At 59.2% G+C, this 230,686-nt stretch carries 193 protein-coding genes, 2 tRNA genes and 2 pseudogenes (1 of these 197 cut by a window edge); 111 read left to right on the forward strand and 86 right to left on the reverse strand.

All coding sequences use genetic code 11. From position 1 onward, the window contains the following. The 4 genes from LIX91_RS06595 to LIX91_RS06610 form a co-directional block, all read right to left on the reverse strand. Positions 1–1,233: toxin VasX (locus tag LIX91_RS06595; RefSeq protein ID WP_317135432.1), on the reverse strand; the 1,233-nt coding region annotated here is incomplete at its 3' end. Beyond that, complete coding sequence (locus LIX91_RS06600; RefSeq protein ID WP_103695474.1) at positions 1,223–2,104, reverse strand: DUF4123 domain-containing protein; 882 nt, start codon at positions 2,102–2,104, stop codon at positions 1,223–1,225. The genes LIX91_RS06595 and LIX91_RS06600, both read right to left, overlap by 11 nt. Further along, positions 2,101–4,134, reverse strand: coding sequence for a type VI secretion system tip protein TssI/VgrG (gene tssI, locus LIX91_RS06605; protein WP_103695475.1), 2,034 nt, complete (start codon positions 4,132–4,134; stop codon positions 2,101–2,103). Before tssI ends, LIX91_RS06600 begins: the two co-directional genes overlap by 4 nt. Positions 4,135–4,202: 68 nt before the next feature. Next, complete coding sequence (locus LIX91_RS06610) at positions 4,203–4,721, reverse strand: Hcp family type VI secretion system effector (protein WP_003416256.1); 519 nt, start codon at positions 4,719–4,721, stop codon at positions 4,203–4,205. A gap of 589 nt (positions 4,722–5,310) precedes the next feature. Here LIX91_RS06610 and tssA point away from each other — a divergent pair. From tssA to tssM, 13 genes are all read left to right on the forward strand, one after another. After that, positions 5,311–6,861, forward strand: a complete 1,551-nt coding sequence (gene tssA / locus LIX91_RS06615) for a type VI secretion system protein TssA (protein WP_226488206.1) — start codon at positions 5,311–5,313, stop codon at positions 6,859–6,861. 31 nt (positions 6,862–6,892) lie between these two features. Next, positions 6,893–7,393 carry a type VI secretion system contractile sheath small subunit gene (gene tssB / locus LIX91_RS06620; protein ID WP_226488295.1) on the forward strand — a complete coding sequence of 167 codons (501 nt, stop codon included), beginning with the start codon at positions 6,893–6,895 and terminating at the stop codon, positions 7,391–7,393. Between the two features lie 28 nt (positions 7,394–7,421). Beyond that, a complete protein-coding gene (tssC, locus tag LIX91_RS06625; protein ID WP_003416260.1) occupies positions 7,422–8,897 on the forward strand; it encodes a type VI secretion system contractile sheath large subunit in 1,476 nt (491 codons plus the stop codon). Positions 8,898–8,908: 11 nt separating this feature from the next. Beyond that, positions 8,909–9,319, forward strand: a complete 411-nt coding sequence (gene tssE, locus LIX91_RS06630; protein ID WP_004417961.1) for a type VI secretion system baseplate subunit TssE — start codon at positions 8,909–8,911, stop codon at positions 9,317–9,319. A 97-nt stretch (positions 9,320–9,416) separates the two neighbouring features. Continuing rightward, entirely contained in the window at positions 9,417–11,204 is a 1,788-nt protein-coding gene (gene tssF / locus LIX91_RS06635; protein ID WP_226488207.1) for a type VI secretion system baseplate subunit TssF, read from the forward strand. Beyond that, positions 11,168–12,175: a type VI secretion system baseplate subunit TssG gene (gene tssG / locus LIX91_RS06640; RefSeq protein ID WP_226488208.1), complete on the forward strand. Its 1,008-nt coding sequence runs from the start codon at positions 11,168–11,170 to the stop codon at positions 12,173–12,175. Before tssF ends, tssG begins: the two co-directional genes overlap by 37 nt. A gap of 9 nt (positions 12,176–12,184) precedes the next feature. Beyond that, entirely contained in the window at positions 12,185–14,776 is a 2,592-nt protein-coding gene (gene tssH, locus LIX91_RS06645; protein ID WP_226488209.1) for a type VI secretion system ATPase TssH, read from the forward strand. Next, complete coding sequence (locus LIX91_RS06650; RefSeq protein WP_410524748.1) at positions 14,763–16,307, forward strand: sigma 54-interacting transcriptional regulator; 1,545 nt, start codon at positions 14,763–14,765, stop codon at positions 16,305–16,307. The genes tssH and LIX91_RS06650 overlap by 14 nt, the downstream gene beginning before the upstream one ends. Before the next feature lie 47 nt (positions 16,308–16,354). After that, complete coding sequence (locus tag LIX91_RS06655) at positions 16,355–16,582, forward strand: hypothetical protein (RefSeq protein WP_032702854.1); 228 nt, start codon at positions 16,355–16,357, stop codon at positions 16,580–16,582. Next, complete coding sequence (gene tssJ / locus LIX91_RS06660) at positions 16,579–17,088, forward strand: type VI secretion system lipoprotein TssJ (protein WP_103695481.1); 510 nt, start codon at positions 16,579–16,581, stop codon at positions 17,086–17,088. The genes LIX91_RS06655 and tssJ overlap by 4 nt, the downstream gene beginning before the upstream one ends. After that, a complete protein-coding gene (gene tssK, locus LIX91_RS06665; protein ID WP_003416270.1) occupies positions 17,085–18,416 on the forward strand; it encodes a type VI secretion system baseplate subunit TssK in 1,332 nt (443 codons plus the stop codon). The genes tssJ and tssK overlap by 4 nt, the downstream gene beginning before the upstream one ends. Next, entirely contained in the window at positions 18,398–19,285 is an 888-nt protein-coding gene (gene icmH / locus LIX91_RS06670; RefSeq protein WP_032702857.1) for a type IVB secretion system protein IcmH/DotU, read from the forward strand. Before tssK ends, icmH begins: the two co-directional genes overlap by 19 nt. Before the next feature lie 13 nt (positions 19,286–19,298). Continuing rightward, positions 19,299–22,802 carry a type VI secretion system membrane subunit TssM gene (tssM, locus tag LIX91_RS06675; RefSeq protein ID WP_226488210.1) on the forward strand — a complete coding sequence of 1,168 codons (3,504 nt, stop codon included), beginning with the start codon at positions 19,299–19,301 and terminating at the stop codon, positions 22,800–22,802. A 238-nt stretch (positions 22,803–23,040) separates the two neighbouring features. On the opposite strand, the gene LIX91_RS06680 is transcribed toward tssM, so the two are convergent. From LIX91_RS06680 to LIX91_RS06695, 4 genes are all read right to left on the reverse strand, one after another. Next, the gene (locus LIX91_RS06680) at positions 23,041–23,499 is read right to left on the reverse strand and encodes a metallophosphoesterase family protein (protein ID WP_226488211.1); all 459 of its coding nucleotides are present in this window, start codon (positions 23,497–23,499) and stop codon (positions 23,041–23,043) included. Positions 23,500–23,577: 78 nt separating this feature from the next. Next, positions 23,578–24,159 carry an ATP phosphoribosyltransferase regulatory subunit gene (locus tag LIX91_RS06685; protein WP_103364625.1) on the reverse strand — a complete coding sequence of 194 codons (582 nt, stop codon included), beginning with the start codon at positions 24,157–24,159 and terminating at the stop codon, positions 23,578–23,580. A 289-nt stretch (positions 24,160–24,448) separates the two neighbouring features. Continuing rightward, positions 24,449–24,952: a GNAT family N-acetyltransferase gene (locus LIX91_RS06690; protein ID WP_003416279.1), complete on the reverse strand. Its 504-nt coding sequence runs from the start codon at positions 24,950–24,952 to the stop codon at positions 24,449–24,451. An 81-nt stretch (positions 24,953–25,033) separates the two neighbouring features. Beyond that, the gene (locus tag LIX91_RS06695; RefSeq protein WP_226488212.1) at positions 25,034–25,483 is read right to left on the reverse strand and encodes a hypothetical protein; all 450 of its coding nucleotides are present in this window, start codon (positions 25,481–25,483) and stop codon (positions 25,034–25,036) included. A 148-nt stretch (positions 25,484–25,631) separates the two neighbouring features. On the opposite strand from LIX91_RS06695, the gene LIX91_RS06700 reads away from it, so the two are divergent. From LIX91_RS06700 to LIX91_RS06710, 3 genes are all read left to right on the forward strand, one after another. Next, positions 25,632–26,858, forward strand: a complete 1,227-nt coding sequence (locus tag LIX91_RS06700; protein ID WP_226488213.1) for a YegJ family protein — start codon at positions 25,632–25,634, stop codon at positions 26,856–26,858. Between the two features lie 82 nt (positions 26,859–26,940). Continuing rightward, a complete protein-coding gene (locus LIX91_RS06705) occupies positions 26,941–27,780 on the forward strand; it encodes a TauD/TfdA dioxygenase family protein (RefSeq protein ID WP_226488214.1) in 840 nt (279 codons plus the stop codon). Positions 27,781–27,872: 92 nt separating this feature from the next. After that, positions 27,873–28,124 (forward strand): hypothetical protein, encoded by a 252-nt coding sequence (locus LIX91_RS06710; RefSeq protein WP_032702858.1) that lies wholly within the window; start codon positions 27,873–27,875, stop codon positions 28,122–28,124. Between the two features lie 21 nt (positions 28,125–28,145). Here LIX91_RS06710 and LIX91_RS06715 read toward each other — a convergent pair whose 3' ends face one another. Further along, positions 28,146–28,652, reverse strand: coding sequence for a GAF domain-containing protein (locus LIX91_RS06715; protein WP_003410007.1), 507 nt, complete (start codon positions 28,650–28,652; stop codon positions 28,146–28,148). Between the two features lie 299 nt (positions 28,653–28,951). Here LIX91_RS06715 and LIX91_RS25715 point away from each other — a divergent pair. Next, positions 28,952–29,923: pseudogene (locus tag LIX91_RS25715) on the forward strand (methyl-accepting chemotaxis protein); the annotation flags it as partial. 141 nt (positions 29,924–30,064) lie between these two features. Further along, entirely contained in the window at positions 30,065–30,778 is a 714-nt protein-coding gene (locus LIX91_RS25720) for a methyl-accepting chemotaxis protein (RefSeq protein WP_371927190.1), read from the forward strand. A gap of 81 nt (positions 30,779–30,859) precedes the next feature. Here the strand turns inward: LIX91_RS25720 and LIX91_RS06725 are convergent, their stop codons facing one another. Continuing rightward, the gene (locus LIX91_RS06725; RefSeq protein ID WP_226488216.1) at positions 30,860–31,765 is read right to left on the reverse strand and encodes a LysR family transcriptional regulator; all 906 of its coding nucleotides are present in this window, start codon (positions 31,763–31,765) and stop codon (positions 30,860–30,862) included. A gap of 103 nt (positions 31,766–31,868) precedes the next feature. Between LIX91_RS06725 and LIX91_RS06730 the strand changes: the two genes are divergently transcribed. Then, positions 31,869–33,071, forward strand: coding sequence for an aspartate aminotransferase family protein (locus tag LIX91_RS06730; protein ID WP_226488217.1), 1,203 nt, complete (start codon positions 31,869–31,871; stop codon positions 33,069–33,071). Between the two features lie 124 nt (positions 33,072–33,195). Continuing rightward, positions 33,196–33,741: a DUF4174 domain-containing protein gene (locus LIX91_RS06735; protein ID WP_226488218.1), complete on the forward strand. Its 546-nt coding sequence runs from the start codon at positions 33,196–33,198 to the stop codon at positions 33,739–33,741. Between the two features lie 53 nt (positions 33,742–33,794). On the opposite strand, the gene LIX91_RS06740 is transcribed toward LIX91_RS06735, so the two are convergent. Next, positions 33,795–34,235 carry a CBS domain-containing protein gene (locus tag LIX91_RS06740; RefSeq protein ID WP_103689464.1) on the reverse strand — a complete coding sequence of 147 codons (441 nt, stop codon included), beginning with the start codon at positions 34,233–34,235 and terminating at the stop codon, positions 33,795–33,797. 223 nt (positions 34,236–34,458) lie between these two features. Here LIX91_RS06740 and LIX91_RS06745 point away from each other — a divergent pair, with 223 nt between their 5' ends. Next, complete coding sequence (locus tag LIX91_RS06745) at positions 34,459–36,822, forward strand: DNA polymerase II (RefSeq protein ID WP_226488219.1); 2,364 nt, start codon at positions 34,459–34,461, stop codon at positions 36,820–36,822. On the opposite strand, the gene LIX91_RS06750 is transcribed toward LIX91_RS06745, so the two are convergent. The 3 genes from LIX91_RS06750 to LIX91_RS06760 all read right to left on the reverse strand — a co-directional run bounded on the left by LIX91_RS06750 (position 36,819) and on the right by LIX91_RS06760 (position 39,941). Continuing rightward, on the reverse strand, positions 36,819–37,664 hold the full coding sequence (locus tag LIX91_RS06750; RefSeq protein ID WP_003416301.1) for an NAD-dependent protein deacetylase: 846 nt from the start codon (positions 37,662–37,664) through the stop codon (positions 36,819–36,821). The two genes, LIX91_RS06745 and LIX91_RS06750, sit on opposite strands and share 4 nt — an antisense overlap. Before the next feature lie 220 nt (positions 37,665–37,884). Then, a complete protein-coding gene (locus tag LIX91_RS06755) occupies positions 37,885–38,730 on the reverse strand; it encodes a TIGR03915 family putative DNA repair protein (RefSeq protein ID WP_024648925.1) in 846 nt (281 codons plus the stop codon). Further along, on the reverse strand, positions 38,721–39,941 hold the full coding sequence (locus LIX91_RS06760; RefSeq protein WP_226488220.1) for a putative DNA modification/repair radical SAM protein: 1,221 nt from the start codon (positions 39,939–39,941) through the stop codon (positions 38,721–38,723). Before LIX91_RS06760 ends, LIX91_RS06755 begins: the two co-directional genes overlap by 10 nt. A gap of 356 nt (positions 39,942–40,297) precedes the next feature. Here LIX91_RS06760 and aztA point away from each other — a divergent pair, with 356 nt between their 5' ends. From aztA to LIX91_RS06775, 3 genes are read left to right on the forward strand one after another with little or no spacing between them, the layout of a single operon-like run. Next, complete coding sequence (gene aztA / locus LIX91_RS06765; protein WP_016568024.1) at positions 40,298–41,044, forward strand: zinc ABC transporter ATP-binding protein AztA; 747 nt, start codon at positions 40,298–40,300, stop codon at positions 41,042–41,044. Continuing rightward, positions 41,041–41,910 carry a metal ABC transporter permease gene (locus LIX91_RS06770; RefSeq protein ID WP_003410031.1) on the forward strand — a complete coding sequence of 290 codons (870 nt, stop codon included), beginning with the start codon at positions 41,041–41,043 and terminating at the stop codon, positions 41,908–41,910. The genes aztA and LIX91_RS06770 overlap by 4 nt, the downstream gene beginning before the upstream one ends. Before the next feature lie 11 nt (positions 41,911–41,921). After that, positions 41,922–42,818 (forward strand): metal ABC transporter substrate-binding protein, encoded by an 897-nt coding sequence (locus tag LIX91_RS06775; protein WP_003410033.1) that lies wholly within the window; start codon positions 41,922–41,924, stop codon positions 42,816–42,818. Positions 42,819–42,868: 50 nt separating this feature from the next. On the opposite strand, the gene LIX91_RS06780 is transcribed toward LIX91_RS06775, so the two are convergent. Then, positions 42,869–44,017 carry an aldose epimerase family protein gene (locus LIX91_RS06780; RefSeq protein ID WP_003416304.1) on the reverse strand — a complete coding sequence of 383 codons (1,149 nt, stop codon included), beginning with the start codon at positions 44,015–44,017 and terminating at the stop codon, positions 42,869–42,871. Between the two features lie 280 nt (positions 44,018–44,297). On the opposite strand from LIX91_RS06780, the gene LIX91_RS06785 reads away from it, so the two are divergent. The 4 genes from LIX91_RS06785 (at position 44,298) to araH (ending at position 48,972) form a co-directional block, all read left to right on the forward strand. Then, a complete protein-coding gene (locus LIX91_RS06785; protein ID WP_003416305.1) occupies positions 44,298–45,170 on the forward strand; it encodes an SMP-30/gluconolactonase/LRE family protein in 873 nt (290 codons plus the stop codon). 192 nt (positions 45,171–45,362) lie between these two features. Next, the gene (locus LIX91_RS06790) at positions 45,363–46,388 is read left to right on the forward strand and encodes a substrate-binding domain-containing protein (RefSeq protein ID WP_003416306.1); all 1,026 of its coding nucleotides are present in this window, start codon (positions 45,363–45,365) and stop codon (positions 46,386–46,388) included. 54 nt (positions 46,389–46,442) lie between these two features. Next, a complete protein-coding gene (gene araG, locus LIX91_RS06795) occupies positions 46,443–47,966 on the forward strand; it encodes an L-arabinose ABC transporter ATP-binding protein AraG (protein WP_226488221.1) in 1,524 nt (507 codons plus the stop codon). A 40-nt stretch (positions 47,967–48,006) separates the two neighbouring features. Further along, positions 48,007–48,972 carry an L-arabinose ABC transporter permease AraH gene (gene araH, locus LIX91_RS06800; RefSeq protein ID WP_024643221.1) on the forward strand — a complete coding sequence of 322 codons (966 nt, stop codon included), beginning with the start codon at positions 48,007–48,009 and terminating at the stop codon, positions 48,970–48,972. A gap of 130 nt (positions 48,973–49,102) precedes the next feature. Here araH and LIX91_RS06805 read toward each other — a convergent pair whose 3' ends face one another. After that, positions 49,103–50,416 (reverse strand): APC family permease, encoded by a 1,314-nt coding sequence (locus LIX91_RS06805; protein ID WP_226488222.1) that lies wholly within the window; start codon positions 50,414–50,416, stop codon positions 49,103–49,105. Between the two features lie 327 nt (positions 50,417–50,743). On the opposite strand from LIX91_RS06805, the gene LIX91_RS06810 reads away from it, so the two are divergent. Continuing rightward, positions 50,744–50,986: a hypothetical protein gene (locus LIX91_RS06810; RefSeq protein ID WP_024693165.1), complete on the forward strand. Its 243-nt coding sequence runs from the start codon at positions 50,744–50,746 to the stop codon at positions 50,984–50,986. Between the two features lie 71 nt (positions 50,987–51,057). Here LIX91_RS06810 and LIX91_RS06815 read toward each other — a convergent pair whose 3' ends face one another. Continuing rightward, entirely contained in the window at positions 51,058–54,528 is a 3,471-nt protein-coding gene (locus tag LIX91_RS06815; protein ID WP_226488223.1) for a hypothetical protein, read from the reverse strand. 15 nt (positions 54,529–54,543) lie between these two features. Between LIX91_RS06815 and LIX91_RS25725 the strand changes: the two genes are divergently transcribed. The 8 genes from LIX91_RS25725 to LIX91_RS06855 all read left to right on the forward strand — a co-directional run bounded on the left by LIX91_RS25725 (position 54,544) and on the right by LIX91_RS06855 (position 60,966). Then, entirely contained in the window at positions 54,544–54,690 is a 147-nt protein-coding gene (locus LIX91_RS25725) for a formate dehydrogenase N subunit beta transmembrane domain-containing protein (RefSeq protein ID WP_161633432.1), read from the forward strand. A 470-nt stretch (positions 54,691–55,160) separates the two neighbouring features. Then, positions 55,161–55,322, forward strand: a complete 162-nt coding sequence (locus LIX91_RS06825; RefSeq protein ID WP_003369172.1) for a hypothetical protein — start codon at positions 55,161–55,163, stop codon at positions 55,320–55,322. A 131-nt stretch (positions 55,323–55,453) separates the two neighbouring features. Continuing rightward, positions 55,454–56,389, forward strand: coding sequence for an FHA domain-containing protein (locus LIX91_RS06830; RefSeq protein WP_100071958.1), 936 nt, complete (start codon positions 55,454–55,456; stop codon positions 56,387–56,389). Next, a complete protein-coding gene (locus tag LIX91_RS06835) occupies positions 56,386–56,745 on the forward strand; it encodes a hypothetical protein (RefSeq protein WP_024693168.1) in 360 nt (119 codons plus the stop codon). Before LIX91_RS06830 ends, LIX91_RS06835 begins: the two co-directional genes overlap by 4 nt. Then, positions 56,742–57,080 (forward strand): tetratricopeptide repeat protein, encoded by a 339-nt coding sequence (locus LIX91_RS06840; protein ID WP_226488224.1) that lies wholly within the window; start codon positions 56,742–56,744, stop codon positions 57,078–57,080. Before LIX91_RS06835 ends, LIX91_RS06840 begins: the two co-directional genes overlap by 4 nt. Beyond that, positions 57,077–59,224 (forward strand): type III secretion system export apparatus subunit SctV, encoded by a 2,148-nt coding sequence (sctV, locus tag LIX91_RS06845; protein ID WP_103689473.1) that lies wholly within the window; start codon positions 57,077–57,079, stop codon positions 59,222–59,224. Before LIX91_RS06840 ends, sctV begins: the two co-directional genes overlap by 4 nt. Then, positions 59,221–60,537 carry a type II and III secretion system protein family protein gene (locus tag LIX91_RS06850; protein WP_003416330.1) on the forward strand — a complete coding sequence of 439 codons (1,317 nt, stop codon included), beginning with the start codon at positions 59,221–59,223 and terminating at the stop codon, positions 60,535–60,537. Before sctV ends, LIX91_RS06850 begins: the two co-directional genes overlap by 4 nt. A 12-nt stretch (positions 60,538–60,549) precedes the next feature. Next, positions 60,550–60,966: a hypothetical protein gene (locus LIX91_RS06855; protein WP_046237558.1), complete on the forward strand. Its 417-nt coding sequence runs from the start codon at positions 60,550–60,552 to the stop codon at positions 60,964–60,966. A gap of 2 nt (positions 60,967–60,968) precedes the next feature. Here the strand turns inward: LIX91_RS06855 and LIX91_RS06860 are convergent, their stop codons facing one another. Then, complete coding sequence (locus LIX91_RS06860) at positions 60,969–61,751, reverse strand: tetratricopeptide repeat protein (protein ID WP_226488225.1); 783 nt, start codon at positions 61,749–61,751, stop codon at positions 60,969–60,971. A gap of 175 nt (positions 61,752–61,926) precedes the next feature. Here LIX91_RS06860 and LIX91_RS06865 point away from each other — a divergent pair, with 175 nt between their 5' ends. The 13 genes from LIX91_RS06865 to LIX91_RS06925 all read left to right on the forward strand — a co-directional run bounded on the left by LIX91_RS06865 (position 61,927) and on the right by LIX91_RS06925 (position 70,997). Continuing rightward, the gene (locus tag LIX91_RS06865) at positions 61,927–62,538 is read left to right on the forward strand and encodes a hypothetical protein (RefSeq protein ID WP_003410074.1); all 612 of its coding nucleotides are present in this window, start codon (positions 61,927–61,929) and stop codon (positions 62,536–62,538) included. A gap of 20 nt (positions 62,539–62,558) precedes the next feature. Next, positions 62,559–62,777, forward strand: a complete 219-nt coding sequence (locus LIX91_RS06870; RefSeq protein ID WP_024693172.1) for a hypothetical protein — start codon at positions 62,559–62,561, stop codon at positions 62,775–62,777. 9 nt (positions 62,778–62,786) lie between these two features. Next, entirely contained in the window at positions 62,787–63,218 is a 432-nt protein-coding gene (locus LIX91_RS06875) for a hypothetical protein (protein WP_032698439.1), read from the forward strand. A gap of 3 nt (positions 63,219–63,221) precedes the next feature. Then, positions 63,222–64,001: a type III secretion system inner membrane ring lipoprotein SctJ gene (gene sctJ / locus LIX91_RS06880; RefSeq protein ID WP_046237557.1), complete on the forward strand. Its 780-nt coding sequence runs from the start codon at positions 63,222–63,224 to the stop codon at positions 63,999–64,001. After that, the gene (locus LIX91_RS06885; RefSeq protein WP_100071956.1) at positions 63,998–64,621 is read left to right on the forward strand and encodes a type III secretion protein; all 624 of its coding nucleotides are present in this window, start codon (positions 63,998–64,000) and stop codon (positions 64,619–64,621) included. The genes sctJ and LIX91_RS06885 overlap by 4 nt, the downstream gene beginning before the upstream one ends. Next, the gene (locus tag LIX91_RS06890) at positions 64,614–65,210 is read left to right on the forward strand and encodes a FliH/SctL family protein (RefSeq protein WP_100071955.1); all 597 of its coding nucleotides are present in this window, start codon (positions 64,614–64,616) and stop codon (positions 65,208–65,210) included. Before LIX91_RS06885 ends, LIX91_RS06890 begins: the two co-directional genes overlap by 8 nt. Then, the gene (locus LIX91_RS06895) at positions 65,207–66,535 is read left to right on the forward strand and encodes a FliI/YscN family ATPase (RefSeq protein ID WP_003410090.1); all 1,329 of its coding nucleotides are present in this window, start codon (positions 65,207–65,209) and stop codon (positions 66,533–66,535) included. Before LIX91_RS06890 ends, LIX91_RS06895 begins: the two co-directional genes overlap by 4 nt. 102 nt (positions 66,536–66,637) lie before the next feature. Next, the gene (locus LIX91_RS06900; protein ID WP_003416340.1) at positions 66,638–67,147 is read left to right on the forward strand and encodes a hypothetical protein; all 510 of its coding nucleotides are present in this window, start codon (positions 66,638–66,640) and stop codon (positions 67,145–67,147) included. Continuing rightward, entirely contained in the window at positions 67,144–68,202 is a 1,059-nt protein-coding gene (sctQ, locus tag LIX91_RS06905; RefSeq protein WP_226488226.1) for a type III secretion system cytoplasmic ring protein SctQ, read from the forward strand. Before LIX91_RS06900 ends, sctQ begins: the two co-directional genes overlap by 4 nt. Next, positions 68,199–68,855, forward strand: coding sequence for a type III secretion system export apparatus subunit SctR (sctR, locus tag LIX91_RS06910; protein WP_003369210.1), 657 nt, complete (start codon positions 68,199–68,201; stop codon positions 68,853–68,855). Before sctQ ends, sctR begins: the two co-directional genes overlap by 4 nt. A gap of 4 nt (positions 68,856–68,859) precedes the next feature. Beyond that, positions 68,860–69,129: an EscS/YscS/HrcS family type III secretion system export apparatus protein gene (locus LIX91_RS06915; RefSeq protein WP_003369212.1), complete on the forward strand. Its 270-nt coding sequence runs from the start codon at positions 68,860–68,862 to the stop codon at positions 69,127–69,129. Positions 69,130–69,135: 6 nt separating this feature from the next. After that, the gene (sctT, locus tag LIX91_RS06920) at positions 69,136–69,951 is read left to right on the forward strand and encodes a type III secretion system export apparatus subunit SctT (protein WP_003410099.1); all 816 of its coding nucleotides are present in this window, start codon (positions 69,136–69,138) and stop codon (positions 69,949–69,951) included. Next, the gene (locus tag LIX91_RS06925) at positions 69,951–70,997 is read left to right on the forward strand and encodes an EscU/YscU/HrcU family type III secretion system export apparatus switch protein (protein WP_003410101.1); all 1,047 of its coding nucleotides are present in this window, start codon (positions 69,951–69,953) and stop codon (positions 70,995–70,997) included. Before sctT ends, LIX91_RS06925 begins: the two co-directional genes overlap by 1 nt. A 20-nt stretch (positions 70,998–71,017) precedes the next feature. Here the strand turns inward: LIX91_RS06925 and LIX91_RS06930 are convergent, their stop codons facing one another. After that, the gene (locus tag LIX91_RS06930; RefSeq protein WP_003410104.1) at positions 71,018–73,840 is read right to left on the reverse strand and encodes an ATP-binding protein; all 2,823 of its coding nucleotides are present in this window, start codon (positions 73,838–73,840) and stop codon (positions 71,018–71,020) included. Between the two features lie 420 nt (positions 73,841–74,260). On the opposite strand from LIX91_RS06930, the gene LIX91_RS06935 reads away from it, so the two are divergent. The 3 genes from LIX91_RS06935 to LIX91_RS06945 all read left to right on the forward strand — a co-directional run bounded on the left by LIX91_RS06935 (position 74,261) and on the right by LIX91_RS06945 (position 78,992). After that, positions 74,261–74,692 carry a hypothetical protein gene (locus LIX91_RS06935; RefSeq protein WP_003410106.1) on the forward strand — a complete coding sequence of 144 codons (432 nt, stop codon included), beginning with the start codon at positions 74,261–74,263 and terminating at the stop codon, positions 74,690–74,692. Then, a complete protein-coding gene (locus tag LIX91_RS06940; RefSeq protein ID WP_226488227.1) occupies positions 74,689–75,423 on the forward strand; it encodes a DUF72 domain-containing protein in 735 nt (244 codons plus the stop codon). Before LIX91_RS06935 ends, LIX91_RS06940 begins: the two co-directional genes overlap by 4 nt. A gap of 248 nt (positions 75,424–75,671) precedes the next feature. Continuing rightward, entirely contained in the window at positions 75,672–78,992 is a 3,321-nt protein-coding gene (locus tag LIX91_RS06945; protein WP_226488228.1) for a type III effector HrpK domain-containing protein, read from the forward strand. 59 nt (positions 78,993–79,051) lie between these two features. Here the strand turns inward: LIX91_RS06945 and LIX91_RS06950 are convergent, their stop codons facing one another. From LIX91_RS06950 to mqo, 4 genes are all read right to left on the reverse strand, one after another. Then, positions 79,052–79,429, reverse strand: coding sequence for a response regulator (locus tag LIX91_RS06950; protein ID WP_103689481.1), 378 nt, complete (start codon positions 79,427–79,429; stop codon positions 79,052–79,054). Beyond that, positions 79,426–82,407 carry an ATP-binding protein gene (locus LIX91_RS06955; protein WP_226488297.1) on the reverse strand — a complete coding sequence of 994 codons (2,982 nt, stop codon included), beginning with the start codon at positions 82,405–82,407 and terminating at the stop codon, positions 79,426–79,428. The genes LIX91_RS06950 and LIX91_RS06955 overlap by 4 nt, the downstream gene beginning before the upstream one ends. A 401-nt stretch (positions 82,408–82,808) precedes the next feature. Then, on the reverse strand, positions 82,809–83,045 hold the full coding sequence (locus tag LIX91_RS06960) for a hypothetical protein (protein WP_010411190.1): 237 nt from the start codon (positions 83,043–83,045) through the stop codon (positions 82,809–82,811). Between the two features lie 157 nt (positions 83,046–83,202). Further along, a complete protein-coding gene (gene mqo, locus LIX91_RS06965; protein WP_044309634.1) occupies positions 83,203–84,846 on the reverse strand; it encodes a malate dehydrogenase (quinone) in 1,644 nt (547 codons plus the stop codon). A gap of 891 nt (positions 84,847–85,737) precedes the next feature. Between mqo and LIX91_RS06970 the strand changes: the two genes are divergently transcribed. Genes LIX91_RS06970 through LIX91_RS06985 form a run of 4 tightly spaced genes read left to right on the forward strand, consistent with a single transcriptional unit; the run spans position 85,738 to position 90,598 of the window. Further along, complete coding sequence (locus LIX91_RS06970) at positions 85,738–86,418, forward strand: (2Fe-2S)-binding protein (protein ID WP_226488229.1); 681 nt, start codon at positions 85,738–85,740, stop codon at positions 86,416–86,418. Beyond that, positions 86,418–87,401 carry an FAD binding domain-containing protein gene (locus tag LIX91_RS06975; protein ID WP_100071948.1) on the forward strand — a complete coding sequence of 328 codons (984 nt, stop codon included), beginning with the start codon at positions 86,418–86,420 and terminating at the stop codon, positions 87,399–87,401. Before LIX91_RS06970 ends, LIX91_RS06975 begins: the two co-directional genes overlap by 1 nt. Positions 87,402–87,410: 9 nt before the next feature. Further along, entirely contained in the window at positions 87,411–89,627 is a 2,217-nt protein-coding gene (locus LIX91_RS06980; protein WP_226488230.1) for a xanthine dehydrogenase family protein molybdopterin-binding subunit, read from the forward strand. Positions 89,628–89,629: 2 nt separating this feature from the next. After that, on the forward strand, positions 89,630–90,598 hold the full coding sequence (locus tag LIX91_RS06985) for an XdhC family protein (protein WP_046266647.1): 969 nt from the start codon (positions 89,630–89,632) through the stop codon (positions 90,596–90,598). Here LIX91_RS06985 and LIX91_RS06990 read toward each other — a convergent pair. Continuing rightward, positions 90,579–91,202 (reverse strand): NTP transferase domain-containing protein, encoded by a 624-nt coding sequence (locus LIX91_RS06990; protein ID WP_003410132.1) that lies wholly within the window; start codon positions 91,200–91,202, stop codon positions 90,579–90,581. The two genes, LIX91_RS06985 and LIX91_RS06990, sit on opposite strands and share 20 nt — an antisense overlap. 140 nt (positions 91,203–91,342) lie before the next feature. Between LIX91_RS06990 and LIX91_RS06995 the strand changes: the two genes are divergently transcribed. Next, on the forward strand, positions 91,343–91,927 hold the full coding sequence (locus LIX91_RS06995) for a flavin reductase family protein (protein ID WP_003410134.1): 585 nt from the start codon (positions 91,343–91,345) through the stop codon (positions 91,925–91,927). Between the two features lie 343 nt (positions 91,928–92,270). On the opposite strand, the gene LIX91_RS07000 is transcribed toward LIX91_RS06995, so the two are convergent. Further along, positions 92,271–93,662, reverse strand: a complete 1,392-nt coding sequence (locus LIX91_RS07000) for an aldehyde dehydrogenase family protein (protein WP_100071946.1) — start codon at positions 93,660–93,662, stop codon at positions 92,271–92,273. A 101-nt stretch (positions 93,663–93,763) separates the two neighbouring features. On the opposite strand from LIX91_RS07000, the gene ptrR reads away from it, so the two are divergent. Then, positions 93,764–94,639 carry a putrescine utilization regulator PtrR gene (gene ptrR / locus LIX91_RS07005; RefSeq protein ID WP_003410140.1) on the forward strand — a complete coding sequence of 292 codons (876 nt, stop codon included), beginning with the start codon at positions 93,764–93,766 and terminating at the stop codon, positions 94,637–94,639. Here the strand turns inward: ptrR and LIX91_RS07010 are convergent. Continuing rightward, complete coding sequence (locus LIX91_RS07010) at positions 94,636–95,730, reverse strand: tartrate dehydrogenase (RefSeq protein WP_032702872.1); 1,095 nt, start codon at positions 95,728–95,730, stop codon at positions 94,636–94,638. The genes ptrR and LIX91_RS07010 overlap by 4 nt on opposite strands. A gap of 124 nt (positions 95,731–95,854) precedes the next feature. Between LIX91_RS07010 and LIX91_RS07015 the strand changes: the two genes are divergently transcribed. Continuing rightward, positions 95,855–96,769, forward strand: coding sequence for a LysR substrate-binding domain-containing protein (locus tag LIX91_RS07015; protein WP_226488231.1), 915 nt, complete (start codon positions 95,855–95,857; stop codon positions 96,767–96,769). Positions 96,770–96,790: 21 nt separating this feature from the next. On the opposite strand, the gene LIX91_RS07020 is transcribed toward LIX91_RS07015, so the two are convergent. The 5 genes from LIX91_RS07020 to ribBA all read right to left on the reverse strand — a co-directional run bounded on the left by LIX91_RS07020 (position 96,791) and on the right by ribBA (position 102,130). Then, positions 96,791–97,945 carry an ABC transporter ATP-binding protein gene (locus tag LIX91_RS07020; protein ID WP_003410147.1) on the reverse strand — a complete coding sequence of 385 codons (1,155 nt, stop codon included), beginning with the start codon at positions 97,943–97,945 and terminating at the stop codon, positions 96,791–96,793. Next, entirely contained in the window at positions 97,942–98,757 is an 816-nt protein-coding gene (locus tag LIX91_RS07025; protein WP_003405538.1) for an ABC transporter permease, read from the reverse strand. The genes LIX91_RS07020 and LIX91_RS07025 overlap by 4 nt, the downstream gene beginning before the upstream one ends. A gap of 6 nt (positions 98,758–98,763) precedes the next feature. Then, the gene (locus LIX91_RS07030; protein ID WP_226488232.1) at positions 98,764–99,720 is read right to left on the reverse strand and encodes an ABC transporter permease; all 957 of its coding nucleotides are present in this window, start codon (positions 99,718–99,720) and stop codon (positions 98,764–98,766) included. Beyond that, a complete protein-coding gene (locus LIX91_RS07035; protein WP_226488233.1) occupies positions 99,705–100,730 on the reverse strand; it encodes an ABC transporter substrate-binding protein in 1,026 nt (341 codons plus the stop codon). The genes LIX91_RS07030 and LIX91_RS07035 overlap by 16 nt, the downstream gene beginning before the upstream one ends. A 290-nt stretch (positions 100,731–101,020) precedes the next feature. Next, entirely contained in the window at positions 101,021–102,130 is a 1,110-nt protein-coding gene (gene ribBA, locus LIX91_RS07040) for a bifunctional 3,4-dihydroxy-2-butanone-4-phosphate synthase/GTP cyclohydrolase II (RefSeq protein WP_226488234.1), read from the reverse strand. Between the two features lie 94 nt (positions 102,131–102,224). Between ribBA and LIX91_RS07045 the strand changes: the two genes are divergently transcribed. Beyond that, positions 102,225–102,515 (forward strand): DUF1330 domain-containing protein, encoded by a 291-nt coding sequence (locus LIX91_RS07045; RefSeq protein WP_100071943.1) that lies wholly within the window; start codon positions 102,225–102,227, stop codon positions 102,513–102,515. Between the two features lie 32 nt (positions 102,516–102,547). Here the strand turns inward: LIX91_RS07045 and LIX91_RS07050 are convergent, their stop codons facing one another. The 6 genes from LIX91_RS07050 to LIX91_RS07075 form a co-directional block, all read right to left on the reverse strand. Further along, positions 102,548–103,111, reverse strand: coding sequence for an NUDIX hydrolase (locus LIX91_RS07050; RefSeq protein ID WP_226488235.1), 564 nt, complete (start codon positions 103,109–103,111; stop codon positions 102,548–102,550). A 1-nt stretch (position 103,112) separates the two neighbouring features. Further along, positions 103,113–103,865, reverse strand: coding sequence for a GntR family transcriptional regulator (locus LIX91_RS07055; RefSeq protein ID WP_003410157.1), 753 nt, complete (start codon positions 103,863–103,865; stop codon positions 103,113–103,115). A gap of 175 nt (positions 103,866–104,040) precedes the next feature. Beyond that, the gene (locus LIX91_RS07060; RefSeq protein WP_003410158.1) at positions 104,041–104,526 is read right to left on the reverse strand and encodes a flavin reductase family protein; all 486 of its coding nucleotides are present in this window, start codon (positions 104,524–104,526) and stop codon (positions 104,041–104,043) included. A 13-nt stretch (positions 104,527–104,539) separates the two neighbouring features. Next, positions 104,540–106,021, reverse strand: a complete 1,482-nt coding sequence (locus LIX91_RS07065; protein WP_003416401.1) for an aldehyde dehydrogenase — start codon at positions 106,019–106,021, stop codon at positions 104,540–104,542. Beyond that, a complete protein-coding gene (locus LIX91_RS07070; protein ID WP_024664199.1) occupies positions 106,018–106,866 on the reverse strand; it encodes an alpha/beta fold hydrolase in 849 nt (282 codons plus the stop codon). The genes LIX91_RS07065 and LIX91_RS07070 overlap by 4 nt, the downstream gene beginning before the upstream one ends. Positions 106,867–106,919: 53 nt before the next feature. Beyond that, a complete protein-coding gene (locus LIX91_RS07075) occupies positions 106,920–107,510 on the reverse strand; it encodes an amino acid synthesis family protein (protein ID WP_003348679.1) in 591 nt (196 codons plus the stop codon). A 270-nt stretch (positions 107,511–107,780) separates the two neighbouring features. Between LIX91_RS07075 and LIX91_RS07080 the strand changes: the two genes are divergently transcribed. Then, positions 107,781–108,920, forward strand: a complete 1,140-nt coding sequence (locus tag LIX91_RS07080) for a glutathione-independent formaldehyde dehydrogenase (RefSeq protein ID WP_003318011.1) — start codon at positions 107,781–107,783, stop codon at positions 108,918–108,920. Positions 108,921–109,032: 112 nt separating this feature from the next. Next, positions 109,033–109,893 carry an SDR family oxidoreductase gene (locus LIX91_RS07085; RefSeq protein ID WP_003318012.1) on the forward strand — a complete coding sequence of 287 codons (861 nt, stop codon included), beginning with the start codon at positions 109,033–109,035 and terminating at the stop codon, positions 109,891–109,893. A gap of 61 nt (positions 109,894–109,954) precedes the next feature. Here LIX91_RS07085 and LIX91_RS07090 read toward each other — a convergent pair. After that, positions 109,955–112,284 (reverse strand): annotated as a pseudogene (locus LIX91_RS07090) (RHS repeat domain-containing protein). Between LIX91_RS07090 and LIX91_RS07095 the strand changes: the two are divergent. Further along, on the forward strand, positions 112,234–112,794 hold the full coding sequence (locus LIX91_RS07095) for a hypothetical protein (RefSeq protein ID WP_226488236.1): 561 nt from the start codon (positions 112,234–112,236) through the stop codon (positions 112,792–112,794). The pseudogene LIX91_RS07090 and the gene LIX91_RS07095 sit on opposite strands and share 51 nt — an antisense overlap. Positions 112,795–113,021: 227 nt before the next feature. Beyond that, entirely contained in the window at positions 113,022–114,452 is a 1,431-nt protein-coding gene (locus LIX91_RS07100) for an NAD-dependent succinate-semialdehyde dehydrogenase (RefSeq protein ID WP_226488237.1), read from the forward strand. 71 nt (positions 114,453–114,523) lie between these two features. Here LIX91_RS07100 and pbpG read toward each other — a convergent pair whose 3' ends face one another. Continuing rightward, a complete protein-coding gene (gene pbpG, locus LIX91_RS07105; protein WP_032620804.1) occupies positions 114,524–115,459 on the reverse strand; it encodes a D-alanyl-D-alanine endopeptidase in 936 nt (311 codons plus the stop codon). Between the two features lie 268 nt (positions 115,460–115,727). On the opposite strand from pbpG, the gene LIX91_RS07110 reads away from it, so the two are divergent. Then, positions 115,728–116,288, forward strand: coding sequence for a hypothetical protein (locus tag LIX91_RS07110; RefSeq protein WP_003318017.1), 561 nt, complete (start codon positions 115,728–115,730; stop codon positions 116,286–116,288). Positions 116,289–116,385: 97 nt separating this feature from the next. Here LIX91_RS07110 and LIX91_RS07115 read toward each other — a convergent pair whose 3' ends face one another. Both LIX91_RS07115 and LIX91_RS07120 read right to left on the reverse strand, forming a co-directional pair. Next, on the reverse strand, positions 116,386–116,568 hold the full coding sequence (locus tag LIX91_RS07115) for a hypothetical protein (protein WP_003416408.1): 183 nt from the start codon (positions 116,566–116,568) through the stop codon (positions 116,386–116,388). Positions 116,569–116,741: 173 nt separating this feature from the next. Further along, entirely contained in the window at positions 116,742–117,098 is a 357-nt protein-coding gene (locus LIX91_RS07120) for a hypothetical protein (protein ID WP_003410180.1), read from the reverse strand. Between the two features lie 211 nt (positions 117,099–117,309). Between LIX91_RS07120 and LIX91_RS07125 the strand changes: the two genes are divergently transcribed. Continuing rightward, positions 117,310–118,125, forward strand: a complete 816-nt coding sequence (locus tag LIX91_RS07125; protein ID WP_032698460.1) for a shikimate 5-dehydrogenase — start codon at positions 117,310–117,312, stop codon at positions 118,123–118,125. A 22-nt stretch (positions 118,126–118,147) separates the two neighbouring features. Here the strand turns inward: LIX91_RS07125 and LIX91_RS07130 are convergent, their stop codons facing one another. Further along, positions 118,148–118,822, reverse strand: a complete 675-nt coding sequence (locus LIX91_RS07130) for a YceH family protein (RefSeq protein ID WP_003416409.1) — start codon at positions 118,820–118,822, stop codon at positions 118,148–118,150. Positions 118,823–118,976: 154 nt separating this feature from the next. Between LIX91_RS07130 and LIX91_RS07135 the strand changes: the two genes are divergently transcribed. Further along, entirely contained in the window at positions 118,977–119,486 is a 510-nt protein-coding gene (locus tag LIX91_RS07135) for a DUF1993 family protein (protein ID WP_003405482.1), read from the forward strand. A gap of 302 nt (positions 119,487–119,788) precedes the next feature. Continuing rightward, positions 119,789–120,943: an MFS transporter gene (locus LIX91_RS07140; protein WP_226488238.1), complete on the forward strand. Its 1,155-nt coding sequence runs from the start codon at positions 119,789–119,791 to the stop codon at positions 120,941–120,943. Here LIX91_RS07140 and nhaR read toward each other — a convergent pair. Next, positions 120,940–121,842 (reverse strand): transcriptional activator NhaR, encoded by a 903-nt coding sequence (nhaR, locus tag LIX91_RS07145; protein WP_226488239.1) that lies wholly within the window; start codon positions 121,840–121,842, stop codon positions 120,940–120,942. The two genes, LIX91_RS07140 and nhaR, sit on opposite strands and share 4 nt — an antisense overlap. A 131-nt stretch (positions 121,843–121,973) precedes the next feature. Here nhaR and LIX91_RS07150 point away from each other — a divergent pair, with 131 nt between their 5' ends. Together LIX91_RS07150 and LIX91_RS07155 are read left to right on the forward strand one after the other, a co-directional pair. Beyond that, positions 121,974–122,216 (forward strand): lipoprotein, encoded by a 243-nt coding sequence (locus LIX91_RS07150; protein WP_032702875.1) that lies wholly within the window; start codon positions 121,974–121,976, stop codon positions 122,214–122,216. Between the two features lie 34 nt (positions 122,217–122,250). Beyond that, entirely contained in the window at positions 122,251–123,009 is a 759-nt protein-coding gene (locus LIX91_RS07155; RefSeq protein WP_226488240.1) for a TerC family protein, read from the forward strand. 120 nt (positions 123,010–123,129) lie between these two features. Here the strand turns inward: LIX91_RS07155 and LIX91_RS07160 are convergent, their stop codons facing one another. Further along, positions 123,130–123,312 (reverse strand): hypothetical protein, encoded by a 183-nt coding sequence (locus tag LIX91_RS07160; protein ID WP_032702876.1) that lies wholly within the window; start codon positions 123,310–123,312, stop codon positions 123,130–123,132. A gap of 220 nt (positions 123,313–123,532) precedes the next feature. Between LIX91_RS07160 and LIX91_RS07165 the strand changes: the two genes are divergently transcribed. Then, entirely contained in the window at positions 123,533–124,228 is a 696-nt protein-coding gene (locus LIX91_RS07165; RefSeq protein WP_226488241.1) for a peptidase C39 family protein, read from the forward strand. A gap of 59 nt (positions 124,229–124,287) precedes the next feature. On the opposite strand, the gene LIX91_RS07170 is transcribed toward LIX91_RS07165, so the two are convergent. Then, the gene (locus tag LIX91_RS07170) at positions 124,288–125,571 is read right to left on the reverse strand and encodes an NAD(P)/FAD-dependent oxidoreductase (protein ID WP_003416423.1); all 1,284 of its coding nucleotides are present in this window, start codon (positions 125,569–125,571) and stop codon (positions 124,288–124,290) included. A gap of 182 nt (positions 125,572–125,753) precedes the next feature. On the opposite strand from LIX91_RS07170, the gene LIX91_RS07175 reads away from it, so the two are divergent. After that, a tRNA-Val gene (locus LIX91_RS07175) sits at positions 125,754–125,830 on the forward strand. 68 nt (positions 125,831–125,898) lie between these two features. On the opposite strand, the gene LIX91_RS07180 is transcribed toward LIX91_RS07175, so the two are convergent. Both LIX91_RS07180 and LIX91_RS07185 read right to left on the reverse strand, forming a co-directional pair. Beyond that, on the reverse strand, positions 125,899–126,456 hold the full coding sequence (locus LIX91_RS07180; protein WP_226488242.1) for a GNAT family N-acetyltransferase: 558 nt from the start codon (positions 126,454–126,456) through the stop codon (positions 125,899–125,901). Positions 126,457–126,472: 16 nt separating this feature from the next. Further along, the gene (locus LIX91_RS07185) at positions 126,473–126,697 is read right to left on the reverse strand and encodes a hypothetical protein (protein ID WP_003402841.1); all 225 of its coding nucleotides are present in this window, start codon (positions 126,695–126,697) and stop codon (positions 126,473–126,475) included. Positions 126,698–126,970: 273 nt separating this feature from the next. Between LIX91_RS07185 and LIX91_RS07190 the strand changes: the two genes are divergently transcribed. Further along, positions 126,971–127,047 (forward strand) — tRNA-Val (locus LIX91_RS07190). Positions 127,048–127,182: 135 nt separating this feature from the next. On the opposite strand, the gene LIX91_RS07195 is transcribed toward LIX91_RS07190, so the two are convergent. The 3 genes from LIX91_RS07195 to LIX91_RS07205 all read right to left on the reverse strand — a co-directional run bounded on the left by LIX91_RS07195 (position 127,183) and on the right by LIX91_RS07205 (position 130,110). After that, on the reverse strand, positions 127,183–128,244 hold the full coding sequence (locus LIX91_RS07195; RefSeq protein WP_003410201.1) for an SDR family oxidoreductase: 1,062 nt from the start codon (positions 128,242–128,244) through the stop codon (positions 127,183–127,185). Between the two features lie 89 nt (positions 128,245–128,333). Next, the gene (locus LIX91_RS07200; RefSeq protein ID WP_003347204.1) at positions 128,334–128,732 is read right to left on the reverse strand and encodes an NUDIX hydrolase; all 399 of its coding nucleotides are present in this window, start codon (positions 128,730–128,732) and stop codon (positions 128,334–128,336) included. Between the two features lie 301 nt (positions 128,733–129,033). Continuing rightward, positions 129,034–130,110, reverse strand: a complete 1,077-nt coding sequence (locus tag LIX91_RS07205; protein WP_226488243.1) for an NAD(P)-dependent alcohol dehydrogenase — start codon at positions 130,108–130,110, stop codon at positions 129,034–129,036. A 245-nt stretch (positions 130,111–130,355) separates the two neighbouring features. Between LIX91_RS07205 and LIX91_RS07210 the strand changes: the two genes are divergently transcribed. Beyond that, the gene (locus LIX91_RS07210; protein WP_046271400.1) at positions 130,356–133,265 is read left to right on the forward strand and encodes an EAL domain-containing protein; all 2,910 of its coding nucleotides are present in this window, start codon (positions 130,356–130,358) and stop codon (positions 133,263–133,265) included. Positions 133,266–133,433: 168 nt separating this feature from the next. Then, positions 133,434–133,988, forward strand: a complete 555-nt coding sequence (locus tag LIX91_RS07215; protein WP_226488244.1) for a hypothetical protein — start codon at positions 133,434–133,436, stop codon at positions 133,986–133,988. 211 nt (positions 133,989–134,199) lie between these two features. Here the strand turns inward: LIX91_RS07215 and LIX91_RS07220 are convergent, their stop codons facing one another. The 8 genes from LIX91_RS07220 to LIX91_RS07255 all read right to left on the reverse strand — a co-directional run bounded on the left by LIX91_RS07220 (position 134,200) and on the right by LIX91_RS07255 (position 143,621). After that, positions 134,200–135,138 (reverse strand): carbohydrate kinase family protein, encoded by a 939-nt coding sequence (locus LIX91_RS07220; RefSeq protein WP_226488245.1) that lies wholly within the window; start codon positions 135,136–135,138, stop codon positions 134,200–134,202. 22 nt (positions 135,139–135,160) lie between these two features. Then, complete coding sequence (xylB, locus tag LIX91_RS07225) at positions 135,161–136,642, reverse strand: xylulokinase (protein WP_226488246.1); 1,482 nt, start codon at positions 136,640–136,642, stop codon at positions 135,161–135,163. A 10-nt stretch (positions 136,643–136,652) separates the two neighbouring features. Then, entirely contained in the window at positions 136,653–138,134 is a 1,482-nt protein-coding gene (locus tag LIX91_RS07230; protein ID WP_226488247.1) for a mannitol dehydrogenase family protein, read from the reverse strand. A 17-nt stretch (positions 138,135–138,151) separates the two neighbouring features. Further along, positions 138,152–139,258, reverse strand: a complete 1,107-nt coding sequence (locus LIX91_RS07235; protein ID WP_003416442.1) for an ABC transporter ATP-binding protein — start codon at positions 139,256–139,258, stop codon at positions 138,152–138,154. A gap of 30 nt (positions 139,259–139,288) precedes the next feature. Further along, positions 139,289–140,122: a carbohydrate ABC transporter permease gene (locus LIX91_RS07240; RefSeq protein ID WP_003347187.1), complete on the reverse strand. Its 834-nt coding sequence runs from the start codon at positions 140,120–140,122 to the stop codon at positions 139,289–139,291. Between the two features lie 10 nt (positions 140,123–140,132). Beyond that, a complete protein-coding gene (locus LIX91_RS07245) occupies positions 140,133–141,065 on the reverse strand; it encodes a carbohydrate ABC transporter permease (RefSeq protein WP_003318051.1) in 933 nt (310 codons plus the stop codon). Positions 141,066–141,152: 87 nt separating this feature from the next. Beyond that, on the reverse strand, positions 141,153–142,475 hold the full coding sequence (locus tag LIX91_RS07250) for an ABC transporter substrate-binding protein (RefSeq protein ID WP_226488248.1): 1,323 nt from the start codon (positions 142,473–142,475) through the stop codon (positions 141,153–141,155). Between the two features lie 240 nt (positions 142,476–142,715). Continuing rightward, positions 142,716–143,621, reverse strand: a complete 906-nt coding sequence (locus LIX91_RS07255) for an AraC family transcriptional regulator (RefSeq protein WP_032702878.1) — start codon at positions 143,619–143,621, stop codon at positions 142,716–142,718. 118 nt (positions 143,622–143,739) lie between these two features. Here LIX91_RS07255 and cobF point away from each other — a divergent pair, with 118 nt between their 5' ends. Next, the gene (gene cobF / locus LIX91_RS07260; RefSeq protein ID WP_226488249.1) at positions 143,740–144,498 is read left to right on the forward strand and encodes a precorrin-6A synthase (deacetylating); all 759 of its coding nucleotides are present in this window, start codon (positions 143,740–143,742) and stop codon (positions 144,496–144,498) included. A 169-nt stretch (positions 144,499–144,667) separates the two neighbouring features. On the opposite strand, the gene LIX91_RS07265 is transcribed toward cobF, so the two are convergent. After that, entirely contained in the window at positions 144,668–146,002 is a 1,335-nt protein-coding gene (locus LIX91_RS07265) for a glycosyltransferase (protein WP_181017036.1), read from the reverse strand. Then, complete coding sequence (locus LIX91_RS07270) at positions 145,995–146,366, reverse strand: response regulator (protein ID WP_003410234.1); 372 nt, start codon at positions 146,364–146,366, stop codon at positions 145,995–145,997. The genes LIX91_RS07265 and LIX91_RS07270 overlap by 8 nt, the downstream gene beginning before the upstream one ends. 332 nt (positions 146,367–146,698) lie before the next feature. On the opposite strand from LIX91_RS07270, the gene LIX91_RS07275 reads away from it, so the two are divergent. The 5 genes from LIX91_RS07275 to LIX91_RS07295 all read left to right on the forward strand — a co-directional run bounded on the left by LIX91_RS07275 (position 146,699) and on the right by LIX91_RS07295 (position 153,353). Beyond that, a complete protein-coding gene (locus tag LIX91_RS07275; RefSeq protein ID WP_103695531.1) occupies positions 146,699–150,217 on the forward strand; it encodes a response regulator in 3,519 nt (1,172 codons plus the stop codon). A gap of 49 nt (positions 150,218–150,266) precedes the next feature. Next, on the forward strand, positions 150,267–151,088 hold the full coding sequence (locus tag LIX91_RS07280) for a CheR family methyltransferase (protein WP_003318059.1): 822 nt from the start codon (positions 150,267–150,269) through the stop codon (positions 151,086–151,088). Next, positions 151,085–151,699 carry a chemotaxis protein CheB gene (locus LIX91_RS07285; protein ID WP_003410240.1) on the forward strand — a complete coding sequence of 205 codons (615 nt, stop codon included), beginning with the start codon at positions 151,085–151,087 and terminating at the stop codon, positions 151,697–151,699. Before LIX91_RS07280 ends, LIX91_RS07285 begins: the two co-directional genes overlap by 4 nt. Further along, positions 151,693–152,874, forward strand: a complete 1,182-nt coding sequence (locus tag LIX91_RS07290) for a hybrid sensor histidine kinase/response regulator (protein WP_003410242.1) — start codon at positions 151,693–151,695, stop codon at positions 152,872–152,874. The genes LIX91_RS07285 and LIX91_RS07290 overlap by 7 nt, the downstream gene beginning before the upstream one ends. A gap of 101 nt (positions 152,875–152,975) precedes the next feature. Further along, complete coding sequence (locus LIX91_RS07295) at positions 152,976–153,353, forward strand: response regulator (protein ID WP_003318062.1); 378 nt, start codon at positions 152,976–152,978, stop codon at positions 153,351–153,353. A gap of 54 nt (positions 153,354–153,407) precedes the next feature. Here LIX91_RS07295 and LIX91_RS07300 read toward each other — a convergent pair whose 3' ends face one another. Then, complete coding sequence (locus LIX91_RS07300; protein WP_003410245.1) at positions 153,408–155,438, reverse strand: response regulator; 2,031 nt, start codon at positions 155,436–155,438, stop codon at positions 153,408–153,410. Beyond that, a complete protein-coding gene (locus tag LIX91_RS07305) occupies positions 155,435–156,919 on the reverse strand; it encodes an ATPase domain-containing protein (RefSeq protein ID WP_003416453.1) in 1,485 nt (494 codons plus the stop codon). Before LIX91_RS07305 ends, LIX91_RS07300 begins: the two co-directional genes overlap by 4 nt. Positions 156,920–157,139: 220 nt before the next feature. Between LIX91_RS07305 and LIX91_RS07310 the strand changes: the two genes are divergently transcribed. Continuing rightward, positions 157,140–157,952 carry a crotonase/enoyl-CoA hydratase family protein gene (locus LIX91_RS07310; protein ID WP_226488250.1) on the forward strand — a complete coding sequence of 271 codons (813 nt, stop codon included), beginning with the start codon at positions 157,140–157,142 and terminating at the stop codon, positions 157,950–157,952. Between the two features lie 38 nt (positions 157,953–157,990). Further along, a complete protein-coding gene (nudC, locus tag LIX91_RS07315) occupies positions 157,991–158,827 on the forward strand; it encodes an NAD(+) diphosphatase (protein ID WP_016568067.1) in 837 nt (278 codons plus the stop codon). On the opposite strand, the gene LIX91_RS07320 is transcribed toward nudC, so the two are convergent. The 6 genes from LIX91_RS07320 to LIX91_RS07345 form a co-directional block, all read right to left on the reverse strand. Continuing rightward, positions 158,795–159,574, reverse strand: a complete 780-nt coding sequence (locus LIX91_RS07320) for a TSUP family transporter (RefSeq protein WP_003318068.1) — start codon at positions 159,572–159,574, stop codon at positions 158,795–158,797. The genes nudC and LIX91_RS07320 overlap by 33 nt on opposite strands. 92 nt (positions 159,575–159,666) lie before the next feature. Beyond that, the gene (locus LIX91_RS07325; protein ID WP_226488251.1) at positions 159,667–160,815 is read right to left on the reverse strand and encodes a Gfo/Idh/MocA family protein; all 1,149 of its coding nucleotides are present in this window, start codon (positions 160,813–160,815) and stop codon (positions 159,667–159,669) included. Between the two features lie 100 nt (positions 160,816–160,915). Then, a complete protein-coding gene (locus tag LIX91_RS07330; protein ID WP_003348996.1) occupies positions 160,916–161,683 on the reverse strand; it encodes an SDR family oxidoreductase in 768 nt (255 codons plus the stop codon). A gap of 27 nt (positions 161,684–161,710) precedes the next feature. Next, positions 161,711–162,778: a phosphotransferase family protein gene (locus LIX91_RS07335; protein WP_226488252.1), complete on the reverse strand. Its 1,068-nt coding sequence runs from the start codon at positions 162,776–162,778 to the stop codon at positions 161,711–161,713. A 212-nt stretch (positions 162,779–162,990) separates the two neighbouring features. Further along, positions 162,991–163,308 (reverse strand): SCP2 sterol-binding domain-containing protein, encoded by a 318-nt coding sequence (locus LIX91_RS07340; protein WP_103695534.1) that lies wholly within the window; start codon positions 163,306–163,308, stop codon positions 162,991–162,993. Positions 163,309–163,363: 55 nt separating this feature from the next. Continuing rightward, entirely contained in the window at positions 163,364–164,074 is a 711-nt protein-coding gene (locus LIX91_RS07345) for a histidine phosphatase family protein (protein ID WP_103695535.1), read from the reverse strand. 205 nt (positions 164,075–164,279) lie between these two features. Between LIX91_RS07345 and sohB the strand changes: the two genes are divergently transcribed. Continuing rightward, entirely contained in the window at positions 164,280–165,302 is a 1,023-nt protein-coding gene (gene sohB / locus LIX91_RS07350) for a protease SohB (protein WP_003369385.1), read from the forward strand. 161 nt (positions 165,303–165,463) lie between these two features. Here sohB and LIX91_RS07355 read toward each other — a convergent pair whose 3' ends face one another. Together LIX91_RS07355 and LIX91_RS07360 are read right to left on the reverse strand one after the other, a co-directional pair. Continuing rightward, positions 165,464–165,958, reverse strand: coding sequence for a DUF934 domain-containing protein (locus LIX91_RS07355; RefSeq protein ID WP_003410270.1), 495 nt, complete (start codon positions 165,956–165,958; stop codon positions 165,464–165,466). Continuing rightward, the gene (locus LIX91_RS07360; RefSeq protein ID WP_003410272.1) at positions 165,942–167,600 is read right to left on the reverse strand and encodes a nitrite/sulfite reductase; all 1,659 of its coding nucleotides are present in this window, start codon (positions 167,598–167,600) and stop codon (positions 165,942–165,944) included. The genes LIX91_RS07355 and LIX91_RS07360 overlap by 17 nt, the downstream gene beginning before the upstream one ends. 553 nt (positions 167,601–168,153) lie before the next feature. On the opposite strand from LIX91_RS07360, the gene LIX91_RS07365 reads away from it, so the two are divergent. Continuing rightward, positions 168,154–169,254, forward strand: a complete 1,101-nt coding sequence (locus tag LIX91_RS07365; RefSeq protein WP_003410274.1) for an ABC transporter substrate-binding protein — start codon at positions 168,154–168,156, stop codon at positions 169,252–169,254. An 11-nt stretch (positions 169,255–169,265) separates the two neighbouring features. Here the strand turns inward: LIX91_RS07365 and metH are convergent, their stop codons facing one another. After that, entirely contained in the window at positions 169,266–172,985 is a 3,720-nt protein-coding gene (metH, locus tag LIX91_RS07370; RefSeq protein WP_226488253.1) for a methionine synthase, read from the reverse strand. 157 nt (positions 172,986–173,142) lie between these two features. Between metH and LIX91_RS07375 the strand changes: the two genes are divergently transcribed. The 3 genes from LIX91_RS07375 (at position 173,143) to nfuA (ending at position 177,322) form a co-directional block, all read left to right on the forward strand. After that, positions 173,143–175,455: a fatty acid cis/trans isomerase gene (locus LIX91_RS07375; RefSeq protein WP_226488254.1), complete on the forward strand. Its 2,313-nt coding sequence runs from the start codon at positions 173,143–173,145 to the stop codon at positions 175,453–175,455. Between the two features lie 180 nt (positions 175,456–175,635). Continuing rightward, complete coding sequence (locus LIX91_RS07380; RefSeq protein ID WP_032702880.1) at positions 175,636–176,658, forward strand: acyltransferase family protein; 1,023 nt, start codon at positions 175,636–175,638, stop codon at positions 176,656–176,658. A gap of 70 nt (positions 176,659–176,728) precedes the next feature. Further along, a complete protein-coding gene (nfuA, locus tag LIX91_RS07385; protein WP_002553665.1) occupies positions 176,729–177,322 on the forward strand; it encodes a Fe-S biogenesis protein NfuA in 594 nt (197 codons plus the stop codon). A 96-nt stretch (positions 177,323–177,418) separates the two neighbouring features. Here the strand turns inward: nfuA and LIX91_RS07390 are convergent, their stop codons facing one another. The 4 genes from LIX91_RS07390 to LIX91_RS07405 are packed head-to-tail and all read right to left on the reverse strand — an operon-like array spanning position 177,419 to position 183,039. Further along, the gene (locus tag LIX91_RS07390) at positions 177,419–179,368 is read right to left on the reverse strand and encodes an acetyl/propionyl/methylcrotonyl-CoA carboxylase subunit alpha (RefSeq protein WP_226488255.1); all 1,950 of its coding nucleotides are present in this window, start codon (positions 179,366–179,368) and stop codon (positions 177,419–177,421) included. Continuing rightward, positions 179,365–180,240 (reverse strand): gamma-carboxygeranoyl-CoA hydratase, encoded by an 876-nt coding sequence (locus tag LIX91_RS07395; protein WP_226488256.1) that lies wholly within the window; start codon positions 180,238–180,240, stop codon positions 179,365–179,367. Before LIX91_RS07395 ends, LIX91_RS07390 begins: the two co-directional genes overlap by 4 nt. Before the next feature lie 14 nt (positions 180,241–180,254). Further along, the gene (locus LIX91_RS07400; protein WP_003416487.1) at positions 180,255–181,862 is read right to left on the reverse strand and encodes a carboxyl transferase domain-containing protein; all 1,608 of its coding nucleotides are present in this window, start codon (positions 181,860–181,862) and stop codon (positions 180,255–180,257) included. Positions 181,863–181,875: 13 nt separating this feature from the next. Next, positions 181,876–183,039, reverse strand: coding sequence for an isovaleryl-CoA dehydrogenase (locus LIX91_RS07405; RefSeq protein WP_100071911.1), 1,164 nt, complete (start codon positions 183,037–183,039; stop codon positions 181,876–181,878). A 235-nt stretch (positions 183,040–183,274) separates the two neighbouring features. On the opposite strand from LIX91_RS07405, the gene LIX91_RS07410 reads away from it, so the two are divergent. Continuing rightward, entirely contained in the window at positions 183,275–183,532 is a 258-nt protein-coding gene (locus tag LIX91_RS07410) for a hypothetical protein (protein ID WP_226488257.1), read from the forward strand. Positions 183,533–183,814: 282 nt separating this feature from the next. Here the strand turns inward: LIX91_RS07410 and LIX91_RS07415 are convergent, their stop codons facing one another. From LIX91_RS07415 to LIX91_RS07425, 3 genes are all read right to left on the reverse strand, one after another. Beyond that, positions 183,815–184,714, reverse strand: a complete 900-nt coding sequence (locus LIX91_RS07415) for a hydroxymethylglutaryl-CoA lyase (protein ID WP_226488258.1) — start codon at positions 184,712–184,714, stop codon at positions 183,815–183,817. A 30-nt stretch (positions 184,715–184,744) separates the two neighbouring features. Then, the gene (locus LIX91_RS07420) at positions 184,745–185,137 is read right to left on the reverse strand and encodes a MerR family transcriptional regulator (RefSeq protein ID WP_003410292.1); all 393 of its coding nucleotides are present in this window, start codon (positions 185,135–185,137) and stop codon (positions 184,745–184,747) included. A 165-nt stretch (positions 185,138–185,302) separates the two neighbouring features. After that, positions 185,303–186,232, reverse strand: coding sequence for a LysR family transcriptional regulator (locus LIX91_RS07425; protein ID WP_003416492.1), 930 nt, complete (start codon positions 186,230–186,232; stop codon positions 185,303–185,305). A gap of 185 nt (positions 186,233–186,417) precedes the next feature. Between LIX91_RS07425 and LIX91_RS07430 the strand changes: the two genes are divergently transcribed. Then, positions 186,418–187,647 (forward strand): acyl-CoA dehydrogenase, encoded by a 1,230-nt coding sequence (locus LIX91_RS07430; RefSeq protein WP_100071909.1) that lies wholly within the window; start codon positions 186,418–186,420, stop codon positions 187,645–187,647. 11 nt (positions 187,648–187,658) lie between these two features. Here LIX91_RS07430 and LIX91_RS07435 read toward each other — a convergent pair whose 3' ends face one another. Both LIX91_RS07435 and xthA read right to left on the reverse strand, forming a co-directional pair. After that, a complete protein-coding gene (locus LIX91_RS07435; protein WP_226488259.1) occupies positions 187,659–189,002 on the reverse strand; it encodes a substrate-binding domain-containing protein in 1,344 nt (447 codons plus the stop codon). 148 nt (positions 189,003–189,150) lie between these two features. Beyond that, the gene (gene xthA / locus LIX91_RS07440; protein ID WP_003416498.1) at positions 189,151–189,963 is read right to left on the reverse strand and encodes an exodeoxyribonuclease III; all 813 of its coding nucleotides are present in this window, start codon (positions 189,961–189,963) and stop codon (positions 189,151–189,153) included. 192 nt (positions 189,964–190,155) lie between these two features. On the opposite strand from xthA, the gene LIX91_RS07445 reads away from it, so the two are divergent. From LIX91_RS07445 to LIX91_RS07495, 11 genes are all read left to right on the forward strand, one after another. Next, positions 190,156–190,827: a GNAT family N-acetyltransferase gene (locus LIX91_RS07445; protein WP_003345438.1), complete on the forward strand. Its 672-nt coding sequence runs from the start codon at positions 190,156–190,158 to the stop codon at positions 190,825–190,827. 59 nt (positions 190,828–190,886) lie between these two features. Continuing rightward, complete coding sequence (locus LIX91_RS07450) at positions 190,887–192,611, forward strand: autotransporter assembly complex protein TamA (RefSeq protein ID WP_226488260.1); 1,725 nt, start codon at positions 190,887–190,889, stop codon at positions 192,609–192,611. Further along, positions 192,608–196,297 (forward strand): translocation/assembly module TamB domain-containing protein, encoded by a 3,690-nt coding sequence (locus LIX91_RS07455; RefSeq protein WP_226488261.1) that lies wholly within the window; start codon positions 192,608–192,610, stop codon positions 196,295–196,297. The genes LIX91_RS07450 and LIX91_RS07455 overlap by 4 nt, the downstream gene beginning before the upstream one ends. A gap of 114 nt (positions 196,298–196,411) precedes the next feature. After that, on the forward strand, positions 196,412–197,329 hold the full coding sequence (locus LIX91_RS07460; RefSeq protein ID WP_003416504.1) for a LysR family transcriptional regulator: 918 nt from the start codon (positions 196,412–196,414) through the stop codon (positions 197,327–197,329). 90 nt (positions 197,330–197,419) lie between these two features. Beyond that, complete coding sequence (gene tpx / locus LIX91_RS07465; RefSeq protein ID WP_003410303.1) at positions 197,420–197,920, forward strand: thiol peroxidase; 501 nt, start codon at positions 197,420–197,422, stop codon at positions 197,918–197,920. A 152-nt stretch (positions 197,921–198,072) separates the two neighbouring features. Further along, positions 198,073–199,377 (forward strand): MdtA/MuxA family multidrug efflux RND transporter periplasmic adaptor subunit, encoded by a 1,305-nt coding sequence (locus tag LIX91_RS07470; RefSeq protein ID WP_032698492.1) that lies wholly within the window; start codon positions 198,073–198,075, stop codon positions 199,375–199,377. After that, the gene (locus LIX91_RS07475) at positions 199,374–202,484 is read left to right on the forward strand and encodes an MdtB/MuxB family multidrug efflux RND transporter permease subunit (protein ID WP_226488262.1); all 3,111 of its coding nucleotides are present in this window, start codon (positions 199,374–199,376) and stop codon (positions 202,482–202,484) included. Before LIX91_RS07470 ends, LIX91_RS07475 begins: the two co-directional genes overlap by 4 nt. After that, positions 202,481–205,588, forward strand: coding sequence for an efflux RND transporter permease subunit (locus LIX91_RS07480; RefSeq protein WP_003416509.1), 3,108 nt, complete (start codon positions 202,481–202,483; stop codon positions 205,586–205,588). The genes LIX91_RS07475 and LIX91_RS07480 overlap by 4 nt, the downstream gene beginning before the upstream one ends. Further along, positions 205,585–207,048 carry an efflux transporter outer membrane subunit gene (locus tag LIX91_RS07485; protein ID WP_100071900.1) on the forward strand — a complete coding sequence of 488 codons (1,464 nt, stop codon included), beginning with the start codon at positions 205,585–205,587 and terminating at the stop codon, positions 207,046–207,048. The genes LIX91_RS07480 and LIX91_RS07485 overlap by 4 nt, the downstream gene beginning before the upstream one ends. Before the next feature lie 167 nt (positions 207,049–207,215). Then, positions 207,216–209,327: a putative bifunctional diguanylate cyclase/phosphodiesterase gene (locus LIX91_RS07490; RefSeq protein ID WP_032698494.1), complete on the forward strand. Its 2,112-nt coding sequence runs from the start codon at positions 207,216–207,218 to the stop codon at positions 209,325–209,327. 113 nt (positions 209,328–209,440) lie between these two features. Next, a complete protein-coding gene (locus tag LIX91_RS07495; RefSeq protein WP_032698495.1) occupies positions 209,441–210,187 on the forward strand; it encodes an SDR family oxidoreductase in 747 nt (248 codons plus the stop codon). 48 nt (positions 210,188–210,235) lie between these two features. On the opposite strand, the gene LIX91_RS07500 is transcribed toward LIX91_RS07495, so the two are convergent. Further along, entirely contained in the window at positions 210,236–210,394 is a 159-nt protein-coding gene (locus LIX91_RS07500) for a hypothetical protein (RefSeq protein ID WP_003345470.1), read from the reverse strand. A gap of 511 nt (positions 210,395–210,905) precedes the next feature. Here LIX91_RS07500 and LIX91_RS07505 point away from each other — a divergent pair. The 3 genes from LIX91_RS07505 to glgB are packed head-to-tail and all read left to right on the forward strand — an operon-like array spanning position 210,906 to position 218,492. Then, positions 210,906–212,924 (forward strand): alpha-1,4-glucan--maltose-1-phosphate maltosyltransferase, encoded by a 2,019-nt coding sequence (locus LIX91_RS07505; RefSeq protein ID WP_003410318.1) that lies wholly within the window; start codon positions 210,906–210,908, stop codon positions 212,922–212,924. A gap of 19 nt (positions 212,925–212,943) precedes the next feature. Then, on the forward strand, positions 212,944–216,270 hold the full coding sequence (gene treS, locus LIX91_RS07510; RefSeq protein ID WP_226488263.1) for a maltose alpha-D-glucosyltransferase: 3,327 nt from the start codon (positions 212,944–212,946) through the stop codon (positions 216,268–216,270). Further along, complete coding sequence (gene glgB / locus LIX91_RS07515) at positions 216,267–218,492, forward strand: 1,4-alpha-glucan branching protein GlgB (RefSeq protein ID WP_003416513.1); 2,226 nt, start codon at positions 216,267–216,269, stop codon at positions 218,490–218,492. Before treS ends, glgB begins: the two co-directional genes overlap by 4 nt. A gap of 30 nt (positions 218,493–218,522) precedes the next feature. Here the strand turns inward: glgB and LIX91_RS07520 are convergent, their stop codons facing one another. Then, positions 218,523–221,291: an autotransporter outer membrane beta-barrel domain-containing protein gene (locus tag LIX91_RS07520; protein WP_226488264.1), complete on the reverse strand. Its 2,769-nt coding sequence runs from the start codon at positions 221,289–221,291 to the stop codon at positions 218,523–218,525. Positions 221,292–221,537: 246 nt separating this feature from the next. Beyond that, positions 221,538–222,722: an MFS transporter gene (locus tag LIX91_RS07525; RefSeq protein ID WP_226488265.1), complete on the reverse strand. Its 1,185-nt coding sequence runs from the start codon at positions 222,720–222,722 to the stop codon at positions 221,538–221,540. Between the two features lie 164 nt (positions 222,723–222,886). Between LIX91_RS07525 and LIX91_RS07530 the strand changes: the two genes are divergently transcribed. Continuing rightward, positions 222,887–224,020, forward strand: a complete 1,134-nt coding sequence (locus tag LIX91_RS07530) for a lactonase family protein (protein WP_226488266.1) — start codon at positions 222,887–222,889, stop codon at positions 224,018–224,020. Positions 224,021–224,083: 63 nt separating this feature from the next. Here LIX91_RS07530 and LIX91_RS07535 read toward each other — a convergent pair whose 3' ends face one another. From LIX91_RS07535 to LIX91_RS07545, 3 genes are all read right to left on the reverse strand, one after another. Further along, complete coding sequence (locus LIX91_RS07535) at positions 224,084–225,673, reverse strand: ABC-F family ATPase (protein WP_032698500.1); 1,590 nt, start codon at positions 225,671–225,673, stop codon at positions 224,084–224,086. 374 nt (positions 225,674–226,047) lie between these two features. Continuing rightward, the gene (locus tag LIX91_RS07540) at positions 226,048–226,884 is read right to left on the reverse strand and encodes a lipopolysaccharide biosynthesis protein (protein WP_226488267.1); all 837 of its coding nucleotides are present in this window, start codon (positions 226,882–226,884) and stop codon (positions 226,048–226,050) included. A gap of 414 nt (positions 226,885–227,298) precedes the next feature. Further along, positions 227,299–227,436, reverse strand: a complete 138-nt coding sequence (locus LIX91_RS07545) for a hypothetical protein (RefSeq protein ID WP_003369471.1) — start codon at positions 227,434–227,436, stop codon at positions 227,299–227,301. Between the two features lie 333 nt (positions 227,437–227,769). Here LIX91_RS07545 and LIX91_RS07550 point away from each other — a divergent pair, with 333 nt between their 5' ends. From LIX91_RS07550 to LIX91_RS07570, 5 genes are all read left to right on the forward strand, one after another. Then, positions 227,770–228,471 carry a DUF3053 domain-containing protein gene (locus tag LIX91_RS07550; protein ID WP_003410332.1) on the forward strand — a complete coding sequence of 234 codons (702 nt, stop codon included), beginning with the start codon at positions 227,770–227,772 and terminating at the stop codon, positions 228,469–228,471. A 109-nt stretch (positions 228,472–228,580) separates the two neighbouring features. Beyond that, on the forward strand, positions 228,581–229,126 hold the full coding sequence (locus tag LIX91_RS07555; RefSeq protein WP_410524749.1) for a GNAT family N-acetyltransferase: 546 nt from the start codon (positions 228,581–228,583) through the stop codon (positions 229,124–229,126). Between the two features lie 30 nt (positions 229,127–229,156). Beyond that, a complete protein-coding gene (locus tag LIX91_RS07560; protein ID WP_003416524.1) occupies positions 229,157–229,780 on the forward strand; it encodes a glutathione S-transferase family protein in 624 nt (207 codons plus the stop codon). 69 nt (positions 229,781–229,849) lie between these two features. Continuing rightward, complete coding sequence (locus tag LIX91_RS07565; RefSeq protein WP_003410337.1) at positions 229,850–230,275, forward strand: DUF3830 family protein; 426 nt, start codon at positions 229,850–229,852, stop codon at positions 230,273–230,275. Between the two features lie 115 nt (positions 230,276–230,390). Beyond that, a protein-coding gene (locus LIX91_RS07570; protein ID WP_003369485.1) for a hemerythrin domain-containing protein crosses the window boundary here: on the forward strand, positions 230,391–230,686 show its 5' portion. It continues 148 nt past the right edge of the window; the window shows 296 of its 444 coding nt (coding positions 1–296); it begins with the start codon at positions 230,391–230,393; the stop codon falls past the right edge of the window.

Here is a 230,686-nt window from a genome sequence, read left to right on the forward strand (position 1 = left end):
ATCACGCACCTGTTGCAGCAGTGTGTCTCCGGTTGGCAGGTGCTGCTGAAGGTACTGACGCGCACCGCTCAGATCGACCTCGCGCCGCCATTTGTGGCGATCTTTCCAGGCTTGCAGGGCCTCGTCGGAGGGCGCGCTGCCGTAACGCATTTCAATCGATTTGCGCATGTCCAGGCTCTTGAACATGTCCGGCATCAGCAGAAAATCGCCGGGAACGTTACTGCTGCTGATCTGCGCTTCCTCAAGGATGCACTGCTCGAAGTAAGCTTCGAGCTCTCCCAGATACTGGTGAGTGAGCGCCGCATTGCCGCGCACCGATGCCGGCAATTTCTCCGGTTCGCCTTCAGCGCCACACAGTGCGGTGACAGTCTGGGCGATCTGGATCTTGTGTTCGTGTTCGGCTTGCCAGTTGCGGTAAGCGGCCTGATCGGCGGCCAGTTGCATGCCCAGATCATTGAAAATAGCCAGCGGGTCATCAAGGGCGATGAGCAGGGAACTGTCCTGATCTTCAACGCTGCCCTGCCAGAAAACGTCAGCGCCGATTGGCGAAAACAGCGGCTGGGTTTCTTCACTGGAGGACTCGGATGTAGGAACAGCCGAGTCTGCAAAGCGGTCATCATCAACCACATGCTCCTTGTCGATGTCCGCCACCGCCTCGGCGATGCGGTTCAACGGCAGGGTATGCGGCTCGGCCATGGTCATGCAGTAGCGTTTCAGATCCAGCGCTTTCATCCATGAATCGCGGCTTGCCGGGTTCGAACGCAGGTGTTCGCAGATTCGCCAGGTCCACTGCTGCGCTGAAAAGGCGATGCGCAGCAGGTTGTTTCGCGGATAGAGCAGAAAAGGCTTGGCATCGCTGCCGCCACTGCGCTGGTCGCTGCCAAGCTGCGCATCGGTCCAGACAATACGGCTCAGGTTGCCGGTGGCGGCTGACACCGCGTACTCATGCAACACTTCGGCCGTTTCGTCGTAGACATACACATAGCCGTCATACAGCTGGCGAAGGGTATAGCCGCGTGTTTTCAGCTTCGGCATCACCGCCCAGCGGCTGCCCTTGAGTAGCGGTTTCAGCTTCTCGGGAGCGGTATCGTAGCGAGAGCGGTCCAGCGCATAGCGCACTGGCACGATGGCGACTTCAGGTTTTCGGAAGGGGCACAGACTGGTAGCCGTGGCGGGTATCTTGGCGAACGTTGCAGCACGTCGTTGCGTTAGTGTGCCGGATTTATCGGTCATGCATGGCATCTCTGTCGGTACGAACTTTCTGACGGTATTCATCGAGTGCGTTTATGCGCAGTTCCGGGGGCAAATGCTGATGCTCGGGGGACTGAGCGCACCAGGATTGGTAGTGGCCCTGTGGCGAGCTTACAAAGCCCAGGCCCCAGTCGTGGCAGATGTCGGCCCAGGTCGCCAGTGCGTACTCACTGACCAGCCCCCACTCAATTGCGCTGTCCACGACATGCGTCAGCCAGATTTCGATTTGATCGTCGCTCTGATCCAGAAAGGCCCGCGGATCCTGCTTTTTGATCCATTCATATAGGCGCCCTTCGAATAGCCATCGATGGCAGCTTTCGAAGGCTTGCAACTGACGTTCGCTCACCAGAGGAAAATGCGCTCGAGAGACTTTTTGCGCACGCTCGTTAACAAATGTCGTGATCGCTGGATCGAGGTTTTGTTGCCAGATGCGCAGGGGTGACTGAACCCAGAGTTGATCGATGGGGCCTAGCGTCAAGTTCAAATGTTCAGGGTCATAGCTCGATAGCCAATAGTGCATCACCAGCGGATCTGCGAAGCGCAGCAGACTTGAATGACCGAGATAATCAAGGGGGCTCAGGAAACGCTGCAAATGTTCAGAGACGATTTTCAAGGACGCATTGCTGAAAAAAATGCAGGCGTCGATACGTTGTTCAGGATGGCGATGCCACTGCGCAATGAGTTCGGAGGGATGAGCTGTGCGCACAAGTACCGGGCCTAAATCCATGATCTCTGCCCACCGTGTGCCGAGATAAAGCGGAGCGATCTCGATAGGCTCGTCGCGCTGGTATAGCTGCTTTAAGGCGTCAGGTCTCAGCACTCCGTCAATCAACAGATAATTGGCTTGATTCATTTTTTCGTTTCTTCGGTTGCTTGCGAGCATTGGCTACAAAGTGGGCTGCGTATCATTGCCTGTCGCTGTGCGGAGATCAGCATGTCACCTGATTCGCCAGCTTCTGGTCGCTCTGCATTACCTGGAAGTAGCGGGGTTGCTCCAGAGCCGTTTCCGGGGCTGCCCCCCGAATTGAACTTTATCTGAGACCCGTTCACGGTCACGCCACTGGCATCGATCTTGATAAAGGAGCCGGCTGCTTTTAGCGTGATTTCAAGCCCCGCCTCAATGATCAGTTTGTTACCGGCTTTGAGGTGGATTTCCTGTCCGGCGTGGGCCAGTAATCCATCCCCCACTTTGATGTGCCGGGTTCCGCCCACGGTGACGTGATCGCTCGTTTTTACCTCGGTCAGCCGGTCGCCATCGACAGTCCGATGTTCCTCGGTCTTGAACTCGCTGTAGCTGCTGCCTTCGATCCGCTCATGCCGATGATGACCGACCCGGATTTTCTGCTCATGCTCGATGTTCTGCTCCCAGTCGCGCTGGGCATGAATGTAGATCTGCTCCTGACCGGCCCGGTCTTCGATGCGCAGTTCGTTGGAACCATTGCCACCGGGGCTGCTCAGGGTCTTGAATACACTGCGCGTCTGATGTGCAGGCAGGTCGTAGGGCGGGACGTGCTCTGCGTGGTACAGGCAGCCGCTGACCAATGGACGGTCAGGGTCGCCGTCAAGGAACGTCACCAGTACTTCCATACCCACTCGCGGGATGACCATGCTGCCGTAGTGATGACCGGCCCAACCGGACGAAACTCTTACCCAGCAGCTGCTGCGATCATTGGCCTGCCCCTCGCGGTCCCAATGAAACTGCACTTTGACCCGACCGTGCCGGTCGCAGTGTATTTCCTGATCTTTCGGGCCGGTGACCACAGCGGTCTGGCTGCCGAATATTCTTGGCTTGGGATGATGCCGGGGAGGGCGATACGAGGCTTGCCACGGTGTAGCGAGAAAGGTATTGCGATAGCCTTGATGAAAGTCCCCCTTGTTCTGTAATGCATGGGCGGACTCCTCAAGCCCCTGCGGCTGGCGGCCCTCATGACGAACTTCGGTCAACAGCCACAGGTCGTTCCATTCCTCGTTGGGGTGCTCGCGCAAAGGTAGAAAATGACCGCTGACCAAGGTGGGTTGATCACTTTGGCCATCGCCCAGTCGGTAATCCTGGCGATGGCGCTCAAGTGCGCGGCTCGCCAGATGCGCTCCTCGATCCCGATGAATGAAGCCGCCCGGGTACTCGTAGTGCTCCAGCTCCGGCCGGGCGTCGTCATATGCCGAACCTTCCATTTTCAGAAGTGGTTTTTCAAAGTGATAATCGCGATGAGTAACGCTGTTTGTACGTGTTTCCAGGCGCAACCTGAAGCGCTTGATGACCGACTTACCCGGTACCAGGCCACTGTCCGGCTTATAGATAACCGGATTTAGTTTAGGAAATACGGTCTGGTCATCACCAAACACCAGTTGATGTGCTGTGTGGCTGTGTTTGAAGTGGTAGTGCAGGCCTTCCTCTTCGCAAAGCCGCTGGATGAAGTGCAGGTCGGACTCGCCATACTGCACGCAGTATTCGCGCTCGGGATAAGTCATACCGAGCTGGAAGCTGTAGGCGTCGCCTATCAGATGATGTTCTTTCAGTACCTGCTCAATAATCTCCTTTACTGTTCGATTCTGGAAAATACGCTGATTGGTACGATGCCTGAGCCTTGCCAGATTCGGTCGCAAGGTGACTGAGTAGTGTGTAAGACGCCTGCCTGAGTCGCCTTGGGAAACCTGATCGATCACTCCATGAATGCCGTTACCCCTGGATGTGTACTGAAGAAATGCGGGGCAATTCAGCAGGCTTTCGAGATCCATCGACGTGCGCTCGCTGACCAGCTCAAGCTTGAAAAAGAAGGGCTGATTGATAGCTTCATGGCCGGTAAAAGAAAGGATTTGAAAATCATGCTCAGGGCCGTCAATGCTCAGGCTGAAATAAGGTCGATCAGTGGGGTTCAGCGTCATATGGACCACCGTGTCTAGCCGGTTTATAAAAACCCCGCCGATCCTGTCGAACCGCCGGGGCAGCGGAGTTATTCCGACTTCGGACTTCTCCAGTCATCAGACCCGGTAGTAGTGGCCTTTACGTGGTCCCAGGTTATTTTGCGATAGCTGAATTGAACGTCCTCCAGGTGTCCAAAGTGCGAGTTCTGCGGATCCTGGCAGTTGTGCATGTAGGACTTGATGTTGACGATGACCGCATCCTCCAGGGTGGTGGTGTAATAGTGTTCCTGCTTGCCATCGATAGACGTCCGGTACCACTTGATTTCGACTGTGCTTAGCGTTGAGCCTGAGCAAAGAGCCTCCAGAAGCAATGGCGAGGTCTTGTCGAAAATTTTCGTGACACACGCAGGGCCATGAATGCGTTGGCCAGTAGGCTGTCCTGACTGCGTATCACAGGGTGTAATGATGTTATGGCTGAATGCCTGGATTATTGCTTCATCTGCATGGCCTTCCTGATAGACGTTGCCGACAGAGTCTGCTGTGAAAGCTCCTGCTGTCAGTATTTTCTGATTGGCGTCTATGACAGTCATATAGGCGGGTGTAGGCATTAACGTCCTTCCTTACAGTCGGTGGCGCCTCACAAGCGAATTGGCTTGGAGATCGAAGCATCGCTATAACAAGTTACGTGCCAGGTATCTCTTAAGTCAGTATTGTCAGCTGATTTGGCTATGAGGGTGCCGCTCGTTGTAAGTTTTTTCGAGTAACTTGCGCAAGTATCTGCGCACTATTTTCATTTTTTTGCGCAGCTTTCCATGATTCTATCCAAATATATCAATATTTTTATATCTGGTCTTTTTGTGCGGAAGGTCATGGATTTTGTACGTGCTATTGGCAAGGTTGCTGGCCGTTTAATGGCGCCTCCTGGGTGAGTTTTAATCCGAATATATATGTGTGTTTTGATGAGCATGTGATAGCGTGTTTAGTCAATAGATAGTTAGGTTGTTAAATATTTTGGTACATAAATTATATGCGTTCCTACGTATTCTCTTCGTTTGTTTGTAAGAATTTTCCGAAAGTTTAATATCTTTCAGGTGTCACCTTGCTTGCTGGTTTTCATGGCGATAAGGTCTGTCTGGCTTTATGAGTGGTTGGAAAAAACGTTAACAATGAAATGCACGATGTGTGGGAATATGAGCAGTGGCCAGTAAAGACAAGCTCTCTATTCGATATCTGGATCTGGCCCGGCAGCCTGTCGCAACGGGTGATTATGCAGGCGAAGACATCCGTTTTTCTACGGCGTTTGAAGCCTTGGAGCGTGAGTTGGGCGGTGCACAGGCCATTCTCGGGGAAGTGAATGTAGACTGGCTGCGGATCAGGGAGGGCTGCGAACATATCCTTTCAAATCAGTCCAAAGACCTGCGCGTCGCCAGCTGGCTGGCGTGGGCTCTATATGAATGCGAGTCTGTTAACGGATTATCTGCGGGGCTGGGATTGATTCATTATGTGTGCAAAGAGCATTGGCTGCTTTTTCATCCCCAAAAATTACGAACACGTTCAGCGGCCATGCAATGGCTCTTGCTGAAACTCGACAAGGCGCTGGGAGAGGATATTTCCATTACTCACCAGCTTCCTGAATTCCAGCAACTGCTCAGACAGCTTGATGGCCTGGACGAAATATTTAATCTGTATCTGGGAAGTGATGCCCCGTTGCTGCTGCCGTTGCGAAGACGGCTCGCCCGTATGATTCAGCGCGCTGAGCAAGTTGAGAAAGAGCCTGCCAAGGTGGTGGAGCGTGTCAAGCAGGCTGCGGTCCAGTTGTTTTCAAGTGACTCTCACATCGACAACGAGAAAGACGCCCAGCGGACGTTAAGTGTGCAAGAGAACTCGGTACGCAGCCTTTGCAGATGGTGGCTTAAGCAGAAAACTACAGATCCGCGAGCTTTCCGCCTGGGTCGCTCGCAGACCTGGTATGCAGTGGACAGTCTTCCTGAAAGAAACAGTGAAAAAATAACCCCGTTAAGGAGGTTGCCCGCTGACAAATTGAACAATTACCAAGAGCGATTCGAACAGGGTCTTTACGCAGACCTTATAGTAGATATTGAAGCAAGTCTTGCAGGGTCGCCTTTTTGGTTTGATGGTCAGCGAATGGTCTGGAACTGTCTGAAAGCCCTGGGGGGCGAAGCGGCAATGCGCGAAGTGGAAGCTCAGTTTGCTTTACTTTTAAAGCGCATTCCAGACCTTGTTGAACTTCGCTTTCACGACGGTGTGCCGTTTGCAGACGCGGAGACATTACAGTGGATCGCCAGTTATATCCTGCCTGCCGAGGTCCATGCCGGGAATGCGTGTGGCAGCGAAAGTCAGCATGACGCCTCAGAACGAAATTCGTTGTACCACGATGCACTGCCGGTTTTGCAGGCAAAAGGGCTTAAAGCCGCTGTGCAATTAGTGAATGATCACTTGAACGGTGTGGAAGGCGGGCGAGAGCGATTTTTCTGCAAGCTATGCATCGCACGTCTCTGTATCGATGCACACAAATATGAGTTGGCGAAAGTTCAACTAGAGTATCTTGATCAGGAGCTCCAATCAGCAAGCCTCCCTGCATGGGAACCCACGATCTTCCTCGACGTGTCTCGCTTGTTATATAGCTGTTACGAGCGAATGGCTTTGAACGATAAGGCCGCAGCGCGCAAAGAAGTGATTTACCAGAGGTTGTGTCATCACGACCTCGAAAGATTTATTGATGGCTAACATACAGTTTAATAAATTGAGGGGAAATGGAATGGCCAGAGAAGGCTCTGTAGCGCCCAAAGAGCGGATCAACGTGACGTTCAAGCCTGCTGTTGGTGGCGCGCAGGAAGAAATAGAGCTGCCACTTAAGTTGCTGGTTCTTGGCGATTTCATACAGCGCACGGATGAGCGAAAGCTTGAGGACCGTAAATCAATCAGTATCGACAAGAACAATTTCGATGATGTGTTGGCGAAACAGGAGCTTGAGCTGGTACTGAGTGTACCTGACCGCTTGCAGGCTGAAAGCGGGGCTGACGATCTCACTGTCAGCATCAAGGTCTCTTCGATGAAAGACTTCAACCCTGCCAGTCTCGTCGAACAGATTCCTGAGCTTAAAAAGTTGATGGAGCTGCGCAACGCCCTCATGGCGCTCAAGGGGCCGTTGGGGAACATGCCTTCTTTTCGTAAGGCCATCGAGCAGGTAATTACGGACGAAACATCGCGTAAGAACGTGCTGGATGAGCTTGGCCTGGATGTCGCGGCGCAACAGTAACATCGGACCCATTGTCAGGAATTAATATATGAACACAAAAGCCATACCGCAGCGCGATGCAGGTGAACTTCACCATGGAATTCTCGATCAGATTATTGCACATACCCGATTAGAGCCTTGTGACGACGCCTATGGTATTGCCAAACGAGGGGTGGCTGCATTTATTGAAGAACTGCTGAAGCCGCGTAATAACAACGAGCCGGTCAAAAAAGCGCTGGTTGATCGGATGATTACCGAGATTGACGTCAAGCTGAGTCGCCAGATGGACGAGATTATCCATCATGCAGAATTTCAGGCGTTGGAAGCATCATGGCGCGGGCTACAGTTACTGATTGATAGAACCGATTTTCGCGAAAATATAAAAATCGAGTTGTTAAGTGTTTCCAAGCAAGATCTTCTGGACGATTTTGAAGACTCACCTGAAGTGGTGCAGTCGGGACTCTACAAACATGTGTATACCGCTGAATATGGTCAGTTCGGCGGTAATCCCGTGGGCGCGATCATTGCCAATTATTTCTTCTCGCCGAGCGCTCCCGATGTGAAGACCATGCAGTACGTTTCAAGCGTTGCCTGCATGGCGCATGCACCTTTTGTTGCGGCCGCAGGCCCCAATTTCTTCGGGCTTGAGCAGTTCACCGGTCTGCCCGATCTAAAGGATCTGAAAGATCACTTCGAAGGGCCGCAGTTCGCTAAATGGCAAAGCTTTCGGCAGCGGGAAGACGCGCGTTATTTCGCACTGACAGTACCGCGTTTTCTTTTACGCAGCCCCTACGGGCCAAAGGAAAATCCGGTGAAGACGTTTGCCTATGAGGAAAACGTCTCGAACGACCACGAGCACTATTTGTGGGGCAATACGGCCTATGCATTTGCTACAAAGCTGACAGACAGCTTCGCCAGATTTCGTTGGTGCCCCAACATCATTGGTCCTTTGAGCGGCGGTGCTGTTGAAGACCTGCCTTTACACCACTTCCACAGTATGGGTGAAATCGAGACCAAGATTCCGACTGAGGTACTGGTGTCTGACCGGCGTGAATACGAGCTGGCGGAAGAGGGCTTTATCGCATTGACCATGCGCAAGGGCAGCGACAATGCAGCGTTCTTTTCTGCCAGCTCAGTACAGAAGCCCAAGTTTTTTGGCAACAATCCAGAGGGGAAAATAGCCGAGCTTAATTACAAGCTAGGTACTCAACTGCCCTACATGATGATCGTCAATCGCCTCGCACATTACCTCAAGGTGCTGCAGAGAGAGCAGATAGGGTCCTGGAAAGAGCGAGCGGACCTGGAGAGTCAGCTTAACAAATGGATACGTCAGTACGTTGCGGATCAGGAGAATCCGAGTTCAGAAGTGCGTGGCAGACGGCCGCTGCGCACGGCACAGGTCATTGTCAGTGATGTTGAGGGTGATCCCGGCTGGTACCGGGTCAGTCTAAATGTTCGTCCTCATTTTAAATACATGGGCGCTGACTTTACGCTGTCGCTGGTCGGCAAAATGGATAAAGAGTAGATCATTTATTGATGATGAATCCAAAAGGTAGCCTCTTTCAACGCCTGGCAGGTGACGTACTGCAACAGCAGTCTTTTGACAAGGAAGAGCAGTTAATGATGTTGATATCGGCTCATCTGACCAAGATGCTGGGTACGCGCGCCGGTAGCGTAAAGATGCTGCCTGATTATGGTCTCCCTGACTTGAACAATATGGGGCTGAGCCTTGACGATACGCTGAGGCACTCTCGCATGATCATCGAAAAGATGATTCGAACATATGAACCACGATTGTTCGATGTTCACGTGACGGTGGAAGAATACGAAGGTTGTCTGCTGAGGCGGACATTCTCGATCGGTGCGGCTCTGGACATTGCAGGTGTAAAGAAGTCCATTCGATTTTCTGCACTGCTCGGTGGCGACGGCAAAATAAGTATTGTTTGAGTAAGTTTTTCGCCTCGCGAAGCGGTGCGCCGATTATCTACAGTTTTACACCCAGATTTTTCATTATCGATTTACGACCGGCCAGGTAGAAAAAACGGTGTCATTTAACCTCTATTATCAAGAAGAACTGACGGCTCTCCGAGAGTCTGGGCGTCGCTTCTCCGAGCGTAATCCGGCGCTGGCTCCTTTTTTAGGGCAGGCGGGCAAGGACCCGGACGTAGAACGTTTACTTGAGGGGTTTGCTTTCCTGACGGGCCGTTTGCGTCAAAAGCTGGATGAAGATTTACCTGAGCTGACCCACTCCCTCATGCAGTTGTTATGGCCCAACTACCTTCGACCTCTGCCCTCGGTGAGCATGCTTCAGTTTGACGCTCTGGACGGCTCCGGCCCGGGTTTCGTTGTGGAGCGAGCAACACCTGTAGAAAGCGAGCCAGTCAATGATCAGGTGTGCCATTTCCGTACCTGCTTTGCCACTCAGGTATTACCGTTGAAACTGACTCACCTCTATTGTTCGTCAAGCGGGGGCGGGACAACGCTGAAGCTGTGTCTGGCGATGAATGGAGGCAGCCATTTAGGCGAGGTAAAGTTCAGTCAGTTGCGCTTGCACCTGGCGGGTGAGCGTCGCGTCAGCCAAGCTATTTACTTCGCGATGATGCAGAAGCTCAAGGGCATCACATTATTGCCTCTTGATGCGATGGGCGAACCGTTACTGAACTCTTCAGGCAAAGCGATCGAACTGATCATTCCTGTGGAACAAGTGAAACCTGTAGGCTTCGCTGAAGAGGAGTCGTTGATTCCCTACCCACTAAATACCTTTCGGGGCTATCGCTACCTGCAAGAGTATTTCTTTTTCCCTGAGAAGTTTCTCTTTGTCGATGTTCTCGGTTTCGATGTCATTCACTCATTGACTGACGACCTGCTGAAGCGCGCGCGCGGGCTACAACTTGTTTTTGATGTGCAAGGAAAGGACATGCAACATCTTCGTCCTACCCTCGAAAACATCAAGCTTTACTGCACGCCGGTCGTGAACCTGTTCAAACAGGATGCCTTGCCCATTCTTGCGGATGCCCGGCAGGACGAATATCTGCTCATTCCTGCGCATTACGCACACGGCGGTTGTGGTGTGTACTCGGTCGATAAGGTGGTTGGCTGGCAGCCTGGAGGGCTGGGCTATCAGAATTACGTACCCTTCGAATCGTTTGAACATGACGCTGCGGTCGATGTGGATAGTGACTCGCCTTACTACAGCGTGAGGCATCGTACTTCGCTGCAGCACAAGGGGCTCGATACATTTTTAAGCTTCGGTCTTCGAGCGGGGCGAACTGACGAGACAATGTCCATTGAGATGACATGCACTAACGGCGACCTTCCGTGGCAAATCAAGGCAGGAGGCCTATGTAAACCATGTGAGGGCACCCCTGACTTTTTGCGTTTCAGAAATATAACGCCTGCCACGAAAACATTTGCGCCACCCATGGACGGGGATTTTCTCTGGCGTGTGATCAGTAACATGTCGCTCAACTATTTGTCGCTCGAAAATATCGAAGCACTGAAAGTGATTCTCGAAACTTACGATTTGCCTCGGTATTACGATTCGCAGGCAGAGAAAGTCAGCAAGCATCTCCTGGGCGGGTTGAAGTCCATTCGGCACCAACATATCGACTGCCTGCATGACGGGCTGCCTGTAAGGGGCGTCAGGACGGAGTTGACCGTCGAACCTGACGGCTTTGCAGGGGAGGGCAGTTTGTTCTTGTTCGCCTCCGTCCTAAACGAATTCTTTGCGCTCTACGCGAGCCTGAATTCCTTTCACGAACTGCATGTAAAGAGCACACACGGTGGAGGATACGAATGGGCACCGCGCATGGGCATCCAACCGCTGCTTTAGCCAGGCTGAGTCAGGACATACGGCGGTACTCTGTTTATCAGGCGATACCGCTGATTCTCAATACTTTGCGTGAAATCCATCCACATACGGATGAGCGCCGCGTTCATGATTTTCTCGAGTTGCGGGCAAATCCGGGTCTTGGATTTCCTGGCAGTGATATTGAATGCATGGAGCTTTTTTACGAGCAGGGTCAGTTGCACGTACGACTTGATCTAAATGTGATGAGCCTGGTCGGTTCCGGCTCTCCATTACCCGCTTTTTATGCTGAACAAGCCTTGGGTGAGCGGGACAAGCCTAATGTGACTCGCGATTTTCTGGATATCTTTAATCGTCGATTGCAGATGTTAATGCTCCCCGTATGGCGCAAGTATCGCTATCACGCCATGTTCACCCGTGGCGCGACAGATCCGTTTTCCGAACAGCTGTTTGCACTGATCGGCCTGCACGGGCAGCGCATTCGCGAAACTCCCGAATTGAACTGGAAACGGCTGTTGCCGTATCTGGGGCTCTTGAGCCTGCGCGCTCATTCAGCCGCCTTGATCGAGTCGGTGCTTCGTTATTACTTCAAGCACGCTCAGCTGTTTATCGAGCAGTGCGTTGAGCGAACCGTCGATGTTCGCAGCGCTCAGCTTAATTGCCTTGGAGTGACCAATCATCAGTTAGGACGCACTGTTGTGCTGGGTAATCGGGTCCCTGATCGGAGTGGCAAGTTCCGCGTCCACGTGAAAGAACTCGATTGGGAGCGGTTCCACGAATTTTTACCCATCGGCCCTGGCTACCGTCCGTTGGGCGCTCTTGTCCGATTCACGTTACGCGACCCTTTGGACTACGACGTTTGTCTTGAGCTGCGCCATGAAGACATCAGAGAACTGCGTATTGGCCAATCGAACACCTGTCACCTGGGCTGGACCACCTGGCTCGGGCGCGAGCATGCCCTGGGTCTGGTCATGCTCAACAGACTGATACATTAAGGACGACTCATGATCGATGTAGATTTGCAGCAACTCGTCAATGCCCTCGATGCGCCTACCCGCGGAGAACTGGAGGGAACGGCCGAACGCTGCGTTTCGAGAGGCAGCAGCAAAATTCTGGTTGAAGACCTGTTGCTTGCCCTGTTGGAAAGACCTGACGGGATGCTTTCCCGTGCGCTACTGGACGCCGAGGTTGGAGCTGACGAACTTGCAGGGTTTCTTCACCCGCCAGTCGAGCAAAGTGCTACCCGGAGCCCGGCATTTTCTGCCGAACTTGTTCAATGGCTTCAGGACGCGCTGTTGATTGCCAATCTGGATCTGGGCCAAAGCCTGATTGATCAGTCTGCGTTGATTCTTGCCTTGCTGCGTAATCCCTTGCGCTATGCCGACCGTCCATACCAGCCATTATTGGCGAAGATTAATATCGAGCGCTTTCGCGATCATGCCCTTGCCGAACAGATGCCGGAGGTAACAAAATCGTCAGTGAATCAATGTGATTCGCTGCTCGAACGCTTTACTCATAATCTGACGCAGCAGGCCAGGGAGGGGTTGCTCGATCCTGTGCTGTGCCGTGATGACTGTCTGCGTCAGATGATCGATATCCTGTCTCGTCGACGCAAGAACAACCCCATTGTGGTGGGCGAGGCGGGTGTCGGCAAGACTGCGGTTGTCGAAGGGCTGGCGCTTAAAATCGTTCACGGGGAAGTCCCGGATCTATTGGAAAACGTTGAATTACTGTCTCTGGATATGGGGCTGCTCCAGGCGGGTGCCAGTATCAAGGGCGAGTTCGAGCGTCGTTTGAAGGGCGTGATTGACGAGGTCAAATCCTCATCCAGGCCGGTTATTCTTTTCATCGATGAAGCCCACACACTCATCGGCGCCGGTGCGCAGGCGGGTGGTTCGGATGCGGCCAATCTGTTGAAGCCGGCATTGGCACGCGGCGAGTTACGGACCATTGCAGCGACGACGTGGGCCGAGTACAGACAATATTTTGAAAAGGATCCGGCGCTTGCACGTCGCTTTCAACCGGTCCGGGTGCTGGAGCCGACAGTAGAGCAGGCCATCACCATTCTGCGCGGGCTTGCTCCGCTATATGAACGTACTCATGGTGTCTATCTGCGCGATGATGCTGTAGTCGCCGCAGCCCGGCTTTCGGCACGCTATCTCACCGGGCGCCAGTTGCCGGACAAGGCAATCGATCTGCTTGATACAGCTTGCGCTCGAGCACGAATCGCTCTGATCGCCGTGCCGGAGCGTCTTGAATATCTACGAAGCGAGATAGCGCGTCAGCAGAGGCAGTTCGAGGCAGTGCTGCGTGATGCCAATGCCGGTCTGTCGGTTGATGACAAGGCATTGGACACGCTGGCTGCCGATCTGTCACGGCTGCAGAGCGAGGCTGCAGCACTGGAGTGTACCTGGGCTGATCAGCGGGCAGCCGTCGAGCGTCTGCTGGACCTGCGCAAGCAACTGGCTGACCGAACAGCACAGTCGGCTGAGGCGAGTGAGTGTGACTCCATACGCGCGCTTGCGTCCGAGTTGGCTCAGGTTCGAAGGACCCTGATCGATATTCAGCTGACCGACCGTCTCGTGAGCTTTGAGGTATGCCCCAGGCTGATAGCTGAAGTAGTGGGTGGCTGGACCGGGATTCCTGTATCGCGCCTGGCTCAGGAGCACAGCCCGGCAATCAACAGCTTTTCCTCAGAGCTGCGTATGCGCATCCGGGGTCAGGAGCAGGCGGTGCTGACCATTGAAAAGGCAGTCCGGGCATCGGCTGCGGGTTTGAATGCACCCGGTGCCCCAACAGGGGTATTTCTTCTTGTCGGACCCAGCGGAGTGGGCAAGACGGAAACAGCCATTGTTCTGGCTGATCTGTTGTACGGCGGCGAACGTTTTCTCACGACGATCAACATGTCCGAATTTCAGGAGAAGCATACCGTTTCCCGATTGATCGGCGCCCCTCCGGGCTATGTTGGTTATGGCGAAGGGGGCATGTTGACCGATGCCGTTCGATGCAAACCGTATTCAGTCATTCTGCTCGATGAGGTGGAGAAGGCTGATCCGGATGTACTGAATCTGTTCTACCAGATTTTCGATAAAGGCACGGCCAACGACGGAGAGGGCCGGGAAATCGATTTCCGCAACACTCTCATTCTGATGACCTCCAACCTGGGTGCCGATCTGATCCATGCACGCTGCCACGAGGGCAGACGGCCTGATGTCACGGAGCTGAAAACCAGGCTGAAACCGATACTGAGTGCGCATTTCAAACCGGCATTGCTGGCTAGAATGCGGGTTGTGCCTTATTACCCGATCATGGGGTCGGCGCTGCGTGAACTGGTCGAGTTAAAGTTGGCTCGTCTTGGCGAGAGACTTCAATCCCGTGGCCTGACCTTCAGCTATTCGCATGATCTGGTTTGTCATCTGCTTGAGCAGTGTACGCAAGACGACAGCGGCGCCCGGCTGATCGATCAGTTACTGGAGTCCAGTCTGACCCCCTTGATAGCAGACCATTTACTTGGCGCCATGAGCCGTGGTGACAAGGTCGTCAGGGTTCACGCAACACTGGACAGTTCAGGTGGTGTTGTCTGTGAGTTCGAATAAGGTGGTCTCGTCCTTTCATTCGCTACACGACCCATTAGGCTATGCGCAAACATTGGTTTCGCGATACTCGGCGCTCTCCCGATCAGCCGACAGCCAGTCGTTGCAGCATGATTTTGTACTATATGCTGCCGAGCTCAGTAGCTGCCAGGCAAGCCAGTTGTTTTTGCTCGACTCGAGCCACAAACGCCTCTGCCTTGCTGCGCAGGCTGTCGACAGCGTCATTCAGCCTGACCAGAAAGCGACTTCACTTAAAGACTACCGGGACGAGCCTTTACTGCAGTTCTGTCTGCTTCAGAACCGGGTTGTCAGCGTGCCGAAAATCAGCAGCAGTCTTTACGGAACCCGCTTTCTACCGGTACAGGCGCAAGAGTGGAAATCACTGCTGTGCGTTCCGCTGCACAATCGTGAGCGGACAACTGTCGGGGTACTGATATGTGTGAGCAGGCATTCTGGAGAGTTGGAAGGCTACGCAGAATCTCTGGGCGCGCTAGGGTCGTTCGTGATTTCTCAATTATCCGTTCTGCATTCGTCAGCCGGGCCTGGGGGCGCGAGGCTTCATCCGCGCAGGCGCGCCCTACCGGTAGAGCGCTTTGGACTTATAGGGCGTAGCGCTGCCCTGGATCGAACCACCCATCTTCTGAGCAAGATTCTCGACAGTACCTGCACGGTGTTGCTGACCGGTGAAACCGGCACAGGCAAGGAGATAGTGTCTCGTGCCATTCACGAACACGGGCCTCGTCGCTCCAACGCGCTCGTGGTACAGAATTGCGCCGCCTTTCCGGAAGCTCTTCTGGAAAGCGAACTCTTCGGTTATCGCAAAGGCGCGTTTACCGGCGCCGATCGTGATCGGCTTGGCCTGTTCGACGCAGCTGATGGCGGTACGCTGGTACTCGATGAAATTGGCGATATGCCGCTGCAATTACAGGCAAAGCTTCTGCGGGTCTTGCAGGAGGGCGAGATTCGTCCACTGGGCGGCAACGACGTTCGCAAGGTGGATGTGCGAATCATCGCGGCGACCCATCGCCATCTACCGACATTGGTCGCCGAAGGACGCTTTCGAGAAGACCTCTATTACCGTTTGGCGCAGTTCCCCATAGAGCTTCCTCCGCTACGTCATCGCGTGGAAGACATCGAAATACTGGCCCGGCATTTCTCGGACATAGCCTGCCAGAATTCACGGCGAGAGCCCGTGCAGTGGTCGGAAGCTGCGTTGAGTGCGTTATCGGGTTATGCCTTTCCTGGAAACGTTCGAGAGCTGAAGGGGTTCGTCGAGCGTGCCGTATTGTTATGCGAAGACGCGGAGCTGAGACCGGAACACTTTCCCATTGCCACCGAATCGACAAGCCATCCGGCTGGTCTTTCACTGCGTGAGCGCATCGAACAGTTCGAGCGTGGCGTTCTACTCGAGAGTCTGCGCGACAGCGGCGGTAACCGGAGCCTTGCAGCACGCACTCTAGGGGTGTCGCGGCGCACGCTGCTTTACCGCCTAGCACATCTGAAGATCGGCGCTGCTCATGGACGGTGTACCTAGCCATTCAATAATCACGTTTAGTTAATTTCTTGTCTGGAGACGTTCCAATGAACTTTCATTGTTGGCGCACTGTGCCTATCACATTCATTGCGCTTATTTGCCTTGGAGGGTGCAAAGGTCATTTCAAGTTCAGTGATGATCAATACCGCGCGCTGGGCAGTCCAGAACCCTCCAGCCCACTGAATGCGTTGCGGCAGGACTCGACTCCTGAAAAAGAGATGTCAGCGTCGCATGCCTTTTCGATTGCTGCCCTGCGTCAGGATTTCCAGAAATGATCTCGGTGAGCTCTTGGGTTACCCGAGTCTTCCAAAAGGTACTGATAGTACTTTTGGTTTTGATCTCAGGTTGCTCCGCACTATCGCCGTACTCAACGCAAACACGTCTGGATATCAGACTGAGCGCGAATGATCGACTGAATCCCGATGTGAATGGCAGACCGTCTCCGGTTGTTTTCAAGCTGCTTGAACTTCGGCGTCCCGTGACGTTTGAGAGCATGGATTTTTTCTCGCTTTATAAACGTACCGGGCAGGCGCTGGGAAATGATCTGGTGGCCAGTGAAGAGTTCGAACTTCGTCCCGGCGACAGTATTGAGTTGAAGCTGAAGCTCGACGACAGCAGTCGTTATGTCGCGGTGCTCGCGGCTTACCGCAACGTGTCCGAGACCCGCTGGCGTCAGGTGATTCAAATACTCCCCAACCAACAGAACAGCGCTGTTTTTGTATTGGGGGATTCCGGGCTTCAACTGGCAGATAGCCCAACTCGCACAGGAAAGTCGCTATGAATTCGCACAAGGTTATCTGGCAGGAAGGCATGCTGCTTCGCCCGCAGCACTTTCAGCATCACGATCGTTACTATGACGATCAGTTGCGGATTCGGACTCAGTTGGCAGGCGCCTACAACTGGGGCTTTACAGCTCTGGAAATTGATCCGCAATTTCTGGGTTCAGGGCAGATCGTGATTGCCCAGGCCTCGGGCATCCTGCCGGACGGCAGTGTCTTCGATATACGCGGCCATGAGAGTCCTTTGGCGCTGGATATTCCCCCCAATACTTCAAACGTGTCGGTGTACCTGGCACTGCCGATCATGGCGGGCAATTGCATTGAGTCTCGCAGTCACGAACAGCCGGATGTGGTCGCACGGTTTACAAGCTACTCAGCGAACATCCGCGATTCAAACGCTGGTGAAGACCGTTCCACGCCAGTGCTGTGCGCCCGGCCAGAGTTCCGATTGTTGATGGGGGAGCCCCAGGGAGAGCACACCTACAGCATGCTCAAGGTCTGCCACATTCTGATCTGCAGTCCTGACAAGTCGCTTTCGCTGGACCTCGAATTTTCACCGGCCTTTATCAGCGCCAGCGGTTCCCGCTATGTGACGTCGTGCCTGAGGGAAGTGGCAGGTTTGCTGAATCACCGTGGGGACGTGATTGCCGAGCGTATCGGTGTTCGCGGTCAGGCCAGTGGCGCAGAGGCAAGCGATTTGATGATGTTGCAACTGGTCAATCGCAATGCATTGGTTTTTCAACACTATCTCACTATTCGAAGCATCCACCCTGAAGAGCTCTACCGTGCACTGCTGTCGCTGTTGGGCGAGTTATCGACATTTGGCGGTGAAAGCAGACGTCCTCGATTGGAGGTTACTTACCAGCACAGTGACCAGGGCTGCACATTCAGAAGCGTAATGTCCGAGATTCGACAGATGCTGTCGATGGTTCTCGAGCAGCAGGCTCAGGAACTGGAGTTGCAGCCCCGGCAGTATGGAGTTCTGGTTTCGCCTCGGGTGGATCGTGAGCTATTGGGGGATGCCTCGTTCATTATTGCTGCCCGTGCAGATTGCGATGCCGAAGAACTGCGTCTGCGACTGCCTTCGCATCTTAAAGTCGGTTCGGTGGAGCGTATTCGCGAGCTGGTGAGCCTGCATTTGCCGGGTTTACGTATCAGGCCTCTGCCTGTGGCGCCTCGGCAAATACCGTTTCATGCTGCCAAGAGCTATTTCATTCTCGATGTCGATGACCGGGAGCAGACCGGGATCGATCAGTCGGGAGGATTCGCTTTCCATGTATCAGGTGAATTTCCCGGTCTTGAACTGCAGTTCTGGGCGATCAGAAATTGAACAGGGTGGCGGATGTGCAAAGCGGTCTCGAAGATCATGCTGCTTTCGACCGGGATAATAGCGGGTCGAAAAGCGGCTACTTCACCGACACCCACCACACGAATCTTTTCGAAGGTCTGCAGGAGCAGTTGCTCTACAGCACTCGGCGAGTATCGGAAAGAAAGGCCGGTAGCCACGTCAATCCACTGGTTGCTGCAGCCAGCGAATTGCTGGCTCAGGTGGCAAAACTGGGCGCAGCAGATGACGTTGGAGATATCCATCTTCTGAACGTACAGCTTTCCGATCAGGTGAAACTGTTCGAAGCCAGGGCAAGGCGAAACGCGATAGCGAACGATGAGCTGCTGGCCGCGCGCTATGTGCTGTGTACGGTAGTGGATGAAGCTGTACTGAACACGGTTTGGGGTAGCCAGAGTGACTGGTCGAAGATCAGTCTGCTAAGCCGCTTTCACAAGGAAACCTTCGGCGGCGAAAAATTCTTTCAACTGCTTGAAAAGCTCTCCGCAAACGCTTTCAGGCATCTCTCGATGCTCGAGTTGATGTACCTGTGCCTGGCACTCGGTTTTGAGGGGAAGTACCGCTCCCATCGGCGCAATGGCAACGAGCTGGAAGATATCCGGCATAACCTCTATCTGCAGATAAAACACGTAAGAGGCGACGTTTCGCGAACGCTTTCGCCTCACTGGCAGGGCGCACGTTCCGGCGCTGCCGACCGGCTGCGCATTATCCCTGCGTGGCTGATTGGGTTGTTCACCGCTATAAGCCTGACCGCGCTGTATTGCGGATTTGCCTGGGTACTCGGCGAGCAGCGTGAGGCCGTACTCAGGCCTTATCAGTCTGCGGATGCGGTAGTCATCGAGCGGCGGTCTTGAAATGAGAGATGCAGTGAAAAACTTGTTTAAAAAACTCATGACGCTATTGGGCAGCAGCTGGTTCTGGTCGCTGTTATTGGTTCTGACGCTGGCTGCCTGTATCTGGATATTCGGGCCCTTGCTGGCGATGGCCGATAACCGGTTCTGGGAGAGTCCCGTTGTGCGCCTGGCGACTATCAGTATGTTGTTGCTGATTTGGGGCCTCGGGGTTGTATTTCTCAACTGGCGCAGCGGCTTGCAGAAAAGGCAGAAGGAGGAAAGCCCGGCAGGCCAGGAACATCTGCGTAAAACTATCGCGGTGGAAAAAGAGCGCCTGGAACTTGCGGGGCGTTTCAAGGATGCCTTGCGCGTGCTCAAGGATTCGGACCTGTATGGCGTATTGGGCACTAGGGGCCGAAATGAGCTGCCATGGTATGCAGTGATCGGCCCCCAAGGTAGCGGCAAGACCAGTCTGCTGGATTTTTCCGGGCTCGATTTTCCCCTGGACAGGCGAGGGCGCAAGCTGACGCACGATATGCGCAGCACCAGCAGTTGCGGCTGGTATTTCACTGAGCAGGCAGTTCTGCTGGACACATCCGGGCGCTATCTCGAGCAGCCCGTGCCCGACGTCGACGGCAGCGCATGGACCACGTTATTGAAGTTGCTGCGAGGTCGCCACCGTACGCATCCACTCAGTGGGGTGCTGGTAACACTGCCGGTCGACACTTTGTTTGACGAGCACGACAAGCGTCTGGAGAAAATCGCCGAAGACGTACGGGCTCGCCTGGACGACATATTTCATCAGTTGCATGTCGATGTGCCGGTTTACCTGGTACTGACCAAGGCCGACTCGGTTGCAGGCTTCGACGCCTTTTTCGATCAACTCTCCCGGGAAGAGAGTGAACAGGTCTTGGGCACTACGTTCCGGCAGGGTGAGCAAGGCAGTGATATCGATGTTCTTGGCAAGGCGTTCGATGCCTTGCTGCAACGCCTTGGCAGTCAGGTTATCACTCGCATTCATCAGGAGCGGGACAGCCGACGCCGTGGCGAAATGCTTGAGTTCCCCAACCAGCTTGGAGGCATCGCGTATCGACTGAGCGTCTTTGTCGAGCTGGCATTTTCCGGAAATCGCTATCAGCGGGCCAGTCAGTTTCGTGGATTTTACCTGACCCGAGCGCCGCAATTCGTGCAGAACGATCAGCCATCCGATGGGCAAAGCGATACCGGATCACTGACCCGCTACAGCGGAAAAGCGCGGTTCATTCATGATTTGTTACGACATGTGATTTTCCCTGAGGCCGATCTCGCGATTCTCGATAAAACAGCACGCCGAAAGATTCAGTGGCGTCAGCGGGGTATGTGTTGCGCGGCGTTGTTGCTCTTGTCTGTGTTCGGTGTGCTGTGGGCGACCGGTTTCAGTGCCAATCATGACCGGCTGGAAAGGCTGCGTGTTATGGGCGAGCAATGGGCGCACCAAAGATCATCACTGGGCGCCGAGGACGATCTGCTGACGGTCCTTGATAGCTTGAACACGCTTTATCTGGCGGCCCGCGTATTTCCGGATGGCGATGAGGTCGGTCTGCATGAACGCAGTGGCCTCTATCAGGGCAAGCCTGCCAACGATGTTCTGATGCACACCTATCATGCGGAGCTGCAGAGGGAGTTGCTGCCACGCGTGGCCCACATGATTGAGGCGCGCATAATGGCTAGCCTGGGGGATCGCGAGCAGTTGCTGGATAGCCTGCGTGCCTACCTGATGCTGGTCAAGGACGAGCACCGGGAACCCTCTGCGCTGAAGGCGTGGGTAGCGACCGACTGGTCAGTTCGTTACGTCGGTCATGCGCAGGCTCAGAACCAGCTGACTCAGCATTTCGAGCGTCTGCTTGCTCAGTCCTTTGCCTACCCTGTAAACGACGCGCTAGTGGCACAGGCTCGACAGGTTCTGCGCAACGAGTCCTTTGCCAGCGTCGTTTATCGAGTGTTGCGCGAAAGGGCAAGTACACTCCCGGACTACAGTCTGGCCCACCACGTCGGCTCGCAGGCAGGTTTACTGGCGGGTACTGATTACCGAATTCCCGGGCTCTACACCCGCTATGGTTATGAGCAATATTTCGTCACTCGTGGCACGGGTTTAGTGACCGAACTCATGCATGACAACTGGGTTCTGGGTGAGGGCGCGCAGTTCGATGCAAAACAGCTGCGGGTGCTGATGGTCGAGCTGGAAAAGCTGTATTTCCGGGATTATGCCGATTATTGGGCCGAGGCGATCGGACGGGTTTCGCTGCAACCCTTCGAGGGGCCCGGTGCTGCTGCGGTGCAAATGGCCGGGCTGACGGCAGCCCATTCGCCGTTGTTGCAATTACTGATCGAAGTACGTGACAACACGCTTTTTCCGGTCCTTGCAGACAGTCTCGACGCGATGAAGGCTGAAGCTGGTAAAGCTGTCTCTGGACCATCGCCAATCACTCAGGTGGCCGCGATTGGCGATAAAGTTCAGCAGGCGGTGACTGTCAGCCTGCCCGGGACGGCAAAGAAATCGTTGCAGCGCCGTTTTGATCCCTTACACCGTTTACTGGACAGCGATAATGGTCCGACTCCCGAACTGATTGCCGCATTGAGCGCGATCAATGAATTGCAGATGCAAATGGCTGCTTTGGGGCGTTCAGGTCAGCCCGATCTTGCTGCCTACGAAATGGCAAAGGGACGAATGTCTGGACAGCGGGATGCACTGAGCAACCTGCGCAACGCGGCGACCGGTCTGGCGCAGCCTCTGGGCGGGTTGTTCAATACGCTTGCGGAGGACACCTGGAGCTTCGTGCTGTATCAGTCTCATCGGTACCTCAACCAGCGCTACAAGGCCGAGCTTTACAGTTTCTATGAGCAATCTCTCGACAAGCGCTATCCGTTTCATGCACACAGCAGCAGTGATGTGGAGCTTAATGATTTTCGTGAGTTCTTCGGCTCGCAGGGGATAGCCGAACGCTTCTTTGATAGCTACCTGAGGCCATTTGTCAGTGGCGATCCGGGGCGATACAAACTGCGCAGCATTGACGGCTACAGCCTGCCCATGAGCCGTGCGTATCTGGATCAGATGGCAGGTGTGCATCGAATCCGCAAAAGTTTCTTTGCCCATCGCGCGCAAGAACCGCAGGTGCAGTTTACCCTTGAACCCTACACGCTCGACCCAAGTGTTCGCCGCGCCGAGTTCCGGCTGGGCGAGCAGTCACTGGAGTATCGGCATGGTCCCATCGTACCGACCTTGTTCAAATGGCCTGCTGATGCTGAAGAGGGGCGTACGAGTCTGGTGATGGAAGGTATGGTTGGCAGGCCACTGGGGATTGAAAAGAACACCGGTCCCTGGTCGCTGTTTCGCCTTCTGGATCTGATGCAGACCGAGCCTCTGAAAGGACGCGACGTTCTGCTGCTCAAGGCCGAGGTGGGCGGGATGCGCGCCAACTATCTTTTGTCGAGCCAGCGGGCACCCAATCCGTTTGATATGAGTGCGCTGCGCGATTTTCGTATGCCTGCGCAGCTGTGATGCCATTGAAGGGACTGTAATGCTGATTAATAGAAAGGACACTGCATGAGTCGCAGGATCTTTAGAGGTCCTGTGTTGCATTGGCATTTGGAGCGCTTATCGGTACAGGGATGAGTCTTGCGTTCAGGGTGACGCGGAGCGTCACGAACGGCATTCCCATGCGGAGCGTGGGGACGATAATCGCCGTGATCGAAACCCTGTTTTTTGCGTGAAGAAATACTCAGCGTTAGCCCTGTTGTCAGTCGACCAACTGCACCAGACTCGGCTCAATCGCATCCGCGCTCACCTCAAGCAGCGCCAGCGTCACCGGCAGTTTGAAACGCCGCCGCCCGGCGCTGCCAGGGTTCAGATACAGCGTGTCGCCGCGCCAGTCGATGAGGGGTTTGTGTGAATGGCCGGTCACGACCAGTTTCACGCTGTCATCCACTAACGCTGGAACGTCGGCGATGTCGTGGACCAGCAGGACTTGCCAGCCGTCGATGTCGAAGCGCAGGTGATCGGCGATGTGTGTTGCCCAGTCTGCATCCATGTCGTTGTTGCCGCGCACGATGTGCAGCGGGGCGATGGCGGTCAGTTGCTCGACGATGTCCTGGCTGCCGATGTCACCGGCATGGATGATCTGTGCGCAGCCCTGTAGCGCAGCGATGGCTTCAGGACGGAGCAGTCCGTGGGTGTCGGAAATCACACCAACTTTCATACGGGGGCCTCGGGTCGGGGGCAGGGTAGAAGCGCAGTGTAACGCTTTGCGCTTCTACGGCCAGTTACAGGATGCGCGTTATTGGCCGCACCCAAGCGCCAATACCAGCCGCTCCAGCCCGATGCCAAACCCGGCACCCTCTCGATAGGCGCCGCCGCCGACCACTTGTTGCTGCGCACCCAGGCGTGAACATCGCACCTCGAAGCCGTTGCCTTCCAGGTAGTAGCTCAGGCCCCGTTTCACGGCGGTATTGAGTTCATAGTCCAGGCCCAGCGAATCCAGAAAACCGGTGCAGATGGCCTGGCTGCGCAGCAGCGCCTGTTGCGGTGAAGGGCTGAGGATTTCCAGTCCCAGCTGGGTGAATTCGCGGTAGCGTCCGGCTTGCGGGCGCTCGTAGCGATAACAGCGTGCCACGTAGAAAAACAGCGCTTCACGTCGTCCCTCAAGCAGCGCTTCGCTGCGTTCCTGAAACAGCGCCGTGGCTTCGGGTATCAGGCAACAGGCGCGCCCGGCCTTGTCCTCGAAGGCCCACATCTGGCCGATGATTTCGCTGCCGCCGGCTTTTTCGATAAAGGTGTCCTGGCCCCATAAGGCCGGCACTATCGCTTCCTCAGCTCCGGCTTCGATGAAGATAGCTCCGGAAACGATTTTCTGTGTCACGCAGGGTTGCGGCTTCTGTTCCGGTCACGATGCGGGTTCCGCGTAGCATGGTCATGGGTGATGATCTCCAGTTTTTTCAGGCAATAAAAAAGGCGCCATGGGCGCCTTGGTCGGTTTCACTGATGGGTCAGAACGTGGATCTATATCTGGCCAATCGATGAGCACAAGCAACCGCAGCACCTTGAAGCGGGCTGTGGTGGTGATGTCGGTTGCTTTGGGGAAATTGATTCATGGCTGATCCTTGCATGCTTTGACGCATCGCTCAAGTAGCGGTGTTGACGGACACAGTTTATCTGAGCCGCGCCATGCTCAAGGCATCGATGAACAGGCCATCGCGCACCGCGTAGTTGCGCAGCCGGCCCTCTGTTTCGAAACCGAATTTTCGATACAGACCCTGGGCTGCTTCGTTGTCGACATACACGGTCAACTCCACCCGGTGCAGGTTCATCCAGTTGTCTGCGATGTCCAGTGCGGTTGCCAGCAACTTCGAGCCGACGCCTTTGCCCTGCCAGGCCGATGCGACGCCCATACCGATAGCGCCGACATGGCTTTGTCGACTGCGCGAATACTGCTCCAGGCCAATGCTGCCAATCACCTCGTTGCCATGGAGCGCGACCAGTTTCACGTGTCGCTCGGTACTGGCAGCCAGGCGTTTGCGCCAGACTTCGATGGACTGATAAGGCATCTGCAACACCTGACGGCACACCGCAGGCTCGTTATAGAGTGCTGTGACACCTTCGAGGTGAATGTCGGCCATGCGCTGGATGAGGATTTGCGGGGCAGGGGCGTGCACGTTGATTCGTTCCTTGAATTGCGTATTGGCGGTGAGGCCGAAGCGGCATTTTGCGGTATAGCTGCTGCCGCGTCATACGGGTCAGACAATATATTCGGGTTTGCCCATCGCTTGCCAGTCTGCAAAACGGGCATCTATGACTGGGGACAGTTTGTCGTAATTGGCCCAGGTGTCTTCAACGCTGTAGATCGCATCCTGGGTGACACCAAAGGCGAGCACGTAATCATCGACATAGCGGCTGTCGCTGTTCAGTCCCTCGTAATAGGCTATCGCGAACGCATTGCCGACCGTATTGAACTCCTGATCGGTAAGCTTTTCGTCGAGCATTGATATAACGAAGGCTCTGCCCGTAAGCTCGCGTTTTTCCAGCGCGTCTACCTCGCTTTCTGCATCATCGAGCAGCTCTTCACTGGCCAGTTTGTTCAGCAGCATCCAGGCCAGAAACATACCGATGTGCGTTGCACCGGCGGCGTGTGGAAGGTCGCTGGGAAAGTTGCCGTTATAGTGCCAGGAGGCGTCGTCGTATTTCATTTCTGCTCCGATTGAGGCACGCCAGTATCGATTTTCAGGCGTTCGTTCGAGGCACTTTGGCAGCGGATTATCCTGGCCGCAAGCAGGTAATATCGAGATTGGCGCCACAGTGACTCATGAAATAATGTATTTAAAACAGCCGAATTGAATGAGGGCCAGCGACACCGCCATTCTGTTCGCACTCATCAAACAAGGAATGACCCTGCCAATGACGGAGCAAAAAATTTACGGTGTTGAAGGCGAGAACGAGGACTTTCGTGTCGCGGTTGCCAGTGCGCAGCGCACCTTCAGATTCTTCTGGCGCGAGATGTCCTGGGAGCGTCGCCGAATTGTGAAAGCGCTGGACCTGGCGGCGGTAAAGGTGTCCTTCACGACTGACTCAGCCGATCCCGACAGCCCATCGGTTGAGAACATGTGGGTCACGGATGTCGATTTCGACGGCCTGACCCTCTCGGGCATTCTCATGAATGAGCCTGTGTGGGTGAGTTCGATAAATGCCGGGGACCCTGTGTCGGTTCCCCTGGACCGCTTGAATGACTGGGTCTATGTGATTGGCGGTCGTGCATTCGGCGGTTTCACTATCGATGCCCTGCGGTCCGGCATGTCTGCGGCCGAGCGCGTCGAGCATGACCAGGCGTGGGGGTTGGACTTTGGTGAGGCGGGGACCGTTATGCTTGTTCCGCCAGCAGAGGGCAAGTCACCGGTCTGCTTCTCGCGCGCACTGGACAGTGCATCGGATAAACGTGCCTTGAACAAGCTGGAGCGGCTTGAGCATCCGATGGGACTGAACGCACAGGGTGCCGTGGAAGAGGGCCTTCGGGATGATCCGGGTCTGGCCACTGACTACGACGACTCGGGCTGGCAAATGATCCATCGCGAAACCCTCGCCGGTAATTGCAATTTCGTCGCCACGCTTCTGTACATGGGGGCAGATTCTGCGGCGACCAACAGCAATGGCCATGACGTACTGACGCTTGCGCGTATTGCAGGATGGCCGAGAACCATCGAGCTCTTGGAGGGGGATCGGTCGAACCTTGAAAAGCACGTACAGCGTCGTGGCTTTCCAGCCTGGCCCATTGGGCTGACGATGGCGGTCATCGGGGTGGTCGGCCTTTATTTTGCTGCCTTGAGTCAGTCGACAGGTTCTCTGATTGTCAGAAACGACAGCCTCTTAAGCACTGGGCTTTTCATTGTCCTTGTCTGGTTCCTGGGGCAGGGTCTTATTCTCTGTACGGGCCCCTGGTATTTTCGACTCCGGGAGCGCGCGCCAATATGGGGCAAGGCCAGAGCGCTGGATTTGCTGGCAATGCTTATCGGAGTATTGCTCGCTTTCTTCCTGCACGATCACTTTGGTAATTACCTGCATTCCCTTTAAAACGTCCCGCGGCAAAAAAGGGCTATTGCTTCCACTTCTTCATAAGTGTACCGTTGTGTTCACTTATGAAGAGGGTCGCACCATGTTAGCCACTTCGCTCGTTCAGCTGTCACAGGAGCCCATCAAGCCAGGTATTGGCGCGCGTGTTTTCAACGGCAAGCAGGAACTGCTGTCGGGGCAATTCGCTGGCGAGATCCGGGAGCTGCTAGAGCAGCGAGGGGTGCTGGTGTTCCCGCAGATTCATTTTTCCGACGCAGAGCAGATAGCCTTCACTCGCACGCTGGGTACGTTCTGCCCTGAACCCGGCGATGGGCAGAACATCACTCGAATCAGCCTGGATGTGAAAGAGAATCCGGCAGGCGCGGAGTTTCTCAAAGGTTCGCTCTACTGGCACATAGACGGTACGAGCAGCGATTCACCCATTCTGGCTTCGTTGTTGTCCTGCAAGGTGCCCGCCAGTTGGGGAGGCAACACGGGTTTCTGTAACACTTACGCGGCGTACGAGGGACTATCGAGCGCTGAGCAACAGCATTACGACGGTCTGCGCGTCATTCATGCCCCATGGGCATCGTTACTCTATTACAATCCGGAGCCTGGCCTTGCGATGCTCGAGGCCATGCAGGCTATCGGCGAGAAGGAGTTGCCGCTGGTCTGGAAGCACCGATCCGGTCGCAAGTCGCTGATTCTGGGCTGCACCGCGCAGCAAGTCGTTGGCCTCAGCGTGGCGCAAAGTGCGCGAATTCTGGTTGGCCTTCGCGAATGGGCCACGTCCGAGGCGTTCAGTTACAGCCATGCGTGGCAGGTCGGTGATCTGGTGATCTGGGACAACACCGGCACCATGCACCGGGCCGAAGCTTATGACCCCGAGTGCGGGCGAATGATGCACCGCACCAAGTTGCAAGGCGAAGAGCCCTTCGCGTAATGCGACGACCGCGAGAGCCGGGTGACGCCCCGGTTTTTATACTGAGTGGCTCATTGTGAGCCGGATCGTTTTGCCGGATTGGAGAAACGAGAATGTGCAGACCCAAAGAACCCATTGCGGGTATTTTTCTATTGTTGGTCCTGGCCGCTGGCGGTTGGGTGGCTCAGGAGCCATTTCCTCATTTCGGGATCGATCTGCCTGTCGAAGCCTTGCTGGACGGCGATCACCCTGCGACACCCGTTCCGCCCCGACATCGCATGCAACTCGACGAAGGTCAGTTCAGCAGTGCCTTGCTCGAATCGGTGCCCCTGTATGCGCTTGCAGAGCAGTCTGTCAGCCCGTGAGTCGGCAGTGCTGCGCCCGAGTCAGCTACCTTCGTTGATATTGGCGAAGAAAATGCACCCGATCAATCGGGCGAACAGGGTCAGGGTTTCCGCCAGATCGGGGTCGTCAAACAGCGTCGTTCTGGAGTCCAGAGCGCACAACGCGCCATACAGTTGCCCGTCGGGAAGGTAGATCGGTACGCCGGCATAGCTTTCGATGGCGTAGCGCTTTACCACCGGCAGGTTCGCATACCGGCCGTTCGTGCTGATCTGCGGCACGAACAGTGCTTCGGGGTTGACGCAAAACTCGTTGCAGAGCGTGGTCTCGAGTTTGAACACGTCGCCGTCGTCGATACCCAGGTCAGTCGGGTCATAGACAGAACAGGCGATCCAGTCTGCGTCGGTGAACTTGGCGATACCGGCGAAGCGCATGCCTGTCAGGCGAGTGACAAGTCGCAGCACATTGGTCGTGGCCTCGATCTCGGCAATTGCAGAGCGCTCCTCGATGGTCAACAAGCTGCTTTTTGAGGCGATCAATTCCAGACTCATGCACTTCTCCAGAATACCCAAGTGTGGGTAACGGCCCATGCTAACTGACTCGAATGAAAATGCCATCGGGGTTGGTCGCGCCCGCGAGGATTTATTTTCAAGCGAAATATTGACGTCAGTTTTAAAGTTTGAAGCCTCGCTGCCGACATTTGTGGATTGTATAGATAGATGGCAAGGACAGGCCTCTTGCATTCCACTGATGACCAACAAAAGAGCGACTCCCTGTGATAAATACTCTGAGCAATATTTCTGTCAGGTCCAAGCTCGTGCTCGGGTTTGCTTTGGTCATCGTACTGACGGTGCTGATTGCGCTGACAGGCTGGACAGGCATCACCTCGCTGAGTGAACGAAGCGAGCGGATTTCCGACATCGGCAAGCTGAGCTCGCTTACGCGAGATGTCCGCATTGCCCGATTGGCCTATTCGGTCAACTATGACGCCGAGCGCGCCAGCAACTGGCTGAAAGCATTCGAAAGTCTCGAAAATCATGTGAAGTATGCGCAGAAGGTGTTCGACTCGCCGTTGAATATACCGCTGGTCAATACTGCCGCCGACGCCTTGAAGGATTACCGTATCCACTACGACAACCTCATGCAGGCGACCGCTGCCCGTGAGGCTACCCGTTCGGTGTTTGGCCAGTATGCCGATGCAGGCGCTGACGATTTGCAAAAGCTCAACGCCGTTGCCCGATCCGATGACGGCACCCCCGCGCAGCGCGATGCCATCGTGCAGGCGATGACGCTGTTCCAGAAAATGCGCTTCGACTTGCGCGGCTACACCTATTCGCTGAAGCCGGAAAACCGGGCGCCAGCGGAAACATCGATGAACACGGTTATCGAGTTTGTCAGAAATCTGCAAGGTTTCGAGGGTCAGTCGGCGACCATCAAGCACCTCGTTGACTCTATGCTCAGCTATCAGAACACCTTGAATCAGTTCACCGCGGCGCAGGCCAGGATTGAGCAGGCGCAGGCAGGTATCACCAAAGACATCGGCATCCTGTTTGAATGTGCTGACAAGCTGTCCGAGAACCAGGTCAACCTGAGAGTGGAAGATGTGAGTCAGGCCAAGATGCTGCTCTCTGTCTGGCTGATTGCAGCGCTGATCATGAGCGCCCTGGCGGCGTGGGTCATTACCAATCTTATCGTTGGCCCGCTGCGTGAGACACTGAAACTGGCCGAGCGTGTCGCTGATGGTGATCTGACGCACAACCAGGTGATCACCCGCAAGGACGAACTGGGCCAGTTGCAGGGCAGCATGATGCGCATGACCGGCAACCTGCGCGAGCTCATTGGTGGCTTGCGCGATGGCGTGACACAAATCGCCAGTGCCGCCGAACAGTTGTCGGCCGTCACCGAGCAGACCAGCGCTGGCGTCAACAGCCAGAAGAGCGAAACCGATCAGGTCGCCACTGCTATGCACGAAATGTCTGCGACCGTTCAGGAAGTCGCACGCAACGCGGAACAGGCTTCGCACGCTGCGGTCAACGCTTCGAAAGAAGCTCGCGAAGGTGACGGCGTGGTTTCCAAGGCGGTTGCCCAGATCGAGAAGCTCGCAACTGAAGTCTCTCACTCCAAGTCCGCGATGGACGACCTCAAGAATGAGAGCAACAAGATTGGTGGCGTGCTCGATGTCATCAAGGCCGTTGCCGAGCAGACCAATCTGCTGGCCCTCAACGCTGCCATCGAAGCGGCGCGTGCGGGCGAAGCAGGCCGGGGTTTCGCGGTGGTGGCTGACGAAGTGAGAAGCCTGGCCCAGCGCACGCAGACGTCGACCGAAGAGATCGCGGCATTGATCAGCGGCCTGCATACCCGCACGGCGCAGGTGGCGACGATCCTCGACAACAGCCAGGCACTGACTGCAAACAGTGTCGAGCTGACACGCAATGCGGGTGTTTCCATCAATAACATGACTCAGGCGATCTCGACGATCGAGACGATGAACCATCAGATCGCCGCTGCCGCCGAAGAGCAAAGCGCCGTTGCCGAAGAGATCAACCGCAGTGTCCTGAATGTGCGAGACATCTCCGAACAGACGGCTTCTGCCAGTGAAGAGACCGCTGCGTCGAGCGTCGAGCTCGCTCGTCTGGGCGTGCATCTGCAAAGCCTGGTCAGCCGATTCCGGGTCTGACGTTCATTCCCGGTACACCCCGGCGCGCACCGCAAAGGCTGCGCGCCGGAGTCGACCCGCTAACCCTCCGGCGGTAAGCCTTCACCGCCCCCAAAGCCCCGTCGCGTACTCCACAAAACTTCTCAGTTTGGGCAGTCGATAGCGATCCTGTACATACAGCAGGTTTGTCGGTCGTCTGGGCAAATGGTAGTCGGGGAACAGTGCAACCAGCCGGCCCTCCTGCAGGTCGCGCTGTACCAGTGCATCCGGAAGCATCACTACCCCCAGGCCTGCACGAGCCGCCTGATAAAGACCGGCGGAAGTGTTGGCCACCATCGAACCGCTTACCTCCACCAGCACGTCGCCGTCTGCGCCGGTCATACGCCACTGTGTACCGGCAGTGCGCCATTCGTCTCCCGCCGGGTAGGCGAACGCCAGACAATTATGCTCACGAAGATCCTCGGGATGCGTCGGCGTGCCGTGACGGGCCAGATAGTCCGGTGCGGCGCAGATGGTCAAGGTGTAATCCTGCAGGGCGCGCGCGATCAGCGGTGAGGATTCAGGCATGTTGCCCAGGCGAATGGCGACGTCAAAGCCATTGTCGATCATGTCCAGACGCTGATTGGTCAGCACCAGGTCGAGCTTGACCTCGGGAAAGCGTCGCGAAAATTCGACCAGAGCAGGCGCCAATACTTCCGAACCGAATGTCAGTGGCGCGGTGATGCGCAGTGTACCTGTGGGGTCGCCGTGGGCCTGCTCGGCCAACTGCTCGGACTCGGCCACCAGCCCCAGCACCTCGAGGCAACGCTCGTAATACGCGGTACCGAATTCCGTCAGTCGCTGGCGGCGTGTGGTGCGCTGCAACAGGCTGACGCCCAGGCGCTCCTCCAGTGCGCGCAAGTGATTGCCGACCATGGTGGTGGAAATCGAACACGCTTGCGCCGCTGCCGTCAGGCTGCCTGCCTCGACCACTTTCACGTACACCCGCATTGCCTGAAATAAATCCATTATCAATCTCAGCTTTAAAATGATTGAAGTATTTCGCTGTTTATCCATTTGAGGTGGTTAACGATACTGCAAAAACCGAAACATACCCAAGGAGCTTCACCTCATGACCGCCACCTGCCTGATGAGCACTTACCAACCTCTGGCCCTGAGTTTCACCCATGGTCTGGGCACACGTCTGTGGGACCAAGGCGGGCGCGAGTACCTGGACGCCGTGGCGGGCGTGGCAGTGACCAACGTGGGGCACTCGCATCCACTGCTGGTCGAGGCGATTCGTGATCAGGCAGGTCTGCTGTTGCACACCTCCAACCTGTACACCGTCGACTGGCAGCAGCGCCTTGCGCAGAAACTGACGGCCTTGTCGGGGCTGGACGCGGTGTTTTTCAACAATTCCGGTGCCGAGGCCAACGAGACTGCGCTCAAGCTGGCGCGCCTGTATGGCTGGCACAAATACATCGAACGGCCTCTGGTCGTGGTCATGGAAAACGCCTTTCACGGTCGCACGCTGGGCACGCTGTCGGCCAGTGACGGGCCGGCCGTACGCCTGGGTTTCAGTACCTTGCCCGGCGATTACATCAAAGTGCCATTTGGCGACCTGGCGGCGTTCGACAAGGTTTGCACGACCTATGGGCACCGGATCTCTGCCGTGCTGGTCGAGCCGATTCAAGGCGAGGGCGGCGCGCAGATGGCACCCGCCGGGTATCTCAAGGCCTTGAGAGAGCGTTGCACGCGGCGTGACTGGCTGTTGATGCTCGACGAAATCCAGACCGGCATGGGCCGGACCGGCAAGTGGTTTGCCTTTCAGCATGAGGGCATCGTCCCTGACGTCATGACCCTGGCCAAGGGGCTGGGCAACGGCATACCGATCGGTGCCTGCCTGGCGCGGGGCAGGGCGGCGCAACTGTTCACGCCCGGCAGCCACGGCAGTACCTTCGGCGGTAATCCGCTGGCCTGTCGGGTCGGCTGCACGGTGATCGATATCATCGAACAACAGGCGCTGGTGGCAAACGCCGCACTGCAAGGCCGGCAGTTGCTGGACGGGCTGCGCAATGCGCTGGGTGCCCACCCGAACGTGCTGGACGTTCGTGGCTTAGGTTTGATGATCGGGATCGAATTGCGCCAGGCCATACCTGAACTGACACGCATTGCAGCCGAGGAACATGGCCTGCTGATCAATGTCACTCGGGGCAAAATCATCCGCCTGTTGCCACCCCTGGTGCTGGACGCCGCTGAAGTGGCGCAGATCGTCCAAGGCTTGGCGGCGAGCCTCGACAGCGCCTGTAATCGGTCGTTTGCACGCACTGCCTGACGCCACGGATTAAGGAAAAGGACTACATCGGGCTGTACCGGGATGACCCATATGCGGTAGAACAGACCAGCATCGTGTCGGTCTGTACGCGATGGCTACCCAATGGATTTGAAAGGAGCCCACCATGTTAATCCGGTCCCTGACCCTCGCCACCCTGCTTGTCGCTGCCGGTACAGCGCTTGCTGCCGACAGCGATGGCCCTCTGGCGCAGGAGCGCGGCAAGTCGCGCCCCTTGATCATCATCGCCCCCAGCAGCATCGATCCGGTGCTGGTCAAGCTCAAGAAGTCACTGGACGAACCTGCCAACCGTGAAGCTTTTGCGCAGCGCAATATGGTGCTGTTCACGGTGGTCAACACCATGGGCGAGCGCGACGGCAAAAGCATGGACCCGCAGTCGACCATGGCATTGATCCGTGAACTGAAGCTCGGGGCGGGGGCGGGGACCAAGGTCATTCTGGTGGGCAAGGACGGCGAGAAAAAGGTCGATAAGACTCTCAAAAATCCGGAATCGCTAGACCCCAAGGAAATCTTCGCCACTATCGATCAGATGCCGATGCGCGAGCAGGAAGCCGCAGCACCTGCTCCCGAGCCGCCAGCCAAACCTGCGCCGGCCGAAAAACCGGGCAAGCCGGTCAAGGGCGGGGCGCCTGGCAAGACGCTGGACGACTGAGTGAACGGCGTGGCGCGCGGCGATAGCGCGCTGCGCCTGATGTGTTGCTCAGTTCATTCGCCGCGAATGTACTGCTCGAGCTGTTGAATAAGGCTAGCCTGTTCTGCAATGGCTTCCTTGACCAGGTCACCGATGGACAGCAGGCCCAGCAACTGTCCGCCTTCCACCACTGGCAAGTGGCGCAGATGGCTGTCGGTCATGATGCCCATGCACGCTTCGACGCTGCGTTGCGAGTCGACAGTGATCACCTTGCTGCTCATGATGTCCTTCACCGGAGTCCCCACCGACGAGCGCCCCTCAAGGACCACCTTGCGCGCATAATCCCGTTCACTGATGACGCCGACCACCCTGTTGCCCTCGACCACCGGCAGCGCACCGATGTTCTTTTCAGCCATTAACTTGAGTGCTTCGAGCACCATCTGATCCGGTCCGATGGTATGCACTTGCTGGTTCTGCAGGTCTTTCAATTTCAGTAGCTGGGCGACGGTTTTCATGGGGCTCTCCGTGATCGGGACCTGGATGGCTGTAGTGCATTGCCAGAACCACTACAGAATCATCCAGCACGCAGAAACGAGCAAGCAGTAAATAAGGATCACGGGAATAGGAGGAATCAATTATCCGCGCCCCCAATGTGCCGCTAATTCGCCCGCCAGACGCGCCTTTGGCCTCATAGCCAAGTAGAATCAGTTGTTTAACCGAGCGGTCGAGGTAACAGCGTTGGATGTACAGCAGGGCTTTATCCTGAGTCGGCACTGGCAAGATACGCCCGCCGGGACCGAGGTCGACTTCTGGTTGGCCACCGATCAGGGCCCACGCCATATCCGCCTGCCTTGCCAGCCCTCGGTCGCCTTTATTCCTACCGAGCAGGGTGAGCGGGCCCGATCGTTGTTGCGTAGCGAGCGTGGCGTCGAGCTGCGCCCGCTGGAACTCTGTGATTTCCGTCACCGCCCGGTGCTGGGTGTGTACTGCCAGCAGCACCGCCAGTTGATGAACATCGAAAAGCTGCTGCGCAGGGGCAATGTAGACGTCTACGAAGCGGACATTCGACCGCCAGAACGCTACCTGATGGAGCGCTTTATCACCGCGCCGGTGCAGTTTGGCGGCACGCCGGATGCCGAGGGCGTGCTCTGCGACGCGCAGATCAGGCCGGCACCTGATTACCGTCCCAATCTGAAGCTGGTCTCGCTGGATATCGAAACCACGGCACGCGGCGAGCTGTATTCGATTGCACTGGAGGGCTGTGGTCAGCGCCAGGTCTACATGCTGGGCCCCGTCAATGGTGGCGACGAGGCGCTGGATTTTCAGCTCGACTATTGCGATACCCGCGCGCAGTTGCTCGAACGCCTTAACGAGTGGCTGGCGCTGCACGACCCTGACGCGATTATCGGCTGGAACGTCATCCAGTTCGATTTGCGCGTGCTGCATGAGCATGCCCAGCGCCTGCAAGTGCCGTTAAGGCTCGGGCGTGACGGTGAAGCGATGGGCTGGCGTGAGCATGGCAGTCGCAACAACCATTTTTTTGCCGACGTGAGCGGGCGGCTGATCATCGACGGAATCGAGGCACTGCGCTCGGCGACCTGGAGTTTTCCGTCATTCAGTCTTGAATACGTCGCGCAGACCCTGCTGGGCGAGGGCAAGGCCATCGACACGCCTTATCAGCGCATGGATGAAATCAACCGCATGTTCGCCGAGGACAAGCCGGCGCTGGCGCGTTACAACATCAAGGACTGCGAACTGGTCACGCGCATCTTTGCCAAGACGCAACTGCTGACCTTTCTGCTTGAGCGCGCCACGGTCACCGGTCTGCCTGCCGACCGCAGCGGCGGTTCGGTTGCCGCTTTCTGCCATTTGTATATCCCGCTGATGCATCGTCAGGGTTTCGTTGCGCCCAACCTGGGCGAGCGCCTGCCGGAGGCCAGCCCTGGCGGTTTTGTCATGGATTCCCAGCCAGGGCTGTACGAGTCGGTGCTGGTGCTGGACTACAAAAGCCTTTACCCGTCGATCATTCGTACCTTTCTGATTGATCCGGTGGGCTTGATCGAAGGCCTGCGGCATCCGGCGGACAGCGAGTCGGTGCCAGGCTTTCGCGGTGCGCGCTTTTCACGCACACGTCACAGCCTGCCAGCCATCGTCGAGCGCGTGTGGCAAGGTCGGGAAGCCGCCAAGCGCGAGCAGAACGCGCCCTTGTCCCAGGCGCTGAAAATCATCATGAATGCCTTCTACGGTGTGTTGGGTTCGAGCGGCTGCCGCTTTTTCGATCCGCGCCTGGCTTCATCGATCACCCTGCGCGGGCATGAAATCATGCTCAAGACCCGCGACCTCATTCAGGCGCAGGGCTACACCGTGATCTATGGCGATACCGACTCGACCTTTGTCTGGCTGGGCCGCCCTCACGGACAGGAAGAGGCGGCAAGCATCGGCAAGGCGCTGGTGCAGCAGGTCAACCAGTGGTGGCGCGAGCACTTGTACGCCGAGTACGGTTTGCACAGCGCCCTTGAGCTGCAATACGAAACGCATTTTCGGCGCTTCCTGATGCCCACCGTGCGCGGTGCGGAGGAGGGCAGCAAGAAGCGCTATGCCGGTCTGGTGACCCGCGCTGACGGGTCCGAAGAGATGGTCTACAAGGGCCTCGAAACCGTACGCACCGACTGGTCGCCACTGGCTCAGCAGTTTCAGCAGGAACTGTACCTGCGGATCTTCAAGCGTCAGCCGTATCAGGATTACGTGCGTGACTACGTACAGCGCACCCTGTCAGGCGAGCTGGATGACCTGTTGATCTACCGCAAGCGCCTGCGTCGCAAGCTCGATGACTACCAGCGTAACGTGCCGCCCCATGTGCGCGCCGCGCGGTTGGCCGACGAATACAACGACCAGCAGGGACGACCGCGTCAGTATCAGAGCGGCGGCTGGATCAGCTACGTGATGACCACCGCCGGGCCGGAGCCGCTGGAAATTCGCCACGCCCCGATTGACTACGATCACTACGTGACTCGTCAGCTGCAACCGCTGGCTGACGCGATCCTGCCTTTTGTGGATGACGATTTCAGCACCCTGATCGGCGGGCAGTTGGGGCTGTTCTAGCGCGAAACCAGCTGCTCGGCGAGCCACGGCAATACCTGCTCGCAAGACGCCTCGATTTTCATTTCAAGCAGTTCGTCGGCCCGGGTTTTGCCATGGTTGATGGCGATGACCGGCTTGCCCTGTTCGGCCATCGCTTTGCACAGGCGGAATGCCGACCAGGCCATCAGTGACGTGCCGACCACCAGCAGACCTTCAGCTTCCTCGACACTCTGCATCGCCTTGGCAGCGGTCGGCGCGGCGACGTTTTCGCCGAAGAACACGACGTCCGGTTTGAGCCTGTCGCCTTCACAGTGCGGACAGCGGGGTACCTTGAAGCTCGCCTCGAAAGCCGGGTCGAGCAGGGTGTCGCCGTCAGGTGCCTGTGTCGCATGGATGCCGATCAGATAAGGGTTTTGCGCCAGCATCTGCTCTTGAATGGCTGCCCGGTCGCTGCGCTGCTGGCAATCCAGACACAGCACCCGGTGCAGGCTGCCGTGCAGCTCGACGACGTCCCGGCTGCCGGCCTGCGTATGCAGTGCATCGACATTCTGGGTGATCAGTCCTGTGATAGCGTTTTCAGCCTGCAACGCAGCCAGGGCCTGATGTGCGGCATTGGCCTGTGCCGCGCGTATCCGCGGCCAGCCGAGCATGGCGCGTGCCCAGTAGCGCTGGCGCGCTGCGGGGTTGCCGAGGAATTCCTGATACATCATCGGCTGTTTGCCACGCCGCACACCGTCCTTGTCGCGATAGTCCGGAATGCCGGATGCGGTGCTGATGCCTGCGCCGGTCACCACCAGAAACGGTTTGTCGGCCATCGCCTGGCATAGAGTGTCGAGCAGATGTCGGGTTGGGCTGTCGAGCATGTTTGAACCTCGGGTGGCCTGCCTCTTGTGACGGGTCACATTATCATCTGGCGTGCAGGCAGCGTCGCGGATGCCACAGCTGTGAGCCGCCGTGGCAGAGGTTGGTTCAATCGCGGGTCCTGGCAGAGGACCGCTACCTCGTCAGTCAGGGCACTGTGCTCCGACGCAAGGGGCGTGTGTCCGTTCAACGGGCGGGTGAGGAGGGCTCTGCCTGTCGCTCTTAATCCTTCAGCGCAATTTTCTTGCCGCGTCTGGCGGCGATGTCGCTGGCCTGGCCGTCACGCTGCTTGCCGGTGCGGGCCTGGGTGATGAGGGCCGGAATCAGCGGGCCTTCCGGCAGGTTTTTCCAGAAGCGCGAAGGGAAGTGGCCTTCCATGACCTTGGGGTTCAGGCGCGCAGGATTGAAGATGTGGCTGTAGTAGGTCAGCCACAGTTCGCCATGCGGGTCTTCCACCTGCCTGGCCATGGTCTGCCAGGCTTGCGGGCAGCGTCGCTCATGAATCAGTTGTTGGCCGTCGTAATACACGCCGTCCTGAGGCGTGGCGATCATCCAGCGGTGCTGACCCATGCGGCCGATGAAATGCTCGCTGGCACTGAGCAGAATATCGTGCGCCGGTTCGTGCCAGGCCACGTACTGCGGGCGCATCAGGGCTTCGTCGTCAGCCACGGACGGCAGCGCGACAAACCGCAGGAAGGCATGCAGATGATGGGCCTCGCGCCTTACCGATTTCAGGCGACGATGCAACTCGCTGCCGAGCCTGTCACCGGCCATCATCGCCGTGCGATCCCCATGGGTCACCCGCCACAACACTTCGTACAGCAGGCTCCAGCGCTGATCGCCCCGGTAGCGCGAGGCGCTTTCCAGCAACTGCACCAGCTCCAGCGGAACCCGAGCCTGAAACGGCCCGGCTTCCTTGGGGTAGTCTTCCTCACTGCCAAACAGATCGGCGGCATCCGGCGATTTCCAGCTGACCTGACTGGGGTCGATTTCGTGGCTCAACAGCCAGCGAGCCTGTTGCCGCCAAGTGACGAACAGGTCGTCGCAGTCGAGGCAGATCATCCCCATAGCCCCATTTGCTGAGGCTGAGGCCGGTCGCGCAACTGGTGATGCAGGAACTCGCTGGTGGTTTCCGCGTGCGGCGGGTGGTAATCACTGGTAATGATGAACGGCTTGGCCTTGGCCAGTATGCAGCGCATGCGGGTGAGATCTTCATAGCGGATGCGTCGCTGTCTGCGCAACTCGACCAGCCGCTGCGTGGTGCGGATGCCAATGCCCGGCACCCTGGCGATCAGTGCCGGGTCGGCCTGGTTCAGGTCCAGCGGGAAAACCTGTCGGTTGCCCAGCGCCCAGGCCAGTTTGGGGTCGATGTCCAGCGCCAGATCACCGGGGCCGTCGAGCAGTTCACTGGCAGTGAAACCATAGCCGCGCAGCAGAAAATCAGCCTGATACAGGCGATGCTCGCGCATCAGGGGCGGTGCCGCGAGCGGAACGCTGTTGGGGCTGTTGGGTATCGGGCTGAACGCAGAATAATAGACCCGGCGCAGCTTGAAGTTGCTGTACAGCGACTGCGCGCTGTGCAGGATGGTGCTGTCGTCGGTGGCATCGGCACCGACAATCATCTGCGTGCTCTGCCCGGCAGGCGCAAAGCGCGGCGAGCGAGGCTCGTTGCGCACCGTTTGCTCGCCGGTGTAGATCGTCTGCATGGCCTGCTTGATCGACGCGACGTCTTTTTCCGGTGCGAGGGTCTGCAGGCTCAGGTCGGTCGGCAGCTCGATATTGACGCTGAGACGGTCGGCGTAGCGGCCAGCCTGTTCGATCAGCGCCGGATCGGCGTCAGGGATGGTCTTGAGGTGGATGTAGCCGCGAAACTCATGCACCTCGCGCAACAGCCGGGCAACTTCGACCAGTTGCTCCATGGTGTAGTCCGCAGAGCGAATGATCCCGGAACTCAAAAACAGCCCGCTCACGCAATTGCGGCGATAGAAGTCCAGCGTCAGGGTGACCACTTCTTCGGGACTGAAGCGCGCACGTGGCACATCGCTGGAGCGGCGGTTGACGCAGTACTGGCAGTCGTAAAGACAGAAGTTGGTCAGCAGGATTTTCAGCAGCGACACGCAACGCCCATCTGGCGTGTAGCTGTGGCAGATGCCCATGCCATTGGTAGAGCCGAGCCCGGACTTGTCCTGCGAGCTGCGCTTGGGTGCTCCACTGCTGGCGCACGACGCATCGTACTTGGCGGCGTCTGCCAGAATGCTGAGCTTGTCGATAAGCTGCATGAAGTGCCCCTTGACTGTTTGTATATACAGTATAGGGGCGCGAGCAGTGTCACAAGTACCGCACGGCGGAGTTCTGCGAGGCGATGCCGGATCGGATTCACGCAGGCTTTGATCTGCATGAGTGGAAAGCAAGGTGCCAGCATGAATGTTATTTAATAACACGTACGTGTTTGGTATGTAATACTGTAACAAATAGTTGCAGGTTACTTTTACTTGAAAAATTCTTCTGACGCTTCGACAGCAAGCGCTTCGATAGCAGGCTCCGTGATGGCCCAGTCGGCCTGGAAGCGGGTCCTGTTTTCCCTGGCGATACTGATATTGCTCTGGCTGGCGATTGGCTGGTCGGTGGCAGTTCCATGAGTGCCGCCATCGCTCTGGAAAACCTTACCGTGGCGTACGAACGCCGTCCGGCCGTGCACCACATCAGCGGGCGCTTCGAGGCCGGTAGCCTGACTGCTATCGTCGGGCCCAACGGCGCGGGCAAATCGACGCTGATCAAGGCCATCGCCGGAACCATGAAGCCTGCTCAGGGACGCGTCGACCGCGGGCGTCTGGCAACCCGCACGATTGGCTATCTGCCGCAGGCCGCGGAAATCGATCGCAGCTTTCCACTGAGTGTCGCCGATACGGTTTCGATGGGCGCCTGGCACAGTATCGGCCCGTTTCGCAGTCTGACGCGCAATCATGCGCGTCTGACCGGCGAGGCGCTGATGACCGTCGGCCTCGAGGGGTTTGAAGGGCGTAGCGTGGGCTCGCTGTCGTCGGGTCAATTTCAGCGGGTGCTGTTCGCCCGGCTGCTGTTGCAGGACGCGTCGGTGATCCTCCTGGATGAGCCGTTCACCGCCATCGACGCGCGCACCACGCGTGATCTGTTGCAACTGGTGCGTGCCTGGCACGGGCAGGGGCGCACGGTGATTGCCGTATTGCACGATATCGAACAGGTCCGTCAGCACTTTCCGCAAACCTTGTTGATGGCTCGCGAAGCCATCGCCTGGGGCGAGACAGCGCAAGTGCTCAGCGTTGCCAACCTGCGCAAGGCGCGCAACATGGCTGAGTACTGGAGCCCGGATGCCTTGTTGTGTGATGCCGAGGACGACGCATGATGCTCTATAGCCTGGTGGTTGAGCCGTTTATTGAATTCGGCTTCATGCGCCGCGCGCTGGTGGCGTGTCTGGCTCTGGGCATCGGCTCGGGACCGGTCGGCGTGCTGTTGATGTTGCGGCGCATGAGCCTGGTGGGCGATGCGATGAGCCACGCGGTGCTGCCGGGCGCGGCGGTGGGCTTCATGGTCGCCGGGCTGTCGTTGCCGGCAATGGGGTTCGGCGGCCTGATCGCCGGGCTGGCAGTGGCCTTGCTGTCCGGTCTGGTGAGTCGACTGACCTCGTTACGCGAAGACGCCAGCTTTGCCAGCTTCTACCTGACCTCGCTGGCCGCCGGGGTGCTGATTGTCTCGCTGCACGGCTCCAGCGTCGATCTGCTGCACGTACTGTTCGGCACCATTCTGGCCATCGATGACACCGCTATTTACATGGTCGGCAGCATTGCCTCCTTCACCCTGATTCTGCTGGCGATCATCTATCGCCCGCTGGTGCTGGAGTGCTTCGATCCGGGCTTTCTGCGTGCGGTCGGCGGGCGTGGCTCGCTGTACCACGTGTTGTTCCTGCTGCTGGTGGTGCTCAACCTGGTCGCAGGCTTTCAGGCGCTGGGCACCCTGATGGCGGTGGGCATGATGATGCTGCCGGCAACCGCCGCACGTTTCTGGACCCACTCGCTGAGTGGCCTGATGGTGATTTCGACGCTGCTGGCGACCTTGTCCGGGCTGATCGGGCTGATCGTTTCCTACCACCTTGGCGTCGCCTCGGGGCCGGCCATCGTGCTCACGGCCAGTGCGTTCTACGGCATCTCCCTGTTGTTCGGGCGCACGGGCATCGTGCGTCGGCTGTTTCCCAAACCTCACCTGGCTCACTGAAAAGGTACGTCATGAAACGATTGATGATGTTGAGTTCCCTGGCTGCACTGGCGCTGTCGGCATTCGCCAGCCTGGCCCAGGCCAAACCGCTGGAAGCCGTTGCTTCGTTCACGGTCATTGCCGATATGGTCAGTACGGTCGGCGGTGATCGCGTGCACGTTCGATCGCTGATCGGTCCGAACGGCGATCCTCACGTCTACGAGCCGACACCGAGTGACGCCCAGGCGCTGAAAAACGCCGATCTGGCATTTGTCAGCGGCCTGCATCTGGAGGGCTGGATGGATCGTCTCATCAAGGCTTCAGGCTACAAGGGGCAGCCGGTGGTGCTGTCCGAGGGCATCAAGACCCGCAGCATGGATGAGGACGGCAAACGCATTGTCGACCCGCATGCCTGGAACAGCGCGGCCAATGGCGTGATTTATGTGCGCAACATCGTCGCGGCGCTGAAGAAAGCCGATCCGGAAGGGGCCAGCGTGTATCAGGCCAATGGTGATCGCTACATCGTCGAGTTGCAGCAACTGGATACCTACGCTCGCGATCAGATCCGTTCGATTCCGGCTGCCAGACGCAAGATCCTCACCTCTCATGACGCGTTCGGCTACTTTGGCGATGCCTACGGTGTGACCTTCCTGTCGCCGCTGGGCTTGTCTACCGAGTCTGAGGCGTCGGCCGCCGATGTGTCGAAACTGATCCGTCAGATCAAGACCGAACATGTCAGTGCCTACTTCTTCGAAAACTCCAGCGACCCGCGCCTGGTCAAGCAGATAGCCGAAGCCAGTGGCGCTCAGCCAGGGGGTGAGCTGTACGTGGAATCCCTGTCGCCAGCCGACGGCCCGGCGTCAACCTACGCGAAGATGTTCCGTTACAACGTCGATACCCTGACTGCGGCAATGAAGCGCAATCAGTAAGCCTGAAGCTGCCCGGTGCCCTGATTGCAGGCGCCGGGCAGCTCAACGCCTCAGTCGTTGAGGAATTTGAACACAGTGGTCTGGGTGTAGGCCTTGCCAGGATCCAGTCGGGTGCTGGGGAATTTCGGCTGGTTAGGCGCATCGGGATAGTGCTGCGTTTCCAGGGTAAAGGCGCCCCAGTGCGGGTAGACCTTGCCAGCCTTGCCGTGAATGCTGCCGTCCAGGAAGTTACCGGTGTACAGCTGCACGCCGGGCTCTGTGGTGAACAGTTGCAGTTTGCGGCCTGACTGCGGATCGCTGACCTCGGCGGCCAGTTTCTTCACGTCACCCTTGGTGTCGAGCACCCAGTTGAAATCAAACCCGCCTTGCTTGGGTTCGGCGTATTTCAACTGCTGATGATCATCCTTGATGTGTTTGCCGAACGCGGTGGGCTTGAGGAAGTCCATGGGCGTGCCAGCCACGGCAGGCAGTTCGCCGGTCGGGATCAGCTTGTCGTTGACCGGGGTGTAGTGCGAGGCGTGAAGGGTGGCGACCTGTTTGAGCACATCACCACTGCCAGCGCCGGCCAGGTTGAAATAGCTGTGGTTGGTCAGGTTCAGCACCGTCGGTTTGTCGGTGGTGGCGCGGTAGTCGATCTTCAGCTCGTTCTTTTCATTCAGGCTATAGGTCACTTCGGTCAGCAGGGCCCCTGGAAAACCCATCTCGCCGTCCGGCGAAAGATAGGTCAGTTTCACGCCGACCGAATCACCAGTCTTGGTTTCTTCTGCCTTCCACAGGCGCTTGTCAAAACCCTGCGTGCCGCCGTGCAGCGCGTTGGTCTTGTCGTTGAGCGGGACCTGATAGGTTTTGCCATCCAGACTGAATTTGCCGCCTGCCAGCCGGTTGCCGAAGCGGCCGATGGTCGCGCCGAAATAAACCGTACCGTTGTTCTGGTAGCCCTGCACATCGTCGAAACCCAGGACGATGTCTTCGACCTTTCCGGCCTTGTCAGGCACCAGCAGCGATTGCAGCGTCGCGCCGTAGGTGATGATGCTGGCCTGCACGCCGTGACTGTTGCGCAGGGTGTATTTTTCGACGGCAGAGCCGTCGGGCAGTTGGCCAAACGTGCTGTGTTCGCTGGAGAGTGCCGCGGCCTGTGCGGTCAGGGTGCTGATCATCAAGGACAGTCCAAGGGTGCTGAGGAGCGCATGTTTTTTCATCTGATCTGCCTGCTTTTATTGTTATTGGTAAGACTATTTGATCGGATTCAAGCCGATGCATGGATGTATAGCCTATAAAATGGAGCTTGAAAAATAAATTGTAATACTATTTAGTAGTGTCATCGTCGCTGAAGGCTTGTGACCCACCTTAGCCGATCTGCCGGTTTTTTTGTCAGGCAGCCCGAACGCCGTGCAACGGCTCGGCGCAGGCAGATGTTTGACAAGAGCGCGACACAAACATCCAAAAGTGCCTTTACAACAATAACAAAGGACATTTTTCATGAACTGGCTGCCCGTTTCCGAGCACCGCTTCAAGCTGGCCGAAGGCGCCTTCTGGGATGCCGAGGAGCAGGCTTTGTACTGGGTCGACATTTCCGGGTTTCTGGTGTGTCGGCTGGTCGCTGGACAGATCCGCCAATGGCGCATGCCCGAGCCGGTCTCTGCCTTTATTCCGACCGAGCAGGGTGATGCACTGGTGACACTGGCCAGCGGCGTCTATCGTTTGGACCTGGACTCCGACAAGACCTCCTTGCTGCCGTTCTGCGTGGCAGACCCCACTCCCGGCAATCGCGCCAACGAAGCCCGCTGCGATGCACGCGGCCACCTTTGGCTTGGCAGCATGCAGAACAACATCGATGCCGAGGGCGGCGACGTGCCTCTAGTGCGGCGTTCAGGCGGGTTGTTCCGCGTTGAACCTGATGCTCGTGTGACCCGTTTGCTGGACGGGCAGGGCATCGTCAACACCCTGTTGTGGAATGAAGAGGGCAGCGTGCTGTACAGCGCCGATACCCTGGACGACGTCATTTATCACTATCCGGTGCTCGCAGACGGTGCTTTGGGGCCACGCAAGGTATGGGCGGCAAAACACGATCGAGGCTCACCCGACGGCTCGGCCATGGATGCCGAAGGGTATGTCTGGAATGCGCGCTGGGGTGGCAATTGCCTGATCCGCTTTGCCCCGGATGGCAGCGTTGACCGGGTTGTCGAGTTACCAGTCAGCCATCCCACCAGTTGTGTATTCGGCGGTCCTGACCTGGAAACGCTGTACGTCACCAGTGCCGCACCTGCCGATGCAAAGGGTCGTTTCGACGGCGCGCTGCTGATGGCGCAGGTCGGCGTCAAGGGCACGCCGTGTCAGCGTTTCGCCGGTTGAAAGGTTGAGAAACATGTCGCGCCGCCGTCTGTTTACGACGGGAGCGTGGTTGTAGATGCAAGGGTGACATTAGGTTACATAGCAGTCACCCGTTATATGGTATGACTATTTGACCGGTTTCGGACGCATTCGCGTTCTCGACCGCCACCTCGCTGAACGTTGTAGCTATTCAATAAAAATAAGGAGCTAGCTATGTTGAGTCGTCACGGGATTCGTTCCCTGTGCTGTGTCGCTGTCACTACCGCCATTCTGGGCATGAGTGGCATCACTTCCGCTGCCGAACAAGTCAAAATCGGCTTTCTGGTCAAACAGGCTGAAGAACCGTGGTTCCAGGCCGAATGGGCAGCTGCCGAAAAAGCCGGCAAGGAGCATGGCTTTACCGTCATCAAGATTGCCGTGCCAGACGGTGAAAAGACCCTGACCGCTATCGATAATCTCGCTGCCAACGGTGCCAAGGGCTTCGTGATCTGCCCGCCTGACGTGTCGCTCGGCCCTGCGATCGTGGCCAAGGCCAAAGCGCTGGGATTGAAAGTCATGGCCGTGGATGATCGCTTTGTCGACGCCAAGGGCAACTTCATGGAGGACGTGCCTTACCTGGGGATGGCTGCATTCGAGGTCGGCCAGAAACAGGGCGCCGCCATGGCTACCGAAGCGAAGAAACGCGAGTGGGACAAGGATGGCTGGAAGGGCACCTACGCGATCATCAACACCTACAACGAGCTGGATACCGGCAAAAAACGTACGGATGGTTCGGTGAAGTCGCTTGAAGAAGCCGGCTTGCCGAAAGATCACATTCTGTTCACCGCACAGAAAACCCTTGATGTACCTGGCAGCATGGAGGCTACCAACTCGGCTCTGGTCAAGCTGCCGAGTGACTTCAAGAACCTGATCATCGGTGGCATGAATGACAACACGGTCATCGGCGGCATACGCGCTACCGAGTCCGCTGGCTTGCGCCCCACCTCGAAAGAAAACAGAGTCATCGGGATCGGCATCAATGGTACTGATGCGATCGAGGAACTGAAAAAACCCGATAGCGGCTTCTTTGGCTCAATGCTGCCAAGCCCGGACAAGGAAGGCTACAACACCGCACTTTACGTCTATAAGTGGGTCACCGAGGGCGTGGAGCCACCCAAGTACACCGCCATGGACGACGTGACACTGATCACCCGCGCCAACTTTCAGGAAGTGTTGACCAAAATCGGTCTGTGGAAGTGAGCTGAACGAGGGGCCTGATGTTCAGGCCCCTCACACGTGCGAGGAGATTGGTTCATGCAACAGGCTATCGAGCAATACGCCACAGGCGGTGCCTTGCGCTTCAACGGCATCGGCAAGGTCTTCCCCGGCGTCAAGGCGCTTTCGGACATCAGTTTCGAAGCGCGGCCCGGCAGTGTTCACGCATTGATGGGAGAGAACGGTGCCGGCAAATCCACGCTGCTGAAAATTCTCGGCGGCTCTTATCAGCCCAACAGCGGCACCTTGCAGATCGGCGAGCAGAGCTATCAGTTCAAGTCCACCGCCGAGAGCATCGCGGCGGGCGTGGCGGTGATTCACCAGGAACTGCATCTGGTGCCGGAAATGACCGTTGCCGAGAACCTGCTGCTCGGGCACATGCCCAATCGCTTCGGGCTGATCAATCGCGGTGCGATGTATCGCCGTGCCGGCGAGTTGCTCAAGGGGCTGGCTGACGAGATTGACCCGCACACACGCCTGGGCGACCTTTCGTTGGGCCAGCGGCAATTGGTCGAGATCGCCAAAGCCATGTCGCGCAATGCCCACGTCATCGCCTTCGACGAGCCCACCAGCAGCCTGTCGGCGCGTGAGATCGACCGACTGATGGCAATCATCGTGCGCCTGCGCGATGAGGGCCGAGTGATTCTTTACGTGTCGCATCGCATGGAAGAAATCTTCCGCGTCTGTGATGCGGTGACGGTGTTCAAGGACGGACGCTTCGTCAAGACGTTCGAGCAAATGGCCGATCTCGACCATGACCGACTGGTGACTTGCATGGTCGGTCGCGATATCCAGAACATCTATAACTACCGTCCGCGCCAGCATCAGGGGCCAAGCCTGCGGGTTACCGGTCTGCTGGGACCGGGTCTGCATGAGCCGGTCACTTTTTCCGTGCAGAAAGGCGAAGTGCTGGGCTTCTTCGGCCTGGTCGGCGCCGGGCGTACCGAGCTGTTTCGCCTGCTCTCGGGCCTTACCCGCAGCTCTGCAGGCACCCTGCAACTGGACGGCAAACCGCTGACACTCAAGTCACCGCGTGATGCCATCGAGGCCGGAATTCTGCTCTGCCCGGAGGACCGCAAGAAAGAAGGCATCGTGCCGCTGTCCAGCGTCGCGGAGAACATCAACATCGGTGCGCGCCCCCGGCACGTGAATCTCGGTTGCCTGATTCAGGGCAGTTGGGAGCGTGACAACGCACGCAGCCAGATCAAGTCGATGAACGTCAAGACGCCATCCCCCGAGCAGCAGATCATGTACCTCTCCGGCGGCAATCAACAAAAGGCGATTCTTGGCCGCTGGCTGTCGATGCCCATGAAAGTCCTGCTGCTGGACGAGCCGACTCGCGGGATCGACGTCGGGGCCAAGTCCGAGATTTACGAGATCATTCACAATCTGGCCGCCGACGGTATTGCGGTGATTGTGGTCTCCAGCGATCTGATGGAAGTGATGGGCATTTCAGACCGCATTCTGGTGATGAGCGAAGGCGCAATCACCGGTGAACTCAATCGCGACGAAGCCGACGAGTCGCGACTCCTGCAATTGGCTCTGCCTCGCACGCGCGGCTGACAATCGGTCCCTGACCATGAACAATAAAAAAGAGGTGCGTATGTCTACCGAATCCAGCCTGCAGGCTCCCCGTCAGGGCATGAACCTGCGTCGTTTTGCCGATGACTGGGTGATGCTCCTGGCGGCCGTGGGGATCTTCCTGCTGTGTGCCGTGTTCATCGATAACTTCATGTCGCCGCTGAATATGCGCGGTCTGGGCCTGGCGATTTCCACGGTGGGTATCGCTGCCTGCACCATGCTCTTCTGCCTGGCGTCCGGGCACTTCGACCTCTCGGTCGGTTCGGTGCTGGCCTGTTCCGGGGTGATCGCCGGTATCGTCATCCGCGACACCGACAGTGTATTTCTGGGCGTCTCGGCAGCCCTGGCGCTCGGCCTGGTCGTGGGCCTGATCAACGGCATCGTGATCGCCAAGCTGCGCATCAATGCCCTGATCACGACCCTGGCAACGATGCAGATCGTGCGCGGCCTGGCGTACATTTTCTCCAACGGCAAGGCTGTCGGTGTCTCCAACGAGGACTTCTTCATCTTTGGCAGTGGCCAGATATACGGCGTGCCGGTACCGATTCTGATCACCATCGCCTGCTTCATATTCTTCGGCTGGTTGCTCAACTACACCACTTACGGGCGCAACACCATGGCCATCGGCGGCAACCAGGAAGCCGCGCTGCTGGCAGGTGTCCACGTGGACCGTACGAAGATCATCATCTTCGCCGTCCACGGCCTGGTCGGTGCGCTGGCGGGTGTGGTGCTGGCTTCACGCATGACCTCGGGTCAGCCGATGATCGGGCAGGGCTTCGAGCTGACGATCATCTCTGCCTGCGTATTGGGCGGGGTTTCGCTGAGTGGCGGCATCGGCATGATCCGTCATGTGATCGCCGGGGTGCTGATTCTGGCGATCATCGAGAACGCGATGAACCTGAAGAACATCGACACCTTCTACCAGTATGTGATCCGCGGCACGATCCTGTTGCTGGCGGTGATCATCGACCGCATGAAACGGCGCTAAGTCGTCCGGGCGCTGGTTCTCTTGAATCAGCTTCCGGCTTCATACCTGATTCAGTCTGTTACTGCGCTTCATCAACCGCCAAAAGTGTGGCTACTGTGATAGTGCGCTCTTGATTCGTGTTTGACGCGTTTCAGCGTGAATGCGAAGCCAGCGCCGAGCTGCCCAGCCGGGTCAGTCCGTAAAGCGCTGCACCGACCGCCAGCATGATGCCTGCCCGCAGCCAGGTTTCCGGACCTTGCTGAGTGAGTAGCAACAGGCACGAAAGAATGCCCAGCAGCGGGATAACCCAGTGCACCTCAAAGTGCCCGGCTTCGACCTTGTCGCGCTTGAGTACCAGCACGGCGATGTTCACGCTGAGAAACACGAAGAGCAGCAACAGCACGACGGTTTCGGCGAGGATGGTCAGGGTGCTGGTGAAGGACAGGGCAATGGCCACCAGTGTAGTCGCCAGAATCGCCAGCCCCGGCGTGCGGCGCTTGGGCAGTACCGAACCCATCACAGCAGGTAGCAGGCCTTCGCGCGCCATGCCGAAGGTCAGCCGGCTGGCCATGATCATGGTCAGCAGCGCGCCGTTGGCCACCGCAATCAGTGCAATGACCGCAAACCAGGGCGCAGGTATGCCGAGGCCCGAGGCACTGACCACGTCCATCAGGGGGGCTTGCGAATCTTTCAATTGATCAACGGGCAGGACCATCGCCGCGCCCACGCCAACCAGCATGTACACCGCACCCGCCGCCAGCAGCGCGCCGAACAGGGCACGTGGATAGACCCTGCGCACGTCCTTGATCTCTTCGGCAAGATTGGCCGAGGTTTCAAACCTCACGAACGAATAGAACGCCAGCAGCGATGCGCCGAGAATCGCCGTGGCAGGTGAGGCGGTGTCCAGTTCGAACACCCGTTGCGGCACGCCTTGGCCCTGGCTGACGAACCACACGGCTGCAGCGATGACCATCAGCAAACCGCTCAGCTCGATGACCGTCATGACCAGATTGGCTGAAAGCGACTCTTTGATACCGCGTGTATTGAGCAGGCCGACGATGACCAGAAATGCCACACAGACCCACTGCGCAGGCCAGTCGAGCAGCGCCTGGAAGTAGTCGCCGGCGAATGCCACGGCCAGCCCGGCAGCGCTGGTAACGCCTGCCGCGACCATGGAAAAGCCAACCAGAAACGACAGTAGCGGCTTGCCGAAGGCTTTTTCGGCGTACACCGCAGCACCGCCCGCACGCGGGTATTTGGTCACCAGTTCGGCGTAGGACGCTGCGGTCAGCAAGGCAAAGCACAGGGCAATCAGCAAGGGCGCCCAGATGGCTCCGCCGACGCGTCCGGCTATCGTGCCGGCTAATGCGTAGACGCCAGCACCTAGGACGTCGCCAAGAATGAACAGGGTCAGCATGGGGGCGGTGATCGCACGGCGCAGTGATGAGGTGTCGGGAGTGGCCATGGTGGAAAATTCCTTTTCATTGACGCTACAGAAGGCTAGAGGCCAAAGAGGGTAAGCGCTGGTCTGTTCATTCGCTCGTTCGAGCCTGGACCGTCAGCGACGACGCTGCTTTCTACACTGCGCAAGCAAGCTTCATTCAGGATATTGCAGCGACAGCAGTCGTTACAGGCATGAAAAAGTGATCCTGATAACGGCGGTAAATTCAAAACGATGGACATCGAGCCTGACCGGCGGCGGTTTCAGTTCCATAGCGCGCAATAAAGTGGAGTATTCGGTTTGCAGGCTGTCTCAACCTTGCCCTTGAGCCGATCGACAGAGGATACGAAGGTGGGACATGACAGCCAGCAACAATTCCGTTTGGTCTGGAAGACGCTGCAAACGTTAAGGGAAGAGGTGCGTAACCTGCAGCTCAGTGAACTGGAGCGCGTTGAGCGTTTACGGGGTCAGCAGACGGTAGACACCCGCGAAGCAATCCAGCAATCGTTCGTCGGGCTTGAACAGGCAATCGACGATATCGAGGCTACGCTGGCGACCATTGGCGAGGCGACCGGAGAGATCGGCAAGCTTTGATCGTCCCGCAGAGCGGCGGACTCCAGAGCCGCTTGGTATGGCGGCTCTGGAGTCGTTTGCGCAGAGGAGACTCAGATTTTCGGGCCAGTCCAGCGGGGTGCGTTTCTCAAGTCTTCACGCTGCTGTTGATCCGGTGATTCATGCGTCTCGCCGTATTCCACATGCAGCTCGTCATCCAGACGATTGCTCGATGAACCGTCCTTTTGTGGCGTCTCGTCGAAATGCTCCCATTCGGCACTCTGGAAACGAAACAGGCTATCGTCTTCCGGTGCTTCGCGCTCCCTGTAGTGATGGATCGAATAGTGTGCGTATTCGACCTTGTCACCCCAGTCAGCCTGCAACAGGCCGTCAGCTGCCAGATCGCGATACCAGTCATTTTCCTTTTCGGAGGCTTTCTGCTTTTTGTTGTGGTCCACGAAGTAGCCGATGATCCCGCCGACCACTGCAACCACCACCCCGACCAGAAAGAACGGTCCGGCCAGTGCCGTGGCCGCAGCGCCCCCTGCACCCACCAGCGCGGCGGTGCCCAGCACGCCGGCTGAAGCCCCGAACGCGCCGCCCGCAATTTGCAGACCGCCTGCGGCCTGAGCCAGTTTGTCACCGGATTTGACACCGTCCCTGATGGTAAACGCTCCCAGCACGATGTCGGCAAAACCGCCGGCCAGATCCGTCGCCGGACCGAGAACCTTGACCACCGAACCGGCAATCTTGCTGGCCATCCCCGGCTTCAATTTGGTCTCGCTGTCCAGTCGTTGAGAAATGCCTTGCATCGCGGTGCGTTCGCTTTCAGCGCTACCGGTCAGGTCACCGATAACGGCCATTCGGGTGTCATCAGGGATGTCCAGTGCGTTGCGGATCTCGTCGAGCCGTGCCGCAGAAAGACCGCTGGGGCTGACTTCAACCTTCGGCGGCTTCATGTCCTGCTTGCCCCAGATTTCCGGCACGGTCTTGTCCAGCCCGAGTAAATCAACCAGGCCGCCTTTGCCCATCAGGTCACCCACCTTGTCGGCCAGGCGCACAAAATGGCTGGCGCCACCGGCAAAGCTGAGGAAGTCCTTGGCAATGGCCAGGCGCTGGAGCGGTGTCTCACCGAGCTTGCCGCCGTTACCGACCATTTGATAAATGGCCGAGAACAACGACACGCCAGCCGCGACGGAGCCCATGACACCCTTGCTGTTCAGCGTGTTGAAAATCTCGCCCAGCTTGCCGCGATCGGCGACTGGAATGTAAGGCTTGGACAGGGCAGTTTTTATATCGGCCTCACTGACTTTGCCGTTTTTCTGATAAGCATCGCCCACTTCCTTCAGCGCCTTGGCGATATCAGCAGGTTTGGCGTTGCCCACGACGCCTTCCTCGATGAATTTCTCGAACGTCGGCTGCAGGAAGCGCGGCATGTCCACCAGAAAGCCCTTGAGTTCTGCCTTGAGCAGGCCGAACAGATCCTTGGTGGCGAGGGCGTTGTTTTCGTCACTGATCTTCGACGGGTCTGCCACCAGGTCATTGAGGTCGCTGGTCAATCCGTCGGCCTGGATGGACTGCGCGGCCTTGCTGGCGGCTTCGGGATCGACCAGTGCCAGTGAGGACAACGTGTCGCTCAGGTCCTTTTGCGCTTCCTGGCCGAGCCCCTGTTTCTGCAAGTCCTTGAGGTAAAGTACGTAGTCGGGGCTCGCCGTGAGGTCCAGCAGTTTTTGCTTGATCTCGTCCTTGTTGGGCACCTTGTTCACGGCATCGGTCAGTTTGGTCTGGTAGTCCTGCTGCACCGTAGGGTCGGAGAACAGCGTAGTCAGTTGCTCCTGCAGCTTGCCACCGTCAATGATGTCGTGCATATCTGCCGAGCTCAGCTGAGTCTGCTTGCTGTCGAACTCTCGCCAGGTGCCGCCGAATGCACCTTGTGCCTCCTCGTAGCCGGTCAGGCCGCGGCCATTGTCGTAGGCGGCCTGCGCTTCGATGGCCCGGACCAGCTTGGCGCGCGGATCGTCCTTGGGGATATCACCGTTTTTTACGCCTTCGCGGTATTGGTCGAGCAGCTCCTTGGTCGCCAGCTCACCCACATTCAGTTCTTCGGATTTTTCGTCATCCTTGTCAGCCTTCACACCGGTTTTCTGACCCATGAGGTCAACTTCGGACGCACCGGGCAGGTTATGCCGACTGCGGGTTTCACTGATATTGCCGGTGCCCAGCTCATTCCATTTCTGCACCACGTCGTCATACAGCTGGGGGCTGGCGTCCTTGGAGACGATGAACTTGCCGTCGTCGTTCTCGAAGCGGATCAGCCCCGAACCCAGCTCGTCTGGCGAACCGATGGTGATGTCCTGATTTTTCAGAAAGTCGTTGGGGCCTGCCAACGTGTAGCCTTCTTCGCGGCTGCTGTTGATCTTGTCCCAAGCGTCCTTGAGCGAGGTGACCTTGTCGAACAGATCGGGGGTCAGTGCCTGGGTCACGACAATCACTTCGCCGCTCTGATTCTTGTAGCTGATCTGGCTGCCTTCCTGGCCGGGTATCCAATTGAACTCGGTGATGTCGTTAAGGCTCGGTAAAGGCGTGTTGCCGTCGGCGAGGAGTTGTCCTTCATTGACCGCCTTTTCCAGCGCTGCGCTTTTTTCGGGGTCTGAAACGACGCTTTGCAGCCCTGTCAAAAACTTGAACAGGTTGGGATTGTCATCACGGGCGACCACCACTTTTTCGCCGTTGTGTTCATAGCGAATGGTGCCAGGGCCGGCCTCATTCAGCGGGCCGACGGTGGTGCCGAACACGGGCGGCCAGACTTCGTTGTCACCCGCGCGACGATAACCTTCCGACTCGCTTTTGCTCAGGCCGGTCAGCGAGTTGTAGGCATCTTTGGCGGCAGCGTACAGCTCGGGGTTGTCGCGCCCTGACACCACAATCTTGTTGCCGTCCCGGTCAACGAAGCGCATCACACCCGGTCCGACCTCGTCGACCGGACCGACTTCTGCGAAATCGCCCAGTTTGGCGGGGATTTTTTCATCCGCGCCAGCCGCCCGATAGCCATCCTGCTGGCTACTGTTTATGCCGGAAAGCGACTTGAAATCCGACGCGACCTGCTTGAACAATTCCGGGTTGTCCTGTTGCGACACCATGATCTTGCTGCCGTCGGCGGCCTCATAGCGAATCAGGCCCGGCCCCATTTCATCCGGTGCCCCGATGCGCAGGTAGCCACCGAGGTTCGGTGGCGCCTCGGCATCTGCCGCAGCCGGCTTGTAGCCCTGCGTCACGCTGGTCTTGAAGCCGGCAAGCCTGGGTTGATCCGCTACCACTTGCTGGTAAAGCGCCGGGCTGGTGGACCGGTAGACCAGAACGTGATCACCTTTTTCGGTCACATAGCGAACCGTATCGGCTGCGACAGTGCCCGGCTTTTCTATGGACGCATAATCGCCCAGCGCAGGCGCTTTTTCGGTCGCGCTGGCAGGACGATAGGTGCTGCTGCGGTTGCTCGATTGCAGCACCTGATTGAAGCGGATGTTTGCGTTCCCCCCCGGAGCAGGGCTGGGGGAGGGTGTCGGGCTGACCGTTGACGTCGACATGGCGGGTAACTCCTGTTGTGGGCAGTCAATGCGATTGGCCGTTGGAGGGGGGTACTTCGACCGATCGCTAAAATCGCCATGTGTTGCGCAGCAGCCTCGATATTCAGGCAATACACGGTGGCGACGATGCAGTTTCAAACATCTTGCACAGGGCGTGGTTAAAACGAGTTCACACTTCTATAGTTTGAACGGGTTCTCGTTTTACGCATGTCCAGTCAGTGAGCTTAATGAGCAGACACTAACACTTGGCGGGCGATAAGGAAGATCAATGCCTGCGTTTTCACAACGTTTCACACGCTTGTCGAGTATCAAATCGTATGCCTGCAGGGCACGTAGTACGGCGCCTTCGGTTCGGCGGACACATAAAAACTTTGTCTTTCCAGAAATAATGCAGTAATAAGTATCATTTTGATATCATTGTTGGTTAATTGTTTTAACGGGTTGTGAAAACCAATTTCACAACTTTTCACAGCATCGGTTAATCCTCCTTGCGTAGTATCGATCTGGCGGAACAGTGAACACGCTTCTCGTTGGGATCATCAAGTAACAGTCCCGGACTCACTGTTCAGTGATGGCATATTGCTCTGCCTCTTGGCAGTTGAAACTTCCCCCTCTAAGCAAGGAGAAACAACATGAGTGAGACTGCACCGGTAAGCTCCGGCAATTCGGACGCGGCAATCGAAAAGATGTCCGCTACCTTTGACATGGCTATCGAGAAGTCGGCCAAGATCACTGAAATCTCCACTGCCAAAAAGGCAGAGTTGGACGCTACCAAGCAACGTCCTCAGAACTGATGTCGTGGTGTGGGCGGCGGCGCTGCCGCCCACACTCGCTTCTTGCATGATTTGCACAACGTCTTTCGATCGACAGCTTTACCCGGCTCTGACGTGCCGTTTCCGGTAAATCACACGGTGGTGACTCGATCATGACAGCCCTGATTTCATTGAGCGCAACGCCAGACGCTGCCGAGCAGGATAATGGCGTGGCATCGCTCGAAATTCTCCACGGCTTGCACCAGGGCGTTGCCCTGACGCTCGACAAGCCGGTCTATACAATCGGCAGTGGCGCTATGGCCGATCTGGTGCTGGGCGATGCCGATATCGCTGCTCAGCATGCGCGCCTGCGCTTTTCCGATGATCTCGTTGCCATTGAGGCGCTGGGCGGTGACGTGACCGCACTGGATGCGCTTGGCAAGCGTCTGCTTATCCCCGAGGGGCACGGGCAGCGACTCGGGTTGCCCGTCGAGCTGACGCTCGGCCAAAGCCGCTTGCGTCTGCGCAGCACCCGACCTGCAAAAGCCTCATCCGCCGCACCCCGTACACTGCATGCATTCAAGTTGCCGATGCTGGGTGCGCTGTTGCTGCTGGTGACATGCGCCACTGCATTTGCATTTCGCGCGCCGCCAGAGGCTGTGGCGCATCGTGGCGCCGTCGGTGTTCCCGCAGTAGCTGTCGATGTCTCCATGCCAACGCTGTCCGAAGCCCGGAACTGGCTGGATCAGGCACTGCGCGACGCCAGGCTTGGTCAATTGCGTGTCCAAGAGCAGGATGGTCAGTTGAGTGTGGCAGGCAGTTATCCCGCTGATCTTAAAAGCAGCTGGCTAAGGATTCAGCGCGACTTCGACAGCCGTTTTGGCCAGCGCATCGTCCTGACCCCCAACGTTCAGGTGAGCGCAGCGGTTGCGACGCCACGTGTGCGCCTGCAAGCCGTCTGGTTCGGACGCAACCCATATGTCATTGACGAGCATGGCAAGCGTGTCTATCCCGGCGCGATGCTGGCAGACGACTGGACGCTGGAAAGTATCGAAGGTGATCAGGTGCGTCTGGTGCGTGGTCAGGAACGGTTTGCCTTCACATTATGAAAGTCGACCTGCGGCCCGTTACCCCGACTTCTCCGGAGTCCTTGCCAGCTGTCGAGCGTGTCGCGCCGACGCAGCCAAGACAGGGCACGCGATTCGAAGCGCTGCTGGATCAACGCGAGCGCAAGGTACGTCGCTCACTGCGTGGCGAGCTTGAACAGACCGAGCAGGCCGCTGGTGTCGGCGCGCCGTTGTTTGGCCCGGCGCGCTCGTTGCAGGTATTGCGCTACGTGCTTGATGAAGTGCTGCCGGCGCTGGATGCAGAACCGGAAATCCGCGAGTTGGCTGAAGAGGTGATTCGAGAGGAAATCGAATTGCGTCTCTTGCTTGAACAGCAGCGTGCCGAGGTGCAGCCATGAGTGCAGCCCAGGATCGCGAATGTGTCGAGCTGTTGACCGGGCTCGGTAATCTGTACCGCCGCAGTGGTCAGCCTCAGCGGGCGCTGGTGATGCTGCTGATCGCCATCCAGCTGGCGCCGACTGACACCGCGCTGTTGCACAGCCTGGTTCTGGCGTTCACTGACAGCGGAGATGCTGACAGGGCGCTCGCTGCACTGGACCGTCTGGTCGAGCAGCAGGGCGAGAGTGCGTCGCTGATTCTGTTGCGTAGCCGGGCGCTGTGGAAAGCCGGTCGCAGGGAGGAAGCGCGTCAGTGTTTCAGACGTTATCTGGATGCCCGGAGGGCCGCGCAATGACCCTCATGAACCGCCTCAACCGGCTGGCCGAGATTGCCTCGAAACGCACCGATGTGATCATCGTCGCGTTCATGCTCATGGCCATCGCAATGATGATCATACCGCTGCCCACTTACCTGGTGGACGCGCTGATTGCTCTGAACATTGCGCTCAGCCTGCTGATTCTGATCGTCGCGTTTTACATCAATCATTCGGTGGAATTTTCGGCACTGCCACCGCTGATCCTGCTCAGTACCCTGTTTCGTCTTTCGCTGTCGATCACCACGACGCGTCTGATCCTGCTGGATGGCAATGCCGGTCATATCGTCAAGGCGTTCGGCGACTTTGTGATCGCAGGCCAGGTCGTGGTCGGGCTGGTGGTGTTTCTGATCATCACCGTGGCGCAATTCGTAGTCATCACCAAAGGCGCCGAGCGGGTCGCCGAGGTCGCTGCACGGTTTACCCTCGACGCGATGCCGGGCAAGCAGATGAGCATCGACAACGATCTGCGCAACGGTGACATCGATCAGGCCGAGGCCAGACGCCGTCGTTCGCGCCTGGAGCGGGAAAGCCAGATGTTCGGGGCCATGGACGGTGCCATGAAGTTCGTCAAGGGCGATGCCATTGCCGGGCTGGTGATCCTGTTCGTCAATCTGCTGGGCGGCATGATGATCGGCATGGTTCAGCGTGGCATGCCGTTCGCCGAGGCGGCGCATACCTATTCGCTGCTGACCGTCGGCGATGGTCTGATCGCGCAGATTCCGGCGTTGTTGATTTCAGTGGCTGCGGGCACCGTGGTGACACGGGTCAACAGCGATGGCGAAGAACGCGACCTGGGCACCGAGATCGTCAGGCAACTGGGGGCCAGCCATCGGGCGCTGGGGCTGACCGCACTGATTCTGCTTGGCGTCGGGCTGCTGCCCGGCTTTCCCATGCCGGTATTCGTCGTGCTGGCGGCTCTGCTTGGCAGCAGCGCATTTTTCCTCTGGCGGCGTCAGCATCGGGCCAGCCTGCCCACTACAGAGGTCGAGCAACCTGAACAAGCGTCGGCGACTGAGCCCGAGCCAGTCGCCGCGCTGGAGGAAGCCGAGCGTCCCCGCGACACTCAGGTACTGTTGAGCATCGGCGCAGGGTTGGCCGAGGTAGCGCCCCTGCAGCCGCTGCGCCAGCGCATCGAAGCCATGTGTCACGACATTCGCACGGATCTGGGGGTCGAGGTGCCGGTGCCAGACGTCTACCTGGATCGCTCGATGGCGGCAGATCGCTTTCAGGTCGAACTGGAAGGCGTACCCGTCTGCGAAGGTGAATTCAGTGCCACATCGCTGCTGCTGCAGGATGATCCGCTGCATGCACAACTTATCTCCGTGGAGCCCTTCGAAGCCCCTTCGCCGATCAGTTCGCGTCCCGGTCGTTGGGTAGCGCGCGAGCATGCCGATCAGTTGCAGGAGGCGGGCATCGGCTTTCTGTTCGCCGATGAAATCCTGCGCGCCACGCTGGAACGCACCTTGCGTCGCTATGCTGCAGATTTCCTGGGTATTCAGGAAACTCGCGTGATGCTGGAGCAGCTTGAGGGCAAGTACGCAGAACTGGTCAAGGAAGCGTTACGCATCCTGCCGCTGCAACGCATTGCCGAAGTATTGCGGCTGCTGGTTGCCGAGGGTGTGTCGATACGCAACCGCCGTGGATTGCTGGAGGCGATGGTGGAGTGGGGCGGTCGCGAAGCCGACGCCGGGCGTCTGACTGAACACCTGCGCGCAGCGCTGGCGCGTCAGGTCAGCCACCAGTATGCCGATCGCAACCGGGTGATCAGCGCATTTGTGCTGGCCCCTGCCCTCGAAGAAAAATTGCGTACCGCGTTGGGCCGCCAGGACAGAAATCGTGACGCGCTGCCCGATGACATCGGACGGACCGTACTTGGACAATTGCGGCGCCTGTGCGATGTGCTGCCCGAAGATGAGTCGACGGTATTGCTGGTACACCCCGAGCTACGTCGCGGCCTGCGCCGCATCATCCTGCGTGGCGAGCTGCAGTTGCCTGTGCTGTCGTATCGCGAGCTGGCCAGCGAATACAACCTTCAAGCGGTCGGCACTGTCAGCCTGACCGATATCACTGCGCGCCCGGCCCCCAAGGCTGACGCGGCCACCTCTCTGGCGACTGCCTCATGATCTGTTCAGCTTCTGTAATTCGTCTGTTGTTTCTGGCGCTCAGTGCCTTGCTCATCGCTGGCGGTGCGAACGCCGAAACCATCGCCAAAGGCGCCAAGGGCACCGTTGATCTGGCGATTGGCGAAGGGCGGGTTCTGCATTTTTCGGCACCGGTGGACTCGGTCATGGTCGCAGAGCCAGGCATTGCCGATCTGCAAGTGGTATCGCCCGGTGTGATTTACGTGTTCGGTAAAACAGCCGGGCAGACCAGCCTGATCGCGCTGGACAGCGAGGGGCGGGAAACCGCGACCCTGAGCCTCGCCGTGAGCAGCGGCACGGCAGCGGTAAGCCGCCCGCTCAAGGCGTTGCACCCGCAGAGTCAGGCGCGCATCAATGCCAGCGGCAGCCGTGTGATCGCCAGCGGCGCCGTCCAGGATGTCGGTGAAGCGACCGACCTGAATGCCTTGCTGAGCACCGAGGGCCAGAACTTTCAGTCTACGGTCAACAGCGCCACTTACGCAGGCTCTGCACAGGTCAACATCCGTGTTCGCTTCGCTGAAGTTTCCCGCTCCGAACTGCTGCGCTATGGCGTGAACTGGAATGCGCTGTTCAATAACGGCACTTTTTCATTTGGTCTGCTGACTGGTGGCAGTCTGGCTGCCGATGCCGCCAGCGGTGCGTCAAACGTGATCAGCGCCGGGCTCACCTCGGGTAACGTCAACATCGATGCGATGCTCGAGGCGTTGCAAAACAATGGCGTGCTCGAGGTGCTGGCAGAGCCGAACATCACGGCGATGACCGGGCAGACGGCGAGCTTTCTGGCGGGGGGTGAAGTGGCCGTACCGGTGCCCGTCAACCGTGAAGTGGTCGGTATCGAATACAAGCCTTACGGCGTCTCGCTGTTGTTCAGCCCGACGCTGCTGCCCAACGGCCGTATTGCCCTGCAAGTGCGTCCTGAAGTCAGCAGCCTGATGAGCACCACCACGCTGGACGTCAATGGTTACCAGGTGCCTTCGTTCCGTGTGCGACGTGCCGACACCCGCGTGGAAGTCGGCAGCGGCCAGACCTTCGCCATTGCCGGGCTGTTCCAGCGCGAGAGCAGTCAGGACATGGACAAGGTACCGATGCTGGGCGACATGCCGATTCTCGGCAGTCTGTTTCGCTCCAAACGCTTTCAGCGCAACGAGACCGAACTGGTGATTCTGATCACCCCTTATCTGGTCGAACCGGTCAAGGAACGTGTGGCCGCCACCCCGTTGGACAAGCAGCGCGCCGCCACCACTGCAGCGTCCGGCCCTCGCAGTGGCGGCGCGTTCGGCTTTTACATGAACTGACAGGAACCGGCCATGAACCTCATTTCAAACATGCCACGCCTGCCGATTCTGATGACGCTGTGCCTGCTGGCAGGCTGCAAGACCCACCTGGACCCGGTGAGCTATTCGCCGGGTTATACGGCGGTGACGCGCGCCGATGGTCGCGTGGAACTGGTGCCGGATGCGTGCATGCAGCCCGCTGCGCAGGACGACATTGGCGTAGGGGAAGATTTTCAGCCGCTGCTGCCGCCGGGCTGCGCCAGCAATCTGATTCTGTTGCAGATGGTCGAGCAGCGCTCGGACGTGGTGCAGGGCCGTAGCACCGGTCCGGTCATGGCAGCCCCGGTGGGCAGGGCCGCGCAAGTGTACATCGATGGCTATGACCGCGAAGAACTGCGCCGCCGTCAGGCGGAGCAGCAGGCCAACACCGACACTCGGGAGGCGCGATGATTTCAGCGAGCGTCGACCAGCCCCAATTCGCGTGCCTGCTCGGCACGGTCGGGTATTGCCTTGATGCGTCGAGCCTCGGCGATCAGTTTGCTGCGCTCGGCCTTGGGAATGTCGTCGAAGGTCATGCTTTTGAGGTCTGTCTCTTTACCGGCGAGCACCATCACCAGCAATTGATTGCGCTGGTGGCGGGGTTGCGCCAGCGGCGACTGGCTAACGCTGTCAATGGTTTCCAGGGCCTTCTTATTGTTGTCACCCAGCACATAGGCAAGGGCCAGGTTGCAGCGGGTGTCCAGATCGCTCGGTGCCAGACGAAGGCTGCTATTGAAGGCGCTCTGGGACTTGTCCGCTTCGCCGCTGAGGATGTAGGCGATGCCCAGTCGGTTCCACGCCTGCGGCTGCTGCAAGGCAGTGGCGGCCTGATTGAGCACGGTGACGGCGCGTTGCAGCTTGCCTTGACGCAACTGTGCGGTGCCCAGGCCCAACAAGGCTTCAGGGTCATCGGCCTTGAGCTCCAGCGCACGTTGGTAGGCCCGCTCCGCGCCGCGTGTGTCGTTGCTGGCAAGCAGCGCGGCACCGAGTTTGCGCCACGATTCGACGCCGGCTTCAGGCTGTTGCGTGGCGCGCTGATAGAACGACGCCGCCGTCGTCGAGTCGCCGCGTTTTTCCAGGTCGGCGGCCAGTTGCATGAAGCGGTCGTAGCTGGCATCGGTCTTGGGCTGGGTCGTGCACGCCGTCAAGGTCAGGCAGCCGAGCAACAACAACGTGGAGACGGAACGAGGTGGCATGGACAAGGCTCTTGTGAAAGGGGACGGGGCGAGGCAATTCAGCCGTCGACGGCCTTTGCGGGCGAGCGCCAGTTTATAGCCCCGGCGCTGAATTGCGACCGTTTTTTGAGCATGGATTTTCGCGTCGCTGCGGGCCGGTGCTCGTGGCAGCGCCGCAACCGGCAGGGAGGGTGCCATGCCGTTGTTCAAGGCTGAGTGGCGCATCGCGCTAAGGCTGTTGGTGATTCTGCTGTGCTCGCTGCCCGGTGCGTTGAACGCGGCGCCGGAGCGTGAACCCGAGTGGTTCGCCGAGCCTTATGCCTATGTGCTGGTCGACCAGGATATTCGCGGTGCACTCACCGAATTCGCGCAGAACCTCGACCTGATCGTGGTGTTCTCCGACAAGGTACGCGGCAATGCCCGCGGTACGGTACGCGGGGAAACGGCTGGAGAGTTTCTTGGCCGCCTGTGCGATGCCAATCAGTTGAGCTGGTATTTCGATGGCAACGTTCTGCACATCGCGGGCGCTGATGAGGTCGGTACGCGGGTTTTCGACCTGCAAGGCGCGCAGCTGCAAGAGTTGCAGGACTACCTGGCCCGTTTGCAGGTCTCCGGCCAGCCTATGTCCAGTCGTGTCAGCCCGGACAACGACAGCCTGTTCGTGTCCGGACCGCCAGCTTATCTGGCGCAGATTCAGCAGCACGTGGATCGTCAACCTGTCGCCGAGGCCGCACCCGTGGTGCGCGAACGCGGTGTGCGGGTGTTTCGAGGCGGTGTCGTCACTCAAGTCGCCACCGACCGTCAGTAACCCCAAAAGGAGCACTAACCATGTCCGTCAACTCCGTAGATAGCAATGTCGACGTCAATGTTTCCAGTCAGGAATCGCGTTTCAACGCCGCCGTCGAGAACGCCGAACAGGCCTCCAGCGACAGTGAGTTCAACGAAGCGCTGATCACTCAGGCCGTCACCATCGGCGGGCAGTTCATCATCATGCCGCGAGCTCAGGAAATGCTGAACGAAGCCCAGTCCGATGACGACTCCGAATAGGGTACGACCATGTCTGTGAATCTAGCTGCGTCACCGGCGGCGGCTGCTTTGCCGTCGCCGGGAGGAGGCGCGGGGCCGCAGGCTTCGCAGAACCTCTTCGAACACATGGCCGAGACGTCCAAGGGGATGCCGCAGGGCGCCAGCCCGCATCAGATCGGCACCAACCTGATGGAGCGGCTGGACGGCTTTATCGACCGCTCTCGGCAGTTCTCCCAGCGCGCCGACGCCTTGACCCAGGGCAGCGCGCCGCAGGCAGCCAGTCAGCCGCCGACAGCCGCTGCGAGCGCTGCTCAGACGACCGGCAAAGTCGGTGGGCCGCAGGTCGATCAGATCGTGCAGTCGCTGGGACGGATGTTCGACTACTCCATCGAAACCCAGATGGTGGTGCGCGGGGCGACCCAGATATCCGGTTCCGCCAACACCCTTCTCAAAGGTCAATGAATCATGTCCAAACGCTGCCGTGTCCTGCGCCTGCTGATCGTGGCCACGCTTGCCAGCCTGTTGCAGGCCTGCGACATCGATCTCTACACCAACCTTGGCGAGCGGGAAGCCAACGCCATGCTGGCTGTGTTGCTGCGCGACGGCATACCGGCGTCGCGCAAGGTGCAGGACAACGGCCAGCTCAAGGTCATGGTCGACGAAAAGCGTTTCGCCGAGGCCATGGCAGCGCTGGACGATGCCGGCTTGCCGGGGCAGAGCTTCTCCAACATGGGCGAGGTGTTCAAGGGCAATGGCCTGGTGTCCTCGCCAGTACAGGAGCGCGCCCAGATGGTCTATGCGCTCAGCGAAGAATTGTCACACACGGTTTCGCAGATCGACGGCATTCTGTCCGCGCGGGTGCATGTGGTGCTGCCGGACAATGACCTGCTCAAGCGGGTGATTTCGCCGTCCTCGGCCTCGGTGCTGGTGCGCTACGACCCGCGCACCGACATCAACGTGCTGATACCGCAGATCAAGACCCTGGTCGCCAATGGTATTTCCGGGCTGGGCTACGACGGTGTGTCGGTGACCGCCATCAAGGCAGCGGTCCCTGACAAGGCCGGCGCGCAGCCGCAACTGGCGAGCTTCTTCGGGCTGTGGATGCTGGAGGATGATGTTCCGGCGGCGCGCTGGCTGTTCGGCAGCCTGTTGCTGATCGCGCTGGTGCTTGCCGGATTGCTGAGTCGTCAGTTCTGGCAACGTCGCCGGGTCGAGGGCACTTATGTATTGAGTGATGCACCATGACTGCTGCGCATAGCGAGCAGTGGCAGGCACTTGTCGAGCGGCCTCTGACGTTTGTCAGGGAACGCTGGTTGGCCGAGTGCCTGCAACGCGATGTCGATCCAGCCACGCTGGCTTCGCTGCGCGATTCATCGCGTTTTGCGACACGCTTCGAGCAACTGCTGAATGCGCATTTCAAGCTGCACCCGCTGCCGCGACTGGAACAGCCAGCGCAGGATGACCTGGCGGTGCTGTTGTTGACCGACAAAGATTTTGCACGTCTGCCGCGCTTGTGTGGCGCGGTCTGGCATGCCGCCACGCTGAGTCGCGAGATTCGGGGTGATGTGGTCAGTGAGTACCGCCAATTAATGGGGGACGATGCTTTTTCACTGGCACTTGCCCAGCGCCACCTGGCCGGGGCCGCCAACCTGTTGCGCACCCCTGTCGAACTCGTCCAGGCCATCGATCGCGATGGTGCGCGCTGCGTGGCCGCCTGGCTTGAGGCCCAACCCATCGAGCTGCAAACCTGGCTGCGCCTGCGCCTCGACATTGCGCAAAATCAGCCTCAGCCAGGCGATGAACGACAGGTGACGGTGGTGCAAACCGTTGCCCGCCTGCTGACCGGGAGCGACGACCATGAGTGATCTGCCCATCCGACCCGCATCACGGATCGTGCGCGCTGCCGAAGCGGCCCGCTGGATCGACGGCTACGCCTTCGTCGAGGCCGCTCATCAGGAGGCGCGGTCGGTTCGCGAGAACAGCGCGCAATGGCTGGAGCAGGCCCGTGCCGAAGGTTTCGAGCGCGCCCGCCAGGACGGCGCCGAGCAGGTCGCAGCGTTGCTGGCACAGACCAGCGCCGGGGTCGAGCGATACCTGGCCGGGCTGGAAAGCTCGCTGGCTGAACTGGCGCTGGGGATTGCCCGGCAGGTGCTGGGCGAGCTGGATGACCACGAACGCCTGCTACGCTGCACCGCAGAGGCACTGTCGGCGTTTCGTCAGGATCAGGCGCTGACGCTGTATGTGCCGCGTGCCGACGTCGAAGCGTTGCGTCGACGGTTGGCCCACGAGGCGCCGCCGGCGCTGAAGTCGCTGAGTGTCGTCGGTGACGATCAGCTGGCAGCCGGTCAGGCGCGGCTGGGCAGCCCGGCGGGCTCCGTTGAACTCGGGCTGGATGCGCAACTGGACAACCTGCGGCGTGCGCTGCTGCCATTGGCAGAAGGGGATGCTTGTTGAATGAGGCCCTGATCACGCTGCTGCCCGATCTTCAGCGGCGCTTGCAGCTCGCCCAGCCCAGACCGATGCGCGGCACCTTGCGCAGCATTCGCGGTGTGTTGTTGCGCGCCAGTGTGGCCGGGGTGCGGATTGGCGAGCTGTGCGTGTTGCGCGACCCGGGAAACGGACGAGAGTTGTCGGCCGAAGTGATCGGGTTCGATGAGGATGACGCGATTTTGTCGCCGATCGGTTCCATGGAAGGGTTGTCGACCCGGACCCAGATCATCGCTACCGGCCAGGCGTTGGGCGTGCAGGTCGGCGATGCCTTGCTGGGCCGGGTCATCAGCCCGATGGGCGAGTTTCTCGACGGGCCTGCACCAGCAGTTGCCAGCGGCTTGCAAAGTTACCCATTGCATGCCGAGCCACCCGCGCCGTTCAGTCGTCAGCGCATCGTCAAGCCACTTTCGCTTGGGGTACGCGCCATAGACAGCCTGTTGACGCTGGCGCAGGGACAGCGCATGGGTATTTTTGGCGAGCCAGGGGTGGGCAAGTCCTCACTGCTGGCCAGCATCGTGCGTAACAGCAATGTCGATGTGATCGTCATCGGCCTGATCGGCGAGCGTGGACGTGAAGTGCGTGAACTGCTGGAGGGTCAGCTGGATGCCACGGCGCGGGCGCGCACGGTGGCCGTAGTGGCCACCTCGGATCGGCCTGCCGCCGAGCGGGTCAGGGCGGCTTATGTGGCGACCACCCAGGCTGAATATCATCGCGACCAGGGCCGCAGCGTGCTGCTGTTGATGGACAGCCTGACCCGCTTCGCCCGTGCTCAGCGTGAGCTCGGTCTGGCGGTGGGTGAGCCGCCGACCCGGCGCGGTTATCCGCCGTCGTTTTTCTCGGCGTTGCCGCGTCTGCTGGAGCGCGCCGGCCCTGGACCATCAGGCAGCATTACGGCGCTGTATACCGTGCTGACCGAAGGTGATGCGAGCATGGACCCGGTGGCTGAGGAAACCCGTTCCATTCTCGACGGCCACATCGTGCTGAGCGCCGATCTGGCACAGCGTGATCATTTTCCGGCAATCGACGTACTGCGCAGTCGAAGCCGCCTGATGGACCACATCGCGACAACAGAACACCGGCAACTGGCTTCGCGGATGCGCGAGCTCATCGCCCGGCGCCAGGAGATCGAGCTGTTGATTCAGGTGGGTGAATACGCGGCCGGCAGCGACCCGCTGGCCGATGAGGCGATTGCCCGCCACGCGGACATCGAGGCCTTTCTGCGTCAGCCCGCCACCGAGCATGACAGTCTGGAATTGACCCTGACGCAGATGCGCAAGGTGCTGGCATGAATTCGAACGTTGATTGCGCACCCTGGGTACGTCTCGCTGTGATGACTGATCGCATGCATGTTCTCCTTCGATGCCGAACGGCATTTGCCATGGAAAAGACTTATGAAAACGGCTGACTTGCACAGTTTGCAGGCCCTGCGCGTGCTGCGTGAGCAGCGCGCCACAGCGCGTCTTGCCGCACAACGTGAACGCTGCCGTGAGGCTAACAGCGAGCTCGAAAAGGCTCGTGAAGCCTTGCGTCTGCACCGGGAAAAGCTCGTTCAGGAAGCCGAGCAGGCGTATGGCCGGTTCAGTGAGGGGCTGTCGGTCAGTGCCTGGCGAGCGGCACAGGAGCGCCTGCAGCAGCTGGATGATGAACGTGTGGCGTTGCAGGCCGATGCTGATGCCGTGGCCCTGTCGCTTGAGACCGAAGAGCAGGCCCGCGAGCGCCTCAGGCAAGTGCACAGGGAGCAGCAACAGAAAACCAAAGCCTGGCAAAGCCTGGTGGAGCAGCGCGTGCGAAGTGATGCACGTCTGGCCGAACAGCGTGACGAAGCCGATCAGCCGGCAGCGCCTGGCAGTACCGCTGCAACTGCTGTGACATCTGTCCTGATATCAGGAACCGAGCCATGACGATGTATGCCGGCCCGATTGCTGACGATCCGTCGTGCCGCGAGGCGCTCAAGGCGCGATTGGCGCAGTTCGACCGTGAGGTACTCGACCTGCACAACCGGCTGCACCGCGCCCGGGCGCCTTGGCCGGTGCTGCTGGGCGGGCAAGCGGTGCAGGTGCTGTGGGCCAGCGCGAGTGGCGAGTGCCGGCAGCCGGTGCGTGTGGCCATCACGCTCGGCGAGCATCGGATCGAACTGAATATCCCGCTGCGGCTGCTTGAGCTCTCGGGGTTGGGCTGGCAGCCCGGCGCGGCAATCGATACCGACGCTGACGCATTGCTGCTGGAGCAGGCCTGGTTGAGCTGGATCGAGCCGCTGGAAGGGCTGTTGGGCGAGCCTCTGCGCGTAGTGCCATGCACGTTCGACCAACGGAATAAAAGCCTGAAGGTCGCCGTCGAGGTACGCGCCGGTGATCAGCCGGCACAGGCGTTGAAAATCCATTTCGACGCCGCGAGCGCCCAGCGGGTGAGCACGCTGCTAGAGCAGCACTGCGCAGTTACGCGCGACCCGCTGCAAGCCTTGCGTCTGGCGTTGAGTGTCGAAGCCGGGCAGGCGCCGTTGACTCACGCCGAACTGCGCAGCCTGCTGCCGGGCGATGTGGTGATGCTCGACACCCTGACCGATGCGCAGGTGCTGCTGCGGCTGGGACGTCACTGCCAGACCGTCGTCAGACGCCAGGGCGACACGCTGGTCTGGCAAGGCGCGTTACGTCCCGGCAGCCCTGCATTTTCTCCGTACCCCTTTGACAGGAATGACCCGATGAGTGAAATGAGCAACGATGCCGATCTGGATGCCTCGCTGGACGAGTTGCCACTGACCCTGATCTGTCAGTTGGGCAGCGTGGAGCTGACCCTTGCGCAGTTGCGCGAAATGGCCCCTGGCAGCGTTCTGCCCTTTACCGGCCAAGCGCATGACGAAGTGGATCTGATGGTCAACGGTCGCCGCGTCGGTCGCGGCGAACTGGTGACCATCGGCGATGGTCTGGGCGTGCGCCTGCTTGGCTTCAGCGGCTCATGAACGGTTACCAGCCGAATTTGATCGAGATCATTCTGGTCGTTGCCACCATCGGACTGATTCCCCTGGCCGTGGTGACCCTGACCGGTTTCATGAAGATCTCTGTGGTGCTGTTCCTGATCCGCAATGCACTGGGCGTACAGCAGACACCGCCGAACCTGGTGCTTTACGGCATCGCGCTGATCCTGTCGGTCTACGTCACCACACCGCTGATCGGCGACATGTATCGGCAGGTGCAGGGCCGCGATCTGAGTCTGCAGAACGTTCAGCAGCTCGAAGAATTGGGCAGCGCCTTGCGACCGCCCTTGCAGGCACATCTGTCGAAATTCGCCAACGAAAGCGAGCGTGGATTTTTCGTGCAGGCGACCGAAACCATCTGGTCTCCGGAGGCACGTGCCGACCTGCGCGATGATGACCTGGTGGTGCTTATCCCGGCATTCGTCAGTTCCGAGCTGACCCGGGCCTTCGAGATCGGCTTTTTACTGTACATCCCGTTTCTGGTCGTCGATCTGCTGGTGTCCAACGTTTTGATGGCCATGGGCATGTCGATGGTTTCGCCCACCTTGATTTCAATTCCGCTGAAGATATTCCTGTTCGTGGCCCTCAGTGGCTGGTCACGCCTGATGCATGGGCTGATTTTAAGCTACGGGGGCTGAAGTCATGGGTCAGGACGTATTTCTTTCGCTGATGAATCAGGCGCTGATGACTGTGCTGCTGCTTTCCGCGCCAGCGCTGATCGTGGCGATTGTGGTGGGGTTGGGCGTGGGACTGCTGCAGGCGCTGACCCAGATTCAGGACCAGACCTTGCCGCAGGTGGTCAAGCTGGTAGGCGTGCTGCTGGTCATCGTATTCGTCGGGCCGTTGCTGGCGGGGCAAGTGGCGGAGCTGGGGAATCAGGTGCTGGACAATTTCCCGCTGTGGACGCGTTGAACAGCCATGGGCGCTGATCTGACCAACGCGTTCATCGAAATTGCCTACCCGGTGATCAGTTCGACGTCGCTGGCTGCCTCGCGGGCCATGGGCGTGGTGATCATCACTCCGGCATTCAACCGTCTGGGCCTGACCGGGATGATTCGTGGTTGCGTGGCAGTGGCCATCTCGGTGCCGATGATCCTTCCCGTTTTCTCCGCGTTCACCTCCATGCCCGAGCACAGCGGGTTCTTTCTGGCTGGATTGATGATCAAGGAATTGCTGATCGGGTTGCTGATCGGGCTGTTGTTCGGCATCCCGTTCTGGGCCGCCGAGGTGGCAGGCGAACTGATCGACCTGCAGCGTGGGTCGACCATGGAACAACTGGTCGACCCGCTCGGGCAGGGGGAGGCGAGCGTGATGGCGACCTTGCTCACGGTCATGCTGATCACACTTTTTTTCATGTCCGGCGGCTTCATTCTGATGGTCGACGGCTACTACCACAGCTATCAGCTCTGGCCGGTGACCGAATTCACACCGCTGTTCAGCAGCGCGGCGCTGACGTCGATTCTGGCGATTCTCGACCAGGTAATGCGCATCGGTGTGTTGATGGTCGCGCCGTTGCTGATCGCCATGCTGATCACGGACCTGATGCTGGCCTACCTGTCACGCATGGCCCCCAGCCTGCATATTTTTGACCTGTCATTACCGGTCAAGAACCTGTTTTTCTCGGTGTTGATGGTGGTCTATATCGGCTTTCTGATTCCGGTGATGATCGATCAACTGGCGCAGTTCCGAGGCACCATCGAGGTGCTCAAGGCGCTCGCGGTCGAGGGCGGCTGATGGGCGAATCCAGCGAGGAGAAAAGCCAGCCGGCCACGGACAAGAAGCTGCGTGATGCGCGCAAGAAGGGTCAGGTCGCGAAAAGCCAGGACCTGGTCTCCGGCATGGTCATTCTGCTGTGTACGTTGTGTATTTCGGTGCTGCTGCCCAAGGCGCGGGCGCAGGTCGAGGCGTTGATTGACCTCGCGGCATTGATCTACATCGAGCCCTTCAACGACGTCTGGCCGCGGCTGCTCGACCATGCCGAGCAGATCGTCATCGGCATTACCTTGCCAGTGGTGGCGGTGACGGTCGCGGCGGTGATTCTGACCAACATCGTGACGATGCGTGGGGTAGTGTTTTCGGTGGAGCCCATTCAGCCGGACATCAAACGCATCAACCCGGCCGAAGGTTTCAAACGCATTTTTGCAATGCGCAACCTGATCGAGTTTCTCAAGGGGCTGGTCAAGGTGGTACTGCTGGGGCTGGCGTTCTACGTGGTAGGGCGTCAGGCCCTGCAAGCGCTAATGGAGTCGTCGCGCTGTGGTGAGGGCTGCATTGAGTCGACGTTTTATCTGGTCCTCAAACCGCTGGTGTTCACCGTGCTGACGGCGTTTCTGCTGGTCGGTGCGGTGGATGTGCTGATGCAGCGCTGGCTGTTTGGTCGTGACATGAAAATGAGCCACAGCGAGCAGAAACGCGAACGCAAGGACGTCGACGGCGACCCGATGATCAAGCGCGAACGTCAGCGCCAACGGCGCGAAATGCAGGCCCTGGCGACCAAGCTCGGGTTGGCGCGGGCGTCATTGATGATTGGCGACGCTGGCGGCTGGGTGGTGGGCGTGCGGTATGTTCGCGGCGAAACGCCAGTGCCGATAGTGGTCTGTCGCGCCGCACAGCACGAGTCCGCCGCATTGCTCGCCGACGCCGCGCCACTGGGCATTGCCCTGTGGCCCGACGCAGACCTTGCCGAGTCGATTGCAAAACGAAGCGTGGCGGGCGACCCGGTGCCGGAAAACACCTTCCAGGCGGTAGCCGATGCATTGGTGGCGCAGCGGCTGATCTGATATCAGCCACCACCAGACCTCTAGTGCACCACCGGACTGTAGCGGGTAGCGGGTGTGCCGCGTACCACTGTCAGACGGTTGAGGTCGGTGTTGATACGCCATGCCCAGAAATGCGTACCGTCCTCACGCGCCGTATCCAGTGCTTGAGCGAGCATGGTGCGCACATCCTCCAGCGAGTAGTCATGTGGCTGGTCGAGCATCAGTTGGGCCTTGACCCGCATGATTTCAGGCAAGTACCAGCGATCATGATTTTCCACCGCGCCAATATGAAGCTCATCGAGAATTTCCAGCGCCAGAGGTTCGAGTCTGAGTGCCGCCAGACCTGATGCGTACTCGGTGTGCAGCATCGCATGCAGAGGCGTTTCCACGTGGCTGCGCAATTGCTGCAGGGCTTCTCCCAATAGCGGCACACCCGTTGCGGCATCGCCTTCGCGGATCGCCAGAATGCTTTCATAGCAACTGGTCAGCTGGCGCCAGACATGCAGTGGCTGACGTTCGCTGCTCTGCTTGAGAAGCTTGAGGAAATGCCGCGTCTTGTGCAGCGTACCGGCAATCAGCGTCGCCGGGATCGCACTGATCGCCAGGGTGTACCACAGGGTTGCAGGATGACTCAGCGCAATAGCCTGTTGCACATTGGTTTCCAGAGCGACCATGGCCTGACCGGTATTACCGATCAGCAACTGAACCTGGGCCCGCAGCGATTGCGCTGCAATACGCTGGTCGAAATGCATGTCGATAATGTGCGAGGACGGCGAGCGCGGGGCGCCAAGCGCTTCTTCGATAGACTGACGCGCCGTCTTCATATCGCCCATATAGAACGCGCTGGTGGCGCGCATGCGTCTGCCCAGCAACTGGCAGTCAGCAATGCGATAGTCCTTGCCCAATGCCAGAAATTGCGAAGCGACCTGCGTACCCTGCAGATGCTTGTTGCTGCAGGTGTGGTCGTTCCATTTTCCCCACAACGCCCGCAGGCGGTATTCGGAGTCGTCCAGCGCTTCGGCATCTTCACTGACCTGCTGCCAGACCTCGCGCATTTTCTGTCCCGCACCGTAGGTCAGCATCAGAATGCTGCCGGACATGGTCAGCAGACGCATACGCTGCCGACGGTCCATGTGTGCCTCTTCCACCTGCCGGGGCAGGCCGTGGTTTACCCAGTCCTGGTATTCGCGCACCAGCGACAGGCGCAGCCACAATGGCGAGCTGCACAGCGTCAGTTCGACCCCCAGCTGGCGGTCGCCCTCGGCCGAAAAGGCCCAGGTGAGCGCCGCTCGAATGGTATCGATCTCTATGCCGTAACGCTGGGTCCAGAGCTCCTGGGACAGTTGTTCGAGATCCTGCCTGCCGTGTTCCAGCAGGGTCAGTGCCCATTGAGCGTGAGCACGGCACAGGCGTGGCACATCATCGAACTGCACCAGTTTTTCGTGGGCGTAGAGACGTGTTGTTTCCAGCAGCCTGAAGCGCTTGCCCTGGCTGTGATCGAAGGTGCCGAGCAGCGATTTTTCCAGCAGGCTTTCGAGCATCGGCAGCGTCATGCGCACGTCCGGCAAACCGATGTTGACGATCGCCATGGCGCCGTCAATGGTGAAAGACCCGTTGAATATCGACAGCTGGCGCAGCAACGCCTGCTCGTGCCCGGTGAGCATTCCGTAGGTCCAGTCCAGCGTGGCACTCAGCGAGCGCTGGCGCGGCAAGGCGGTGCGAAGGCCGGTCATCTGCAACCGGAAACTGCCGTCCAGCAGGCCGACCAGGTCATGAATGCCGAAGGTCCTGGCGCGTGCAGCGGCCAGTTCGATGGCCAGTGGATTACCGTCGAGTTTGCGGCAGATGGCGGCGACCGTTTCGGCGTCGCCGTCATTGAAGGCAAACTCGGGGTCCTGCTCTCTGGCGCGGGTCACGAACAGCGCCACCCCGGAATAGCCCATGGCCTGCGCGGCCGTGAGCGCTTCGTGCTCATCGGGCACCTGCAGCGGGCCGAGCTCATGCACCCATTCGCCCTGCGCACGCAATGGTTCGCGACTGGTCACGACGATGCAGCACAGCGGTGCATTGGCCAGCAATGCTTCGACGGCAGCGGCGGTTTCGTCGAGCACATGCTCGCAGTTATCGAGGACCAGCAATTGCGGGCGACCGACCAGCGATGGCGGTATGTCGTGCAGCGGTTGTTCGTTCTCGGCGCTGAGCCCCAGCGCGGACGCGATTCTGCCCAATATCGGTTGTGTGCCGTTGACCGGTGTCAGGTCGACGAACGCGGTGCTGAGGCCCGATTGCGCGGTCAGACTGTCAGCCAGTGCCAGCGCTACGGTCGTTTTGCCGACGCCGCCGGGACCGCTCAGGGTCAACAGACGTCGGGACAGGGTCAGCTCCGACAGTTGCGCTATCAGTTCGTCACGCCCAAGCACCTGACGATTGATTGTCGGCACGCTTAAGCTGACGGGCGTGTCCACTTGCGCCGCAGGCTCGGGGCGCACCGCCGACTGCACACTGACCGGCGCGACAAATCGGTAGCCGCGGCCCGGCACCGTGACAATGTAGTTCTCTTCGGCATCCAGTGCTCTGCGCAGGGCAACGATTTGCGCACGCAGGTTGCATTCCTCGACCACTGCTCTGGGCCATGCCAGGGTCAGCAGTTCGGCTTTCTCCAGCAATTCGCCTGGCCGTGTGGCGAAAGCGACCAGCAGCGCCATTGCGCGGCTGCCCAGCGGCACCGGCTGTGAATCCTTGAGCAGCAAATATTCGCGTGGAAGCAGGGTGAATGAGCCAAAGTGAATGGCCTCGTCGCTGCGTGACGCCTCACCTGTTTCCTGAATGGCCATTTCATCATGGCCGCTTGCTTCGAAATCCATGCTTAGACCTGTGTCAGAAGTAATAACTGCGCCGCCGCACCTTGCAGGAGCATGAAGGTCCCGATGTGTGTCTATGTAGTGATGAATGTTCTGTTTATCTGCCGGCGCCTGTTGACCTTCGGCAGATCAGTTGTAACTGAGCGGACGCCCAGTGTTACCGGGTGTACACCAATGCCTGACCGCATGCCTGATTTAACGCGTTGACTGTCCGGAAAGCGGAAAGTCTAGTGACATGAGATGACTGTTATGAGATCGATGCACAAATCGCGCCCACGTTAATTGACATCAGTTAGCCGCTACTCCGTTTACCGTTGGTCGACTTGTAACGATTTTTTATCAACACGCCATTTGCCCGAACGGTCCTTTGCATGACCGGCTGCCGAACTAACGCGACCGGTAGGGCCACTTACAGAGGACTTCATGAATCGAACCGTCAATGCTGCAGAGTTGCATATCGATTTTGCCAAGGACCCGGAAAAGGCCTTGTTCAAGTGGCTCATTGCAAGTTTTCTGATGGGCAAGCGAATTCAGTCGGCCATCGCCTGTGAGGCGTACCGGGTGATCATCGAAAAGCATGACCGCGACACGCCACGCAAACTGGGCCAATGCACCCATCGCGAGTTGGTCAGCATGCTCGGCGAAGCGCATTACGTGCGCTATGACGAGTCCACGGCCGATAGACTGCTGGCGCTGTGTGCCAGGCTCAACGCCGACTACGCGGGCACGATCGGCAATCTCCACGAGGCGAGCGAGGACCGCGCAGACTTCGAGAAACATCTGGCAGCCTTCGACGGCATTGGCCCCAAGACTGTGGAAATATTCATGCGTGAAGCCGGCAAGGTGCTGTATTGAACACCCCGTTGTCATTGCGCACAGGCTGCGCGGGCTGGAGTCTGGGGCGCGAGCACTATGCTGCATTTCCCGCTGCCGGAACGCATCTGCAACGTTATTCGTCACGCTTCAACACCGTTGAAATCAATAGTTCGTTCTACAGGCCACACCGTCCGCAGACTTACAGGCGCTGGGCACAGTCGGTGCCTGACGATTTTCGCTTTTCGGTAAAGCTCCCCAAACTGATTACTCATGATCAACGGTTGCAGCATGCTGAAGTGTTACTGGATGTGTTTCTTTCCCAGTGCAGTGAGCTGGGTGAAAAACTGGGTTGCCTGCTTATTCAACTACCGCCTTCTCTTGACTATATTCCGGATGTCGCAGAACGCTTTTTTAAAGCGCTGTGCAGTCGTTACAGCGGCACACTTGTTCTTGAGCCGCGTCATGAGTCCTGGTGCCGGGCCGAGGCACTTCTGGTCGATCAGCGTATTGCACGAGTCGCGGCCGATCCTTCGCCGATCAGCACGGGCCATGTTCCTGGCGGATGGCCAGGCGCCCGCTACTGGCGGCTGCACGGCTCACCGAAGATTTACCACAGTGCCTACGGCCCTCAACGGCTGGAGTTTCTGGGCCGGCAGGTGCTGGCGTCTGTGGAAGAGGGCGTCGAAACATGGTGCATATTCGATAACACGGCCAGCGGTGCGGCAATCGAAGATGCCCTGTTACTTCAGACGCTGAGCCACGCACGATAAGTTCGCCTCTTTCCTGCGCCGTATCCGGTCGTCTGGTGTACGGCAAGTTGCGCGGTGATGTCATCCCTTCTTAATGCAAAGTCTTTCTAATCGTAATTGATAGCGGACGCCTGACAGTTATCCAGGCTCCGTGCCTCTGCCTGCAAAGGCCCGTCTCGCACCAGGCCAATCCGTAGCGGCGCGCGCTGCCTGCACGAGCGGCGTTGTAACGCGATGGAACGTCTGGTGGCCAATGGAAGGAAATAACAATGACGACTGTTAGCAAGATCAGCACTGAAAAACCCACCGATCCTACCGATGCCAAAGCCTGGGAACAGGCGGTACAGCAATCACGTGAGGTCGGTATCGAGTGGCAACTGCCTGCCGATGACAAACGCTCCGCTCAGCAGATCATCGACGATAGCCCGCTGCTGAAAAACCTCGGCGGGCGAGGTGACCGAGGGGAAGCCAGGGAAAACCTGATTGCTCAGGTCGGTGACTACACCAAGGACTCAAGTGCCGCGTTTCGAGCCGTGCAATTGCTCGAACACATTGAAACCTTCGACGCCAACGGTGACCGTCTGGCCGGCAAGGACATCGGTAATAATCGTATCGATGGCTACACCAGCAGCAGCGATGCCCGGCACGGCACGGAGGCCGGTCGTCTTAAGGATTTCGGCAAGGACGGTTTCTCGAGCCTCAAGGGCAAACTGCACGAAATCAGATCGCCAGCCGATGACCCTGCGGTTCGCGAACAGGCCGAGCAGCTCGGGATTCAGTGGGAGCGGCCGAAGGGCGATGAAAGGGACGCCAGGAGTATCGTCGACGGTGACCCTTTGCTCAAGAACCTGGGCAATCAGAGTGACGTCAGGGACATGCTCAAAGAGCAGGTCGGCGACTTCGATACCGACGCAGATGCAGCCTATCGAGCCACTCAGGTGCTGGCCCATATCGAACAGTTCGACAGCAGTGGTGGACGAATCGTCGGCAGTGACGTGGCCAACGGCAGTATCAATGGTTTCACCAAAAGCGGCGAAGCCCGTAACGGCACCGAAGCCGGTCGTCTGCAGGATTTTGGCAAGCACGGTTTCTCCAGCCTCTCGGGTCAATTGAGCAATATTTCGGCGGCTGGCGACAACACCCAGGCTCGCGAACAAGCCGAAAAGCTGGGCTTTTTGTGGGAGCTGCCCAAGGACGACACGCGCTCGGCACAGGAGATCATCGACGCCAATCCGCTGCTCAGGGATCTCGGCAACCAGAGCGGTGTCAAGGACATGCTCAAGGAGCGCGTCGGAGATTTCGAAAAGGACGCCAATGCAGCCTTTCGCGCGGTTCAGGTGCTCGACCGGGTGACGATGTACAACGAGAAGGGTGAGATTCAGTCTGGGGGCGATGTGTTCAACAGTCGAGTCGATGGCTTCACCAAAGGCGCCGAAGCGAAGCATGGCACCGAGGCTGGACGCTTGCAGGACTTCGGCAAACTGGGCTTCGATGCGCTGCCGGCGCTGAAGAAGACCGAAGACATCAGCAGTTACAAGGACTTTCTGAAAGCCAGTCCCGATGCTGATGATGCCTCGAAGCAAATCGCCCGCTACGCAGCAATCCTCGACGAGAACCATGACGCGATCAAGGGCAAGAGCGGTTCTGCGGAGCTGACCGCCGAAGCGCTGGCGACCTACCGGGACACGCATCCGCAGCTCGGCAAGGAGGTCAGGGAGGCGCTGGACTTCTGGTCGCAACCCGGCGCCTTTGCGCTGCTCGATAATGCCAAAAGCCCGCTCGAGCAAGGCACCGATGGCAAGGCCAGCCGTGGTGACATTCAGGCGTTCCTCAAGAATGACGCGCCGAAAGACGTCGGTGCCGTGGGCACGCTGCTCGAAGCCGTTGCAGAGGGCAATCTGCTCAACAAGGTCAGCACCGACGCGCTCGACAAGGATGTGTTCGAGCATCCGCAGAACTACACCGCAGAACAGAAGGCCGCAGTCCTGCAGGAACTCAAGGCTGCCCAGAGCCTGATTGTCGAGGGCAGCGGTGCGGGCATGTGGAAGGACGACAAGTCTCAGGTGCAGATTGCCAATAATGTACGCAGTCATCCCGACCCGCAAAAGCTGCTCGATGACGTCAACGAGCATATCTCGTTGCTCGAAAAGGACCCCGAGGTGGTCACGTTTTACAACGAGAACGCGACCAGCGAATTGAGCAAGGTGCTGGAGGGCAGCGACGGGCTCAAAAGCGCCTTGCAAAGCACTTACGACAATGACATCAAGACCGGCAAGGCCCTCGACAAGCTGTGGGACGCCAACACCAAGGACGGCAAGACCGATCAGCAGACGGCTCTGGCCCGGTTCTACAGCTCGGCTCAAAGCGTTCAGGAATCGCTGGGTGTGAGTGATCCGGGTGAAATTCAAAAGGCTGTGCAAAAGTCTGCGCACAATAAGGATTTCGAATCGTTCTACGAAAAAACGCTGGTCTCGGGTGAGCGACTCAACGAGTTGTTGAAGACTGAAAGCTTCGAAGTGGCAACCAGCCAGTTCAGCATGGAAGTGGCGATGTATAACGCTGCGCTGAACCCCGAGTTCACAGGAAAGTACGACGACAAGCTGACTGAAAACTACACCGCCATTGCCCAGAACAATGTCTTCAAGGACGCTAGTTTCGAGGATCTGAAGAAGGCTTTTGGCAAGGATGGCGGCGATACGCTGGACGAAGCGAAAGTCAGGTCGCTGATCGACCAGATCGGTGAAAGCAACCCCGAGTTGCTGACCAATGCCGACGGCAAGCCTGCTACGTCCGACCAGATTCTGGGCGTGTTTCGAGGGAATTGGGATCTGTTGCGTCAGGGCACCAAGTCCATTTCCGAACTGGGCCTGTTCAGCGATAACTCTTCGATCAAGGCGGCTTCCGGTGCCGGAGTCCTGCATGGTGTCAGCGGCCTGTTCATGGCCGGTATCACTATCGCCAAGGGGGCAAATGGCGCGGGGGCGCTGACTGATCGGCAGATCGTCGACATCACCACAGGTTCGGTGCAAAGCGCTACCTTGCTGACCGAGGGCGGCGTCAAGAATGTCACCACGATGTTCAAGGACATCAAGGATATGCTCGAGCCGGACATCTACAAGGAGATAACCACCAACCTGTCGAAACTGGAAAACGCTGCCAAGGGGCTGGGCGGACTGGCCGGAGTGGCTGCAGGGGCCTATGGCATCTTTGACGGTGTGAAATCGATCAGGAGAGGCGAGCTGGTCGCCGGCGGCATGAGTATCACTGCCGGGTCGCTGGGCGCAATGGCCGGTCTGGCATCAGCGGCGGAGGGCACGGCAGGCGTCCTGCAATTGACGGGCAGCGTGGTGCGCGCCTTGCCGCTGCTGGCCGGCACCCTGGGACTGGCCGCCGCCGGGGTGGGCGCTGTGGCGCTGCTGATTCCCGGCATGATCGAGGAGGGCAAGCAGGAGACCCGCGTCGACCGGTTTTCCGATCACCTCAGGGACTACCTGACCCAGTACGAGATCGATGGGGTCAAGGACGGCACCCTCATGGACGTGCCGGACAGCGAGTGGCCGGGGCCGGAAGAAACCACCATCGCTTCATAATCGGAGTGGTCAGGCCGGAGCGCCCCGGCCTGCTCTCTGACGCCGACCGAAGTAGCGAATCAGGTCTCAAGCAGCTCACTCAACGCTTCGCTCAGTTGCTCGGCACTGAACGGTTTGGCAACGCAACGTCGGTCGAGCCACGTGTCGGGGATCCCCAGCCGCCCGTACCCGGAACAAAACATGAAGGGTATGCCGCGATCGGCAATGGCGGCGGCTATCGGGAACGAGTCTCCGCCAATAATGTTGATATCCAGGATGGCCAGGTCGTACTCGCCGTTACGTGCATATTCAATGCCTTCGTTCAGCGTGCTGGCGTGGTAAGCGGTCGCGAAACCCAGATCCTCAAGCAGCATTTCCATCAACATGGCGAGCATGGTCTCGTCTTCCACCAACAGCACTTTGGGGAGCGAGGTCTGGTCGTCCGATTCTGAACTCATAAGTGGCTTTCCGGTTTGTCTGGCCAGGGAATCAGCATTGTCCAGACGATCCCTGTACGGGCAAACTGAATGTCGGCCTGGCCTTTGAGTTCTCGCTCTATGCTGCGGCGTATCAAGCGCAAGCCAAAGCCTTTCACGGTGGTTGCGACGACCGGCGGGCCGCCTGTTTCCTTCCATTCGATTTTCAGCGTGGGCGCAGAGGGGGTGCCAGTCAGCGTAGAGGTCACTGTCACCTGACCTGCCGCTGAAGAAAGCGCACCGTGTTGCACTGCATTGGTCATCAGTTCATGGAGCACCATGGAAAGCGTCAGTGAAAAGCGCGGCTCCAGGGTCACCGGGTCGCCTTCGAAGCTGATCCTGTGTGCCCCCGAGTCCACCTCCTGCAGTTGCTCTATCAGGTCGACCAGTTCGGTGGAAATCCATTCTGCACGCGCCAGTGCATCGTGCGCCTGGCTCAGGGCGAACAGGCGCGCACCGAAGCTCTTGTGAAAGGATTCCAGTGACGCAGAGCTGTTGACAGTAAGAGAGGCGATGGCCTGGACGGTTGCCAGGGTGTTTTTTACCCGATGGTTCAGTTCGTTGAGCAACCCGGCGCGGGTCAGACGATCCTCCAGTTGCTGGCGCTCCAGTTTGCTGGAAATGGACTGCGCCAGTCGGTGAGTCGTACCGTTCTGCTTTAAAAATGTCGTTTCGCCAACGGTATCCAGCCCCCGATGCACCGGCAGGGTGAAGGAAAAGACACTCCCCGAATCCAGTGAGCTGTCAGCCCATAGACGCCCGCCGTGGGCCGTGACAATGCCCTGGCATATATACAGTCCCAGGCCGTTACCGCGCGGATTGCCTTCCTTGACGGACCAATAGCGCTGGAAAATGAAAGGCAGGTGTTCGACCGGGATACCGATCCCGTCATCACTCACCCTGAACAGCACTTCGTGTTGATCGGCGACCGCATCGATGTTGATTCGGCCACCTTTGGGGGTGAACTTGATGGCGTTACCAACCAGGTTGGAAAGTACCTGAAAGATTCGTTCCGGGTCCGCATCGACCACCAGGCCTTGCGCGGCGGTGCAGTTGAGCTCGATGTTCTTTTCGGTGGTCAGCATCACCAGCAGGCTGCAGGCTTCTTCCAGCAGGCTGGTAACACTCAGCGGCAGGCGCGACAGCTGATAACGGCCGGCTTCGATCTGCGCGGTATCGAGCAGGTCTTCCAGCAGGCTGTTCATGCGCGTCGTGGCTTTCTCGATGGTGCCCAGCGCACGGCGGATATTGCGGTTTTCAAAGTGTGTGTCGCCCACCGCCCAGCGTTGCATCATGCCGCACTGCATGATGATCGACATCGGGTTGCGCAGGTCATGGGAGACCACGGCGACCAGCTCATCACGCAAACGGACCGCTTCCTGTTCACGCTGCACCTGACGCTCCAGGTCGCTCTCCAGAGCAGAACGACGAATGTCTTCAGCGCCATAGAGATCAGCGCGCGACCACGGGCTGGCAATGCCGGTAACCTCCTGCTCCCAGACATCGAAAGACTGCCTTGGATGCAGACGATGACTCGCGGAACTCTCCGGGCGGGTACTGACGTGGTGGGTCGGGTCGCCGCTCCAGTTCATCGTGGAGGTGAGTTGGGCACGAAACCACATGACAGCGTTATCAATCGGCTTGGGCAGCGTGAATGCAATGACGCCGCTGGCGACGTCTCTGTAAACGGCGCTGGCGGCCAGCTCCCTCTGCATGGAGTTGGTGTGGAAAACCCCCAGACCCTGCAGGCCCGTCACCCGCTGTCTGGTGCGTTGATGCGCCAGGCCGGTGTCGCGTATCCAGGTGTACAGCTCACGCACTTGTTCGATTGCAGGGCAGGTGCCGAACAGATGAACCTGATCGTCAATCAGCACAGCCGCACCGTCTGCCAGGGTCAGCGACATGAGAAGCTCGGGCCGGCTCACCAGCCCGTCGAGCACTTCATGATTGGCGCGACTCATGGCGTCTGCCAGTTGTCCGAGCAGGGCAACTTTCGCTTCCCGCTCGCGCTGCACATCGGTCGCGACAATGGCGGAAATTTTCACCGACAGTAACTGACCGATCATCGCGCAGGCATCGCGCAGCTCTCTGGACACCCGCAACGGCTCGGGATGACCGCAGGCAACCAGGCCCCAGAGCTCGCCGCCATCGAGCAACGAGATACTCATCGACGAGCGCACGCCCATGTTCTTCAGATACTCGCAATGCACTGGCGACACGCTGCGCAGCGTCGAGAAGCCCAAGTCGAGCGGTTGCCCTGTCGCCGCGCGCAGGGTCGGTATCAGGGGCGCGGGAACGTAGGTGGCGTCCGGAATCACACGGATCCAGTTCAGCCGATACAGCTCTCGCGCCTGAGCGGGAATGTCCGAGCCAGGGAAGTTCAAGCCGCTGTAGCTGGGCAATGGCCCGGTCAGCGCCTGGGCGACGACTTTGCCATGGCCCTCGGGCTCGAACCGGTAAATCATGACCCGGTCGTAGCCGGTAAGCGCCTGAATCTCGTGCACACTGATATCGAACAGCGTTTCCAGCGTGGTGGCGGCCTGCAGGTTGCGCAATACCTGGGCAAGGATTCTGGACTGCCCGTGAGTGGTCTCCACGAAGGGCTCCAGCTCGATAATCAGGACATCGTCGATACGCTGCAGCGAGGCGCTGTAGTGGGCGGTTCCGAGCGTCAGTTTTATAGGGTCGATGTGCGGGGCAGCGGGGTGGCTGTACGCATGGTCGATGAGGGCCGAATGTTCAGGCGACAGCAGCCATGACAGAGGCTTGCCCAGCAACTCGTCAGCGGTCATCCCGAGTGCTGTTGCGCAGTTGGCGCTGACCTGTTCAATGCAAAGGGGAGCGCCTGCAACGCTGAGCAAGACGCCGTGCGGCTGAATCGCGCCAGGAACACGAATCGGCTCTCGGGCACATTCGGCTAGCGCAGCCTCAAGCGCTGCGTCAGGCTTTGCATCCAGCATGTCCTTGATCAATTGCGTGAACTCCACAGAGTGTTTCAGCCGGGAACAGCCAGCCACTGCTTGGTACGACGTGCAGTCGATCGACGCTGAACGCGATTCAGATGGCTTTTTGTTGGCCGCAGCGGGAATTTGGGCGGCCAGCGGCCCGGATGGACAGCGCAAGAATATGCGAGGTTGCCGCGAAAGTGCGGCGTGGAGACCTGGATGACGCGCTCTGCTGATACAAGCCAGAGATAGAAGGAAGTGGGTCACCATAACAGGTGCCCGTTGGACGCGTAGCTTTAACTGACTATGTAGGGGAAATGCCTGCAAGTTGGCAGGTGTGGGCCTTTGAGGCCATGCCTGCCATTTTTTAGCGAATTATCGGCAAGTGCTGGGTTGCTACAGGCCCGCTTGGGCAATCAGCCCTGGCCATTCAGCTTGCGCTCGAGCTCACGGTTTTTAGCGCGAAGCGTTTCGGCATCCTGCTCTTTTTCCTTGATGGACGTCGGGGTGATGACCTTGTCCACGCCTTCGGTTTCGGGATTTTCCTGCGCTATGTCCTTGTGCACCACATCGACCGGCTTGCCGGACTGGTCTGTGGTTGGCGCGGACTGTTCAGGCGTGTGGCTGGAAGGTTTGTCAGTATGCTTGCTCATTGCAGTTCCTCTCTGTGTGTCGTCCTGATTGGAGGAGCGAACGACGCGAAGAGTTCGACGTGTTTTCATGTGGGCAGGGTGTGCCTGCGCAACGGCGTACAAAAAAAAAGCCCCGCCAGACAAGGTCTGGCGGGGCTTTGCTCAAGCTGTGAAAGCCTTAGAGCGCCATGTCACTGGCTGGATTGCTTTTCGCTGGCTGGGCAGCAGGTGCAGGTGTTGGAGCATTACCTGTCTTGTTCACCGGTGGTGGCGGGGTCAGCTGCAGAACTTCGGATGTGTAAGCCCATTCCTCGGCAACACGGTCCGGATTGTTGTTCAGCTTGGTGCCATAGCTAGGCACGATCTGGTGCAGTTTTGCCTGCCATTCCGGAGTCGCTACCTTGTCCTTGAAGACTTTCTCAAGCACGCCCAGCATGATCGGCGCTGCAGTCGAGGCACCTGGCGAAGCACCCAGCAGGCCGGCAATGCTGCCGTCCTTGGAAGCAACGATTTCGGTACCCAGCTTCAGAACGCCGCCTTTCTCTTCGTCACGCTTGATGATCTGTACGCGCTGACCGGCTTGCATCAGGCGCCAGTCTTCTTTCTTGGCGTTCGGGAAGTACTGCTGCAGAGCAGCGAAGCGATCGTCGTCAGACATCATCACCTGACCGGCGAGGTATTCGATCAGCGGGTACTGTTCGATACCAACGCGAGTCATCGGCCACACGTTGTGCGTGGTGGTGCTGGTCAGCAGGTCGAAGTAGGAACCGTTTTTCAGGAACTTGGTCGAGAAGGTCGCGAATGGGCCAAACAGGATCACGCGCTTGCCGTCCAGAACACGGGTGTCCAGGTGCGGAACCGACATGGGTGGCGCGCCAGTCGACGCGATACCGTAGGCCTTGCCCATGTGCTGCATGGCCAGGGTCTGGTTGTCAGTGACAAGCCACGAACCGCCGACCGGGAAGCCGCCGTATTCCTTGGCTTCAGGAATACCGGATTCCTGCAGCAGATGCAGCGCTGCACCGCCGGCACCGATGAACAGGAACTTGGTGTCGGTCTCGGTGACAGTACCGTCTTTCAGGTTCTTGTACTTGACGCGCCAGGTGCCATCGTCGTTGTGATTGATGTCTTCGACTTCGCTCGACAACTGCAGATTGAAATTCTGCTTGGCTTTCAGGTTGGCGACGAACTGACGAGTGATCTCGCCGAAGTTGACGTCGGTACCGATCGGGCTCCAGGTCACGGCCAGCTTCTGCGCCGGATCACGACCTTCCATCATCAACGGGACCCACTTCTTGATCTGCTCGTGGTCTTCGGAGTACTGCATGCCGCTGAACAGCGGGCTGGCTTGCAATGCTGCGTAACGCTTGCGCAGGAACTGGATGTTGTTGTCGCCCCACACAAAGCTCATGTGCGGTGTGGAGTTGATGAACGAACGCGGGTCTTTCAGAACGCCGGTCTTGACCTGCCAGGACCAGAACTGACGGGAGATCTGGAACGCTTCGTTGATCTCGATGGCCTTGGAGATGTCGACGTTGCCGTTCTTGTCTTCAGGGGTGTAGTTCAGTTCGGCGAGCGCCGAGTGACCGGTACCGGCGTTGTTCCAGCCGTTGGAGCTTTCTTCGGCGACGCCGTCGAGACGCTCGACCATTTCCATCGACCAGCTTGGCTCCAGCTCGTTGAGCCACACAGCGAGGGTTGCACTCATGATGCCGCCGCCGACGAGCAGTACGTCGACTTTCTTGGTTTCAGCCGCCTGCACGGGCATCAGGCCCATGGAAATGGCCAGACCCAGGAGGGCCGTGTTCACTTTCTTAAACATTCTGTCATCCATCTGATAAACGCCATCCGCCGACTACTCCTGGGGAAACGGCCTGTCACATGCAGCGAAGCCTGCGACAAACACTCGCACCCACGGGGACTAGAGGTGGACATACAAGGCCAATATAATACCGCTCGAGACCTCAATTTATGTCCTGCTGCGCTGACTTCTTATCATCATTGGATTCAGCGTCATGAGTGACATTTGCTCTGTTGGCGTGCTGCGATGCCCGAGGGTCTTTCCCTCTGAGCCACTTGCGAAGACACACCTGGTCAGCCTGTTCACGGAGTCTGAGACGCCGCATCGGAGCATGGAGGCACGCTCGACGCGCAATTTTATCCACGCGTACTGCGACACACCCTCGGTGGCATACCGGCAAAGACGCGGTATTTTCGCATAATGTGCACCCCCGTTGCGAGGTGCCATCATCAAATTGGCCATGAATGCGTTGATTTAGACACTTCACAGCCTTCCACTGCCTATCTGTATCGGCATTTTCGTCCGGGCCTTTAGCCCTCAGACGGATATGGCCCTCACTCGGTCTGAAACTCTCCCCGAACAGCGCGTTTGTCCGGCTCTCGTGCATTGATGAGCCACGCTCATAACAGCGTGTGGCTTTGCCTGGCTAATCAGCGCGCCGACCTCCTGTTAGGGTCCGTATACGGCTGCCATGCCCGTGGCCGCAATGTTCGGATACAGACGTCCGTCAAACAGTTGGAACTTTAGAAGCGCAGACCAGTTAAACACTTGTAACGGGTGATAGCGTTTTGGCTTTGATTACCCCCCGAAAATAAAGGCAGCACGTCAGTGGACAGGAGTACGCCCGGGCCGCTGACCACACCATAACGCCCGTCGCTTTACAGCAGCGACGGCTATTACCGAGTGATCCTGATGACCGAACCCAAGAAGCACAAGGAAACTGCTGTCGACAGCAGCGCCGTGCAGCCCTCACGCCGAAACTTTCTGAAGTTCGGTGCCTCAGGCATTGCTGCGGCCACGCTGTCTACCTGGATCCCGTCCGACGGCCTGCTGCAGGCTGCGCCTCTGGCACCTGCGGCCCCCGTGGTCGAAGACAGTGACGCGTCCGCAGCGGGTGAGCAACGCATCCAGTTGAAGGTCAACGGCCAGGTTCATACCCTGAACGTGCCAGCCAATGCCGTTCTGCTCGACGTGCTGCGTGACCGTCTGCAACTGACGGGCACCAAGAAGGGCTGTGACCACGGCCAGTGCGGCGCTTGCACGCTGCTGGTCAACGGCCTGGCAATCAACTCCTGTCTGTCGATCGCCGTTCAGCATCAGGGCGACAGCATTACTACCATCGAAGGGCTGGCCGAGAACGGCAAGCTGCACCCGGTACAGGAAGCGTTCTGGGAACACGACGCCTACCAATGCGGTTACTGCACCTCCGGACAGATCATGAGCGCGGTCGCGATTCTCAAGGACCCGAACATTGCGTCCGACGACGCCAGCGTCAGAGAGGCCATGAGCGGCAATATCTGCCGTTGCGGTGCCTACAAGAACATTCTGTCTGCCGTGCAATCTGCGCGCTCGAAAATGGGAGGTGCTGCCTGATGCGAACTTTCGACTACGCTCGCGCCGCTTCGCCCGCGCAGGCTTTCAGCACAGCGTCCGGTGAAGGGCAACGCTTCTATCTGGCCGGTGGCACAACGCTGCTGGATCTGGTCAAGCTCGACGTGATGCAACCGCAGCAACTGGTGGACATCAACCATCTGGCGTTGAAGCAGGTCGAGTCGCTGCCCGATGGCCGCCTGCGCATCGGCGCGCTGGTCAGCAACACCGACCTGGCCAGCCACCCGCTGGTGCAGGAGCGCTATCCGGTTCTGTCCGAAGCGATTCTTGCCGGTGCTTCGACCCAATTGCGCAACAAGGCGACCACCGCCGGCAATCTCATGCAACGTGTGCGCTGCCCGTACTTTCGCGACGGTATTTCAGCCTGTAACAAGCGCCAGCCGGGCTCCGGTTGTGCAGCCATTGGCGGGATGAACCGTAGTGTGCACGCAGTGCTGGGCACCAGCGATCATTGTATTGCCACGCATCCGTCGGACATGTGTGTCGGCATGGCGGCCATCGGCGGGCAGGTTACCGTTCAGGGCGCCAATGGCTCGCGGGATATCCCGTTCGCTGATTTTCATTTGCTGCCTGGTGATACGCCAGAGCGCGAACATGCGCTGGCGCCCCATGAGCTCATCACCCATGTGACCCTCGACGCGCCGCTGTCAGGCAGCCGCTCGTCTTATCTGAAGTTGCGCGACCGTACTTCGTACCAGTTCGCCCTGGCGTCCAGTGCGGTGATTCTGGTGATGGACGGCAAACGCATTGCCGATGCGCGGATTGCGCTGGGCGGCGTGGGCACCAAGCCGTGGCGTGCCCTGGACGCCGAGCAAGCGCTGATCGGTCAGCGTGCCGACCTGGACACCTTTACGAAGGTTGCAGCGCTGGCGATGAAGGGCTCGCGGGCCTATGAACACAACGCCTTCAAGATCCCGCTGGGTCAGCAGGTCATTGTCCGCAATCTTCGTGACCTCACGGCCTAGGAATTTCTCATGAGCGAAAACATCATTGGTGTGTCGCAGCGTCGTATCGACGGCGGCAAGAAAGTCAGTGGTCAGGCGCGCTACGCCGCGGACCATCCGATGGGCAAGATGCTTTACGCCTATGGCGTCTACAGCACCATCTCCAACGGGCGCGTGGTGGCCATAAAGGATCAGCAGGCCAAGGCGATGCCTGGCGTGGTCGATATCTTTCATCACGACAACTTTCCCTCGCTGCACCGTACTCCGAACACCAAGCTGAGCTTTGCCAAGATGCTATCGGCCAGCAAGGCGGACGAGCATCGCCTGCCGTTCGAGGACGATCGCGTCTACTACCCTGGTCAGTTCGTGGCTCTGGTGGTGGCCGAGAGTTTCGAGCAGGCGAGGGAGGCGGCCTATCGCGTGACTGTAGATTACGACGAGCGTCCGGCGGTCAAGGACCTTGACGAGGGCATGCGCGTCAACGGCGCCCGCGATGGCGGTGCGGGGCACAATCGGGGTAACCCGGACAGCGCATTCGACGGCGCAAAAGTGAAAGTCGATCAGACTTACACCACGCCGGTTGAAGTGCATAACCCGATGGAAATGCACGCCAGCACCGCCTGGTGGCAGGACGGCAAGCTGTTTGTCTATGAAAGCACTCAGGGCGTGGTCAACCACCGCAACCTGCTGGCCAACGTCTTTGACCTTTCCCCCGACCGGGTGGAAGTGCGCGCGCCCTTCATCGGCTCGGGCTTTGGCGGCAAGCTGTGGCCGTGGCCACATTCGGTCGCGGCGTGCGCCGCTGCCAAGGTTACCGGGCGCCCGGTGCAACTGGTGCTGCCGCGTGCGCAGATGTTCACCACCGTGGGCCATCGTCCGGAAACTCGCCAGCGCCTTCGTCTGGCCACCGATGCGAGCGGCAAGCTGGTGTCGATTCGTCACGAGTCGTTCAACAACACCTCAATGCTCGATGACTACACCGAAAACTGCGGTGGCGTGACCAAAAGCCTGTATGCCTGCGATAACGTGCTGGTCAGCCACAAGATCAGCCCCATCAATCGCGGTACGCCGACCTCCATGCGCGCGCCGGGCGCGGCACCGGGTCTGTTTGCACTGGAGTCGGCCATTGATGAAATGGCCCTGGCCAGTGGCATGGACCCTCTGGCATTCCGCAAGCTGAACCTCTCTGACAAGGATCAGAGCGCAGGCCTGCCGTGGTCCAGTAACCACCTGCCTGAGGCCATCGACAAGGCCGCCGAACGGTTTGGCTGGCACGCGCGCAAGGCAGACGTCGGTTCGATGCGCGAAGGCGATGAAATCATTGGTTACGGCATGGGCGCCTGCAATTGGGAAGCCTATCAGGTGCCTACCGATGCGCGGGTCATTCTGCGTTCCGACGGCACGGCGCTGGCTCAGTGTGGCTTGCAGGATATCGGCACCGGCACGTACACCATCGTCGCGCAGACCGTCAGCCAGTTGACCGGCATTCCCATGGAGCGCGTCGAAGTGGAACTGGGCAGCTCGTCGTTCCCGGCAGGCCCGGTGTCCGGCGGCTCGTGGGTCACCGCCAGCGTGATGCCGGCGATTGCCGGCGCCACCCGCGAAGCGTTGCAGAAGCTGCGCCAGTACGCCGTCAGCAAGGATGCCGTGTTCGCCGGACAGGACGCCGAAGCGATCAAGGTCGAGAACGGCCAACTGGTCATGGGTGAACAGCGCGCAAGCTTCGTCGATGTGCTGAACGGCCAGCGCCTGTCGCGTGCAGAGGGCACTTTTCAGAGCGGCATGCCTGAGGCGGGCAAGTACTCATTCCGATCGTTCGGTGTGCATTTTGTCGAGGTGCGCTGGGACCCGGGCATTTCCAGTCTGCGCGTCTCGCGGGTGGTCAGCGCCATTGACGTGGGCAAAGTGGTCAACCCGCTGGCGGCCCGCAATCAGGTGGAAGGCGCGATTGTGATGGGCATCGGCATGGCCTTGTTCGAGGCCGGTGAATACGATCCGCGCAGCGGCATGCCGGTCAATAACAACTACGCCGAGTACGTGGTGCCGGTGCATGCGGATCAACCGGACATCGACGTCTTGCTGCTGGATTATCCGGATTACAACCTGGGTGAATTCGGCGCACGAGGCATCGGCGAGATCGGTGTGACCGGGCTGGCCGCAGCCGTGGCCAATGCGGTGTATCACGCGACGGGCAAACGGGTGCGCAGCCTGCCGATCAGCAAGGAAAAACTGATGGCAGGGTTGTAACGATGAAACAGCTTGATTTGCAGGTTGTACAACAGGCGCGGGACTGGCTGGCCAGCGGCAAGGCCGTCTGGTTGTGTACGGTTCTTTCCACATTCGGTTCGGCCCCGCGCGGGCCGGGTGCGATGCTGGTGGCGCTGGGCAGCGGCGAGCATCGTGGCTCTCTGTCGGGTGGTTGCGTGGAAGAGGACTTTCTCGAGCGCGTTGCCGCGGGGCAGTTCGAGCCGGTCAATCAGGTGGTTCGCTACGGCGACGGCGGTTTTGCGCCGACGCGGGCCTTGCCGTGCGGCGGTGTGCTGGATGTACTGATCGAGTTCATCGCGCCAGGGCCTGAAGCCGATGCACACCTGGCGGCCATCGAGCAGGCGCTGGCCGGTCGCGAGCTGGTCAGCAGGCAGGTGCAACTGGGTGGCGTGCAGAGAGCGATCGGGCCTGCGACGATGGGCGAGTCGCGTGTGCAGGTCGATGGCGAAAGCATCAGTATCCGCATGGGCGCGGTGTATCGTGTACTGCTCGCCGGACTGTCGCCAGTGGCAGAGTTCTGCGCCAGTTTTGCCGTTGCCATGGGCTATGAGGTGATCGTCTGTGACCCTCGTGTCGAGGTCACATCGGGGTTTTCCATGCCGGGTGTCGAGGTGCGTGGCGTGCTGCCTGCGGTGTTCATTGCCGAGGGCGGCTGCCACAGTTCGACGGCCGTTCTTGCTCTGACGCATGATCCGAAGCTGGATGATCTGAGCATGCTCGAGGCGGTACGTACCGAGGCGTTCTACATCGGCGCGATGGGCTCGATGCGCACCAGCAGCAAGCGTCTGGAGCGTCTGGGGCGCATTGGCGGGCTGGACGCTCAGGTCCTGGACCGGATCCACGCGCCCATCGGCCTGAACCTGGGCAGCAAGACACCTTCCGAGATCGCCATTGCGGTAATGGCCGATATCCTGCGGGTGGCCAACGGTGTCAGTCGTGCCGAGGTGTAAGGTGTTGCCGGCAGGCTTCTGCCAGCGCTGACGGGGTGTCGGCGTCGCGCAGGATGCCAGGGTCATCGCAGTGCAGTACGTCACATGCCTCGGGGTTGTCGATGATCAGGGCCTTCGCGCCCTGATCGCCTTCCAGCTTGAGCAGCGCTGGCCAGAACCGGCGGCCGATGATCACCGGATGGCCGCGTTGGCCCTCGTGCATGGGCAGGACGATGCGCTGAGGATCGGCCATTCTGGCCAGGTCATGCAGGGTCTGCGGCTGTATCCAGGGCATGTCCGCAAGAACAATGGCAACCGCATCGGCAGAGGAGTCCATCACCGCCGCAACGGCGCTCGCCAGGCTGTGGCCCATCCCCAGTTCGGCGTTTTCGCTGCGGATGATCGTGACGTTCGAGGCGATCCCCAGCGCATCCGCCTGGTCGTCAGGGCGCAATACCACCGCCGTTTTGCCGAATGCGTTTTGCGCGTTTTCCAGGCTTGCCGTGAGCAGGGTCCGCCCGCAGGGCAGAAGCGCCTGCCGTTTGTCACCGGCAAAGCGCCTGCTGCGCCCCGCTGCAAGGACCAGGGCGAACACTTCGGGGATCTGGCTGTCTATCCTGCTCAATCCGAAACCTTATGAGTGGGTGAAAGGAGAGGGCGCACGCGGCTTGCCCGTCGCACCCTGCAGTTCTGCTGATGCACGCACAATGCCTTATTTCGCTGCCTTGCCGGTAGCGGCACGAATCATGTTTTCGAGGGTTTCAAGTGGACAATCATATTCGTCCTGTCGAGCTGGAAAAAGCCTACCGTTTGCTCAACCACGGGCCGACCGTGCTGGTCTCATCCAGCCACGAGGGCACGCATAACGTTATGGCTGCGGCCTGGGCCTGTGCGCTGGACTTCTCGCCACCCAAGGTGACGCTGGTCATCGACAAGATGACCAAGACCCGCGGACTGGTGGAAAAGAGCGGCTACTTTGCCCTGCAGGTGCCCAATCTGGATCAATTGCAGATGACCTTCGACGTCGGCACTCAGAGCAAGGTTTTCACCCCGGACAAGCTGGACAAGGCCAATGTGGACCTGTTCCGCATTGACGGCCACGACTCGCCGCTGGTCGCAGGCTGCTCGGCCTGGCTGATCTGCAAGGTCATTCCCGAGCCGCACAATCAGCAGACCTATGACCTGTTCATTGGCGAAGTGGTTGGCGCCTGGGCTGATACTCGTGTGTTCAAAGACGGACACTGGGAATTTGAAAAAGCCGATCCGAAATGGCGCAGCCTGCATTACGTCGCGGGTGGGCATTTCTACACGATTGGTGAGCCTGCAGTGGTAGAAACAGGCGACGAGTAATCGCGATGTCTGGCTCTAACGATCTGCGCCTGCCGTAACGGCCTCTTCGTGAGCAAGCTCACTCCCACACAAGCACACTCATCGCTCCCACAGATGACCCCGTGGGAGCGAGCTTGCTCGCAAAGGCGGACTGGTTGATCAGCAAATTACTCAGCGGCTGCATCAGTCTCTTCGTGAGCAAGCTCACTCATCGCTGCCACAGATGCCCCCCGTGGGAGCGAGCTTGCTCGCGAAGGCGGACTGATTGATCAGCAAATTACTCAGCGGCTGCATCAGTCTATTCGTGAGCACCGCGGATCGCTGCCTCGGTCAGTCCCACAATGGCTGTGTATCAGCAGAACCCTCAGTGACGATCCCGCCATACGGTCTGCGCATTGCAGAACTCGCGTACACCGAAGTGCGACAGCTCACGGCCAAAGCCGCTTTTCTTCACGCCGCCGAAGCTCACGCGCGGGTCTGAAGCGCTGTAGCCGTTGATGAACACACCGCCGGTTTCCAGCTCCACGGTCATGCGCTCGGCCAGTTGCAGGTCGCGGGTATAAATCGTTGCGGTCAGGCCGAAGTCACTGTCATTGGCCAGCTCCAGGGCGTGCTGCGCGTCACGTGCGGTGATGATCGACGCTACCGGGCCGAACAGCTCTTGCCGGAACGAAGTCATCTTATCGGTGACGTCACCGAGCACGGTAGGCTGATAAAAATTGCCCTGGCCTTCGGCCTTTTTGCCGCCCAGCAACAGTGTGGCGCCTTCGGCGAGTGTGTCCTGCACCTGGGCATCCAGCTCGTCGCGCAGGTCGAAGCGGGCCATGGGGCCAATGTAGGTTTCGCTGGAAAGAGGATCGCCTGTTACCAGTTGACGTGTTTGCTCGACGAATCTGCGGGTGAACTCCTCGACCACGCCTTGCTCGATGATCAGGCGCTTGGCCGCTGCACAGACCTGTCCGGTGTTCTGGAAGCGGCCAATCACCGCGGCCTTCACCGCCTGATCCAGGTCCGCGTCATTGAGCACGATGAACGGGTCGGAACCGCCCAGTTCCAGCACGCACTTCTTCAGTGCCGCACCGGCCTGGGCGCCGATGGCCTGGCCGGCACGTACGCTGCCGGTCAGGGTGACGGCTGCGATGCGCGGGTCGGCAATGGCGTTTGAAACGCCTTCCGGGGTGACGTTGATGACCTCGAACACACCCTCAGGGAAACCGGCACGCTTGAACGCCTCGAGCATCAGGTAAGCGCAGCCCATGACGTTGGGCGCGTGCTTGAGAACGTAAGTATTGCCGGCCAGCAGGGTCGGAATCGCACCGCGCAGCACTTGCCAGATCGGAAAATTCCACGGCATTACCGCGAGAATCGGGCCCAGCGGTCGGTACTCGATCCGCGCCTTGTCATGCTCGACCTGAGTCGCTTCGGCCACCAGCATCGCCGGGCCTTGCGCCGCGTACCAGTCGCACAGCTGCGCGCATTTCTCGACCTCGCCTTTGGCCTGGGCGACGGGCTTGCCCATTTCCTGGCTGATCATGCGGGCAATGTTGTCGACGTCATCGCGCAGGGCCTGACCCATGGCGACGATCAGTTGCGCACGTTGCTGAACCGGCGTGCGCTTCCAGCCGGCAAAACCGGCAGCCGCCCGCGACAGGCTTTGATCCAGCGCGGCGGCGGATTCAAAGGCATAGTGGCCGATCTGCTCGCCGGTGGCAGGGTTGATCGAGATTGCATGGGTGTTGCTGGTGACAGTAGTCATTGCGCCATCCTGTTGAGGTGGAAGTGGGACCAGAATATAGACGTGCAATGCTTTGTAAAACTGAATAATAATGAGCATAACGTTCATGTTTGGAGAATGATATGGATCTGGTTCAGCTGGAGATCTTCAAGGCGGTGGCTGAACATGGCAGCATCAGCGCCGCGGCGCAGCACATCCACCGGGTGCCCTCGAACCTGACCACGCGCATCAAGCAGCTGGAGCAGGATCTGGGCGTCGACCTGTTCATTCGCGAGAAGCACCGCTTGCGCCTGTCTCCCGCAGGCTGGAATTTTCTCGACTACACGCGACGCATCCTGGATCTGGTGCAGGAAGCGCGCTCCGCCGTTTCCGGGGAGGAGCCACAGGGGCCTTTTGCACTGGGGTCGCTGGAAAGCACGGCTGCGGTCAGGATTCCTGCGCTGCTGGCCGCCTACAACCAGCAGAACGCCAAGGTCGAGCTGGACCTGTCTACCGGCCCCTCAGGAACCATGATCGACGGCGTGCTGGCCGGTCGACTGGTGGCTGCGTTCGTCGACGGGCCGGTGCAGCATCCATCGCTTGACGGCGTGCCGGTCTTCGAAGAGGAAATGGTCATCATCGCGCCGCTCAATCATGCGCCGGTCAAGCGCGGGCGGGATGTCAGCGGAGAGAGCATCTATGCGTTTCGTGCCAACTGCTCGTACCGCCATCACTTTGAACGCTGGTTCACCGATGACGCGGCAGTGCCGGGCAAGATCCATGAAATGGAGTCCTACCACGGCATGCTCGCCTGCGTCAGCGCCGGTGCCGGGCTGGCGCTGATGCCGCGCAGCATGCTGGAAAGCATGCCCGGCTGCGCCACGGTCAGTATCTGGCCGCTGTCCGAGAAGTTTCGCTACCTGCACACCTGGCTGATCTGGCGCCGCGGCACGGTGTCACGCAGCCTGACCCGTTTTGTGGAATTGCTGGAACAGCGCAGCGAGCCAGAGAATGTTTAACGGCCTGCAGAAACCCGCCCGGCAATCGCCGCACCGACTTGCTGAGTCGAAAGCGTGCCGCCCAGATCCGGCGTGACGTCGCCGTTGGCGATCACTTGCTCGATGGCGGTGATGATTTCGTCATGGGCCGCAGTGAAGCGCTGATCGCCCTGGCCGAGGAATTCGAGCATGAGCGCACCCGACCAGATCATGGCGATCGGGTTGGCGATGTTCTGGCCGAAGATGTCCGGGGCCGAGCCGTGAACCGGTTCGAACAGCGACGGGAAGTGGCGCTCGGGGTTGAGGTTGGCTGACGGCGCAATGCCGATGGTGCCTGCGCAGGCCGGGCCAAGGTCGCTGAGGATGTCGCCGAACAGGTTGGACGCCACCACCACGTCGAAGCGCTCGGGTTGCAGCACAAAACGGGCGCAGAGAATGTCGATGTGTTGCTTGTCCCAACTGATGCCGGGGTACTGGCTGGCCATCGCTTCGGTGCGCTTGTCCCAGTACGGCATGCTGATGGCCATGCCATTGGATTTGGTCGCCGAGGTCACGTGCTTGCGCTCGCGTTTGCTGGCCATCTCGAAGGCGAACTTGAGAATGCGGTCGACACCACGACGGGTGAACACCGATTCCTGCAGCACGAATTCGTTTTCGGTGTTTTCGAACATGATCCCGCCCAGCGACGAGTATTCACCTTCGGTGTTTTCCCGGACCACGACAAAGTCGATGTCGCCCGGTTTGCGATTGGCCAGCGGGCAGGGCACGCCGGGAAACAGCCGCACCGGACGGATATTGGCGTACTGGTCGAATTCGCGACGAAACTTGAGCAGCGAGCCCCACAGCGAGATGTGATCCGGAACCTTTTCCGGCCAGCCGACGGCGCCGAAGAAGATCGAGTCAAAGCCTTTGAGCTGTTCGAACCAGTCGTCCGGCATCATCTTGCCGTGTTTCAGGTAGTAATCGCAGCTGGCCCACTCGAAGTACTCGAACTCCAGTTCCAGCCCGTGCCGCGCGGCGGCGGCCTGCACCACGCGTACCCCTTCGGGCAGCACTTCCAGGCCAATGCCGTCACCGGCGATGGCAGCGATACGCAGTTTCTTGTTGTTCATGGTGGCGCTCTCTCTGAATCGATCCATTACGGGTGTGGGATGAATGAGTTGCACAGGCCATCCATGCTATAAGCGCACGATATAAAGATAATCGGCTGATTAATGCACTGAGAAAACACGAATCGTGAATAAATACCCCAGCTTTGATGATTTGAATGTGTTCGTTCATGTGGCCCGGCGTTCAAGCTTTGTCGGGGCTGCTGATGAGCTGGGCATGTCCGCTGCTTACGTCAGCAAGCGCATCCGTTTGCTGGAGCAGGGCATGGGTGTGGTGTTGCTGCACCGCTCGACCCGGCAGGTGTCGATTACCGAAGATGGCGAGCGCGTCTACGAGTGGGCCAGGGGGATGCTCGATTCAGTGCAGCAGATGGGCGAAGAGGTGGCGGCATTGCATGGCGAGCCGAGTGGCTTGTTGCGGGTCGTGAGCAGTCAGGGCTTCGGCCGGCGTTTCGTCGCGCCGGCGTTGTCGGAACTGGCGGCGCGTTATCCGAAGCTGGATATCCGTCTGGACATTCAGGACCGGCTGGTCGATCTGATCGAAGAGGGCGTCGATCTGGATATCCGCGTCGGCAACGAAATCGCCCCGCACCTGCGCGCCAGGCATCTGGCCAGCAACTGGCGGGTCTTGTGCGCGAGCCCCGGCTACCTCAACCTTCACGGCACGCCGCTTAATCTTGGCGAGCTGGCCAATCACGATTGCCTGGTGATCAAGGAGCGCGACCGGCCGTTCGGCATCTGGCACCTCAACGGGCCGCAGGGTGCCGAAACTGTCAAGGTGACCGGCAGCCTGTCTACCAACCACGGCGAAATCGCCCGTCAGTGGTGCCTGGACGGGCGCGGGGTGTTGCTGCGTTCGCTGTGGGATGTGCGCACTGATCTGGCCGAGGGCCGGTTGGTTCAGGTGTTGCCGGATTACCGCCAGGATGCAGACATCTGGGCGGTGCACACCTCGCCGCTGATGAGTTCGGCCAAGGTGCGCGTCACGGTGGAGTTTCTGCGCGACTACCTTGCCCTGCATCCTTCGCCCGTCAACCACTGAGGCACGCCACGCCACGCAGCGTCAGTGCGTGCCGGCCGCCTTGTTCAGGTCGCTGTCGGTCCACTCGGTGTAGATGCACGCGTCTGCGGCTGCCCAACGCACGCGCACCGGGTCGCCCGCCTTGAGTGACATGCCGTTCGCGGAAAGCGCCTTGACGGTCATGGCAGTGCCTCCGGCAGTGACCACCGAGCACGTCTGGCTCTCGCCGAGGAAAAGCACTTCAGTAACCGTGGCGTTCACCTCATTCCAGCCTGCTTCGAGCGGCATGGCGGCTGCCTGGGACACGCTCAGTGCCTGGGCTTTCTCCGGGCGCACCATCAGCAGCACGTCCTGATCGGTCTTCAGCCCTGCGGTCAGGCGAATCGCCAGTGTGCTGCCTTCGAAGGTCGCCACGGCATTGCCCTGGGCCTTGAGCCTGAGGAAGTTCGAGTTGCCGAGAAACGAGGCGACGAAGGCATTCGGCGGATCCTGATACAGGTCATAGCCCGAGCCCAGACCGACGATCTTGCCATGGCTGAAGATGGCGATGCGCTGTGATAGACGCATGGCTTCTTCCTGGTCATGGGTCACGTAAACGATGGTGATGCCCAGCCGGCGATGCAACTGACGCAGTTCGTCCTGCAGGTCTTCGCGCAGTTTCTTGTCCAGTGCGCCCAGAGGCTCGTCCATCAGCAGGATGCGCGGCTCGTAAACCAGCGCCCGGGCGATGGCGACCCGCTGCTGCTGGCCGCCAGACAGTTGCGAAGGGCGACGATGAGCGAAGGCTTCGAGCTGAACCAGCTTGAGCATCGCATCGACTTTCTTCTCGCGCTCGGCCGCAGGCAATTTGCGGATCGCCAGCGGAAAGGCAATGTTGTCGCGTACCGACAGGTGCGGGAACAGCGAGTAGCGCTGGAACACCATGCCGATGTCACGCTTGTGCGGCGGCACATTCACCAGCGATTTGCCGCCTACCAGAATCTCGCCCGAGCTGGGCGTTTCGAAGCCGGCGAGCATCGACAGCGTGGTGCTTTTTCCCGAGCCGCTGGAGCCCAGAAAGGTCAGGAATTCACCGTCCTGGATGTCCAGGGAAATGTCGTCGACGGCGGCGAAATTTCCGTAGTGCTTGTTCAGATTACACAGGCTGACCAGTGTGTTCTGGTGCTGATGGGCGGGGTCTTTGATCACGGCACTCATGAAGTACTCCTGGCTTCGTTGCGGCGACGCAGGGTCGCGGCGATGAACATGATCAGCACCGACAGGGCGATCAGCAGCGTTGAGGCGACGGCGATGACCGGCGTCAGGTCCTGACGCAGGGTGGTCCACATTTTCACGGGAAGGGTTTGCAGGGTCGGGCTGGCCATCATCACGCTCAACACCACCTCGTCCCACGACACCAGAAACGCAAACAGCGCGCCGGCCATCATGCCCGGCCGGATGCCGGGAAAGGTCACCTTGTAGATGGCCTGCAAGCGTGAAGCGCCGCAGATGACCGCGGCATCCTCGATGGACTGGTCGAACAGCTTCAGCGAATTGATGATCGAGATGATGGTGAACGGCAGGGCGACGATCACATGGCTGACGACGAAGGAAAACAGCGTGCCGGTGTACCCGAGCTTGAGAAACAGCGCGTAGACCGCGACAGCGATGATCACCAGCGGCACGATCATCGGCAGTGTGAAAACGCCGTACAGAAAGTCACGCCCCGGAAACCGGCCACGCACCAGCGCGAACGCGGTGGGCAGGCCCAGCGCCACCGAGGCGAGGGTGGTCAGGATCGCGACCTTGAAGCTGGACATGGCCGCGGCCATCCAGTCCGGGTTGGAAAAAAACTGCTGATACCATTTCAGCGTCCAGCCGGGCGGCGGAAACACCAGCCACTGCGACGAACCGAACGACAGCAGAACGATGAACAGGATCGGCAGCAACAGGAACAGCGCGATCAGGGCGGTGGTCAGGTACAGGCCCGTACGCAAGCCGGGGCTCATGGCATTGGGTGTCAGGAGCATGGCGGTTTACCTCGTGTTGCTGGCGCCGACCGGTGATTCCGGCTGGAGCTTCAGGTAGAAGTAGAACAGCACCAGCGTGATCAGCACCAGCAACGCAGCGGCGGCACTGGCCAGCCCCCAGTTGAGGAACGATTGCACCTGCTGGACGATGAATTCGGGCAGCATCATGTTCTGCGCGCCGCCGAGCAGCGCCGGGGTGACGTAGTAACCGAGCGACATGACAAACACCATCAGGCCTCCGGAAAACAGCCCCGGACGGCACAGTGGCAGAAACACTCTGAAAAAATTGCTCCACGGGCTGGCCCCGCAGATCGAACCCGCCTGCAGCACCATCGGATCGATGGCCTGCATGGTCGCCTGCAACGGCAGGACGATGAACGGAATCATGATGTAGCTCATGCCGATCACCACACCGGTCAGGTTGTGCACCATTTCCAGCGGTTGATCGATGATGCCCATGGCCATCAAGGCCTTGTTGACGACCCCGGAGGCCTGCAACAGCACCAGCCACGAATAAGTGCGGGCCAGCAAGCTGGTCCACATCGACAACAGCACGATATTCAGAATCCAGCGTCCCCAGCCGCGTGGCACCAGGGTGATCACCCAAGCGAGCGGGAAGCCAAGCAGCAGGCTGAACAGCGTCACCAGGCCCGCTACGGAAAAGGTATTGAGCAGCACCCGCGAGTAGGCCGAGTTGGCAAACAGTTGCTCATAGTTGCCAAGGCCCGGCACCGGTTCAAGCACGCCCCGCAGCAGCAGTGCGATCAGCGGGGCGAAGAAGAACAGCCCGAGGAAGATCAGCGCCGGAAGCAGATTACGGCTGCCGCGCCAGCGCTGTGCGAGGGAAGGGGATGGCAGCATGCCCGGCGCCTTCTGGCTGGCCGTGCCAGCGGTGCTGGAAGCACCCCCGGCCGGCATGGATTGACGAGGAGCAACCGCTGTCATTTTTACTTGACCAGCCATTCGTTCCACCGTGTCGCGATATCAGCGCCATTCTTGGCCCAGTATGCGAAGTCGAGAGTGATTTGATCGGCAACGTGCGCGGTCGGCAGGTTAGGTGCCAGCGTAGAGTCCAGGCGCGCAACGCTCTGGGTATTGACCGGGGCATAGGCACTGAGGTTGGAGAAGTCCGCCTGGCCTTTGGCGCTGGTCGCATTGGCGATGAACCTCATCGCGGCGTCCTTGTTTTTTGCGCCCTTGGGGACGACCAGAAAATCCGCCATGACCAGGTTCTGCTTCCAGCTCACCCCCACCGGGGCGCCATCCTGTTGCAGGGCGTAGACCCGACCGTTCCACATCTGCCCCATCGACACTTCACCGGAGGCCAGCAGTTGCTGGGACTGCGCACCGCCGCCCCACCAGACGATATCCTTCTTGATGGTGTCGAGTTTTTTGAAGGCGCGGTCGAGGTCCAGCGGGTAAAGCTTGTCGGGGGCTACACCATCGGCCAGCAGGGCCAGTTCCAGCACGCCGGGGCTTGGCCACTTGTACAGCGCGCGCTTGCCCGGGTAGGTCTTGGTGTCGAACATCGCGGCCCAGTCACCCGGCGCCTTGCCGCCGACTTTGCTTTCGTTGTAGCCGAGCACGAAGGAGAAGAAGAACGAACCGGCGCCGTGGTCAGTCACGAAGCGTTTGTCGATCTCGTCGCGCTTGATGGTGTTGAAGTCCAGAGGCTCTAGCAGGCCCTCGCTGGCGGCGCGCAGGGCGAAGTCGGCTTCGACATCGACAACGTCCCACTGCACGTTGCCGCTTTCAACCATGGCCTTGAGTTTGCCGTAGTCGGTAGGACCGTCCTGCACGACGGTGATGCCACTGGCCTTGCTGAATGGAGCCGCCCAGGCCTCCTTCTGGAAGTCCTGCGTGGAGCCGCCCCAGCTCACGAAGTTGACGCTCTCGGCGGCAATAGCGGCGACACTCGAGAAAGCCAGCACGCCAGCGGCCAGGACTGCTGTTGCACGTTTGTTCAACACCATTTTTACGCCCTCATTTGTTGTGTTTTGAGCGGGCTTTTCTTGCCCGCGTAATCGGGAGCAGTAGGTCCAATGGGCCTTGAAACCTTGTACGGGTCAGGTGCTGTTATTGGTGCTGTCCCTTGCAGGGTGCGTCTGACCAGATCTTGTATTTATGGAATGTCATATTATGGTATTCCAAACTTTCTGCAAGCGTTTTGCCCTGTCAAAACGCCTTCACGGTGGGTTTTCTGATCAGTGCCTGTGGTTGCAGGCGGCGGATTATCTGGCGCGCGCGCCAGGTGTTTACCTGGTCAGCCGGGAAACGGAATACTTTCAATCACTTCCAGATCGTAGCCGGTCAACCCGGCGTATTTCAGGGGTGGACCAAGGTGGCGCAACTTGCCGACCCCTAGGTCCTGCAAGATCTGTGCGCCTGTACCGACCTCGGAATAAATGCGTGATTGCGAGCGGGTGTATTGGCGGGGCGGCTGGGTGAGCTGCGGAATGCGCTCCAGCAGCGCCTGGGATGATTCGTGATTGGCCAGCACCACCACCACGCCGTGACCTTCCTGCGCGACACGTTGCAGGGCGGCCCAGAGTGTCCAGTTGGGAGGGCCGTTGTATTCGGCACCCACCAGGTCACGCAGCGGGTCGACAACGTGCACGCGCACCAGTGTGGCGGCGTCGCGACGGATGTCGCCCATCACCATGGCCATGTGCACGCCACCTTCGATGCGGTCTTCGTAGCTGAACAGACGGAAGGTGCCGTGCACGGTCGGCAGTTCGCGCTCGCCAATCCTGACGATGGTGTGTTCGGTGCTCAGGCGGTAATGGATCAGGTCGGCGATGGTGCCGATACGGATGCCGTGCTTTTTGGCGAACACTTCCAGGTCAGGTCTTCTGGCCATGCTGCCGTCATCATTCATGACTTCAACGATGACCGACGCAGGCGTGAAACCGGCCAGGCGGGCCAGGTCGCAGCCCGCTTCGGTATGTCCGGCGCGGGTCAGCACGCCGCCGTCACGCGCGCGCAATGGAAAGATATGCCCTGGCTGCACCAGATCTTCCGCTACTGCATGCGGGTTGACGGCGGCCTGAACGGTACGCGCACGATCTGCCGCGCTGATGCCGGTGGTCACCCCCGTGGTGGCTTCGATGGACACTGTGAACGCCGTGGCGAATACGCTGCCGTTGCTGGGCACCATCTGCTCCAGGCCCAGACGCTGGCAGTGTTCGTCGGTCAGCGTCAGGCAGATCAGACCGCGCGCCTCGCGGGCCATGAAACTGATTGCCTGCGGCGAACAGCAATCGGCGGCGAGCAGTAGATCGCCTTCGTTTTCCCGATCCTCATCGTCGACCAGCAACACCATCTTGCCCTGGCGGTAGTCTTCAATGATGTCTTCGATGCGATCGAACGCCATAGTCAGTTTCCCGGTTTTGTGGGTGGATGAATCGTGGTATACCATAAGACAGAATATTTCACAGATTGCCTATCAATGAAACAGTGAGATCGCGATGAAAGCCTATTGGATTGCACACGTTGATGTGACCGACCCTCAGCAGTACAGCGAATACACCCAGCGCGCGCCCGCGGCTTTCGAGCTGTTTGGTGGCAGGTTCCTCGCGCGCGGCGGGCGTTCCGAGGCGATCGAAGGGCGTGATACGCCGCAGCGCACGGTGATTATCGAATTTGAATCCTACGAGAAGGCGCTGGCCTGTTATCAGTCGCCCGAGTACCAGCATGCGATGAGCCACAGGCAGGGCGCTTCGAAGGCCGAGATCGTGATCGCCGAGGGGCAGTTTTAAGCGTTCAGTTGCGAGCTGAAAGCTTCAGGCGTTCACCGGATGAAGTGCACCTTGCCGGTGTCGTCGTTGCCGATATAAATACCGTAGACACCCGCCTGACGTTCTTCGATATAGCGTTCCAGTATCTGGCGAATGGCGGGGTAATAGATGCTGTCCCACGGGATGTCTTCGGGGGCGAAGAATCTGTAGTCCAGGGTTTCCGGGCCGAACTGGCCGGTCACCTCCAGCGCGATGGCACGGAACACGATGTAGACTTCGCTGATGCGCGGCACGCTGAAAATGGAGTAGGGCGAAAGGATCTCGGCGCGTACACCGGTTTCTTCCCAGACTTCGCGCAGCGCCGCCTGCTCGGTGGTTTCGCCGCTTTCCATGAAGCCGGCAGGCAGTGTCCAGGTGCCGGGGCGCGGCGGGATGGCACGCTGGCAGAGCAGGTACTTGCCTTCCTGCTCGATGATGCAACCTGCAATGATCTTCGGGTTGATGTAGTGAATGTACTGACAGTCGCCACAGACCAGCCGCACGTGTGTATCGCCCGACGGCACACGCTGAGCCAGATCAGCGCTACCGCATTGGGGACAGAAGCGCGGTGTGGCCATTTCAGCGACCTATGCGAGGTTCTTTCAGCGCGACGGGGGCGACGATGTCGCGGACTTTGCTGTCTTCGTCCTGCTTGGATTTGAGGTATTCCAGCGCCACGCGTGCGGCGTTGCGTACGTGATCGACCGACGCCTGGTGCGCGGCCAGTGGGTCGCCGCTCTTGATCGCTTCGACCATGAGCTCCATTTCCTTGTTGCTGGCACCGCGGCGGTTTTCCTGGGATACCGAGGTGGCGCGCAGGTAGCTGATGCGCGCCTGCAATTGGCGTAGCTGGGTCGCGGCCACATGGTTGCCCGAGCCTTCCAGCAATACATCGTAGAAACCCTGGACCGAGTCGATCACCTGCTGCAGTTCGCCTTCCTTGAGCGCCTGCCGATTTTCCTCCAGAGCTTTTTCCAGTGCGCGAATGTCCTTGGGCTTGGCGCGCAGGGTGAACAGCTGAACGATCAGGCCTTCCAGCACGCAACGCAGTTCGTAGATATCGCACGCATCAGCCAGCGTGATGATTGCAACACGCGGGCCTTTGGCATCGGCGAACTCGACCAGACCTTCGGATTCCAGGTGGCGCAGTGCTTCGCGCACCGAGGTGCGGCTCACACCGAGGCGGTCACACAGATCACGCTCGACCAGACGATCACCCGGCAACAGCTGAAAGTTCATGATTGCGCTGCGCAGTTTGTCCAGCACGATCTCGCGCAGCGTGACGGGGTTGCGGTTGACCTTGAAGGTGTCGTCGAGAGGCAGGCGTTTCATCAGGTGTGCTCGGAATGGGGCTGTCAAAGTAAAAACGTGACTGGAAATAAAGTCTCGCTCATGTCGGCAACCCGCACACTGCGCGGGCTGCTGCATGGCCCGGACGGATGAACCCGGGTCGCGGCCGAGTTTATCACGCCCATGCCTGCAACCACCAAAACCGCCCCGAGCCGCCTCAGACGATGGCTGGCAGTGCACCCATCTTGCCCCGGTGATAAACCATCGGTGTGACCGGTGTCGCGGGCAGGATCAGGTTTTTCACCTGACCGACAATGATCGCGTGATCGCCGCCATCGTATTCGCGCCACAGTTCACACTCGATGATCGCCGTGGCGTTGCTCAGCAGCGGGTTGCCCAGCTCGCTCAACTGCCACTCGATGCCCTTGGTCTTGTCCTTGCCTTTGCTGGCGAACGCATAGGCTTCTGCCTGCTGATCGGCAGACAGCAGGTGAATCGCGAATTTTTTGCTGTCGCGCAACACCGGGTAAGTGTCCGATTCGTAGTTGGGGCAGAACAGCACCAGTGCCGGGTCAATGGACAGCGCGCTGAATGCGCTGGCAGTAATACCGAACAGGTTGCCCTCAGCGTCCAGGGTGGTGACGATGGTCACGCCCGAAGGGAATGACGCCATGACTTCTTTGTAAATACCGGGTTCTATCATCGCAGCGGCCTCGTTAACGCATGACAAATGGATCAGGCATGGGCGCCTGCGAAAGGTTGATCCACACCGTTTTCAGTTCGGTGTAGGCCAGCACGGAGTCTATCCCGCTCTCGCGACCGTAGCCGCTATTTTTGAAACCACCGATAGGCGCCATGGCCGACACGGCTCGATACGTATTCACCCAGATGATACCCGAGCGAATATCCCGCGCCAGACGGTGCGCGCGTCCCAGGTCGCGGGTCCAGATGCCGGCGGCGAGGCCGAACTGGGAGTCGTTGGCGATGGCCAGCGCTTCGGCTTCGTCCTTGAAACGAATCACCGAGGCCACCGGGCCGAACACTTCTTCCTGCATGATCTTCATCGAATTGTGATCGCACTCGAACAGCGTAGGTTCATAGAACCAGCCTTTGCTGTCCAGCGTCGGTCGCTTGCCGCCCAGGCGCAGGCGTGCACCTTCGGCCAGCGCGTCGGCCACCAGGCCTTCTACCACAGCCAGTTGCTGGGCAGTGGCCATCGGGCCCATTTCAGTGCCTTCATCCTGCGGATTGCCGATACGAATCCGGCTGGCGCGCTCGGCCAGGCGTTCGACGAACTCGTCGTAGATTTCGTCCTGCACCAGCAGTCGCGAGCCGGAAACACAGCTTTGCCCGGACGCCGCATAGATGCCAGCGACGGCGCCATTGATGGCGCTGTCCAGGTCGGCGTCGGCGAAGATGATGTTGGGTGATTTCCCGCCCAGCTCCAGTGACAGTTTGGCAAAGTTCTCCGCGCTGCTGCGCACCACATGACGCGCTGTGGCCGCGCCACCGGTGAAGGCTATCTTGCGCACCAGCGGGTGCCGGGTGAGGGCCGCGCCAGTGGTCGGGCCGTAACCGGTGATGACGTTGACCACGCCAGGCGGAATGCCGGCTTCAAGTGCCAGACGCGCCAGTTCAAGCACGGTGGCGGAGGCGTGTTCCGAGGGTTTGAGGACGATGGTGTTGCCAGCAGCCAGTGCTGGTGCCAGCTTGATGGCGGTCAGGTACAGCGGGCTGTTCCAGGGGATGATCCCGGCCACCACGCCCATCGGTTCGTGCACGGTGTAGGCGAACAGGTCCGGCTTGTCGAGGGGCAGGGTGCCGCCTTCGAGTTTGTCAGCCAGCCCTGCGGTGTAATGAAAGAACTCCGGCAGGTAGCCGACCTGCCCGCGGGTCTCGCGAATCAGTTTGCCGTTGTCGCGGCTTTCCAGCTGCGCCAGTTGCTCCTTGTTTTCGGCAATCAGGTCGCCCAGCTTACGCAACAGCTTGCCGCGTGCCGTGGCCGTCAAGCCGCGCCAGGCCTTACCCTCGAAGGCTTTCTGGGCGGCCTGAACGGCTCGTTCGACGTCGGCTGCGTCAGCATCCGGCAATTGCGCCCAGGGTTCGGCCAGCGCCGGGTCGAGGCTGTCGAAGGTCTTGCCGGACAACGCATCGACCCACTGACCGTCGATGCACATCTGAAAGCGGGTAAGGCTCATGCAACAATCCCCTTGATCGAATGGTGAGCGGACGCTGGCTTGTCGAGGCCGATCTTTTCGAAGAAACCGAGCAGCACCTGGTTGACCAGACGTGGCGATTCAACCGGCATCATATGGCGTTGATCGGGCAATATCGCGACGTCGGCACCGGGGATACGCGCGGCCAGTTCGCGGGCCATTTGCGGCGTCGATCCCGGGTCAAGTTCGCCCGTGGCGATCAACGTCGGTGCGCGAATATCGCCCAGATCCTCGGCGCGGTACATATCCTGAGTAGCGAACAGCTTGTACGTGGTCAGGTAACCCTGCGGATCGTTGCTGGCCAGGTTGTGCCGAATGGCCGCAATCTGCGCCGGGCTGGCTGCCTGATACTCACGGCTGAACCAGCGAGACAGCGCTTCGCCCGCGTTGGCGTCCGGGCCATGCTCGGCCGCCTGGCTGGTGCGCGCAATGACGCTGGCACGCTGTTCCGCGCTGCGATTGAAAACGCTGTTGAGCACCACCAGCCCCGACAGGTGCTCAGGGAACTCCAGCGCGAACGCACGCGCGACGAGGCCGCCCATCGAAAAGCCGACGACCGCCGCCTGCGGCAACTGCAAATGCGTCAGCAACTCGTGCAGTTGTTCGGCGTAGCCCGGCAGACCCGTCTCCGGGTCGGGGCGGGGGCTGGCACCATGGCCGAGCATGTCATAGGCGATGACCTTGTAATGCGTGGCCAGACCGACGATCTGGCCGCCCCACATTTCCTTGTTCAGGCCCACCCCGTGAATCAACACCACGGGGTGACCTTGGCCGGTAGCCAGATAGCTGGTACCCGCCGGGGTGTGTTCAGCGGTGAGCTGAATCATGGATCGCTCCTGCGCAGAGGTTGAAGGTGATCGGGCCACGAGCCCTTCATGAGTTACTGGGCCTTTTCGGCCGCCAGCTCTTCCAGGTCGATATAGCGATTGCCGATTCGCGGGTGCAGGCGTCCACCGTTGGCGGCACCAAGGACTACGATGATTTCGTCGGCACGCGGCGAATCCTCGATGTGCATTTCCAGGGTGATGTAGTGCGAGCGCAGCCCTTCATCGTCCTTGTGCATCATCGGTATCTGGATCGACGTACCCGGGCCGCCGCGTTTGTTGGTGAAGCTCAGGTAGCTCTTGGCCTTGACGGCATCACGGTAATGATTGCCAAAGCGCAGGGTATGGATCACGGCCGATGCGTGTTCGATTTCGCCTTCCGCGCCGACCACGGCAGCCTTGCCGTAGGCCTCGATTTTCTCTGCACCGCCAATCGCATCGGTGAGGCGTTTGACCATCAACTCGCCCAGTGCGGAGCAGTTGGCGCGAATCTCCGGTTTCAGGTCTTCGACGAAACCACGGCCCAGCCAGGGGTTCTTGATCACCGCCGCCAGCCCGATCATGGTGACCGGCTTGTCGGTGGCCTTGCCGCCCTCGATGAAGGTTTCTTCGGTGTACGTGACGATCTTGCGAATTTCAAAGCTCATGAACGACTCCCGGAGCAGATGTCTTTGTATTTCGTCTGATGGTATACCATAAGATTGTGCGTGCAAATCCTTTATTTGCGGCGAATATCGGGCCTGTCGTTCACCTCGTTTACCGGGATCGAGGCGCACGCACAGCTCTAGCTCGCACTCATCGACGACCATTCGTCAGGTGCGAAGGCAATCGCTTTGAACAGGCGTCTTCTGGTTGTGACAGATATTCGGTGAGCCCTAAAAAGCCCCATCGAATTTTTCACCAAGGAGACTCCGAACATGAAAGCCATCGTCTATGGCGGTCCGCGTGACGTCAGTGTCAAAAACGTACCGGATGCGAAGATCCAGAAGCCAACAGATGCTCTTGTCAGAGTGACCTCCACCAATATCTGTGGATCAGACCTGCACATGTATGAAGGCCGTACGTCTTTCGAGACCGGGCGCATTTTCGGCCATGAGAACCTCGGCCAGGTGATTGAAGTCGGCGCCGGCGTCGACCGTATCAAGGTGGGCGACTGGGTGTGCCTGCCGTTCAACATCGGCTGCGGCTTTTGCGAAAACTGTGAGAAGGGCCTGACCGGTTATTGCCTGACTGCCAACCCTGGCAGCGCGGGTGCGGCTTACGGTTTTGCCGACATGGGCGATCATGAAGGTGGCCAGGCCGAGCTGTTGCGTGTGCCGTATGCCGACTTCAACTGCCTGCTGTTGCCCGAAGATGCCGCCGAGCGTGAAGAGGATTACGTCATGCTCTCGGACATCTTTCCGACCGGTTGGCATGCCACCGAATTGGCCGGGCTGCTGCCTGGCGAAAGCGTTGCCATCTATGGTGCCGGTCCGGTCGGTCTGATGGCTGCCCACTCGGCGATGATCAAGGGCGCCTCGCAGGTGTTCGTGGTCGACAACCATCCAGATCGTCTGGCACTCGCGGCGAAGATGGGCGCGACGCCGATCAATTCGCTGGAGCAGGGCGCAGTGGATCAGATCCTCAATCTGACCGATGGCAAAGGCACTGACCGAGGCTGTGAGTGCGTCGGTTATCAGTGCTGCGACCGTCATGGCCACGAGGCCAACCACGTCACCATGAACAACCTCGTTGCCTCGACCAAGGCGACGGGTGGGATCGGTGTCGTGGGCGTTTTCGTGCCGCAGGATCCGGGCGCCAAAAGCGATCTCGCGAAGGAAGGCAAGATGGCCTTCGACTTCGGTTCGTTCTGGTTCAAGGGCCAGCAGATCCGCACCGGCCAGGCCAACGTCAAGGCTTACAACCGTCGCCTCGCCGAGCTGATCCACCACGGTCGCGCCAAACCGTCGCAGATCATTTCCCATCGCCTGAAACTTGAAGAAGGCCCTGACGCCTACAAGCACTTCGACGCGCGTGATGAAGGCTGGACCAAGGTCGTGCTCAAGCCAGGTGCGTGATAAGCGCAGTTGACCAGGCCTGGCCTGAGAGCCCTTGTCTTATCTGCCACAGGCGATCGACAAGGGCATCAGCACTTCAGCCACAACGTTTTATTTAAAGAGATTTATTCAAATGAACGAAGAATACCCAAAGCCGCCATTTGCCAGTCAGCCACAGGACGTTCCAGGCCTGCAGGGCAAGATGGACCCCTATCCCGATTGCGGTGAAAAGAGCTACAAGGGCTCCGGACGTCTGCAGGGCAAGATCGCGTTGATCACAGGCGCTGACAGCGGCATCGGCCGCGCAGTCGCGATCGCCTTTGCACGTGAAGGCGCGCAGGTCGCGATCTCCTACTTGAACGAGCATGAGGATGCGCAAGAAACCAAGCGCTGGGTCGAAGAGGCGGGTCGCAAATGCCTGCTATTGCCGGGCGACCTGGCGCAGAAGCAGCAATGCGAAGACATCGTGAGCAAGACCGTTGCAGAGTTTGGTCGCATCGATGTACTGGTCAACAACGCTGCGTTCCAGATGACGCATGAAACGCTGGACGAAATCTCCGACGAAGAGTGGGTCAAGACTTTCGATATCAACATCACGGCGATGTTTCGCATCTGCAAGGCTGCGGTTCCGCATATGCCGCGGGGCGGCTCGATCATCAATACCAGTTCGGTGAATTCGGACATGCCCAAGCCGACGCTGCTGGCCTACGCGACCACCAAGGGCGCGATTGCCAACTTCACCGGCGGTCTGGCGCAGTTGCTGGGCGAGAAGGGCATCCGCGTGAACAGTGTTGCTCCCGGCCCGATCTGGACGCCACTGATTCCGGCGACCATGACCGACGAAGATGTGAAAAGCTTCGGTAGCGAGACGCCGCTGGGACGCCCGGGGCAGCCGGTGGAAGTTTCGCCGATCTATGTGCTGCTGGCCTCGGACGAAGCCAGTTACATTTCCGGCTCGCGCTATGCAGTGACGGGCGGCAAGCCGATTCTGTAATTACCCCGACAACGCCTTTTTTGTTGAAACGGTGCCCAAACAGGCACCGTTTTTTCAGGCGTCAATGGCACGCTGTATCTGCACAAGAGCGGGTACTGCCATTGATTGTCCAATTTCCAGGCTGATTCATCCGTGTTTGCGCATATCGGGCAGGCTGGCCGGTCGCCATGACCAGCGACGAAAGCGTGTCGGCATTCATCTGCAATAATAAAGTCCGGGTCGTTGTGTTGCTCAAGAACTCTTGTTTTCGCTGTGCCGGGGTGCGCGCATTCTTGGTCAACGCCTGCATAGCGGCTATATAGTCGGCAGGATCAAATTGTTCTTCGTCGGGGCCATTCGTCGAGATTTCTCTTAATGACTTTAGGATCCCGCTGGACCACGCCTCGACCTGTGCAGTATCCGCTCCGTCGAGGAGGGGGTTGCCAGCGTCCGTCGGATAATAAAACGCATCCACTGTATTCAGGCGGACATGGGAGGCCTCGTGAATAAGGGCTCGTGCAACTTTCAGCACATCGTAGTTGGCAAGCAGTGAGGCTGACACCCCAATCCGTTCGACCGCTTCCTGAAACTCGCCTTGAAAATCGGTCGATGCGAGAATGTTTTCAGGTCCATTAAAAAGAAACAGCGTCAGATCGGATTCTGGACTGCCGATGCCCTCAATGAGCTCCTGCATCTGCCGTAAGGAATCCTCCACGTCGATACTCGTAGCGGCGCGAGCGCTCGTGACCAGCGCCCCAAAGGTTGCGTCGAATGCCTCTTTTACGTCTTCGCCTGGTGATGCTTTTAACAGCTCGGAACGCGTGAACGTTAATAGCGAAACGGCAACATCCCTGGCTTCATACATTTGGATAGTTGCTCAGGTTCGAACTCGGAAAGGTCGTCTGCGACGACTTTGAGGGGCGCGTCGTGGGGAGCAGCCCCTTGTTGATCAGCAAACCGCAAAGGCGAATTCCTGACAAAACGATACATATTCATCCCGTCCACTGCGCCCGCCGGATCCGGATTGATCCATCGCTGCAACCACTGCGCGTAATAGCGCAGGCCGTAGTAGTACAGCCCAGTCACATCGCGTTCCTTGCCGGAATAACGAATGGTTTTATAGCTGGCTTCAACCGTACTGCGTCCTGCCCACCACGAGGTACCACCAAACGGGTAGTAACTTTCTTGGCTGATGATGTGCGCATTTTTGTCCAGCTCCAGGGCGCCGGACCCCAGATGATCGGCGAAGCTGTAGCGAACCTGATCGTTTTCAAGTCCTTCGGGTTGACCCGCCTGCCAGTGCAACACCCGTACCTCGTTGCGCCCGGCCTGGGTGACGATAACGTGCAAAGTCTCGGCTGTGGCGCTGTTGCTGTGCACCTCCAGGCCTGGTAAGTAGCGCACTTCAGCATTGTGGACAACGGCTTTCGCCTTGGTCGTATGAATTTTGCGCAGGCGTTGCCCACTGGCGTCGTAGACATAGCGCTCTTTGTCGTCGTCACCCGCTTCCCGAACCACAGGCCGCACTTGCTGCAGCTGATTACGCCAGTCCCAGCTCATCGCTTGCCCGGCTTGCAACTCACTCAGATTGCCATTGGCGTCGAACGCGGCAGCGATGGCCGCTTCATCCGGCGGTCGATCGTTGATAACCGGCAGGCTGCGATTGCTGGTTTGCGAAGTGACCAGAGTGCGCGAGTGGGACTGGGTACCCGTGTGGGTCAGTTGCAACAGATTGCCGCTCGCATCATAACGGTAGGTTTGCGTGTAATTGGCCAACTGCGTCGCATCGAGGGGAGTCTGGAAGGATGGAAAAACAGGGCCTTGGTTGAGTTTCTTGGCCTCCCTGCCGGTAGCCTGGATCAACTGATAAAGCGTGTCGTATTGATAAGTCGACACCGGCTCAATACGCTGACCGGCACAACACCGTGTCGGCTGGGCGCGATCATCGATACGCAGGACATTGCCCGCCGGGTCGTAGTCATACAGCAGATGTTGCAGCAGTTGGCCATCTGCCCAGGTGCCTTTGAGTTCGATCAGACGCCCATTTGTGGCGTCGTGCAGCGCCTTGGTCACAACGCCGTTGCCAGCCGTTTCCGAGGTTACGTAGCCTTGAGCGTCGTAATCGATACTGTGAACCAGAACTCGCTCTGTCTGTCCGGGGAGACCAAGTGAAATGGCCTCAACATGACCTGCCAGAGTATGGGCAAAGGTCTGGACATTACGCTGGGCGTCCGTTTGCGAGATGACATCGCCAAGCGGACTGTGTGCCCAGCGCGTAGTCGCGCCTGGACCTGATTCGAGCAGGGCGTCACGTTCTGCCAGCGGTTCTGGCCAGTCGACATTTTCGGGATTGAAGAGAAAATGCCGCGTCTGTTCAAGCACGCCACCCGCCAGGGCGAACTCGTCATCCATTCGCGAACCAGCCGGGTCATCATGGCGTATACATTGGCCGCACTGGTTATGGCCCTTGGTATCCGGCCCGCCGTATTGCCGCCGCTCGACGCAGCGTCCGTTTTCAATGATGGCAACGGGTCTGAGCAGGGCGTCATACTGCACGCTCCGCTCAGTCCCACGGCCATCCCAGCCAGCCACGACCGCGCCGCTGTCACCGGCCAACATCAGCCGCCAACCGGCATCGACACTGTCGCTGAGAAGCGCCTGACCACTCAGGGAAAACACAGTAGCAAGATTGACCGCAGCCTGGCTTTCCCAGAGCCTTGCATCCCAGCAGTTGACCGGATGCCCGGCAGCATCATGATCCACACGGTTTACAAGTCGTTGCGGCGTGTCCGTGGCCTGGTTGCGCCAAAAGTCAATCGCGCGAATCTCCAGACCGCGTGGATCAATGACATTCAGGCGGGGCGTATGATGATGCAGTGCGGCAGACTGTACGTTCATGATCACGTCATCCCTGACTGGTGACTTGAGCCCAGGCTATGTAAGTAAAGTATCGTCGTAAGCGCAGCATAGCGCAGGCCTACGAGACCACCGGCGTCAAACGTGTTGTGAGCCTGTCGACGCGCGTCACGACGCGTCGCAAAATCGACGAGCCGCAGCACTTGGCATTTTTGCCGATGGCCGGTGCTGATCAGCGAGTCTGATCCATCGGCCACACCGTTCCTTTTCAGCGACTTATGGAGAAATTGTTCATGTATCCAGACGTACAGCTTTATATCGATGGTCAGTGGCGCGCGAGCCGCGCCAACCGCACGTTGTCAGTCATCAACCCGGCGACGGGCGAGGCGCTGGGCACTGTTGCGCATGCCGCTATCGCCGACCTTGACGAAGCCCTGGCGGCGGCCGAGCGTGGCTTTGCCACCTGGCGCGCGACCTCGGCTTATGATCGCTACAAGCTGATGCAGAAAGCGGCGAACCTGATTCGTGAGCGTGCAGACAGCATCGCCCGAATCATGACGCAGGAGCAGGGCAAGCCGCTGGCCGAAGCGCGTATGGAAACCCTGTCGGCGGCGGACATCATCGACTGGCTGGCCGAAGAAGGGCGTCGCAGTTATGGCCGTCTCGTGCCATCACGGGGCGTGTCCATCGAGCAGAAAGTCATCAAGGAGCCGGTCGGCCCGGTCGCTGCGTTCACACCGTGGAATTTCCCGATCAACCAGGTGGTGCGCAAGTTGTCCTCGGCATTGGCTGCGGGCTGCTCGATCATCGTCAAGGCCCCGGAAGAAACGCCGGCGTCGCCCGCCGAATTGATTCGCGCCTTCGCCGATGCCGGTGTGCCAGCCGGCGTCATTGGCCTGGTCTACGGTGACCCGGCAGAAATCTCCGGTTACCTGATCCCGCATCCGGTCATCCGCAAGGTCACCTTCACCGGCTCCACGCCGGTCGGCAAGCAACTGGCCGCATTGGCTGGCAAGCACATGAAACGGGCGACCATGGAGTTGGGCGGTCATGCACCGGCGCTGGTGTTCGATGATGCGGATATCGACCTCGCCGCTCGCGTGCTGGCCACCGCCAAGTTCCGTAACGCCGGGCAGGTCTGCGTGTCGCCCACGCGGATTCTGGTGCAGCGCAAGGTGCTCGACGCGTTCACCGAGAAATTCGTCGGCCTGACCCGCGAAATCAAGGTCGGCAACGGTCTGGAGACGGGCACCACCATGGGGCCGGTGGCCAATGATCGACGTATTCCTGCGCTGGTCGATCTGATCGATGACGCGGTGCGTGGTGGCGCGACGTTGTCTGCCGGTGGCAAGGCTGTCGAGGGGGCGGGCTATTTCTTCGAGCCGACGGTGTTGAGTGGCTTGAAGCCGCACATGCGCATCATGAATGAGGAGCCTTTCGGCCCCGTCGCGCTGCTAGTGCCGTTCGACACGCTGGAGGAGGCCATCGCCGAGTCCAACCGCGTGCCGTTCGGGCTGGCATCCTATGCCTTCACCACGTCGATGAAGACTGCCCAGGCGCTGAGCACCTATATCGAAGCGGGCATGCTGTCGATCAACCATCAAGGCATCGGCTTGCCGGAAGTGCCGTTCGGCGGGATCAAGGATTCCGGTTACGGTTCCGAAGGTGGCACCGAAGCCATTGAGGCCTACCTGAATACCAAGCTGGTCACTCAATACAACTGAGTGTCGCTCGGGCAAATAAAAAACGGTCGCGATGTGCAAGCATCGCGACCGTTTTTCGTTGCTTGCGCCACTCAGTCTCTGGCTTGAATACCGGTCTGTCTCATGACCAGGTTCTTGTCCTTCTTGTACTGCAGGGCCACTTCGGGCGCGGGGCCGCTCTGGCCGGTTTCCATCCACTTGCGTATGCGGCTGGCGTCGGCGAAGTGCGTGTACTTGCCGAACGCATCGAGAATCACCACTGAAACCGGGCGGTTGGCCATGCTGGTCAGCAGCACCAGGCAGTGACCGGCCTGATTGGTAAAGCCGGTCTTGGTCAGCTTGATGTCCCAGTTGTCCTTGCGCACCAGATGATCGGTGTTGCTGAAACCGAGGGTGTAGGTCGGTTTGCGGAAGGTCACGGTCTTCTGCTCGGTGGTGCTCAGTTCACTGAGCAGCGGGTATTTGCGCGCCGCCATCACCAGCTTGGTGAGGTCGCGCGCGGTCGACACGTTGTACACCGACAGGCCCGTAGGTTCGACGTAGGCCGTGTGTTTCATGCCCAGCGCCTTGGCCTTGGCGTTCATCGCCAGAATGAACGCCGGATAGCCACCCGGATAGCTGTGCGCCAGGCTGGCCGCAGCACGGTTTTCCGAGGACATCAGGGTAATCAGCAACATGTCCCGACGGTTCATTTCACTGCCGAGTTTGACGCGGGAGAAGACGCCTTTCATTTCCGGGGTCTGGGAAATGTTCACCGGAATGACTTCGTCCATCGGCTGCTTGGCATCCAGCACGACCATCGCGGTCATCAGCTTGGTGACCGAGGCAATCGGCACGATCACATCCGGGTTGCTGGAATACAGCACCTTGTCGGTCTGCAGGTCGATGACCATTGCGCTGCCCGAGGCAAGGTGCAGGTTGGAAGGATCACGGCTCAGGACGGCAGGTTCGTTTGCCAGCGTAGGGGTGGAAAGCACGGGGCCGGTAAGTACAAATAATAGGCCCAAAAGAGACAGACGGATTTTCAAGAGCAAGGCTCACTCGATAAAAGGTGGTAAATGGAAGGGATCGCGTCAAAACGCTGCATTTTATGAGCAGACTTTGCCGTATGTCGATGGGCTGGGGTGGGCGTTTGCGCAATAAATGACGCAATCGGTCGTTCATTAAGTTGCTGTTAAGTCGCTTTCTGCTCTGCAACCTGCCAAAAACCGAATCTCAATTGAATATTCGTGGTGCGCAAGGCCCGCACCGATTAGCATTCCATGCCATTCAGGTCACCGATTCAGGAGTCATGCAATGCTCAAGGGGTTTGTCAGCAAGGATTACGCAGTACTGGTGATCATCGCGTCATTGATCGTCATTCTGCTGCTGGGTGTCGGCTTTACCTCACGTCCAAGCGACTGGGCGGGCTGGATGCAGGCGATCGGCCTGATTGTCGGGCTGATGGCGGCCGTGGCAGTACCGGCCATCCAGCGCAAGCAGGAAGCGCAATTGGCGCACAAACAGATACGTGACCGGGAAGTGGGCTACGCGCGGCGCATGCAGTACCTGTGCGGCGAGCTGAGCGAACTGCAGGGTCGCATCAGCCTCAACCTGACCCATCTGCGCGCCAGTGACCGGCACAGCCTGAAATACACCTTGCAGGATTACCTGCATCGCCTGTTCGAGTCGCATAAACAGGACCTGAACGATGACCGCGTGGTGCTGGCTTACGAATTGCGGCAGGTCGCCAATGACCTGATCGATGAACTCGACAGCGGCCGTACCGATCGCGTGGTGTTCATGGCGCTGGAGAAACGCCTGCAGAAACTGACCCATCGCTGTCAGGTCAACGCGGCCATGGCCGAGCGCGGCTGAGTCTGATCACCGGCTTTTTCCGTGGCAAAAAAAAGCCCGCCATCGAAGATGGCGGGCAAGGGATGTGCGGAGCAACGCACGAGGTTTGCAGAAGAAGTCAGCTGTTGAGGGGCTGGCACTGCATTTGCCGCGACAGGGCCTCTGCAACAGGCAATGACGCGAGCGGGCCGCTGACGGGTTCGCCATCCTGAATCAGGTACCAGCAGGCCAACAGGCCGCGCGCTCTGAGCGGGGCTGGAACTGCGCTACCGACGACGGACATGATGTGTACCTTGGTCATAAGTGCCTCCTCAATCCATGGCGCTACTGTAGAGGGCGGGCGGGCAAGTCAGAAATCGACGCTCTCAATAGTGGTCATTGATAACAACAAGGGTTTGGCGCATTGCATTGGCAGCCCATAGTGTGAGCACAGCAACGAAAAACCCGCCTGAAAAGGCGGGTTTTTTTGTTCTGTTACCAGCGGCCGCGTGGCGGGCCGTAGTAATAGCCGGGGCCTGGCGGTGGCCCGTAACGGTGGTAGTAGCCAGGCGGTGGAGGCGGTGGGTAGCGCTCGACAACCTGATAGACCGGGGCCGGTTGGTAATAGACCGGTGGCGGCGCGTAATAGACCGGCTGCTGTTGCACGTATACCGGCTCGCGCTCGACGTACACCGTTCTGTCGCGACCTGAAGATACCGCCGCCCCGACAACGGCAGCGCCAACGATAGCACCTACCACGGCAGGGCCACCCCAGCCACGGTCAGCATTCGCCTGGCCAGCAAGGGCCAGGGCACCTACAAACAAGGCGATCTTGGGGATTTGACGAATCATGACTGTTCCTCGCTCTCAACCCGTTGTCGCGCGCCTGCATCACTCTCAAGCACTGCCACGGGATAACACTATGACACCGAAATTGTAAGAATCTGCGAAAGTGCTGAGTAAATTTTATGTAAGGTGTGTCGCGTATGTCCTCGCGCTCACTGGTGCGTAGCATACGCTTCTGTCGAAGATTCAAGCCATTACCGTCTGGAGGAAACACCCGATGTCCGTCACTGCTAACAGGGAGACATTATTGTGCATGTCCATGGCCGCCCGTCCCGGCAACTTTGGTGTGCGTTTCCATAATCATCTTTACCAGCAGTTGGGCTTGAACTTCTATTACAAGACCTTCGCCCCCAATGACCTTGCCGCCGCCGTGGCCGGCATACGCTCGCTGGGGATTCGTGGCAGCGCAGTTTCGATGCCCTTCAAGGAGGCCTGCATCGAACTGGTCGACGAACTGGACGCCTCGGCTGCCGCTATCCAGTCGATCAATACCATCGTCAACACCGACGGGCATCTGAAGGCGTTCAACACCGATTACATCGCCGTCGCTCAACTGATGGAGAGCCATGCGGTGCCGCACAGCGCGTTTGCCCTGCGTGGAAGCGGGGGAATGGCCAAGGCGGTTGCGTTCGCGCTGCGCGATGCGGGTTTCACCGAGGGGCTGATCGTGGCCCGCAACGAGCAGGCTGGCCGGCGTCTGGCAGAGGCGTGCGGCTTTCGCTGGCAGGCGGAGCTGGGCAGCGCTCGGCCACCCTTGCTGGTCAATGTCACTCCATTAGGAATGCAGGGCGCGCAAGCTGACCAGCTGTCGTTTGACCTGCAAGCCATCGACGCCGCTGAAACGGTTTTCGATGTGGTGGCTACCCCCGCCGACACGCCGCTGATCCAGGCTGCACGTCGCCTGGGCAAGCGTGTGGTGAGTGGTGATGAAGTGGCGGCGATCCAGGCACTGGAGCAGTTTGTGCTCTATACCGGCGTGCGCCCGACCGATGAGCAGTATCAGCAGGCGGCAGCCTTCGCCAGAGCCGGCTAGCCGTCGGGTCGGGCAGGGCACATTACGCCTCGGCGTGTTCCAGTCTGGCCAGGCGTTCTTCAAGGGCCGCGACCCGTGCCTCCAGCTCATCGATACGCGAGTTGGCCGCCGGGCTTGCCGAATGTCGCTCCGGTGCCTGTTGGCGAGCGGCAAGCAGCTCCTGCAGCGATTCAGGGTCGCCCAGCAGATGCATGTAACGGTCTTCGCGCTGGCCCGACTGGCGCGCCACGAGCATCGCCAGACCTCTGGCGATCAGGCGTTCAAGCTGGTGGACGACCTGCTCGCTGTCTTCGAAATCGTGCATGCGGTTACTGCGGGTCAGCAGCTCGTTGACGGTCTGCGGCCCGCGCAGCAGCAACAGACCCGTGAGTATCACCTGCGCCGGGACCAGCTCGAGCCCCTTGTCGACCCTGTGCTCCCAGCGATCGGCGCGACTGCCCATGACCAGCCGCGTCAGACCGCGGCCTTCCAGGGCTCGAAGGCTCTGGCCGACCTGCCCCTGGGTGAGGTTCATGACCGGGTCACGACTGGTCTTCTGGTTGCAGGCAGTCACCAGTGCATTGAGGGTCAGCGGGTAGGTTTCCGGGTTGGTCGCCTGTTTTTCGATCAGGCAGCCCAGAATGCGCACTTCGGTGCCGTTGAGTTGTAGCGCCTCGGCATTCGGGGAGGATTCGGTGGAGGACGATTCGATGGACATGACGCTTCCCTGAGTGATGGCGGTGGATCAGCGTAGGGCGTGGCGGACATTATTGCCAGTGTCTGCTGCACGGATCTGCAGGAGCGCTGAAAAGTGTCACGGCGTTTGGCGTCATGTGGGTCTATAATTGCGCCTTTCTCAATCAGGATATGTCATGTCTATTTCCCTGTACGCCGCTTCCATTCCTGTCTTTCAGCAAATGCTCAACGCGCTGAGCGACGTTCTGACCAAAGCCGAAGCCTACGCGACCGAGAAGAAAATTCAGCCCCCAGCATTGCTGCAGGCACGTTTGTTCCCGGACATGCTGCCGTTCACCCGTCAGGTGCAGATCGCCGTCGATTTTGCCAAAGGTGCCTCAGCGCGCCTGGCAGGCGTCGAGATCCCGCAATACGATGACACCGAAACCACCTTTGCCGAGTTGCAGGCACTGCTTGCCAGGACACTCGCGTTCATCGGCAGCATCACCCCGGATCAGGTCGACGGCAAGGAAGGCATCGAAATCGTCCTGCGTCCCGGCACTGAAAAGGAAAAACGCCTGAACGGTCAGGCCTATCTGCTCAGCTACGCCTTGCCGCAGTTCTTCTTTCACGTCACGACTGCCTACGATCTGCTGCGCCATAACGGCGTTGAAATCGGCAAGCGTGATTTCATGGGCAAGTTCTAAACAGTGGGGGCTGAAGCCTCGCTGATGTTCTCGGCCCTCGGCGTTATACACAAAGCCAACTGACCCTCGTGCCAATGCTCCGCATTGGCATGCATTGGGTGACGCAGAGCGTCACGAAATGCATTACCGCGCGGAGCGTGGGAACGAGAATTATCGGAGTGTCCGCCTCGTTTTTCGGGCTCTGCTTCACTAACTGCATGCCAGTGCGCAGCATTGGCGTGACAGTCACCTTCAAGCTGTTTTAATCCCCCTCCCGCAGGCCGCGCTGTTGCAGCGGCGTCTGTTGTTGTTCTGGAGTATTCATGTTGTTGCCCATCCTTCTGCTGTCAGCTGCCGGGTTTACCGTGCTGACCACAGAATTCGTCATCGTCGGTCTGTTGCCAGCCGTTGCCCGCGACCTGAATGTCACGGTCTCGCAGGCAGGGCTGCTGGTGACGCTGTTTGCGTTCACCGTCGCCGCCTTTGGTCCTTTTCTGACCGCGTATTTTTCGCGCTTCGAGCGCAAGCGCCTGTTTGTCAGCATCCTGGTGCTGTTCGGTTTTGCAAATGTCCTGGCGGCGCTGGCGCCCAATATCGCCGTGATGGGTATCGCCCGGCTGATTCCAGCGTTGGGGTTGCCGGTGTTCTGGGCGCTGGCCAGCGAGACTGCCGTGGACATTGTCGGTCCGCAGTTTGCAGGCCGGGCAATTGCCAGGATCGGTTTCGGCATCGTTTGCGCCACGGTGTTCGGCATTCCCATCGGCACTCTGATTTCGGACGCATTCGGTTGGCGCACGGCCTTTCTGGTGCTGGCCGTTCTGGCGTTCGCCAAGGCACTGTTGCTGACGGTCTATCTGCCAAAGACGGCTGCCAAGCAGAACCCGGTATCGATCCTTAAGCAGTTCGGCATCTTGCGCGGCCGGATGATGCAGGGGCATGTGCTGCTCTCGGTGCTGGTGTTCAGCGGCATGTTCACGGCATATACCTACCTGGCGGACATGCTCGAGCGTCTTGCCGGTTTCGACGGCGCTCTGGTGGGCTGGTGCCTGATGGGCTTTGGCGCTGTCGGCTTGCTGGGCAACTCGCTGGGCGGGCGCATGGTCGACCGCCATCCGTTGATTGCCAGCCTGGTGTTCTGCGCCTTCATGGTGGTCGGCATGGTCGCGGTGGTGCCGAGTATCCATTCGGTGGTGGCCTTGCCACTCGCGCTTGCGATCTGGGGCATCACCCAGGCGGCCTTGTTTCTGGTCAGTCATGTGCGGTTGATCAAGGCCGCGCCGCAAGCACCTGCGTTCGCGGCGTCACTGAACATCGCCGGCGCCAACCTTGGCATTGGCATCGGCGCGGTGATCGGCGGCCGGGTCATTGATCACCTGGGGCTGGGCAACGTCGGTTTTGCCGCTGCGGGCATCATCGTGCTGGCGATTGTGCTGGCGCTGTTGTTGATCAGGCGTGATCCGGGGCCGCTCCCGGCTTAGCCTGCATCGGTAAACAGTTGGTTTCGAGCACTTTCGGCAATGGCGACAACGCCGGGGTGCTTGACCTTGCGCTCGACGGTGATGGCGTAGAACGATTCGGTCACCGCGTCAGTATGCCCAAGCACTTGTACGCCATACTGGTTCTGCACTTCGTCGGCGATCACGCTGGGCGCAACGAACACGCCGCTGCCGGATTTGCCAAACGCCTTCATCAGCGCGCTGTCATCGAATTCGCCAATGATGCGCGGCTGAATGCTCTGTTCGGAAAACCAGCGCATCAGTCTGCCTCGAACCACGGTTTCCTGACCTGGAATCAGCAGGGGAGCGCCGTGCATGCACTGCGGAAAATCGTTCCCGATACGCTCCGCCATTTCACGTGTGGCGAAAAAGCTGACCCCGCATTCTCCCAGCTTCTGGCTATAGCCCTTGATGTCCAGATGCGGCGGCATAGGGCTGTCGGAAATCACCAGGTCGAGACGCTGGATGGCCAGGTCTGCCAGCAGTCGTTCCAGCTTGTCCTCGCGACAGGTGATGCGGATGGGCTCATCCAGCGTCATGGTCGGAGCGATCAGGCGGTAGACGATGGATTTGGGCACCACGTCAGCCACACCAATGCGCAACAGCAATCGCTGTTCATCCGGCTGCGAGCGCAGCAGGTTTTCCAGGTCATTGCCGAGCTGGAACATTTGTTCGGCGTAGGGCAGGGCGAGGCGACCTGCTTCTGTCATTTCCAGCTGCCGACCGACGCGCTGGAACAGATCGACGCCCAGTGACGCCTCCAGCAGACTGATCTGCCCGCTGACGGTCTGCGCGGTCAGATTCAGTTGTTCGCAGGCGCGCACGATGCTGCCGGTCTTGGCCACGACCCAGAAGTAGTGAAGCTGGCGGTAATTGAGCATATTTTCTGCCGATTCGGTAAAACCGAAGTATATGCCTTATAAAATCGAATTTTCCTTATGTTTCAAGATGTCTAGAATCCGCTCCAACGCCGGGCTGAACAGGCCGCCCGGCTTCACTGATTGAGGAGCCCATGAACAAAGTCCTTTACGCTGTATTGCTGAGCGGTTCACTGCTGGTAGTGGCAGGATGCGATCAGCTAGAGTCTTCCACCAAGCATGTGGTGAACGCCGCCGCTGATAGTGCAAAACAGGTGGTCGATGACACCCATAAAGCCGCAACCCAGGCACTGGACGAGGCCAGGCAGGAACTTTCGTTACAGGAACCACCACCAAACTCGGCTGAAACCGAAAACACGTCTGATAAAGAAATCTGACTTACAACTATTGGCGCAGGCAGGGCAGTGAGCTATGGAATACCTATTGGAACTCGCGACAAGTCCGGCAGCCTGGATCGCGCTGGCGACACTGGTGGTGATGGAAGTCGTACTGGGCATCGATAACCTGATTTTCATCTCGATTCTCACCAACAAGCTGCCTGAGCACCAGCGCGAGAAGGCTCGCAAGCTGGGTATCGGCATGGCGCTGGTGATGCGCCTGGGCCTGCTCAGTACCGTTGCGTACATCGTGCAACTGACAGAGCCGGTTTTCGAGGTGTTCGGTCAGGCGTTCTCCTGGAAGGACATGATCCTGATCGCCGGTGGTCTGTTCCTGGTCTGGAAGGCAACCACGGAAATTCACCACAGCATGGACTTCAAGACCGAGGAAGAGAAAGCCTTGGGTTCGGTGGTGATGTTGAGCATGAGCGCGGCGATCGTACAGATCCTGATGCTGGACCTGGTGTTCTCCATCGACAGTATCATCACTGCCGTGGGCATGACCGAACACTTGCCGATCATGGTCATCGCGGTCATCTCTGCGGTCGTGGTGATGCTCGTCGCAGCCAACCCGCTGGCGAAATTCATCAACGACAACCCGACGGTGGTCATGCTGGCTCTGGGCTTTTTGATCATGATCGGTATGACGCTGATCGCCGAAGGCTTCGGTGCCCACGTACCCAAGGGTTACATCTACGCGGCCATGGCCTTCTCGGCAGCCGTTGAAGCCTTGAACATGCTGGTACGCAGGGCAAGACGCAAGAAAGCGGTTAACCAGGTTTCCACGCACTGATAACTGGCGAAGCTGTAAAAAAGGTCGATCCTGGCAACAGGGTCGACCTTTTGTATTCAAGGTGCGGGCAAATACGCTGACGCAGGCAGATCAGCTAAGCGCTGCGCATACCCCTGTAAATCAGCTGGCTGTTACAGCGGGGGCCTTGATGTGTTTTGCAAGTACAGCCGGTTGTACCGCACGCGGCTCGACGCTGCGCGGCTGATGACGGTGACGGGATACACGCATCACCCCCCACAGCATTGCGCTGGCGACGGCAAGCCACGAAGCGATCAGCATCACTATTGTCAATTCCAGGCTCATAAGTGCCTCCACATTCCTGCTTTTTGTTGCGGTCTCGATAACTGACAGTCTAATACGGAGCATGTTTCGGTTAATTGACCAGTGGCATCGGGCTATGAATTATTTTCGCCATTCTGTTGGTCGAGGTGCCACGCGCGGCTATCCCCGAGACCCGGTCAGCTCTATCATCGGTGCTCAGGTCGGGTCGCGGGTTGCCCGACAACAGTTGAAGTGAGTGAACATGCTGTCGGTTTCTTTCTTTACCGGTACTTCCGGTGCGCTGCGTTCATGGCTGATTGCGGCCTTGCTGATGGGCCTTGCCGGTTGTTCGTCAATGGTTACGCCGGAGATGAAACGCCTTCCGGACCGGGTCGAGCTGACGTCGATTCCGTTCTTTCGGGGCAATGCCTATCAAAGCGGCCCGATGGTGCTGGCTAGCATGCTGGCCAACCAGCAGGTGCAGACGACGCCTGGTTTGCTAGACAAGCCGTTGCAATTGCCGGGTGCCGAGGACCGGCTCGAGCAGAACATGCAGAAGGTCGCGCGTGAGTACGGTTTCATGGTGTACCCGCTTGATGGCCAGCTGCAGGACCTGCTGACCCAGGTCTCGGCGGGTTACCCGGTCATGCTGCGTTTCACCCAGGGCTCTGCGTTGTGGAAAGGGCCGCGTTATGCGGTGTTGATCGGCTATAACCGCATCAAGGAAACCGTGCTGCTCAACGCAGGCATGGATCGTCGCTATTCCATGAGTTTCAGCAGCTTTACGTCGGCCTGGAAAGACGCTGGCAGTTGGGCGGTGCTGATTCAGTCGCCCCGGCAGTTGCCGGCCAATGTCGATGCGCAGCTCTGGCTGCAGGCGGCCGAAGCGTTATCGACATCAGGGCAGGAACAGGCGGCGGGCGAGGCGAAAAGAACGCTGGCACGCGGCGTTAAATGAAATCAACGCGGCAGGAACAAAAACGGCACCGATAAGGTGCCGTTTTACGTTCAGCGAACCTAGAAACCGAGTCGGTCACGCAGGCTGTAATACCACGCGCCCAGCGCAGTCAGCGGGGTGCGCAGCACCTGGCCGCCGGGGAACGGGTAGTGGGGCAGGTCGGCGAACGCATCAAAGCGCTCTGCCTGACCGCGCAGCGCCTCGGCCAGCACCTTGCCGGCCAGGTGGGTGTAGGTCACACCGTGTCCGCTGCAGCCCTGCGAGTAATAAATGTTGTCGCCCAGTCGTCCAACCTGGGGCAGGCGAGACAGGGTCAGCAGGAAGTTGCCGGTCCACGCGTAGTCGATCTTCACGTTCTTGAGCTGCGGGAATGCCTTAAGCATTTTCGGCCGGATAATGGCTTCGATATTGGCGGGATCTCTGGCGCCGTATACCACACCGCCGCCGAAGATCAGGCGCTTGTCGGCGCTGAGGCGGTAGTAATCCAGCAGGTAATTACAGTCTTCGACGCAGTAATCCTGCGGCAGAAGGGTTTTTGCCAGTTCATCGCTCAATGGCTCGGTGGTGATGACCTGAGTACCGCACGGCATCGACTTGGCCGCCAGCTCCGGGACCAGATTGCCCAGGTAGGCATTGCCGGCCACGATAATGAACTTGGCCCGGACCCTGCCTTGCGCCGTATGCACCACAGGGTTTGCCCCGCGCTCGATACGAATCGCCGCTGATTGCTCATAAATGGTGCCACCCAGTGTTTCAACGGCCGCCGCCTCACCCAGCGCCAGATTGAGGGGATGAATATGCCCGCCGGTCATGTCCAGCAACCCGCCGATGTACTGGTCACAAGCCACGACTTCATTGATCCGGCGCTTGTCCATCAGCTCGAGGCCGGTATGCCCGTAGCGCTCCCAAAGCCGCTGCTGGGCTTCGAGATGCGCCAGTTGCTTGCTGGTCAGCGCTGCGAATACACCGCCATCTTTCAGGTCGCACTGAATGCCGTAACGGGAAACCCGATCGCGAATGATGGAGGCGCCTTCGAAGGCCATCTGCCCGAGCAACTGTGCCTGGCGTGGCCCCACGGTTCGCTCGATGACATCGATGTCGCGGCTGTAGCTGTTGACGATCTGCCCGCCATTACGCCCCGATGCGCCGAAGCCGACCTTGGCCGCTTCCAGCACCGTGACCCGAAATCCGTTTTCCAGCAGGAACAGCGCGCTGGACAAACCTGTGTAACCGGCTCCGATGACACACACGTCAGTTTCGACTTCACCCTGCAGCGCCGGACGTTCCGGGGCCGCATTGGCTGAAGCCGCATAATAGGACTGCGGGTAGGGCGTGTTTGCCATCCTGAGACTCCGTTTAATATTCTTGACGATGGCGGCAATCGTACCCGAGATATAAAAGCTCTGCCAGCAGCAGGCCAAAAGAGCCCTTGTCTGTCGATTGGCAAAAAACGCTGTATTTCATAGGGTTAGCAAAAAAACAGATTGACAGGCATTCGCATATCCGTAGAATGCCGACCCACAGCAGGCACGTAGCTCAGTTGGTTAGAGCACCACCTTGACATGGTGGGGGTCGTTGGTTCGAGTCCAATCGCGCCTACCAGACAAAATCCGCTCTGCTGGGCGGTATCAAAAGGGTCAGCCGAGAGGCTGGCCCTTTTTGTTTTGCTGTCAGTTGCCAATGATCGAGTAGACGCGTGTGTTGCGCAGTCCTCCCTGAATGCTCATGCGATCCTGTCTAAGCGTGCCTTCGTACTCAAATCCGACCCGCTCGGCGAGTTTCTGGCTCGCCAGGTTTCTTTCATCCATTGTCAGAAACACGCGATTAGCCATCAAGTTGTCCAGCGCATAGCTGACCAATGCTGCAACGCCCTCACTTATCAGGCCGGCGCCAAGGTATTGAGTTCTGCCCCAATAGCCTACTTCAAAGCTTCGCAACTGCCAGTTGGCGTTATGCAAGCCGCTGCTTCCTACTAATGCGCCGTTGTTTTTCAGAAATAGAAGCGCCCTGAGATCCTCATTCAGGAGGAACCGGGCGTAGGCATGGCGGCAGATCAGTTCGGACTGATCGATACCAGGAGTCGGCGTTGCCCAGGCCAACCATTTCTGCAAATGCTCGGCCGATTCGGCAACAGCCTGATTGAACACGATGCCGTCACCTGGCTTTGCAACGCGAATCAACAGGCGCTCTGTCTGGATTTCAGCAGGCAGTAGATTGGACGCTGTCATCGACAATGTTCATGTGTCAGTACTTTGAGCCCTCTTTAGTATCGGCCTTGCACGGTTTCCAGTCAGGCGTCGGGGGCGGGCCCGGGATGTTTTGAATGATAATGACGATCCCGTCACTTCCCACTCTTGCATAGCGATTCGTGATAGCGGCCCCGTCTGCGGAGGCTGATTTGCTTTCATTGTTGCTCTGAACCGAGCCTGAGCCGTTATCAACCACCAGTGCGGACACTTCATCGTCCATGATTTTTCTCCTGAGTAACGCATAGTTCGACGCCTATGACGCTAGCAAGGCTATTGCGGCCGGATGATGAGTGATACTGGTAAATGTGCTAGGTAAGGTTTGGAAAGGTGCGTGAACACAAGAAGGCCGCTCGATCAGCGTGCTGGAAAGACGAAAGGAATCCGATGGCGCGTGATCACTGGCAGGAGCCTTAAAAAATTCACGTATTCAGAGAGTTACTGCAAAAAAGCGTTTGACAGGCAATCGAATATCCGTAGAATGCCGACCCACAGCAGGCACGTAGCTCAGTTGGTTAGAGCACCACCTTGACATGGTGGGGGTCGTTGGTTCGAGTCCAATCGCGCCTACCAAACAAAATCCGCTCTGCTGGGCGGTAAAAAAAGGGTCAACCGAGAGGTTGACCCTTTTTTGTTGTGCTCGCTTTACCCGCAGCCAGTGCCGGCTCTCGTGCCAACGCGAGCATTGGCACGAGAGGGCAAGTTGCCTCAGGGAATCAGGCGGTCACGACGCAGCTTTTCAAACACGTCGAAGAACGCATCGTCACTGGCCTGGAACGCCGTGAAGCCCAGTTTGCGGCTCTTCGACATGTCAGTGACAACTTCAATCGGACGGCCGAGGTCGGCATCGCTGTGCCATGGCGAAATCAGGCGGTTGATGTCACTTTCCTTGAGCTGATGCTCGCGAACGATGTCATCCCAGACCGCCTGATCGTTGGCCATCTGCGTTTCCAGCGGGGCTGGCTCGCTGGGGAAATCGGCTGGCTGCAGGCCGAAGTATTCGGCGATCTGTCCCCACATCCAGCTCCAGCGGAACACATCGCCGTTGGTGATGTTGAACGCCTGATTGGCGGCTGCAGGTGTGGTCGCGGCCCACAGTTGCTGACGGGCCAGCTGCCGCGCATCGGTCATGTCGGTCAGGCTGTCCCACTGCACGCGTGAGCCCGGGAATACGAAAGGTCGGCCGGTGGCTTTACAGATCGAGGCGTAGACGGCCAGGGTCGTCGCCATGTTCATCGCGTTGCCGACGGCGACACCGGTCACGGTGTGCGGGCGATGGACGCTCCAGGTAAAGCCATCCTTCTCGGCGGCAGCGAAGACTTCGTCTTCCTGGGCGTAGTAGAAGTTTTCGATATCCAGGCGCGCCTGCGATTCCCTGAACGGCGTTTGCGGCAGGGTGCCTTTGCCATACGCTTCGAACGGGCCGAGGTAATGCTTGAGGCCGGTCACCAGCGCAACATGCTTGACACTGCCAGCGGGCCGCACAGCGTCCAGCACGTTACGCACCATTGCAGCGTTGACGCGGATGTTTTCTGCTTCAGTGGCCTGACGCGACCATGTAGTGATGAACACGTGGGTGGGCTTCACATCAGCCAGAGCCGCACGCACGGACTCCGGGTTCTGCAGGTCTGCAGCTACCGGGATCACGCCGGGCCGCGCTGACGGGCTACGGGAGAGGGCGGCAACCTGCCAATCGTTGTCCAGTAACAACTGTGTGATTGCACTGCCGACAATGCCACTTGCGCCAACAACCAGGGCGGTCTGAGTCATAGGGGTCTCCTGAGACGGGGAAGAAAGTAATGAACCGTCTGCTGTTTCAGAACAGCATCAGGCCATACCGTTCAACCCGATTGTCCCGATTACCCTGTAACGTGGCTCCGGGCACCGGAAACGCCTTCGGACTCGTTGGCATATGACTTGACGATGGTTTTGGTCGCACTGCTGGCTTTCAGGTCACCAAGTTTCTGCGGCGCAAGCCATTTGCAGGCGGCAATTTCGTTCTGCGGCGATGGCTCGCTGGAGGCTGGGACCTGGGCAGTGAAAACGTAATGGGCCACTTGATCCTTCTCATATACATCGAGGTACAGAAGATCAAGGTCGGCTAGCCCGGTTTCTTCGCACAGTTCACGCACTGCGGCCTGGAAGGGCGTTTCACCCGCTTCAATCTTGCCACCGGGCAATGCCCAGCGGGATTTCGGTTTGCGCACGTAAAGGACCTGGCCGTCACGTTTGCAGATGACTGTCGCGCGTTGTTTCATAATCCGTTCACCTGTTAAACGTCCGTTGACATGAGTATCTGCAAGGACTGCGTGAACTTGAGACTCAACGACTGTCAGTAGTAGTCACCAAAATGTAATAAATAGTTCATTTTGGCGGGGCGCCGCTCAGGCCGTAGCGTGAAACAGCCAGATCGAGTCGCACAGCAGGCGGGTTGTCGATATCTGCAACCCGGTTGCTGCACTAGAGTATGGACATCAGTGGGCGATTGGCGGCGATCGGTTCACCGGGGGCGACGTACGGCATGTCAAATTGCAGCCGTCCTTGGCTGCCAGATGCGCATCAGGCAGCGTTCGAGTCGGCAGCCGCTTCCTGCTTGAGGCTGTCCATGTCGATGACGAAGCGATACTTGACGTCGCCCTTGAGCATTCGCTCGTAAGCCTCGTTGATGTCCTGCATGTTGATCATTTCGATGTCGGAAACGATGCCGTGGTCGGCGCAGAAGTCCAGCATTTCCTGGGTTTCCTGAATGCCCCCGATCAACGAGCCAGCCAGGCTGCGACGCTTGAAGATCAGGTTGAACACCGCAGGCGACGGATGCGGCTCTGCCGGCGCGCCGACCAGTATCATGGTGCCGTCGCGCTTGAGAAGAGACAGAAAGGCGTCCAGATCATGCGGCGCTGCAACCGTGTTGAGGATAAAGTCCAGGCTGTTGGCCTGAGCAGCCATCTGTGCCGCGTCCTTGGATACCACCACTTCGTCGGCGCCCAGACGCAAGCCATCTTCGCGCTTATTGGGGGAGGTCGTGAACAGCACCACATGGGCACCCATGGCGTGGGCGATCTTGACGCCCATGTGGCCGAGACCGCCAAGCCCGACGATGCCGACTTTCTTGCCCGGGCCGACCTTCCAGTGGCGCAATGGGGAATAGGTGGTGATACCTGCGCACAACAGCGGCGCGACGGCAGCCAGGTTGGCATCATGAGAGATGCGCAAGACGAACTTTTCCTTGACCACGATCTTGTCGGAGTAGCCGCCGAAAGTGTTCTCGCCGCCAAACACCGGGCCATTGTAGGTGCCGGTGAAGCCGCTCTCGCAGTATTGCTCGTCGCCCTCGGCACACGATGCACATTGCTGGCAACTGTCGACCATGCAGCCGACGCCAGCCAGGTCGCCGACCTTGAATTGCTTGACGTCGGAGCCGACCGCCGTGACCCGGCCGACGATTTCGTGACCCGGAACAGAAGGATAGAGTGTGTTGTGCCACTCATTGCGCGCAGTATGCAGATCGGAGTGGCACACGCCGCAGTAAAGGATGTCGATCTGAACATCGTCAGCGCCGGGCGAGCGACGTTCGAATTGATGGGGCTTGAGTGTGTCCTGAGCCGATTGCGCTGCGTAGCTGTATGTCTTGACCATTACTGTCACCTGTTCAATGGGGATAAGTGTAACGCCGTACGACAGCATAGCCGAGGCTCGCTCAATGACCTTGCTGTACGGCAATGCACCTGAATCTGACCCATGGGGCTGCCATGTAGTGCCCCGCGTCACACAAGCATCATCGGGAAGCCGAAGGATCTGCCAAAAAGGTATGAACTTTGCAACAATGCCCTGTCACGCTTGTAATCTTTGGTCATGGTTTTAAGGATGACCGCCGTCGGCTCATGCATCTGGATGCTTCCATGACAGTATCACTTCTGGCCACGGGCCTTTGCCCAAGCGTAGCCTGCACCTCACGCACTCCCGGGAGCGCGTTGACGGCTAACCGAGACCGATTCTCCTGTCACGCCTCCATCGAAGCACTCATCAGCGCCGCAAGGGAGCAGACAGGCGCCATTGCCTGGGCTGCATACGCCGCCGGCGAGTTGAAATGCCTGCTCGGGCAGGGCGACGACACCGTTGTCTGGCCTGCACACATCGCCGCTGAAGACTTCGAGACGTATTGCACTCAATTGCAGCTGCATTGCCGGGTCGCGGGGCAGGGCGAGGGCGTGCTGGGTTGGGTGTTGGTACCGATGGCTGAAAAAGACCACCCATTGCTGTTGGATCTGGCGGTCAGGCTGGGCTCGCTGTTGCAGACCGCGGCGTTGATCCGGGCGCAGAACACCCAGCGGGTTCTGTATGAAATCAGCCTGCTGGCCAGCACTACGCTGGACCGCGGTGCTTTTCTGCAAGGCGTTCATGAGCAACTCGGGACCCTGATCGATGCCGAGAACTTCTACGTTGCGCTGTATGACCGGCAAAGCGGCAAGATCACCTATCCTTATTACATTGACCGCTTCGATGACGAAGCGATGGCACACGAGACGTTCGAGTTTATCGACGCTGATCGAATGTCGCTCACCGGATATGTGTTGAGCAGCGGGCAGCCGTTGTTTCTCGATGCCGCCTGTATCGAGCTGGCCAAGGCCGAAAACCGGTTCTACTGCGTCGGACGTCTGCCCGAGTTCTGGATGGGCGCGCCCTTGAAAAATGCATCGGACGAAGTCTTTGGCATGGTCGCGATGCAGGTTTATGACGTGTCTCGTGTCTACAGTGCTCAGGATAGGGCATTGTTCGCCGTCGTGTCGCGCCATGTGGCCATGGCACTGGACCGCCAGCTACACCGGACGGACCTCGAGCAGGTAGTGGCCCTGCGCACGCAACAGCTTTCTGCAGCCAACGATGCGTTGCGTCAGGAAGTCAGGGATCGCGAGCGCGCCGAGCATCTGCAGAATGCGTTGTTCCAGATTGCCGAGCTTTCCAGTCAGCCCGGTGACATGAACGAGCTTTTTCGCAGCCTGCACATGATCGTCGGCGAGTTGCTGGTGGCGCTCAATTTCTACATCGCGCTTTACGACAGTGCGACGGGCGAAGTGACCTTTCCGTACTACATTGACGAGTTCAAGCCCGCGCCGCCGCGCTCACGACGCGGGCAGCGGGGGTTTACCGAGTATGTGATAGGCCAGCGGCGACCGTGCCTGATCGATTACGAGGAAGCTCGCAGGCTGGAAGGCCTTGGCGAGATCGAGGTACAGCGACAATCCGGTCGTTGCTCTTCATGGCTGGGTATTCCGCTGTTCGACGGCGGACAGGTTCGCGGCGTGCTGGTGGTGCAGAGTTATTCCAAGGACGTGAGCTATACCTTGCGCGATCAGGAGCTGCTCACCTTTGTTTCTCGCCACATCGATACGGCACTGTCCCGGCGCAGCGCGGCAGAAGCGATCCATACCGCCAATGTTCTGCTTGAAGCCAGGGTTCGAGACAGGACCCGTGAGCTGGACCGGGCCAACGCCAGGCTGCAGCACGAAAACTCCCATGACTCACTCACCGGGCTGCCCAATCGCAGCCATTTGCAACATCGGCTGAGGCAGGCCTGGCAAGACTTCTGCAGCAATGGCCAGCAAGTGATCGTGATGTTCATCGATCTGGATCGCTTCAAGATGATCAATGACAGCCTGGGTCATCACTGCGGCGACATCCTTCTGGTGCAGGCCGCCGAGCGCCTGCGCAATTGCATGCGCGAACGGGACCTGCTGGCGCGGCTGGGTGGCGACGAGTTCGCCGTGTTGAGCATCGACACGCCGTTGCAGACCGGGACGGAGATCGCCCAGCGAATACTGACGGCGTTCGAGCAGCCGTTCGTGATCGATGATCACACGGTCTTCTCTTCCTGCAGCATCGGTGTGGTGGGCGCCGACAGCCGCTTCCATCAGGAACCGGCTGACCTGCTGCGCGATGCCGATACCGCCATGTACCGGGTCAAGAACGGTGGGCGGGACAGCTTCGCGGTGTTCAATCAGGCGTTGCGCCGCGAGGTGTCGGACCAGGTCGAGCAGGAAGGTGCGTTGCGCACGGCGCTGAAACGTACGGATCAGTTGATTCCTTATTTTCAGCCGGTGATCTGCGTCAATAGCGGAAAATTGCTGGCGTTCGAGGCGCTGATCCGCTGGTGCATGCCGGATGGACGAATCGTCGGGCCAGAGAGCTTTCTGCCGGCGCTCGAGGGACTGCGCCTGATTGGCCGGCTGGACTTTTACATGCTCAAGCGTGTGGTTTCCATTCTGGCGCAACCCGAGAACGGTCATTGGCCACCCGTGCATGTGAACTGTTCGAGTTACAGCATCACCCGTCCGGCATTCGCTGCGGAAGTGCTGGCGTTGCTTGCCGAGCACAATGTTGCGCCTCAACGTCTGTGTCTGGAGCTCACCGAGGGCGCACTGGTGGCCGATCCCGAGCAGGCACGCCTGTCGATGAAGCTCCTGGCCGAGCAGGGTATGTCGGTCATGCTCGACGATTTCGGCGCGGGCTTCTCTTCGCTCAGCTACGTGCATCAATACCACTTCAGCGGATTGAAAATCGACAAGTCGTTTATCTTCGGCCTGGCCTCCAGTGTGCGCAGCCGCGCCATCGTGCGTGCCATTGTGCGCATGGCCGAATCCCTCGATCTGACCGTGGTGGCCGAAGGTGTCGAAGACCTTGAAACGCTTGAGCTGCTGCGCGAGATCGGCGCCACGCAGGCGCAGGGCTACTACTTTTCCGAGCCGTTGCCGATTGAGCTGCTGACTATCAACACCGGCCGTGCTGCAGGCTGACGCTCGGCCAGTGCTTGCCGCATACGGCAGGCTGTATCCGTTCTTTGACGCGGTCGATTTGTCCGGATTTTATTTAAGCTCGTAAAATCAAAAGGTTATGGATTTATAAGGCAGTTGGCACTGGACTTGCTGGTGAACCTGCGCAACAGGTTCATCAGGAGGTGAGAGATGATTATTGGCACGAGTGCGCTTGAGCAGCTTGTTTCCCGGGCTGTTGTCGGGCGCAAGACCGTAGACGAGGTGTCCCAGGACGCCTTCAGCTCGGTCGCTGCCGCTGGCCTGGCATCAGGTTCGGCACCGGTTACCGCGCAGACCAGCAGTTCGACATCGCAAGACAGCAAGCAGGAAAACAGCGGTTACAACGAATCCTTTGCACGGATGATGATCAACCTGAAGTCCGCCGGTGATACGTCACTGTCGGAAAAGACGGCTGACCGTGACAACGGTGTCATCGGTTCAGTGGCTGGCACCACCAGCACCACTGACACCGCATCGACGGATTCGGTACAACAGAAATTCATGGACTCTCTGAAGCAGACAGCCGAAGAGAAAGTGCGCGAAAAGCTGACGGGTATTACCCAGAAAGACTATGACGCCATGGCACCTCAGGACCAACTGGCGATTGACCAGAAGGTGCAGGACGCGCTCAAGGACAAGCAGAACGACGTTGCTGATGACATCAACACCCGCATCAGAGGCATCAAGGCCGGTATGGTGGCTTGATGTTTGTTCGGCGACTTTGATGACCTTTTCGTGAACAAGCGAAGCGTCGCCCGGCTCACTCCCACCTAGGGAATGCTTTCCGATGGAGTTAAGTATCGATACTTTCTCCCTTCAGACATGCATTTAATGGGTGGGAGTGAGCTTGCTCACGAAGACTACCGTCCATACACCGCAGTTGATGCGGGTGTATGGAGGTAGCGTTTAAGCCTTCTCACCCCAATTGATGCCTGTACGGCAAGTCCGGCCCGACCTTTGTGCAGGTCAGCGCGGCCGCGCCGACGGCGAAATTCAGCATCTCGTCCAGTGTTTCCCGTGACAGCGTCGACAAGCCTTGTGGCGTGTCGAGCTGGCGTTCACTGAGGAAGGTCAGCAGCGCAGCCTGAAAAGTATCTCCAGCCCCGACGGTATCGGCGGTGACCACGGTTCTTGCCGGCACCGACCAAGTGCCGTGCTGGCGGGTGAAGACGCTGGCACCTTGCGTGCCGCGAGTGACGATGACCAATTGCGTACGCTTGCCGAGCCAGCCTTCGGCGATCTTTTGTGGATCGCTGTCCGGGTACAGCAGGTGCAGGTCTTCGTCGCTGACCTTGATCAGGTGCGCATGCTCGGCGAACGCTGCGACCTGGCTGCGCCAGCGCTGAATGTCCGGTGCCGGGTTGAGGCGCACGTTGGGGTCCAGCGAGATCAGCCGTGTGCTGATTTCACGGGCGACCAGCGCCAACAGCGTGTCGGCAATCGGCTGCACCACCAGTGAAAACGAGCCGACGTGAATGCCGCGTACCTGCCCGTCGAGTTCCGGCAAGTGTTCCAGGCGCAACTGGCGGTCTGCGCAGCCGTCGCCTCGAAAGCTGTAAGTTGGCGATCCATCGCTGCCCACGGCGACCATGGCCAGAGTGGTAGGCGCGTCGAAGTCGATCAGGTGGTCGGTATTGACCGTTTCCTTTTCCAGCACGGCACGCAGACGGCGGCCCAGGTAATCGGTGGACAGCCCGGCAAGGAAGCTTGCGTCCACGCCCAGACGGCGCAGGCCAATCGCAACGTTGAACGGAGAGCCGCCGGCAATCGCATCGAACCCCAATCTGTTCAGGGAACCGCTGTCATCCGCACGGGTGAAAATATCGAACAGTGCTTCGCCACAAACCAGAAACATAAGTGCTCCATGAAAAAACGCTTCAAACCTTGCGCAATTGCGCCTGATAACGCTGATAGACCTGCTGATAGGCGGCCACATTATGCACCACAGGATGCGTCTCACTGCCTTGGTCGAGACTCACGCAGCGTTCGCACAGTTGCTGCAGGTCCTGAGCCTTGCCGTTGGCGCGCGACCAGCACCAGGCTGCCTGAATGGCAGCGCCCAGCGCAGCGGCTTCCGAGTGGTCGGTGCAGATCACCGGGGTGTTCATGATGTCGGCCACGATCTGCCGCCACACGGCACTTTTGGAGCCACCACCGATCAGACGGATCTTTTCGCTTTTTATGCCGCTGTCGCGCAACAGGTCCAGCCCGTAGCGAAGGCCGAAGGTAGTGCCTTCGACTACCGCACGAGACAGGTTGGCCTGGGTCAGATTGGTGCTGTCCAGCCCGACGATGCTGCCGGTCGCATCGGGCAGGGCGGGCACGCGTTCGCCGTTCAGAAAGGGCAGCATCAGTACGCCTTCGGCACCGATCGGCGCCTGGGCGACTGCCTGGTTGAAGCCGGCGATGTCGAGGGTGAACAACTCGCGAATGGCGGTCGTCGCGTTGGTCAGGTTCATCGTGCAGATCAGCGGCAACCAGCCGCCGGAGGATGAGCAGAAAGTCGCGACCGACTCATGCTCGCTGACCCGCGGCTCCTCGGCGTAGGCATACACCGTGCCCGAAGAGCCGAGGCTCATGGTGATCAACCCCGGCTGGATATTGCCTGTGCCGATCGCGCCCATCATGTTGTCGCCGCCGCCACTGGAGACCAGAGCGTCAGGGTTCAGGCCCAACAGTGTGGCGACTTCAGGACGCAGTACGCCCACCGATTCGTGGGCTTGCAACTGCTGTGGAAGTGCCTTGCCCAGACGACCGCTCGGGTCGATGTGCGCGAGCAATGGCAGGTCCCACTCGCGAGTGCGCACGTTGAAATAGCCGGTGCCCGATGCGTCGCCAAACTCGGTGCAGCAGCGGCCGGTCAGCCAATAGTTGAGGTAGTCGTGGGGCAGCAGCACCTTGTCGATCCGCTCGAACAGATCCGGGTATTGCTCCTTGGTCCACAACAGCTTGGACACGGTATAACCTGGGGCGATGACCAGGCCAAGGCGTTGCAGTGAACCCTGCGCGCCACCAAGATAGTCCAGCAGGCGCTGGTTTTCCGGTGCCGACTCGGTGTCGCACCACAGCTTGGCCGGGCGCAGTACCTGGCCGTGGGCATCGAGCAGCACCAGGCCATGTTGCTGGCCCGAGACGCCGATGCCCTGAATCTGCTGGCCGGAAATGCCCGCCGCTGCGAGTGCATCGCGGGTCGCCTGTTGCAGCGCGTCCAGCCATTGCTGTACGTCCTGTTCACGGCGGCCGTTATGGTCGCTGATCAGGCTGTGCGGCGCCGAGCCTTCGCCCAGTACGGTGCCGCTTTCGGTATCGAGCACCAACACCTTGGTGCCCTGGGTCCCGCAATCGATTCCAAGAAACATGGGAAGTCCCTCAGGCCTTGGCAACCAAAAGTTTTTCCAGTGTGCCACTCACACCCAGTTTGCGCAGATCATCGAGGTTCTGCTCGAATGCCGCCACGAATGCTTCCGATTGCGGAATGGCCGAGCCAAAGATTTCTTCCACTCCCAACAAGCGCTCAGTAATGAGCGCGTCATCAGCCACCAGCGCCTGACAGAACTCGGCCCGCGGGTCAGGGATTTTGTAGGTCGCGCCGTTCTCGTCGACACCCTTCAGATAGAGCGCCCACGCGGCGACCACCAGTGAAGCGCGCGCAAGGTTGCCTTCGTCCAGAATCAGACGATTGATCGTCGGAATGGTGAACTTGGGAAATTTCGACGATCCGTCCGAACAGACCCGTTCCAGCTGATCGGCAATCGCCTGATTGGAGAAGCGCTCGATCAGGGTGTCTTTGTAACCTTCCAGGTCGATACCTGGCACCGACGCCAGTTGCGGGGTCACGTCCAGGTCCATGTAGGTGCGGATATAGCTCACGAACAGCGGGTCATTCATGGTTTCGTGTACAAAACGATAACCCTTGAGGAAGCCCAGGTAGGTCAGTGCAAGATGACTGCCGTTGAGCAGTTTGATCTTCATCTCTTCATAGGGCGTCACGTCATCGGTGAACTGCACGCCGACGTTCTCCCACGCCGGGCGACCATTGACGAACTTGTCTTCCAGCACCCACTGCACGAACGGTTCGCAGACCACCGGCCAGGCGTCGTCGATGTGTTTGTCGTCGGCCAGTTGCAGACGGTGGGCTGCGCTGGTCATCGGCGTGATGCGATCCACCATCGCGTTGGGAAAGCTGACGTTTTTCTTGATCCAGTCATGCAGATCGGCATCGCGCAACGTGGCAAATGCCAGCAATGCCTTGCGTGTCACTGCGCCGTTGTGTGGCAGGTTATCGCAGGACATCAGGGTGAAGGCCGGTGTGCCTTGCGCGCGGCGTCGAGCCAGTGCGGCGCAAAGGAAGCCGAATACCGTCTTTGGCTGATCCGGGTTCGCCAGGTCGTGCTGGATCTGCGGCAGATGGTCCATGAACTGATCGTTGCTGTCGTCGATGCAGTAACCGCCTTCGGTGATGGTCAGCGAGACGATGCGGATGTCCGGACTGGCCAGTTTATCGATCAGCGCCTGCGGGCTGTCTTCGGCCAGCAGCATGCCGCTGATCGAGGCAATGATGCGGGTTTGGGTGTTGGGTGTGTCACCCAGTTCATACAGGGTGTACAGGTAGTCCTGTTGCGCCAGTGCATCGCGCACGGCCTTGTCCTCAGGACGCAGGCCCACGCCGCAGATGCTCCATTCAAAGCCTTCGCCGCTGTTCATCAGCGCATCGGTGTAAAACGCCTGATGCGCCCGGTGGAAGCCGCCGACGCCGATGTGGGCAATGCCCTGGCGAGTGTTTTCGACGGTGTAGGCGGGCAGGGCGATGTCGGCGCCCAGTTGGGACAGATTGTTTTTGTTCAGCTTCATGACGGGCTCTCCGGAACTCAGGCTGCGGCGGTCTGCAAGGTTTTGGCAATCACCAGACCTTGAGCGTCGAACAGGTGGCATTGGGCACTGTCGAGATGCAGGTTCAGCGTCTCGCCGTACTGGCTGGCCAGGTCACCACGAATACGCATGGTCAGCGCCTCGCCCGAACGGGTGCGCACGTGACAGTAGGTATCGCTGCCAAGACGTTCGCTGACGTCGGCAATCACCTGCAACTGGCAATCGTCGCCCTGGGCAAGGTTCAGGTGTTCCGGGCGGATGCCCAGCGTTACCGCAGCGCCGACGCTTTGTCCTGCGCCATTGACCGGCAGGCTGATACGCGTGCCGGCATCCAGTTCGACTTCGCAACTGGTGCTGTCCAGCCGGCTGATCGTGCCCTTGAGGAAGCCCATTTTCGGTGTGCCGAGGAAGCCGGCAACGAACAGGTTGGCCGGGTGGTGGTACAGCTCGAGCGGCGAGCCGACCTGCTCGACCTTGCCGCCGTTGAGGACGACAACCTTGTCGGCCAGGGTCATGGCTTCCACCTGATCGTGCGTCACGTAGATCATGGTGGCCTGCAGCTCTTTATGCAGGCGCGACAATTCCAGGCGGGTCTGTACGCGCAGTGCGGCGTCGAGGTTGGACAGCGGCTCGTCGAACAGGAAAATCTTCGGGTTGCGTACGATGGCCCGGCCAATCGCGACACGCTGGCGTTGCCCGCCGGACAGCTGCTTTGGCTTGCGCTCCAACAGCGGCCCGAGCTCCAGAATGCGTGCGGCTTCATCGACCTTCTTCTTGATCTCGGCCTTGTCACCGCCCGCCAGGTCCAGCGCAAACGACAGGTTCTTGCCGACGGTCATGTGCGGATACAGCGCATAGGTCTGGAACACCATGGCCAGGTCGCGCTTGGCCGGGGTGACCTGCGTGATGTCCCGGCCATCGAGTTCGATGGTTCCCGACGTCACTTCTTCAAGCCCGGCGATCAGCCGCAGCAGGGTGGATTTGCCGCAGCCCGAAGGCCCGACGAAGACCACGAACTCGCGGTCTTTCACATCCAGGTCGATACCCTTGATGATCTGGTGACCGTCAAAGCCTTTTTGCAGATTGCGGATGCTCAGGTTAGCCATGTTTGACTCCTTCTTGTTCTTTGGGCCGGGCTATTTCACAGCGCCGAACGACAGGCCGCGAACCAGTTGTTTCTGACTGATCCAGCCGAAAATCAGAATGGGCGCACACGCCAGGGTCGATACCGCTGACAGCTTGGCCCAGAACAACCCTTCAGGGCTGGAGTAGGAAGCGATCAAGGCAGTCAACGGCGCTGCGGCGGACGAGGTGAGGTTCAGCGACCAGAATGCTTCGTTCCAGCACAGGATCAGCGACAGCAACGCGGTGGAAGCCAGGCCGCCCTTGCAGATCGGCATCAGCACGCGAAAGATCTCCTGGCGGGTGCTGGCTCCGTCCAGCCGCGAGGCCTCAAGGATCTCGCCGGGGATATCCTTGAAGTAGGTGTAAATCATCCAGACCACGATCGGCAGGTTGATCAGCGTGTAGATGATGATCAGCGCCAGCCGCGAATCGAGCAGGCCAAAGGTCTTGGCCAGCAGATAGATCGGCATCAGCACGCCCACCGGCGGCAGCATCTTGGTCGAGAGCATCCACAGCAGTGTGCTCTTGGTGCGCTTGGTCTCGAAAAACGCCATGGAATACGCCGCAGGAATCGCGATCAGCATGGCCAGCACCGTGGCGCTGAAAGAAATCAGCACCGAGTTCCAGGCAAAATGGAAGTAATCGCTGCGCTCCTGAATATGCAGGTAGTTTTCCAGCGTCGGGGTGAAGAACAGCTGTGGCGGTGTCGCGAATGCATCGATCTCGGTCTTGAAGCTGGTCAGGACCATCCAGAAGATCGGAAAGAACACCAGCGCAGCGATGATCCAGGACAGGGCCCCGAGCAGCAGGCTTTGCAGACGGCGTGATTGTTTGAGGGTCATCATGGCAAGGTCCTCATGACTTGTCGGTGAGGTTTTTGCCGATCATCCGGATCAGGATGATCGCCGCGATGTTGGCTATGACCACGGCAATCAGCCCGCCCGCCGAGGCCATGCCGACGTCGAACTGCAGCAGCGCCTGGATGTAGATCAGGTAAGCCAGGTTGGTCGAGGCAAAGCCCGGCCCGCCGTTGGTCGTGGTAAAGATTTCAGCGAATACCGAAAGCAGGAAGATCGTTTCGATCATCACCACCACGGCGATCGGACGCGCCAGATGCGGCAGGGTCAGGTGCCAGAAGATAGCCAGCGGACCGGCGCCGTCCAGCCGCGCTGCTTCCTTCTGCTCCTGGTCGAGCGACTGCATGGCGGTCATCAGGATCAGAATGGCGAACGGCAGCCATTGCCAGGACACAATGATGATGATCGACAGCATCGGGTAATGGGCGAACCAGTCAATCGGTTCGGCGCCGAAGAACTTCCACACCGCTGCGAGTACGCCGGACACCGGATGAAAGATCAGGTTTTTCCAGATCAGCGCGCTGACCGTGGGCATGATGAAGAACGGCGAGATCAACAGCACACGGACGATGCCGCGACCGAAAAACTCACTGGCTTCCAGCAGTGCCGAAATCAGCACGCCGAGGATCACACTGATCGCCAGCACACTGCCGACCAGCAGTAATGTATTGCCGGCACCCGGCAAGAAGCCGCTGTCGGTCACGAAATACTGGAAGTTTTCCAGACCGACGAATTCGTTTTCGCCAGGAGAAAGCAGGTTGTAGCGGATCAGCGAGAAGTAAATGGTCATGCCCAGCGGCACGATCATCCACACCAGCAGAAGCGCCACGGAAGGACTGACCAGAAACCAGCCCGGCTTGAATCGACGGCTTTTGAGCGGTTGCTGTTCGCCGGACAGGTCCGTGCGTTCAGGGGAGGCTGAGGTATTCATGGGGAGCTCCGAACCGGATTGCACCAGAGTTGTTGCGCAGTTGAGCGGCAGGGCGAAAGCATCGGCTTTCGCCCTGGTGCGTGACGGTTACTTTTTCGGGTAACCCGCTCGTTTCATGTCGCGCGCGGTAGCGGTTTGCGCATTCTGCAAGGCTTCATCCACGGTGGACTGGCCTATGAGCGCAGCAGAGAACTGCTGACCGACGCTGGTGCCGATGGCCTGGAACTCGGGAATGGTCACCAGTTGAATGCCGACGTAAGGCACGGGTTTGAGGGTTGGCGACTTGGGATCGGCCTTCTTCAAAGACTCAAGCGTGATGTTGGCAAACGGTGCAGCCTTTTTGTACTCGTCGGTGTAGGTCGAGGCGCGGGTGCCTGGCGGTACGTTGGACACGCCGTCGGTATCAGCGACCAGTTTGGCGTACTCTTTCGAGGTGGCCCACTGGGTGAACTCGGCAGCGTCCTTGGTGTTCTTGGCGCTGGTCGGGATCGCCAGCGACCACGAGTACAGCCACGACGAGCCCTTGTCGGTCACTTCGTGCGGGGCGTAGGTGAAGCCGACGCTGTCGGCCACTTTGCTCTGCTTCTTGTCGGTGACGAACGAACCGGCCACGCTGGCGTCGACCCAGATGGCGCATTTGCCGCTGTTGAACAGCGCAAGGTTCTCGTTGAAGCCGTTGCTGGAGGCGCCCGGCGGCCCGGACTGCTTCATGGTGTTGACGTAGAAATTCAGCGCATTCTTCCACTCGGGCTGATCGAACTGTGGCGTCCACTGCTCGTCGAACCAGCGTCCGCCATAGGCGTTGGCCAGCGTCGTGATCAGTGCCATGTTCTCGCCCCAGCCAGCCTTGCCGCGCAGGCAGAGGCCGTACTGTTCCTTGGACTTGTCGGTCAGTTTGCCGGCGAACTCGGCGATCTGGGTCCAGGTAGGGCGCTCGGGCATGGTCAGGCCGGCGGCCTTGAACAGGTCGGTGCGGTAGTAGGTGATCGAGGCTTCAGCATAGAACGGCAGGGCGAACAGTTTGCCGTCTACCGACAGGCCGTCGCGCACGGAAGGGAACACATCGTCCAGCGTGTAACTGGCAGGCAGGTCTTTCATTTCCTGCAACCAGCCTTTCTGACCCCAGAGTGAGGCTTCGTACATGCCGATGGTCAGCACGTCGAACTGGCCGCCCTTGGTGGCGATGTCAGTGGTCAGGCGTTGACGCAGGACGTTCTCTTCCAGCACGACCCAGTTGAGCTTGATGTCGGGGTGCTGTTCTTCGAAGGTCTTGGAGAGGCGTTGCATGCGAATCATGTCGCTGTTGTTGACCGTGGCGATGGTCACGGTCCCCGCTGTGGCACTGCCACTGAACACGAAACAGGTACTGAGGACGGAACTGGCGAGCAGAAGTTTTGCTGAGTTCTTCATTGATCACTCCTCTTCCACGCCCAAAGGACTGTAGAAGGATGGTTATTGTTTTTTTCTCTTCCGGAGGTGAGGAAGATGTGCATTGATTACACCGGCGTTCGGTCTGAAAGACAAATCCTGCGCCGCACTCTGACTGATACTTTTTTGCACTCGGGTGCGAAAAGACAACAGCGCCGAATCGCCCATAGGGCGGCTTCGGCGCAACTCCAGCGTAGACGATGAGGGCGAGGGCGGGGCAAATCAGTACAGGTTTTGTTCGGTCAGACGCTGAACGGCGAGGCGACGGTAGTGCGACGGGGTCATGCCTTTGAGTTGCTGAAAACGCCGATTGAAGTTGGAAATATTGTTGAATCCGGACTCGAAGCACACATCGGTGACCGGTTTGTCGCCGTCGGCGAGCAGTTCGCACGATTTGCTGATGCGCAGACGATTGACGAACTCCACGAAGCAGCGCCCCGTAGCCTGTTTGAACACCCGGGAAAAATAGGTCGGTTTCATGCCCAGATACTCGGCGACTTCCTCCAGCGGCAGCTCGCGGCCATAGTGGGCGAAGATATAATCCACCGCCCGGTTGGTGCGATCCACGCTGTGCTCGTCCGCTGTATGGGCAACCGCCGTGCCCGACAGCAACTGGTAATCTTCGCTGGCGGCCAGCAGCTCGAGCAGGATGAAGAAGTGACCCAGGCGAGTGATGCCTCGCGAGTCGGCGATTTTCTGCATTTGCTTCATCGCCTGACGAATTGTGCGTTTGCAGCGAAATTCGATGCCGTAGCGGGCGCGCTCCAGTAGCGGTGTCAGGGTCTTGAGTTCGGCAAACACCTGATTGCCACTTTCCAGCAGCTCATCGGTAAAGTTGACCAGCATGTCGCGCTTGGGCACCTCTTCGCCGTCGTCGATCTGGCTGATCCAGTTATGCGGCAGGTTGGGGCCGGTAAGGAACAGGCTGGCAGGATTGAAGTTGCCGATGTAATCACCGACAAATACCTTGCCGGAGCTGGCGACGATCAGGTGCAGTTCATATTCCTTGTGGAAATGCCAGCGCACCAGCGGGCAGGGGAAACCATGCTCGCGGTAGATGATCGACAGACCGTTGTGGTCGTCCATCAATTCGTAGGAAGGGTCGGCAATTCTTGTTGTTTTATTCATTGGCGATGTCATGTTCATCCGTTGCCAGAAGAGTAATGTGCCTGATTTTCCAGTTCAATGCCCGGTCATTGGCAAAAATCGCCTACGATCGGGCCTCTGCCAGTGGAGGCGTTGACCGATGAAACAGATCCTGCTGATCGGCATGGGGGCCGGGGATCCCGAGCAGATCACCCTGCAGGCCGTTGCGGCCCTGAACCGTGCAGAGGTGATCTTCATCCTTGACAAGGGCTATGTCGACGATCAGTTGCTGAGGCTGCGCAAAGAGCTCTGTCAGCGCTACATCACTCATGAACGCTACCGTCTGGTGCAAGTCCAGGATCCTCGGCGTGAAGATGATCCGCAGGCCTACAAGCGCGGCATCGAGGGCTGGCACGAACAGCGCGCAATACTCTTCGAGCGGTTGTTGACCGATGAGCTTGGCGTGGATCAGGTCGGCGCGTTTCTGGTCTGGGGCGACCCCTCGCTCTACGACAGTACGATGCGCATCCTTGACCAGGTTCTGGCGCGGGGTAAGGAGGCTTTCGAGTATCAGGTGATTCCCGGCATAACCAGCGTCCAGAGCCTGGTCGCGCGGCACCGGATCCCGCTCAATCGCATCGGCGAGTCGATTCATATCACCACCGGCCGACGCATGGCGACAGCTCCGCTGCAGCAGCCCGGCAACGTCGTGGTGATGCTCGACGCGCACTGCACATTCGAGCGTTATACGGGGCAGGGGCTGGACATCTATTGGGGCGCGTACCTGGGCACGCCGGACGAAATACTGGTGGCCGGCCGGCTCGATGATGTCTGCGAGAAGATCAAGCGCCTGCGCAGCGAGGCACGCGAGCGCAAGGGGTGGATCATGGATACCTATTTGCTGCGCAAACCGGCCTAGGCTCTGCAGGAAAAGTGGCTGCGCTCGGTGATGCTGCGTTAAAAACAGGCTCGTGCGCGAGTCCGATCGGAATGCTCATTTACAAACCGTAGAGTCGAACGCGACCCCGGCCGTTCCTCGCCTGTTTTTGCCTTGCCTGACCTTCGCTCGCCGACTTTTCTCATTGAGCTTAAGCCGGTTTTTCATCCTTGTTGCGATTCTTCGCTTCGATCCACTGCGCCATGTATTTGGTGCTCTTGTGGTGATGGTGCCGCAGCATGGCGCCGGTGAAGTTCGCCAGACGATGCTCCGCCAGTCCGTTGCGAAGGGTGTCGATGCGTTCGATCAGGCTCGCACAGTGCTGCCGATGCTGAAAGCGCGCCTGCAGTAACGCCTGACCCGCTTGTTGCGCTTCAAGCCAGAGGTTCTGGTCCTGATACAGCCTGACCGCAGCGCCCGCGATTTCCGCAGGGGTGTCGGCAATGATGCCGGGCCACGGCAGCCCGCCGCTCATGGCCTCCGCACCCACCGGCGTCGTGACTGACGGCGTTCCGCAGAGCATCGCGTCCATCAGCTTGCCCTTGATGCCGGCGCCGAAGCGCAATGGCGCGAGGCACACTCGCGCATTGGACATGACCTCCAGCGCATCCTCGGCCCAGTGCTTCACATGAAAGCCCTGCGAGGCATTGTGCAGCGCCGAGGCCTTGGGTGGCGTATAGGCACCGTAGATGTGCAACTGAGCGTCAGGCAGTTGCTGACGAATCAGCGGCCAGATAGCGGTTTTCATCCACAGCACCGCATCCCAGTTGGGCGCATGGCGGAAGTTGCCGATGCTGAGGAAGTGCGCACGCTGTGCAAAAGGCCGGAAGCTGTCGGGCGCGCCGTCGATCATCAGCGGACACCAGTGCAGCAGCACGGCGGGCAGGCCGAAAGGGCCGCTCAACAGGGCGACTTCGACATCCGACGTCATCAGGTTGAGGTCGCAGCGATACAACGAAGCAATTTCGCGCTGCGCCAGATCACTGGATGCGATCTGCCGGAAAAGCTGCGGCGCTGAAACGTCGGCGCTGCACGGTCCGGCCTCGGCGCAATCGCTATTCAGCAAATCCTTCAACAACTGATGGCGTGCGTGGCGCAGGCTCTGGAAATCCGACGTTTCCAGAATGCGTAGTGCGTCGGGACACTGCTGCTCGACGCGCCAGCCGAACTGTTCCTCGATCATGAACTGATCGAAGAGCACGACGTCAGGCTGCAATTCGCTGACAAATACGTCAAAACTGCTGTCGTTGAGCGCGATATGCACTTCGCGGATGCCCAGACCGAGCAGATCGGCGCGGTGCTCGCCTTCGGTGGCAGGGCTGGCAAAGGTGATCTGCCAGTCCTGCTCCAGAAAGCATTGAATCAATTGCATCATGTGCCCGCTGGCAGCCGAGGAACGCGGCTCTGGCCATACGTAGCCGATGATCAATAAGCGGGTGCTGGCAGGCTTTTCAGTGCTGTTGAGGGCAGCGTCGATGTCAGTCAAGGCTGTTTCCAAGAATGCTTTTTACCTTGTCACGCAACTGGTCGATGGAGAACGGCTTGCCGATCGAGTGCATGCCTGGCGGCACGTCGATATTTTCGGAGTAACCGCTGGCGAACAGCACCGGCAATTGCGGGCGAAGTTCGATGACCTTCTTGGCCAGTGCGGTGCCCTTCATATCAGGCAGCCCCTGGTCAGTCATCAGCAGGTCGATGTGATTGGAATCGTCTGCAACAAAGGCCAGTGCCGACGTGGCGTCCTCGGCTTCCAGTACCTTGTATTCCAGCTCTTCGAGCACGTCGACAATCAGCATGCGCACTATGGCGTCGTCTTCGACCACGAGAATGGTGCGGGCTGTGTCGGGCATGGTTGACTCCTTAAACCTGAATAATGGCGATAGCGCAGACAGTGTGGAATTTTGCGCATCCTTTCCCGTCGACTCAGGGTAACCGAGCGAGGGCCTGTCGGCTGTTGATACAGTCCTTGTATCAGTAAATAAAAACCGGGTGGAAGTTCAATCGAGGCACAAATACCGTAAATCGCGAGGGCGAATCACGGGTTGGCGTCATTAATGAATACAGGCGTGAGCTTATCGCCCATTTATGTGTGAAATTTCAATCCTCTATGTCGGAAATAAGAGTGTTTTTCGTAGGTTTACGGCAAACTCTACGGTTTTGATCCACTCGTCAGGGATATTTCATGAATCGGACGTCTGTTGTCGATGAACAACGCTTTCGAAAATTGCTGGGTCGTAACGTTGGCTTGCCATTGGGTGTCGGTGTACTGAGCGCAGTTTTCTTCATTTTGCTGATCAGTTATCTGCTCACTGCAATACAGTGGGTCGAGCACACTGACCGGGTAATCAACAACACCAACCGCTCAATGAAACTGTCGATAGACATGGAAACCGGCATGCGCGGTTTTCTGCTGACGGGTGATCAGCATTTTCTCGACCCCTATGAGGTCGCCAAGCCGCTGTTGCTCGCCGAGCTGCAGGGGCTTGAGAAACTGGTAGACGACAACCCCACGCAACTGGATCGGTTCAGACGTCTGTCCACGCTGCAGCAGGAGTGGAATGCGTTCGCCCAGGAGATGATCACGTTACGGCGCACCAACGGCGATTATCAGACGCCGGTGCTGGCCGGACGTGGCAAGCGCATCACCGATCAGATCCGCACCGAATATGATCAGGCCGTGGAGATGGAGCAGCAACTTCGCCTGACCCGCAATGCGGAAGTCACGCGCAGTACGATTCTTTCCGTCAGCCTTTATCTGATATTCGTGGTGATCGTCAGCGCAATTCTGGCCTATATCGGCCGCAGGGATCTGCTCTCGCTGTCGAATACTTACAGCGAAAACCTCAGGCTTCAGGAAGTCAACGCCGAGCGCCTGCAGAAGGTGGCCTGGCTGCGCAATGGTCAGAGCGAGCTGGCCGAGCAGGTCCTGGGGCAACTGACGCTGAACATGCTGGGCCGCAATATTCTCCAGTTTCTGACCCAGCATCTGGGCGCGTCGGTGGCGGCGGTCTACATCCGCCAGGACCACGGCGGCCTTACGCGAGTCGCCTCGTATGGCTTCTCCCGCGAACAGGAGCAGCAGGATCAGACCATTCACAGTGATGAAGGCATTGTCGGGCAGGCCGCCCAGCAGGACCGCATCATTACGCTGGATGAGCTGCCGGACAATTACTTCAAGGTTGCGTCCGGCCTGGGCGACGGTTCACCGCGCAGCGTGGTGGTGGTGCCGACCAGCAACGACGATCAGGTCAACGGCGTGATCGAACTGGGCTTTCTGCGCACCCTGACCGAACGGGATGTCGAGTTTCTTGAACTGGTGGCGGACAATATCGGCACCTCTATCGAAGCCGCCCGTTATCGCCAGCGTCTGCAGGAAGTGCTGGCCGAGACCCAGCAGCTCAACGAAGAGCTGCAGGTGCAGCAGGAAGAACTGCGCACCGCCAATGAGGAACTGGAGGAGCAGTCGCGCATCCTCAAGGAATCCCAGGCCCACCTGGAGACCCAGCAGGCCGAGCTGGAGCAAACCAACGAGCAACTGGCCGATCAGAGTCAGGCGCTGGCCGATCAGCGCGATGCGCTGGATCGCAACAACGAAGAACTGAATATCGCTCAGGCCGAGTTGCAGGCGCGGGCGGACGAGCTGCAGCGCGCCAGCAAATACAAGTCCGAGTTCCTCGCCAACATGTCCCACGAGCTGCGCACGCCGCTCAACAGCTCGCTGATCCTCGCCAAACTGCTGGCCGAGAACCCGGGCGAAAACCTCACCGCCGAACAGGTCAAGTTTGCCGAGTCGATCTATTCGGCGGGTAATGACCTGCTGAATCTGATCAACGACATTCTGGATATTTCCAAGGTCGAGGCCGGCAAGCTGGAAGTGCGCCCGGAAAACAGCAGCGTCCCCCGACTGGTCGAAGGCCTGCGGACGCTCTTCCAGCCGCTGGCCGCCGAGAAGAAACTCGCGTTTACTGTCGACATCCAGGCCGGTGCGCCCACCATGCTGTTCACGGATCGCCAGCGTCTTGAGCAGATCCTCAAGAACCTGCTGTCCAACGCGATCAAGTTCACTGAAGCAGGCTCGGTCAGCATGGTCGTTTCGCGTCAGCCGGGCGCGGGTATCGCGTTCATCGTGCGTGATTCGGGCATCGGTATCGCCGAGGAGCATCAGCAGGGTATTTTCGAAGCGTTTCGTCAGGCAGATGGCACCACCAACCGGCGTTATGGCGGTACCGGACTGGGGCTGTCGATTTCACGAGATCTGGCGGCATTGCTGGGCGGGTCGATCAGTGTGACCAGCGCACCGGGGCAGGGCAGTATTTTCAGCCTGGTGCTGCCGGAGCATTACGTCGAGCAAGACGACCGCGAGCCGGGCAGCGATCTGCCAATCGTGCCAGCGCCTGCTGCGCTGCAGCCTTATGCTCCTGTGCTTCCGGTCATACCGCAGCCCGTTCCGGCACCCGTGCCGATGGATACGCCGGTGCCGGTATTTGCCGACGACCGCGACAAGGCACCTTTCCAGCGGCGCTGCATTCTGGTGATCGAAGACGAGGTGCGATTCGCCCAGATTCTCTACGATCTGGCCCACGAACTGGGCTACGACTGTCTGGTGGCGCATGCTGCCGACGATGGCTTCAATCTGGCATCCCGCTATACGCCGGATGCGATCCTGCTGGACATGCGCCTGCCGGACCATTCGGGCCTGACCGTGCTGCAGCGTCTCAAGGAGCTGGCGCCCACCCGGCACATTCCCGTGCATGTGATCTCGGTCGAAGATCGCCAGGAAGCCGCCTTGCATATGGGCGCGATTGGCTACGCGGTCAAGCCGACCACGCGTGAAGAGCTCAAGGACGTGTTCGCCAAGCTGGAAGCCAAGCTGACGCAGAAGGTCAAACGTATCCTGCTGGTCGAGGATGACGCCCTGCAGCGTGACAGCATCGCGCGCCTGATCGGTGACGATGATATTGAAATCACTGCGGTAGGCTTCGCCCAGGAGGCGCTGGACCTGCTGCGCGATCACGTCTACGACTGCATGATCATCGACCTGAAGCTGCCGGACATGCTCGGCAATGAATTGCTCAAGCGCATGTCGATGGAAGACATCTGTGCCTTCCCGCCGGTGATCGTCTATACCGGCCGCAATATGACCCGCGATGAAGAAGCCGAGCTGATGAAATATTCGCGCTCGATCATCATTAAGGGGGCGCGTTCGCCTGAGCGGCTGCTCGATGAGGTCACGCTGTTCCTGCACAAGGTCGAGTCGCAACTGTCCAACGAGCGGCAAAAGATGCTCAAGACCGCGCGTAGCCGTGACAAGGTCTTCGAGGCGCGCAAGATCCTCGTGGTCGACGACGATGTGCGTAACATCTTTGCCCTGACCAGTGCCCTTGAACATAAAGGCGCGGTGGTGGAAATCGCCCGCAACGGTCTGGAGGCGATTGCCAGGCTTAATGAGGTGGAAGACATCGATCTGGTCCTGATGGACGTGATGATGCCTGAAATGGACGGTTTTGAAGCGACCATCGAGATTCGCAAGGACCCGCGCTGGCGCAAGTTGCCGATCATTGCCGTCACGGCCAAGGCCATGAAAGATGATCAGGAGCGCTGCCTGCAGGCGGGTTCCAACGATTACCTGGCCAAGCCCATCGATCTGGACCGCCTGTTTTCGCTGATCCGCGTCTGGCTGCCGAAGATGGAGCGTATCTGAATGAGGCTTGAATGGAGGGGCGTCTGCGATGCCAGCCCCGGGCGGTACCATGCCCATTGATCGAAGCATGGACATCGAACTGCGCCTGCTGATCGAAGCGATTTATCTTCAGTACAGCTACGACTTTCGTGACTACTCCGGCGCTTCGGTGAAGCGCCGCGTGATCCATGCGTTGCGTCAGTTCGATTGTGCAACCATCTCCGCCTTGCAGGAGCGTGTGCTCCATGATCCTGCAGCGTTCATGCAGCTGCTGCAGATTCTCACGATTCCGGTCAGTGAGATGTTTCGTGACCCGTCGCACTTTCTGGCGATCCGCAACGAAGTTGTGCCGGTGCTGCGCACTTACCCGTCACTCAAGGTATGGATCGCCGGTTGCAGCACGGGCGAAGAGGTCTATTCCACGGCTATTCTGTTGCGCGAGGAAGGGCTGTTGGAGCGGACCATCATCTATGCGACCGATATCAACCCCAGCTCGCTGGAAAAGGCCAAGCAGGGCATCTTCTCCATGGACAACGTGCGGGCCTATGCCGAGAACTATCGAAAGGCGGGAGGGCAGCGCGATTTTGCCGAGTACTACACGTCTGCCTATGACTATGCGATCTTCGACAAGACGCTGTGCGAGAACGTCACGTTTGCCGATCACAGTCTGGCCACAGATAGTGTATTCTCCGAAACGCAATTTATTTCTTGCCGTAACGTACTGATTTATTTCAACAAAAAGCTTCAGGATCGAGCGTTCGGGTTGTTTCATGATTCGTTGTGTCATCGTGGCTTTCTGGCGCTGGGCAGCAAGGAAACGCTGGAATTTTCCGCCTACGGTGGCGACTTCGAGGCGCTGGTGAAACCCGAGCGGATTTACCGGAAATCATGAGAACCACGTTTGGCGATGAAGCGCCCAGCCACGCGTTACCCGTGGTCGATGCCATTGTGGTCGGTGCCTCGGCGGGCGGCGTGGAAGCCCTGCTGAAAATATTCAGCGGTCTGCGCAGAGGGTTTTCATTGCCTATCCTGATGGTTCTGCATCTACCTGATGATCGGCACAGCCAGTTGGCCAATGTGTTTCAGAACCGTCTGGCAATTCCGGTCAAGGAAGCCGACGACAAGGAGAGCATCGTGCCCGGCACTTTGTACGTTGCGCCAGCGGGCTATCACGTCTCGGTGGAGTCCGACTTTTCCCTGTCACTGAGTCAGGAGGACAAGGTGTTTTATTCAAGGCCCAGTATCGACATTCTGTTCGGTTCGGCCGCTGATGCCTATGCGCCGCGACTGGCTGGCGTGCTGTTGACCGGTGCCAATAATGACGGCGCGAACGGATTGCTGCAGATCAAGAAGTACGGTGGTTTCACGGTAATTCAGGACCCCGCGCAGGCCCAGGCGTCTACCATGCCTGAAGCGGGCCTGGCGCTGCACTCGCCCGATTACCTCCTTTCCCTGAACGATATTGGCCGCTTGCTGGTCGAGCTGGAACGAACCGCATGTTAAGTGAAATTCAGGCAAAACTGCTCATCGTCGATGATTTGCCGGAAAACCTGCTGGCGCTCGAAGCGCTGATCAAGCGTGGCGATCGAATCGTCTACAAGGCGCTGTCTGCGGACGAAGCACTGTCACTGCTACTTCAGCACGAATTCGCCATGGCCATCCTCGACGTTCAGATGCCCGGGATGAACGGCTTCGAGCTGGCCGAGCTGATGCGCAGCACGGAAAAGACCAAAAGCATTCCAATCGTCTTCGTCAGTGCTGCCGGGCGCGAGCTGAATTACGCCTTCAAGGGCTATGAAAGCGGTGCTGTGGACTTCCTGCACAAGCCGCTGGATATTCACGCGGTAAAGAGCAAGGTCAATGTGTTCGTCGATCTCTACCGACAGCGCAAGGCCATGAAACTACAGGTCGAGGAGCTTGAGCGCAGTCGCCAGGAGCAGGAAGCCTTGCTCAAGCGTCTGCAGTCGACTCAGGGCGAGCTGGAACACGCGATTCGCATGCGGGATGACTTCATGTCCATCGTCTCCCACGAGGTGCGCACGCCGCTCAACGGCCTTATTCTGGAGACCCAGCTGCGCAAGCTGCACCTGGCCAAGGACAACGCCGCGGCGTTTACCATGGAGAAGCTGCACGCGATGGTCGATCGCGATGAGCGACAGATTCAGAGTCTTATCCGCCTCATCGAAGACATGCTCGATGTATCGAGGATCCGCACCGGCAAGCTGTCGATCAGACCGAGCCCGTTCGACCTCAGCGAACTGGTCACGCAGCTGCTGGAAAGCTTTGCCGCACAGATCGCTGCCGCCGATTCCAGCGTCACCCGGTTTGCCGAACAGCCGGTAATCGGCGTCTGGGACGAATTCCGTATCGAGCAGGTGGTTGCCAATCTGCTCACCAACGCGCTGCGTTACGGTGCGCGAAAGCCGATTGAAGTGCATGTGTACAGCAAGGACAGCGAGGCGTTCATCGAAGTCAGGGATCAAGGTATTGGCATTACGGCCGAAAACCAGAAGCGTATCTTTCAGCAGTTCGAGCGAGTGTCGAGCAATCACGCTGTTGCCGGATTAGGTCTTGGGCTGTTCATTTCCGATCAGATCGTCATGGCGCACGGCGGTCGCATCGAAGTGGAGAGTGAAGAGGGCAAGGGCTCGGTGTTTCGTATCTGTCTGCCTCTTTAAGGTCGCCGCCACCGGCAGTCAAGTTTAATCACAGGTTGGCGCAACCTCCCACGCGTGCCGTGGTCGTAATGGCAGCTATTTATAAGATCAAAGGCAGTTCAATGAGCGCTGATGCAGAAAACGTCGTACTAATCGTCGAAGACGAGCCCCTGATCCTGATGCTTCTGGCCGATTATCTGTCGGGTGAGGGTTATCGTGTCCTGAAAGCCGAGAACGGCGAGCAGGCTTTCGAGATTCTGGCGACCAAACCCCATCTCGACCTGATGATCACCGATTATCGGCTGCCGGGCGGCGTTTCGGGCGTCCAGATTGCCGAGCCTGCGATCATGCTGCGGCCTGAGTTGAAGGTGATTTTCATCAGCGGTTATCCGGCGGAGATACTCGATTCGGGCAGCCCGATTGCGTTGAAGGCACCCATTCTCGCCAAGCCCTTCACCATGGACACCTTGCATACCCAGATTCAGAAACTGCTGGCTTGATGACGAGTGGGCGGCAACTGGACAAATCTGCGCTACCTGAAGCCTGAGCATTGCTCAGGCTTCTATCATTTCCCGTACTTTTGAAGTCAGGTGATCGAACGCAAAGGGTTTGGTGATCAATTGCATCCCTGTGTCCAGAAAACCTCCGCGCACCGCCGCATGTTCTGCGTAGCCGGTGATGAACAGCACCTTGAGCTCCGGCCGCAGTTGTCTGGCTATTTCCGCCAGCTGCCTGCCGTTCATGCCTGGCAGTCCGACATCGCTGATCAACAGATCGATGCGCTGTCCTGATTCGAGTATCGGCACCGCGTCCGACGCTTCTCCGGCCTCGATGAAGGTGTAGCCCAGCTCACCGAGCACCTCACTGACCAGCGTACGCACGGCCGGGTCGTCTTCGACAATCAACACGGTTTCGCCATTCTCGGCATAAATGGCATTGCTCTGGAAGCTCTGCTCGGCCTCAGACGCAAGCCCCTTAAAGCGCGGCAGAAACAGTTGTACGGTAGTGCCGACGCCGACCTCGCTCTTGATCAGGACGTGGCCGTGCGATTGCTTGCTGAAGCCGTAGATCATCGAAAGCCCCAGGCCAGTGCCCTGGCCGATGGGTTTGGTGGTGAAGAAGGGGTCGAACGCCCGACTGATGACGGTTTCAGGCATGCCGCAGCCATTGTCACTGACGCTCAGCACGACATAGTCACCTGGCAGCAGGTTCTCGTAGGCGTTGGTAAACGATCTGTCCAGCTGCTGATTGGAGGTCTCGACCACCAGCGTACCGCCATCAGGCATGGCATCGCGGGCATTGAGTACCAGATTGAGCAGGGCGCTCTCCAACTGGTTGGGGTCGGCTTCTGCGGTCCACAGATCGTGCGCAAGACGCAGTTGCAGGTGAATGCTCTCGTTGACGCTGCGCTGCAGCAGTTCGTCCATGGCATTGACCAGATGGTTCATTTCGACCGGCTTGGAGTCCAGCGACTGACGCCGCGAGAAGGCCAGCAGCCGATGGGTCAGGGCGGCCGCGCGGTTGGCCGATGTGACCCCCAGATCGATCAGGCCATTCAGGTCTTCGATGCGGCCACGCGCCAGCCGGCGCCTTATCAACTCCAGGCTGCCGATAATGCCGGTCAGCATGTTGTTGAAGTCATGGGCAATCCCGCCGGTCAACTGGCCGACCGCTTCCATTTTCTGTGACTGGCGCAGAATCTCCTCTTTGTGACGCAACTGCGAGGTTCGCTCTTCAACCTGTTGTTCGAGCGTTTCGTTGAGGCGGCGCAATTGCGACTCGGCCTGTTTGCGCTCGGTGATGTCAGAGGTCACACCGGCAAGGGAGCCGATCAGGCCGTTCTTGCTGCGAGTGGCCCGGGCGCGTACATCCACCCAATTGAGTGAGCCATCCGGCCAGACATTACGGTATTCGATGATCAAGTCGACACCGGTGTCCAGGCTGCGCTGCAGCGCCGATTGCATCCTCGGTTGGTCTTCGAAGTAGACGGCGGCCAGCCACTCCTGGTAATCAAGCGTATTCTGCTCATCGCGGCCGTAATGACTTTTGGTGATGTCCGAACAGGTCAGCTTGAGGTGTTCCGCTTCCAGCACCCATGAGCCCAGCCTGCCAGCCTTCAGGGCGTTCTGCAGGCGGCCTTCACTTTCGTGCAGGTCCTCCATGCGCGCCCGGGCTTCATACTGGCGTCTACGACCACGTACAGCGGTCATGACCAGACTGACCAGCGTGACGGGATGGAAAGGGCGTTCAAGAAAGGTCACGTTGCCCAGCAGGTTGCCCATGCGTGCCGACGGGTTGTGATCCGGTCCGCCGTGATGGGTCAGCAAAACGATCGGCAAGTCCGACCAGGGCGGCTGGCGGCCAAGGAGTTCGAGCAACGGGGTCATGTCGGCGTTGCGCAGTGCCTCGTCGGCGATAATCGCCAGGCCAGCGCCCGCGCTCAGCTCTCTGACCAGCTCGGACACATCATGGGCTACCGTTGACGGATAGCCCGCTTCGTCGAGAATACGCGTGGCGATCTGGCTGTCCCGCCCGCGTGGGGCGAGAATGATCGCGCGCTCTGACAACAGACCTGGAGTACTCACAGGTCGTCATCCTCCAGCAGCGGTTTCTTGTCACCCATGTATGACGGCACACCGCGCAGCACGCCCTGAAAGGCCGCCAGCGGTTCGCCGATTTTCAGTCCGCTGGAACTGATGCGGTACTCTCGGATAGTGGATTCGTGAGTGCCGGTACGTTTCTTGATGATCGATATGGCACGGCGTACCTGACCCAGCGCTTCGAAATAGCGCAACAGAATCACGCTGTCGGCAAGGTAGGTAATGTCCACCGGCGAGCGCATGTCGCCCACCAGTCCGTGTTGCGCTACGGTCATGAAGGTCGAGGCGCCCTGGCGGTTGAGGTAGAGCAGCAGCTCGTGCATATGCAAAACCAGCGCGCTTTCTTCCGGCATTGCCGCCTGATAGCCGTTGATACTGTCGATAATCACGGTCTTTATCTGCTTTCTATCGACTGCGCGCCGCACGCGGTGTGCGAATTCACCTGGGGACAGCTCTGCCGCGTCGATCTGTTCGACCACCAGATTGCCGGTTTCCTGCAGCGCACGCAGGTCGATACCCAGTTTGAGCATGCGCTCGAACAGCAGGCCCATTTCCTCATCGAATATGAACAGGCCGACACGCTCGCCGCGCGCCACCGCCTGTGCGGCAAAAACCAGCGAGATGAGCGATTTCCCGGTCCCGGCCGGGCCGAGAATCAGGGTGCTGGAGCCGCCCTCGATGCCGCCGCCCAGCAGGTCGTCCAGCTCCTTGATGCCACTGCTCAATTGAGTGCGCGCGTAGTTGGAGCGGTGCTCGGCAGCCACCAGGCGCGGGAAGACTTGAATACCGTTCTCGGCAATGTTGAAGTCATGAAAACCACCGCGGTACTTCTGGCCACGGTATTTGACGATTTTCAAACGTCTGCGCTCGGCACCGTAAGTAGGTGTCAGTGCTTCGAGGCGGATAACGCCGTGGGCAACGCTGTGCACGGTCTTGTCCAGCGCCTCTGTCGTCAGGTCATCCAGCAGCAGTACCGTCGCGTTGTAGCGGGTGAAGTAATGTTTGATGGCCAGAATCTGGCGCCTGTAGCGCAACGAACTCTGCGCCAGAAGACGGATTTCCGAGAGGCTGTCGATCACCACACGGGTGGGTTTGACGCGCTCGACCACCTCGAATATCTGCCGCGTTGCTTCGCCCAGCTCCAGGTCAGAGGAGTAGAGCAGGCTCTGGTGGTGATCGGCGTCGAGCAGGCTTTCGGGCGGGGTCAGTTCGAAGATATTGATATGTTCGTCGAGCTCCCAGCCGTGCGAGGCTGCACCCGAGCGCAACTCGCTTTCAGTCTCGGACAGGGTGATGTACAGGGATATTTCGCCCGCTGCCGCTCCGGCCTGCAGAAATTGCAGGGCCACAGTTGTCTTGCCGGTTCCGGGCTCTCCCTCAAGAAGAAACACATGACTGCGTGAAAGACCTCCTGCAAGGATGTCGTCCAGGCCTTCAATGCCGGTTGCCGCTTTTGACGTATTCAAGTATCGCCCTCTGATAACCGCACAGGTTTTGTTGCTATTCATTACTGGACCTTCAGGTGATGCGGCCGTTCCCTCTATTTGAGGGGGGCGGCCATATCCAATATAGCTGTGCGGGTGGTTTGCGGGTCCGGCGAATGTCAGTTCAGCCCGGTTACGATGTATCGGGTGCTGTTGTTATAGTCCTGCACCTGAACACCCCAATCTGCCTGAGGATCACGTCGTGACCGATTATCAAAGTTTCCGGGTCGAGCTGGCCGACAGCATTGCTCACGTACAAATCAACCGGCCTGAAAAACTCAACGCAATGAACGAGTCGTTCTGGACGGAGATAATCGACATTTTCGACTGGATAGAGCGCACTGACGAGGTACGCGTCGTGGTACTCAGCGGTGCGGGCAAACACTTTTCGTCAGGCATCGATCTGGCTCTGCTGGCCTCGGTCGCCAGCCAGATGGGCAAGGATGCCGGGCGTAATGCCCGTCTGTTGCGGCGCAAGATCCGCGACATGCAGGCCTCGTTCACTGCCGTGGACAATTGCCGAAAACCGGTTCTCGCCGCCATTCAAGGCTATTGCCTGGGCGGCGCCATCGACCTGATTTCCGCGTGTGACATGCGTTATGCGGCGGCCGACGCGCAGTTCGCCATTCGCGAGATCGACATGGGCATGGCTGCCGATGTCGGCACGCTGCAAAGGCTGCCAAGGATCATCGGTGATGGTGTATTGCGCGAACTGGCCTACACCGGGCGTACCGTCGGCGCTGAAGAGGCGCAACGGATCGGGCTGGTCAATCGCACCTTCGATGACCCGGACGGTCTGTTGCAGGGTGTCCTGGCGGTGGCTCGGGAAATAGCCGGCAAATCGCCCATCGCCATCGAGGGCACCAAGCAAATGATCAGCTACATGCGTAATCACAGAGTGGATGACGGTCTGGAACACGTTGCCATCTGGAACGCAGCCATGCTGCAATCACCTGACCTGAAGCTGGCGATGGCTGCGCAGATGAGCAAGCAGAAGCCGGTCTTCGATAATTGATACATGACAAGGCTCTAGTTTGAGCTAAGGAGTTTTCCATGTCGCGCCCGGAGCGTTGGACAACTGCAGTTCTGGATGTCGAGGCCCCTGGCGGTTTGGCTGTGGTTCAGGGGGATCAGGGTTTTTTGCTGGATGCCAACGGCGTGCTGTTCCCCAGAAGCTGGCTGGCTGCGCAGGACCTGCCGGTGCAGAGCGAGCACGGCATCGGCTATTTCGACGGTGAGCCTGTCTACCTGCTGGTGCTGGAACGCTCGGTTAGCGTCGAGGGTTGCGCCTGGCAGGGCTTGCGTCAGTTCATGCTGGAAGGCGATTTCGCTGTTTTCCAGATGCTCGGCTACGCCGCGCAAGTCAGCACATGGGCCAGGGAACACCGTTTCTGCGGTGCCTGCGGTCGTCCCACCGTGCAGATTCGCGGAGAGCGGGCGATGTTCTGCGAGCACGATAACCTGCGGCTGTACCCGCGTATTTCGCCGAGCATGATCGTGCTGGTTACTCGGGGTGATGAAATCCTGCTGGCCCGCTCACCGCGTTTCGTCACCGGTATGTACAGCGCACTGGCCGGGTTCGTGGAGCCGGGTGAGTCTGCTGAGGACTGCGTACACCGCGAGGTGATGGAAGAGGTGCAGGTACGCATCAAGAACCTCAAGTACCGGGGCAGCCAGTGCTGGCCGTTTCCGCATTCGATGATGCTCGGGTTCCATGCCGAATACGAAAGCGGCGAAATTGTGCCACAGGCAGAAGAAATCGAAGACGCACGCTGGTTTCATGTCGATGACCTGCCGCCGTTACCGGCCAATCGGTCAATTGCCCGTTACCTTATCGAGGCGTACCTGGCCGAGCGTTCAGGCGCCCCCGAACCAGTGCTGCCAGGCTAGGCGCACGGTCAGGCCCAGGACCACGGTGATGAACACCGGGCGGATGAATTTGGCACCGCCCTTGATCGCGGTGCCTGCACCGAAGTAGGCACCAAGCATCACCGCAAGGCCCATGCTCAGGCCGATGATGTAATCCACCTGGCCAGAAAAGATGAACACCGACAATGCCACGGCATTGCTGACGAAGTTCATGCTGCGCGCCACGCCGCTGGCCTTGACCAGATCCACCGGGTAGAGCAGCAGGGTACTGACTGTCCAGAAGGCACCGGTACCCGGCCCGGCAACACCGTCGTAGAAACCCAGGCCCAGCCCTTGTGGCAGCTGCCATTTCTTCTTGATCGGCGCGTTGCTGTCCAGGGGCGCCTTGGGCGTGCCGCCAAACAACAAGTACAGCCCGCAACCGAACACAATCACCGGCAACATCTGGTTCAGCCATTCGGCTGGCAGGTAATGGGCGATCACTGCGCCAAGCGCAGCACCGACGGCAGTGCCGAGCACTGCATGCAGCCATTGTCTTGGGTCAAACAGCTTGCGACGGTAGAAGGTGAAACTGGCCGTCGCTGAACCAAAGGTCGAGCTGAGCTTGTTGGTGCCCAGCACCAGATGCGGCGGCAGGCCGGCGGTCATCAGCGCAGGGGTGGTCAGCAGTCCGCCGCCACCGGCGATGGCATCTATGAATCCCGCTATGAAAGCGACCACGGCAAGAATGGCGAGGGTGGTCAGGTCGACGCTGAGTTCAAAAGGCATGGTGGCAGAGGGCTTATGGCGAGGACGGCAAGGGGGCAGAATGGCTGCCCGAACGTGGCGCATTCTACCCCTTGTACAACGTTTGCAGGAAGTCAGATGTCGGTGAGCGCGACCCAGCGTTGCTCGGCAGCGGCCACGCGAATGGCCGTCGCCAGGCGCTCGATTTGCCACGCTTCCTCGAAGTCCGGGCCACGGCTGCGCTGACCGCATACGGCCTGGATGAGCGCTTGTACTTCGAGCGCCTTGAGCTCGTTGTAGCCCAGCTGGTGGCCGGGAGCCGGGCAGAATGCGGCGTAACCCGGTTGTGCAGGGCCGGCCAGCAGACGCTGAAAACCATCGCGCCCGGCTGCGCCTGTACGATAGAGGCGCAGCTCGTTAAGCCGCTCCTGATCGAACGCCAGCGTGCCCTTGGTGCCGCTGATCTCGAAACTCAGGTGGTTTTTGTAGCCGTGTTTGAGCCAGCTGCTGCTGAAGGTTCCGCGCGCACCATTGGCAAAGCGCAGTAGCGCGTGGGTCTGGTCGTCCACTGCAATGGCGCGCATCTGCTGGCTGCCGAGGCTCGCCGGGCGTTCACGGTGTACGGTGCTGGAGTCGGCGCAGACTGCTTCGACGTCGCCCAGCAAATGACGAGCCATCGCCAGCAAGTGGCTGCCCAGATCGGCCAGCGCACCGCCCGCATGCGCCGCTTCACAGCGCCACGACCAGGGTGACGCCGGATTCCCCATGAAATCCTCGCTGAACTCGCCCTGAAAGCTGACGATCTCGCCCAGTTCGCCGGCTTCGATCATTTCCCTGGCAAGACCGATCATCGGGTTGTGCTGGTAGTTGTAGCCGACCTGAGTGACGACACCCGCAGCCTTGGCACTGCGGCGCATTTCATCGGCCTGGGCGAGATTCACGGCCAGCGGTTTTTCGCAGTACACCGCCTTGCCTGCGGCGATGGCGGCCATTGCCATGGGGAAGTGCAGGTGATTGGGGGTGGTAATCGCCACGATCTGTACGTGCGGATCATCGATCAATTGCTGCCAGTCAGCATGACTGCGGTCGAAGCCCCAGGCGCTTGCGCATAGCTCGGCGCGTGCACTGTCGGCGTCCGCCAGCGCGGAGAGCCGGATGCGTGCAGGCAGATCAAGCGCAGCGTTGGCGTTGCCGAACGCCAACGCATGGGCACGGCCCATGAAACCGGTGCCGATCAGTCCGATACCCAGTTGCGCAGGCGATGTGGAAAGGGATTCCCGCATGACATTCTCCAGAAAGGATTGTTGTTATGCGGAAAATATATTCCATATATTGTAGAAATGGAAAATTAATTCATTTTCCTTCTGCCGGTCAGAGGGATCTTCAGGATAAGAAGCCCCCGTCGACGTTCAGCGCCACGCCGGTGGTATAGCTGGAGGCCTCACTGGCCAGGTAAAGCACCGCGCCGGCCATCTCGCTGGGAGCGGCAACACGTTTCAGCGGGATCTGCGACAGCGCCATATTGAGGATCGCGTCGTTCTTGACCAGTGCCGATGCGAACTTGGTGTCGGTCAAGCCGGGAAGCAGGGCGTTACAACGAATACCGAACTCGGCGCACTCCTTGGCAAACACCTTGGTCATGTTGACCACGGCTGCTTTAGTCATCGAATAGACGCCTTGATAGGCGCCCGGCGATACCGCGTTGATGGACGCCACGTTAATAATGCTGCCGCCGCCGTTCTCGCGCATCAGCTTGCCGGCTTCCACGGACATGAAAAAGTAACCGCGAATGTTGACGTCGACTGTCTTCTGGAAGGCGCCGGGATCGGTGTCCAGCACGTTGCAGAACTGCGGGTTGGTGGCGGCGTTGTTGACCAATACATCCAGGCGCCCGAACTGTTGGCGAATCTGCGCGAATGCACTGCTTATCTGTTCCAGCTCACCGATGTGGCAGGCGATGGCTGTTGCCTTGCCACCCTCGCTGACGATGGCGTCCGCCACCGCCTGGCAACCCTCGAGCCGGCGACTTGAGACGATAACGTGCGCGCCTTGCTGGGCCAGTAGTCGAGCAATGGCTTCACCAATGCCTCGGCTGGCACCTGAAACGAATGCAACCTTGCCATCAAGGTCGAAGAGCTGGGTTCTGGACATGTTATTTCCTTGTCTTGGCGCTGGCGGTCAGAGGCTGGATTTTTCGATCACGCTCAGGCTCATCTGCTCCAGCAGCCTGTTCATGTGAATGAATTGGGCAAAGCGTTTGTCCTGGGTCTGGCCATGGAAAAACCGGTAGTAGATCTGTTGCACGATACCGGCCAGACGGAACAGGCCATAGGTGTAGTAAAAATCGAAATTGTCTATGCGCACGCCAGCGCGCTCGGCGTAATAGTCGACAAATGCCTGGCGGGTCAGCATCCCCGGCGCATTGCTCGGCTGGCGGCGCATCAATTGAACCGGGGCTGGATCGTCGGCCTGTACCCAGTAGGCGAGGGTGTTGCCCAGGTCCATGAGCGGATCGCCAAGCGTGGTCAACTCCCAGTCCAGCACGCCGATGATGTGCATCGGGTTGGCCGGGTCGAGGATCACATTGTCGAAACGGTAGTCGTTGTGCACGATGCTCGAGGTGGGCGAGTCGGCAGGCATTTTGTCTACCAGCCAGCGCTTGACCTGCTCCCATGCCGGAGCGTCCGGGGTCAGCGCTTTTTCATAGCGTTCGGACCAGCCGGAAATCTGCCGTTGTACATAGCCTTGCGGCTTGCCGAGGTCACCCAGGCCACAGGCCTGATAATCGACGCGGTGCAGGTCCACCATTTTGTCGATGAAGTTTTTGCACAGCTTTTCGGTCTGTGCTGCATCCAGCGCCAGTTCCGGCGGCAGGTCAGAGCGCAGGATGATCCCCTTGACGCGCTGCATGACGTAGAACTCCGAGCCGATCAGCGACTCGTCCGTGCAGTGCAGATACGCCTCGGGACAGTAGGGAAAGGCTTCCTTGAGCTGATTGAGAATACGGTACTCGCGACCCATGTCATGGGCGGAGCGCGCCTTGTGTCCGAAAGGCGGACGACGCAGTACCAGTTCCCGCTCAGGGTACTGAAGCAGGTAGGTCAGGTTCGATGCGCCGCCTGGAAACTGACTGATCGTCGGCGTGCCGTGAAGATCCGGCATGTGCGCCTTCAGGTACGCGTCGATCAGGGAGGCATCCAGTTCTTCGCCGCTGCGAATCTCGGTGGACTGGTCAGTCAGTGCCATACGTATCCCTTGTGTTTATTTTGGTCAGCGCAAACTATTGACTAATCTAATGATCGTCCAATCCGCGATCAAGCGCGTGACCGCTTTATAGGCTAGCGTGTTGCCGGGCAATCAGTGGCTCTGATCACTGTTTTGTAGAAACGTGCGCGCATAAAAAACCGAAGCCGGCAGGGCTTCGGTTTTCAGGTAGTACAGTCTGCTGCGCGGCAGGTTTATACCGGGAACAGTTCGCTGAGCTTCATGGCCAGCATCATGTCGCCTTCGGCACGCAGCTTGCCACCCATGAACGCCTGCATGCCATCGGTTTCGCCGCTGACGATGCCCTTGAGGATCTCGCTTTCCATGAGCAGGGTCACGTTGGCGTCCGGGTTTTTGCCTTCCTGCAATTCGCAGGTGCCGTCCTTGACGATCAGGGCGTATTGCTTGTCTTCATCGGTGATGTCGAAGCCAAAGATCAGGTCCAGACCGGCAGCAGCAGCTGGGTTGAACTTGTTTTTCATGGTCTGTACGGCGTCTGCTACTGAGGTCATGTGGTGATCCTTTTAGAGTGAGTGCCAGCGTCCGGCAGGACGCGATTGGCCGGGCTCAGCGATAGGTGATGAGCTCCGGCGCCTTCAGCAGTTGCAAATGCGTGTAACCGTTGAAGGAAGCCAGGGTCACGTCGTTGCCTTTGAATTTAAGCTGGTGCAACGACGTATTGACGATGTGCCAGTGAAGCTCCAGTGCCTTTGATGCAGGCATTCCGGTAATCAGATGCAGCAGGGCGGTAATGGTGCCGCCGGAGGTGAATACCGCGATACGCTCATGCGGGCCGGCAGCCTGAAGAATCCGCTTCAGACCTGCTTCGACGCGGGCCACGAACGCCTGCCAGCTTTGCAGCCCCGGTGTGTCGTGGTTGCCACTCAGCCAGCGCCCGGTAATCAGGTTGAACAGGCGCTGGAACCCTGCAGGATTTGCAGCGGCATCGCGCAGAATATCCAGCGCTTGTGGTTCGTCTTCGAGCAGCGCCGGTATCAACGCCCTGATCACACCTTCGGCATCGAACTCATCGAACGCGCTGTCCAACTGCACATCAGGCGTATCGAGGCCTGCTTCGGTGTACTGACCGAGCACATGCTGGGCGGTGTCTTTCTGGCGCATGAGCTCGCCGGACACACAGCGATCAAAGCTCAGGCCTTGCTCGGCAAGATGGGCACCCAGCACCTGAGACTGACGAATCCCCATAGGCGACAGCACGTCGTAATTGTCGGCACCAAATGAGGCCTGGCCATGTCGTATCAGGTAGATGCTGCCCACGTCCGTTTCTTCTCGGTACGCTGAAGGTTCACCGAGGTTATGAGGGATGCCGGGGGACTGTCAATGAAAAAACATACGCTCGTTTGAAATCATCGTTTTAATGGTTTGTAACGGGTCATTGGCTGGTGCGCCGCACAGGGCGTCGGTATGCTGCATTCATCACAGCCCTTGATTGGTAAGGGCCTGACACTAATGAGGGATATTCGTGGATTTCGTTGTCGATTACGCAAGTTTTCTGGCCAAGACCGTGACGCTGGTGATCGCCATCGTTGTGGTGCTGGTTGCCATTGCGTCCATGCGTGGCAAGGGTCGTCGCAAGTCGTCCGGACAATTGCAGGTTACCCGGCTCAATGATTTCTATAAGGGCCTGCGCGAACGGCTTGAGCAGTCATTGCTGGATAAGGAGCGCCTCAAGACGCTGCGCAAGGAGCAGGGCAAGGCGCTGAAGAAAGAAAAAAAACAGGCCGAGCCCAAGGCCCGTGTCTACGTGCTGGATTTCGACGGGGACATCAAGGCCTCGGCGACTGAAAGCATGCGTCATGAAATCACCGCGCTGCTGACTTTGGCCACCGACAAGGACGAAGTGGTGCTGCGCCTGGAAAGCGGCGGCGGCATGGTTCACAGCTACGGCCTGGCGTCCTCGCAACTGGCGCGCATTCGTCAGGCAGGCATCCCGCTGACCGTGTGCATCGACAAGGTCGCGGCCAGCGGCGGCTACATGATGGCGTGTATCGGCAACAAGATCATCAGCGCACCGTTCGCCATCCTGGGGTCCATTGGTGTGGTGGCTCAACTGCCCAACGTCAATCGCCTGTTGAAGAAGCACGACATCGATTTCGAAGTGCTGACCGCCGGTGAATACAAGCGGACCCTGACGGTGTTTGGCGAAAACACCGAGAAGGGCCGCGAGAAATTCCAGCAGGACCTGGATATCACCCACGACCTGTTCAAGAACTTCGTTGCCAGCTACCGCCCGCAACTGTCCATCGACGAAGTAGCAACGGGCGAGGTATGGCTCGGAATGGCAGCGGTCGACAAACTGCTGGTCGATGAACTCAAGACCAGTGACGAGTACCTGGCCGAGCGCGCCAAGGATGCCGATGTGTTCCACCTGCACTACGTGCAACGCAAGAGCCTGCAAGAGCGCATGGGCATGGCGGCAGCCACCTCAGCGGATCAACTGGCCACCAAGTGGTGGGGGCGTTTGACCCAGCAGCGGTTCTGGTAGGTGTGAGTGAAAAGCTGACTTGAGTCGAACCTCAATCCACCTGACATCCCAGAGCCGCCGTGTGACGCAGAGCGTCACGAACTGCATTCCCACGCGGAGCATGGGAACGATAGTCATCAGTTCCAGAGCTGTGCCTTTAGCCAAATCCAAAGGCGCCTGAATCAGCGGCGCCTGAACAGCGGCAGCGGCTCGTCGGTCGCGGCCTGATAGGTGACCGAGAAGTCCTTCAGACCTTCCAGCGCCTCGTACGGATCCTTGTCGGCACGCACCGCAAACGCATCGAAGCCACAGCGGCGCATGTAGAACAACTGATCGCGCAACACGTCGCCAATGGCACGCAACTCACCCTTGTAGCCATAACGATCACGCAACAGGCGCGCGTTCGAGAAGCTGCGACCATCAGTGAAGGCCGGAAAATTCAAGGCGATGACCTGAAACTGGTCGACATCCTCGCCGATTTCCTCGGCTTCCTCATCACTGTCCAGCCACACACCCAGACCACCGTCACGTGCCTTCAGCGAATGCGCGTGTTCGCGCCACAGCGCCAGCGGCACGATCAGGTCGTCGCAGTTCGACAGGCTGTCAAAGGTCGTGTCCTTGGGCAGCAGATGCCAGGTTTCATCGATGACTTCGTTGTTCTTAATGATTCGCTGCATAGACGCGCTCCTTGAAAGGGTCAATGCCAATACGTTGGTAGGTGTCGATGAAACGCTCGTCTTCGGTCCGTTTTTCAACGTAGACGTCGATCAGCTTCTCGATCACGTCCGGCATCGCCTCCTGCGCAAAGGAGGGGCCGAGAATCTTGCCCAGGCTCGCGTCACGGCTGGCGCTGCCGCCAAGCGAGACCTGATAGAACTCTTCACCTTTCTTGTCCACGCCCAGCACGCCGATATGGCCGACATGGTGGTGCCCGCAGGCGTTCATGCAACCGGAGATATTCAGGTCCAGCTCGCCGATATCGAACAGGTAGTCCAGATCGTCGAAACGACGCTGGATGGATTCGGCGATCGGGATCGACTTGGCATTGGCCAGCGAGCAGAAATCACCGCCCGGGCAGCAGATGATGTCGGTCAGAAGGCCGATGTTCGGTGTGGCGAAACCATTGTCGCGCAGCTCGTTCCACAGGGTGAACAGCTCACTCTGTTCGACATCGGCAAGGATGATGTTCTGCTCGTGAGAGGTGCGCAGTTGACCGAAGCTGTAGCGATCGGCCAGGTCGGCGATGGCGTCCAGTTGCTTGTCGGTCACATCGCCAGGAGCAACGCCGGTTGGCTTGAGCGACAGGGTCACGGCAATGTAGCCAGGCTTCTTGTGCGCCAGCACATTGCGTTGACGCCAGCGAGCGAAGCCGGGGTGCTGAGCGTCCAGCGCTGCCAGTTCGGCGTGCTGATCGCTGAGGGCCTTGTATTGCGGGTCAACGAAGTGCCGGGACACGCGCTGCACTTCGGCTTCGGTCAGGGTGGTCTGACCGCCACGCAGGTGAGCCATTTCAGCGTCGACCTTGGCGGCGAACACTTCGGGGGTCAGCGCCTTGACCAGAATCTTGATTCGCGCCTTGTACTTGTTGTCGCGACGGCCATAGCGGTTGTAGACCCGCAGGATGGCGTCGAGGTAGCTCAGCAGATCCTGCCACGGCAGGAACTCATTGATGAAGGCACCGACGACCGGTGTACGGCCAAGGCCACCACCCACCAGAACGCGGAAGCCCAGCTCGCCCGCTTCGTTGCGCAATGGCTCGAGGCCGATGTCATGCACTTCGATGGCTGCGCGGTCACTGGTCGAACCATTGATCGCAATCTTGAACTTACGCGGCAGGTAAGCGAATTCAGGGTGAAAGGTGGTCCACTGACGGACGATCTCGCACCATGGGCGCGGGTCTACCAGCTCATCTGCGGCCACACCGGCAAACTGGTCGGTGGTGACGTTGCGCAGGCAGTTGCCGCTGGTCTGGATAGCGTGCATCTGCACGGTGGCCAGTTCAGCGAGAATATCGGGAACATCTTCAAGTGCAGGCCAGTTGAACTGTACGTTCTGGCGGGTACTGATGTGCGCGTAGCCTTTATCGTAGTCGCGCGCAATTTTCGCCATCATGCGCGCCTGGCGCGAGGTCAGCTGGCCGTAGGGTACGGCGACGCGCAACATTGGCGCGAAGCGCTGAACATAAAGACCGTTTTGCAGGCGCAACGGTCGAAACTCTTCTTCGCTCAGTTCCCCGGCCAGGTAGCGTCGGGTCTGATCCCGGAACTGCTTGACGCGGTCCTCGATGATCTTCTGATCGTAATCGTCGTATACGTACATATAGGTCCTGTTCTCAGGCTTCGTCATGAAGCAGGGCAGTGGCGTCAGTCTGGAAAAAGCCCGCTGCTCGTTGTTTCCTGCTTCATCTGGTCAATTCTGCGCGCACGGCCGCGCACTCCCCGGGGAGCGAAGGCGACGATAGCAGTTTGCAGTTATCGATAAAAGTGATGTTTATATATATGCAAATCACTAAAAGCGATAAGCAAAACGGCGCCAGTTCATATCCCTGCTTGCCGTGTGGGCAAGACTCGACTTAACTGAGCGTTGAACGATACCGAGCAGGTGTCGGGATACTCCCATTCATGTGCAATCACCCACAAGACCGACAAGAGGCGATGCGATGAGCAAGCACCCGAAAGTAGCCAAACCAGGCAGATCCGTGGATACCTGGGCCATTTTATTCATTGTCATTCTGGCGGTAGGCGCCGCGATGTTCTGGGCCAGCAGCCGGTGAGGGGCTGATAAAGAATCTGCCGGAGTCTCCAGAACCTTGCTGTTGCAGCCGATAACTCGCTTTTGGCGATAAATCCCTGCTGCTTCAAGGTTCGTTGATATGAAGGCGTTATATGTTGGCTGGCTGATGCTGTGCAGTTATCTGTGGGTGGGGACGACACATGCCGCCTCGGTGGTATTTTTGAGTCCCGGCGCAGAAGCCGATGGCTATTGGCAGAGTTACTCCCGCGTCATGCAGACGGCCGCCGACACCACTGGCATGTCGCTGAAAATACTCTACACCGAGCGCGACACCCGCAAGTTGCTCGATCTGGCGCGAGCGACACTGCAAGGGGACGAGCGCCCGGATTACCTGTTGTTTTCCAATGAGCTGAATATTGCCCCTGAAGTCCTGCGCATGTCCGTGGGCAGCGGGGTGAAGCTGTTTGCCGTCAACAATACGCTGGCCGCGGACCAGATTCGGATTCTCGGTGACCTGCCCTCACGTTATCCGGACTTCATCGGCAGCCTGGTGGGTAACGATGAAGAGGGCGGCTATCTGACGGCAAAGCGGCTTATCCGTCTCGCGGCGCCTGGCGCAGACGGTCAGGTCATCGACATGCTGGCGTTTTCCGGGACTAACACCACGCCCGTTTCCCTGCTGCGTGAAAAAGGCATGCTGCGTGCCCTGTCGGAGCATCCAGAGGTGCATCTGCGGCAGATTGCGCTGGGTGGCTGGCGCCGTGATCGTGCGCTCGAGCAGGCTCGCGTGCTGTTCAAGCGCTACCCGCAGACACGCCTGGTATGGGCTGCCAACGAGCAAATGGCGTTCGGTGCGATGGATGCATTGCGCGAGAGCGGCGGCAAGCCAGGGCAGGACGTGCTGTTCAGTGCTATCAACGGCACGTCACTTTCGCTGCGGGCTCAGCTCAATGGCAGTCTGAGCGTGGTGGCTTCAGGGCACTTCACCCTGGGCGGATGGGCCATCATTCTCTTGCACCGCTATGACACTGCCCAACGGCAGGCCCGGCAACAGATCGGCGCACGCATCATTGATGTGGTTCACATCGTCGAGCCGCAGGACGCGCAACGTTTTCTGGATGCAGCAAAGGACGAACATTACCGGCTCGATATCCAGGCATTCAATGTGGAGGCTTCTGGCGAAGCGTCGCCATTTTCGCTGAAAGGCATGTTGCCGCCTGATCACCCAGGCGGCAGATAACCGGTCAGGCGTTACTCGTCGTAGCCCAGGTTCGGAGCCAGCCAGCGTTCGGTGACGCTGAGGTCCTGACCCTTGCGAGCGGTGTAGCTCTCGACCTGATCCTTGTCGACCTTGCCCACCGCGAAGTACTGCGCCTGAGGATGGGCGAAATACCAGCCGCTGACCGCTGCAGCCGGGAACATCGCGTAGTGCTCGGTCAGGAACACGCCGCTCTTGCCTGCGGTATGTTCGGCGCTGCCTTCCGGCAGCGGATCGAGCAGGGCGAACAGGGTGCCTTTTTCCGTATGGTCGGGGCACGCCGGGTAGCCGGGTGCCGGGCGGATGCCCATGTATTGCTCCTTGATCAGCGCCTCGTTGTCCAGCGCTTCGTCCTGCGCATAACCCCAGTATTCCTTGCGCACCTGTTGGTGCAGCCATTCGGCGCAGGCTTCGGCGAGACGGTCGGCAAGCGCCTTGACCATGATCGAGTTGTAGTCGTCGCCGTTGTCCTGGTAAGCCTTGGCGACTTCCTCGGCGCCGATGCCGGCCGTGGTGATGAAGCCGCCGATGTAGTCGGTCAGGCCACTGTCCTTGGGTGCAACGAAGTCGGCCAGCGAGAAGTTCGGCTTGCCGTCGGGCTTGATGGTCTGCTGGCGCAGGTGATGCAGCCTGGCCAACGGCTTGCCGTCGTCGCCGTAGACTTCCAGATCATCATCATTGACCTGATTGGCCGGCCAGAAGCCGAAGACCGCGCGGGCGCTGATCAACTTCTCGTCGATCAGCTTGCGCAGCATTTGCGTGGCGTCGGCGTACAGCGCAGTGGCCGCCTCACCGACCACTTCGTCGGTGAGGATGCGCGGGTACTTGCCAGCCAGGTCCCAGGAAATGAAGAACGGCGTCCAGTCGATGTACTCGGCCAGCACGTTCAGGTCGATATCCTGCAGCACCCGGGTGCCGGTGAACGTCGGTTGGGCAGGGGTGTAGTTTTCCCAGTCGAACTGCGGCTTTTTGGCCACGGCAGCACCGTAGCTCAGGCGTTCGGTGCGCGCGCTGCGTGCCGAGGTGCGTTCACGTACTTCAACGTATTCGAGTCGGGTCTTTTCAATGAAGGCTGGTTTCAGCTCTTTCGACAGCAACTGGGTCGCGACGCCGACTGCTCGCGAAGCATCGGTGACGTAGATCACTGCGTCATTGCTGTATTTGGGCTCGATCTTCACCGCCGTGTGCGCCTTGGACGTGGTCGCGCCGCCGATCATCAGCGGCAGGTGGAAGTCCTGGCGCTGCATTTCCCGGGCAACATGCACCATTTCGTCCAGGGACGGCGTGATCAGGCCGGACAGGCCGATGATGTCGCATTTCTCGTCGCGGGCCACTTGCAGGATCTTCTCGGCGGGCACCATCACGCCCAGATCGACGATGTCGTAGCCGTTACAGCCCAGTACCACGCCGACGATGTTCTTGCCGATGTCATGCACGTCGCCTTTGACCGTCGCCATCAGGATCTTGCCCTTGGCTTCGGGCTTGTCGCCCTTTTCCAGCTCGATGAACGGGATCAGGTGCGCCACCGCCTGCTTCATCACGCGCGCGGACTTGACCACCTGGGGCAGAAACATCTTGCCTGCGCCAAACAGGTCGCCGACCACGTTCATGCCCGCCATCAGCGGGCCCTCGATGACTTCGATAGGCCGCGCGAACCCAAGACGCGACTCTTCGGTGTCCTGCACGATATGAGTGGTAATGCCCTTGACCAGTGCGTGTTCCAGACGCTGATTGACCGGCCAGCTGCGCCATTCTTCGGTTTCGGCTTCCTTGACGCTGCCATCACCCTTGAACTTGTCGGCAATCGCCAGCAACGCATCGGTGCCCTCCGGGTTGCGGTTGAGCACCACGTCTTCGACACAGTCACGCAGTTCAGCGGGGATCTGGTCGTAGATTTCCAGCTGCCCGGCGTTGACGATGCCCATGCTCAGGCCATTGCGGATCGCATGCAGCAGGAACACCGAGTGGATCGCTTCACGCACCGGGTTGTTGCCGCGGAACGAGAACGACACGTTGGACACACCACCCGAGGTCAGCGCATACGGCAGCTCGTCCCGGATGTAGGCGCAGGCGTTGATGAAGTCCACGGCGTAGTTGTTGTGCTCTTCGATGCCGGTGGCGATGGCGAAGATGTTCGGGTCGAAGATGATGTCTTCCGGCGGGAAGCCCACTTCGTTGACCAGAATGTCGTAGGAGCGCTTGCAGATTTCCTTCTTGCGCGCCTCGGTATCGGCCTGACCCTGTTCGTCGAAGGCCATGACTACCACGGCCGCGCCGTATCGTTTGCACAGCCGCGCGTGATGAATGAACTGCTCGACGCCTTCCTTCATGCTGATGGAGTTGACGATGCCCTTGCCCTGGATGCACTTGAGGCCGGCCTCGATCACTTCCCACTTCGAAGAGTCGATCATGATCGGTACGCGGGAGATGTCCGGCTCGCCTGCGATCAGGTTGAGGAAGGTCACCATGGCCTTCTTCGAGTCGAGCATCCCTTCGTCCATGTTGATATCGATCACCTGAGCGCCGGCTTCGACCTGCTGCAGGGCAACTTCCAGGGCCTCGGTGTAATTGTCTTCACGGATCAGGCGGGCAAAGCGGGCGGAGCCGGTGATGTTGGTACGCTCGCCGACGTTGACGAACAGCGACTGGCGATCGATGGTGAATGGTTCGAGGCCTGACAGGCGGCAGGCCTTGGGGATGTCCGGAATTTCCCGCGGCGCGTAACCCGAAACCGCTTCGGCAATCGCCTTGATGTGCGCCGGGGTGGTACCGCAGCAGCCACCGACGATGTTCAGAAAGCCGCTCTGGGCGAATTCTTCGATGATCTTCGCCGTCTGGCTCGGCAGTTCGTCGTATTCGCCAAATGCATTCGGCAAGCCGGCGTTGGGGTGCGCGGACACATGGGTGTTGGCTTTATTGGCCAGCTCTTGCAGGTAAGGACGCAGTTCGCTGGCACCCAATGCGCAGTTCAGGCCGACCGAGATCGGTTTGGCATGGCTGATCGAGTTCCAGAACGCTTCGGTGGTCTGGCCGGACAGCGTGCGCCCCGAGGCGTCGGTGATGGTCCCGGAGATCATGATCGGCAACTCGAAGCCCACTTCTTCGAATACACCCTGCACGGCAAAGATCGCTGCCTTGGCATTGAGCGTGTCGAAAATGGTCTCGATGAGGATCAGGTCGGCACCGCCTTCGATCAGCCCCTTGGTCGCTTCGGTGTAGTTTTCGACCAGTTCGTCGAAGGTCACATTACGATAGCCGGGGTTGTTGACGTCCGGCGACAGCGAACAGGTGCGGCTGGTAGGGCCCAGCACGCCGGCCACGAAACGCGGCTTGTCCGGGGTTTCCAGTGTCTTGGCGTCTGCGACCTTGCGCGCCAGGCGTGCGCCTTCGACGTTCAGCTCGTAGACGATCGATTCCATGCCGTAATCGGCCTGGGATACCTGGGTGGCGTTGAATGTGTTGGTTTCAAGGATGTCGGCGCCGGCATCCAGATAAGCCTTCTCAATGGCGCCGATCACATCAGGGCGGGTCAGGATCAACAGGTCGTTGTTGCCTTTGACATCGCTTGGCCAGTCGGCGAAACGTTTGCCGCGATAATCCTGTTCTTCGAGCCTGTAGCTCTGGATCATGGTGCCCATGCCGCCATCAAGGATCAGGATCCTCTGTTTCAGAGCAGTGAGAAAGGCTTGATGGCGGGCGCTGCGGTCAGACATGGGGGCTACCTTGAGAAGGTCGATTCTTTAAAGAACGGGATGATAGCAAACCGGAACGGTTTTGGTGGTGTTGCGCCTTTTGCATGAAAATCATTCATGTTGGAGCGGGTGATGCCCTTGTAGAATCGTGCCATTTTAATATCAGAGCCCATGGCATATGCAGCACCGTTTGTTGGCAAGCGTCGCCTTGCTTTTTATCTGCTGTGCTGTCCAGGCCCAGACTCCTGCACCCCCCGTCACACCGGCATCCCCGGCGATTTCCTATGTAAAGGACATCCAGCCGATCCTCACCGAGAAGTGCGTTGCCTGCCACGCCTGCAATGACGCTCCCTGCCAGCTAAACCTGGGCAGCGGGGAAGGCGTCAGCCGTGGTGCCAGCAAGGTCTCGGTCTATCAGGGCGAACGCAGCGAGGCGGTTGCGCCGACGCGTCTTTTTTATGATGCGCGTGACACCGACGCGTGGCGCGGCAAGGGGTTCTACTCAGTATTGGAAGCTCAGGGCAGCCAGGCGGCATTGATGACGCGCATGCTTGACCTGGGGCGCAGCGCACCCTTGCCAGCCAACAGCAAGATTCCGGATGACATCGCGCTGGGCATCAATCGCGAAAACGTCTGCCCGCTGCCGGGCGAATTCAATGCTTATGCGGCTGCCCACGCGCAGCAGGGCATGCCGCTGGCGGTCGCCGGCCTGACCGATGCCGAATACCAGACCCTGCAGCGCTGGCTGGCCGCCGGTGCGCCGGTCGAGCAGCAGGCCATTACCCCGAGTGTCACCGAGGCGGCGCAGATCAATGCCTGGGAGGCGCAGCTCAACGAACCTGGGGCGAATCAGGCGCTGGTCGGTCGCTGGCTGTTCGAACACCTGTTCCTGGCGCACATCTATTTCGAAGGCGGTGAGGCGGGGCACTTCTTCCAGTGGGTGCGCTCGCGAACTCCAAGCGGTAAACCTGTGGACCTGATCGCGACCCGTCGTCCCGACGACGATCCGGGCAGCGACTTCTATTACCGGCTGATCCCCGTGCAAGGGGTGATCGTTCACAAGACCCACATTACGTACGCCATGAGCCCGCAGAAGCTGGCGCGGGTCAGGCAGTTGTTCTACGGGTCCGACTGGAAAGTCAGCGCATTGCCGGGTTACGGCCCTGGCCATCGTGCCAATCCGTTTCTGACCTTCGAAGCCATTCCGGCAGCGGCGCGTTATCAATTCATGCTCGACAACGCCGAATATTTCGTCCGCACGTTCATTCGCGGGCCGGTCTGTCGCGGGCAGATCGCCACAGACGTGATTCGCGATCAGTTCTGGGTGCTGTTTCAGGACCCGTCCCATGATCGTTACATCACCGATGCGACGTATCGCGGGGAGGCCACGCCATTGCTGGCCATGCCGGGGCAGAACGATGACGTGGGCAGCGTGCTGAGCCTGTGGCTGTCCTACCGCGACCGACGCAATGAGTATGAAGACCTGCGCCGCGACAGTTACGCAAAAATGCCTGCGCCGGGCTGGAGCACACTGTGGGCAGGTAATGACAATGCCTTGCTGACCGTTTTCCGCCATTTCGACAGTGCGTCGGTCAATAAAGGGCTGATTGGTGACGTGCCGCACTCCATGTGGCTGTTCGATTACCCGTTGCTGGAGCGTACCTATTACCAGCTGGCGGTGAACTTCGACGTCTATGGCAATGTTGCACATCAGGCCCAGACGCGGCTGTATTTCGATTTGATCCGCAATGGCGCCGAGATCAACTTCCTGCGCCTGATGCCTGCCGACCTGCGTGAAGACATGCTCAGTGATCTTTATCAGGAGGGCGGCAAAATCAAGATGTGGCTGGATTACCAGAAGATCGACGACGATACGCCGACGGGCATCAAGCTCGATGAAAAGGCCGCTCAGCGTGACTTTGCGTCCAGGCTGATCGAGCGCTTCGGTACCTTGAATGCCGCGCCTGACCCGATCAATCGCTGCACCGGGGCGTATTGCTCGCGGCCTGGCCTCGACAGCAGCTTCGCTCAGGCAGAACAGGCGTTGAGCCGATTGACGTCGCGTCCTGCGGCGGGTCTGAAGGTCATCGATCAGTTGCCGGAAGCGAGCATGCTGCGCATCGAGGGCAGCAATGGCAAACGCGTGATCTACAGCATGCTGCGCAACCGCGCGCACAGTAATGTCGCGTTTCTGCTGGGCGAGTCGTACCGCTATATTCCGGGCCTGGACACGTTGACTGTCTACCCGGGCGTGCTCAGCAGTTACCCGAATTTCATCTTCAACATTCCAGTCGCACAGGTGCCGGCCTTTGTCGATGCCATGCAGCAGAGCAAGGATCAGGCGAGTTTCGAGCAGATCGTCCAGCGTTGGGGCATCCGTCGTACTCATCCGCTGTTCTGGAGCTACTTCCACGATCTGAATCGCTACGTTCAGGAAACTGAACCGCGCGAAGCGGGTGTGCTGGACATGAATCGCTACGAGAACCTCTGAAAAATGGGGGCTTCACGCCGCAGGCCCTTGTGCAACATGGCCTGCGGCCATCTTTACTTCCTGAACGAAATGTATCTTGCGCGATCTTTTTTTCAAAAAGGTGGTCCGAAATGGTGCGCGTCATAGGCCGGTTTATTCAGCGGCTCATGATTGAAAGTCAGGAAGTAGAGGTTTTTCGTGATGTTGATTTCAGTTCAGGCCCTACGGGCGTTCGCAGCGTGGGTCGTGGTGTGTCATCACTTCATGCAGATTTTTTTCGATTTCAAGGCCAGCGGCCCGGTAGGGCAGTTCTTTGTGTCAAAGGGCGCGGTCGGCGTTGATATCTTCTTCGTCATCAGTGGTCTGGTGATCTTCTTGTCGACGCAGAACAGCGACATGCCAGCACGGCGCTTTATTCTGCATCGTCTGATTCGCATCGTTCCGGCCTATTGGCTTTACACCGCCGCCATGGCGTTGCTGCTGCTGATGGCAGCGCCGATGCTCCCGCACCAGGTCATCGGCTGGCAGAACTTCCTCTTGTCACTGGTCTTCATTCCTTCCGAAAACCCCGGTGGTTATGGTCTCTACCCGACGCTCAACGTTGGCTGGACGCTGAACTACGAGATGTTCTTCTACCTGCTGTTTTCGATGGTATTCCTCTTTCAACAGCGTCACCGGCCGTTGATCATTGCTGCAGCGCTGTTTGCGGTCAGTGAGGTTCTGGCTCGTGCCGGGCTGATCAGCCGCTTCTACGGCAACGACATCATTTACGAATTCCTGCTGGGGATCGGTATCGGCATCCTCTATCGCCGGGGCTGGATCAAACAGGCGCTATGGCTGCCGCTGGCAGGCATAGCGGTCGGGCTGTATGCAATCAATAACCTGACCAACGAGCAGCGCCTGCTCAACTGGGGCCTTCCGAGTGCCTTGATCGTGTTGTCGTGCATCTCGCTGGAACCGTATTTCCAAGGCAATCGCCTGCTCAAGGTGCTCGGTGACTGTTCGTATTCGGTGTACCTGCTGCACGTTCTGGTGCTGTACGGCGGCTTGCTGATGGCGCAGCGCTTTGGCCTCAGTCCCTATGTGGTCTTCGCCTTCTGCGTGCCGATCATCGCCATCGGTGCCTGGGTCAGTTATGAGTGGATCGAGAAAGGCCTGTACCGCCGGATGAAAGCCTGGCTGGATGCGCGCAGGGCGGTCAGTCAGGCGCAGGTATTAACCTGACAAAAATACTGGGACTTTGTGTGAAGCGGCCGATTGGCGTAAACTGCACGCACGTCTGCGAGGAATTTTCATGACCGCTATCACTATTACCGATGCCGCCCACGATTATCTGGCCGATCTGCTGGAAAAGCAGAATACCCCGGGCATTGGCATCCGCGTATTTATCACCCAGCCCGGCACTCAGTACGCCGAAACCTGCATTGCCTACTGCAAGCCGGGTGAAGAGAAACCGGAAGACAAGGCCATCGGCCTGAAGAGCTTCACGGCCTGGATCGACGGCTTCAGCGAGGCCTTTCTGGACGATGCAGTTGTCGACTACGCCACCGACCGCATGGGCGGCCAGCTGACCATCAAGGCACCGAACGCCAAAGTGCCGATGGTCAATGCCGACAGCCCGATCAACGAGCGCATCAATTACTACCTGCAAACCGAGATCAATCCGGGCCTCGCCAGTCATGGCGGTCAGGTCACGCTGATCGATGTGGTCGAGGAAGAGGCGAAGAACATCGCCGTGTTGCAGTTCGGTGGCGGTTGCCAGGGCTGTGGTCAGGCTGATGTCACGCTGAAGGAAGGTATCGAGCGCACGTTGCTTGAGCGTATTCCCGAGTTGTCGGGCGTTCGCGATGTTACCGACCATACGCAGAAAGAAAACGCCTATTACTAAGCGTCTCTTTTTTGCAAGGAAGTTGCTGCACGAAAGTTGCTGCACGAAAACGCCCTGACTGTTCAGGGCGTTTTCATGTGCGGCGGTTGACGAGCGTCACTCCAGCTCCACCAGTATCGCCCCTTCGTTGACCATCTCGCCCTCGTGGCAGTAAAGCGCGGTAATCACCCCGGCGCTGGCGGCGCGGATGCTGTGTTCCATCTTCATGGCTTCCAGCACCACCAGTTGCGCGCCAGGCTCGACAGCCTGACCCACTTCAACCAGTACCCGTACGATGCTGCCGTTCATCGGTGCTGTCAGGCCTCCATGCTGACCTTCACCGACGTCTACCTGGGCGATGGCGTCCAGCCGGGTGACGGTATGCACCTCGCCTTGCCATTCCAGATAGAGCGTATTGCCGCGTCGTATCGCCAGGTGTCGTTGGTGCACACCGTTGTGCTCGACCTGCAGATGCTCACCACTCAGAGTGAATAACGACGGGCTGCTGTGGCGCAGGCAGGTGTTGCGGGTCTGACCGCTGCAGCTCAGTCGCAGATCCGTCTGCGCGGGCAGGCCGGCGCGAAGGCCGCTGCCGACTGCCCAAGGCGAATACGGATCGGCTTGATCGATGCGTGCCGGTTCGCTCTGGCTGAAGGCCTCGGCGGCGGCCTGCCAGAATGTCTCGTCCGGCTCGTCGGTTTGCGGCAGCAGTTGCGTCTGATGGCGGGGAATGAAGCCGGTATCAAGCTGCGCCCCGGCGAACGCTGGATGCGCGATGATTCGACGCAGGAAGGCCAGGTTGGTCCTGACTCCGCCCACGGCAAATTCATCGAGCATGGCCAGCAGGCGCAGACGGGCCTGCTCGCGGTCTTCACCCCAGGCAATCAGCTTGCCGAGCATCGGGTCGTAGAAGGGCGAAATGTTGTCGCCCTCGGCAACGCCGCTGTCCACCCGCCTGCCGGGGCCGGGTGCAGGCTCTCTGTAGAGCTCCAATGTGCCGGTGGCCGGGAGAAAGTCGTTGGCCGGGTCTTCGGCGTACAGACGGACTTCGATGGCATGGCCGGTCAGGGGCACCTGCTCCTGGGTGATGGGCAGCGATTCGCCTCTGGCGACACGGATCTGCCATTCCACCAGGTCCAGCCCCGTGATGTATTCGGTGACCGGGTGTTCTACCTGCAGACGGGTATTCATTTCCATGAAGAAAAACTCGCCGCGAGCGTCCAGCAGGAACTCCACCGTACCCGCACCCACGTAGCCGATGGCCTGTGCGGCTTTCACCGCGGCTTCGCCCATGGCTTTACGCAATGAAGCCGTCAGGCCGGGCGCCGGTGCTTCCTCGACGACCTTCTGGTGTCGGCGCTGAATGGAGCAGTCGCGCTCATTGAGGTACAGGCAGTGGCCATGCCGGTCGGCAAACACCTGGATTTCGACGTGGCGCGGGGCGAGCACGTATTTCTCCACCAGCATTCTCGCGTCGCCGAACGAGGACAGCGCCTCGCGTTGCGCAGAAGCCAGCGCTTCGGCCAGTTCACCAGTGTGCTCGACCACTTTCATGCCTTTGCCGCCGCCGCCAGCGGTGGCTTTCAACAGCACCGGGTAGCCGATACGCTCGGCTGCGGCGCGGAACGTCTCGATGTCCTGTGCTTCACCGTGATAGCCAGGCACCAAGGGCACGCCTGCCTGCTCCATCAAGGCCTTGGCGGCGGATTTGCTGCCCATGGCATCGATGGCCGAGGCGGGTGGGCCGAGGAAAATCAGCCCGGCGTTTTCGATGGCACGCGCAAAATCGGCATTTTCAGACAGAAAACCGTAGCCGGGATGGATCGCGTGCGCGCCGCTCGCCCTGGCGGCTTCGATAAGCCTGTCGATCGCCAGATAACTGTCTGCGGCCTTGCTGCCGCCAAGGTCCACGCAGAGATCGGCCTCGCGGCTATGGCGTGCGTCACGGTCGATGGCGCTGTGCACGGCGACCGTGGTAAGACCCATGTTTTTCGCCGTACGCATGATGCGGCAGGCAATCTCGCCGCGGTTGGCAATCAACAGCTTGGTCAGCTCGGGCGTGCTCATGATTGCGAGTCCTTCTGCGGTTCGTGCCGGGCTGTCGAGGCTGTTGTAACGGGATCGCCAGGCGGCTGATCCTTGACGGGCTGCCAGCCGGGCGTGCGTTTCTGCAGAAAGGCGCGCAGGCCTTCCTGCCCTTCGGCACTGGTACGGATGCGCGCGATGGCGCTTTCGCAGTAGCGGCGTAGCGAAGGGGTCAGCTCACCGCTGCCGACTTCGCGCAGCAGTTCCTTGCTGACGCGCATGGCTTGCGGGCTGTTGAGCAGCAGGTTGTCGACCCAGTGCTGCGTTCGGTCTTGCAGCTCTGCAGCCGGGTAGCACTCGGCCACCAGACCGATCTGCTGCGCCCGCTGGCCGTCGAAGCGCTCGGCCGTCAGGGTGTAGCGTCTCGCGGCGCGTTCGCCGATGGCCTGTACCACGAATGGGCTGATGACCGCTGGCGCCAGGCCGATGCGCACTTCTGACAGGCAGAACTGCGCATCCACCGCTGCAATGGCCATGTCACAGCAACTGATCAGGCCCAGCGCACCGCCGAATGCTGCACCCTGGACCACGGCGAGCGTCGGGATTTTCAGCCTGGCGAGGTTGTACATCAGCTCCGCCAGTTCGCGGGCGTCGTCCAGATTGGTGTTGTAATCCAGGTCTGCTGCCTGCTGCATCCACGCAAGGTCAGCGCCGGCACTGAAATGCCGGCCACGGCCGCGCAACAGCAGAAAGCGCAGGCTGGCATCGCCTTGTACCTGGTCGAGCGCGAGGATCAGCTCGCGAATCATCTGCGCGTTGAAGGCGTTGTTCTTGTCCGGTCGATTCAGCCACAGCGTGGCAAAGCCACGCGGGTCGTTGATCAGTTCTATGGTTGCGAATGAGGTCGAAGTCATGGTCATTTCCCGGCTCACATTCGGAACAGGCCGAAGGTGGTAGGTTCGATGGGCGCGTTGAGCGAGGCGGAGAGGGCAAGTGCGAGAATGTCGCGGGTTTGTGCCGGGTCGATGACCCCGTCGTCCCACAGGCGCGCGCTGGAGTAGTAAGGATGGCCCTGATGCTCGTACTGATCGAGAATCGGCTGTTTCAGCTCGGCCTGCTGTTCGGCGCTGAACGCCTGGCCGGCCCGTTCGGCCTGCTCGCATTTGACCTGCACCAGCACGCCGGCCGCCTGCTCGCCGCCCATCACGCCGATCCGCGCGTTGGGCCACATCCATAGAAAGCGCGGATCGTAAGCGCGGCCACACATGCCGTAATTCCCCGCGCCAAAACTGCCGCCAATGATCACCGTGAATTTCGGCACCCTGGCGCAGGCCACAGCGGTCACCAGCTTGGCACCATGCTTGGCGATGCCGCCCGCTTCATACTTCTGGCCGACCATGAAGCCGGTGATGTTCTGCAGGAACAGCAGGGGGATCCCTCTCTGGCAGGCCAGCTCAATGAAGTGCGCGCCTTTCTGTGCCGCTTCGGCGAACAGGATGCCGTTGTTGGCGAGGATCGCGATCGGGTAGCCATGCAGACGCGCGAAGCCACAGACCAGCGTGGTGCCGAACAGGGCCTTGAATTCGTCGAGTACCGAGCCATCCACCAGTCGCGCGATGATTTCCCTCACGTCGAATGGCTGTTTCGTGTCGGCGGGGATGATGCCGTACAGGTCATCGCCGGGGTACAGCGGTGCAATGGGCGCGACGGTGTTCAGTTGACCCTGCTTGCGCCAGTTCAGATTGGCGATGCTGCGGCGCGCCAGTGCGAGCGCGTGATCGTCGTTGTCGGCATAATGGTCGGCCACGCCGGACGTGCGGCAGTGCACATCGGCACCGCCCAGTTCTTCGGCGCTGACCACTTCGCCGGTTGCCGCTTTGACCAGCGGCGGGCCGGCCAGAAAGATCGTGGCCTGCTGGCGGACCATGATCGCCTCGTCGGCCATGGCGGGTACGTACGCGCCACCTGCGGTACAGGAGCCCATGACCACCGCGATCTGGGCGATTCCTTGCGCGCTCATGTTGGCCTGGTTGAAGAAGATCCGCCCGAAGTGTTCGCGGTCCGGAAACACCTCATCCTGGCGGGGCAGGTTGGCACCGCCGGAATCCACCAGATAGATGCATGGCAGGCGGTTCTGCTGGGCGATCGTCTGCGCGCGCAAATGCTTCTTTACGGTCAGCGGGTAATAGGAACCACCTTTGACCGTGGCGTCGTTGGCGATGATCATGCATTCGACGCCCTCGACCCGGCCGATTCCGGCGATCACGCCAGCGGCCGGGACCTCTTCGCCGTACACCTCATGCGCAGCCAGTTGGCCGATTTCCAGAAACGGTGAACCGGTGTCCAGCAAACGGTTGATACGCTCGCGCGGCAGCAACTTGCCACGTGAAGTGTGGCGCTCCTGGGCTTTGCGGCCGCCCCCTTGCTGGACGTTGCTCAACAGCGAACGCAGCGCTTCGACCTGCTTGAGCAGGGCGTCGCGATTGAGGGTGAATTCAGGCGAGCGGGTGTTGATTCGGGTTTGCAGGATGGTCATGGTGGCTCCGCAATCAACGGGTTTCGTTGAACAGTTCGCGACCGATGAGCATGCGCCGGATTTCACTGGTGCCTGCACCGATCTCGTAGAGTTTGGCATCGCGCAATAGTCGGCCCGCCGGGAACTCGTTGATGTAGCCATTGCCGCCTAGAATCTGGATGGCCTCCAGCGCCATCTGCGTGGCCCGCTCGGCGCTGTACAGGATCACCCCCGCAGCGTCCTTGCGAGTGGTCTCGCCGCGGTCACAGGCCTGGGCGACCGCGTACAGGTAGGCCCGGCTGGCATTGAGCTGGGTATACATGTCTGCGACCTTGCCCTGAATCAGCTGAAACTCGCCGATGCTCTGGCCGAACTGCTTGCGGTCGTGAATGTAGGGCACCACCACGTCCATGCACGCCTGCATGATCCCGGTCGGTCCGCCGGAGAGCACGACGCGCTCGTAATCGAGGCCGCTCATCAGCACCCTGACCCCGCCATCAAGCACGCCCAGCAGGTTCTCCTCGGGCACCTCGACATCATCGAAAAACAGTTCGCAGGTGTTGGAGCCGCGCATGCCCAGCTTGTCGAACTTGCTGCCGCGCGAGAAGCCTTTCCAGTCGCGTTCGACGATAAACGCACTGATGCCATGGGCTGCCTTTTCCAGGTCGGTCTTGGCGTAGATCACGTAGGTATTGGCATCCGGCCCGTTGGTGATCCAGGTCTTGCTGCCGTTGAGCACATAATGATCACCGCGCTTGTCGGCGCGCAGTTTCATCGACACCACGTCCGAGCCTGCATTGGGTTCGCTCATGGCCAGCGCGCCAACGTGTTCGCCGCTGATCAGCCTGGGCAGGTAACGGGCCTTTTGCGCCGGGCTGCCATTGCGATTGATCTGGTTAACGCACAGGTTGGAATGCGCACCATAGGACAGCGCCACCGACGCCGAGCCACGGCTGATTTCTTCCATGGCCACGACGTGCGCCAGATAACCCAGGCCCGCGCCACCGTATTCTTCGCTGACAGTAATCCCCAGTACGCCCATTTCACCGAACTTGCGCCACATGTCGGCGGGGAACAGGTTGTCCTTGTCGATTTGCGCTGCGCGTGGGGCAAGCTCTGCGGCGACGAAGGATTGCAACTGATCGCGCAGCATGTCGATGGTTTCGCCAAGGGCGAAGTTCAGGCTGGGGTAACTCATGGGGCATTCCTTTTTTGTTCTTGAGTGGTGCTTTGTTCTTGGATGGCGCGTCTTTCTGGAAGCGGCTACAGCGTCTATCAGCTATGACCTTTACGTTAACGTAAACCTGTAGGGTTTTGCTGTCAACGCCGATGCCAATGCGGAACAAGAGTGATCATCCTGTATTTTTCAGTCATGAGAGGAGAGGGCGGAATGCCGGAAAGCACGAAGGGGAGCCTGGGCTCCCCTTCAAGGTATGTTGCTACGCTCTTTTTTGTTGTTCGGGAGGCCTGTTGTTGTTTTTGGCGACCTGACCCTTCACATCTTTTTTGAGCGATCCACATGCGGGATCAATAGCAAACGTATTTTTTTGAGCGCTGATGACACTTTCATCGTAGTGATCCAACCAGTTCGGCAGCTGCCTCAGGGCAGTTTTATTGTTCTCTGTCTGGCTGCGAACGACTTGCGAGGCAAGTGGTTCAGAAAAGCTATCCACTTCAAAAAAATCTGTTAGCTACGCCTCTGTCCGTGTTGTTCTTGTTATGTCAGAGCCGGTACGTATTGTTTTTATTAGGTTGCTGCGTGTTTTTATTTTTGTTGTACAAGGGATATAGCAGGACCCGTGCCAGGTTTTCAAAACCCCTGTCATACCGGGGGATGACCTTGTTTTTCCGGCATCGGGCCGTTTGATTCTGCGGCCGAGTGTTTCCGTGTTACCCGTTTGTCTCTGCTCGACGCGGGGCACAGTAACACTCTGTGGCAAGTTGTCGCACCCTGTTACCGACAGGTGACAGTGCTACGCAGACAGTCTGGCCTTGGCCACGCGAGAGCCATTGCTGCGTTGCAGCACGTCGCAGATGCGCTGGCCCGCCGCGATGACCTGGTCCAGATCGACCCCGGTTTCGATACCCAGCCCGTGCAACATGTACAGCACGTCTTCAGTGGCAACATTGCCGCTGGCGCCCTTGGCGTAAGGGCAGCCACCGAGGCCGGCCACGGAGCTGTCGAACACCTGGATGCCTTCCTCCAGGCTTGCATAGATGTTTACCAGCGCCTGGCCATAGGTGTCGTGGAAGTGGCCGGCCAGCTTGCCGCGCGGTATCTGCGCAGCCACGGCGTTGATCAATGCCCGTGTGGCGCCCGGCGTACCGGTTCCGATGGTGTCACCCAGGGAAATTTCATAGCAGCCCATCGCGTGCAGTTGGTTGGCGACCGTCGCGACCTGTTCGGGCGAAACGCTGCCCTCGTAAGGGCAGCCCAACACGCACGACACATACCCTCGAACCCGCACGCCATGCATGCGTGCTGCTTCCATGACAGGCGCGAAGCGTTCCAGGCTTTCGCTGATCGAGCAGTTGAGGTTGCGCTGCGAGAACCCTTCGGTCGCCGCTGCGAACACCGCGACTTCTCTGACCCCGGCAGCCAATGCGTCTTCGAAGCCGCGCAGATTCGGCGCCAGAGCCGAATAGATAACGCCTTCACGGCGCTGGATCCGTTCGAACACCTGCGCGGAGCCCGCCATCTGCGGCACCCATTTGGCCGAGACAAAGCTGCCGACCTCGATGTGGCCCAGCCCGGCTGCCGTCAGGTCATCCACCAGGCGCACCTTGGCGTCGACACTGATGGGTTGTGCTTCATTCTGCAGGCCGTCACGCGGGCCGACTTCAACGAGATTCACCTTTTGCGGGAGGGACATGGCGGCGCCTTTGTGGTGAGTGCGAATGGGTCAGAGTGGGGCGGCAGCGGTCTTATCGAGTGCGGCTCGGCAGCGCTCTTCGGCGGTGTCCAGCTCCAGCTGCATCTGGCGGATGTCCAGCAACTGCTGTTCCAGCTGATCACGGCGTTCGGCGATCTTGCCCAGCATGGTCTGCAACTGCTTCTGATTGCCGCCGGCAGGGTCATACAACGAGATCAGTTCCTTGCACTCGGCCAGGGAAAAACCGATGCGTTTGCCTCGCAGGATCAGTTTCAGGGTGACCTTGTCACGCGCCGTATAGATACGTTCCAGGCCCTTGCGTTCAGGGCTGAGCATGCCTTGCTCTTCGTAAAAGCGTATGGCGCGGGTGGTGATGTCCAGCTCGCGGGCGAGTTCGGAAATGCTGTAGGTGTGACTGCTCATGGCGTGGCTCGGCGAGGGTTGCAGCCGCAAAGCTAAGGGCTGCTTTACGTTTACGTCAAGCAGCAGTGGCGATGCCAGAGCTTGAGCGGTCGCCAATCTTTGCTTCGAAACAACATTAAGTTAATAAATTAAATTTTTAATAATCAATAATTTGAGCTAAATATTTCATGCGCTTTCGAGGTTTTGTTCCTGCGCCACAACCCGCTGTGAAAGTTCGATGATCTGTTCACGCATCCAGCGGTTGGCCGGGTCCTGGTCGGTGCTTTCATGCCAGTACAGGTGGGTCTCGACCGACGGAACGTCGCTGACGGGCAGGTAGACATAGTGCAAGTCATTACGACGGGCGAAGCGTTCGGGCACGGTCATGACCATGTCGGTCTGCTGCAGCACCTGGGTTGCCATCATGTAGTGCTGCGAGCGCAATGCGATTCTGCGCTGGATGCCCATCTTGCCCAGCGCCAGATCCACATGGCCCAGCCCGCTGCGGCGGCTGGAGATATGGATATGTGACTGGCTCAGGTAATCGTCGAGGGTCAGCGTGGCCTTGTTTGCCAACGGATGTCCCTTGCGCATGCCACACACATAGCGGTCCTCCATCAGCTTCACGTGGCGCACCTGCGGGTCAGTGTTGAGCGGTGCGTCCACAGCGAAGTCGAGGCGTCCTGCGGCCAGTTCCTTGGTGGTTTCCCGGCGCTTGGACAGAAAGCTTTCGATGGTCACTGCAGGTGCAAGGCGCCGCAGTCGCTGGAACAGCGCCGGCAGGATCACTGCCTCGGTCAGGTCGGTCATGCTGATGCGGTAATTCTTGTTGGCCTGCAGCGGGTTGAAGATGCGACTTTCCTGCACCGATACCCTGAGCAACGAAAGCGCGTTGCGCACCGGGCCGATGATGTTCTGCGCCATCGGTGTTGGCACCATGCCCTGTGCCGTGCGCACGAACAGCGGGTCGTTGAAGGTCTCGCGCAGCCGCGCCAGTGCGTTGGAGACCGCAGGCTGGGTAATGCCGACAATCTGTCCGGCGCGGGTCAGGTTGGCTTCGGTGTAGATGGCGTCGAAGACAATGAAAAGGTTGAGATCGACCTTGTTCAGGTTCATTGATGGGGCGCCTCGTGCCGTTATTGTGATTGATTGTTTAGAGGGTGGTGATGCCGCAATAGTGGGCGGATCATATATCGGTTATGAATGTTTATACACGCTGGGAATAGATTAGATAAATGTGCAGCGTTTCTCTAGCATCGCGTTCATGACTTCGACAACCTGATCGACACGGTGGCGACCCCATGGATTTTGCGTACTCCCCGAAGGTGCAGGCCCTGCGTGAACGCGTCACGGCGTTCATGGATGCCTACGTTTATCCGGCCGAGCCGGTTTTCGAGCGGCAAGTGGCCGAAGGGGATCGCTGGCAGCCCACGGCAATCGTGGAAGAGCTCAAGGCCCGGGCCAAGTCCGAAGGATTGTGGAATCTGTTCCTGCCCGACTCCGGACTGGGCGCCGGCCTGAGCAATCTGGAATACGCGCCGCTGGCGGAAATCATGGGCCGCTCACTGCTCGGTCCGGAGCCCTTCAATTGCTCGGCGCCGGACACCGGCAACATGGAGGTACTGGTCCGCTATGCCAGCGAGGAACAGAAAGCCCGCTGGCTCGAACCGCTGCTGCGCGGTGAGATTCGCTCTGCCTTTGCCATGACCGAGCCCGACGTGGCCTCATCGGACGCCACCAATATGGCTGCGCGCGCTGAGCGTGACGGTGACCAGTGGGTCATCAACGGTCGCAAGTGGTGGACCTCCGGTGCCTGCGACCCGCGCTGCAAAATCCTGATATTCATGGGCCTGAGCAATCCTGAGGGGCCGCGCCATCAGCAGCACTCGATGATTCTGGTGCCGGTTGATACGCCCGGCGTGAAGATCGTGCGGCCACTGCCGGTGTTCGGCTATGACGATGCGCCCCATGGTCATGCCGAAGTGCTGTTCGAAAACGTCAGGGTCCCGTTCGAGAACGTGCTGCTCGGTGAGGGGCGGGGGTTTGAAATCGCACAGGGAAGGCTCGGGCCGGGACGCATTCACCACTGCATGCGCTCGATCGGCATGGCGGAGCGGGCGCTGGAGCTGATGTGCAGGCGTTCCATTGACCGCGTCGCGTTCGGCAAGCCGTTGGCCAGGCTGGGCGGCAATATCGACCTGATCGCCGACTCGCGCATGGAAATCGACATGGCACGCCTGCTGACCCTGAAAGCGGCCTACATGATGGATACCTTGGGCAATAAGGTCGCTAGAAGCGAAATCGCGCAGATCAAGGTGGTCGCGCCCAATGTGGCGCTGAAGGTCATTGATCGGGCGATCCAGATGCACGGCGCCGCCGGGATTTCCAGTGATTTCCCGCTGGCCTACATGTACGCGATGCAGCGTACGTTGCGTCTGGCTGACGGCCCGGATGAAGTGCATCGCGCTGCCGTCGGCAAGTATGAGTTGGGCAAATATATGCCGGCAGATCCGACGCGCAGCCAACTCTAGCTTTCAGCGAATTACTGCACCCAGACTTCAACTCGACGGTTCTTGATCCGGCCGTCGTCGATATCATTGGTGGCCACCGGCATTTCGTCACCCAGGCCGACGATGTCGCGGAACGTCACGCCGCTTTTCAGCAGTTCCCGGCGCACCGCCATGGCACGCAGCCTGGAGAGCAGGGCGGCACGCTCCGGGTCGCTCTTGGCGTCGCCGAAGCCGACCAGCGTCACATGCCGATCCAGTTTGTCGCTGGACTTCAGGTAATCCGCAACCCGCTTGAGATCCTGCTGCGCTTTGTTGTCGAGGCGCGCGCTGCCCTGGGCAAAGCGGAAGTTGACTGACAGGCGTTCGGCCTTGCGTGCCAGCGCCTGGTAATCGGCAGGCATCTGCGCGGTAGGCTGCACCTTGAGCACCTGCACGGTCTGCGCGACAAAACCGCTTTGCGCGACGATGGCTTGGCCCTCGGCACTCTGCGCAAACCGGACCAGCGCCTGCGCCCAGCGCTGATGGGCCGAGGTGGGCACATAAAAGTACAGTCGTCGCGACAGCGGATAGTCTTCGGTGGCAATCAGGCTGACGGTCGGCAGCATGGGCCTGGAATCGCCGTCGGCTATGGCCACCGCCTTGGCGCGGCGGATGGACGGCAGGCCGATGAAGCCGATGCCATTGATGTCCTTGCTGACTTCGTCGGAGAGCTGTTCGCTGGATTCGAATCGCGCAGCGCTGCCCAGCAGGCTCTTGCCGTATTTGGTCAGTACCAGGTCCTTGAACGTCTCGTAGGTGCCGGACTTTTCATCGCGAACATAGAGATGGATGGCGCCTGGATTGCCACCGATCTCACTCCAGTTTCTGACTTCGCCACTGAAAATGCGCGCCAGTTGAAGGGTATCCAGTTGTCTCAGCGGATTGGCGGGATGCAGGATCACTGCAACGCCGTCGATGGCAATGGTTTGCTCGCTGGCCGCGCTTTTCAGGTCCCCCAGACTGGTCAGGTCTTTGGCCTCCTGATCCTTGATCGGTCGAGAGGAGGCCGCGATATCTGCGTTACCTGCTTTCAGCGCGGTAAAACCGGTGCCTGAACCATGCGCAGCGATTTCGACACTGACAGGTTGTCCGGTGGCCGTGGTCCCCACGACGCGCTGTTCATTAAGAGTGTTGCCGGGAAGGGTCTGTACCGACTGCAGACCTTGCTGGCGCATCAATCCTTCGACCAGCGCAGGCCCCAGTTGTGCATTGATGGTGTTGGAGCCTTGAATGCGCAAGGCCGGTGTATCGCCAGCAGGCAACGGCAGTGCGGCTTGCGCGAAAGCGGGCAGGGTGGCGCTCGACAGGATGAGCGCCGTAAGCAAAGCGCGCAGCATCGGCGTCACCATGAATCACGGGAGGGTGCCGGGAGAATAAGTCAGAGAAATTGCCGGAATATGACAATTTCAGGGGCTGTACGTGTTTCAGCGCGACCCGACCCTTATCAAGGAAGGATCGCGCAGGAGGGGCGCAAGAGGGGATCAGTCAGCTGAGTTCCAGCCAGATCGGCGCGTGGTCGGACGGCTTTTCCATTCCACGCAAATCGTAATCCACACCGGCTTCCTTGATGCGTGGCTGCAGGCCGATGGAGGTCATGATCAGGTCGATGCGCAGGCCGCGCTTGGGCTCGTCTTCAAAGCCACGGCTGCGGTAGTCGAACCAGCTGAAGCGGTCGACGACTTCCGGATGCAGGTGTCGAAAGCTGTCCACCAGGCCCCAGTTTTTCAGGCGCTCCATCCACTCCCGCTCTTCGGGCAGAAAGCTGCACTTGCCGGTTTTCAGCCAGCGTTTGGCGTTGTCGGCGCCGATGCCGATATCGCAGTCCTGCGGAGAAATATTCACGTCGCCCATGACGATCAGCGGCTGATCGTTGCGGAATTGCCCCTCGAGCAGCGTTTGCAGGTTTTCGTAAAAGCGCTGTTTGGCGGGAAATTTGGTCGGGTGATCGCGGCTCTCGCCCTGTGGAAAGTAGCCATTCATGATGGTCACCGGCTGGCCATTGCTATCAGCGTAAGTACCCCAGATGAAACGCTTCTGGGATTCCTCGTCGTCCCCCTCGAAGCCCTTGTGCAGGGCCAGCGGCGCATTGCGCGACAGCAGCGCGACACCGTAATGACCTTTCTGGCCGTGGAAGTGAACGTGATAGCCCAGCGCTTCGACTTCTGCCTGGGGGAATTGCTCGTCCGAAACCTTGGTTTCCTGAAGACCGATCACGTCAGGCTGATGTTTGTCGATCAGCGCCGCCAACTGATGCGGTCGAGCGCGCAGACCATTGATGTTGAACGAGACGATTTTCATAAAACAGCGGTCCTGAGCAAAAACAAACAGCGATGCTAGCCGACCTGTGGTTTCAGGACCAGTGCCGAGTCGCAAGCACAGGCCATGGTGTGTCTGGATAATTCATTGGAACTGTTATCAATGGCCATCACTCGAAAGCCTGCTTGCCAAAACCGCTGCGCCAGACGCAGTTCCGTTAACACGAGGCCCTTTATGTCCCTACCTGCTGCCATCACGGGTGAAATTCGCCAACTCGACAGTGGTTATTCCCGTGAAACCCGCTCCTTGCTGTTCAGGGCCTACCGGCACGATCCGACATTTGCCTATCTGTTCAACGCCGAGCGTGAGGGCTATGAGCAACGCGTGTTGGCGACCATTCGCCAACTGGTCAAACAACACTTTTTGCAAAACCAGCCTGCGTTGGGCCTGTTTCTCCAGGACCGTTTGGTCGGTGTAGCGCTGATCGCGCCGCCGCAGCGTCGTCTGGGTGTTACCGAAAGCTGGGCGTGGCGCTTGCGCATGGTGATGGACACAGGTCTGGGTTGCACCCAGCGCTATCTGGCGTATTACAACGCGGTACTTGCCTGCGTGCCGTCGGAAACCGTGCATGTGCTGCCGTTGATCGGCCTTGATCCGGAGTTCCAGGGGCAGAAGCTCGGTCAGGACCTGAGCGAGCAACTGCTCGCGGCGCTGCACGACTGGTGCGCAGTGGATGAACACTCTCAGGGCATCGTGGTCGATACCGGCAATCCGCGCTATCTGGAGTTCTATAAGCGACAGGGCTATGAAGAGATTGGTGAAATTGCGGTAGGCCCCGTCCGAGAGCACGTGTTTTTTCATCCCAACCCTCAGGTATCACTGCCGGTCCCTGACGTAATGGCCTGAATATCCGACAATTCGTGGGCTTCCAGTGCAGCCTGTCGATCGTGGTAGCATCTACGCCCATGAAGCTTTTCAGACTATTCAGCAGCGTGTTCCTGATGACCATGAGTGCGGCCGCGCTTGCCCAGGCCCGCCTCGATGTCAGGATCAAGCCTGCCAATCCGCAACTCAAGGCCAACGTCGAAGGGTATGTCGGTGATCTCGGCGAGCGTGACGCCCAAGCATTGCGCAACTTCAGCCTGGGCGCCGAGCAGCAGGCGGAAAAAGCCGCTCAGGCGCTGGGTTATTACCAGGCGCAGATCGACAGTGAGATCAAGGATGGAGAGCAGCCCAGCCTGGTGATCAACATCCAGCCGGGCGAACCCATTCACCTGCGCAATGTGGTGATTCGGGTCGAAGGGCCGGCGGCAGCAATGAAGGCCTTTCGTGTGCCGAGCAGCGACGCGCTGAAAAGCGGCGCGGTGTTGAATCATGGCAATTATGAAGACGCCAAGCGCCTGATCCAGAATCAGGCCTCGCGCTACGGATTTTTCAGTGGCCACTTCACCCGTCAGCGCCTGGCCATCGATCCGCGGGCCGGTGTGGCCGATATCGAGCTGGTTTATGAAAGCGGACCGCGCTACACGCTCGGCAAGGTCATGTTCAGCGGCGACGCGCCATTTGATGACGATCTGCTCAAACGCATGGTGCCGTTCAAGGAAAACACGCCTTACGACTCCCAACTGATTGCCGAACTGACCCAGGCCATGCAGGGCAGCGGTTATTTCGAGGGCGTACGAGTCGATGCTGCGCCCACCGCAGCGGAAAATCAGGTCATTCCGGTGACCGTCCAGCTCGAAACCCGCAAACCTCGCACCATGGGGCTGGGCCTGGGCTATTCGACCGACGTCGGCCCGCGTGGCAAAGCCAACTGGACCCGGCACTGGGCCAACCCGCAGGGCCACAGTTATGGCTTCGAATCCGAGATCTCCGCGCCACGGCAGAATATCGGCCTGTGGTACGACGTGCCCCTCGATCCGCCGCTGACCGACAAATTGCGCTACGCCGGCGGTTATCAGTACGAAGAGATCGCCGGAACCGACAGTCTCAGCAAGTTGCTGACTGCCGGGCCTGAATGGCACAGCAAGCTGCCCAGTGGTTGGGAGCGGGTCATATCCCTGAAATGGCAGCGTGAAGAATACCGCCTGGGCGATGACGCCGGCCTCAGCACGTTGCTGATGCCCGGTATCAGTTACTCGTACCTGCGCAGTGACAACCGTATCGACCCGCACCAGGGTTACCGCCTGCAATTCGACACGCAGGTGGCCAAGGAGGGCATGTTGTCTGACGCCAACCTGGTGCATGCCAATGTGCTGCTCAAAGGGCTGACCACGGTCGCGCAAAATCACCGCTTTCTCGGTCGTGTGCAGTTTGGCGGCAACCTCACCGACGGTTACACCTCGATACCGCCATCGCTGCGCTTTTTTGCCGGCGGAGATCAGAGCGTACGCGGCTATGACTATCAGAAGCTGTCACCGACCAACTCCGACGGCGACCGCATCGGTGGGCGATACATGTTTGCTGGTAGCGTCGAATACCAATATTCCATTGCTGACAAATGGCGCCTGGCGACCTTTATCGATCAGGGCAACTCGTTCAACAGCCTGGACAAGCCAGACCTGAAAACCGGTGTTGGTTTCGGCGTGCGCTGGGTATCTCCAGTGGGCCCTCTGCGTCTCGATCTGGCCCACGCGCTGGACGATGATGCTGGAATCCGTCTGCACTTTTCGATGGGGCCGGAGCTTTGAACAAGGCGAACATCACCCGCGGCGCCAAGATCGTCGGGCTGGGACTTGTTGCATTACTGCTGCTGGTGGTCATCAGTGTCGCGCTGCTGCTGGGCACCCACACGGGCAGTCAGTGGGCCTTGGCTCGGGTGCCCGGTGTACAGATGGAAAACTTTCAGGGACGACTGGGCGGCCAGTGGAGCGCTGAGCGCCTCGTGTGGCAGCAGGGCGCAGACCGCGTCGAGGTTCAATCCGTCGATTTCGCCTGGACGCCTGCCTGCCTGTTGAAGATGACGCTGTGCATCGACCGTCTGCATGCGCAGCAGGTGCTGATGCACTTCCCGCCGAGCGAGACGCCCGCCAGCAACGGCCCGATCCAGTTACCGACGCTCAGGTTACCGCTGGCTCTGCAACTGGGTGATATACAGCTGGGTGGTCTGCAACTGGATGGCGTCGAACAGTTGCGCGATCTCAAGCTGGCAGCGCACTGGACCGCCGAAGGCTTGAAGATCGACAGTGCGCACCTGCAACGTGATGCGCTGGTGCTGGACCTCAATGGCCTGCTGAAACCCGAGGGCGACTGGCCACTCAGCGTGCAAGGTCAACTGCAACTTCCACCACAGGATGGCCAGCCCTGGGCGCTGGCGCTGGATATCCAGGGCGATCTGCTGAAGACACTGCAGCTCAAGGCGGACAGCAGCGGTTATCTGTCGGGTTTGCTGACCGGCGAGTTGCAACCCCTGGCCGAGCACCTTCCGGCACGCATCAAGCTGACTGCCGAGCACTTCAAGCCCAGCGCTGCATTGCCTGATACCCTGCAACTCGACCAGTTGCTGCTGACCGCCGAGGGCAATCTTGACTCGGGCTACCTGATAGACGGCAGCGCCAGCCTTCCCGCAGAGAAAGGCCCTATTGCGTTGGCATTGAAAGGGCGTGTGGATGCCAACGGCGCAACCATCGCCGGACTCGATCTGGCCGCCGATGATCAGCAGCGTCTGGCCATCAACGGCAAGATGAACTGGCAGAGCGGTCTTTCTGCGGAGGCGAGCGTCGACTGGCTGGATTTCCCCTGGCAGCGCCTGTATCCACTGGCGTCAGAGCCTCAGGTGGCATTGCATGCCTTCAAGGGTGATATTTCCTATACCGATGGCAATTACCTCGGCAATTTCAACGCCAGCCTTAAAGGGCCTGCCGGTGCGTTCACCCTGGTCAGCCCGTTCAGCGGCAATCTGCAAGAGATCCATCTGCCGCAACTGGAACTGGTCGCCGGGCAGGGCAAGGCCAGCGGTTTCCTGAACCTGCAATTCGCTGACGGCATCGGCTGGGATACGGCTCTGGACCTGAGTGCGCTGGACCCTTCATTCTGGGTTGCCGAACTGCCCGGCACACTGGCAGGCCCGTTGCGCAGCAAAGGTCAGATGCGCAATGAGAAGCTTGACCTCAGCGCCGACCTCGATTTGAAAGGGCGTCTGCGTGGTCAGCCGGCGCTGCTGCAAGCCAAGGCTGACGGCCGTGATCAGCAATGGAATGTCAGCAGCCTGAGCATCCGCCTCGGGGACAACCGTATTCAAGGTACGGGTAGTCTGCAAGAGCGCCTCAAAGGGCAGCTGGACCTGGATCTGCCGCGTCTGGCCCAGCTTTGGCCACGCTTGCAGGGGCAAGTCAAAGGCCGGCTGGACCTGACCGGAACATTGCAGGCACCCCAGGGGCAACTGGCCTTGCAGGGCAGCCAGCTCGCCTTGCAAGACAATCGTCTGCAAACCCTCACGCTCAACGCCAGACTGGATCAGGCGCAGCGCGCGATCATCAACCTGAAAGGGGCCGGTATTCAGGCTGGCGACACCCAGCTGGGCACCTTGCTGGTGGACGGTCAGGGCACGCTCAAGAACCAACAACTGAAACTGGACCTGCAAGGACCATTGCTCAAGCTGGCCATCGGCCTTGACGGAGGCCTGGACAAGGGTGATTGGCGAGGCCGGCTGGCCAGCGGTACTGTGCAGAGCGGCGGGCAGAACTGGCGTTTGCAGCAGCCGGCGAAGATCGAGCGTCTGGCCGATGGCCGCCTCAACTTCGGCGCGCATTGCTGGCTGTCCGGGGCCGCCAGCCTATGTGGTGGTGATCAGCGCCTGATGCCGGAGCCTCGTCTGCGTTATCAACTCAAGAATTTCCCGCTGGACAGCCTGGCTCAATGGATGCCCAAGGATTTTGCCTGGAAGGGCGCGTTGAATGCAGACGTGCAGCTCGACATTCCGGCAGCCGGCCCCAGCGGCAAGGTCACGATCGACGCCGGAGGTGGAACGCTGCGGGTACGCAACAACAATCAGTGGCTGGACTTCCCTTATCAGACGCTGAAACTGGCCACCACACTGGCGCCCAAACGCATCGACACGCGTCTGGACTTCGATGGCGGCAAGCTGGGAAGGCTGCTGCTCAACGCGCAGATCGACCCGCTGGCCAAGGACAAGCCCCTGGCAGGTGACTTCACCCTCTCGGGGCTGGATATCTCAGTGGCACGTCCTTTCGCGCCGATGGTGCAGAAACTCAATGGACGTTTGAATGGCAATGGCCGGTTGTCAGGCACGTTGCTGGCGCCACTGGTCAACGGCAACGTGACGCTTGAAGGCGGTGAAGTGGCGGGGGGAGAGTTGCCCATGGAGCTGCACGACCTCAAGGTCCAGGCGTTGATTGCCGGAGAAAGCGTACAGCTCAACGGCGGCTGGAAAAGTGGCAGCACCGGGCAGGGCAGCATAGGCGGTCAGGTGGCCTGGGGGCAGAGCCTGAATGGCGATGTGAGCCTCAAGGGCTCGCGCCTGCCGATCAATGTCGAACCCTATGCGGCGGTAGAGGCGGCGCCTGACCTGAAAATCTCCATGCAGGGCGAGCGACTGGCCATCTCCGGCAAGGTGCTGGTGCCCAAGGGCGCGATTACCGTACGCGAGCTGCCGCCTTCCACTGTGAAGCTCTCCGGCGACACGGTGATCGTCGGACAGCAGACAGAGCAGGGCGCTGCGCCGCTCGCAGTGGCGATGGATATCGATGTGGACGTCGGCCAGGAAAAACTCAGCTTCAGCGGGTTCGGGCTCACTGCCAATCTGGTCGGGCATGTGCATATCGGTGACAACCTGGACACCCGTGGCGAACTGAACCTGAACGATGGTCGTTATCGTGCCTACGGGCAGCGGCTGACCATCCGCAAGGCACGTCTGCTGTTTGCCGGTCCGGTCGACCAGCCTTATCTGGACATCGAAGCGATTCGCCAGACCGACGACGTGATTGCCGGTATTCGCCTGACCGGCAGCGCCGAGCAGCCTACCACCGAGGTGTTCTCCGAACCTGCGATGAGCCAGGAGCAAGCGCTTTCCTATCTGGTCATGGGTAGACCGCTCAGCACTTCCGGTGAAGACAACAATATGGTCGCGCAGGCTGCGCTGGCGCTGGGTGTGGCAGGCAGCTCGTCGACCACCGGCAAGCTCGCGGACAATCTGGGTATCAAGGACTTCGAGCTGGACACCTCGGGAACCGGTGACAAGACCAATGTGGTTGCCAGCGGCAAGATCACCGACAAGCTCAGCCTGCGCTATGGCGTAGGCGTGTTTGAACCGGCCAATACCATCGCCTTGCGCTATCTGCTCAGCAAGCGCGTGTACCTTGAGGCCGCGAGCGGTGTTGCCAGCTCGCTGGATATTTTCTATAAAAGGGACTTCTAGGCGAGGGTCGGCGGCGGTAATGGCCCGGCGTCCCGCTGCCCGGCCTTTCCCGGACGTCCCTCTTGCAACTGCAAGTCCCTTCACTCCTTTTCTACCTTCAGGTTGCCGGCCATCATGGATCGATTCAACGCCATGCGCGTGTTCACCCGTATCGTCGAGCTGGGCGGTTTCGCCAGGGCGGCCGAGAGTCTGCACATGCCGCGTGCCTCGGTGACGGTCCTGATCAAACAGCTGGAAGCGCATTTGGGCGTACAGCTTTTGCAGCGTACGACGCGTCAGGTCAGCGCCACCCCGGACGGCAAGGCCTATTACCAGCGCTGCGTCAGCCTGCTGGCCGATCTGGACGATGCCGAAGCCTCGTTCTCGGCGACGGGGGCCGAGCCCAAGGGGCTGTTGCGTGTCGATCTGCCGGTCAGTCTGGGTCGTATGATCATCATCCCGGCATTGCCTGAATTCAGCCGGCGCTACCCGCAGATCCGTCTGGAGATCGGCATGAGTGACAGGCCGGTCGATCTGATCCGCGAAGGCGTGGACTGCGTGTTGCGTGCCGGCGCGGCACTGGATGAAACACTGGTTGCCAGGCCGCTGGGCTGTCTGACCCAGATTACCTGCGCCAGTCGTGAGTACCTGGATCAACACGGCACACCACTGAACCTGCAGGAGCTCGCGCAACATCAGGTAATCGAATATTTTTCGACCAGCACCGGCAAGCGTTATGGTCTGGAGTTCATGGCCGATGGCATGGACGTTGAGCACGCATCGGTCTGCTCGATCGCTGTCAACAGTGCCGATGGCTATGTCGCGGCGTGCGAAGCCGGTTTCGGCCTGATTCAGGTGCCGCGCTACCATGTCGCCGCGCAATTGCGCAGCGGTGTGCTGGTGGAGGTACTGCGTTTGCATCGTCCGCCGCCGCTGCCACTGACGGCGCTTTACCCCCCGCATCGACAGTTGTCACGACGGGTCAGGGTATTCGTTGATTGGCTGGTGGAATTGTGTGCCCACACAGATATCAGGGACAGACTGGTTTCCTGAAAAAAATTCAGAATTATCCCATATAGGCCGCGGCACACTTTCGTGTTTAACTTCCGGCTCTTTCATCCATTTTGAAAAGGAACGTGTTTCATGGCTCAAGTGACCCTCAAAGGCAGCCCCGTTCAGGTCAGTGGCAACCTGCCTGAAGTCGGTAGCAAGGCACACGATTTCACGCTGGTCGGCGCAGGTCTTGCGGATACAACCCTGGCTTCCTTCGCCGGCAAGCGCAAGGTACTGAACATCTTCCCGAGCGTCGATACACCGACCTGTGCCACCTCGGTACGTAAATTCAACACCCAGGCCAATGACCTGAGCAACGCTGTGGTTCTGTGCATCTCGGCCGACCTGCCGTTCGCCCAGTCCCGTTTCTGCGGCTCCGAAGGCCTGGATAATGTTCAGAACCTGTCCTCGTTCCGCAGTGCTGACTTTGCTCAGAATTATGGTGTTGCCGTTGCAGACGGTCCGCTCGCGGGTCTGACTGCGCGCGCCGTGGTCGTTCTGGACGAGAACGACAAGGTGCTGCACAGCGAACTGGTTGCCGAGATCGGTAGCGAGCCCAACTACGACGCTGCATTGGCTGTGCTGAAGTAACTTTCCGCAACCTGTCGACGGCCTGAATCCGCTCAGGCCGTTTTTTTGTTTGTGCTTCATACGTTTATCCAAAGTAAGCGCTTGGTAAAGCCGCTTTGCTTGTAACGTAACTGTGCTTATTGTTCAGCCTTCTGAACAAACCCCCACCTGTAATGGTTGATTTATTCATGCAATCGTCTGGCTCCCGTAAATCCCGTCGCTGGTTGATCAGTTTGTTGGTCCTGTTGGTCATTGTTGCCTTGTGCTGGTGGTTCTGGCCTGCGTCCACTTCCGGCAAGGGGGCCGAGAGCCACAAGAAGACCGCCACAAGCGGCATGGCACGGCCCGGCTTCGGCGGATCGGCTGTCGCGGTCCCGGTGCGTGTGGCCCCTGCTACCGAAGGTGATTTTCCGATCTACTACAAAGCGCTTGGCACCGTGACGGCGATGAACACCATCAATGTGCGCAGCCGCGTGGCGGGGGAGCTGGTCAAGATTTACTTCCAGGAAGGGCAGATGGTCAAGGCAGGTGATCTACTGGCTGAAATCGATCCGCGCAGCTATCAAGTGGCGTTGCAGCAGGCCGAAGGTACGCTGGCCACCAACCAGGCGCTGCTCAAGAATGCTCAGCTCGACGTGCAGCGTTACCGAGGCCTGTTTGCCGAGGACAGCATCGCCAAGCAGACCCTCGACACTGCCGAGTCGCTGGTCAATCAATACAAGGGCACGATCAAGACCAATCAGGCTGCCGTGGCTGACGCAAAACTCAGCCTGGACTTCAGCCGCATCCGTGCCCCGATTGCCGGGCGTGTCGGCCTCAAACAGCTCGACGTGGGCAATCTGGTTGCCGCCAATGACACTACCGCGCTGGTGGTGATCACCCAGACCCAGCCTATTTCCGTGGCGTTCACGCTGCCTGAAAAGGACCTGTCGAAAGTCATTTCCCGCTACCGCACCGGCGACAAGCTACCCGTTGAAGCCTGGGACCGTGGCGATACGAAGATGCAGGCCACCGGCGTACTGGCCAGCCTCGACAACCAGATCGACGTGGCCACCGGCACACTGAAGTTCAAGGCGCGTTTCGATAACAGCGACGAGGTCCTGTTTCCCAATCAGTTCGTCAATGTGCGGCTGCGCGCCGACACGCTGAAAAAAGTCACGCTCGTGCCGACCGCGGCCGTGCAGTTCGGTACCGACGGGACCTTTGTCTATGTGCTGGACGGTGACAAGAAGGTCAAGCTCAAGCTGCTGAAGACCGGCCCGAGCGACGAGACGTCCACGGTGATTACCGAAGGTCTGGCAGCCGGCGAGCGGGTGGTGCTCGAAGGCACCGACCGCCTGCGCGACGGTGCCGAAGTCGAAGTCGTCAACGACAGCAAGGAAGTACCGGCTGGCCCGGCCCAGAAGCTGCAAGGCAAGCCTGACAGCAAGACCGACAAGTCGGCGGCGCTCGGCAAGGTGGAAAAACCAAACGTATGAACATGTCACGTCTGTTCATCCTGCGTCCGGTTGCCACCACACTGAGTATGTTGGCAATCGTCCTGGCGGGCCTGATCGCCTATACCTTGCTACCGGTTTCGGCGTTGCCCCAGGTCGACTATCCGACCATCCGGGTGATGACCCTGTACCCGGGTGCCAGCCCGCAGGTGATGACCAGCTCCGTGACTGCGCCTCTGGAACGTCAATTCGGACAGATGCCCGGCCTGACCCAGATGGCCTCGACCAGCTCGGGCGGTGCGTCAGTCATTACGTTGCGCTTCAGCCTTGAAATCAATATGGATGTCGCCGAGCAGCAGGTGCAGGCGGCGATCAACGCGGCCACCAACCTGCTGCCGACCGATCTGCCGGCGCCTCCGGTCTACAACAAGGTCAACCCGGCCGACACACCGGTTCTGACCCTGGCGATCACCTCGAAAACCATGTTGTTGCCCAAGCTCAATGATCTGGTCGATACGCGCATGGCGCAGAAGATCTCGCAGATCAGCGGCGTGGGCATGGTCAGCATTGCCGGCGGGCAGCGGCAGGCGGTACGGATCAAGGTCAACCCGGAGGCGCTGGCCGCCAACAGCCTAAACCTGTCCGATGTGCGTACCCTGATCAGCGCCTCCAACGTCAACCAGCCGAAGGGCAACTTTGACGGGCCGACCCGGGTGTCGATGCTGGATGCCAACGATCAGCTGAAGTCTCCGGAGGAGTACGCCAACCTGATTCTGGCTTATAAGGATGGCGCACCCTTGCGCATGAAGGATGTGGCCGAAATCGTCAATGGTGCCGAAAACGAGCGGCTCGCGGCCTGGGCCAATCGTAGCCAGGCGGTGCTGTTGAACATTCAGCGTCAGCCGGGCGCCAACGTCATCGAGGTGGTCGACCGGATCAAGGCGTTGCTGCCGTCGATCACCGAAAACCTTCCGGCCGGCCTCGACGTCGTGGTCCTGACGGACCGCACGCAAACCATCCGCGCGTCGGTGACCGATGTTCAGCACGAATTGCTGATCGCGATCGTCCTGGTGGTGCTGGTCACGTTCCTGTTCCTGCGTCGTTTCAGCGCGACGATCATTCCCTCGATTGCCGTTCCGCTGTCGCTGGTGGGCACTTTCGGCGTGATGTACCTGGCCGGTTTTTCGGTCAACAACCTGACGCTGATGGCCATGACCATTGCGACCGGTTTCGTCGTCGATGACGCCATCGTCATGCTGGAAAACATCTCCCGGCACATCGAAGAGGGTGAGACGCCCTTGCAGGCCGCACTCAAGGGCGCGAAGCAGATCGGTTTCACCCTGATTTCCCTGACCCTGTCACTGATTGCGGTATTGATCCCGCTGTTGTTCATGGCCGACGTGGTAGGGCGGCTGTTCCGCGAGTTCGCGATTACCTTGGCGGTCGCGATATTGATATCGCTGGTGGTCTCGCTGACCCTGACGCCGATGATGTGCGCGCGCTTGCTCAAGCGCGAGCCCAGGGAAGAAGAGCAGAGCCGCTTTTACCGGGCCAGCGGTGCCTGGATCGACTGGCTGATCGACATCTATGCGGGCAGGTTGCGCTGGGTGCTCAAGCATCAGCCCCTGACCCTGCTGGTTGCCCTGGCCACCCTGGCACTGACGGTGCTGCTGTACATCGTCGTCCCCAAAGGCTTCTTCCCGGTACAGGACACCGGCGTGATCCAGGGTATTTCGGAAGCGCCACAGTCGGTCTCGTTCGCAGCGATGAGCCAGCGTCAGCAGGCACTTGCCGACATCATTCTCAAGGACCCGGCGGTGGTCAGTCTGTCGTCCTACATTGGTGTCGACGGTGACAACGCCACGCTCAACAGCGGACGTCTGCTGATCAACCTCAAGCCTCACGGAGCGCGCGACCTGACTGCGTCCGAGGTGATCCAGCGCCTGCAGCCCGAGGTCGACAAACTGTCGGATATCCGTCTGTTCATGCAGCCGGTGCAGGACCTGACCATCGAAGACCGTGTCAGTCGCACCCAGTATCAATTCAGCATGTCGTCGCCCGACGCCGAACTGCTGACGCTGTGGAGCGAAAAGCTGGTAGACGCGCTCGGCAAGCGGCCCGAACTGAGGGATGTGGCCAGCGACCTGCAGGACAAAGGTTTGCAGGTGTACCTGAACATCGATCGTGATGCGGCCAGCCGGGTCGGGGTCACGGTTGCGAACATCACCGACGCGCTGTACGACGCATTCGGTCAGCGCCAGATATCCACCATCTATACGCAGGCCAGCCAGTACCGCGTGGTGCTGCAGGCTGCGTCGGGCAGTGAACTCGGCCCGGCGGCGCTCGAGCAGATTCACGTCAAGACCACCGATGGCGCACAGGTGAAGCTATCCAGCCTGGCAAGTGTCGAGCAGCGCCAGGCTCAGTTGGCCATCGCGCACCTTGGGCAGTTCCCGGCGGTGATGATGTCGTTCAACCTGGCGCCCGATATTGCCTTGGGCAAGGCGGTGAAGGTGATCGAGGAGGTCGAGCAGGAGATCGGCATGCCGATTGGCGTGCAGACCCAGTTTCAGGGCGCGGCCGAAGCGTTTCAGGCTTCGTTGTCCAGCACGTTGCTGCTGATTCTGGCGGCGGTGGTCACCATGTACATCGTGCTGGGCGTGCTCTACGAGAGCTACATTCACCCGATCACCATCCTCTCGACCCTGCCGTCGGCAGCAGTGGGGGCCTTGTTGGCTCTGCTGATCAGCGGCAACGATCTGGGGATGATTGCGATCATCGGCATCATTCTGCTGATCGGCATCGTCAAGAAGAACGCGATCATGATGATCGACTTCGCGCTCGACGCGGAGCGCAACCGCGGTGTTGCGCCCGAGCAGGCGATCTACGACGCGGCGCTGTTGCGCTTCCGGCCGATTCTCATGACCACCCTGGCAGCGTTGTTCGGCGCCATCCCGCTGATGCTTGCCAGTGGCTCCGGCGCCGAATTGCGGCAACCACTGGGGCTGGTGATGGTCGGCGGGCTGTTGCTCAGTCAGGTACTGACACTGTTCACCACGCCGGTCATCTACCTGTATTTCGACCGCCTTGGCCGTCGCTGGAGTCGCAAGCCTGCCGAGCCGGACCGGCTGGAACGAGCTGACGCATGAACCTCTCAGCGCCGTTCATCCGCCGCCCCGTTGCGACCGTTCTGCTGAGCCTGGCGATCATGCTGCTCGGCGCGGTGAGCTTTCGCTTGTTGCCAGTGGCACCGTTGCCGAACATGGATTTCCCGGTGATTGTGGTTTCGGCCAGCCTCGCCGGTGCCAGCCCTGAGGTGATGGCGTCCACGGTGGCCACGCCGCTGGAGCGTTCGCTGGGCAGTATTGCCGGTGTCAACACCATGACCAGCAATTCAAGCCAGGGCACCACACGGATCATTCTGCAGTTCGACCTTGATCGCGACATCAACGGCGCTGCCCGGGAAGTGCAGGCGGCCATCAATGCCTCACGCAACCTGCTGCCCAGCGGGATGCGCAGCATGCCGACCTACAAGAAGGTCAACCCGTCGCAGGCGCCGATCATGGTCTTGTCGATGACCTCGACAGTGCTGGAAAAGGGCCAGCTTTACGACCTGGCGTCCACCATCCTGTCGCAGAGCCTGTCCCAGGTTTCCGGGGTCGGCGAAGTGCAGATCGGCGGCAGCTCGCTACCTGCTGTGCGTATCGAACTGGAGCCGCAGATGCTCTCCCAGTACGGTGTATCGCTCGATGACGTGCGTACGGCGATCACCAGCACCAACGTAAGACGGCCGAAGGGCTTTGTGGAGGACGACCAGCATAACTGGCAGGTGCAGGCCAACGACCAGCTGGAAACCGCCGAGGATTATGCGCCGCTGATCATTCGCTACAAGGACGGAGCGACCTTGCGCCTGAAGGACGTGGCGAAAGTCAGCGACGCCGTGGAAGACCGTTACAACAGCGGCTTCTACAACAATGACCGTGCCGTGCTGCTGGTCGTCAACCGCCAGGCGGGGGCCAACATCATTGAAACCGTGGCGCAGATCAAGGCGCAGTTGCCAGCGTTGCGAGCGGTGCTGCCGGCCAGTGTCAGCCTCAATATCGCGATGGACCGCTCGCCGGTGATCAAGGCGACGCTGCACGAAGCCGAAATGACCCTGCTGATTGCCGTCGTGCTGGTGGTGATGGTGGTGTTCCTGTTTCTCGGCAGTTTTCGCGCCTCGCTGATCCCCACCCTGGCGGTTCCGGTATCGCTGGTCGGCACCTTTGCGATCATGCACCTGTTCGGCTTCTCGCTGAACAACCTGTCACTGATGGCGTTGATCCTCGCCACCGGTCTGGTGGTGGACGACGCCATCGTCGTGCTGGAAAACATATCCCGGCATATTCACAACGGCCTCGACCCCATGAAAGCGGCGTTTCTGGGCGCCAAGGAGGTGGGGTTCACCTTGCTGTCGATGAACGTCTCGCTGGTCGCGGTGTTCATTTCCATCCTGTTCATGGGCGGTCTGGTCGAAAGTCTGTTTCGCGAGTTTTCCATTACCTTGTCAGTGGCGATCATCGTCTCGCTGATCGTCTCCCTGACCCTGACGCCGATGTTGTGTGCGCGCTGGTTGAAGCCGCGCGAAGCTCATGGGGAAAACGCCTTTCAGCGCTGGAGCGAGAGGGTCAACGATCGAATGGTGGCAGGCTACGACCGCTCGCTGGGCTGGGTGATGCGGCATCGACGGCTGACGCTGCTCAGTCTGCTGGTCACCGTGGTGGTCAATATCGCGCTGTATGTGGTGGTGCCCAAGACCTTTCTGCCGCAACAGGACACCGGGCAACTGATGGGTTTCGTACGCGGTGACGACGGCCTTTCTTTTTCGGTCATGCAGCCGAAAATGGAGACCTTCCGCCTGTCGATTCTCGCTGACCCTGCGGTGGAAAGCGTTGCCGGTTTTATCGGTGGCAGCGGTGGCACCAATAACGCCTTCATGATCGTGCGCCTCAAGCCGATTGCCGAGCGCAAGCTGTCTGCCGAGAAAGTGGTCGAGCGCCTGCGCAAGAACATGCCGCATGTGCCGGGGGGCAGGCTGTTCCTGGCCCCGGATCAGGACCTGCAACTGGGCGGAGGTCGCGAGCAGACCAGTTCGCAGTATCAATACATCGTGCAGAGCGCTGACCTGGGCAGTCTGCGTCTGTGGTACCCGAAGATCGTCGCCGCGCTCAAGTCGGTACCCGAGCTGACCGCCATCGACGCACGGGAAGGGCGCGGGGCGCAGCAGGTGACCCTGGTGGTCAACCGTGACACGGCCAAGCGGCTGGGTATCGATATGAACATGGTCACGGCGGTGCTCAACAACGCTTACAGCCAGCGCCAGGTATCGACCATCTATGACAGCCTCAACCAGTACAAGGTGGTGATGGAGGTCAATCCAAAATACGCCCAGGACCCGGTGACGCTGGAGCAGGTTCAGGTCATTACCGCGGACGGGCAGCGTGTACCGCTGTCGAGTATCGCCCATTACGAGCGCAGTCTGGCCAACGACCGGGTATCGCATGACGGTCAGTTCGCGGCCGAAAACATTTCCTTCGATCTGGCCGAAGGCGCCAGCCTCGACAAGGCCACTGTGGCGATAGAGCGGGCGATTGCCGCCATCGGTCTGCCGTCCGACATCATTTCCAAGATGGCCGGGACCGCCAACGCCTTCGCTTCCACGCAGAAGAGTCAGCCGTGGATGATCCTCGGTGCGTTGCTGGCGGTGTACCTGGTGCTGGGGATCCTCTATGAAAGCTACATTCATCCGCTGACGATCCTCTCGACCCTTCCGTCCGCAGGGGTTGGCGCATTGCTGACGATCTATGTACTGGGCAGCGAATTCAGTCTGATCTCCCTGTTGGGGCTGTTCCTGCTGATTGGCGTGGTCAAGAAAAACGCGATCATGATGATCGACCTGGCCCTGCACCTGGAGCGCGAACAGGGAATGACGCCGCAAGAGTCGATCCGCAGCGCCTGCCTGCAGCGCCTGCGGCCCATTCTGATGACTACGATGGCCGCCATCCTGGGCGCCTTGCCATTGCTGTTGAGCACCGCCGAAGGTGCCGAAATGCGCAAGCCGCTGGGCTTGACCATCATCGGCGGCCTGATCTTCAGCCAGGTCCTGACCCTCTATACCACCCCGGTGGTTTACCTTTATCTCGACCGTCTGCGCCATCGTTACAACAAATGGCGTGGCGTGCGTACCGATGCTGCTCTGGAAACTCCGCTATGACCGAACGCCTGGCATTCACCTCCCGCCCGACAGGGTTGATTCGTCCATTTGCGCTGGGGCTTTGCGTCGTGCTGCTCAGCGCCTGTGCTGTCGGGCCGGATTACCAGAAGCCGTCGATGGCTGCACCCGCGCAGTTCAAGGCTGCGCAGGGCTGGCGTGCGGCCACACCCAGTGACGGGATGGCCAAAGGTGCATGGTGGGAGGTCTACAAGGACCCGCAACTGAACGCTCTGGTCGAGCGCCTCAACACCTCCAACCAGACCGTCGCCCAGTACGATGCGCAGTATCGACAGGCACAAACACTGGTGCGCAGCTCCAGGGCTGCCTTCCTGCCGACTCTCGACCTGACGACTGGCAAAACCCGCTCGGGGCAGGGCACTGGCACCTCGAACACCGGCACCAGTGCCTCCGGGATTCGCAACAGTTACAACGCGCAACTGGGCGTCAGTTGGGAGGCCGACGTCTGGGGCAAGCTGCGTCGCGGGCTGGAAGCCGACACTGCCAATGCGCAGGCGAGTCTTGCCGACCTGGCGGCGATGCGCCTGAGCCTGCAATCGGAGCTGGTGCAGAATTACCTGCAATTGCGCGTGATCGATGAACAGAAACGCTTGCTGGAATCCACGGTGGATGCCTACCAGCGCTCCCTGACCCTGACGCAGAATCAGTACCGCGCCGGTATTTCCGGAAGTGATTCTGTTGCGCAGGCACAGACGCAGTTGAAAAGTACCCAGGCCGACCTGATCGACCTGGCCTGGCAGCGTGCGCAATACGAGAATGCCATCGCCGTACTGATGGGCATGGCGCCGGCAGACTTCAATCTGCCCGCCACCACTTCGATTCCGCAGTTGCCGCAGATCCCGCCAGGCTTGCCTTCGCAGTTGCTCGAACGCCGACCTGACATCGCCGCAGCCGAACGCTCGGTGATGGGGGCCAATGCCAATATCGGCGTGGCCAAGGCCGCTTATTATCCGGACTTCACGCTGAGCATGAGCGGCGGTTACAGCAGCAGTACCTTTGCCAACTGGATCAGCCTGCCCAATCGCTTCTGGTCAGTGGGCCCGCAGCTGGCGCTGACCCTGTTCGACGGCGGCAAGCGCTCCGCCGAGGTGGATCGTACCGAAGCGGTATATGACCAGACTGTCGCCCAGTACCGGCAGACCGTGCTGAACGGTTTTCAGGAGGTCGAGAACTATCTGGTTCAGCTCAAGGTATACGAGCAGGAAGCTGCAGTGCGCCAGGAAGCGCTGGTCTCGGCTCGTGATTCGTTGCGCCTGACCAACAATCAATACAAGGCCGGGTTGATCGGTTACCTGGACGTCGTCAATGTTCAGGCCACCGCATTGAGCAACGAGCGCAGTGTGCTCAGTGTGCTGCAAAGCAGGTTGATTGCCAGCGTTCAACTGATCGCCGCACTGGGCGGGGGCTGGGATGCCGAGACAGGTTTGACGCTCCGGGAATGAGTATTTCGTGTTTAAAACGCAGTTTTCGGTAAACTGTTCGCATTAAACGAAAAAATAATAGCTATTCGCCATCTTTTCGACCAGTTGCCGCGACATTTGGCAGCTAATGCGTACAATCAGCCGCACAAGATCGGCATGGACGCGCTCATTGGTTTCCAGGTGCGTTTATGTTGATTGGCAGCTACATCCCCTCACTCGTCGTCATATCGATCTTCGTCGCTATTCTTGCCGCGTACACGGCCCTCGATCTGGTAGGCCGCATCGTTTCGGCCAGGGGCCGTGCTGTCCACCTATGGACCGCGGGAGGCGCTATCGCAATGGGCGTCGGCACCTGGTCGACGCATTTCATCGGTATGCTGGCGTTCGTATTGCCCATCGACCTGGGCTACGACGTGCCACTGGTGCTGCTGTCGCTGTTGATCGCCATCGGCTTTTCAGGGTTCGCCCTGTGGCTCGCCACCCAGCCACGATTGCCCGCGCTGCAACTGAGCCTGGGTGCGGTGTTGCTGGGGCTCGGCATCAGCGCCATGCACTACACCGGCATGGCGGCAATGCGCATGCAGCCGGGCATTCAATACACGCCGTGGCTGTTCGTGCTTTCTGTGGTCATTGCTATCGCTGCGTCTGCGGCAGCATTGCGCATAGCCTTCCATCTTCGCCAGCAGCGCCCCAGGGTCTACCTGCTACGCGCCTCGGCGGCGCTATTGCTGGGGCTGGCTGTCATCGGCATGCATTACACCGGCATGGCCGCTGCGAATTTTGCCGATGGCAGCTTTTGCGGTGCACTTTCACAGGGGCTGAGCAGTAACGGGCTGGACCGAATCGTGCTGGTCGCCAGCCTGTCGATTCTGGGGATTGCGCTGTTCAGCTGTATTCTCGACTCCCATCTGGAAACACGTACCGCCGTGCTGGCCGACTCCCTGACGCAAGCCAATCTGGAACTGACCCACCTGGCCCTGCATGACAACCTGACCGGTTTGCCAAACCGGGCGTTGTTGACGGAACGCATCGATCGGGCAATGAAGAGGGCCACAGAGACGGGCGGCTGCTTTGCGCTGATGTTCATGGACCTCGATGGCTTCAAGCCGGTCAATGATGCGTTCGGCCACCACACCGGCGACCTGCTGTTACGGCAGGTCGCCTTGCGTCTGCGCAACAGCCTGCACCGGCGCGACACGCTGGCCAGGGTTGGCGGCGATGAGTTCGTCCTGCTGGTGGAGCTGCAAAACCCTGAGGATGCATTGGCCGTTGCCAGACGGCAGGTCAATGAAGTCGGCAACCCGTTTAACATTGGCGAACATCAGTTGCAGATTTCACTGAGCATCGGCATCTGCATGTACCCGGGCAATGGCAGCACCCAGCATGAGCTTCTGATCAATGCCGACGCGGCCATGTACCACACCAAAGCTGCCGGCAAGAATGGCTACAGCTTTTTCGATGCGTCGATGAACAGTAACGCCCGCAATCAACTGCAGATGTCGCAGGATTTGCACAAGGCGATCAAGCACCGGCAGTTCTGTATCTATTACCAACCCAAGTTCGACGCCATGACCGGGCTGCCCGTGGGCGCAGAGGCGTTGTTGCGCTGGAATCATCCGGAACAGGGTGTCCTCGGTCCTGACCTGTTCATTTCCATGGCGGAGAAAACCGGCCTGATCATTCAGATCGGCGAGTGGGTGCTGGATGAAGCCTGTCGGCAAATGCGTGAGTGGTACGCGCAGGGTTACTCGCACTGGCGCATTGCAGTCAACCTGTCAGCCTTGCAGTTCTGTCATTCCGGGCTGGTCACGGCAGTGGCGGACACACTGGCCCGGCATCAGTTGCCGGCCAACTGCCTGACCCTTGAAATCACCGAAACCACGGCGATGCATGATGCGGATGCCAGCCTGGCGGTGTTGAGAAGACTTTCGGAAATGGGCGTGGACCTGTCGATCGATGATTTTGGCACCGGTTACTCCAGCCTGATGTACCTGAAGCGCCTGCCCGCCAATGAAATCAAGATTGATCGGGGCTTCGTCCGCGACCTGGAACATGACACCGACGACGCCGCCATCGTCTCGGCCATCGTCGCAGTAGGGCAGGCGTTGAATCTGCGAATAGTCGCCGAAGGCGTTGAAACCGCTGTTCAGCAGCGCTTCCTGACTCATTTGGGATGTCACTCGCTGCAAGGCTTCCTGCTGGGTTATCCGTTACCGGCCCAGCAGTTTCTCGAAGAAATCCATGCAGCCGAGGCGAAAGCTGTGGTGGATGCGTCCGATACCGGGCAAGCCGCTTTCTGAAGCGCGCAGATGGCGCTGGACGGTAAAGGCTGTCACGATCCGAACCGGCTGGTTAACCTGTGAGGGTTGGCTGGATCCTGATGTCGGCCTTTGAAAAAAACACGAGACACTCCATGGAAAAAGTCCTCATTATCACCGGTGGTTCGCGTGGGATCGGCGCTGCTACAGCGCGTCTGGCTGCCTCACAGGGTTATCGGATCTGCATCAACTACCTGTCGGATCATGCCGCTGCCGAAAAGACCGCAGGCCAGGTGAGGGCGATGGGCGCCAGGGCGATTACCGTGCAGGCCGACGTCAGCAACGAAGACGAGATCATGCGGCTGTTTGCCAGGGTCGACTCCGAACTCGGTCGTGTCACTCACCTGGTCAATAATGCGGGCACCCTGGCGCAGGCTTCCAGAGTCGAGGACATGTCGGAATTTCGCCTGTTGAAGATGATGATGAACAACGTCGTCGGCCCGATGCTGTGCAGCAAACACGCCTTGTTGCGCATGTTGCCGGCGCACGGGGGGCACGGTGGCAGCATCGTCAACGTATCGTCGCTAGCGGCACGCCTGGGTTCGGCAGGCGAGTACGTCGACTATGCGGCATCGAAAGGTGCGCTGGACACCTTCACCATCGGCCTGTCCAAGGAAGTCGCGGCTGAAAACGTTCGCGTCAACGCGGTACGTCCAGGTTTCATCTTCACCGACTTTCACGCCTTGAGCGGCGATCCGTTTCGCGTCAGCAAGCTTGAGGGCGCATTGCCCATGGGCCGTGGCGGCACCGCGGAGGAAGTGGCCGAGGCCATTCTCTGGTTGCTGTCGGACAATGCGTCTTACGCCACCGGAACGTTCATCGATGTGGCGGGAGGGCGCTGAAGGCGTCCATGGTCTGGCAGACGCCTTCAGATCCCGCTAACTGCGTCGTCACACCGTGACCGGTGGCGCGTTGGCGGGCGGGTCGCCGACTGGCGTTTCATTGGGTGGTGGCGTGGATGGCGGCGGGTCCTGTGCGGGCACTGGCTCGGGCAGGGCGGGGTCATCGATGTTTGGATCGGGTACTTCTACCGGGTTGGGTAAGGTCATGGTTGCTGCCTCCTTGTAGACCCTGTTTACGACCGCCCGGCGTGGCCGATGATTCAATTGATTTGCTTCAACTTCATCCGGAGATAAAAAGTCGTCGTGGTACGCTATATTCACGTCTTCTCTTCGGTGCACGTCGAAATTCAATAACTCGTAGTTGCAAGGTTTCAGAATCATGGAGCGTCTCTTTTTTGATGCGCTTACACAAGCTTCTGATTAAGTGTGCTGCAATGTCTTTGCTATCGATGGCTGAAGGCTTGGTAAACGACTCCTCCTACGGGGATTCGGGAATCAGAGCACGCATTCTCTTTAAATATTTCCATTGGCTAATGCCCACCCACGACCAGCAAACATCCTCAAAACCTTTGAACTTTACCCTCGTTGACCGCTCGGAACCTAGGCAGCGGAAATAGACGAGTCGCCAGCACAGTGCGATCGTACGCTGCCATACCGTCAATTTTTCCATTGCATGGAATGCACAGGAGCGTCCCTGGGGCGTGAGGAGTGATGCTCGATGAATGAACAGCCATACGGTCCGGATTCCCTGGCCACCGATGTCCCGCAAGCAACCCTTCCGCTATCACTGACCCAGGCGCTGCAATTACCCCGCATCGTGATTGAAGACACGTTGCCGGTGATTGACGGTGGCTTGTTCGCGGCCAAGGCGATCATCGGGCAACCGGTTACCGTGACCAGCAAGGTCTATGCCGATGGGCACGACAAGATGGCGGTCAATATCCGCTGGCGTGCTGCCGATGAAGAACACTGGCACAGCGCGCCAATGCGCGAGCTGGGCAATGACAGCTGGGTGGGTGAATTCACCCCTACCTCGGTCAGCCGCCATGTGTTTCGCCTCGAAGCCTGGATCGATCAGTTCGGCAGCTATCGTTATGAGCTGGAGAAGAAGTTCGGCGCCGGCGTTCCTGTCGATTTGGAACTTGAAGAGGGCCGCATTCATCTGGTCCACGCCGCCGAGCGCAGCCAGAACGAGCAGCGCCAGCAGATCGAAAGTCTGCTGGGCCAGCTTGAACAGGGCGATAAAGACGAGAAAGTCGCGCTGCTGTTGCACAGCGAAACCGCCAGCCTGATGAAGCTGGCCGACAATCAGGCGTTCCTCAGCCGCAGCGTCGAGTTCCCGCTGGATGTCGAACGTGAGCTGGCACAGTTTGCCAGCTGGTACGAGCTGTTTCCCCGTTCGATGACCGACGATCCGGCGCGCCACGGTACGTTCAACGATGTGCATTCGCGTCTGCCGACCATTCGCGACATGGGCTTCGACGTGCTGTATTTTCCGCCGATTCATCCTATTGGCCGTGCACACCGCAAGGGCCCGAACAACTCCCTGACCGCAGGCCCTGATGATCCGGGCAGCCCGTACGCGATCGGCAGCGAGGATGGGGGCCATGAAGCCATTCACCCACAGCTGGGCAGTCGTGAAGATTTCCGTAACCTTGTGAAAGCTGCAGCCGACCATGGTCTGGAAATCGCCCTGGACTTCGCCATCCAGTGTTCCCAGGATCACCCGTGGCTCAAGCAGCATCCGGGCTGGTTCTCGTGGCGTCCGGACGGCACGATCCGTTATGCGGAAAACCCGCCGAAAAAGTATCAGGACATCGTCAACGTCGACTTCTACGCACCAGACGCCATCCCCGGCCTGTGGACGGAGTTGCGCGACATCGTTCTGGGCTGGGTCAACGAAGGCGTGAAAATCTTCCGCGTCGACAACCCGCACACCAAACCGCTGCCGTTCTGGCAGTGGATGATCGGCGAAGTGCGCAGTCAGCACCCTGAGGTGATGTTCCTGGCCGAAGCCTTTACCAAGCCGGCAATGATGGCGCGGCTGGGCAAGGTCGGTTACAGCCAGAGTTACACCTATTTCACCTGGCGCAACACCAAGGCCGAACTCTCCGAGTATTTCACCCAGCTCAATGAAGTCCCTTGGCGTGATTGCTATCGCCCGAATTTCTTCGTCAACACGCCCGATATCAACCCGCGTTTCCTGCATGAGTCCGGTCGCCCCGGGTTTCTGATCCGAGCGGCATTGGCCACTATGGGCTCCGGGCTGTGGGGTATGTATTCGGGGTTCGAGTTGTGCGAAGCGGCACCGATTCCCGGCAAGGAAGAGTATCTGGACTCGGAGAAGTACGAGGTTCGGGTTCGCGATTACGCGGCACCGGGCAACATCATTGCCGAGATCGCTCAGCTTAACCGCATTCGTCGGCAGAACCCGGCGCTGCAAACGCATCTGGGTCTGAAGCTGTATAACGCGTGGAATGACAACATTCTGTACTTCGGCAAGCGCTCGGCGGACGGCAGCAACTTCATTCTGGTTGCCGTCAACCTCGACCCGTACAACGCACAGGAAGCGGATTTCGAGTTGCCGCTGTGGGAAATGGGCCTGCCGGATGACGCCGCTACGTCGGGTGAAGACCTGATGACCGGGCACCGCTGGACCTGGTACGGCAAGTATCAGCACACGCGCCTCGATCCAGCTCAACCGTTTGGAATCTGGCGTATCCAGGCCGCGCAATAACACTCCCGAGGAGTCAATAATGGCCAAGAAGCCCGGTGACGCGACATTTATCAAAGACCCGCTCTGGTACAAGGATGCGGTGATTTATCAGGTTCACGTGAAATCGTTCTTTGATTCCAACAACGACGGAATCGGCGATTTCGCGGGCCTGATCGAAAAGCTCGACTACATTGCCGCGCTGGGCGTCAACACCATCTGGTTGTTGCCGTTTTATCCGTCGCCGCGCCGGGACGATGGCTACGACATTTCCGAATACCGCGATGTGCACAGTGACTACGGCACCATGGCCGATGCAAAGCGTTTCATCGCCCAGGCACATAAGCGCGGCCTGCGAGTGATCAGCGAGCTGGTCATCAACCACACGTCCGACCAGCATCCGTGGTTCCAGAAAGCCCGCAATGCCAAGCCCGGTTCCAAGGCGCGGGATTTCTATGTGTGGTCGGACACTGATCAGAAGTACGACGGCACGCGGATCATCTTTCTCGATACCGAGACGTCCAACTGGACCTGGGACCCGGTTGCCGGTCAGTACTTCTGGCACCGTTTCTACTCCCACCAGCCGGACCTGAATTTCGACAATCCGCACGTGCTGGATGCGGTACTGGAAGTCATGCGCTTCTGGCTGGATCTGGGCATCGACGGTCTGCGTCTGGATGCCATCCCGTACCTCATCGAACGCGACGGTACCAACAACGAGAACCTGCCGGAAACCCATCAGGTGCTCAAGCGCATTCGGGCCGAGATCGACGCGAACTACCCGGACAGGATGCTGCTTGCCGAGGCCAATCAATGGCCGGAAGACACCCAGCTGTACTTTGGTGACAGCAAAGGCCCGGATGGCGATGAATGCCATATGGCTTTCCACTTTCCATTGATGCCACGCATGTACATGGCGCTGGCCCAGGAAGATCGTTTTCCCATCACCGATATCTTGCGGCAGACGCCGGAGATCCCGGAAAACTGCCAGTGGGCGATTTTCCTGCGCAACCACGATGAACTGACCCTGGAAATGGTCACCGATCGTGAGCGTGATTATCTGTGGAATTACTATGCGGCCGACCGCCGTGCACGGATCAACCTGGGCATCCGTCGGCGCCTGGCACCCTTGGTGGATCGCGACCGTCGCCGGGTGGAGTTGCTCAACAGCATGCTGTTGTCGATGCCCGGCACACCGACGCTGTATTACGGCGACGAGATCGGCATGGGCGATAACATCTACCTGGGCGACCGGGACGGGGTGCGCACGCCCATGCAGTGGTCCATCGACCGCAACGGCGGCTTTTCGCGCGCCGACCCGGCGAGCCTGGTGTTGCCACCGATCATGGACCCGATGTACGGCTTCCAGTCGGTCAACGTCGAAATCCAGGAACGTGACCCGCATTCGCTGCTCAACTGGAACCGGCGCATGCTCGCCGTGCGCAAACAGCAGAAAGCATTCGGACGTGGCACGCTGAAAATGCTCTCGCCGTCGAACCGCCGCATTCTGGCTTATACCCGCGAGTACACAGCACCTGACGGACACAGTGAAGTGGTGTTGTGTGTCGCCAACGTTTCCAGCGCCGCCCAGGCTGCAGAGCTTGAGCTGTCTGCCTATGCAGGCACGGTGCCGGTGGAAATGCTCGGTGGCAGCGCTTTCCCGCCCATCGGCCAGTTAAGCTATCTGCTGACGCTGCCGCCGTACGGTTTTTACTGGTTTTTACTGGCTTCGGAGAATCAAATGCCCGGTTGGCACGTTGAACCCGCGCAGAGCATGCCGGACTTCCCGACTCTGGTGCTCAAGAAGCGTCTGGAAGAGTTGCTCGAAGAGCCACTGCGCAGCACCATGGAAAACACCTCGCTGGCGGTCTACCTGCCTAAACGGCGCTGGTTCGCGGGCAAGGACAAGGCAATCGAGAAGGTCAGCATTGCCTACGCCGTGCGCTTCGGCGATGAAGCGCATCCGGTATTGCTCAGCGAGATAGAAGTCACCGCAGGCGGGCAGACCGATCGCTATCAATTGCCGTTCGGCTTGCTGGCTGAAGACGACATCAGCAGTGCATTGCCGCAGCAGCTGGCGCTCGCCCGAGTACGTCGCAACCGCGATGTCGGGTTGATCACGGATGCATTCACCCTGGAAACCTTCATTCGTGCCGTGATTCAGGGCATGCAGTCGGATACCGTCATACCGTGTGCCGACGGCGAGTTGCGTTTCGAGCAAAGTTCGCAGCTGGCACCCCTCGGCCTGAACGCTGAGTCGGAAGTGCGCTACCTGTCTGCCGAGCAATCGAACAGTTCGGTAGTGGTGGGCAGCAGCCTGGTGCTCAAGCTGATTCGCAAAGTCAGCGCCGGGACGCATCCCGAGCTGGAAATGGGCGCGTTCCTGACCCAGGCCGGCTTCAAGAACATTTCACCGCTGCTGGGCTCTCTGGTACGCGTCGGCAAGGACGGTCAGCCTAATCTGCTGATGATCGCCCAAGGGTATCTGAGCAATCAGGGCGATGCGTGGGAATGGACCCAGAACAATCTCGAGCGTGCGGTACGTGACGAGTTGGCACACGGTGTTTCCGGCCAGGAACAGCATTACAACGCGTTGCTCGAACTCGCGGACTTCTCGCGCAGCCTTGGCCAGCGTCTGGGTGAGATGCATCAGATCCTCGCGTCGCCCACCGACAATGCGGATTTTGCCGTAGAAGTCACCAGCAGCCAGGACAGCAAGGCCTCCGGGGCCAGCGTCAACGCTCAGCTTGAGCGCGCCTTGCAGCTGCTGGAGCAGCGCATGGGCGAGCTCCAGCAGGACGATCAGCAACTGGTCAAAGATTTGCTCGCGCAGCGCAAGCAGATCCGTCAGCGCGTCGAAGGCCTGGCCAGGCGCTCGGCCGGTGGCCTGCGCATTCGTGTGCATGGCGATCTGCATCTGGGGCAAGTATTGGTGGTCAAAGGCGATGCCTACCTGATCGATTTCGAGGGTGAGCCGGCCCGCGCACTTGAGGAGCGCCGTGCCAAGCACAGCCCGTTCAAGGATGTCAGCGGTGTCCTGCGCTCCTTTGATTACGCAGCGGCCATGGCTGTACGCAGTGCGCAGAGCGTCGATACGTCTCCCGAGGCTGCCGGGGCGCGCAAACGTGTTGCCGATACCTACCTGGCGCAGGCGCGAGAAACCTTCATCGAAGGTTATCGCTCGGCGACCACCGGCATTGCGCATGCCTGGAAAGATGCGAAAGGGGAGGACGCTGCACTCGAGCTGTTCACCCTTGAAAAAGCTGCTTATGAAGTGATCTACGAAGCCGAGAACCGCCCAGCCTGGCTGGCCGTTCCCTTGCAAGGCTTGCGTGGACTGCTGCAACCGTCTGATGGAGAGTCAATATGAATGCGCCTGACAAAGCCGGCACGCGCCACCGCGCGATTCCCGCTGCTGTGGACCTCGACGCGCTGATCCGTGCTGAACACCGTGACCCGTTTTCTATTCTCGGCCCGCATGGCGATGGTGGCAGCGGGCAGTTCGTCCGCGCCTATCTGCCCGCAGCCTTGAGTGTCCGCCTGCTGGCCAGGGATGACGGTCGCGAACTGGGCGAGATGGAAATGAGCGACGTGCCGGGGTTTTTCGTCGGCCACCTCGAGCACCCACAGCCTTACCTGCTGAAAATCAACTGGGCCGGCGGTGAACAGATCACCGAGGACCCCTACAGCTTTGGCCCGCTGCTGGGCGAGATGGACCTCTACCTGTTTGCCGAGGGTAATCATCGCGACTTGAGCAGCTGTCTGGGCGCGCAAGTCACCAGCGTCGATGGCGTGGACGGTGTGCGTTTTGCGGTCTGGGCGCCCAATGCGCGTCGTGTTTCTGTGGTTGGCAGCTTCAACAGCTGGGATGGGCGTCGCCATCCGATGCGCATGCGCCACCCGACCGGGGTATGGGAGATTTTCGTCCCGCGCCTGCAGCCCGGCGAGGTCTACAAGTACGAGATCCTCGGTGCTCACGGGATTCTGCCGCTGAAAAGCGACCCGATGGCCCTGGCCACCACACTACCGCCCGATACTGCGTCGAAGATCTCTGCGCCGTTGCAGTTCCAGTGGAGTGACCAGGAGTGGATGCAATCCAGGGCAGGCCGTCACGAAGTCAGTGCACCGTTATCGATCTACGAGCTGCACGCAGGCTCCTGGCAAATGGAGCAGGTCGACGACAATCAATGGCGGCAGTACAACTGGCGTGAACTGGCTGACCGCCTGATTCCTTACGTCAAGGAGCTTGGCTTCACGCACATCGAGCTGATGCCGATCATGGAGCACCCGTTCGGTGGTTCTTGGGGCTATCAGTTGCTGGCCCAGTTCGCGCCAACTGCCCGTTACGGTTCGCCGGAAGATTTCGCCTTCTTCATCGATTCCTGCCACCTGAACGAAATCGGCGTCATTCTTGACTGGGTTCCTGCGCATTTCCCGACCGATACCCACGGTCTGGCGCAGTTCGACGGTACTTGCCTGTATGAGTACGCCGACCCCAAGGAAGGCTTCCATCAGGACTGGAACACCCTGATCTACAACCTGGGACGCACCGAGGTTCATGGCTTCATGCTGGCCTCGGCACTGCACTGGCTCAAGCATTACCATATCGACGGTCTGCGCGTGGACGCGGTGGCGTCGATGCTGTATCGCGACTATTCGCGTAATGCGGGCGAATGGGTACCGAATCGCTTCGGCGGCCGCGAAAACCTCGAGGCCATCGACTTCCTGCGTCATTTGAACGACGTGGTTGCACTGGAAGCCCCCGGGACCATGGTGATTGCCGAAGAGTCGACCGCCTGGCCGGGCGTCAGCGAGCCGACCCAGCAGGGCGGGCTTGGCTTCAATTACAAGTGGAACATGGGCTGGATGCATGACTCGCTGCAGTACATGGAAGAGGACCCGATCAACCGTGGGCATCACCATGGCATGCTGACCTTTAGCCTGGTGTATGCATGGTCCGAGCGTTTTGTACTGCCTATTTCCCACGACGAAGTGGTGCACGGCAAACATTCGCTGATCGACAAGATGCCGGGTGACCGCTGGCAGAAATTCGCCAACCTGCGCGCGTATCTGTCCTTCATGTGGACGCACCCCGGCAAGAAGCTGCTGTTCATGGGCTGCGAATTCGGCCAATGGCGCGAGTGGAATCACGACAGGGAGCTGGACTGGTACTTGATGCAATATGCCGAGCACGTGGGCGTAAAGAACCTTGTCGGTGACCTGAACCGCCTCTATCGAGAGGAAAAGGCGCTGCACGAGCGCGATGCAGACCCTGCCGGCTTTCAGTGGCTGGTCGGCGATGACAGCGCCAACAGCGTGTTTGCGTACCTGCGCTGGAGTTACGACGGCGAGCCGCTGCTGGTGGTCGCCAACATGACCCCGGTGCCGCGCATGGACTACCGCCTTGGCGCGCCGATGCAAGGTGCCTGGACGGAGCTGCTGAACAGTGACGCGGAAACCTACGCAGGCTCCAACTTTGGCAACGGTGGCGAGGTCATGACCGAAGCCGAGCCGGCGCATGGAATGGAGGATTCGCTGGTGCTGAACCTGCCACCACTCGCGGTGCTGATTCTCAAACCGAAGAAAGACTGACCAAGGCGCGTTCCCGCGTTGATGGTCGCGTTACCACACCAGCCTGAACCCCAGGCTGGTGTTCACTCCCTCCGCTCCACGCCCGTCCAGATCACCCAGGTAATCAGCGCTCCAGTGCAGGCTGGCGTTGCTGCTCAATGTCGCTACCATCCCTGCGCCGATACTGCCCGTCGTTGACCGATGCGCGGTTCTTATCTGCTCTGCGTGATCGAAGGTCAGCGTGTCATGGCCGTCTTTGGTGTGCCAGAGGTTGGCGCGCAGATAAGGCTCTATCGGTACGCTGCTCACTTGATAGTGTCCCTTGAAGCGCACGCCGATGCGCCCTGTGGTGTAAGCCTGACTGTCGAACCCGAGATGGGCAATGCCGTCATCCTGATCCTGCAGGTCTACGCGTTGGTAGATGATCTGTAACTGGGGCTCTGCAACCCAGCGCTGTGAGAGCGGCAGCGGATAACCTGTCTCGACAGACAGGCTGATGACGCTGCCTTCGGTATCGACACCGATGCCCCTGACAGAGCGGCTGCGGCCATCCAGGCGTGTGCCCATCGCCACTGCGTCGACGTATCCGCCATTCGGTGTGGTCAGCGTCCAGTAGGCGCCCAGGCTTTCGCCCTGCAGTTTCAGATGCCCTGTCCGGTAGTCGCTGAAACCTTCTGCAAAACCCTTCACCTTGCCGTCCAGACGGTTATGCGCGACGAACAGGCCGACGCGCTGAGTTTGCCCGCTGTCCTGTTGCCAAACATACAGGTCGTGGCCTATCTGATAACCCTTGAATGAAGCGTCCAGGCCAGGACCCACGTCGCCCGACCAGCGTTGCCTGAAGTCACTGCCGAACACGCGTGCCCAACCTGCCGACGTCGTGCCGTTTTGCGTCAGCAAGTCTTGATCACCCTGACGCTCATGAAAGGTACCCAGTGAGCTCAGGGCAAGGATCGCAGCGGTGGGCGCCACCACGGAGTAGTTGGCGACCTCGGGTCTGTACAACGCGATGGGCGCGGCTCCGCGAACGGGTTCAGGCAGTGGCGGGGTTCCGATGGCGGGCACTGGCAGTGTGACTGCTGGCGTGACAGGGGGAGGGCTGTTCGGCTCAGGCCCAGGGTTTGGGGGAGGGGTAGGTACAGGTACAGGTTGTGGTGTGGGTGCAGGTTCGGGCTCAGGCTGAGGTGTAGGTGTAGGTGTAGGTGTAGGTGTAGGTGTAGGTGTAGGTGTAGGTGTAGGTGTAGGTGTAGGTGTAGGTATAGGCTCGGGAACAGGAACAGGAACAGGAACAGGTGTTGGCAGTGGAGTTGGCTGCGCAGGTTCCGGGGTGGGCTCGACAGGGGCAGGCGCTGGCGTTGGCGGGGCGATCACCGCAGAGCGTAGAAACCAGCTGTTCTCAGAGCCGGCAGTGGCGCCGCCCTTGAACAGGTAATACTGATACGCACCTGCAGACAGCGGGTTTTGCAACGAAAAGGCATTGCTGTCGCTGGTTGCACCATTAATGGCTTGTACCACTTCGATGCCATTGCCGCGGGTCAGGGCGCCCAGACCACCCGAGTTGCTGACGATCATGCGTGTGGAACCACTGATACGACCCTGTGCCACCACCAGTCGGTCGCTGGCGGATGCATCATCGCCCAGTGCCGAGAGCAACAGCAGCCGCCCGTTCTGGCCGGTGTAATTGCCGGTGACGGTCAATGTGCCAGTGAGCGAACGGCCAGCATCGCTGACGTCCAGTGTTCCGGCATTCTCCAGTGAGGCAAGGGATCCGGCGCTGAAGGGCGCAATGCTGCCCGAGGTCGAGAGCAGCGTACTGGTGGAATCAATGTTCAGAACGCCGGTGTTACTCACGTTGTCACCAAGCACCAGCGTGCCGGCCAGATTCAGCTGCGAGCCGTTGCTCACGTTGACCGTTTCCCAGTTGGCATAGCGACCCGGCTGCGACGATACGGTGTTGTCGAAGGTCAACACGTCGTTGCCCGGGCCGCCGTCGAGCAGCGGGTTGGCGCTCAGGTAGTATTCGCTCAGGTTGTACAGGCGTGCCGTATCGTTGCCGTCAGCCATCAACACGTTGCTACGTGCGTAACCGCCGTTCAGCCAGTTGAAAGTGTCATTGCCAACGCTTGTGCGGACTTCGCCGCGAATCTCGCCGCCACTGAGGGTGACCTGATCGTCGCCGCCACTGACGCTGACATTGCCGCCAACAATGCCGCCCGACAAGGTGATCGTGTCCCGGCCAAAGCCGGTGACCAGGTTGTTGATGATGGTGCCACCGGACATCTCGAATACATTGTTGTCCAGCTTCATGTCCACGCGACCGATGCTGCCACCGGTCATCACCGCGATGTCGCCATCCTCGAACGCGCGGGTGATGGTGCCGCCTGTCATCAGAAAGGTATCCCGACCATCACCTTGAGCCAGAGCGCCCAACGTGCCGCCGCTCATGACAAAATCGTCGGGATCATCGCCCTGGTTCAGATCGCCGCTGACCTCACCTGTGGAGAGTGTGAAGCGGTCGATCCCCGCCCCTTGAGTGACGTTGCCCAGAATACGCCCCGACTGCATGTCCACGCTGTCCCTTCCCGGACCGAACAGGATATTGCCGGACACAGTGCCCGTTCCGCCCAGCGGAAAGATCAGCACGTGGTCGCCGCTGAGCGCGCTAAACGGCCCGCTGCTGCCGCTGTCACAGACCTGAACGCCTGCCGATGCCAGGGAGGAAAGGCTGCAGGCGCCTTCGGCCCAGGAAGGGATGATTGCCAGTATCACCACCGGCAGCACGTTGCAGGGGTGGTACAGATGAACACAACGGATCTTCATGACAGCACTCCCGTCCAGGCAGCAGGGAGGCAATCGAGAGGCCAGACTGCTACGCAAAGCGGCGTCACGCCAAGGCGGGCGACGAACGCTTTGCAAGCCTGTTTCGAGGCTCGCAGTATCAAGTCAAGAAGTCGTTGCCGGATGCGTCAAGAAGTTGACCGACCGATGGCAGGATTTAAGCTTTATCTACTAACTATTGGAACTACAAGTGAAAAGCTTATGCAGCAAAGGTACTGTTGCGGCCAATCACTCCGCTTGAGCAGCGCGCCGCGACAACCAGATTGTCAGGGCCAGCGCGCAAACCGATAGCAGGGCGGCGTAGAAAAATATCCAGTCATAGCCCTGGCCCAAGGCAATCGCACCCATCACCGGACCTGCGATTGCCAGTGCCAGGTCGAAGAACACCGCGTAGGCGCTCAGGCCTGCGCCGCGGCTAGGGGTGGGCACGCGCTTGATGGCCTCTACGCCGAGCGCCGGGTAGACCAGCGACAGCCCCACGCCGGTCAGTCCGGCCCCTGCAAGGGCAACGCCGCTGCTCGGCGAAAGCCAGAGCATCAACAGCCCGCAGATTTCTACCGCCATGCACAGGATGGCCGCGTTATAGCCGCCCAGCCGATTGATCGCACCGATGAACAGCAGGCGGGCGAGGATAAAGCACACACCAAACATGCTCAGGCAATAGGCCGCGCCTTCCCAGCCACGATTCAGATAGAACAGGGTGATGAAGGTGGTCAGCGTGCCATAGCCGATCGACGATAGCGTCAGCCCCAGACCGTAGGGTGCGATCCGGCCAAACACCGACCAGTAGGGCAGGCGCTCACCGACAATGATGGGCACCGACGGCTTGTCGCGAATCAGCCTCAGTGCCAGCCCGGCCATTACCATCATGGCAATACCCAGGCTGTTGAAGCCTATGCCGTCGATAACCACTACGCCCAGCGGTGCACCGATGGCAATCGCACCATAGGACGCAATGCCGTTCCACGAGATTGAGCGGGCAGTATGCTCCGGGCCGATCTTGCCGATGCACCAACTGATGGTGCCGACCCCGATAAGCCCCTGAGCGACCCCAAGGAACAGCCGCGCGACGATGAGAATCGACAGGCTCAGCGTGGCGAATTCGTGCAGCAGTGTGGCCAGCAAGGTCATGCTGCCACTGATGACAATGCCCCAGAGCCCGAACACGATGGAACGCTTGCTGCCCAGCGTATCTGTGGCACGGCCGGCGAAAGGTCGGCTGAGCAGGGTGGCGAGGTACTGCGAAGCGATGGCCAGACCGGCAATCAGCGGGCTGAAACCCAACTGGTCATGAACATAGCCGGGTAATACCGCGATAGGCAGGCCGATGCACAGGAAGGCGATGAACGTGTAGAAGACGATGGAGACGATCTGCAGGGTAATCGTCATGGAACCGGGGTGTGCGGCAGGCATTGGGCTCTTCGCTGGCGGGCGGTGGGAGTGCCTCATCATGGCGTGCGTCGTGGATAAATGAAAGCAGGCTAACGGTATTATGCGGGTTGGTTATCAGACAGTTGCCGTTGTGAGGAGATACTCATAGGATGACTGATCACATCACAATAATAAAAAGGTTCGTCATGAAAAATATTCTGTTGCTGGCCGCTGCAGTCGGTTGTTCATTCGGCCTGAGTGCCCAGGCAGCCACCTTCGCCTACATTTCCAGCCCCTCTGATGGGCTGATCTCTCAATACCGTCTGGACGAGAAGAGCGGGGCGCTCAGCCTGGTCGAACAAACCAGGGCGGGTGATCAGGTCAATCCAATGGCCATCACGCCGGATGGCAAAGCGTTATTCGCCGCGTTGCGCGCCAAGCCGTATCAAGTGCTGAGTTTCAGCATCGAGCCTGGCACCGGACACCTCAAACCGCTCAGTCAGGCACCGCTGGCCGAGAGTCTGGCGTACCTGTCTACCGATCGCAGCGGACGCTTCCTGTTTGGTGCGTCCTATGGCGCCGACTTGCTCAGCGTCCAGCCCATCGATGCGCAGCACCGCCCGAGCGACAGTATTCAGACTTACAAGACCGGCATGCATGCGCATTCAGTGCGTACCGATCCGAGCAACCGGTTTGTGTACGCTGGCAACCTGGGCGTCGATCGTGTGCTGCAATACCGACTGGAGCCCAAGGACGGCAAGCTTGACCCCATCGGCGAGGGCTATGTCGCCGTTCCCGAGAATACCGGCCCGCGCCACCTGGCCTTTTCGTCCGATGGCAAATTTCTGTATGTCGTCGGCGAAATGAGTGGCACCGTCACGGCCTTCGTGATCAATCAGAAAACCGGTGCGTTGAAGCAGACCAGTCAGGCAGACGGTATTCCCAAACGCTTGAATCTGGCGCCGGGACAGGCCCGCGATGCGCGCAACAACGATCTCAAGGATGATCCGACGCCGCGCATCTGGGCTGCGGATATTCGCCTCGCACCGAACGGCAAATGGCTGTTCATCAGTGAGCGCACCAGCAGCAGCGTGTCGGTGTTCACAGTTGAGCCCACCAGTGGCAAGGTGGCGTTCGTTGACAATTACCCCGTTCAGGAAAAGCAGCCGCGCAACATCGCGGTGTCGCCCAATGGGCGTTGGTTGCTGGTGAGTGGCGAGAAAAGCGATAAGGTGGGCAGTTACGCCATAGGCGAGAAGGGTGCCTTGCAACGGGTCAGCGAAGCACCCTCGGGCAAGGGTGCGCTGTGGATTGAAATGCTCAGCCAGCCGAGCGAATAGGCGCTCTGAAACTAAAAAGCCCTGTCACAAGACAGGGCTTTTTACTATTGCGGGCTGACAGGCTTAGAACGTAACGCCCTGGCTACGTAGGTAGTCGTCATAGGTGCCGCTGAAATCGACCACGCCACTTGGGCTGAGTTCGATGATGCGGGTCGCCAGCGAGGACACGAACTCGCGGTCGTGACTGACGAAAATCAGTGTGCCTGGATAGTTTTCCAGCGCCAGGTTCAGCGACTCGATGGATTCCATGTCCAAGTGGTTGGTCGGTTCGTCCATCACCAGCACGTTGGGCTTTTGCAGGATCAGCTTGCCGAACAGCATGCGGCCCTGTTCACCACCGGAAATCACCTTCACCGACTTGAGGATCTCGTCGTTGGAGAACAGCATGCGGCCCAGGGTGCCACGTACCAGTTGCTCGCCGCCCTGAGTCCACTGACCCATCCAGTCGAACAGGGTGGAGTCATCCTCGAAATCGTGAGCATGGTCCTGAGCGTAATAGCCGATTTCCGCTGCGTCGGTCCACTTGACCGTGCCGGCATCCGCCTGCAACTCGTTGACCAAGGTGCGCAGCAGGGTGGTCTTGCCGATGCCGTTCGGGCCGATGATGGCCACACGCTCGCCGGCTTCGACCTGGAAGCTGAAGTCCTTGAACAGGGTTTTGCCGTCGAAGCCTTTGGCCATGCGATCGACGATGACTGCCTGACGGTGCAGCTTCTTGGTCTGCTCGAAACGAATGAACGGGCTGACACGGCTGGATGGCTTGACCTCGGCCAGCTGGATCTTGTCGATCGCCTTGGCTCGGGAGGTGGCCTGCTTGGCTTTCGAGGCGTTGGCCGAGAAGCGGCTGACGAACGATTGCAGTTCGGAAATCTGCGCTTTCTTCTTGGCGTTGTCGGACAGCAGCTGCTCGCGGGACTGGGTCGCCACGGTCATGTACTCGTCATAGTTGCCCGGGAACAGACGCAACTCGCCGTAATCCAGGTCGGCCATGTGCGTGCACACGCTGTTCAGGAAGTGACGGTCGTGGGAGATGATGATCATCAGGCTGTTACGCTGGGTCAGGATGTTTTCCAGCCAGCGAATGGTGTTGATGTCCAGGTGGTTGGTCGGTTCGTCGAGCAGCAGCACTTCCGGATCGGAGAACAGTGCCTGCGCCAGCAGAACGCGCAGCTTCCAGCCCGGCGAGACTTCGCTCATCGGGCCGTTGTGCTGTTCGATGCCGATACCCAGACCCAACAGCAGTTCACCGGCGCGGGATTCGGCGGTGTAGCCGTCCATTTCGGCAAACTCGGTTTCCAGCTCGGCAACGGCCATGCCGTCGTCTTCACTCATTTCCGGCAGCGAATAAATGCGGTCGCGCTCGGCCTTGACCTTCCACAGCTCTTCGTGACCCATGATCACGGTGTCGAGCACCGTGAACTCTTCATAGGCGAACTGATCCTGGCGCAGTTTACCCAGACGCACGTTCGGCTCCAGCATCACCTGCCCACCCGAAGGCTCGAGATCGCCACCGAGGATTTTCATGAACGTGGACTTGCCGCAGCCGTTCGCGCCAATCAGGCCGTAACGGTTACCGGCGCCAAACTTGACCGAGACATTCTCGAACAAGGGTTTGGGGCCGAACTGCATCGTGATGTTAGCTGTGGAGATCAATTACTTTACCTATCAATAACGTGGGCAATAACCGGGGGAGCGCTGGCGTCAGCAGGTGTGGTGTTCAGGACCCCACCCAAGCTGTTCAGTCCGCTCCGTCCGAGCATGAGCTGACCCAACGGGCATACGTCTACAACAACGGCAGCCTGCCACGACTGCGTTGCCGGGATATGAATGTGGGGGTTCACGCCAGACATTGGCGCGCATTGTCGCATAGGTCGGGCGGCAGTGACATGGTGGACGGCAGGGGATTGCCGAGTTTAACGGGTCGGGGCAGGGCTGGCGTCTGTTTCAGCAACCTTCGCCGCGGGCAACTGTGGATGCCTCAAGACAAGCAGGCTGTGTTGCTGACAGCACTCTGTGATGGCGAAATACTATTGTTGAGCTTCGCCGCTGACTTTATGGCGAACTTCATCAAGGCTCAACTTGGGAATCACCTCGTGCGGCACTCGCGAGCTCTCGGAGACATTGAATACCTGAAAGTCGCTGCCGACGACCTGCTTCGACATCAATTCCAGCGAAGGAAGAATTCTTGATTCGTAATGCTGGTCCAGACCGCAGGGTGAGCAATTGTCGCCGGATGATTCATAGAATCGGCCCACGGACTGATTCATATCGAAGCCGACCAGAAAGACGTTGTCGAAACCAAGGTGATAGGACAGTTGCAGCGCCAGATACATGACAGTCCGGGCGTCGAAAAAACCAAGTTCCAGGTCCTTGCTGAAACCGATATCCCGGCTTCTGCTACTCCACAACGAGAGTTTTCTGACCAGTGCGTCCTCTCGCGAGCACAGTGCCGCCACCGTCGACAATCTGGGCGATTTCTTCAATGCATAAGCGCGTCCGGAAGGTCTTGGAATGTCACCGCTAAACTGATCTTCCCAAAGGCCTACATTCTCGCTGGAGCGCATTGCAGCGGCGAACAGCTCAGGCTGCTGGTTGGGGAAAGCCCTGTCGGAGCAGACGTAGAACAACGGTTTTATGTTCGTGCCTGCGAACATCGAGAACGCGCCGTTCATGGTAATCATGGGGATGTGCGAGAACTCTTTGATCGGGAAATTCTTTGCTGATTTCCCAGAGCCAATCAGGAAGACCGGCCCTTTTTTAGTGCCCTTGCATTGGCTGAAATCAAGCACGCGCGTAGGTTGAGGCATGTGCTCGTCAACAGCATTGCGTACGTAGCGCGTCGAATGAATTGATTGACTAGTCATGACAACCTTGTAAGCACTAGTGGCAAATTAGTTAGGGCATTTCACGCGCAACATTATCGGCTGGTGGCCATTAATTCAACATCAAAAGGTCTAAAAAGAGTATCACACTGGAAACAACTGACTACATGGCAAGGGCGCTGATTGCCGAAATGCGCTATCCACTAGATTGTTTTCGGATGTAAGGTCAGATAGGTGATATTGATTTAATATTGATTGGCTACTACTTGATGGCAGCAGGATCTTTTGCTGTTCGCAGTCGGAGCGTCGCATCATTAGATGCGCGGTGATAAACCACAAACAGGTATCAAGAGCGATACATTTGCGTGGGGCAAGTTGGGCGAAGTCATTCACAGGAGGGTTTTTCTGCAAGGCCCGGTGATCACCGGGCCTGCCATTTCTGGTGTGTGGTGACGGTTAGTCGGATTTCCTTTCCTGCTTCTTCCTCCTGAACCAGCTTCCCAGCGCGTGGAAAGGGTGAATGAACATCGCAATCGCTCCAAGCAGAAAGACGATGGAGACAAGGATCAGACCCAGCCCTTCGTGTGCAAACATAGTGATTGACTCCTGTTGTCACTTTGTCGGTCCGTTGAAGAGTAGCGGCTGAAACGTTTCACCTCATGAAGAAATGTTAAGGAACTTTCCCGAAGCGGCTTTCAGGCAGCGCTGTGTGCCGCTCAGACCCACGCTCGGCCTGGCGCAGACGCCCGGTTTTGCTGCGCCAAACCCGTCGGGTTGAGCGCTGGCGTGGCCCATGGATGGCATTCCGACAAGTATCTTCAGTGCCGTCGCGGAACTAGATGAGGCGATGACGAGACTATAAGCACGCTCGTGTTCAGCAGGCGTGGCCTGTGAGCGTGCATTCTTATGATCCCGGAGGTTACTGACATGAAGTCCCTTTTCCGTCCAGCTTTGCTGCTGGCTGTCGCTTTACCCCTGTTCCTGGCCGGCTGCGGGGACAAGGAGCCAGAGCAGCGCACTGCGTTCACTCAGTTCCTGCAAACCCGAATCGTCGACAAGCCAGGCGTGCATGTGCCCAAGCTGACGGATGAGGAGAAGAAAACCTTTGGTGACTACACCTCGCACTACGCGGTCATCTCCGACTTCGGCGCAGGCATGGATTCTGCGGTACAGCCGCTCGCCGGCTTGATGCAGAAAGGCTCTTTTCATTCGGTCAGCGATGTCATTCAACGTCGTGCTGACCTGGCTGCCGTGCAGACAGGCCTCGATGAAGTGGGCGAAAAGCTGACCATCGAGCAGGGCAAGGCAGACGCCGCCCGCGCGAAACTCAAACAGCCGGAAGACCTGAAGGTGGTTTACGACAAGGCCTACGACCGAACTGTCAGCGTACCCGCCAACACTTTCCGCGAAGTGCTGCCGCAGATAAAGGGCACCTTTTCCAGTGGCCTGAAGGTTGCCGATTATGTGGACGCGCACAAATCGCAGATCGATATCTCGGGTTCGACGATCACCGTCAAGGACCCGGTGGTCCAGACCGAGCTCAACAAACTCCTGCAAGAGCTGAACGAGCAGGGCAAAAACGCTCAACAAGCCCAGTCCAAGCTGCAATCGCTGATGACCGGCCGCTGATATCAAGCTGCTGCGTCTGAAGTGACGGCCCGGCCCTGATGCCGGGCCGGTCCTTGTGTCAGGTATGATTCGGCCATCTGTCTGCCTGATGCCGGGAATCAACCGCCTGATGACTAACCCCTCTTCAATGACCATTACCCTGCGTGATGCTTCCTCTGCGGATGCGTTGTGCCTTTCGGCGCTCGGTATGCAGGTTTTTCTCGACACCTACGCAACGCAGGGCATTCGACAGTCCATCGCCCGCGAGGCGCTGGAAGCTTTCTCGCCTGCGAACTTCGCACAACTGCTCATCGAGCCGACAACGTTCATCGTCGTGGCGGAGTCGCAAGGGCATTTGATCGGCTTTGCTCAGGTCGCGTTGCGCACCGACCACGCAATGCTCGGTGTGTCGACCGCCGCCGAGTTGCAACGTCTCTATGTGCAGGAGTGTTTCACAGGACGTGGAGCGGGGCGGCTGCTACTTGAAGCCGCCGAGCGGCGTGCAACAATCCTTCATGCCTCGCTATTATGGGCGACGGTCTGGGTTGGCAACCTGCGCGCGCTGGCGTTCTATCCTCGTCAAGGCTATGAATGGAAAGGTACGCCTCACTATGTGTTTCAGGGCGAGACACATGAGAATCACCTGTTTGCCAAACCGCTGATGACTACTGACTGACACGACGTTGCTGTGCAACAAGGACGCTGAATGCTGCGCATACTGGGCAAGACCTCCTCGATCAACGTACGAAAAGTGCTCTGGACCTGCGAGGAGCTGAAGATACCCTTCACTCAGGAAGACTGGGGGTCAGGCTTCAAACCTGCCAACACCGAGGCGTTTGTCGCGCTCAACCCGAATGCCATGGTGCCGGTTATCGTTGATGATGACTTCGTGCTTTGGGAGTCCAACAGCATCGTTCGCTATCTGGCCAACCGTTATGCGGGCGACTCTGTTTATCCGCTGGATCCACGTGCCAGGGCGCATACCGATCAGTGGATCGACTGGCAAGGCTCGGATCTGAACCGATCATGGAGTTATGCCTTCATGTCACTGGTACGACGCTCGACCGAGCACCAGGACCCTGCCGCCATAGCCGCGTCCTGTGCCCAGTGGGCCAGGCATATGCAGATACTTGACAGGCAACTGGAAAAGACCGGCGCCTATGTCTGTGGCGAGCGTTTTACCCTGGCTGACATCCCCATCGGCCTTTCGGTCAATCGCTGGTTCGAGACGCCTCTCGAACATCCCGACCTGCCCGCCGTCAATGCGTATTACGAACGCCTGAGCCACCGTTCCGGCTACCTTCTGTACGGGCGCAACGGAACTCCGTGACGGTTCGTCGGGCTCGCGTTTATCCTTGGCACCATTGTGAGTCTTGTTGCCTGTCAAGGAGTCGTCGAAGTGACCACCATCAAAATTACCGCGGGCGGATACGAGTTTCTCGCCCAAGCCCATCCGGATGCGCCGCAAACGGTGGAAGCGTTTCTCAAGCTGCTGCCTTATCGGCAGAAATTTATCCATGTGCGCTGGAGCGGTGAGGGTTGCTGGGTGCCGCTGGATGATTATCAGCTGAAACTGGATGACACATTGATCGGCTTCGAGAACGCAACCAGCCATCCTTCGGTGGGCGACATTCTTTTCTACCCGGGCGGTTACAGCGAAACCGAGATTATCCTTGCCTACGGTTCGTGCTGTTTCGCCAGCAAGATGGGGCAGTTGGCGGGCAACCATTTCCTGACCATTACCCAGGGCAAGGAAAACCTGCGCAAACTGGGCGTGAAGACGCTGTGGGAAGGCGCTCAGGACGTGGTTTTCGAACTGGCTTGAGTCTGCCGCTATTGCGCGATAGGCATTTGCCAGTATTTGTTGGAACTGCTGATCTTCGCCAGGGGTCTAGTCCACGATGCTTCCAGCTCCCGGAAGCCGACCTGGAGACACGCCCTTGAATATTTTCGAAGCCCTGCGCGAAAGCCATGACCGTCAACGCAGCTACGCTGATGCCCTGATCCAGACCAGTGGCGACAGCGCTGAACGCGAGAAGGCCTACAAACAGCTCAAGGAAGAACTGCAGGCCCACGAAACGGCCGAAGAACGGTTTTTCTACATCCCTCTGATGGCCCACGACAATGGCGTGGACCTGAGCCGTCACGCCATTTCCGAGCATCACGAGATGGACGAGATGATGGAAGAGCTCGATGAAACCGAGATGTCCAGTCCCGCCTGGCTGGCCACGGCGAA

The sequence above is a fragment of the Pseudomonas sp. B20 genome (genome assembly GCF_020515755.1).
In the GTDB taxonomy this organism is placed as follows: Bacteria; Pseudomonadota; Gammaproteobacteria; order Pseudomonadales; family Pseudomonadaceae; genus Aquipseudomonas; species Aquipseudomonas syringae.

Excerpts from the sequence above, each read along its gene's own strand:
- LIX91_RS07355 (WP_003410270.1), bottom strand. The coding sequence starts at position 165,958 with ATGCAGCGAATCATTAAGAACAACGAAGTCATCGATGAAACCTGGCAT.
- tssB (WP_226488295.1), top strand. The coding sequence starts at position 6,893 with ATGGCCAGAGAAGGCTCTGTAGCGCCCAAAGAGCGGATCAACGTGACG.
- tssH (WP_226488209.1), top strand. The coding sequence starts at position 12,185 with ATGATCGATGTAGATTTGCAGCAACTCGTCAATGCCCTCGATGCGCCT.
- LIX91_RS06735 (WP_226488218.1), top strand. The coding sequence starts at position 33,196 with ATGTTAATCCGGTCCCTGACCCTCGCCACCCTGCTTGTCGCTGCCGGT.
- LIX91_RS07495 (WP_032698495.1), top strand. The coding sequence starts at position 209,441 with ATGGAAAAAGTCCTCATTATCACCGGTGGTTCGCGTGGGATCGGCGCT.
- LIX91_RS07235 (WP_003416442.1), bottom strand. The coding sequence starts at position 139,258 with ATGGCTAACCTGAGCATCCGCAATCTGCAAAAAGGCTTTGACGGTCAC.
- LIX91_RS06955 (WP_226488297.1), bottom strand. The coding sequence starts at position 82,407 with ATGCTGGATGCAAAGCCTGACGCAGCGCTTGAGGCTGCGCTAGCCGAA.
- LIX91_RS07450 (WP_226488260.1), top strand. The coding sequence starts at position 190,887 with ATGAAGCTTTTCAGACTATTCAGCAGCGTGTTCCTGATGACCATGAGT.
- LIX91_RS06730 (WP_226488217.1), top strand. The coding sequence starts at position 31,869 with ATGACCGCCACCTGCCTGATGAGCACTTACCAACCTCTGGCCCTGAGT.
- LIX91_RS07525 (WP_226488265.1), bottom strand. The coding sequence starts at position 222,722 with ATGCCTGCCGCACACCCCGGTTCCATGACGATTACCCTGCAGATCGTC.
- LIX91_RS07095 (WP_226488236.1), top strand. The coding sequence starts at position 112,234 with ATGCCGCGTCTGTTCAAGCACGCCACCCGCCAGGGCGAACTCGTCATC.
- LIX91_RS06780 (WP_003416304.1), bottom strand. The coding sequence starts at position 44,017 with ATGAAAAAACATGCGCTCCTCAGCACCCTTGGACTGTCCTTGATGATC.
- sctV (WP_103689473.1), top strand. The coding sequence starts at position 57,077 with ATGACCCTCATGAACCGCCTCAACCGGCTGGCCGAGATTGCCTCGAAA.
- LIX91_RS07010 (WP_032702872.1), bottom strand. The coding sequence starts at position 95,730 with ATGAACAACAAGAAACTGCGTATCGCTGCCATCGCCGGTGACGGCATT.
- LIX91_RS06830 (WP_100071958.1), top strand. The coding sequence starts at position 55,454 with ATGACAGCCCTGATTTCATTGAGCGCAACGCCAGACGCTGCCGAGCAG.
- LIX91_RS06785 (WP_003416305.1), top strand. The coding sequence starts at position 44,298 with ATGAACTGGCTGCCCGTTTCCGAGCACCGCTTCAAGCTGGCCGAAGGC.
- LIX91_RS07075 (WP_003348679.1), bottom strand. The coding sequence starts at position 107,510 with ATGAGCTTTGAAATTCGCAAGATCGTCACGTACACCGAAGAAACCTTC.
- LIX91_RS06900 (WP_003416340.1), top strand. The coding sequence starts at position 66,638 with ATGAAAACGGCTGACTTGCACAGTTTGCAGGCCCTGCGCGTGCTGCGT.
- nhaR (WP_226488239.1), bottom strand. The coding sequence starts at position 121,842 with ATGCTCAATTACCGCCAGCTTCACTACTTCTGGGTCGTGGCCAAGACC.
- LIX91_RS06715 (WP_003410007.1), bottom strand. The coding sequence starts at position 28,652 with ATGAGTCTGGAATTGATCGCCTCAAAAAGCAGCTTGTTGACCATCGAG.
- LIX91_RS06950 (WP_103689481.1), bottom strand. The coding sequence starts at position 79,429 with ATGAGTTCAGAATCGGACGACCAGACCTCGCTCCCCAAAGTGCTGTTG.
- LIX91_RS06885 (WP_100071956.1), top strand. The coding sequence starts at position 63,998 with ATGACTGCTGCGCATAGCGAGCAGTGGCAGGCACTTGTCGAGCGGCCT.
- LIX91_RS06960 (WP_010411190.1), bottom strand. The coding sequence starts at position 83,045 with ATGAGCAAGCATACTGACAAACCTTCCAGCCACACGCCTGAACAGTCC.
- LIX91_RS07390 (WP_226488255.1), bottom strand. The coding sequence starts at position 179,368 with ATGAGCACGCCCGAGCTGACCAAGCTGTTGATTGCCAACCGCGGCGAG.
- LIX91_RS07560 (WP_003416524.1), top strand. The coding sequence starts at position 229,157 with ATGCTGCGCATACTGGGCAAGACCTCCTCGATCAACGTACGAAAAGTG.
- LIX91_RS06825 (WP_003369172.1), top strand. The coding sequence starts at position 55,161 with ATGAGTGAGACTGCACCGGTAAGCTCCGGCAATTCGGACGCGGCAATC.
- LIX91_RS06710 (WP_032702858.1), top strand. The coding sequence starts at position 27,873 with ATGTGCAGACCCAAAGAACCCATTGCGGGTATTTTTCTATTGTTGGTC.
- LIX91_RS07435 (WP_226488259.1), bottom strand. The coding sequence starts at position 189,002 with ATGCTGCGCGCTTTGCTTACGGCGCTCATCCTGTCGAGCGCCACCCTG.
- LIX91_RS07115 (WP_003416408.1), bottom strand. The coding sequence starts at position 116,568 with ATGACCAAGGTACACATCATGTCCGTCGTCGGTAGCGCAGTTCCAGCC.
- LIX91_RS06835 (WP_024693168.1), top strand. The coding sequence starts at position 56,386 with ATGAAAGTCGACCTGCGGCCCGTTACCCCGACTTCTCCGGAGTCCTTG.
- LIX91_RS06975 (WP_100071948.1), top strand. The coding sequence starts at position 86,418 with ATGCGAACTTTCGACTACGCTCGCGCCGCTTCGCCCGCGCAGGCTTTC.
- LIX91_RS06930 (WP_003410104.1), bottom strand. The coding sequence starts at position 73,840 with ATGGATTTCGAAGCAAGCGGCCATGATGAAATGGCCATTCAGGAAACA.
- LIX91_RS07220 (WP_226488245.1), bottom strand. The coding sequence starts at position 135,138 with ATGTTTCTGGTTTGTGGCGAAGCACTGTTCGATATTTTCACCCGTGCG.
- LIX91_RS06740 (WP_103689464.1), bottom strand. The coding sequence starts at position 34,235 with ATGAAAACCGTCGCCCAGCTACTGAAATTGAAAGACCTGCAGAACCAG.
- LIX91_RS07270 (WP_003410234.1), bottom strand. The coding sequence starts at position 146,366 with ATGCCCGACACAGCCCGCACCATTCTCGTGGTCGAAGACGACGCCATA.
- LIX91_RS07415 (WP_226488258.1), bottom strand. The coding sequence starts at position 184,714 with ATGTCCCTCCCGCAAAAGGTGAATCTCGTTGAAGTCGGCCCGCGTGAC.
- xthA (WP_003416498.1), bottom strand. The coding sequence starts at position 189,963 with ATGAAAATCGTCTCGTTCAACATCAATGGTCTGCGCGCTCGACCGCAT.
- LIX91_RS07410 (WP_226488257.1), top strand. The coding sequence starts at position 183,275 with ATGTTGCTACGCTCTTTTTTGTTGTTCGGGAGGCCTGTTGTTGTTTTT.
- LIX91_RS07380 (WP_032702880.1), top strand. The coding sequence starts at position 175,636 with ATGTTGATTTCAGTTCAGGCCCTACGGGCGTTCGCAGCGTGGGTCGTG.
- LIX91_RS06770 (WP_003410031.1), top strand. The coding sequence starts at position 41,041 with ATGATGCTCTATAGCCTGGTGGTTGAGCCGTTTATTGAATTCGGCTTC.
- LIX91_RS06655 (WP_032702854.1), top strand. The coding sequence starts at position 16,355 with ATGAACTTTCATTGTTGGCGCACTGTGCCTATCACATTCATTGCGCTT.
- tssI (WP_103695475.1), bottom strand. The coding sequence starts at position 4,134 with ATGACGCTGAACCCCACTGATCGACCTTATTTCAGCCTGAGCATTGAC.
- LIX91_RS07200 (WP_003347204.1), bottom strand. The coding sequence starts at position 128,732 with ATGAAACAACGCGCGACAGTCATCTGCAAACGTGACGGCCAGGTCCTT.
- tssK (WP_003416270.1), top strand. The coding sequence starts at position 17,085 with ATGAATTCGCACAAGGTTATCTGGCAGGAAGGCATGCTGCTTCGCCCG.
- LIX91_RS07210 (WP_046271400.1), top strand. The coding sequence starts at position 130,356 with ATGCATCTGGATGCTTCCATGACAGTATCACTTCTGGCCACGGGCCTT.
- LIX91_RS06790 (WP_003416306.1), top strand. The coding sequence starts at position 45,363 with ATGTTGAGTCGTCACGGGATTCGTTCCCTGTGCTGTGTCGCTGTCACT.
- LIX91_RS06700 (WP_226488213.1), top strand. The coding sequence starts at position 25,632 with ATGAGGGCCAGCGACACCGCCATTCTGTTCGCACTCATCAAACAAGGA.
- LIX91_RS07195 (WP_003410201.1), bottom strand. The coding sequence starts at position 128,244 with ATGACTCAGACCGCCCTGGTTGTTGGCGCAAGTGGCATTGTCGGCAGT.
- LIX91_RS07505 (WP_003410318.1), top strand. The coding sequence starts at position 210,906 with ATGAATGAACAGCCATACGGTCCGGATTCCCTGGCCACCGATGTCCCG.
- LIX91_RS07170 (WP_003416423.1), bottom strand. The coding sequence starts at position 125,571 with ATGGCAAACACGCCCTACCCGCAGTCCTATTATGCGGCTTCAGCCAAT.
- LIX91_RS07430 (WP_100071909.1), top strand. The coding sequence starts at position 186,418 with ATGGATTTTGCGTACTCCCCGAAGGTGCAGGCCCTGCGTGAACGCGTC.
- LIX91_RS07470 (WP_032698492.1), top strand. The coding sequence starts at position 198,073 with ATGGTTGATTTATTCATGCAATCGTCTGGCTCCCGTAAATCCCGTCGC.
- LIX91_RS06985 (WP_046266647.1), top strand. The coding sequence starts at position 89,630 with ATGAAACAGCTTGATTTGCAGGTTGTACAACAGGCGCGGGACTGGCTG.
- LIX91_RS07360 (WP_003410272.1), bottom strand. The coding sequence starts at position 167,600 with ATGTACGTATACGACGATTACGATCAGAAGATCATCGAGGACCGCGTC.
- LIX91_RS07425 (WP_003416492.1), bottom strand. The coding sequence starts at position 186,232 with ATGAACCTGAACAAGGTCGATCTCAACCTTTTCATTGTCTTCGACGCC.
- ptrR (WP_003410140.1), top strand. The coding sequence starts at position 93,764 with ATGGATCTGGTTCAGCTGGAGATCTTCAAGGCGGTGGCTGAACATGGC.
- LIX91_RS07030 (WP_226488232.1), bottom strand. The coding sequence starts at position 99,720 with ATGGCTGGTCAAGTAAAAATGACAGCGGTTGCTCCTCGTCAATCCATG.
- nfuA (WP_002553665.1), top strand. The coding sequence starts at position 176,729 with ATGACCGCTATCACTATTACCGATGCCGCCCACGATTATCTGGCCGAT.
- LIX91_RS07365 (WP_003410274.1), top strand. The coding sequence starts at position 168,154 with ATGAAGGCGTTATATGTTGGCTGGCTGATGCTGTGCAGTTATCTGTGG.
- LIX91_RS07160 (WP_032702876.1), bottom strand. The coding sequence starts at position 123,312 with ATGAGCCTGGAATTGACAATAGTGATGCTGATCGCTTCGTGGCTTGCC.
- LIX91_RS06750 (WP_003416301.1), bottom strand. The coding sequence starts at position 37,664 with ATGCTCGACAGCCCAACCCGACATCTGCTCGACACTCTATGCCAGGCG.
- LIX91_RS07545 (WP_003369471.1), bottom strand. The coding sequence starts at position 227,436 with ATGTTTGCACACGAAGGGCTGGGTCTGATCCTTGTCTCCATCGTCTTT.
- LIX91_RS06850 (WP_003416330.1), top strand. The coding sequence starts at position 59,221 with ATGATCTGTTCAGCTTCTGTAATTCGTCTGTTGTTTCTGGCGCTCAGT.
- LIX91_RS06815 (WP_226488223.1), bottom strand. The coding sequence starts at position 54,528 with ATGTCGACGTCAACGGTCAGCCCGACACCCTCCCCCAGCCCTGCTCCG.
- LIX91_RS07155 (WP_226488240.1), top strand. The coding sequence starts at position 122,251 with ATGGAATACCTATTGGAACTCGCGACAAGTCCGGCAGCCTGGATCGCG.
- LIX91_RS07475 (WP_226488262.1), top strand. The coding sequence starts at position 199,374 with ATGAACATGTCACGTCTGTTCATCCTGCGTCCGGTTGCCACCACACTG.
- LIX91_RS07135 (WP_003405482.1), top strand. The coding sequence starts at position 118,977 with ATGTCTATTTCCCTGTACGCCGCTTCCATTCCTGTCTTTCAGCAAATG.
- sctR (WP_003369210.1), top strand. The coding sequence starts at position 68,199 with ATGAACGGTTACCAGCCGAATTTGATCGAGATCATTCTGGTCGTTGCC.
- LIX91_RS07185 (WP_003402841.1), bottom strand. The coding sequence starts at position 126,697 with ATGGACGATGAAGTGTCCGCACTGGTGGTTGATAACGGCTCAGGCTCG.
- LIX91_RS07205 (WP_226488243.1), bottom strand. The coding sequence starts at position 130,110 with ATGGTCAAGACATACAGCTACGCAGCGCAATCGGCTCAGGACACACTC.
- LIX91_RS06840 (WP_226488224.1), top strand. The coding sequence starts at position 56,742 with ATGAGTGCAGCCCAGGATCGCGAATGTGTCGAGCTGTTGACCGGGCTC.
- LIX91_RS07125 (WP_032698460.1), top strand. The coding sequence starts at position 117,310 with ATGTCCGTCACTGCTAACAGGGAGACATTATTGTGCATGTCCATGGCC.
- LIX91_RS07165 (WP_226488241.1), top strand. The coding sequence starts at position 123,533 with ATGCTGTCGGTTTCTTTCTTTACCGGTACTTCCGGTGCGCTGCGTTCA.
- LIX91_RS06870 (WP_024693172.1), top strand. The coding sequence starts at position 62,559 with ATGTCCGTCAACTCCGTAGATAGCAATGTCGACGTCAATGTTTCCAGT.
- LIX91_RS06755 (WP_024648925.1), bottom strand. The coding sequence starts at position 38,730 with ATGGGGATGATCTGCCTCGACTGCGACGACCTGTTCGTCACTTGGCGG.
- LIX91_RS07055 (WP_003410157.1), bottom strand. The coding sequence starts at position 103,865 with ATGAAACGCCTGCCTCTCGACGACACCTTCAAGGTCAACCGCAACCCC.
- tssC (WP_003416260.1), top strand. The coding sequence starts at position 7,422 with ATGAACACAAAAGCCATACCGCAGCGCGATGCAGGTGAACTTCACCAT.
- cobF (WP_226488249.1), top strand. The coding sequence starts at position 143,740 with ATGAAACAGATCCTGCTGATCGGCATGGGGGCCGGGGATCCCGAGCAG.
- treS (WP_226488263.1), top strand. The coding sequence starts at position 212,944 with ATGGCCAAGAAGCCCGGTGACGCGACATTTATCAAAGACCCGCTCTGG.
- aztA (WP_016568024.1), top strand. The coding sequence starts at position 40,298 with ATGAGTGCCGCCATCGCTCTGGAAAACCTTACCGTGGCGTACGAACGC.
- LIX91_RS07070 (WP_024664199.1), bottom strand. The coding sequence starts at position 106,866 with ATGATTCAGCTCACCGCTGAACACACCCCGGCGGGTACCAGCTATCTG.
- sctT (WP_003410099.1), top strand. The coding sequence starts at position 69,136 with ATGGGCGCTGATCTGACCAACGCGTTCATCGAAATTGCCTACCCGGTG.
- LIX91_RS07325 (WP_226488251.1), bottom strand. The coding sequence starts at position 160,815 with ATGCGGGAATCCCTTTCCACATCGCCTGCGCAACTGGGTATCGGACTG.
- LIX91_RS06725 (WP_226488216.1), bottom strand. The coding sequence starts at position 31,765 with ATGGATTTATTTCAGGCAATGCGGGTGTACGTGAAAGTGGTCGAGGCA.
- LIX91_RS06980 (WP_226488230.1), top strand. The coding sequence starts at position 87,411 with ATGAGCGAAAACATCATTGGTGTGTCGCAGCGTCGTATCGACGGCGGC.
- LIX91_RS06805 (WP_226488222.1), bottom strand. The coding sequence starts at position 50,416 with ATGGCCACTCCCGACACCTCATCACTGCGCCGTGCGATCACCGCCCCC.
- tssJ (WP_103695481.1), top strand. The coding sequence starts at position 16,579 with ATGATCTCGGTGAGCTCTTGGGTTACCCGAGTCTTCCAAAAGGTACTG.
- LIX91_RS07100 (WP_226488237.1), top strand. The coding sequence starts at position 113,022 with ATGTATCCAGACGTACAGCTTTATATCGATGGTCAGTGGCGCGCGAGC.
- LIX91_RS07035 (WP_226488233.1), bottom strand. The coding sequence starts at position 100,730 with ATGGTGTTGAACAAACGTGCAACAGCAGTCCTGGCCGCTGGCGTGCTG.
- LIX91_RS06865 (WP_003410074.1), top strand. The coding sequence starts at position 61,927 with ATGCCGTTGTTCAAGGCTGAGTGGCGCATCGCGCTAAGGCTGTTGGTG.
- LIX91_RS07480 (WP_003416509.1), top strand. The coding sequence starts at position 202,481 with ATGAACCTCTCAGCGCCGTTCATCCGCCGCCCCGTTGCGACCGTTCTG.
- LIX91_RS06970 (WP_226488229.1), top strand. The coding sequence starts at position 85,738 with ATGACCGAACCCAAGAAGCACAAGGAAACTGCTGTCGACAGCAGCGCC.
- LIX91_RS06775 (WP_003410033.1), top strand. The coding sequence starts at position 41,922 with ATGAAACGATTGATGATGTTGAGTTCCCTGGCTGCACTGGCGCTGTCG.
- araG (WP_226488221.1), top strand. The coding sequence starts at position 46,443 with ATGCAACAGGCTATCGAGCAATACGCCACAGGCGGTGCCTTGCGCTTC.
- LIX91_RS07080 (WP_003318011.1), top strand. The coding sequence starts at position 107,781 with ATGAAAGCCATCGTCTATGGCGGTCCGCGTGACGTCAGTGTCAAAAAC.
- glgB (WP_003416513.1), top strand. The coding sequence starts at position 216,267 with ATGAATGCGCCTGACAAAGCCGGCACGCGCCACCGCGCGATTCCCGCT.
- LIX91_RS06610 (WP_003416256.1), bottom strand. The coding sequence starts at position 4,721 with ATGCCTACACCCGCCTATATGACTGTCATAGACGCCAATCAGAAAATA.
- LIX91_RS06925 (WP_003410101.1), top strand. The coding sequence starts at position 69,951 with ATGGGCGAATCCAGCGAGGAGAAAAGCCAGCCGGCCACGGACAAGAAG.
- LIX91_RS07245 (WP_003318051.1), bottom strand. The coding sequence starts at position 141,065 with ATGAATACCTCAGCCTCCCCTGAACGCACGGACCTGTCCGGCGAACAG.
- xylB (WP_226488246.1), bottom strand. The coding sequence starts at position 136,642 with ATGTTTCTTGGAATCGATTGCGGGACCCAGGGCACCAAGGTGTTGGTG.
- LIX91_RS07335 (WP_226488252.1), bottom strand. The coding sequence starts at position 162,778 with ATGGCACTGACTGACCAGTCCACCGAGATTCGCAGCGGCGAAGAACTG.
- LIX91_RS07240 (WP_003347187.1), bottom strand. The coding sequence starts at position 140,122 with ATGATGACCCTCAAACAATCACGCCGTCTGCAAAGCCTGCTGCTCGGG.
- ribBA (WP_226488234.1), bottom strand. The coding sequence starts at position 102,130 with ATGGCGTTCGATCGCATCGAAGACATCATTGAAGACTACCGCCAGGGC.
- LIX91_RS07180 (WP_226488242.1), bottom strand. The coding sequence starts at position 126,456 with ATGACAGCGTCCAATCTACTGCCTGCTGAAATCCAGACAGAGCGCCTG.
- LIX91_RS07250 (WP_226488248.1), bottom strand. The coding sequence starts at position 142,475 with ATGAAGAACTCAGCAAAACTTCTGCTCGCCAGTTCCGTCCTCAGTACC.
- LIX91_RS07490 (WP_032698494.1), top strand. The coding sequence starts at position 207,216 with ATGTTGATTGGCAGCTACATCCCCTCACTCGTCGTCATATCGATCTTC.
- LIX91_RS06855 (WP_046237558.1), top strand. The coding sequence starts at position 60,550 with ATGAACCTCATTTCAAACATGCCACGCCTGCCGATTCTGATGACGCTG.
- LIX91_RS06875 (WP_032698439.1), top strand. The coding sequence starts at position 62,787 with ATGTCTGTGAATCTAGCTGCGTCACCGGCGGCGGCTGCTTTGCCGTCG.
- LIX91_RS06935 (WP_003410106.1), top strand. The coding sequence starts at position 74,261 with ATGAATCGAACCGTCAATGCTGCAGAGTTGCATATCGATTTTGCCAAG.
- LIX91_RS06890 (WP_100071955.1), top strand. The coding sequence starts at position 64,614 with ATGAGTGATCTGCCCATCCGACCCGCATCACGGATCGTGCGCGCTGCC.
- LIX91_RS07150 (WP_032702875.1), top strand. The coding sequence starts at position 121,974 with ATGAACAAAGTCCTTTACGCTGTATTGCTGAGCGGTTCACTGCTGGTA.
- LIX91_RS07500 (WP_003345470.1), bottom strand. The coding sequence starts at position 210,394 with ATGACCTTACCCAACCCGGTAGAAGTACCCGATCCAAACATCGATGAC.
- LIX91_RS25720 (WP_371927190.1), top strand. The coding sequence starts at position 30,065 with ATGCACGAAATGTCTGCGACCGTTCAGGAAGTCGCACGCAACGCGGAA.
- LIX91_RS07045 (WP_100071943.1), top strand. The coding sequence starts at position 102,225 with ATGAAAGCCTATTGGATTGCACACGTTGATGTGACCGACCCTCAGCAG.
- metH (WP_226488253.1), bottom strand. The coding sequence starts at position 172,985 with ATGTCTGACCGCAGCGCCCGCCATCAAGCCTTTCTCACTGCTCTGAAA.
- LIX91_RS07000 (WP_100071946.1), bottom strand. The coding sequence starts at position 93,662 with ATGACTACTGTCACCAGCAACACCCATGCAATCTCGATCAACCCTGCC.
- tpx (WP_003410303.1), top strand. The coding sequence starts at position 197,420 with ATGGCTCAAGTGACCCTCAAAGGCAGCCCCGTTCAGGTCAGTGGCAAC.
- LIX91_RS07215 (WP_226488244.1), top strand. The coding sequence starts at position 133,434 with ATGATTATTGGCACGAGTGCGCTTGAGCAGCTTGTTTCCCGGGCTGTT.
- LIX91_RS07485 (WP_100071900.1), top strand. The coding sequence starts at position 205,585 with ATGACCGAACGCCTGGCATTCACCTCCCGCCCGACAGGGTTGATTCGT.
- LIX91_RS07340 (WP_103695534.1), bottom strand. The coding sequence starts at position 163,308 with ATGACCTCAGTAGCAGACGCCGTACAGACCATGAAAAACAAGTTCAAC.
- LIX91_RS07275 (WP_103695531.1), top strand. The coding sequence starts at position 146,699 with ATGAATCGGACGTCTGTTGTCGATGAACAACGCTTTCGAAAATTGCTG.
- LIX91_RS07060 (WP_003410158.1), bottom strand. The coding sequence starts at position 104,526 with ATGATAGAACCCGGTATTTACAAAGAAGTCATGGCGTCATTCCCTTCG.
- LIX91_RS07555 (WP_410524749.1), top strand. The coding sequence starts at position 228,581 with ATGACTAACCCCTCTTCAATGACCATTACCCTGCGTGATGCTTCCTCT.
- LIX91_RS07120 (WP_003410180.1), bottom strand. The coding sequence starts at position 117,098 with ATGATTCGTCAAATCCCCAAGATCGCCTTGTTTGTAGGTGCCCTGGCC.
- LIX91_RS07025 (WP_003405538.1), bottom strand. The coding sequence starts at position 98,757 with ATGCTCCTGACACCCAATGCCATGAGCCCCGGCTTGCGTACGGGCCTG.
- LIX91_RS06600 (WP_103695474.1), bottom strand. The coding sequence starts at position 2,104 with ATGAATCAAGCCAATTATCTGTTGATTGACGGAGTGCTGAGACCTGAC.
- LIX91_RS07050 (WP_226488235.1), bottom strand. The coding sequence starts at position 103,111 with ATGGCCACACCGCGCTTCTGTCCCCAATGCGGTAGCGCTGATCTGGCT.
- LIX91_RS07110 (WP_003318017.1), top strand. The coding sequence starts at position 115,728 with ATGCTCAAGGGGTTTGTCAGCAAGGATTACGCAGTACTGGTGATCATC.
- nudC (WP_016568067.1), top strand. The coding sequence starts at position 157,991 with ATGTCGCGCCCGGAGCGTTGGACAACTGCAGTTCTGGATGTCGAGGCC.
- LIX91_RS06945 (WP_226488228.1), top strand. The coding sequence starts at position 75,672 with ATGACGACTGTTAGCAAGATCAGCACTGAAAAACCCACCGATCCTACC.
- LIX91_RS07550 (WP_003410332.1), top strand. The coding sequence starts at position 227,770 with ATGAAGTCCCTTTTCCGTCCAGCTTTGCTGCTGGCTGTCGCTTTACCC.
- LIX91_RS07140 (WP_226488238.1), top strand. The coding sequence starts at position 119,789 with ATGTTGTTGCCCATCCTTCTGCTGTCAGCTGCCGGGTTTACCGTGCTG.
- LIX91_RS07445 (WP_003345438.1), top strand. The coding sequence starts at position 190,156 with ATGTCCCTACCTGCTGCCATCACGGGTGAAATTCGCCAACTCGACAGT.
- LIX91_RS07280 (WP_003318059.1), top strand. The coding sequence starts at position 150,267 with ATGCCCATTGATCGAAGCATGGACATCGAACTGCGCCTGCTGATCGAA.
- tssE (WP_004417961.1), top strand. The coding sequence starts at position 8,909 with ATGATGAATCCAAAAGGTAGCCTCTTTCAACGCCTGGCAGGTGACGTA.
- LIX91_RS07130 (WP_003416409.1), bottom strand. The coding sequence starts at position 118,822 with ATGTCCATCGAATCGTCCTCCACCGAATCCTCCCCGAATGCCGAGGCG.
- LIX91_RS07540 (WP_226488267.1), bottom strand. The coding sequence starts at position 226,884 with ATGACTAGTCAATCAATTCATTCGACGCGCTACGTACGCAATGCTGTT.
- tssG (WP_226488208.1), top strand. The coding sequence starts at position 11,168 with ATGGGCACCGCGCATGGGCATCCAACCGCTGCTTTAGCCAGGCTGAGT.
- LIX91_RS07285 (WP_003410240.1), top strand. The coding sequence starts at position 151,085 with ATGAGAACCACGTTTGGCGATGAAGCGCCCAGCCACGCGTTACCCGTG.
- LIX91_RS07085 (WP_003318012.1), top strand. The coding sequence starts at position 109,033 with ATGAACGAAGAATACCCAAAGCCGCCATTTGCCAGTCAGCCACAGGAC.
- LIX91_RS06860 (WP_226488225.1), bottom strand. The coding sequence starts at position 61,751 with ATGCCACCTCGTTCCGTCTCCACGTTGTTGTTGCTCGGCTGCCTGACC.
- LIX91_RS07400 (WP_003416487.1), bottom strand. The coding sequence starts at position 181,862 with ATGACCATCCTGCAAACCCGAATCAACACCCGCTCGCCTGAATTCACC.
- LIX91_RS07420 (WP_003410292.1), bottom strand. The coding sequence starts at position 185,137 with ATGAGCAGTCACACCTACAGCATTTCCGAACTCGCCCGCGAGCTGGAC.
- LIX91_RS06705 (WP_226488214.1), top strand. The coding sequence starts at position 26,941 with ATGTTAGCCACTTCGCTCGTTCAGCTGTCACAGGAGCCCATCAAGCCA.
- LIX91_RS07255 (WP_032702878.1), bottom strand. The coding sequence starts at position 143,621 with ATGAATAAAACAACAAGAATTGCCGACCCTTCCTACGAATTGATGGAC.
- araH (WP_024643221.1), top strand. The coding sequence starts at position 48,007 with ATGTCTACCGAATCCAGCCTGCAGGCTCCCCGTCAGGGCATGAACCTG.
- mqo (WP_044309634.1), bottom strand. The coding sequence starts at position 84,846 with ATGTTTAAGAAAGTGAACACGGCCCTCCTGGGTCTGGCCATTTCCATG.
- sctJ (WP_046237557.1), top strand. The coding sequence starts at position 63,222 with ATGTCCAAACGCTGCCGTGTCCTGCGCCTGCTGATCGTGGCCACGCTT.
- LIX91_RS07065 (WP_003416401.1), bottom strand. The coding sequence starts at position 106,021 with ATGAGCCTTACCCGCTTTCAGATGTGCATCGACGGTCAGTGGGTCGAT.
- LIX91_RS07405 (WP_100071911.1), bottom strand. The coding sequence starts at position 183,039 with ATGAGTTACCCCAGCCTGAACTTCGCCCTTGGCGAAACCATCGACATG.
- LIX91_RS07320 (WP_003318068.1), bottom strand. The coding sequence starts at position 159,574 with ATGCCTTTTGAACTCAGCGTCGACCTGACCACCCTCGCCATTCTTGCC.
- LIX91_RS07230 (WP_226488247.1), bottom strand. The coding sequence starts at position 138,134 with ATGAAGCTGAACAAAAACAATCTGTCCCAACTGGGCGCCGACATCGCC.
- LIX91_RS06695 (WP_226488212.1), bottom strand. The coding sequence starts at position 25,483 with ATGAAATACGACGACGCCTCCTGGCACTATAACGGCAACTTTCCCAGC.
- LIX91_RS07460 (WP_003416504.1), top strand. The coding sequence starts at position 196,412 with ATGGATCGATTCAACGCCATGCGCGTGTTCACCCGTATCGTCGAGCTG.
- LIX91_RS07020 (WP_003410147.1), bottom strand. The coding sequence starts at position 97,945 with ATGAGTGCCGTGATCAAAGACCCCGCCCATCAGCACCAGAACACACTG.
- LIX91_RS07530 (WP_226488266.1), top strand. The coding sequence starts at position 222,887 with ATGAAAAATATTCTGTTGCTGGCCGCTGCAGTCGGTTGTTCATTCGGC.
- sctQ (WP_226488226.1), top strand. The coding sequence starts at position 67,144 with ATGACGATGTATGCCGGCCCGATTGCTGACGATCCGTCGTGCCGCGAG.
- LIX91_RS07395 (WP_226488256.1), bottom strand. The coding sequence starts at position 180,240 with ATGACTTCGACCTCATTCGCAACCATAGAACTGATCAACGACCCGCGT.
- LIX91_RS06915 (WP_003369212.1), top strand. The coding sequence starts at position 68,860 with ATGGGTCAGGACGTATTTCTTTCGCTGATGAATCAGGCGCTGATGACT.
- LIX91_RS07295 (WP_003318062.1), top strand. The coding sequence starts at position 152,976 with ATGAGCGCTGATGCAGAAAACGTCGTACTAATCGTCGAAGACGAGCCC.
- LIX91_RS06760 (WP_226488220.1), bottom strand. The coding sequence starts at position 39,941 with ATGCAGCTTATCGACAAGCTCAGCATTCTGGCAGACGCCGCCAAGTAC.
- LIX91_RS07330 (WP_003348996.1), bottom strand. The coding sequence starts at position 161,683 with ATGTCCAGAACCCAGCTCTTCGACCTTGATGGCAAGGTTGCATTCGTT.
- LIX91_RS07290 (WP_003410242.1), top strand. The coding sequence starts at position 151,693 with ATGTTAAGTGAAATTCAGGCAAAACTGCTCATCGTCGATGATTTGCCG.
- LIX91_RS07375 (WP_226488254.1), top strand. The coding sequence starts at position 173,143 with ATGCAGCACCGTTTGTTGGCAAGCGTCGCCTTGCTTTTTATCTGCTGT.
- LIX91_RS06680 (WP_226488211.1), bottom strand. The coding sequence starts at position 23,499 with ATGAAAGTTGGTGTGATTTCCGACACCCACGGACTGCTCCGTCCTGAA.
- LIX91_RS07520 (WP_226488264.1), bottom strand. The coding sequence starts at position 221,291 with ATGAAGATCCGTTGTGTTCATCTGTACCACCCCTGCAACGTGCTGCCG.